We start from the raw sequence: 225,609 nt of genomic DNA on the forward strand, positions 1-225,609 counted from the left end.
AGCCGGCGGTATCCGCGACTGCGACATGCGCAGCCAGACCCGACGCGCGAACCCGGCGGTAGAGGTCCTTGGCCAGCGCGATCTCGCCGCCGAACAGGTCCTCGCAGCCCGTGATGTCGATCCACAGGCCGTCGGGCGGATCGGACGCGACCTGCGGCGAGTAGCGCCGGGCTGCCCACAGCGCGAGCCGCCGCAGCGCCTCGCGGTCGCCATCGAGGTCCGCATCCACCACTTCCAGATCCGGCACCAGCGCGCGAGCCTTGGTCACCGTCATGCCCGGAACGACGCCCATCGCCAGCGCGCGCGCATCGGGGCTGGCGATCACGCGCCGGCCATGATCCGGCAGGACGGTGGCGAGCGACGGGGCGTCGTCAGGCGGCGGCTTGCCGCGCTTCCGCCGCAGCCGGTCCGTCGGCCAGTGCGGCAGGAAGAGCGATACGACCCTGCGCATCGCAGGCCTCCACTATCCAGTGTTTGGGGTCGCCGCCGCGCGCCCGCTCGAGTGTCACCGACCAGCGCGGGCGACCGAGGCTCGGCAGGCCCATTTCCTCACTGGGGGCTGCACGCACCCGCCAGCGGGTCGTCGCCGCGCTCCCCGCTGCCGCCGCGTCAACCGGCGAGGCCCGGCGGAAGACGAAAGCCGGCACGCCGGATTGCTCTGCCGCGAGCTGGAGCCGGCGCGAGGCCGTGAGCGAAAGCTTTCCTGTCTCTCCGACGACGCCGCCGAGGCCCGCATGGCGCAGGCATTCCTCCATCGCGATGAGCACGTTGGTGTCGCTGCCCGCCTCGACAAAGATCACTCGGTCGGGGTGGAGCCCGGCAAGATGAAGCGCGGGCGCAAACAGATCCCGCCAGCGCAGGCACCATAGCACCGTGCCTTCGGTGCGGGCGAGGATGCCGGCGAGGAACACGGTCGCCGCAGCATCGTCGCTGAGGTCCGGGCTGCCGGCGATTTCGTGGAGCGCGCCCGTGGCAATCCCGCCGGCGGGCAGATGGCCGTCGATGGCTTCAACGCCGAACGGCAGCGTCTCGTGGCGGGCGCCCACGCTCTCGATCCGCGCGATCTTGGCGCGCAACTCGGCAATGGCGGCAGGCTGACGCATGGCATCCCAAAGACTCGGAAGGGCGGAAGAATGTTCCCTCTATGTTCTCACCCTCGCCCGCGTGGAGTCAAGCGCGAAGAAACCGTCGCAGCGACCGCCGGGGAATGGACGGAAGTGGGCGCAGCTAGCCCGCGGCAGGGGGAGCGAGGGTGCCGAGCCAAGCCACGACCGCGAGGATCGCGGCGCCAGCCGCCGCCTCCAGGCCCACGCTGAGCCGCAGGGCGCTGACTGCACCCGCGGTGTCGCCGCCCGCAAGTACCTGCCCGAGCCGCGGCGTATGCCGGAACCGGTTGGCGGCGGCGAGGCAGACCATCAGCAGGAACAGGGCGATCTTGAGCAGCAGGAGCCGGCCATAGCCAGTCGCGGCAATTTCGCCGATACGGTCGGGCCCGACCAGGACCCAGCTGTTGACCACCCCGGTCAGCAGCAGGACGGCCACCAGCACCGACCCCAATCCGGAGAAACCGTGCAGTCCCTGGTGAAGCGCTTCGCGCTTCCCAGGCGCATCCGGCGAGCCGAGCAGCAGCGCGAACCCGGCGAGCGCCCCCAGCCAGACGGTTGCGGCGAGGAGGTGGAGAATGTCGCTGCCGAGGTGGATCCACCCGAGCGTGCCTTCGGTCGCGGCGGCGTGGCCCAGCCACGCGAGCGAAGCTGTCGCGCCAGCGCCGAGCGTGGCCGTCGCGACCAATGTTGCCCGGCCCGGGCTCGCCAGGATCACCACCAGCAGCGCGGCAAGCGCCAGCACGGCTCTGGCGGCAGCCGCCTGGCCGAGGGTCATGTAGGAGACGACCGAGCCCATCGCCTCGAGAGTGAACCCGCGAGCGAGCGAGCCTTCGAACAGGCTTGCCTGCGCCGCGATCGCCAGCGCGGAGCCAAGGGCCAGCAGCGCGGCTCCGCCCGCCAGGACCCACCGGGCCCAGGGCAGGCGTGACGGCGACGCGGCCCCCGCGGCGGGCAGCGCGTGGAGCAGGAACAGCGACAGGCCGAACAGGATCGTCGCTCCTGCATATTGGACGAACCTGAGCCCGATGATCGCAGGCTCGATCACCCGTCAGGCGACCTTGAAGTTGAACGTGCCGCTCATCTTGTGCCCGTCGGCCGAGGCCGCGGTCCACACGACCCGGTAGTCGCCGCGCCGCAGCGCCGATGCTGGGGTAGCGACGACACGCTTGCCGTCGCGCAGGACCGTCACGTTCACCGGCACCTTCATGCGGTGCGCCGGCATCGTCAGCTCGACCTTCGAGAAACGCGGCACCAGCCGCTCGTTGAAGGTGAGAGTGATCGTGCGCGGCGCCGTGCGCAGCGTGGCGTTTGCCGCCGGACTGGACGATTCAAGCTTCGCGTGAGCGAAGGCGGGAGCGGCGCTGAGCAGCGCCGCCGCTCCGCCGAGCGCAATCAATGAAGAGACTATTCGAGACATTACAAACCTCCTTGCCACGTTCCCCGGATCAGCATTCGAAAATCATAGGTATTCCGCCGTGCATTCATGCTGAACCTGCCCGACACCCGTCATTCAGCCCGGCCTTTCGTCCGTGCGCGACCATCGCGGGCGGGCGCGGCCGAACGGCTCGAACCTATTGCCCGCTCATATTATGCCCGGCGTGCTCGTCAGCCTCGGCGGCAGGCTCGGGCGTTGGCGTCTGCGTCGGACGCGGCGAAGGCGTAGAGCGGGCCGGAGCCGGACGGCTGGTGGCCGCCGGCGCGGGCGCGGCAGGCTCGGCCGCCGAGGCCCGGGTCGCGGAAGGCATCGGCTCGCCGTTCAGCATCGCCCGGGTCATCTCCGCCTCCTCCTGCTGGCCCGCGCGGGTCTTGTTGACCTGTTCGCGCACCGCACCGGTGACCCCGCTTGCGAGAGCCGCGTCGGACAAGGCCACGCCGCCCTCGTGATGGGCGAGCATCTTGCGCATGAACGTCTCGCTGATGTCGGCGCCCGAGGCCGCCATCATTTCCTGCTGCATCTCGGTCATCGCGGCCTGGAAGGGCTGGCCGCTCTGCGGGTTGGGCGAGCCCTCCTTGACCAGCTTGCGCAGCGCCTCGACCTCTGCTGACTGCTTGTCGATCGATTCCTGCGCCATCTGGCGGACGTGGTCGCTCACATTCTGCTGCAGCCCGATCCGCGACATGTCGATCGCCCCCTGGTGATGCACGATCATCTTGCGCACCCAGCTGTCGCCGACGTCGGTGCCGACGGCCGCCATCATCTCGTCGTTCATCTTCTTTTCGGCCGCGGCGAACGGATTGTTCGGATCGACCGCGTCAGCGGCATCCGCCTGTTCGGTAGCGGCGGGTTCGGCTTCCTCGTTCGATCCGCACCCGGCGGCGGCAAGCGCCGCGCCGAGGGCAATCGCCGTTGAGATTATCCTGCGCATTGATCTGACTCCTTTCCCGAAGTGGCTTCCTGGCTGATGGAGGGGCGCTTGTTCACCGCTCAGCCGACGGCGAGAAATCCAGCTTGCCTGTCCTCTTGGTCATGCAACGAACGGCTCGGCCCGGCCGGCACCGTCGAAGGCCATGACCTCGAACGGGTCCTTCGAACCGTCCGCCATTTCCATTCCGGGCGAGCCGCGCGGCATGCCTGGGACCGCGAGGCCCTTGATGCCCGCGGGCCTGGTCTCGAGCAGCTTGGCAACGTGCTCGAACGGCACGTGACCCTCGATCGCATAGCCGCCCACGATGGCGGTGTGGCAGGAGCGCAGACTGTCGGGGACGCCATACTGCTTCTTGACCGCGTCGATGTCGGGGCGGTCGACGACGCTCACCTGGTAACCGGCCTTGGACGCGAGATCGGCCCAGGCCTTGCAGCAGCCGCAGCTCGGGTCGCGGTAGACGGTCATCTCGGAGGCGAGGGTCCGGCCGGGCGAGGGAGCTCCCTCCGGCGCCTCGGCGGCCTGCTGCGATGCCGGCGTTCCGGCGCGGCCGCACCCGGTGGCAACGAGGCCCGCGAGCGCGGCCATGCCGCCGACGATGCTTCGGCGCGTAACTCTCAGGGTGGTTCGATCCATCATAAGTCTCCAGCTGGCAGCGTCACAGACGCTCCATGATCCGCTTCATCTGCGCGATTTCCCGTTCCTGCGAGGCGATGATCCCGTCGGGGCCGAAGCAGAGCTCGCGGATTTCGGGATCGTCGAGCGGCGCCTCGCGGCACATCAGGATCGCCCCCGAATGGTGCGGGATCATCGAGCGGACGAACTGCTTGTCGCCGACGAGCGCCTGGGTGCGGACCGCCGCGAACGCGAGCACGAACACAGCGGCCAGCGCGGCGTAAAGGACCAGGTTGAGCCGCTTGTTGGGATACATCGAGCCCATCATCAGCAGCATCAGCACGCCCATCGGCATCGCCATGGTGAGCGCCATGTAGAAGAAGTTGATGTTGTGGATGAACTCGCCCCAGCCGCGGATCATCTCGAACATCACCAGGTACATGATGAGGGTGCTGATCGCGAGATTGAGCGCGAGCATCCAGTAGGGCTTCGCGCCGGATGAAGCGCCATGCTGCGGATGGTGGTCGATCATCACAAATCCTTTCGCTCAGGTCATTCGTTCCTCGTCAGAACCACCAGCGGATGCCGGTCAGCACGCTCCAGCCGCCGGTTTCCTCGCCGGCGGCGCGCAGCAGCCGCCGGGTCTCGCCGAACGCGCGCCGGTACTGCACCCCGATGTAGGGCGCGAACTCGCGGCGGATGTCGTAGCGCAGCCGCAGCGCGGCCTCAGCTTCCGTCAGCCCCGAACCGAGCCTCAGCTCGGGCACGTCCTGGGCCGAGAAGTTGACCTCGACGTTGGGCTGCAGGATCAGCCGCTGGGTGATGCGCTGGTCGTAGCTGGCCTCGGCCCGGGCCATCAGCTCGCCCTTGTGCGAGAGGAACAGCGTTCCCTCGACATCGAAGAAGCTCGGCGCCAGCCCCTCGACGCCGACGACCGCGTAGGCGCGCGACGGGTCGGGCTCGAAGTCGTAGCGCAGACCCCCCTGCACGTTGAAGTAGGGGCCGATCGCGCGGCTGTAGAGTGCCTGGACCTCGGCCTGCTCGACGGGCCCGCCGAACGTGCCGTCGCCCTCGCTTTTCAGCCACAGGCGGTTGATGTCGCCACCGTACCAGGCCGCCGCATCCCATTCGAACCCGTCGCGCCCCTCGCGCAACTGGGCCTCGGCGACATTGAACATCACCTGGTAGAGCTTCTGCCCGCCGTGGAATTGCTGCAGGTGATGCCGCCCCATCTCCATCGCGTCGCTGCCGTAGACGGCGTCGGCGGCTGCTTCCGCCGGGATCGGCGGCGGAGGCGCGCTGCCCGCCGGGAGGTCGGTGCCGGACGGCCCGGCAGCGGCGCCGGGGGATTCAGCAGCCGGCATCGCATGGCCGGCGTGCGGATCGGCCGGCTGCGCGGGCTCTTCCGCGGGAGCGGCCATCGAGTGCCCCGCGTGCGGGTCCGCGGCCTGCGGCTCGGGACTTGCCGCCGGGGCCGGCATCGCGTGTCCGGCGTGAGGATCGTCTTCTTCCGCTGTCTCAGCGGGCGGTGCGCCCGTGTCATGGTCGGCGTGAGGATCGTCCGCGGACGGCGGTGGTTCCTGCTGCGGTGCCGGGGTCATGACATGGCCGGCGTGGGGATCCGGCTCCGCCGGGGCGCCGGGCTGGGCCGGCGCGGCGTGGCCTTCGTGCTGGGCGAGCGCGGGCGTGCCGAGGGCGAGGCCGGAGGCCCCGAGGGCCAGAGCGAAGAGACGCCGGCTCATTGACCGCCTCCCTGTCCGGCTTCGTCGCGGACCGTGACGACCCGCATCATGCCTGCGGTCATGTGATAGAGATTGTGGCAGTGAAACGCCCAGTCGCCGACCGCATCGGCGGTCAGGTCGAAAGTCATCTTGCCGCCCGGCGGCACGTTGACTGTATGCTTGCGCGGACCATGGGCGCCGTGGCCGGTCACGAGCTCGAAGAAATGCCCGTGGAGGTGGATCGGGTGCGGCATCATCGTGTCGTTGACCAGCGTCACCCGGACCCGCTCGTTGAGCCGGAACGGGATCGGCTCGGCCGGCTCGCTCAGCTTCACGCCGTCGAACGACCACATGTAGCGCTCCATGTTGCCGGTGAGGTGGATCTCGAGCGCGCGCGACGGCGCGCGCACGTCCGGGTTCCGCTCGAGCGCCATCAGGTCGCGGTAGACCAGCACCCGGTGGCCAAGGCCTTCGAGACCGACAGGCGGCTCGCCGGTGCGGTCGCTCGGCATGGGCGAGATCGACTGCACGCCCGGTCCGGGCTTGACCTGCGGGGCGTTGCTGAAGTCCCGCATATTGTGCTCCATCCCGGCAGCGCCGTGGTCCATCCCCCCCATCTCTCCAGTGGTCGCGGCAGGAGCCGCTTCGTGCCCCATCGCCGCGTGATCGGCCGCCGTCGGCGCAGCGGCTCCCTGACCCATCGCCGCGTGGTCGGCGGCTGCGGGCGGCGAGGCGCCATGCCCCATAGCGGCATGATCGACGCCGGTCGCCGGCGTGCCGGGGTGCCTCATGGCGGCATGATCGGCGGCAACCGCTGCGGCTACCGCGGTGGTCGCCGGGCCGGTCCAGCCGGTGGCCTTCCAGAGGTCGCGCGAGGCATTTTGCTCGGCCGACGGATCGACGCCGCGCACGGCGGCCGGATTGGGCGCGTTCGGCGCGTCCATGCCCGTGTGATCCATGCCGCCCATCCCCATGTCCTTCATGGTGAGCAGCGGGCGCGGCCGCAGCGGCGGGACGGGCGCCGACATGCCCTCGCGCGGGGCGAGCGTGGCGCGGCCGAGCCCGGAGCGGTCGATCGCTTCGCTGACGAACGTATAGGCGCGGTCGGCGGGCGTGACGATCACATCGTAGGTCTCGGCGACCCCAATCTGGAACTCGTCGACCACCACCGGGCGCACGTTCTGGCCGTCGGCTTGGACAACCGTCATCGCCAGGTCCGGGATGCGGACGTTGAAATTGGTCTGTGCCGAAGCGTTGATGATCCGCAGGCGCACCCGCTCGCCGGGCGTGAAGAGCGCGGTCCAGTTGTCGAACGGGCCGTAGCCGTTGACCGTGAAGTGGTAGGTCGAGCCGGTCACGTCCGAGATGTCGGTCGGGTCCATGCGCATCGCCGCCCATTGCTGGCGTTCCGACGCCGGCAGGTCGCGCCCGGCGAGAAGGCCCGACAGGGTCAGCCGCTGCGTGTTGAAGTAGCCGCCGCCCATCTGCTTGAGCTTGCGGTAGATCATGGCGCCGGTCATCCGGCTGTGGTCGGCGAGCACGATCACGTGCTCGCGGTCGTAGGCGACCGGATCTGCGCCGGCCGGGTCGATCACGATCGGCCCGTAGACGCCGTCCTGCTCCTGGTAGCCCGAGTGGCTGTGGTACCAGTAGGTGCCATTCTGGCGGACCGGGAACTCGTAGACGAAGGTTTCGCCCGGATTGATGCCGGGGAAGCTGACGCCCGGAACCCCGTCCATCGCGAACGGCACGAGGAGGCCGTGCCAGTGGATCGACGTCTGGGCGTCGTCGTGATGGCCGGCGGGAAGGGCGTTGGTCACCCGCAGCCGCACGTTCTGGCCTTCCCTGAGGCGCAGCAGCGGCCCCGGGACGGTCCCGTTGATGGCGACGGCGGGGCTGGTCTTCCCGTCCACCGTCACCGCCGCGTGACCGATCGACAGCGCGATGTCGGTGCCGCTGAGGACGGGAAGCGGGCGGGCGATGCCGGCCGAGACCGGCTGCGCCCATGACGGCATCGCGCTGGCAAGACCGGCGCCGCCACCGCAGATGGCCGCCGCGCGCAGGAACGCGCGCCGCTCGAGGGTGAGCGATTCAAACATGGATGATCCTTCGCTGGCCACGTGAACTGCCGAAGATTGGCGGGGCCGGACGAGCCCCGCCAACCCCGTTACGGCTCAGTGGTGCTGGTGCGCCGGCTGCGGCGTGCCCGCCGACCCGGAATGCTCAGCATGGGCACCGGCCCCGGCGGCTCCGCCGTGAGACGAATGGTCCATCTGCTCCATGTCCTTGCAGCAGCACTCCTTGCCCTCCGACTTCATCTTCTCGCAGCAGGCCATCGGCTTTGCCTCGGGCGCTTCCTGCGCATGAGCAATGGCGGGGAGTGCGATCGCCACGGCGACCGCAGTCAAAAACGTCTTCATTGTCCAACCTTTCGTGAAATCGTTCGAAATGATCGATTTCACGCGAGGCGCGGAGGCGGTGTCGGCAACTCGGCTAGATAGCTCGGCCCGCTCTCGGCGAGCGCTGTTCCGCTCGTGGAGCCGGCGAGCGGCGCCGGCTCGAGCGTGACCACCGGCGGCACCACGATGGCCGTGCACATGGCCGCGCAACAGACCTTGCCGCTCGAATGTCCCTTCTGGTCCGACTGCTTCTCGTGGCAGTCACCGCCCTGCATCATCTGCGCGTGATGGTCGGCCGGCGCTGTCGCCATCGCCGCACCGCCCTGGAGCGCCAAAGGCGCCCACAGCAGGGCTATGGCAGCGAGCGCTGCGAGAAACCGTCCGAGGGTCATGCGGGGCAGATTTGCGCTCATCGGCTGATTGGTTCAACCATACCTTTCGCTGATGGTTCCGGTTTCGTCACCACGTTTGGTCCGGCGGATCGACTCACTATATAGCCCCCGTACCATAGTACGGAGTCAAGCATGACAGCGATGACGATCTCGCAGCTGGCGAGGAGCGGCGACGTCGGCGTCGAGACCGTGCGCTACTATCAGCGCCGCGGCCTGCTCGCGGACCCCCGTCCGCAGAAGAGCCGAACGTCCGGCACCCGCCACTATGGCGAGGACGAGGCGCGCCGTTTGCGGTTCATCCGCTCGGCCCAGAACGCCGGCTTCACGCTCGAGGAGATCCGCGAGCTTCTTGACCTCGACAGCAACGGCGACCGCGCGCGGGCCCGCGAGATGGCGACGGCCCGGATCGAGGCGCTCGATGCGCGAATTGCCGAACTTCAGCGGGCGCGGCAGGCGCTCGCCTCGCTCGCCCGCGACTGCGCCGCCGCGAAGAAGGGGCCGTGCCCGATCATCGCCTCGTTCGAAGCGTGCTGAGCGGCCCCGGCTCGTTGCGGGCCAATGCCCGCGCTCACTCGCAGCTCGTAGACCGCAGGGCGCCATCACAGCCTCACGCTTCTAAGCCGTAGCGAATTGCCGATGACCGCCACCGAGCTGAACGCCATCGCCGCCCCAGCGATGATCGGGCTGAGCAGCAGCCCGAACCACGGATAGAGGATCCCGGCGGCGATCGGCACACCGGCGGCGTTGAACACAAACGAGAAGAAAAGGTTCTCGCGGATGTTGCGCATCACCGCGCGGCTGAGGCGCCGCGCGCGCACGATCCCGCCGAGGTCGCCCTTGACCAGCGTGACCGCAGCGCTCTCCATGGCCACGTCCGTTCCTGTTCCCATGGCGATGCCGACGTCGGCCGCGGCCAGCGCGGGCGCGTCGTTGATGCCGTCGCCCGCCATCGCCACGCGGCGGCCCTCGCCCCGCAGCTTTTCGACCATCGCCTGCTTCTGCTCGGGCAGGACTTCGGCGATGACCTCGTCGATGCCGCCGATCCGGCGGGCCACCGCATCGGCGGTCCGGCGATTGTCGCCGGTCATCATCACCAGGCGCACGCCGTCGCGGCGAAGCGCCTGCACCGCCTCGACCGCGGTGTCCTTGATGGGATCGGCCACGACCAGCAGGCCGGCGAGCTGCCCGTCGACCGCCACGAACATCACGCCTTGCCCCTCTGCCCGGAACTGGTCCGCCGCCTTCTCCAGCGCGCTTCCATCGACACCGACCATCTCGAGCAGCGCCCGGTTGCCGAGCGCGACGTCGCGCCCGCCAATCCTCCCGGTCACGCCCTTGCCGGTGTGGGACTGGAACTCGGCCGCCTGCGCGAGCTCGAGCCCCCGTTCCTCGGCGCCGGAGACGATGGCCGCCGCGAGCGGATGCTCGCTGCCCTTTTCGAGGGCCGCCGCAAGCCCGAGCACTTCTGCCTGGTCGAACCCCGATGCGGTGACGACCTCGACGAGCTTGGGCTTGCCAACCGTTAGCGTGCCGGTCTTGTCGACCACCAGCGTGTCGACCTTCTCCATCAGCTCGAGCGCCTCGGCGTTCTTGACCAGCACACCGGCGCCGGCGCCGCGCCCCGTGCCGACCATGATCGACATCGGCGTGGCGAGGCCGAGCGCGCAGGGACAGGCGATGATCAGCACGGCCACGGCGTTGACCAGCGCGTGGCTCAGCCGCGGCTCGGGGCCGACAAGCGCCCAAACGATGAAGGCGAGCACGGCGACCGCCACGACCGTCGGCACAAACCAGCCGGAAACCTTGTCGGCGAGCGCCTGGATCGGCGCCCGCGAGCGCTGGGCGTCGGCGACCATGCGGACGATCTGCGACAGCATCGTGTCGCGGCCGACGCGTTCCGCGCGCATCATGAGGCCGCCGGTGCCATTGACGGTGGCGCCGGTGATCCTGTCGCCGGGGGTCTTCTCGACCGGGACCGGCTCGCCGCTGATCATCGACTCGTCGACCGAGCTGCGGCCCTCGACGACCACGCCGTCCACGGGAACCTTCTCGCCCGGGCGTATGCGCAGCAGGTCGCCGACTTGGACGTGCTCGAGCGGGACGTCCTCCTCCGCGCCGTCCGCCGCGACCCGGCGCGCTGTCTTGGGCGCCAGCCCGAGCAGCGCGTGGATGGCCCTGCCAGTCGCGCTGCGCGCCCGCAGTTCGAGCACCTGGCCGAGCAGGACCAGCGTCACGATGACCGCTGCGGCTTCGAAGTAGACCGGCACCAGCCCGCCCATCGTCCGCAGCGATTCCGGGAAGATCCCGGGAGCGACCGCGGCGACGACGCTGTAGAGGTAGGCGACCCCGACGCCGAGGCCGATCAGGGTGAACATGTTCAGGTGGCGCGACCTGAGCGAGGCCCAGAAGCGCTCAAAGAACGGCCAGCCGCCCCACAGCACGACCGGCGTCGCGAGCGCGAGCTGGACCCACATCGACGCGCGCATCGGCAGGAGCTCGAGGCCGAACACCTCCGCGCCGAGCGTCAGCACGACCAGCGGAACCGCGAGCAGCGCGCTGCCCCAGAACCGCCGGGTCATGTCGATCAGCTCCGGATTGGGGCCTTCGTCGGCGACCGGCTCGAGCGGCTCGAGCGCCATCCCGCAGATCGGGCACGTGCCCGGCCCGTCCCGGCGAACCTCGGGATGCATCGGGCAGGTCCAGATGCTCCCCTCGGCAGCCTGCGGCAGCGCGCCGAGGGCCGGGTTTGTCACCGCCGGGTCATGCTCCGGCGGGTTCAGATAGCGGTCCGGGTCGGCTTTGAACTTGTCGAGGCAGCGTTCGCTGCAGAAGAAGTAGGCGTGGCCGCCGAGCTCATGCCGGTAGCGCGCGGTCTGCGGATCGACCGTCATGCCGCAGACGGGGTCGCGCATGACCGCGGCAGCCTCTCCGGCATGATGGTGGGAATGGTCGTGGTGCTGGCACTGGGACATCGGAAGGCTCCTGTCGCTTGGCGTGCATTTCGCAGTACGACTCGAGTTTACCTTCCGTACCGTGGTACGGAGTCAAGCGACGAGTGACACGCCCACGTCCCCGCGGGCGGCGATGCTGTCGAAGGCACAACGCCCGAGCGCCGGCCTGCTCCCGCTCGGAGCCGTATCCGATCCGCATCTATGGTTCGCCGATTCAATTCGATAAATATGGAAATGACTTGACGTGAGGGACCGGAACCCTCATTTCGATGAAAGTCAAAGAGAGGATCCCGCCAATGGACGCACAGTCGGCAGTCTCGGCCTTGGGAGCGCTGGCGCAGGAACACCGCCTCGCGTTGTTCCGGTTGCTGGTACAAGCGGGTGAGGACGGGATGCCGGCCGGCGCCATCGCCGACGCTTTGGGCGTCCCGAACTCGTCGCTGTCCTTCCATCTCGCGCAGCTGAGCAAGGCCGGGCTGGTGCTTCAGGAAAGGCGGCACCGCTCGATCATCTACCGGGCCGACTATGGCGCGATGAACGATCTTCTCGACTACCTGATGGAGAATTGCTGCGCTGGTGCCGATTGCGGCTCCACTCCCGGCTGCGCCGTCGAAAATCCTGAAACCCAACCCGAAAGGAAATCCGCATGAAGCGTCTGCACGTGCATGTCGGCGTCGAGGACCTCGACCGCTCGATGTCGTTCTATTCGACCCTGTTCGGCGCGCAGCCCGTCGTGGTGAAGAGCGACTACGCGAAGTGGATGCTCGACGATCCCCGCGTGAACTTTGCCATCTCGTCGGGCCAGCATGCCGCCAAGGGTATCGAGCATCTCGGCATCCAGGTCGAGAGCAACGACGAGCTCGCGGAGGTCTATGGCCGTCTCAAGGCGGCTGATGGTCCGGTGCTGGAGGAAGGCGCCACCACCTGCTGTTATGCGAAAGCCGAGAAGAGCTGGATCGCCGATCCCGACGGCGTGGTCTGGGAAGCCTTTTTCACCAACGGCGAGGCGACTGTATACGGTGACAGCCCTGCGCTCGGCGCGCTTTCCGGCAACGCCGCCGAGAACGCCTGCTGCGCCCCCGCCATGCCGGCACCGCAGGTGGCCTGCTGCAAATGAGCGTGACCATCTATCACAATCCCGCCTGCGGAACCTCGCGCAACACGCTGGCGCTGATCCGCGCCACCGGCTCCCAGCCGGAGGTGGTGCATTATCTCGAAACGCCGCCGAGCCGCGAGGAACTGGTCTCCTTGATAGAGGGCATGGGCATCGGCCCGCGCGACTTGCTGCGGCAGAAGGGCACCCCCTATGCCGAGCTGGGCCTCGACGATCCGGCGCTCACCGACGACCAGCTCGTTGACGCGATGATCGCGCACCCGGTCCTGATCAACCGACCGATCGTCGTGGGACCGAAGGGCGTCAAGCTCTGCCGCCCGTCCGAGGAGGTGCTGTCGATCCTCGACCGGCCGCTCGAGGCGGATTTCGTCAAGGAAGACGGCGAGGTGGTGCCCGCCAATGGCTGACCAGACTGTCGCGGCGAAGCCCGCCCTGACGACCTTCGAGCGCTATCTATCGCTTTGGGTGGCACTCTGCATCGGGGTCGGCGTCGCGCTCGGTGCGGCGCTCCCCGGCGTGTTCGCAGCCGTTGCCGCGGCGGAGGTGGCGCGGGTCAACCTCCCCGTCGCGCTGCTCGTCTGGTTGATGATCATTCCCATGCTGCTGAAGATCGACTTCGGTGCCCTCGGGAAGGTGCGCCAGCACATGCGCGGGGTGGGCGTCACCCTTTTCATCAACTGGGCGGTGAAGCCCTTCTCGATGGCGCTGCTCGGCACGGTGTTCATCGGCTGGCTCTTCCGGCCGCTGCTTCCGGCCGACCAGATCGAAAGCTACATCGCCGGCCTGATCCTGCTCGCCGCGGCGCCGTGCACGGCGATGGTGTTCGTCTGGTCCAATCTCTGCGAAGGCGAGCCCCATTACACGCTGAGCCAAGTCGCGCTGAACGACCTGATAATGGTCTTCGCCTTCGCGCCGCTGGTCGGCCTGCTCCTCGGCGTCGCCTCGATCACCGTGCCGTGGGACACGCTGCTGCTGTCGGTGCTGCTCTACATTGTCGTGCCGGTCATCGTTGCCCAGCTCATCCGCCGCCAACGCCTCCGCGCCGGCGGTCAGGCGGCGCTCGACGCCTTGCTCCGCCGCCTTAGTCCGGTGTCGCTTGTGGCGCTTCTCACCACGCTGGTGCTGCTGTTCGGCTTCCAGGGCGAGGCAATCCTCGCGCAGCCGCTCGTCATCGCGCTGCTGGCCGTGCCGATCTTGATCCAGGTCTATTTCAACGCCGGGCTCGCCTATTGGCTGAGCCGCCGGTTCGGAGTCGCCTGGTGTGTGGCCGCCCCCGCCGCGCTGATCGGCGCAAGCAACTTCTTTGAGTTGGCGGTCGCGGCCGCAATCAGCCTGTTCGGTCTGCAGTCGGGCGCAGCCCTCGCGACGGTTGTCGGCGTGCTGGTCGAGGTACCCGTGATGCTGTCAGTCGTCGCGGTCGTGAAGCGAACGCGCGGCTGGTACGAGCGCCAAGCCCCCATTTCTTCAACATGATCGCACTCCTCTGCGCGATCCAATGCGATCGAGCAGAGGAAAGGGGGCTGTTGCCCTGATCGAGCCCGCTGGGCGTCGATAGTCGACGCGCCGGACTCGCAATCAGGAGACAGTCCATGATCAAGACGATTCCGCTGAACAAGCTCGTTCGGTCGCCCCGCAATGTCCGCCGGCACGCCGACTGTGCCGCCGATGCCGAGCTGAAGGCCAGCATTGCCGCCCACGGCCTTCTGCAGAACCTCGTCGTGCGTCCTGCCGCGAAGGGCAGGTTCGAGGTCGAGGCCGGCGAGCGCCGTCGCCGTGCGATGCTTGCCCTTGTCGACGACAAGGTCCTGCCGCGCGGGCATGAGGTCACCTGCCTAGTCCTTGAGAACGACGACAGTGCCGTCGAAACCAGCCTCGCCGAGAATTTCCACCGCCTGGCGATGAACCCCGCCGACGAGGCGCAGGCTTTCGCGTCGCTCGTGGAAAGCGGGGTTTCCGTCGAGGATGTCGCTCGCCGCTTCGGGCTCACCGTACGCTTCGTCGAGGGTCGCTTGCGCCTCGCCCAGCTTGCGCCTGTCGTCTTCGAAGCGCTCGCGGCCGGCGAGATTACGCTCGACATCGCCAAGGCCTTCGGCGCCACGTCCGATCAGGAGATTCAGGCCCGCGTCTTCGAGCAGGCCTCCTCGGGCTACTACGCGCCGAGCCCGGACAGCATTCGCCGAATGGTGCTCTCGGGCACCGTGCGGGGCAGCGATCCGCGCGCCCGGCTCGTCGGCCGCGATGCCTATGTTGCGGCCGGCGGCCGCATCGAACGCGAGCTGTTTGACGATGACGACAGCGAGTCCTGGGTCGATGTGGCGCTTCTGGAAAGTCTCGCCCAGGCACAGATGGAAGAGCAGGCCAAGGCGATTGCCGCGGAGCAGGGCCTCGCCTGGGTCCGGCCAACGCTCGACTCCTACGCGAGCCACGACCTCGTCGACGAACTGGTCCGGCTTCCCGCCGAACCGGCGCCGCTGACCGAGGCCGAACTTGCCCGCCTCGAGGCGCTTGACGCCTCCTGGGACGAGCACGCGGCGATCGTCGAGGACGAGGACAGCGCCGAGGAAGCCGTGGCCGCGGCCGAAGCGGCGATCGAAGCGATCGAGCGCGAGTGCCAGGAGCTTCGCAACCGCCCCCCTGTGCTCGCGCCCGAGCTCAAGGCCGAGGCAGGCATGATCCTCACGCTCTCGCGCGACGGCACGCCGGTGCTCCAGCCGGTCTTCTATGGCGAACGCCACGTCGCCGCCGGAGCCGAGGATGAGGGCATCGAGATCGTTCCGGCTGACGCAGGCGAAGGCAAGCGCCGTTCGGCTCTGTCAAAGCGGCTCGTCGACGAGCTCGCCATGCAGCGCCGCGACATCCTGTCGCTGCACATCGCCTCCGACCCTGGCCTGGCGCTCGACCTGCTGGTCTTCTCGCTCGCCGATGCCGACACGCACGACTGGCGTTCGCGCGCGTCGACCACCTTGCGCGGCGGGGTGCCGGCCGGGCCCATCGTCGGCTTCGAGGCCAAGGATGCCCCGGCGAGCGCGGCTCTGGCCGAGCTCAAGGCCGGGCTCGACGAGAGCTGGCGGGCCGGCAAGGACGTGTCGGCGCGGTTCGACCATTTCCGGGCGCTGTCCGATGAATCCCGCGCCGCCTGGCTTGGCTTCGTCGTCGCGCGCACGCTCGAGGCCAGCCTCAACATGGCTGGCGAGAGGCGGATCGCATTCCAGGACCATCTCGGCTGTCTCATCGGCATCGACACGGCCCAATGGTGGCGTCCGACCGCGGCCAATTACTTCGATCGGGTGTCGAAGCAGGTGATCCTCGACGCGCTCGCCGACGTCGGCGGCACGGAGCTTTCCTCCCGCTTCGCATCGGTCAAGAAAGCCGACCTCGCGATGAGCGCCGAGCGCGTTTTCGCCGGAACCTACATCACCGAGGTCGAAGTCCGCGAGCGCGCGCTCGCCTGGGTGCCCGAGGTCATGCGCTTCGCGAGCCCTCTGCCGGACGAGCCCGAACAGGCATCCTCGCCCGGGAACGAGGCCGATGGCGCGCCCGCCGACGGCTTGAGCGACGGGCAGGAGGACCCGCGCGAGCTGGCTGCCTGACCTCCTCCTGACAGGCACGCCGCTCGTTCCGGTGAAGCGGTCCCCTGCCTCCGGGCAGGGGGCCGCTTCCTTCCTGGGCAGAGAGCGGAGCGGGCTTTGCGGCTTGCGGCCTCGCGTGGCGATCACGCCCGCGGGCCGGATCAGGAGACGCATCATGGCCTTTCGCAAGACCGACCGCGCCGGGCAGTCGCCCGCTGCGCGCATCACTCAGGAAATCGTTGCGCGGCTCGAAGCCGGCACCAGACCGTGGATCAAGCCCTGGCGCGGCGTAGCCGTTTCGCGTCCATTGCGCGCCTGCGGCACGCCTTATCGCGGCATGAACGTGTTCTGGCTGTGGATGGTCGCCGACATGTGCGGCTACACCTCGCCGTTCTGGATGACCTACAACCAGGCGCAGAAGCTCGGGGGCCAGGTGCGCAAGGGCGCGAAGTCCACCATCGCAATCTTCTACAAGAGCTACACCAAGGAAGTTGAAGCGGGCGAGCCCGGGGAAACCGCCGAAGAATCCCGGCGCGTCCTCAAGGCCTATCCCGTGTTCAACGCCGACCAGGTCGACGGCCTTCCCGAACGATTCCATCCCGCCGCCGCGCTGGAGCTGGTCGAGCCTGCCGGGAGGGAGCAGGAGCTTGACGCTTTCTTTGCCCGCATTCCGGCCGTGCTTCGCCACCAGGGCGACGAGGCCTATTACGAGCCGATCGCGGACCGCATCACCATGCCGCCTGCGCAGCTCTTTGGCGGCTTCGACCACTATTATGCGACGCTCGCGCACGAGCTGTCGCACTGGACCGGCCATGCCAGCCGCCTCGACCGCGATCTCAAGAACCGGTTCGGCACCGCGGCCTACGCCGCCGAAGAGCTGGTCGCCTTATCTGGACAGTCTGCACCGCATGGCACTTTGCAGTAGGATGTGGTGATGGACGCCGACGGTAGGCAGTTATCAGGCTGGCCGTAGCGCTGACCCAAGAGCTGGCGGAGGCCAGCCTGATAACTGACGGGCCATAGGGCGCAACGGTGCGAGGTCAGCTTCCGGGTGGGGGGTCCGGGGGGAGGGTTTCGCGCTGATGTCGATCATCTCTGTCTGCGAGCGTCGCGAGGCCAAGGGTCTCGATGCGCATGTGCCGCTGATCTTGCGCGACGACGCGCTTTACGATCCCGATCTGGATCGCTTCTTTCTCGACCTGCCGCTGTCGGGCGTCCGCTCGCGGCACTCGCTTCGCGCCTGTGCCTACGATGTCGCGGTCTGGCTTCGCTTTCTCGATGCCTTTGGCAAGACCGTGTGGACTGCGACCCGCGACGATGTGGTCGCCTATCATCGTGAGCGACGCCGCGACGAGGCTGATAACCGGATCACGGCGGCAAGCTGGAACCGGGCCGTCGCCAGTCTCGATCGCCTCTACCGCTGGGGCGAGCAGCAAGGGCTGATCGCCGAGGCGCCGTTCAGCCGCCGTGCCGTGTGGCGACCGGCGCAGGGCGGCCGTCGCGGCATGATCGCGGCGCGCAACGACGCCTATGAACGTGTCGCGAGGCGGTCGGATGTTCGGTTCGTCCCGATGGACGACTACCGCATTTTCCGTGAGGTCGGCCTGCGCGGTCTCGCCCCTGACGGCACCGAGCGCCCTGGCGCGCGCGATCGGAACGGGCTGCGCAACGCGCTGTTCGCCGATCTTCTCGTCACCACCGGCCTGCGCCTCGAAGAGGCGTCGTGCCTGCTCGCTGCCGAGCTCACGGCGATCGACCGCGAAGACGGTGATGGACAACAACTTTGGCTGCCTCTCCCGCCGCCGCTCACCAAGGGCGACCGAGGACGCAGCGTTCTGGTCCCGCGCCGGCTGCTTCGTCAGATCGCCGCCTATGTCGCCGTCGAACGGGCCGCAGGCGTTGCCAAGTTTGCCGCGCGCGATGGCGCGGCCAGTTTTGAGCGACCGATCCCTGTCACTCGCGCCGGTCTCGACCGCATGCGGGATATCTGCACCCCGGAGGAACGATGCCGCCTGATCCTGTGTGATGAGGATGGAACGCTCCGGGAGCCGGCGGCGCTATGGCTGACCGAGGTCGGGCAACCTGTCCGTCCCAACTCGTGGGAGGTGATCTTCACTCGGGCCTGCAAGCGGTGCGCGGAGAACGGTTTTCCGCTGTCGATCAGCCCGCACCAGCTTCGCCACACCTTCGCAGTCCATATGCTCGCGTTGCTGATCCAGCAGCGACTACGCGAAGCCGCATTGCCGGCGGGGGCGGTAGAGAGCTACCGGCTGATCTTGGGCGACCCGCTGCAACAGGTGCAACGCCTGCTCGGCCACGCGAGCCTTACGACCACCTATATCTACCTCGACCATATCGCGACCCGCGCCGATACGGTCGACGCAGCCGTAGAGGAGCTACTCGCGCTGCTGCCGGGACCGCAGGGCGCATGAGCGGGCGTCCCCGCAGGGGCCGGCCTGTCGCTTTCGCTCCGATCACCCCGGAGGCTGTGCAGCCCGATCCGGTGCTCGGCCTCAAGTTCACCATCGAGGCGCGGCATGGCGGGACCGTCCTGGTCGATATGACCGGGCTCGAGCCTCGTCCGCTCGCCATTGCCTTTGCCGGCGCGCTCCATCGGTCAGCGGCACTCGGCGGATCAATCGGTGCGGCCAGCGTCATCAAGCAGTATCTCCAGGTCTATCGTCACTTCTTCGCCTGGCTTGCCGACGAAGCGCCGAAGGTGGCCGGCATCAGTGATCTCCACGCGGCCCATATCGATGGTTTTTCCTCCACGCTCGAGCGACTCGGGAAGAGCGCGATCCACCGGCACATAATCGTGGGCAAGGTGATCAACACATTGCGCATGATGGAGGCAGATCGGCCCGACCGGATCGCGCCCGACCTGCATGAGCGGCTTCGTTACACGTTGGCCACTTCGGCAGGTCGCTCGACCCCGCGCGATGCCTACAGTCCGTTCGTCGCTCGCGCACTGCGCGACGCCGCAAGGGCCGATATCGAAGCGATGTTCCGCCGTTTCGGCGCCGATGACGACCACACCGATGAGGGCGATCCGATCATCGCCAGGGCGCGCGCTGAAGTCGAAGCGGTCATCGCGCGGCAGGGCTTTATCGTCGCAGACCATCCCGCGCTGAAGAGCCTCTATTTCATGCGCGCACGGCGCGGCCTGCCGATCAGCACGCTGGTCGATGACCTGCATCGCCGCCATCATCTTCACGTCACCGATATCCCCCCATTGTTCGTGCTACTTTCGCTCGATACTGGCCTGGAGCCCGAGTGCTTGAAGGCGTTGACGGTTGATTGCCTGGCCAACCCATCCGCTGGCACTGTCGAGTTGCGTTACCTGAAGCGACGCGCCCGCGCTGCCGAGCACAAGAGTATGCGCGTGCGCGACGGCGGCATCGGCACGCCAGGTGGCCTTATCCGCCGGCTGATCGAGGTCACGGCAGTTGCGCGCCAACATCTGTCCGCTGATTGTCTCTGGGTCTACCACAACGCTGGCGGGCTGCACGCCGGTATTCGTCATCCGCGCGAACGTCTCGATGCGTGGGTGGCTCGGCACCGGATTGTCGATGACGACGGCAAGCCGCTCTACCTTCTGCTTTCCCGCCTTCGCAAGACCCACAAGGCGCTGTGGTACACCAAGACCGAAGGGCATATGGCTCGGTTCGCGGTCGGGCATAGCCGTGAGGTCGCCGCGCGCCATTACGCGGATCTACCCTCGCTCCGGCCCCTGCACGAGGCCGCGGTCGCCGATGCCTTCCGCGAGGCGGTCGCCGCTGCGATGCCGACCATACTCCCGCCCACTGCGGAGCAGGCACTGCGCGAAGGGCCCGAACAGGCCGCGCCGCTGATGCCGCCAGATACGGTCGATCCGCTGCTCGACGGCGAACAGGATGTCTGGCTCGCCGCTTGTGCGGGCTTCCATCGCAGTCCCTTCGCCGAGGTTGGTTCGCCCTGTTCTCAGCCTTTCTGGGGGTGTCTCCATTGCCCCAACGCTGTCATCACCGCGCGCAAGCTGCCCGCGATCCTGGCCTTCCTCGCATTCGTCGAAGATCAACGGCAGGGCCTGCCTGGTTCTGACTGGATGGCCAAGTTCGGGCAGGTTCATGCCCGGATAGTCAACCAGATTCTGCCAGCATTTTCCGATGCGGTCGTCGCCGAAGCGCGGCTGCGCGCAACCGACGAGCATCTCTATCTCCCGCCCGAGACGCGCGCATGACGGCCCCCGCCTATGTCCCGGCGCTCGCGTTCGATGATCGGCCCGTGTTGACGATTGTGCCGCTCAAGCCGGGCCATTCCCGTGAGGCACTGTCGCGTGTCGGTGACCCGAGCTGGGATCTTGGACCCGCTGTTTTCCGCGAGAACGCCCGGCGCTGCCATGTCACCGTGCATTTCGACGTGCTTGAACATGCCGATGTGCAGGCGACGATGCGCGCCTATCTCTATGCCCGTCTCAACGTCGATCTCCCCGGCTACCGTCCGAAGCTATTGCCCGCCTGTATCCGGCAAGCGTTCAATCGGGCGCGGCGCTTCTTCGGTTTTGCGCGCGGACGACTGGGTGTGCTCGACCTTAGCCGCATCGATCCCGCGCTGATCGATGCTTATGCCCGCCATCTGCGTGATGATCCCGCAAGGAGGCCCGTCATCGTTGGCCACCTTCTCGAGGTGATCATCGATCTATACCATTACCGCGACCATCTTCCCGGTGGCGGCCTGTCGTTTGAGCCTTGGGAAGGACGGGCTCCTGCGCGCGTCGCTGGCTATCGGCATGTCCGGGAGAACCGCACACCGCGTATGCCCGAGGGGATCATCACCCCGCTGCTGGCCTGGTCGCTGCGCTATGTCACCGTCTTCGCGCAGGATATTTTCGCGGCCCGGCGTGAGCTTGATCGCCTCGAAGCCCAACGTGACCGCTGGTTTGCTGCCGAACGGGGACTGGCACACGCCGAGCGTCGTCAACGGCAGCGGATGCGATTGCAGCGCTATTTCCGGTCGCGCGCGCGGCAAGGCCGAGGCGTACCGGTCTGGGTAAGCCCACCCAACGGATCTGCCTCCATCGATCCGGCCAGCGGGACGACCATGCCAGTCGTCAACGTGCAGCTTCTCCATCTCCACGTCGGGGTCGACGCCGCCGCAGAACCGGCGATGCACCTTACTCTCGCTGGCGGTGCTTCCGATCTCATTGAAGCTGCCATCGCGGATATGGGCGTCGAACCTGGCGGTATGGATACGCCGATCTCGATTGATCCCGATCGTGGTTTACCATGGCGGCCCCGTTTCGATGCCAAGTCCCTTATCCTCGAAGAGCGCATGCTGCAGGCGGCAGCCTATGTGGTCTGCGCTTATCTGACCGGGATGCGCGATTGCGAGGTGCAGGCGATGCGTCGGGGATGCCTGACCCTCAAGCGGAGTGAGGATGGCGTCGTGTCACGGCACCGCGTGCGTTCCACCGCCTACAAGGGCAAGGGTAGCGGGGGAGCGCCGGCCGAGTGGGTGACCATTGCTCCTGTCGCTGATGCGATCAGTGTGCTCGAGCTATTGTGCAAGCGTGCGGCCGACGCTCGCGGCCTTGATACACTCTGGCCCGTGCTGTCACTGACGCGGAGCCGCAAGTCGCACGTTTCCGCGGAGATCGTCCGTCAGATCAACGCCTACCGTGACCATCTCAACACGCTGTTCGGTTCGGACGAGGCGCCCGCTATTCCGCCAGGACCGGACGGCAAGCCCTGGCGGATTACGACCCGCCAGTTTCGCCGCACCATTGCATGGCATATCGCCAACCGCCCCTTCGGAACGGTGGCTGGCATGATCCAGTACAAGCATGCCTCCGTTGCCGCCTTCGAGGGCTACGCAGGAAGCAGCGCCTCCGGGTTCCGCGCCGAGGTGGAGACGCAGCGCGGACTCGGCCAGCTCGACGACTTGCTCGATTATTTCGACAGGCGGCGAGGTGGGGCCTCCCTTTCCGGACCAGCGGGCCGGCGCATCGAGCGCGTCCTCGATGAGACGGCCACGCAACTCAGCCCATTGCCAGCGATGATCGCCGACCGGTCCCGTCTGCGCACCATGCTCGCCAGCCTTGCCCGCACCCTGCATGTCGGCACGCTGGCCGATTGCTTCTTCGATCCGGCAACAGCCTTGTGCCTCAAGCGTGCGACAGATTCCTCGGCGAACCGGCCGTTGACAGCACTTTGCGAACCGACCCGCTGTCCGAACGCCTGCATCGCCGAACGTCACCGGCCCATCTGGGAGCGGAGCGCCACCGAGGCGCGGATGTTGCTGCGCGAGAAGCGCCTGCCTGGATTGCAACGAGCAGCGCTCCAGCACGAGGTTGACCGGATCGAGGGCGTGCTGGCCCAGATCGCGCCTGAAGGCGCGACGCCGCCCTTTCGGGCGGCGGTAGAGGGAGAGGAGGGCCTGGAGATGGGGTGACGGGATGAGGAGCGGGAGAGGCCTGCTTCGCCCGTCGTGGAGATCGAACATGTCCCGCTCATCAGCGCCGGCCGAGCGCGCCGACGTTTATACCCGCATCACCACCGAGATCATTGCCGCCATCGAGGCGGGCGCGGGCACCTGGCGCATGCCCTGGCATCATGATGGCGCCGCCGTCACGCGGCCCGAGAACTTCTCATCCCATAAGCGCTACCGGGGCGTGAACGTGCTCGCGTTGTGGGCGGCCGCACAGGTGAGCGGCTATGCCAGCGGCCTGTGGGGCACCTATCGGCAGTGGCAGGCGGTCGACGCCCAGGTTCGCAAGGGCGAACGCGGCACGACAGTCGTTTTCTGGAAGCAGGCTGCGTCCAACGTCGATCAAGACCATGACGATGGCGATCAGCGGCCCGGTCGTATGTTCGCTCGCGCTTTCACCGTGTTCAACCTCGCGCAGGTCGAAGGTTATGAGCCTGCGCCGGTCACCCTATTGCCGGAGACCGAACGCCTCGCCCATGCCGAAGCATTCGTCGCGGCGCTGAACATTCCGATCACCGAAGGCGCCTACGATGCCCATTATCGCATCGATCTCGACCAGATCTTCATGCCGCCTTTCTCGGCGTTTCACGATGCAGCCGCTCACATGGGCACCCTGCTGCACGAGTCCGGCCACGCCACAGGGGCAAAGCATCGGCTCGACCGCAACTTCCAGGACCGGTTCAAGCGCGATTGGCTGCCGATCGAAGAAGCCTGCGCCGAACTCACCGCATCGTTCGTCCTGGCGGACCTCGGCATTGCCCATCATCCGCGCCCCGATCACGCCGCCTATGTGGCATCGTGGCTCAGTGCTCTGAAGAAAGATCCACGGGCGATCTTCACCGCCGCCAGCAAGGCCCAGCAAGCCGCCGACTGGATGTGGGCGCAGCAGCCCCAGCGCGAGGAGTTGGCAGCATGACCAGCACCTCCGCTCGACCCCCAAAAATTCAAATTAGGGCTGGACTGTCAGGATATGTCGCCAGAGCTCTCGAGCGCGATGCTCGGCGCCGAGCTGGGCTTGCCGGTCGCCCATCTCGACAACCACGCAAGCTACATCGACCACTGGCTCAAGCTGCTGCGCGATGACGACCGCGCCATCCTGACCGCGGCCGCCAAGGCGGAGGAAGCTTCCTCGTTGCTGCTGAAGCTCGGTGGACGTGAGCTTGCCGACGCGATCGACGATGCGAGCGCTGCCGCGATGGCGGCCTGAGGAGGGTGTTATGGGCCGATCGGTCAGTTACCCTTCGGGGAGCCTTGTCGCCTTCACCGTGCTCGAGGTCGAGAACGAGAACGACTGGGATTTCGAGTACGAATGGCTCCGGGATGACGTCGTCGAGCGGGCGATGCGCCTCTTTCCCTCGCTGCAGCCGCAGGACGGCTGGCGCGGCCGCGAGGAGCGGATCCTCGCTCGCAACGCCTTCGCCGACTTCGGCATCTCGATCTACTGCGGCCTCGTCGCGATCTGGATGGTCGAGCGCGACGACGGCTCGTACTGGGACGCCGACTCCTGCACAGCGCGCTCTCCCAGGTCGCGGCGCTGGCTTGCACAGATCGCGCCAAGGTTCGACGCCGAGTTCGGCGACTATGACTGCCTCGGGCACATGTCGAACGGCGAGGGCATCTATCGCAAGCGCGCGGCCTGATCTTCCCGACAGCTTCGCGGCAGACGCTTCCATCCTCCTCCTGAACTGGTCCAGCGGGCTCGCCGCTTGCGGCCCGTGCGCCTTGGCGAGAGAGGCCCTGGGCCAGCCGGCGGCCCCCGCAACCCGGCTTCGGCGGGCCCGTGTTGGCGCGGCCTCGGCCAGCGCCTGCCCGCGCCAGCCGGCCGAAGCGGGTTTCCCTTGCGGTGCGGGGCGCCGCCTTGGCGCTGGCCCTGACGGGCTCTCGCTGGCGCAGTCCGCGATGGCGGCGCCGGCGTCACGCCAGTCAGGAGGAAACGCTCATGCACACGTCATTCGCCGACCAGCTCGCCGGCCTCGATCTCGCCGGCTTCTCGATCGGTCCAGCTCCCGTATCGAGCACCGACTTTCCCGAACGCGAGGCCGTGGTCCAGACGCTCGACGCGATCTGGTCGGATCTCTTTGCGCTGTTCGCCGGCACAGCGCTGGAAGCCGACGCCGAGGATCTCGGCTGGGCCTTCGTCAACCTCTTCCACCGCTCCGCAGCTCGCAAGGCGACGGCGCTCGACCGCGCGACCGACGAGGTGCGCGCGCTCCTCGCCACGGCCGACGGGTCCGAGGTGCACACCCACGAACTCGAGACCCAAATCGAACGCGCACAATGCGCCGAAGGCGCGATGCTGGCGCTCGAGGAGATGCGCGAGGTCGCTGCGGCGCTCTACCTCAACGAGTTCGGCAATTCATGGAAACCCGTATCGAGCTCGCGCTTCAACCATGGCGCGATGCTCACCTCCGCGCTCGTCGAAGGGCGCGACTTTCTGCGCGCTCGCGCCGAGGCGAAACGCCGCGCGGCGATGCCCGACGGCACTCCGGTCATCTTCGCCGGCGGGCGTACACGTCATGCGACCGACGAGGAGGCGCTCACCTTTGCCAACAATATCTGGGCAACGCTCGACAAGGTCCGCGACCGGGTGCCCGACATGGTGCTGGTCCACGGCGGCGACACCAAGGGCGCCGACCGCCTGGCGTCGTCCTGGGCCGAGCGCCGGGAGGTGCCGCAGGTCACCTTCTCGCTCGACATGCGGCTTGGCGCCCGCGCGGGTTTCAAGCGCAACGAGCGCATGCTCTCGCTCGATCCGCGCTACGTCGTCGCCTTTCCCGGCAACGGCGTCCTTGAGCGCCTGGTGATCGAGGCCAAGGCGCGCCGGATCACTGTCGTCGACCGGCGCGGCCCCCTTGGCACCAGCCCCAAGGCCCCGGCAAGCGGCAGCGAATGATCGCTGCACGCGTTCGCGCCAGCGCCCTTCCGGCGCTGGCGTTTCGCTCCTCAGAGGGGAGATGGCCCTTGTGCGGCGGGCCGGGCGGAGACACCGTCCGGCCACTCGTCATGGGTTGGGGACGGTCGACCGGACCTAGTCATAAGCGGCCGCAGGGTGCGTCCAATGGGATATGCAGGCGTACCCCACTATCCGCCGCGATCGGGCCCCGACCGGCGCCCCCGCCGAGATGCCTAGCTGACTGGCCGTCATCACCCCCTCCGGAGGGGGCGACGACCGCTCACAGGAGATTGGCAAAAAAGGTGCGCCCAGTCGGACGATCGCCGCCCGGAATCCCGCCGTCTTCAGCCCATGCCGAAAAACCGCGACCGCGGCCCGTGTCCCGAGAGGGGAGACCGCGCCTGCGGCAGCGGGCGCGGGAACCGACCCCGCGCCCCTTGCAGCACAGGGAGAATTGTCATGACCGATATCCAGGCCGCGATGGTCGACTTCGCCGCTCGCCAGGCCGAGCGCGCAGCGCAGGCGGACACCCGCCTGCAGCACCTTAAGCAGGCGCTCATTCCGCAGCTCCGGCAGGCCGGGATCGACACCGTCGAGATCCGCTTCGACGGCTACGGCGACAGCGGTGCGATCGAGGAGATCGAGTGCCGCGACGCTGCGGGACAGGCGCTCGCGTGTCCCGAAATGTTCGTCGCCATAGTTCCTGACGGCGATGCCGCGGCGGCGGGTGAGCCCAAACAGGAAACCCTCAATGGCGCGCTTGAATCGCTCGGCTATCTCGCGCTCGAGCGTCACCATCCGGGCTGGGAAATCAACGACGGCGCCAGCGGAGCGTTGATGATCGATGTCGGGACCGCAACCTTCATGCTCGAATGTAGCCTGCGGTACACCGGCTACGAAGAACACTCGACCGAGCTCTAGGAGAAGGCAAATGGCGCATTGCTATTATCACGCCTTGTCCTCGGTTCGGAAATGGGGCGGCGCCGTCGACGACTACCTGCCGCTCCACCAGTGGTTCGACCAGTCGAAGGCCATCCTCGCCGATCCCCGGCACCGCGCGCTGCGGCATCACGCCGAGGGCATTTTCATGCTCGAATCCCTGTTCGGCGCGACCATCGTCAATGCCGACGGCCGTACTGTTCCGGTCCGGCTGGTCGGCGAGCAGCACGTTCGCGAGGACCTCGGCTTCATTCCCTCGTTTGCGGACTGGGCGCGGCTCATCGCGCCAGAGGCCTGGATGCTGCGAGGCAACCCCCTCGACGAGCCCGCAAGGGGCGCGGCGGGGAACGCCGGTGCTGCTGGCGATGAAGTTTTCGTCCGGTCCCGCGCTGGAGACGACCAGCCGGTCCGCATCGCAATCTGAACCGGCTCCGCCGTTGGGGAAGGGAACGGCGAAGGCGAGGCCGATGGCAGCGGGTTGGGTCTGGCTCCTCCCGATCGTCCGGGCACCATTCCGGCTCTCGCGCGAACCTTCCCTTGAATCGGCTCCTGGCCGCCGCAACCCGAAACAGGTCCGGCCGTGTTGCCGGGCTTGCGCCCGGCTGCCCGCACCACCCGAACCGGTTTCAGGTTCCCCGTCCGGCGCATGGGCGCCTCCCGGTGCGACAGCCCGGTGGCCGCTTCTTCCCTTGGTTCGCAGCCGGGATGGACCCGGACCTGCGGATCAGGAGAAGAACCATGACCAATCTCGTTATCCTCGTCGGCCGCATCGCTCGCGATCCCGAATCCCGCACCACCCAGGGCGGAACCACCGTCACCTCGATCTCGGTCGTGACCGACCGGCCGGCCCGCAAGGACGGCAAGACCTACAAGGACGAGAACGGCTACACCGCCAAGGACAGCGAGTTCCACCGCGTGACCTGCTTCAACGGGCTCGGGCAGAACGTCGCCAAGTACTGCACCAAGGGCCAACTGGTGACGGTCGAGGGCCGCATCCACTACACCTCGTGGGAGGACAAGGACGGGGTCAAGCGCTACGGCTGCGAGATCATCGCCGACAAGGTCGACTTCCTCTCGAAGGGCCGTTCGGGCAGCAACGAGGGCGCGCCCGAAATCGACGAGGACTGAGCCAGCCTCTCCACGACAAGGCCCCGGCGGCACGCGCCGTCGGGGCCTTTTCTTTTGTGCCTGGGTCAAATGCGGCGGCGCGGGGCATCGAGCCCGCGCCGCCGCGGCAAGGTTCAGGCGGGGGCGAGACGCTTCAGCGTCTCGTCGATCCCGAGGGTCATCGACTGGCGGATCAGCTGCCTGAGGTCGCCCGGCTCGAGCGTTTCGGCGCCGCATTCGATGAGGAGCCTGCCGAGCTCGGCCGCCGCTTCCTCGCGGAGCCTGGCTTCCCTTGCATCGAGCTCCTCGCGCTGCTCGCGCAGCTTCCTGAGCGCATCCCGAGCGCTCGGTTTGGACCTGGCCATTCGCATGTTCCTTTCGCTGGCCGTTGGTCCCCTCCGAGCTGGAATCTGCCATCACGAAGGCGTGTAGGAAAACGGTTTTTGCGGGCGGCGTCGCGCGGAACCGGAGAGGTTGGAGAGGTCTCTCTCGCGAGTAGTCCGAGGGTGATGCGGCCGACAAGCCGCGTCAAGGACGACGGGGCCCCACCATTTTGCCGCAGCAGGGATGAATCCCTGCTCCGACAAAATCGTTGCCCCCATCGCCGCTTCCGCGGCCGCGTGTTCCACGCGGTCCCTGACCCGGCCCGCCGCCCGCCTCCGCGTGAGCTCCTGATGCGACGCATCGAACATCAGGAGGATAGCCATGCATGTTTCATCGAACGCCGATCTTGGAGGTTTGAATGCCGACCGCGCGGCCTTCATGGCCGCGCTGGATCAGGCCCATGCCCGGTCCTTTCACAGCTACTTCACGCAGTACGTTCTGGTCGACGAGGATGCCGGCTACGTCACGGTCGACGAAGGCGATTACAACGCCTTGCCCAAGGCGCTGCTGGACCGCGTCATCGAGGCCGTGCCAAGCAAGCTGAGCGACGAATTCTGATCCGGTCACGCACGGAGGAAGCCCGCCCGGGCTTCCTCCTTTCTTTTTGCTCGGTTCCCTAATCCAGGCTGTTCGAGGGCGCTCTATCGAAGGAGCTTTCCCCCGTTCGGCCGTCGGAATTCGGCTGGCTTGAGCGTTCCAGCCTGTCGGGCATTTCGAGCAGCTTGAGGGCCGCTGCCGAGATGGCCTCGGACTCGCTCGGGAACGCTTCGGCCGAGCTGACGGCAGTCCCATCGGCATAGGTGATCGTCGCCTGGAAGCCGTTGCCCTTGGGCGTTGCCGACAGGGTTACGCTCGACATTCGCGTGCTCCGCTGGCCCCGGTCCTTGCGCGCAGATTATGTCCTGTGGGCCGCATTGCCCAGCCTCAAACCGCCAGATCTGCGCCCGCGGCCGGCGCACTCGGCAGCCCACCGGTAAGAGCTTCAAATCCGTTCCATTCGGGCCAGGCGCGTTTCCCGGAGTCGCCATCGAAGTTGGGGACAGGGGGCACACCCTACGCGACGGGTCGCAGGAGAAAATCCTGGAATGGCAGTAATTTATGCGGAAATATCGCACGTGGCAGCTTCTCAATCGAATTCGATTGGAGCCGATTTTCAAATCGGATTCGAATGAGGGGGCGCTCCGCGTCGCGGAAATCCGGCATTTCAGATGTTCTTGACATGTTCTCGGATTTGACCTAGCGAGGAAGGGCCTTTCGCCGCGCGACACCGGGCTCCGCATTCGAGGAGTCCGTGAATGTCACGGCCGATTTCTCTCCAAGTCCATGTGTCGAACGACCTTGCCGTGCGCGTGCGTGCCGCTGCGCGGCGACGGGAAATCAGCGTCAGCGAGTGGATCCGCTCGCTGCTTGCCCAAGCCTGCGACGACGACGATTACGTCTCGCGGCTCGAGCATTCGGTCGAGCGCATAGCCCGTCACTCGGTCTTCATGATGGTCGGCGTCGATGCGCTCCTGGCCGGGCACCCGGACCACGCGCTGCGCGAGCGCGCGCACCAGGCCTACGCCCGCAAATGTCGTGAGCTCGGCCTTGTCGCCGGCACCGACGAGGGAGGCGAGGCATGAAACGCAACCTCGTCAACTTCACCCGCGGCAGCCAGCTCCTCGGCCACTTCAGCTTCATGTTCGCTGCCGGCCTCAAGGGCCCGCTGATCGTCGCCGCGATCGTGATCTCGTGGACCTCATGGTGGACCCTTTCGGGGCAGATGTCCGATCATGAGATGTACCTTGTCGGCATGCGTATCTATGCCGCGATCTACGGCTTCATGGAGTTCGATCCCGAGAAGCCGATCGCGCTCGAGACCGCGTTCGGCGGGACCATCCAGCTGCCGATCGCCCTACTCGACAGCTTCCCGCCGGTGGTGCGGGCATGGGACCATATGCTTGCCCTTCTGGGCGACGCGCTGGTCCGGTCGGCGCTGCTGCTGGTGCCCGCCTTCGCGCTCTTCTACTGGTTCGCAGCACGCTTCGGCAGCCGCTCGAAGGAACGCAAGCACGAGCGGGGCGCGCTGCTCGTCACGCTGCCCGAGCTGGTCGACGAGCTGCGCGTGCACAACCGGCGCGAGCGCACCCGGGAGCTGAGCGAGGCGCTCGGCTGGAAGTGGCGCTTGTGCAGCCCGCGCGAGCTCGCGTCCGCCTTTCCCTACCGGCCATCACACCTGGCGACCGTCGTCTATCCGTGGCGGCTCGAGCAGAGCCACGCGATGCTCATCGGCACCACCGGCATGGGCAAGACCGTGGCCATGTCGGACATGATCGCCGAGGCCCGGGCAAAGGGACAGCGCTGCGTCATCTTCGATCTCACCGGCGCGTTCATCGAGCACTTCCACGACGCTCGCCGCGACACCATCCTCAACCCGCTCGACGCTCGCTGCCCCGCGTGGAGCCTGTTCGACGAATCCCGCAGCGAGGGTCAATTCTGGGCCGCCGCCGAGGCCCTGGTGCCGCACGATGGGGGCGGCGAAGCGCAGTTCTGGGTGATCGCGGCGAGGGCGTTGTTCGTCGAATTCTGCCTCAAGCTCGTTGCCGAGGGCCGCGCCACGAACGGCGCGCTCGCGCGCGAGCTCATGACCGCCGACCTCTCGCGGGTTCATGCCATGATGCGCGGCACGATCGCCGATCCGCTGACCGCACCGGAAGCCGCCCGGATGGCGGAATCGATCCGGGCCGTGTTCAACGTCAACGCCAAGGCGCTCAAGCTCCTGCCCAGCGCGGGTTCACGCTTCTCGCTGCGCCAATGGGTCGAGGAAGACGACGGCAGAGGCTCGGTGGTGTTCATTTCGGCGCGCTACGTCGACATGAGCGTCTGCGCGCAGCTGCTCACGTTGTGGCTCGACACGGCGATGAACACGCTGATGACGACCGCGCGCACGCAGGACCTCAAATGCTGGTTCTTCATCGACGAGCTCGGCGCGCTGCATCGCCTGCCGGCGCTCGAGAAGGGGCTCCAGACCGCGCGCAATTTCGGGGGAGCAATCGTGCTCGGACTGCATGCCTACGCCAAGCTCAAGGAGGTCTACGGCGAGAACATGGCGATGACCCTGTCGTCGCTCGCGCGGACCAAGCTGATCCTCGGCACGGCCGATAGGGAGACCGCCACCTGGTGCTCGGACTTCATCGGTCACCGGCAGGTGCGCGACATGGAGGAGGCCTACACCTACGGCTACAACAATGCCCGCGATGCGGTCAGCCTCACCCCGCGCAAGCACATCGAGCCGCTGCTGCTGCCCGACCAGCTGATGAACCTGCCGCGGCTGTCGGGGTACATCAAGTTCCCCGACGGCTTCCCCGCCGCACCCGTCAAGCTGAAGCCGGTGAGCCGCCCACGGGTCGCCGAGACCTTCATCGGCCGGGCCAACGATCGGCCGCCGGCAGGAGCGCTCCCGCGGGAGGCGCCGCCCCTCCGGCCGCCAGCCCAACCAGCCTCGGGGACCACCGAACATCCGTCGTCGAACGATGACGGCGCGGGCAAGCCTGTGGTCCCCAAGCAGGGCGTGCTGGCACTCGAACCGCGCGAAGTGACCGAGAAGTCGAGGAGCGAAGTGCCGCCCGCGCAGGACCGTCCCTCGGACCTGAGGGTCGACGTCGGGGCGCCCTCGGCGACGGGGGCACACGACCGGCATGCGGCCAATGTTCCCGCCCAGGCGAACCCCGCTCCACCTGCCTTCACGCTTCCCAAGGACGCCGTGATTCGCGCGGGCACATCGTCTGCCGGGAACGACCCCGCGCGCGATGCGCAGGAGCCCGGCCGGCCCGACGCTCCTGTCGTGAAGGATCCCGCAAGCCGGCCCCAGAATGCGGATAGGCCGGTCGGGCGGCCGACCGACGCCGCTGCCCGCAAGCTGATGCTCGAGGACGGCATGCCCGAGCGCGACGCCCCGCCGCGCGAGGAACCCGATCTCGGCGACCTGGAGCTTTGACCATGGTAGGAGGCGCTGCCCGGTCGGGGGACGGACCATGCTCTCGGTAGCCAATGTCCGCACGGCCGGCGGCGCCGCGAACTACTTCGCCGCCGACAACTACTACACACGGGCCGATGCCGATCGCTCCGGCGAATGGCTTGGAAAGGGCGCCCAGACGCTCGGCCTCGAGGGCCGCATCGAGGCCCGGCAGTTCGAGGCCGTGCTCAAGGGTCTGCTGCCGGACGGAAGCCGCGTCGGGAGCGACAACCGGGCACACCGCGCCGGCACGGACCTCACTTTCTCGATGCCCAAGAGCTGGTCGCTGCTCGCGCTTGTGGGCGGGGATCGGCGCATCCTCGACGCCTATTCTGCCGCGGTGAAGGAGACGCTGGCCTGGGCCGAAAAGAACCTCGCCGAGACCCGGATGGAGGTGCGCGGGAAGGAGCGGGTGATCGCGACCGGCAACCTCGTGATCGGCCTGTTCCAGCACGACACCAACCGGAACCAGGAGCCCAATGCGCACATCCACGCCGTCGTCGCCAACGTCACGCAAGGGCCGGATCGCAAATGGCGGGCGCTCAGGAACGACAGGCTCTGGGAGCACAACACGCTGCTCAATGCGATGACCATGGCGCGCTTTCGCCTTTCCGTCGAAAAGCTCGGCTACGAGGTCGGGGAGTTCGGCAAGCACGGCAATTTCGAAGCCGTGGGCGTTCCTAAATCCATCCGAGACGCCTTCAGCACCCGCCGTGCCGAGATCCTCGAAGCTGTTGCGAAGATGGACCATCGGGGACCCGGCGTGCTCGATGCCGCGACACTGATGACGCGAGCGGAAAAGGCAAGGATCGAGGACCGCGATGCGCTCGCGCGCCAGTGGAAGGAGGCTGCGGCCAAGCTCGGATTCGACCCTGCGGCGGTCATTGCCAGGGCCAACGCGCGTGCGGTCCAGGACCTCGGGAACGTGCCCGGCTTGGGCGAGATGGTTCGCTCGCTTGTCGAGCGCGGGCGCTCCCTCGCCGCCTCCTTTGCCGAGCGTCTCGGGCTGCGGCAGGGCGACCCGCTCGTCCCTTCGCATATGGGCAAGCGGACACCAGAGCAGATCGCTGCGGTGCACGCCGTTGCCTCAGCCGTTCGTCACCTAGGCGAGCGCGAGGCGGCATTTCCGCGCGCCGAGATCTATCGAACGGCGCTTGGATTCGCCTTGCCCACCTCGATGCCCGAGATCGAGCACCGCGTGGGCCAGCTGCTGCGCCAAGGCCACCTGCTCAGGGGCAAAGGGGCTGACCGCGAGCTGGTGACGACGCGCGATGCGATCGGCCTCGAGCAACGCATCATCGCGAGCGTCGAAAGCGGCCGGGGAACTGCTCCCGCCATCGTGCCGTCCGAAGTTGCCGGCGAGCGGCTGCAGGCGTTGTCCCAGCTCAAATACGGGATGACCCTGAATTCCGGGCAGGAGAACGCCGGCCGCCTGCTGCTCGGCTCCCACAACCGCATCGTGGCGATCCAGGGCATCGCCGGCGCCGGCAAGAGCACGGTCCTCAAGCCCGTCGCCGACATCCTGCGCGAGGAGGGTCGGGCGGTGCTGGGCCTGGCCGTGCAGAACACGCTCGTGCAGATGCTCGAGCGCGAGACCGGCATCCCGTCGATGACCGTCACGCGCTTCCTTCGGCGCCACCGCGACCTCCTCGAAGGCGGTGATCCGGCGCGGCTTGCCGAAGCCCGGTCTTCCATGCGCGGCACCGTCGTGCTGCTCGACGAGGCCTCGATGGTCGGCAATGCCGACAAGGAAAAGCTGGTCCGGCTCGCCAATCTTCTTGAGCTTGATCGGTTCGCCAGCATCGGCGATCGCAAGCAGCTCGGCGCGGTCGATGCGGGCAAGCCGTTCGACGTGATGCAGCAGGCCGGGGTCGAAACCGCGGTCATGAACATCAATGTCCGCGCTCGCGAGCAGGCGCTTCGCCGGGCGCAATACGCGGCCCAGGGCGGGCAGATCGACGAGGCGCTGCGGCATTTGGGCAAGCATGTCGTGGAGGTGGCTCAGGGAGCCGCGGTCGAGGCCGCTGCCGCCTGGCTATCGCTGTCGCCGCAGGATCGCGAGCGCACGTCGATCTATGCCTCCGGCCGGGCATTGCGGAGCCAGGTCAATGACGCAGTGCAGGCGGGCCTGCGCGCCAATGGGGAGCTCGGGACGGTGGGGATGAGGGTGGACACCCTTTCCCGCGTCAATGTCACCCGCGAGGAGCTGCGCTACGCCCGCACTTATGGCCCAGGAATGGTGGTCGAGATCGACCGGCGCCAGCGCGGGCAGAGATTGCTCAAGGGCCAGTACCGGGTGGTGGAAACCGACGCTGTTCGTGAGCGGGTGACGCTCGAGAACGAACGCGGCCGGCGCTTCGAGTTTCGTCCCGGGCAGCTGCGCCCGCAAGGCGAGCAGGACCCTCTTCGGCTGTTCGAGGTCCGCTCGCTCGACATTCACGTTGGCGACCGGATCCGCTGGACCGAAACCGACCACAAGCGCGGACTGCTCAATGCCGACCAGGCGCGCATCGTCGCGATCGACGACCGGCGCGTGACGGTGAAGACTTCGCTCGGGGCCGAGCACCTGCTCTCGCGCGGCGACCCGATGCTCGAACGGCTCGACCTTGCCTACGCGCTCAACGCGCACATGGCCCAGGGGCTGACTTCCGATCGCGGCATTGCGGTCATGGACAGCCGCGAGCGCAATCTGTCGAACCAGCAGACCTTCCTGGTGACGATCACGCGGCTGCGCGACGGCCTCACCCTGTTCGTCGACAATGCCGGCAAGCTGGAGGCGGCCGTCGAGCGCAACCCCGGCATGAAGCGCTCGGCGCTGGAAACCGTGGATCTCCTTCGCGACGCCGCCGCCAGGGGCCTGGCGAAAGGGAGGTCGCCGCTACCGGAGCGCGAGCCGCCCGAGCGCGATCGGTCGCTCACCAAGCCGTTCGAAATCGGGATCTAAGGCCCTTCTCGCCGCCCGATCAACTCATCCGGTCAATGGGCGGTGCTTGCCCGCCCGTTGCGGAAAGCCGCGCGATGCGGGCCGCGATCGCCTGCCAGGTGCGGACGCCCTCGGCATCGCCTTGCAGGACGAGGGCGCCGATCTGCTCGGCGGCATGGAGCCCAGCCTCTTCGCCGTGGGTCTGCAGCACACGGTTGGCGCAGGCCCAGAGCTCCCACTCGCTGAGCATCAGCGGAAATAGCCGACCAGCCCCACGAGGAAGGCAATGACGCCGTACGCGACGAGGCCCCCGGCCAGGAGATACTCGATCCTAACCGTGCTTTGTCGCGGCCGCGGTGTGCCGGCGGGCCACACCTGCTCGCAGGCGACCCCGTTGAACCCTGCGCGCTGTCCCACGACCTCGACCTCCTGGCCGACCAGCCGGTGCGCTCGCCCTCCGGCGTCGAGCTCCCATGTGCCGCCGCGGTCGGCCCTAAGGACCAAGCCCACTCTTCCCCGTTCGAGACGGCCGCGCAGGTGCAGGTCGGCGCTCATCGGCAGTCCGGGCCTTTCCAGTAGCGATCCCAACGCAGGACCGTGCGCGTGCGGATCATGGCGCACGACAGGTCCGTGCCTGTTGGCAACCGACACCAAGCCGCTGTCCTGTTCCCCCCCGCCGAACCTTCGGAGCGGCACGTCATCCTGGGGCCCGCGACGGCAACGTGACCCGTTGAATTGCTTCCGTGGGCGCCGCCGAGCAGGCCCACGAGCGCGTCACGGGCTTCGGTCGGCGAGGCGTCGGGACAAGGCTGGTTGGATCGGCAGGTGCCGTCCATTTCGCGTGCCGCGATACCGGAGAGCCGGACGTGCGGCCCCTCCGCGCACCAGATGGGTCCATCCCCATCCCACACGTGGGTCGGGGTGCACGTGAAGGTCTGTCCGGCGGCAACGATCGAGGCGGCAAGGAACGTCAGCATGGAACGGCGGGCTTACTGCAGCGCACGCCCAAACCAAAGCACCCGCCCGACAATGTTGATGCTGCGGCGTTCGAGGCCCCGCCAGCTCGGATAGGCCGGGTTGTCGCTCAACACGGAAATCCGGCGGCCCTGCGGCTCAATCGCGATCCGCTTCACGTTGAGCGCGTCATCCATGCGCAGGACGTAGATGCCGTCGCGCAGCCGCGACTGACCGTCGGCAAGGTCGACCATGACTTCGTCCCCGTCGTGCAGCGTCGGCTCCATCGAGTCACCGTGCACGCCGATGATGGAAAGGCTCGACGCCTTGCTGGCGGTCAGCCGGCGGAGCCATTTCTCATCAAAGCCAAACTGGGAGCATTTGGATTCCATCTCGGCCAGCGCCCCATGACCGGCGGAAGCCTCGACGCTGAGCACGGGCACGTGGACCAGCTCGACAACCGGCCCCGAGCGGCGGTCGGGAGCCCCAAGGACCTTCTCGTCGACACCGAAGAACCGGGCGAGCACCGCGCGATCCTGCTCGTCCAGGCTCCGCGGGCTCCCCCGCCGGATGTACTGCTGGATATAGGCCGCATTGCGTCCGAGGAGGCGCGAAACCGAGGAGTAATTGTACCCTCGCTGCTGAATCAGCTCGTCCAGGGCTTTGCGTGCTTCGTCCATCGCGGTCGGTCCCATCGAGTGCATCTAGGAATTCGGTCCTAGACTCTAGGATGTCTTCCTAGTAGGAACATAACGGGAACACAAGACAATTGCGAGTCACGTTCAATGGAGCTTCTGGAGCAGGTCGAGAGCTATCTGGCCCGAACCAGGGTGCCGTCGAGCACCTTCGGGAGGGTGGTCGTCGGGGATCCTGGCTTCGTGAGAGACTTGCGTGCCGGCCGTCACCCGAGGCGAAGGACGGAAGAGCGCGTTAGGAATTATCTCAAACAAGTGAGCGCGCTCGATCACGGTAGCCCGCGCACATTAGCAGCAGCCGAGGACGAGCGCACTTCTGCGTAAGAGTCAGCATGAATCCGCAAAAGTGCAAACTTTTGTTGACTTCGCGACTCCCAGTGTGGTTTCCAGTGTCAGGGGAGGCTTGAATGATGAGCGTGCGCCTGACCGTTCTGCTCGATGACGATGTGGAGGCTCGATTTACGGCCTTCTGTCAGGAGCGAGGATTCAAGAAATCGACGTTAGCGGCCCGCCTCATTCGAGAGCATCTGGACCGCGAAACCAAGACGCCTCGGCTGTGGAGCGGCGTGCAAAATTGACCCCCTTAGCGGGGTGATCGGCGTCTAAAATTGACCCCCATCATTCCAGAGTGTGAGGCGTCGCGGCTTGGGCTTCCAGGCGGCGAGGACGGGGATGTTGATTGTGGAGACTATTGCCAAGATACGCAGGGAGCACAGGGACGGTAAGCCGATCAAAGAGATTGCGCGTGATTTACGGTTGTCGCGCAACACGGTGCGCAAGGCGATCCGTGCTCCGGAGGCGGATTTCAGCTACGAGAGGAAGGAGCAGCATCGTCCGCAGACCGGTCCATTTCGCGAACGGTTAGATGAGTTGCTGGCGGAGAACGAAGAGCGCCCCCGGCGCGAGCGACTGCGGCTGACGCGGATTCATGATCTGCTGGAACGTGAGGGGTTCACCGGCTCCTACGATGCGGTGCGGCGCTATGCGGCCCGCTGGAAGCAGGAGCGCCACGCCGGTGGCAGCGGGGATATGAGCAAGGTGTTCATCCCGCTCATGTTCCGGCCTGGCGAGGCCTACCAGTTTGATTGGAGCCACGAGGACGTGGAGATCGCCGGCAAGCCGATGCGGGTTAAGGTGGCGCATATGCGGCTATGCTGGTCGCGGGCGCCCTTTGTGCGGGCTTATCCGCGTGAGACCCAGGAGATGGTGTTTGACGCCCATGCCAGGGGCTTTGCTTTTCTCGGCGGGGTGCCGACGCGCGGCATCTACGACAACATGAAGACCGCGGTGACGACGGTGTTCACTGGCAAGGAGCGGGTGTTCAACCGGCGCTTCCTGATCATGACGGATCATTATGGCGTTGAGCCGGTGGCCTGTAGCCCGGCGGCAGGCTGGGAGAAGGGACAGGTCGAGAACCAGGTCCAGACCGGCAGGGAACGGCTGTTCAAGCCACGTCTGCGGTTTGCCAGCATGGAAGAGTTGAACGCATGGCTGGAGGCCGAGTGTCGCCGATGGGCCGAGCGCTATGCCCATCCGGATATGGAAGATATGACCATCGCCCAGGCACTGGAGATGGAACGACCCTCCCTACAGCCGCTCACCACGCCTTTTGACGGCTTCTTCGAGAGCGAACATGTGGCGAGCTCGACCTGCCTCGTCAGCTTCGATCGCAACCGTTACTCGGTCATGGCCGTTGCTGCCCGGCATGCGGTGCAACTGCGCGCCTATGCCGACCGGGTCGTCATCCGTTGTGCCGGCAAGGTGGTCGCCGAGCATGCCCGCCTGTTCGGCCGCAATCAGACGAAGTTCGATCCCTGGCACTATCTGCCGGTCCTGATCCGCAAGCCAGGCGCATTGCGCAACGGCGCTCCCTTCCAGGACTGGGATCTTCCGCCGGCCCTGGCCCAGCTGCGCCGCAAGCTGGGCAAAAGCGATGACGCAGACCGACGCTTTGTACGGGTACTGGCAGCGGTGCCCGAGGATGGCCTGGAGGCAGTCGAAGCTGCCGTGCGCGAAGCCATGGCGGCGGGCACGGCCAATGACGAGGTCATTCTCAACATCCTGTCGCGCCGACGCGAACCACAGCCTGTGCAGGCGATCAATGTTGTCGTCGATCTCAGGCTCAAGCATCCGCCCATTGCCGATTGCGCGCGCTACGATACGGTGCGAGGCCTCAATGCAGCGGCATGAGATGTTGGCAGCCCTCAAGGGGCTGGGCCTGAAGGGCATGATCGCCGCGTTCGACGATGCCGTCACCAATGGCATCCGCCGTGACCGGACCGCCATGGAGATGCTTGGCGATCTGCTACGCGCCGAAACGGCCCACCGTGAAGCCGCCTCGATCCGGTATCGCATGACTGCGGCCAGGCTGCCGGCCATCAAGGATCTCGACGGCTTTGTCTTCGCCGACACACCGATCAACGAGAGCCTGGTGCGTTCGCTCCATGCCGGCTCGTTCCTGCCGGAACGGCGCAATATCGTGCTGGTTGGTGGCACCGGCACCGGCAAGACGCATCTCGCGCTCGCCATCACCGCTGCGGTGGTCCGCGCCGGGGCCAGGGGCCGGTTCTTCAATACCGTCGATCTGGTCAATCGTCTGGAGGAAGAAACCCGGCAGGCCAAGGCCGGCAGCCTGGCCGCCCAGATGGCCCGCCTGGACGTCGTGGTTCTGGACGAGCTCGGGTATCTGCCGTTCGCCCGGTCAGGAGGCCAGATGCTGTTCCATCTGATCAGCAAACTCTACGAAAAGACCTCGGTGATCATCACCACCAATCTCGCCTTCGGCGAATGGCCTAGCGTCTTCCAGGATGCCAAAATGACGACGGCGCTGCTGGACCGTGTCACGCATCATTGCGACATCATCGAAACCGGCAACGACAGCTGGCGGTTCAAAAACCGAAGCTAAGAGACGGGAAAAACCCCTTCCCCCGGACCCCCATCCCCGGCGGTTACCCCGGTGGGTCCACAGGTACCTCCCGCGGACGCCGCCGCCAGCGCTCCTGACGGCGCGCGTCGGCGTCCGCGGGTCCCTCCTATGGACTACCGGGATAACCGCCGGAACTCACGAAAAAGGGGGTCAATGTTGGGCGCCGATAGGGGGTCAACTTTGCGCGCCGGTTGACAGCCGATTGCCGCCCTTCTGCCCAAGCCGACCTCGGGGTAGTCCTTTGTTGCGGTTACGGGCCCTCAGGTCGAGAAGCCTGCGCATCGCCGCGAGCTTCTTTCCGCGAAGATTCCCTTTATCATATGCGTCCAGAAGTACATCCTGCGCGTCATCGGCTTCGGAGCGGGCGATCTCCATGGCGAGCGTGATCGGAATCAGACCTGTCTCGACGGCTGCGAGCAGCCGCTCCTCACCGCGATCCAGCAACGACAGCACCAGGCTGACCCAGGAGGAACTGACGCCGATCTTTTGGGCGATTTCTGTTTCACTATGTCCTCGTGAACGTAGGGCGGCCACTTCCTTCATGACGTCGATGGGGCGCTGCACCGGGCGAGCAATGTTCTCCACCAGGCTCATGACCAGACAATCGCTCTCCGGTGCTTCGATAACGACAGCCGGGATTTCTGTCTGGCCAAGCATCTGGAAGGCATCGAGACGACCCTCTCCGCAAACCAGATCATAGCGCGGGCCTCCCGGACCGGTTCGACGGCTGACCGTTATGGGGCGTTTGAGTCCGATAGCCTCGATGTTGTTCACGATTTCCCGGTGCTGCCGCTTGTTCCGTGCTCGCGGGTTCAGCACCATAATTTTGGAAATCGGGATCATTTTGATGTTCTGGGGAAGTGATGTGATCATCAGGCGGCCTCCGCAATGCTGACTGGGGCTGCGATCTCGTAGAGATAGTCGAGGCTTTCGAACCGGTAAGCATCGAGGGACAGGCCGTTCTCTTCGGCAAGCCTCACGCGGTCGGAAGCGATATCGATCCTGGGAAACAGATAATAATCTAGGGGTGCGCAGTTCGCGGAATCCATCCGCACCACAATGGTGATGTCGGTGCCCAGGGATGTGTCAAAACGCAGTTTCCACCGGAGCAACCCCGTAGGTGTCGAAGTGCAGCGGACGATGACCACGCTGACGCTGAATTCGTTGTTGACGATTATCCGGTCGGTATCGACCTCCCGCTGGATTTCGCTGCCCATGCCCCGAAAGCCATCCAGGACCGCATCGAGAACGTCGGGATGGAGATCGCGCAGGAAGCGGTTGATCTCGACATAGCGATAATCTCGATCCGGCCTGAATCCGACCAGGCTGTAGGCGCGCAGGAGACTGCCGAAGCGGGAACTGAAGGCGCTGCTCGACGGCATGCCGTCACACTCGTCGATGATGATTCCGGAGAGCAGCCCCTCGCGTTCGTAAAATCCGCGAAGGGCCGAGAGCATCTCATCGTCGGAAAGGCGGAAGGAGCGCGCATTGATGATTGCTCGGGCTGCCTCGAAAATGTCCCTTTCGACGATCGCCTCGAATGCCCCTTGAGCCCGGATCCACATGTCGGGATCGTTGCGGACGCGCTTCTTCTTCAACTTGAAGGAGCGCCGGTTCCAGACATTGTCGCCGACATATTTCTCATTGATCAGCAGCTGGTGGACCGTTCCTCGCGTCCAGGCACGGCCAAGGTCCGTTGGAATGCCGCGACGGTTGAGGTCATCGGCTATGTCCTGCTCGCCTCGCTTATCGTGAACGAAAGCGCGATATACATCGCGAACGATTGCGACTTCCTCGTCCGGGCCGGGTGTGAGGATCACCCGATCCGTCTGGATGCTTTTGTGTTCGCCGCGAGCAAGAGCGGCTTTGACGTTCCCATGTTCGTCGATCAGAGTTCGACGAAGCCCAAAGCCTGCGGGGCCTCCCTGCCGGTAGCCTTTCTCGATCAGGCGCCCCTGGCCTGCGAACACCTTGGTGGATAGTTCGCGGCTGTACTCCCCGGCCATGGCGCGTTTGACGCCTTTGACGATCGTGGAGACGGGGCTTCCGTCATTCTCGAACTGCTCGGCGCAATACTCGACAGCGATCCCGGCCCGCTTGCAGATATACTCGTAATAGGCGCTCTCATCGGCATCCTGGAACCGGCCCCACCGGCTGACATCATAGACCAGCACCATGGTGAAATCGGTGGTGCCGGCCTGGACGTCATCGATCAGCTGTTTGAGGGCGTCCCGGCCGTCGATCCTGAGGCCGCTCTTTCCCGCATCGGCGTAAGTGCGGACGATTTCGATCCCACGCGCGGCAGCGTAGTGACGAATTGCGTCGGCCTGGTTCTCGGTCGAATACTTCTGATGATCGGTCGACATGCGGACATATTCCGCGGCGCGAATGGGCGGACCTCCTTCTCCTTTCAGGTCAGGCTCAAGATCTCTCCATCTCGGCAACTTTGCCGCCTCCGATCCTTATAGTTCAAACACCTCAAATTGATCGCGGATTTCCGGGTGCCGTCGCGATTCGTCGCGTTCGTCCCGCTGGGACTATAGCTACCAAGGAGAGGAAAGATGTTGCCGAAAAAGGGCAACAAGTTGCACCTCGACGAGGAGGATGTGGCTTTTGCCATGATGATCGCGGAAGCTCTGGATATGGATCTGGGGCGGACTCATCAGGGCGTGAAAACAGCTATGCGCTGGACCGGTGCAAGTGAGCGGAGCGTCAAGCATTGGTTCGCTGGATCGCATGCGCCGCGCGGACGACACCTGGTAGCGCTGATGCGCAATTCCAACCCGGTGTTGACCCGGATCCTGGTCGCGGCGGGACGACGCGACGTGTTGCTCGCCCTGGAGGTAGCCACGCTTCGGTCCAGGCTTGAGGCTATGCTTGCGCTCCTCGATCAGTTCTCGATCGACGGCGCTCATGACCCGGCCCGGCGGGAAGCATAATTCCCGGCAGGCCGGCGCCAGCATCCCGGCCAACGCAGGAAGAGCGGAAATAAATTCCCGTTATTGGTTTACGGGAATTCCGTTGGCATTTTGGCGCAAATCGGGGCTTTGCGGTATCCCACGTCGGGCATTCGCGGCCGAAAACAGCCGATTTCCCGTTAAATTCCCGTCAAAACGGGAAAGGCCCACCAGAGAGCGGTTCGCAGGTGACTTCGTCCACCGCCATTACATCAATAAAATCAACAACTTAGCGGCAATCACGGGCAGCCGTCCGCCATAATGTCCACCTTCGACTTGCCACATTGGCGGGGCAGGCCCGGGGGGGGGCGATCCGATGCCCTTCGACGTGTTCGACGCCTATTTCGTGATACCTAGATCGGCACGCATAGCTTCCTTCATATCGTGATCGGCCTTCATGCGCGCCGGGCGATCATCGTTGGTTTCGACGATCCGGCGGATTGCATCGCGGACGAGTTCAGGCGCGACTAACTCGCCTCGCATGCCAGTAGGCGAACAGCTTGGAAGTTTCGTCCGTCCCTTCGACGGCGGCGCGATGGTAGGCTTCTAGCAATCCGACGTATGCCGCCGCTTGCTTCTCGCGAAAGGCGCGTTCGTCCTCCTTCGACCGCCGCGCCAACCACGATTGGATTAGGGCGGTTAACGATCGACCCAAGGCCGAATGCGGTCAACAGCGGGATAAGTTGCATCATTTCCTCACTGTAGCGGTATCGTTGGAGGACACGACGGTTACGAAACGACCTTCGACCTACCATCTTCGCGAAATCCAACAGGGAGGATTTGATGAAGTTGACTGATGGCGAACGGCCCATTGATCTGCTGATCCGGGCGGGAGGTGGCAGCCGCCAGAGGGGGACTCGCGGAGGGCAGCGAGTCCCCGCCCGATCGGTGCGGGATCAATAGTCCCAGATGGCCGGCACCCACCGGAAGGCATCGCCGTCAATGGCCACCCGTCCCACGGACGGGAACGACAGATGCGTCGCCACCAGCAGCTCGCCGGTCGCGGCCGCTTCCTGCAGAAGGCGGAGGCGGACGCGGACCGATTCCTCCGGGTCATGCTCGAAACCGTTGTGCCAGTCGGGATGGTCGAAGCCGACGGGGAATATGGCATCCCCGGCGAAGGTCAGCCGCTCGCCTTCCGATGTCACGCGGACGACGCTGTGTCCCGGCGTATGGCCGCCGGTGCGCCAGGCGAGCACGCCCGGCGCGACCTCATATTCCTCCTCGAAGATCCGCAGTTTGCCGCCATATTCCTTCATGAACTGCTGCGCGGTCGATCGGAGCACATCCGGCACCGGCGTCGGCATGGCGGTGAGGGCGAAATCGGGAGATCCCCAGAAATCGACCTCGGTGGCCGATACGTGGATCCGCACGTCCGGACGCAACCGGTTCTTCACCTCATCGACGAGCAGCCCGCCGATATGGTCCATGTGCATGTGGGTAATCACCACGTCGGTTATCGAGGCGAGATCGATACCGGCGGCCGCCAGCCGCCTGGGAAACTGCCCGGCCCGCGGGAAGCCGGAAAACTGGCCGCCCAGCCCGGCGTCGACGAGTATGGTCTGATCGCCGCTGCGCACGACGAGGACGTTCAATGCCCAGTCGAATGCGTCCGGCCCCAGGAACATGTCCCTGAACCACGCCGCCCGCACGTCCGGATCGACGTTGGTGGACATCGTTGCGGTCGGCAGGGGCAGCACGCCGTCGCTGACCACCAGCACATCGATTTCGCCGACCTGCAGTGCATAGCGCGACGGAACCAACTCCTCGGATACCGATCCGCCGAGGGACGAAATATTGTCCAGTTTCATGATTCTATCCTCCTGAACGCCGCCCTGAGCGCGACATTGAGGAGGCTAGGTCCAGGTGGGGCCACGGTCGATTGGATCGAAGGATCGGGCCTGCCCTACCACGGTATAGGTCGCCCCATGCGGAGTGCGGGGCGCCGGAATACCCGGGGCGAATGACGGAAGGCACAAGGCGGTAACGGTTCCGCCGACCGGTAGCAGACGAGGCGCGAGGCTCGCCGCCCTCAGGCGCGAGGCGGTGCCCCCGGAACGGTGAAGCGGAACTCGGCCCCGCCTTCGGGATGGTTGGCGGCGGCAATATGGCCGCCATGGGCGACGATGATCGACTGGCATATGACCAGGCCGATCCCCAGCCCGCTTTCCTTCGTCGTAAAGAACCCCTCGAACACATGTTCGAGATTGACGGAGTCTATGCCCGGACCGGTATCGCGGACGGAGAGAAACACGATGCCGTCATCGTCCAGCCCGGTCTCCAGAATGATCGCGCATTCGGCGCCGCTGCCGGCTTCGAGCGCCTGGATGCTGTTCATGAGCAGGTTGACGATCACCTGCTGCAGCTGGATGCGATCGCCGATCACCATGGGCAATCCCCCGGCAAAGGCCGTCGTTATCCGGATGGAACGGGATTCGATCTCATGGCGCAGGAACAGCATGGATTCCTGCGCGGCCTGGTTGAGGTCCAGCGCCGTCCGCTCGGGCTGGTGCTTGGCCGCCATGCCCCGGATGCGCTGGACGATATCGTTGGCGCGATGGGCACCGGCGGCGATGCGGGCGGTCAATTCCTTGACCTTGGCGATATTGGGTTCCTCGCGCGCAAGCCAGCGCAGGCTGGTTTCCGCGTTGGTGAGGATCGCGGCGAGCGGCTGGTTGACCTCATGCGCGATGGATGTCGTCAATTCGCCCAGCGTGGATATGCGGGCCGCATGCGTGAAATCCGCCTGCAACTGGCGTAGCTGGGCTTCCATCTCCAGCCGGGCCGTCACGTCCTCCACGCTGAAGATGGTAACGTCCAGCTCCGCCGACGATATGGGATAGGTGACGGATAGCTGCACGTCCCGGACCCTTCCGTCGAGGGTTTGCACCTTCGTGAGCTCGCTATAGCTGGGCTGGTTGTTGAAACGGCCGATCATCACGTTGCGCAACGTGGTGCGATTGGCGAGGAGCAGATTGCCCACGGGCCGGATGAGATCGAGCGCGCTGTTCCCCCCGAACATTTCGACGGCCCTGCGGTTGACGTCCGTCACCACCACGGTTTCGGCCGCATGCTCGACCAGCTCGGGGTGATCGTCCAGATAGCTGCCAAAATCCTCGACGCCTTCGGACCCGAGCCTCTTGTAGATCTTCCCCATATGGCTGGCGTCCACCTGCAAAAGGGCGGTCGGCATATAGTGGACGAGCTTGCGATAGCGCGCCTCGCTGGCCCGCAGATAGAGATAGGACCGGTCGTCGTCGGCCGTGCCGTTCACGGCCACGAATATCCGGCCGGGCGTGTCCGCCAGCCACAATGTCACCACCGGATCGCGCAATATCCCGTCGGAGGCGAGCTGCCGCCTGTGGGTGGTCCCCGTCGCGCCGGCAATGACGGCCTCGGCGATCAGATCGCCCAATATGGTGCGGCTCTCGATCGGCCAGAAGGCCGCCACCGACTGGCCGATCATCACGGCCGGGCCGCGATTGCCGCCGACCAGGCGCGCGGCGCGATCATTCACCTCGATCACGCGGCTGGCCTCCACCAGCGATAGCAGTCGCGCCTCGCGCGCGGCCGGCCCCTCCTCGACGCCCGCCGCAATCGCGGCAATCGAAGGTTGCGCGCCGGTTATGTCGATTTCCCAGCTTGCCGCCATCAGGCGGTCGGGAATATGCCAGTCCGGCCTCGCCGGCTCGCCATCCGCGGGCGCGCGCTGCCCATATTCCACGACGTCCCGCAGCGTGCCGTCACTGTGGAAACGGGCATATTGGCGGATGTCGACCGCGACATGATCGCCGGAAAAGGTGCGGCGGCTGACCTTGCCCTGCCAGGCCCCCTCCCGCAGCAGGAGCTGCCAGTGATCCCGCTCGTCGGCGGATCGCCAGGACAGATGGTCGATGCTCCGGCCGACCATGCCGAGCGAGGGCCAGCCGTAAAGCGCCTCGGACGCGGGGTTCCAATATCGGATCCTGTCCACGGCATCGAAGACGATGATGCTTTCCGACGCCAGATCGGCGATATGGAGGTCGGCTTTCGCGGCCCCTGCATCCGGCACGGCGGGTATCATACCGCCGGTCCCCGGGGAATGGCGGCGCCCCTGTCCCGAAGCGCCAGCCTCAGTTGGCCGAGCAGCACCTCGTCGGCGACCGGCTTGCCGAGCCACGCGCGCGCGCCGAGCGCCAGCGATCGCGCTCGGGTGCGTTCGTCCACCACCGAGGTAAGGACAATGGCGGGCAGATCCGAGCCGAGATCGCGCAGATGCTCCAGAAGCTCGAGGCCGCTCATTCCCGGCATCCGCATGTCGGTAATCAGGCAATCGAACGATGCGCGCCCGACCTCGGCCAGAAAGGCCGATGCCCGTTCGAAGGGGTGACAGGCGAAGCCTTCCAACATCAGCAGGTCCGACAGCGCGTCACGGATAGCTTCGTCATCGTCCACGATCGCAACGATGGGAATTCTGGACAAGCGGCTCAGTCCTCACAGGGGGCGGCCTTCGGCCGATTAGGCCGGTCTCGCTCAATCGGGAGGATTTTGTAACCATACCAAGGTCTAGGGCCAATCGACATTCAGCCCTGGCGGCCTGCAAATGGCGGTTTCCTGCGCTTCCGGTGCTCACCTACTTTGAGTAGGCTGCGCTCCGGGTCACAGAAAACCACCATTTTCGTCGCGCCATCATCTGAATGTCGATTGGCCCTAGGCCCGCTGGCTCTGGCGCAGCTCCTCGGGCAGGATTTCCCACGCGCGGATGAGCTCCCCGACCGATGAGGCCTGCATCTTCTTCATCACATTGCTGCGATGGAGCTTGACCGTGATTTCCGTGATGCCGAGATCAAAGGCGATCTGCTTGTTGAGGCGGCCGCGTGCCACTTCCCTCATCACCTGGCTTTCGCGCGGCGTCAGCGTGGCGAAGCGATCGACATGCTGCTGGATGACCTGCGCATGCGCCCGCTGCTTTTCGTAGCATTCGACACCCGTGATGACCGCATCGATCAGGGTCTGGTCCCTGACGGGCTTGGTCAGGAAATCGATCGCGCCGGCCTTCATCGCCTGCACCGACATCGGGATATCACCATATCCGGTGAGGAAGACGATGGGCCTCGATATTCCGGCGGCGCTCAGCCGCTGCTGGAGGTCGAGGCCGCTCGATCCCGGCATCCGCACATCCAGGACGAGGCAGGACGCCTGCTGGAGCAGGGACGATTCGAGCAGATCCCGCGTCGATCCGAAGCCGTGCGCTTCCATTCCCACGGACAGCATCAGTTCCTCGATTGCCGTCCGCACCTCCTCGTCATCATCGACGATCAGAACAAGGGGGGCCTCGTCGGCCGTGGCGGTGCTGGTCATCTTCATTCCCCTGATATCGTCACCTCTCCGGCCTTGCGGGTGCGCGCGTCGAGCCTGTCGCCGAACCAGCCGTTCACCTCTTCGGGAAAGCCGGCGGGCGCCTTGCGGGTCACGGCCTGCCCGATATCGGCGAGTGAATAAGCGGCCAGCATATCCCGCATCGCCTTTTCCGCCTTCAGCATCACCGCATGGATCGAGCATGTGCCGTTCGTGGCCCATCCCGGCGGCCGGGCGCCGAAAATCGCGCAGCGCCCCCGAATGTCCTGGCAGGCGAACAATGGGTTGGCCCCTTCGACCGCATCGACGATCTGCAGGATGCTGATCTGTTCGGGCGCCCGCGCGAGCAGATAACCGCCGCGCACCCCCTCGACGGCCCGAACGATGCCGGCCTTTCCCAGCTTGCCGAAGATCTTGGTCACGAAGCTGGGGGATATGCCCTGAAATTCGGCAAGGTCGCGCCCGCTGCGGGGCTGATCGTCAGTGCCGGCCAGCCATAGCAGGCAATGAATCCCATATTCCACGCTGGCAGTCAGGTGAGCCATAACGCGGACTATATTGGTACGCGTTATGCGGGGCAAGGCGGTTCCCGGCATTCTCCGTCAGGGCAGGGCATGACGCCAGCGACGCGCATGCCCTGCGATCAGCGCCTTCGGCCGAGTTGAACCAGCTCGTCTGCCTCCCTCAGGGCCTTTTCCGAAAATCCCGCCGCCAGGGCCTTGCCGGTTTCCTCGATGGCCGGCGCCCCGTTCGTTTCGCGGAGCAGGATGCAATAGCGCCGCAGCGCCTCCAGCCGGCCGTCCGCCAGTTGGTTCGGGGGAGAGGAGCCGCATAGCCAGCCCAGGAGCCGCGCCAGCGCGCGGGGCGGCCGGATGCTGGACGGGTGATCGAACAGGGATAGGGCAACCACGCCCTGTTCCAGCGCGGTCAGCGAAGCCTGCACCGGCTTCGCCATGCCGGCGAAGCCCTTGGTGTCGAGCGGTGAATCGTAGGTCGATAGGGTTGCGAGACAATCGCTGTTCGACCAATCCTGATTTTCCAGAAACATCGGACTCTCCTTTCCGGGGCCGGGCCGACGGAGGGGCTTCCCTCCGCCGTCGCCCGGTTCACCGCGGAGCCGCCTCCGTCAGAAATCGATGGTCCGGGCGGCAAGCACATTCTCATAAGCGGCCGTGCGTTCGGCGGCCGGGGGGTAGATCCAGATCTCGTTGATCTCTTTCTTGACGGCCTTGGCCTGCGCCCCGGTGATCTGGACCTGGGAGTCCCAGCCGCGCGTGAAGATCGCCGCGTCGGGGCCAAGGTCCAGACAGGTCACATAGACCGGCTGGTCATAAGGGAGCGTCGGCTCCCCAAGCAGATCCGCCGCGGCATTATGCCCGGCAAAAGCGCCCAGGCGGCGGGCATGCTGGCACGACATGGCCGCATAATTTCCCGCGGCATCGGTCCGTGCCCTGGCCGTATCGCCGGTCGCGAAGATATGCGGCGCTTCCGGCACGTGCAGGTCGGGCTCCACGACGATGCGGCCCAGATTGTCCCGTTCGGCGGGCAATTGCGCGGTCAGCGGGGAAGCGCGCATGCCGCCGGACCAGATCACGGTGGAGGTTTCGATCCGTTCGCCGTCGCCCAGCGTGACGCCGCCTTCGTCGAGCGCCGCGATACCGACGTTTAGGCGGGTCTCCACGCCCAGCGCGCGCAGCCGCTCCTCGATGAAGGGCCGGGGTTCGGCGCCCATCGCCGGCGCGACATGTTCCGATCGATCGACGATGATGACGCGGATATCGGCGTTTTCGCCCAGTATCTCGCTGAGGCGCCCGGGCATCTCGGTCGCGAATTCCAGCCCGGTGAAGCCGGCGCCGCCGACCACCACCGTATTGCGCGCCGCCGATGCCGGCTTCTCCGCCAGTGCGTGCAGGTGGCGATCGAGCGCGACCGCCTCGTCCAGTTGCGTGGCGGCGAAGCCGAATTCGGCGAGGCCGGGGATGGGCGGCGCAAAGCCATCGCTGCCCGCCGCGAGAACCAGCCGATCATAGGGAAGGGTGGCCGAGGCACCGTCCGCCCCAACGACCGTGATCGTCGATGCGGCGCTGTCGATCGTCTCGACGCTGCCCTGACGATGGTCGATATCGGTCGCCGCGAATAATTCGGCGAGAGGGGCGACCATCTGTTCGGGATTGCGCTCGTAGAGACGCGGACGGATGACCATTTCCGGCGCCGGCGACACGACGGTGATCGCCAGTTCGTCCGGCGAGACGCCTTTTTCGTGGCGCAGGCGGGAAGCGCCCAGCGCCGCCATCATTCCCGCGAAGCCCGAACCGATAATCACGATATTCCTGGACATGATAACCCTCCTGGCCTGGCTGTTGAGCAATGAGACCGGTCGAGCATTTCCATTGGCGCGAATATCCGGGTCCACCGGCGAACATGCGGAGCGGCCCGGCGAGCCAGTCGGAAAGCAGCGATGATGTCTGTTGCCGGATGTCGCCCGCAGATCTTTCAGGCGTTCATCCGCTCAGGGTGTCGAACCAGCGCCGGCTTGGCCGCCTCACTCTCTCTTCACCTCGATCGATCGGAAAATCCTCTCGATGCCCCATTCATAATGAACGCGGCTGGCGCCTGTCGAGAATGAGGCGCCCTATGCGAAGGTTCAGGATGGCCTGTCGGGGGTATAGGCCGCGACCGCATCTGCAGGGCGCCGGCTCATTGTGCGGGGGCGCCGGAAATGGTTCGGAAACGGCATGGAGTTCGGGCGCGTCGATAGGAGGACGCCGCTCCTCACCCTCCCCGGAGAGCGGCGATGACGGCGTCGTTTTCGTGGGGCAGGCCGATGGTGATGCGGATCCAGTCGTCCAGCGGAGGGAAGGGGCGGGCGATGGCGATGCCGGTGGTGGTGAGATGCTGTCGCAAGGCCGCCGCGCGGGGGGATTTGAAGAAGACGAAATTGGCGCGGCTGTCGCTATGTTCCAGGCCCAACTCGTCGAGCGCGCGGGTGAGGCGGGCGCGCTCGGCGAGCGTGCGGGCGCGGACGTCCTGGATGTGGCGCTGATCCTCGAGCGCGGCGCCGGCCGCCGCGAGGGCGAGGCGGTTGAGCGAATGCGGCGCGCCGATGCCGGCCTTGCGCAATCCTTCCGCCAGCGGCGTCGGGGCCACGGCATAGCCGATAGAGAGGCCCGCCAGCCCGTAGATCTTGGCGAGCGTCCGGAACACCAGCACGTTGGCGCCTTCGCGCACATGGCGGATCGCGCTCTGCGCCGCGAAATCATCATATTCGAGATAGGCTTCGTCGATGACGACCAGCGTCCGCCGCGCGGTTTCGCGGATGAAGCGATCCAGCTGATCGCGATCGTTGACGGTGCCCGACGGGTTGTGCGGATTGACGAGGTTCACCGCCAGCGTGCGATCGTCCACCGCGCGCGCCAGCGCCGGCAGATCGTTTTCCAGCCGCGCGTTGAGCGGCACGCCCACGGCCACGCCGCCGAGCGGGGCGGCAGCGTCCACCAACGCCGTATAACCGGGCGTGGAATAGACGATGCCGCCGCTGCCCCCCGCGCCGCTGGCGCGCTGGCGGGCGAGGTAGAGGCCGAGCGGCTCCAGCACCTCGCCGATCACCACCTGATCGGGGCGGACCTGCTCCAGCGCCGCGATCTGCGCGGTGAGCGCATCCACCTCGCCTTGGTCCACATAACGGTGGATGCCCTGCGCATGGGCGGCGATCGCCTGGCCCACGCGCGGCGAGGGGCCGTAGGCGTTCTCGTTGAGGTTGAGGCGGATGGGCTCGCCGGCCGGGCGGGCGGCGGCCGCCGCGCCCGGCCCGATCGCGCCGGCCAGCAAAGCGGTGCCCCCGGCCGCGAGCCAGCCCCGGCGGCTCATCTTCGGTGCGGATATATCAGCCATCAGAATTTGAACCCCAGCCGGACATAATAGAAGGCGCCGCTGAACCCGAAGGGCGAGAATTCGCTATAGGGGAAGACGCCGAAGGTGTCGGCCCCGGTAAGCTGCGGGGTCGAGGCGATGTTCCGGGTCGGATAGACGTTGAAGATATTGTTCGCGCCCAGCGTGGCGCTGATATTTTCCGTCACCCGGCCGGTGAAGCTGAAATCCGTCACCCATTTGGCCTTGAGCTGCTGGATCACGTCGACATTGCCGGCCGCGCCCGACTGGGTGGGCACGGTGCGGAAGGGCGTGGAGCCCTGCGCGATCAGCGCGACATTGGCGGGGGACTGGTTGGTCAGCGCCACCTGTTCCACCCGGCCGTAGCGGGTGGTGCGGGCATCGAAGCTGATCGGACCGATCGACCAGTTCGCGCCGAGCGCGATCTTGTCGCGCGGCTGACCATGTTCGATGCGAACCCGCTCGTTGATGTCGAACAGGGGCGTGGTGATGCCGAGCGCGGTGATCTGACCGGGCGTTTCGCCCACGCGGCGCAAGCGGACATGGTTGTAATTATAGGCGCCGGTCAGCCGCAGCGAGCCCCATTGATCGAGGTTGGCGGTATAAGCGGCGGTGATGTCCACGCCCTGCGTGCGCGTATCGATGGCGTTGGTGAAGTAGCGTACGCTCGTCACGCCGGGAATGCCGATCGAGGCGAGATAGTCGCGCAGGCGGCTGCTGCCGGCCGCATCCACATAATTGGAGGAAAGGGCGATCTGGTCGTCGATATCGATATGATAATAATCGACCGAGGCGGTGAGCCCGCCGCCCGCGAAGGTAAGGCCGCCGCCGAAGCTGGTGGACTTTTCGGGCTTCAGGTCCTGCGCGCCGAGCGCCTGGGCCAGCGCCGAGCCGACCGGCGCGGTGCGGACCAGCACGAATTCCGGAAAGCCCGTGCTGTTGTTGACGATGGTGCGCGAGCTGGTGGAGCTGAAATATTGCTGGGCGAGCGAGGGGGCGTGGAAGCCCGTGCTCACCGATCCGCGCAGCGCGAAGCCGGCCGGCAGCTCGATGCGGGTCGCGGCCTGGCCGTTCCAGGTATCGCCGAAATCGCTGTAATCCTCATACCGGCCGGCCAGGTTCACCTGCCAGCCCTTCACCGGCTCGCTGTTCAATTCGACGAAGGCGCCCACCGCATGGCGATCCGTATCCACCGCATCGCCCGGCTGGATGCCGGCGAAGCCCTGCGACCCGATGGTCGGCACCGCCCCGGCATTGGGGCCGTCGAGGACGCGGGCCGGGCCGAAGGCGTAGCTCGCCGGCTCGCCCGGCGAGATCTTGTAGCCGTCATATCGCAGCTCCGCGCCGAAGGCCAAGCCCAGGGGGGCGGCGAGGCCGACCTCGAAATCGCGGGAGAAAGTGAGGTCCGTGGTCGATTGCCAGTTGCTGAACTTGCCGGCGTAGAAGCTGGTGGGACTGTCCGTGCCCAGCGTCGCGTTCAGCGTGTTGTTGGGCCGATATTCGATGCTGTTGCCGCCATAGACGGAGGACAGATCCCAGTCCCAGCCCGAAAGATCGCCACGCAGGCCGAGGGCGGCCGAATAATCGATGCTCTTGGTATCGATGAAGGGCAGGAAGCCGTCCGGATAGAGGGCGCGGACATTCTCGTCCTGGCCGGGGCGGCGGAAGGAGGCGTTGGAATGGGCCTTGCTCTCGCGATAGCCGCCGAAGCCGTAAAGCTCGATGGAATCGCCCAGCGGCTTCCTCAGGTTCACGACCAGGCTGGCATCCTTGAGATCGCCTTCGTCGGCGAAGCGCCAGACATTGCGATCGACCGTCGCCTCGCGCGGATCGAGCGTCGTGCCGGCTACGCCGCCCGGCGGGTTGAGGCCGATCCCCGCGCCATAGCGCGCCGAAAGCGGCTGCGGCGTGCCCGTGGGCGAGATGCCGAAATAGAATTGGCGGGTATCGGGCAGCGCGCGGTTGGCGCCCTTATGGTCGCGATAATAGCCCGTCAGGTTGATGAAGCCGTCATCGCCCAGCTTCACGCCGCCGCCCAGCGAGAATTCGTAGGTGTCGCCGCCGCCGTCATAGGTGGTGCCGGCGCTGGCCGTGCCGTGGATGGCGGTATCCTCGCGCAGCAGGATGTTGACGACGCCGGCGATCGCATCCGATCCATATTGCGCGGACGCGCCGTCGCGCAGGATTTCGATCCGGCCGATCGCGGCGGCGGGGATCTGGTTGAGATCGGTGGGCGTCGATCCCTTGCCGATCGTGCCGCCGGTATTCACCCAGGCGGCGCTGTGCAGGCGCTTGCCGTTCACCAGCACCAGCGTCTCATCCGGCGAAAGGCCGCGCAGCGAGGCCGAATGGATCTGGGTGTTGCCGTCCGGCGTGGTCGGCGTGGCGAAGGCGAAGGATGGCGCGAGCTGGCGCAGCACCTCGTTGGTTTCCTGATAGCCCGAAGCGCGCAGATCCTCGCCGCGCAGGGAATCGATCGGCACCGGCGAGGTGGTGACGGTGCGATCGCCGAAGCGGGTGCCGGTGACGACGATGTCGTCGCGGACAGCCGCGCTTTCGGCCGCCGCGCCATCGATGCCCTGTGCGTGCGCCTCGAGGGACAGCAGCGATACGGTGAGGAAAAGTGCAGGTTTCAGGCGCATGAACGACCCCCATTGTTGCCTGCCGCCGGCATAGTCTACCGTTTCGGTAGTGAAAGATAGAAAATCTATCAATGCCCTGAATTTTTGGGTGAAAGGGGGGCGAGCCTCGATGCGGCGCACCCGGCGGAATCGGGATCAAGCGATCCGCCCGGCCCGGGCCGTCATCCTTCTTTCAAGGGAGGGCACAGGCGAACGAGGTGGATCGTCCCGTCCCTTATATCGGCGCCGGCATCGGCGCGCGGCTGGGCTGTTCGAGGCCCGAGCTACCGCCCCCGCGCCGCAAGGTTTTCGCGCACCCTCTCCAGCCAGCCGATCAGGGTGCCGAGCGCCTGGTTGCCCTTGCCGAGCAGGCCGTTCAGCTCCTCCTCCGCCGCCTTGCGCTGGCTGGCCTCGGGTTCGGGCAGCGGCGGCAGGATGTGGGCGTAATAGGTCTTGCCCAGCAGCCGGTGGAGCAGGCGTTCGCCGGGGAAGGGCTCGTTGTTGTTGAGCGCCCGCGCGGCCTTCAGCAGGGAACGGATGTCATATTGGGTCGGGCTGATATCCGGCACCTGCTTGGGCAGGCCGAGCAGGGTGTAGACGGCGATGCGCGCGGTGCGGATCGAGCTGTCCATGGTGAAGATGATGTCGTTCGACGTCTCGACGAACTGGCCCATCAGGCCAAGATTGGTGCAGCCCGCCGGCACCACGTGCGGCCGGTCGCCCGCGGCGCGGGGCATGAACTGGGCGGTGATGTAGGGCATCAGCGCGAGCCGCGCCTTGGTGTTCGCCACCACCGCGTCCAGATGCTCCCCGATGCCGAGATGATGGCACAATTCGGCCAGGATCTCGCGGCCGGTGCAGGCGGGCATCGGCTTTTTGACGTGGTTGCCCTCCTTGTCCATCAGCAGCGCATAGACCCAGACCACCAGCACATCCCTGGGCTGGGTGGGAAAATGGGGCTGGCGGTTGCAGGTGAAGCTCAGCACCCAGTTGGAATCGGTGAAGGTGATGACGCCGCCCGTCACCGTCTTGCCCGAATAGGGATCGTTGACGGACAGTTCCTTCAGCTTGTCGACAAAGGGGGAGGGCCAGCAGGTGAGCGTGACCGATTCCCACATCGACCGATCGATATCGCCGTAGAATTTCTCCGGCTTCCCGAAGACGGGCGATTTCTTTGCGAGGTTCTTCCACAGCGCCCAGTCGCTCTCGTCGCCGGGATCGTGCCGGCCGCGTTCGAGCACGGGGGCGGTGTCCATGTCGCCATAAGCCGTGCCCTCGGTCATCGATCCGGTGATCGCGAACACCAGGTCCTTCGGGCCGACGGGAATGGCCGCATCCTTGCCGCCTTCCTTGATCTTGATCGCGGTGACGGTGCGCGCATCGCCCGCCACCGCCATGTCGAGATCATAGCCGCGCGTATCGAACCGCACCTTCACGCCGCGTTCCTGCAAATGGGTGACGAGCGGGCGGACGAAGGTGTCGAACTGGTTATATTTGGGGAAGACCAGCGCCGACATGTCGGTCAGCCCGTCGATCGCATCGAGGAAGCGGTGCATGTAGAGCTTCATCTCGAGCAGGCTCTGCCAGTTCTCGAACGCGAACATCGATCGCCAGAGGAACCAGAAATTGGTCTCGAAAAAGCCGGGGCTGAAATATTGCTCGATGGTGACGTCGTCGAGATCCTCCTTGCGCTTCAGCATCAGGCGGATCAGCTCCCATTGCTGGGATCGGGAAAGGCCCAGCGTGGAGAAATCGCGGATCTGCCCGCATTTGTGCATGAGGCGGGACTTGGAATAATTGGGGTCGGCGTCGTTGACGAGGCGATATTCGTCCAGCACGCTGTAGCCTTCGGGCAACTCCAGCGCCTGGACGTCCTGGAACATGTCCCACAGATTGTCGTAGTTCCAGTTCATCTCGCGGCCGCCGCGGACGATATATCCCTCCTCCGGGTTGCCGGCGCCGTCCAGCGATCCGCCCTCGATCCGCATCGTATCCAGGATGGTGATGTCCTCGCCGGCCATGCCGCCGTCGCGGATCAGGTAGAAGGCGGCGGCGAGCCCGGCGATGCCGCTGCCGATGATCCACGCCTTGCGCCCTTCCACCGGCTCGCGCGGCACCGGGCGGTTGCGCATATAGGCGCCCATCATGTCGGGGGGCGGCAGGGTGGTATCGGCCCGCTTGCGCCAATAGCCGGCCGTGGCGTCCGCCTCGACCTGGAATGGGCTGGCTTTGGCGGCTTCCTCGGTCATCGGGGCGTCTCCATGAAGGGGAACGATCGGCGGCGAACTGGCGCGCTTCCCTCCAACATCCGAGGAGGCAAAACGTTTCGGGGCAAAATGTTTCGGGCGGCGCGGCTTGGGTGCTTGCCCGCGGCGGCCGGGTGTCGCGGACCCCTTAAATTCCCGGCGGCTTCATCCTAGATCCAGTGGGATGACCAGAATATTCCTTGCGGGCGCCACCGGCCTCGTCGGCGGCGGCGTCCTCGCCCTTGCGCTGGCGGACGATCGCGTCACGCAGGTGGTGGCCCCGACCCGCCGGCCGCTGCCCCCGCACCCCAGGCTGCTGAACCCGATCGGGGATGGCGCCAGCCTTCCCGCCGATGCGCCATGGTGGGCGGTGGACGGCGCCGTCTGCGCGCTGGGCACCACGCGGGCCAAGGCCGGATCGGCGGCCGCCTTCCGCGCCGTCGATCATGATTATGTCCTGGCGGTGGCCGCGCGGGTCCGCAAGGCCGGCGCCCGGCGCTTCGCCCTGACATCCTCGATGGGCGCGGATGCCCGGTCGCGCTTCCTCTATACCCGCACGAAGGGGGAGGTGGAGGATGCCGTCCGCCGGCTGGCCTTCCCGTCGCTCACCATCCTCCGTCCGGGCCTGCTCGGCGGCGACCGGGGCGAGCATCGCCCGATGGAACGGTTCATGGATATGGTCCTGCGGGTCGCGGGGCCGATCCTCCCGCCCGCCGCGCGGATCAGCCCCGCCGCCACCGTCGCCGCGCTGCTCCTCGAGGCGGCGATTTCGGGCGGGGACGGCACCCATATCGTCACCTCCGCGGGTGTCGCCCGCATCGCCGCCCAAGGCCGTTCCTGAATGTCCGGGCGCAATCGCTATCATGACGGCCCCGTTACCGATCATTATGACGGCACCCGTTTCCTGAACCCCGCGGGCGAGCCGGAGACGGACCGCTCGCTCGGCGATCTCCTCCGCTGGCGCCGCACCGCGCCGCGCACGTCATGGCCGAAGTCGGTCCCGGTGGCGCCCGTCATTCCCGATGCGCGGGTGGCAGGGCTGCGCGTCACCATGGTGGGCCATGCGACGCTGCTGATCCAGGCCGGCGGGCTCAACATCCTCACCGATCCGGTCTGGTCGGATCGCGCCAGCCCCTTGTCCTTCGCCGGCCCCCGCCGCGCGACGGCGCCCGGCGTGGCCCTGGATTCCCTGCCGCCGATCGATGCCATCCTGTTGTCGCACAACCATTATGACCATCTCGACATCGCGACCCTGCGGGCTCTCCACGCCCGGCACGCCCCGCTGATCGCCACGCCGCTGGGCAATGACAGCATCGTCCTCCGCCATATCCCCGATGCCCGCATCTGGGCCGGCGACTGGGGCGATCATGTCGCGATCGGCGATGCCGAGGCGCATGTCGTGCCGGCGCTGCACTGGTCGTCCCGCGGCCTCGGCGATCGCCGCATGGCGCTCTGGGGCGGCTTCATGCTGCGCGCGGCGGGCCGGCTGATCTATTTCGCGGGCGACACCGGCTACGGCACCGGCAACATCTTCCGGGCGCTGCGCCAGCGCTTCGGCCCGGTCGATCTCGCCCTGCTTCCCATCGGCGCCTATGATCCGCGCTGGTTCATGGCCGCGCAGCATTGTGACCCCGAGGAAGCGATCCAGATCATGCTCGATCTCGATGCCCGTGCCGCCCTCGGCATGCACTGGGGCACATTCAAGCTGACCGACGAGCCTCGCGACGATCCGGCGCTCCGCCTGGCCGCCGGCCTCGCCGCACGCGCGATCGACCCGGCCCGCTTCGTGGCGATGCACCCGGCGGACGTGGCCGATTTCGGGTAGATGGCGGCGGAAGCGTGCGGCATGCTGCGCGCCGGCCCCGCCGATGTGCGAGCATCGGCCGACAGGGGAGGTAGCGATGGCAATTCCCGATGAGCTTCCGGCCGCGCTGCGGGACGTCGGTCTGCGGCCGCTCTTCGCGATGACGGTCACGGTTCCGACGGTCCATGCGCCCGGCGGCCCGGCCGGCGCGGAGCGCCGCATCGGCGACATTTCCGGGGGCGGCTTCCGGGGCGAGCGACTGTCCGGCACGGTGCTTCCCGGCGGGACGGATTGGCAGACGCTGCGCAGCGACGGCGCCGTCCTGCTGGATGCCCGCGTCGTGCTGCGCACCGATGACGGCGCCTCGATCGCGATGAGCTATACCGGCATCCGCCATGGCCCGGCCGAGGTGATGGCGCGGCTTGGCCGGGGCGAGGATATCGACCCGACGACCTATTATTTCCGGATCGCGCCCGTCTTCGCGACATCCGCGTCGCGCTATGAATGGCTCAACCGCATCGTCGCGATCGGGGTGGGCCATCGGCTGGCCCATGGCCCGATCTACAACATCTTCGAAATTCTCTGAGATCGCGCTTCAGCCGTTCTTGCGCGCATGTTCGAGCAGATTGTCCCGGAGCCGCGCGACGGCCTTCTGCACCTGGCTGAATTCCTCCGCTTCCAGGCCTGATGCCGCGACCAGCGTGCGCTGGGCGCCTTTTTCCCGCAGGGCGCGGCCGGCATCGGTAAGGCTGATGACGACCTGCCGCTCGTCGGCGGGATCGCGCTGCCGGCGCACATAGCCCAGTTCCTCCAGCTTCTTGAGGATCGGCGTGAGGGTGTTCGATTCGAGGAACAGCTTCTCTCCAAGGCTTTTGACGGTCTGTTCGTCCTCCTCCCACAGGGCGACGATGATGATCCACTGGGTGTAGGTGACGCCCAGCTCCTCCAGTATCGGTTTGTATGCACGGCCATAAGCGAGGTTGGCCGAATATATGGAAAAGCAAAGGAAATCAGCCAGTTTTGGCTGATTGGCGGGGGCGGCCGATTTCTTGTTCATGATGGGATCCAGCGGGTTTGTTGCCTGTCAGGCTCATATATATCGCATCCGATGAAATCGGAAGGGTTGACATGTTTGACGGGCAGGTCCATTTCAATCGTATCCGATTTAATCGGACCCGATCATTCAAATCGAAGGACGTGGATCATGATTGAGAAGGTGCTTTTCACCGGCCGCACCCACACTAGCGGCGGCCATGACGGTATCGCCCGCAGCAGCGACGGCTTTCTGGACATCCGGCTGCCCGAACCGCATCCGGCGGCCGAGCAGCTCTTCGGGGCCGCCTGGTCGGCCTGCTATATCGGGGCGATCGGGCTTGCCGCCGCCGAACGGAAGATCGCGCTGCCGGCCGACCTGGCGGTGGATGCCCAGATCGAGCTGGCCCGCAACGGCGGCGGCTTCTTCCTGCGCGCCCGGCTCGACGTGAGCTTGCCGGGCATCGACCGCGCCGTGGCGCGCGAGCTTGCCGATGCCGCGCACGGGATCTGCCCTTATTCGAAGGCGGTCCACGGCAACATCGACGTTGCGACCAATATCCTCTGAATCCTCCGGCACGGATCGGGGTTCTTCATCGCTCTGAAGCCCCGATCCGTGCCCCGGTTCCCAAAATCGATGGAGCTTGCCATGAGCATATATTCCGACGCCATAGCGACGCCGGCCCCGCCCGCGCTTGTCTTTGCCGCCCAGCCGCGCTTCCATGCCGTGACGGCCACGACCGCCATCGTCGCGGGCCTGGCCACCTTCGGCACGCTTGCGATGCACCTGCCGGCGCCGGCCATGTTCCTTGGCTGGATCGCCTACAGCGTAGGCGGGCAGAGCTTGCGGGAAAGTGCCGGCAACCTGCTTTCCTTCCTGATCGGCCTGGCCTTCGGCATCGGCACCGCGATAGTCATCGCCTGGCTGGCGCCGGCGTTGGGAACGGCCGCCACGCCGGTTGCCGTGGTGGGCGTCGTCCTGCTGGTGATGAGCTTGCGGACCTTCGCCCCGGTCAACAATCCGCTGGCCTATTTCCTCGGTCTCACCAGCTTCTTCTATTCGGGCTTGCCGCCCGAGGTTGCGAGCTTCACCCTGCTGGCAGGCGCGGCGGTGATCGGCGGGGCATCGGCTGCCATTGCGGGACACCTGCAATCGCTGGTTGAATCCGAGGGAGATCGCTGATGACCGCTGCACCCGTTGATCCGCGCCGCCGCCACTTCCTCGGGCTCGCGGCGATCGCTCCGGCGGCCATGGCTTTCGGCCTGACCCGGCCGGCGGCCGCGGCGGCCGGGCCGGCCGCTAGCTTCGGCCCGCTCCGGCAGGTTGCCGCTGGCGAACTTTCCATCGCTTATGTCGAAACCGGCCCGGCCTCCGGCCGCCCGGTCATCCTGCTCCACGGCTGGCCCTATGACATTCACAGCTATGCCGATGCCGCACCCCTGCTCGCCGCGGCCGGTTATCGGGTGATCGTCCCCTATCTGCGCGGTTTCGGGGGCACGCGTTTCCTTTCGGACGCAGCCCCGCGCAACGCGCAGCAATCGGTGCTGGCGAAGGATGTGATCGCGCTGATGGATGCGCTTCGCATTCCCAAGGCGATCCTGGGCGGTTGCGACTGGGGCGCGCGGACGGCGAATATCGTTGCCGCGCTCTGGCCGGAACGCTGCGAGGCGATGGTGTCGGTCAGCGGCTACCTGATCGGCAGCCAGCAGGCCAATCAGGCGCCGCTCCCGCCCAGGGCGGAACTGGCCTGGTGGTATCAATTCTACTTCGCCACCGAACGCGGCCGCATCGGATATGAACGCAACCGCGGCGATTTCGCACGGCTGATCTGGCAGACGGCCTCACCGGAATGGAAGTTCGACGATGCCACCTTCGATCGATCGGCACAGGCGTTCGACAATCCCGATCATGTCGCGATCGTGATCCACAATTATCGCTGGCGCCTGGGCCTGGCCGCCGGGCAGCCGCAATATGATGCGCTGGAGGCGCGGCTGGCGGAAGCGCCCGTCATCACCGTGCCGACGATCACGATGGAAGGGGATGCCAACGGCGCGCCCCATCCCGAACCATCGGCCTATGCCCGCAAATTTTCGGGGCGCTATGCGCATCGGCAGATCACGGGCGGCATCGGCCACAATCTGCCGCAGGAAGCGCCGCGTGCCTTTGCCGATGCGGTTATCGCCGTGGCCTCATCCGGCTGAGGCTGGACGAGGCCGACGCCGGCTAGGTCAGGAAGCCGGCGACGGCCGCCGCGAAATCGGCCGGACATTCCACGTTGGAAAGGTGGGCGGCGGGCAGGATGTGGAGGCGGGCGTCGCGGGCCTGGTTCTGCAGGAATTCGGCGTCCGCGATCGTGGTGGACGGGTCCTCGCTTCCCGCGATGATCAGGGTGCGGCTATGGTTGAGGCCGGCCGTCGGCCGCTGGTCCATGTCGCGGATGGCGGCGCAGCAGCCGGCATAGCCCGCCGGATCATTGGCCAGCAGCATGGCGCGGATCGGGGCCACGGCACCGGGATTGGTGGCTGGAAAGCCCGGCGTGAACCAGCGGCCCAGCGAGGCATCGGCAAGCGGCGCCATGCCATCGGCCAGCACGCCTTCGATCCGCGCCTGCCAGCCCGAAGGCGGCCCCATATAAGCCGAGGTGTTGGCGAGGACGAGGCCGCGCAGCCGTTCGGGCGCGCGGTGGGCGAGCCATTGGCCGACCATGCCACCTTTGGACAATCCGCAGAAATGAACGGCGGCAAGCCCGAGCGCATCGAGCAGCTCCACCGCATCCCGGCCGAGCCGATCGATGGAATAAGCGCCGGCGGGGCTGGCCGAGGCGCCGTGGCCGCGACTGTCATAGCGCAGCACGCGGAAATCCCGCGTCCACGCATCCATCTGTGGCGCCCACATGCCCATATCGGTGCCGAGCGAGTTGGAGAGCAACAGCACCGGCGCCTCCGCCGGACCATCGAGGCGATAGGCGATGCGGCAGCCGTCGCCGGCGATGAAGACGGATTTTTCCATCAGATCCTTTCCACGGCGAGGGCCAGGCCCTGGCCGACGCCGATGCACAGGGTGGCAAGGCCGAAGCGGCCGCCGGTGGCTTCGAGCTGGTGAACCAGCGCCTGCAGGATGCGCGCGCCCGACATGCCGAGCGGATGGCCGAGCGCGATCGCCCCGCCATTGGGATTCACGCGGGCATCGTCATCGGCGATGCCGAGGCCGCGCAGCACGGCAAGACCCTGGCTGGCGAAGGCTTCGTTGAGTTCGATCGCGTCGAGATCGTCGATCGCAAGGCCCAGCCGCGCGAGCAGCTTCCGGGTGGCGGGCACCGGGCCGATGCCCATCACGCGCGGCGCGACGCCGGCGCTCGCCATGCCGAGGATGCGGGCACGGGGCTTGAGGCCGTGGCGCTGCGCCGCCGCCTGATTGGCGAGGATCATCGCCGCCGCCCCGTCATTGACGCCGGAGGCGTTGCCGGCCGTCACCGTGCCGTCGGGGCGGACGATGGGTTTCAGCCTCGCCAGCCCATCGGCGGTGGTTTCCGGGCGGGGATGCTCGTCCGTATCGACGATGGTTTCGCGGCCCTTGCGATCGGCGATTATGACGGGGACGATTTCCTCCGCGAACCAGCCGCGTGCCTGGGCGGCGGCGGCCCGCTGCTGGCTGCGTAATGCGAAGGCATCCTGATCCGCGCGCGATACGGCATGGTCGGTCGCGACATTCTCGCCCGTTTCCGGCATGGAATCGACGCCATAGGCGGTCTTCATCTTCGGATTGACGAAGCGCCAGCCGATCGTGGTGTCATGGATCGCGTTGCTGCGCGAAAAGGCGCTTTCCGCCTTGGGCATGACGAAGGGCGCGCGGCTCATGCTTTCGGCGCCGCCCGCGATCATCAGATCGGCATCGCCCGAACGGATTGCGCGGGCGGCCGTGCCGATCGCATCGAGGCCGGAGGCGCAGAGCCGGTTGACGGTCGATCCGCCGACGCTTTCCGGCAGGCCGGCGAGCAGGGCGGCCATGCGGGCGACGTTGCGATTATCCTCGCCCGCCTGATTGGCGGCGCCGAGGATCACGTCGTCGATCGCCGCCGGATCGATGCCGGTGCGTTCGATGAGCGCGCGGATCGGGATGGCGGCGAGATCGTCGGCCCGGACGGCGGCCAGCGCGCCGCCATAGCGGCCGATCGGCGTGCGGACGGCATCGCAGATGAAGGCTTCGGTCATGCCGCCAGCGCCTCCACGCGGATCGGCGCGCCGGTCTTCGCCACGATTTCCTCGACGCCGACGCCGGGCGCGGTTTCCAGGAGGGTGAGGCCGCCGGCCTTCCGATCGACGGCGATGACGGCGAGATCGGTGACGATCAGGTCCACCACCGCCTTGCCCGTCAGCGGCAGCGAGCAGCGGTCCAGGATCTTGGGGCTGCCGTTCCTGGACACATGATCCATGACGACGACGACGCGCTTCACGCCGGCCACCAGATCCATGGCGCCGCCCATGCCCTTCACCATCTTCCCCGGGATCGTCCAGTTGGCGAGATCGCCATTGGTGGCGACTTCCATCGCGCCGAGGATCGCCATGTCGATATGGCCGCCCCGGATCATCGCGAAGCTGTCCGCCGAGGAGAAGAAGCTGGAGGTGGGGAGTGCTGTGATCGTCTGCTTTCCGGCGTTGATCAGGTCCGGGTCCGCCTCGCCCTCATAGGGAAAGGGGCCGATGCCGAGCATGCCGTTTTCGGACTGGAGCGTCACCTCCACGCCGGCCGGCACATGATTGGCCACCAGCGTCGGGATGCCGATGCCGAGGTTCACATAATAGCCGTTGCGCAGCTCCTTCGCGGCGCGCGCGGCCATATCGTCGCGGGTCCAGCCGGCCATCAGGCGTTCTCCTCAAGGCGGGCGCGCGGCCGTGTCGTCAGCTTCTCGACCCGCTTTTCGTTGATCGTCGAAAGGACGATGCGGTCGACATAGATGCCGGGCGTGTGGATGCAGTCCGGGTCGAAGGTGCCGGCGGGCACGATCTCCTCCACCTCCACTACCGTGATCCTGCCGGCGGTGGCCATGTTTGGGTTGAAGTTGCGCGCCGTCTTGCGGAACATCAGGTTGCCGGCGGGGTCCGCGCGCCAGGCCTTGATGATGGAAAGATCCGCGCGCAGCCAGGTTTCGCGGACATATTCCTCGCCCTCGAACATTTCCGTGGGCTTGCCTTCCGCCACCACGGTGCCGACGCCGGTCTTGGTGTAGAAGGCCGGGATGCCCGCGCCGCCCGCGCGGATGCGTTCGGCCAGCGTGCCCTGCGGGTTCAGTTCCAGCTCCAGCTCGCCCGACAGATACTGGCTTTCGAACAGCTTGTTCTCGCCGACATAGGACGAGATCATCTTGCCGATCTGGCGGCTTTCCAGCAGCATCCACAGGCCGAAGCCGTCGGCGCCGGCATTGTTGGAGACGACCGTCAGATCCTTCACGCCGCTGGCGCGGATTTCCGGGATCAGGCTTTCGGGATTGCCGGAAAGCCCGAAGCCGCCGGACATGATCGTCATCCCGTCGAACAGCACGCCTTCCAGGGCCGCCTGGGGCGACGGATAGATTTTGTCGGGCATGGATTTCTCTCCTTCGGATCGATCGGGCTCGTCCGCCTAGCCGAGGTCGCCGCCGGCCACGGGCAGGGTGCTGCCGGTAATGTACGATGCTTCGTCGGACGCGAGGAAAAGGATGGGCGCCACCTGTTCGGCCAGCGTGGCATAGCGCTTGAGGAAGGCGGATTCCGTCACCTGCCGGACGACATCGGCCATCCAGGCCTGCTCTTCGGGCGTATCGCCTTCGGCGTTGCGGGGGATGCGGCGGGGCGGGGCCTGCGTGCCGCCGGGGGCGGTGGCGACGACGCGGATGCCGCGATCGGCATATTCCATCGCCAGGCTCTGGGTGACGGCGTTGATGCCGCCCTTGGCCGCCGAATAGGGCACGCGATGGATGCCGCGCGTGGCATTGGAGGAAACGTTGACGATCGTGCCGCGCCCGGCTTCCAGCATCGCCGGCAGCGCGGCACGGCAGCACCAGAGCGTCGGCATCAGCGAACGCCGGATCTCCGCCTCGATCTGTTCGGGCTCGAAGGCGGCGAAGGGGCGCATGCGGATGGCCCCGCCGACATTGTTGACGAGGATGTCGATCCGGCCGAAGCGTTCGACGGCGGCCGCCATGGCGGTGGCGGCGCCGTCGAACGTCTCGAGGTCCGCACGGACCGCAAGCGCTTCGCCGCCGGCAGCGAGGATCGTGCGCGTCACCTCGTCGACCAGTTCGGCGCGATCGACCAGCACGAGCCGCGCGCCTTCGGCGGCCGCGCGGATCGCGACTTCCGCGCCGATGCCCTGGGCCGCGCCGGTGACGACCATCACCTTGCCCGCGAAGCGCCCCCGGAAGGTCATGCCGCCAGCGCCTCGGCCCGCGCGGGGACGAACTTCTCATAATAGAGGTTGGCGACGGTGACGCCGCACGACGCGACATGGGCGCGCACGGCCTCCACCATTTCCGGCGGACCGCAGAGATAGATGTCGGCATCGCCGCCGTTCAGGTCCGCCGCGCCGAAATGATCGGTGACGTGGCCGGTGAGCGGATGATCGCTGCCGGCGCCCGAGCAGGTGGTGGCGAAGGTGAAGCCGGGGATGCGGGCGGCCAGCGCCTCGATCCGTTCCACCTCGACAAGATCGGCGGCGTCGTGCGCGCCGTAGAGCAGCCGCACGGCGTGGCCGTTGGCGCCCTTCGCGGCAAGCTCCTCCAGCATCGACAGGATCGGCGCGATGCCGGTGCCGCCGGCCAGCATCAGCATCGGCCGCCTGGGTTCGCGCAGATAGAAACTGCCAAGCGGGCCGTTGAGGATCAGCCGATCGCCGGTCGCGGCGCGCTTGCCCAGATAATCCCCCATCCTGCCGCCTTCGATGTTGCGGATGAGGAAGGTCGCGACCTCCGCGCCGGGGGCGGAGCTGAACGAATAAGAGCGCTGCGCCCCGCCGCTGCCGGGAACGGCGAAGTTCACATATTGGCCGGGCAGGAAGGCGGGCAGGCCGGCATCCGTCGCCTTGATCGACACGCGCACCCGGTGGGGCGAAAGCCGTTCGATCGCGACCAGTTCCACCGCGATATCCGCCGGCTTGACCTTGCAGGCGGACGACGGCACCGGCACGGCGATCACGCAATCCGACGAAGGCACCATCTGGCAGGTGAGGACCAGGCCTTCCTCCGCCTCCTCGGCGGTGAGCGCATCGTCGATATAATCGTCGCCCAGATCATAATCGCCCTGTTCGGCGCGGCACTTGCAGGTGCCGCACACGCCGTCCGAACAGTCCATCGGCAGGTTGATCTTGTTGCGATAGGCGGCATCCAGCACCTTTTCGCCGGCATTGCAGTCGATGAAGCGCGTGGCGCCGTCTTCGAAGTTGAGGGCGATGCGGAATGTCATGATCTCTCTCCGTCAGGCCATCTTCAGATGTGGTAGATGTCGATGACCTGGTGAATGTAGTCGTTCTTGAGCACGACCTTCTTGGCGGTGATCAGCGGCCGATCGCCGCGGGTGTCGACGGTGTAGAAGGAAGTGCCGAAGAAGCTGCTGGTTTCCTTGTAGCGGTGGCTGAGCGTGTGCCAGTTGAAGCGCACGTCCGCCTCGCCGTCGCGTTCGTCCACGATCTCGACATTGGCGATGAAGTGGCAGGTGCGCGGTTCCGGCGTGCTGGCGCCGGACCGTTCCGTCTTGAGGCGGAAGACGCGATCCTCCAGCCCGTCGCGGTTGCAGTAATAGATCAGCGACACCTGGCTCTGGGGATCGTCGACCAGCTGGTCGTCATCGTCCCAGGCGGGCATCCAGAAGCTGGCCGTGGGCGAATAGCAGGTCAGCCATTCGTCCCATTCGCGATCGTCGAGCAGGCGCGCCTCGCGATGGAGGAAGGCCGTGATCGTTTCGAGGGTGGCGCTCATGCGGCGGCTCCTTCCGGCGCGCGGGCGGGTTCCGGCCCTTCCTCGCGCGCGATCGCGGTCGTCAGCGCTTCCGCCCAATATTCATGCTGGCGGACGAACAGGCCCTCATCCTCGCTGCGTTCGCCGCTGAGCAGCGGGGCGAGGCCCACGGCGCGGGCATTGTCGTCCGGGCCGTCGATCCAGCGCATCGCGCCGCGGCTCAGATCGTTCCACTGGGTCGCCGCGCCGGCATAGCCGGTCTGGCAGGCGCGGAATTCCTCGAGATCGTCCGGCGTGCCCATGCCGCTGACGTTGAAGAAATCCTCATATTGCCGGATGCGCAGCGTGCGATCGGCGGCGCTCTCGCCCTTGGGCGCGAAGCAGTAGATGGTCACTTCCGTCTGGTCGACGCCGAGCGGGCGGACGACGCGGATCTGGGTGGAGAATTGATCCATCAGATAGACGTTCGGATAGACGCAGAGATTGCGGGTCTGGCCGATGATGTGATCGGCGCGATCCTTGCCCAGCCGTGCCTCCAGCTCCGCGCGATGCGCATGGACGGGGCGGACCTCGGGATTGAGAAGCTCCGTCCAGAGCAGGATGTGGCCGTTCTCGAAGGCGTAGACGCCGCCCACGCTCTTCGACCAGCCGTTGGCGTCGACGGTGCGGGTGCCTTCGGCCTCGTAATTGCGGCGGCCCATGGTGGCCGAATAGTTCCAGTGAACCGAGGAGACGTGATAGCCGTCCGCCCCGTTTTCGATCTGGAGCTTCCAGTTGGCGTCGTAGATGTAGGAGGAGTTGCCGCGCAGCACCTCCAGCCCATCGGGCGCCTGATCGACGATCTGGTCGACCACCGCGCGCGCGCCGCCCAGAAATTCCTCCAGCGGGGCGACATCGGCGTTGAGGCTGCCGAACAGGAAGCCGCGATAATTGGCGAAGCGGGCGACGGGCGTGAGATCGTGCGAGCCATCGCGGTTGAACGACGGCGGATATTCGCCGGTCTTGCCGTCCTTCACCTTCAGCAGCTTGCCGGCGTTGCTGAACGTCCAGCCATGGAAGGGGCAGGTGAAGCTGCCCTTGTTGCCATGCTTGCGCCGGCACAGCATCGCGCCGCGATGCGCGCAGGCGTTGATGAAGGCGTTGAGATCGCCGCCCTTGTCCCGCGTGATGACGACGGGCTTACGGCCGAGCCAGGTCGTGAAATAATCGTTGGGCTCGGGGATCTGGCTTTCATGCGCCAGATATACCCAATTCCCCTCGAAGATGTGCTTCATCTCCAGATCGAACAGGGCTTCGTCGGTGAAGATGTCGCGGCGGCAGCGGAAGACGCCGTTTTCCTTGTCGTCGACGACCGCGCTGTTGATGCGGCCAATGATATCGGCAGCCATCGTCCCTGCTCCCGGTTCAGGCCGCCAGCGCGCGGGCGCGGGTAGAGGCGTCCTCTTCCCCGGCGGCCGTGGCGGCGTGCAGTTCGAAATCGAACTCGATCTCGGCAAAGGGGCCTTCGACGCCGTATTTCGCGCCGAGGTTGCTGCTGGTCGTGCGGTGGACCGGCGGGATCAGCTCGTCGCGGGTCGCATAGGCGAAATCGTCGTGCAGATAGGGATCGCCGTCGATGTTGAGCTGCGTCGTCAGGTGGCGATGGTGATCGGCCGAGACGAAGAAGTGGATATGAGCCGGCCGGTTGCCGTGGCGGCCGATGGCGCTCAGGATCGCCTCGGTCGATCCGCCGGCGGGGCAGGCATAGCCGACCGGCACGATCGAGCGCACCGCATAGCGGCCCTCGGCATCGGTGATGACGGTGCGGCGGAGGTTGTAGTCGCTCTGGCTCTTGTCGAAATAGCTGTAGTTGCCGAGCGTGTTGGCGTGCCAGATTTCCACCTTCGCGCCGACGAGCGGCCGGCCGTTCACGTCGCGGACCTGGCCGTGGAGGATCAGCACCTCAGCCTTGTCGTCCTCGCTGCCGTCGTCCATGCGGGCGAAGCCGGTCGATTCCGGGGCGCCCGCCACATAGAGCGGGCCTTCGATCGTCCGGGGCGTGCCGCCGGTGATGCCGGCGGCGGCATCGGCGGCGTCGGCGCGGATATCGAGATAGCGTTCCAGCCCGAGGCCCGCCGCCCACAGCCCGAATTCCGGCGCGCCGGCGATCGCGAAGTTCAGCGCCGCCCAGAATTCGTCATCGCTGACGGAAAATTCGTCGATGGTGGCGAAAAGATCGCCGACGATGCGGCGGACGATGGCCTTGATGCGCGGATCGCCCGTGGCCTGATCCCCGCCGCTCAGCTTTTCGAGCAGGTCCTGGACGGCAGGGGTATCAACGAAATGTTCGGTCATGTCTTGCTCTCCTGGCGCTTTGGGCTTGGTTCTTGGCGCGCCTCTTCTGCGTGTGGATCAGGGCTCAGCGATCGTCCTGATGGATGGAGGAAGGATGCCGGCACAGCGGCGTGACGGCGATGTCCATGAACGGGAACAGCGGCAGCGTGCTCACCAGATCATGCAGTTCCTGGGCGTCGGCCACGTCGAAGATGCTGACGTTGGAATATTGGCCGGCGATGCGCCACAGGTGGCGCCACTTGCCCTGCTTCTGCAGGGCCTGCGCCCGTTCCCGTTCCACGCGCTTCAGCTCATCGGCGCGGATCGGATCGAGATCGTGGGGAATGTTTACATCCATGCGGACGTGGAAAAGCATGATCAGCCTCTTGCAGCCTGGGGGGCGGTGCCGCCGTGGAAGGATTTGCGGTCCGCGTCGCGCCGGAAGAAGGCGACGCGATCCATGTCGAGCGAGACGCCGAGGCCGGGGCCGTCCGGTACCTGGAGCGCGAAATCGGCATAGCGAAGCGGCTCGGCCAGGATTTCCTCGGTGACGAGAAGGGGGCCGAACAGCTCGGTCTGGAAGGCGAGCCTGGGGAAGGTCGCGAACACATGGGCGGAGGCGGCGGTGGCGATGCCGACTTCCAGCATCGTGCCGCCATAGAGCGCGATCCCCGCCGCATCGGCGATGGCGCCGACCTTGCACGCGGCATGGAGCCCGCCGGATTGCTGGATCTTCACCGCGAACACGTCGGCGGCGGCGGATGCCGCATAATCGAAGGCGCTGCTGGGGCCGGTCAGCGCCTCATCGGCCATGATCGGGATGATATGGGCCTGGGCGAGGCGGGCCATGGCGTTGCGGGCATGGGCGGCGACGGGCTGTTCGACGAGATCGCAGCCGACATCCTGCAGCAGGGCGATGCCGCGCGATGCGCTGGCCTCATCCCATGCCTGGTTCACGTCCACCCGCACGCTGGCGCGATCGCCCAGCGCCTTCTTGATCGCGGCGACGTGGGCGACGTCGTCCTCGACGCTGCGCTTGCCGATCTTGAGCTTGAAGATGTTGTGGCGGCGAAGCTCGAGCATCTGCTCGGCCTCGGCGATATCCTGTCGGGTATTGCCGCTGGCGAGCGTCCAGGCGACGGGCAGGCTGTCGCGCCGGCGGCCGCCCAGCAGTTCCGATACCGGCACGCCCAGCCGCTGGCCCATCGCATCGAGCAGCGCCGTTTCCACCGCGCATTTGGCGAAATGATTGCCGACGATCGCCTTGCCCAGCATGTCCATGATCAGCGCGGGGCGCGCGGCATCGGCCTTCAGCAGCAGCGGCGCGAAATAGGTATCGATGGCGAGCTTGATGCCTTCGGGGCTTTCCGGGCCGTAGCTGAGGCCGCCGATGGTGGTCGCCTCGCCGGTGCCGATCACGCCGTCCGCGCAGTGGATGCGGACGAAGACGGCGGTCTGGCGCATCATCGTCGCCATCGAAAGGATGTGCGGCCGGATGGTCGGCAAGTCTACCAGAAAGGTATCTATGGACTCGATTGCAGGCATCTCTCATCCGATCAGCGCGGCTCGATCCGCTTTCGTCGGGGATATGCCTTGTGGCTGGCGCTGGGAAAGATTAAGTGGGTCCGACCCTATACCCTGGGAGTATGGCCGTGGATATCCGGCAGCTTCGTTATTTCCTGGCGGTGGCGGCCGAACGCAATTTCAGTCGCGCGGCCGAACGGCTCAACATGGCGCAGCCGCCGCTCAGCCGGCAGATCCAGCAGATCGAACAGGAAGTGGGCGCGCAGCTGTTCGATCGGGAAAGCCGGCCGATGGCGCTCACCGATGCCGGTCGCCTCTTCTATGAGCAGGCGATCCAGGTGACGCGCCGCATGGACGAGATGAAGGAGGCGATGCGCGCCTTCGTCACCTCCAACCGGCCGCGTTTCCTGGTGGGGTTCGTGCCGTCGGTGCTCTATGCCCGCCTGCCGGACATCATCCGCAGCTTTCGGCGGGCCGCGCCCGATGTCGACCTGCGGCTGATCGAGATGATGAGCATCGAGCAGATCGCCGCGCTGAAGGAAGGCCGCATCGACGTGGGCTTCGGCCGCGTCCGCTTCGACGATCCGGCGCTGGAGCGCGAGGTGCTGCGCGAGGAGCCGATGGTGGTCGCCCTGCCGATCGGCCACCGCCTGCTGGCGGGCGAGCGGCCGATCGATATCGCCGATCTCGCCGACGAGGCGGTGATCGTCTATCCGCGCGAACCGCGGCCGAGCTATGCCGATCAGGTGCTGTCGCTGCTCAACGATCATGGCGTGGTGCCGCAGGCGGTGCATGAGGTGCGCGAGCTTCAGACCGCGCTGGGGCTGGTGGCGGCGGAAGACGGCGTGTGCATCGTGCCGGCGGCGGTGCACATGATGGGCCGGCGCGACGTGATATTCCGCGAACTGGTGCAGCGCGCGGTTTCCCCGATCATCATCAGCCATCGCAGGGACGATCCGTCGCCGCATCTGGCGACGATGATGCGCGTGGTGGCGGAACTGTATCGCGACTGGGGATGGCCGATGCCCACCGGGCTGATGCGTCGGCTGGCGGCCGGAACCGGGGAGGGGGCCGACTGGGGATGACGATCCCCAACCCGGCCCCGAATCCGGCGCCGTCGCTGATTATATTTGACTCCGGTTGCGGATCGCTGGCTCAATTGCGCCTCAAGCGGCGTCACAAAAGAGACCGGGCGGCAGGCGCATTTTCTGGGCGACGTGCCGGCCAGGCGAGTGCGATGCGGATCGATCATGCAATCGTCCGCCGGAATCCGGAAGCCGGCGCGGCATGATCCGATCCCGGGATTCCGTGGGGGGAGGACGCATTGGAGAACGACCCGCAAGCAGCCGAGGCATCGGCCAATGGCGCGCCGGCTTCGCCTGAACCGAAACGCGCGCGGCGCCCACGCGGAGCATCGGGCGCCGTCGATCCGGCCCCCGATCAGGGAAACATCGCGGCTGAGGCGGCGGAACCGGTGCAGGGACCGGCCGACGATCAGCCCTTCGACATCTTGCGCGCGGCGGAGCGCAAGCGGATCGACGACCGGCGCAAGGGCTTCAAAACGCCGATCGATCCGGATGCGCCCGTCACGGGCCTCGCCCTGTCGGGCGGCGGAATCCGAAGTGCGACATTCAGCCTCGGCTTCCTCCAGGCCTTGAGCGCCTACGGGCTCATTCCCCGGATCGACTATATCTCGACGGTCTCGGGCGGCAGCTATATCGGCAGCTTCTTCGGGGCGCTGTTCGTGCCCGAGACCCATCGCGGCAATGGGGAGCGATCCGGCAAGGCGCTGGCCTTCGATCCCGCAAGGCCCCTGCAGAGCCCCGCCGGCCGCGAAGCCGTCCGGCGCCTGCGGGAAGCCGGCCGCTATCTGACGCCGGGCGGCACGAGCGACGCCTTCTTCGGTGCCGCGCTCGTGCTCCGCAACTGGGCGGCCGTCCATTTCGTGTTCGGTATGGTCGCCTTACTGCTCTTCTGGCTGGTGCGCCTCGCCGATCAGTGGATCGCAACCGACACGCATGGGTGGAGCCCGACGCTCGTCCGGCTCACCCTCGTCGCCGCCGGCACCGTCCTGGCGGCGGGCGCGTCCTACTGGCTGACCCGGCGCGAATGGATCCCCGGCAATCGCTTCAAGCGCGCGGCCAGCAACGGCTTCTTCTGGGCGATGGTGGTCGCGGCGGCCTATTTCAGTGCGGCGTGGTGGCAACCGTGCGTCATCGGCATCCTTCCGTGGTTGCCCGGCGGGGAATGGCTTGCCGCAAGTCTCCGTGGCCTGGGCAGCTGGGTGCTCCCCGCGACGTTCCTGCCGGGGTTCACCGCCTGCATGCTCGTTGCGGCCCTCGTCCTCTACGTGGTGTTGGAGGCCCTTCATGGCGGCGTCGAGCACAGGCCGATCGCGCGCGATGCCGATGCCGCGACCCGAAAGGCGAAGCGCGCCAACGACCTCAGAAATCCGCAATATCTGATTGCAGCCGAAGATCGGGTTCGCACGGCGCTCAGCAATGTCATGACGAAGGCGTTGATGGCCCTCGTCGCGATCGCCGCGCTTCTTTTGATCGTTCGCTTCGGCGATCTGGTGATCGCCCGCCTGCTCAAGGCATTCGAAAATTGGGAAGGTGGTGGGCTCAGCCTTCCCGACCTTGCGCAGCTATGGCCGCTCCTTACCGCCATCGTTCCGCCGATCATGAGCTATCTTGCCAGCACGCGGCTCAAATCCGGGTCCGGGCAGGTCGGCAACAACTGGCTCGAGCAGCGATTGCCGACGATCGTGGCGATCGCCGGCCTCAGCCTGCTCATGCTGTGGCTGGTGATATGGAGCGCGGCCGCGGCGTGGGGCTTTGGCGCCCTGAAAGCCTCCGGGGTCGAGCCTGTCACGCTGTTCGGGCGCGAATGGAGCCCCGCTTGCGTCGTGGCGCTGCTCCTCGTCATCGCCAACATCGTGCTGGGAATGTCGTTTTCCTTCATCAACCTCTCGTCGCTTTCGACCTTCTATGCCGCGCGCCTCCGTCGCGCCTATGTGGGCGCCTCGAGCGCAGGGCGCGAAGCCGGATCGGTGCGGAGCGATGATCCCCAGGATACCATCCGGCTCGAACGCTATTATTCCGGGGGCGCTACAAATCTGGTGCCGCTCCACCTGATCAACGTCACCATCGCCGAGACGATGACCGGGGATTCCAATCTCGTGGCGCGGGACCGCAAGGGCAAGCCGATGCACCTGTCGCCCAAGGGCATCGTCTATGAAGGCTCCCACCCCGGCACGGCCATGGTCGGCCGCACGGGCGCCTTCCCCTTGCAGTTTGGCGAGGAGCTGCCGCTTGCCAACTGGGTGGCCATTTCCGGTGCGGCGGTATCCGCGGCGATCGGTTCGGGAACCTCGCTCGGGACCTCGATTCTGGCGACGCTCGGCAATGTGCGGCTTGGCTATTGGTGGAAGGCCAGGCGCGCGCGCAAGCGGCCGTCACCTTTGCAGCGCCTTCGCGACGCTTCGGTCGGGATGCGAAGCCTGCTGGCGAACCGGGACGCCGCGCGCACGTCTCTGGCGGCGTGGGGCCAAAGCCTTCCCAATAGTCTGCGCGACTTCGTCCAGAATTATCTGCTGCTCGAACTGCGCGGAGCCTTCGCCGGAACCAGGCGCAGGCGCTGGTATCTGACGGATGGCGGACATTTCGAGAATACGGGCGCCTATGCGCTTCTGCAGCGCCGCGTGGCCTTCATCATCATCTGCGACAATGGCGCGGACCCCCGGTATGAAATGGCGGACATGGTCCGGCTGATGGGCCGCGCGCGGACCGACCTCGGTGCCAGGATCCGCTTTCTCACCTCGGCGCAGATCAAGGAGAAGCTTGGCCAGGATACGGATCTTGCAGACATGATCGGGGAGTTTGCCGACCTGTCGAAGACCGCTGAAGCCAAGTCCGTGGCCGCCATCGCGCACATCGATTATGACGACGGCAGCACCGGCACGCTGCTCCTGGTCAAGCCGCGGCTGACCATGGCTGAGCCGCCTGAAATCCTGGCCTATCAGGCAGGGGCGGGGCATCGCGATTTCCCCCAGCAGACGACCGCCGACCAGTTTTTCGACGAGGCGCAATGGGAGGCCTATCGCAGGCTTGGCGAACTGACCGGCGAAAAGCTCTTTGCGCCCGCGCCGACCTCCGACAAGCCCGGCTGGCGGCCGTCGTCCATGACGCCCTGAGGAGATGGGGATGGAGACCGAATTCCAGATCATGCTGGACCAGCTGGGCGTCACGTTCGGCGAACGGACGCAGGCGGTCTACGCCCGAAAATTCGGCACCGACTGGCGCGAGGAAGAGCATGTGACCGGTTCGCTGCTCGCCCTTGTCGAATATGAGGCGGAGAATTTCGCCGCGACGCAACCGGGCTTCGGGCTGTCCCTCACCGTCAAGCTCACGAAGCGCACCGACGAACATGAAAACGGGACGGATGCGCTCATCCGCTTTTCCTGCGACGCGGAGGAATGGCAGCTCCAGACCTTCTTGCTGCTCCAGGCCAAACGGCACGATGCGGGCCGGCCGATGTCGGGTGGCGACCATGCGAGGCTCCAGCGCCAGCTTGGGAACATGCTGCGCTATACGCCGGAGAGCTTCGTGCTGATCTACACGTCCGACGGACGGATATTGCTGGTGCCCGCCGTGGCGGCGCAGGCGCTCCGGTCGCGCGACCTCTCCCACGTCAATGCGATAGAATGGCCGCGTTTCTGGTCCGGGCTCCTGCGGGGCCGCTGCGGCGATCCGGTGGTGGAGCGCGTGCCGGGCGAGGGCCGCGACTGGAGCCCGGCCTATGAGCTCAGCATTCACGCCACCCTGAACCGCGAGCTGCCGCTGGCTGCCTCGGTGGAGACGATGTGAGGAGCGGCTTTTTGTTGCGCCGGACGATCAGTCTCCTCAGGGCGCTGAGATAGAGCGTTACCCCGGCTGCCGGGATCGCGCCTGCGGGAGCGGGGCCGGCAGGCTCAGGCGATAGACCAGTATCCGGCTGTCATTGTCGAGGCTCGAGTCGCAGGACTGGCCGGACATGCGGCAGCGCCGCGCGATGAAGTCGTTGTCGTTGCCGACGAGCAGGAAATAGTCGTCCGGACGATCCGGCTCCAATGCCGGAACAAGGTCCATCGCCTCCCATTTCTCGGACAGGGCCTCGACGCTCAACCCGAAGCGCGCGAGCTGCGCGGGATTGAGCATGTTCACTAGCTCGATCCGCTGGGCCGGGACGATGCCAGGCCGCAGCGCGGTGCCGGCCGGGTCCTGCAGCACCGATGCCGTGCCGGTTTCATATTCGGTGCCGGCGAGATTGGTCGCGCCCGTCACGTCCACCAGCAGGATGCTCTTGTAGACGATGGGCGCCGAGCCTGCCGCGCCCAGCCCGGCGCCATCGCGCGCGAGCATCAGGAAGCTGTGGGCGTCGATCACGCGGATCTCGCTCTGCGCAGCGGTGCGATTGGGGGCGCCGCCATCGCCGGCGTCATTATAGGCCGGCAGCTGCATCACATAGTGGGCGACGGGCTGCGCCGGTGTCGGTGTGCCGGTGACGTCGTAGGCGAGCACGCGTATGCCGGTGCGGCCGGCGGCATTGCCGGTGGCGCTGTCCTGCATCAGCGCGCTCTGCAGCGCCACGAACAGCGTCCGGCCATCGGGCGACAGGGACATGCCTTCCGGGCCCTGGTTGTTGCGGCGCCCCGTATCCGGGGCCTGTAGCGAGCCGAAATAAGGGCGTCCGTCGCGGTTCGGCGCCACCGCCGGGGGCGGCTGGATCATGCCCCGCAATTGGCCGCGCCGGTCGAAATAGTAGATGTTGGCGGTATATTCGTCGCCGATGTAGAAGCCGCCGTCGCGCGTGAATTGCAGCGACTCCGCGTCCAGCGACACCTTGCCGCTGCCGATCCCGCTGGCCGGCGCCGGCAGGAGCAGGCCGCGCTCCATCAGCGTGCCCGTGCCCGGATCGGCTCCGGTGAAGCGCCGCCCGCGAAAGTCGCGCAGCTCGAGGCCGCCATCGGGCGCGATGTCGAGCCGGCCATCGCCCGGCGTGAAGCGGATGCGAAAACGCTCGAGCCGGGCCGGATAGTCGAAGAAGAGATTGGCGCCGGGATCGTTGCGCCCCCGGTCCGGCAGCGTCCAGAGGATGCCTTCATAATGATCGCCGACGCGCTTCCAGCTGCCGGGCGCGATCTGCAGCGAGGAGAAGGAGCCGAGCGTGTCGCCGAGAAAATCGACCGTTCCCGCCGGCAGCCGTCCGGCGCCGACCAGTCCCTGGTTGATGAAGGTCCGGCCGTTCAGCGAAACGCTCCGCGCGGCGGCGGCATGATCCAGATGGGGGCGGGTAACGGGCTCTTCCCCGCCGGCGAAGGCGGGGAAGGCCGTGACGAGCCAATGGAGGGCCAGCGCGACGCGCAGCGGTTTAGAACCCAATGCTGAGCGTCCCGAAGGCCTGCCGCGGCGCCGACGAGTGGAACACCAGGATGGTGCCGGCCGCATCGTCGGGCGCGAACACGCTGCTGTCGAAGTTCGAGGCATAGCGCTTGTTGGTCAGATTGGTGATGTTCAGCGACAGCTTCGCGCCCTTCAGCGCGCCGAGCGTGCCGAAGTCGTAACCGAGGCCGAGGTCGAACGTGGTGTAGCCGCCAAAGCTCTGGTCGTTGGTGTAGGTGTAGTAGCGCCGGCCGGTATATTTGCCCTGCAGCGAGGCGGAGAAGCCGCCCTGCTTTACGGTCAGCACGCTGGCGAACATCTCCTTCGGCGTATCCACCTGCTGCTTGCCCGCCGTGGCCTTCACCACGCAGGTGGCTGTGCACCAGTTGAGGTCGTCATCGTAGGTGGACTTGTTGTAGGAGGCCGAATTGTACCAGTTCAGCCAGGGTAGCGGCTTCCAGAGCACGCCGAGTTCCACGCCCTTGCTGGTGACGCTGCCGGCATTGTGGAAGGAGTTGCCGCAACCGGGATTTTGCTGCTGGTTCGTCGGGCAGGGATTATATTGCAGCAGGCGGTTGTCGAAATCCACCCAATAGCCGCTCAACGCAACCTGCAGCGGGCCGGTGACAAAGCGATAGCCGCCCTCGAAGCTTCTCGACGTCTCGGGCTTCAGGGTCTTGCCCTGCACATCCCAGACGGCTTGCGAAACCGACTGCGGACCGAGTTTGAAGCCGCCCTGATACATCGCCATATTCTCGGCATAGCTTGCGAACAGCTCGTGCTGGGGCGCGACCTGCCAGTGCACGCCCACCTGCGGCAGGAAATAATCCTTGGCCGTCAGCGATCCTGTCGCGAACTGGCTGGATGCCGGCGGCGGGGTCTTGGCGATGCCGTTCTGGGCCTCGGCATCCGATTTCGAGTAGGTGCCCTTGAACCCGAAATCGATGCTCAGCGCCTCATCGAACAGCTTCACCGTATCCTGGACGTAGAACTGCCGCGTCTTCCACTTGGTTTCCTGCACCCACTGGGCGGTATCCGGCTGGCCTTTCAGGAAATGCGCCAGGCTGAAGGGGCCCGTGACGTTGGTCCAGATATAGCGCGCGGCGCTGCTGGTATTGTCCTCCAGCCAGAAGCCGGCCTGGAAATGATTGAAGCCGACGTCCCAATTCAGGCTTGCAAGCGCGCCGGTGCGGTCGATGGTGTAGCGTGTGTCGCGGATCTGGACCGGCACGTCGTCATCGGTGGCCGGCGTGCCCTGCTTGGACCAGCCGACGATCCAGTTGTTGCCGGCGCCCTTGTCCTCATGATGATATACCTGCACGCGCGCGGTGAGGGATTTTGTGATGTCGAAATCCCCGGCGACGTAGAACAGGTCGTCGTTCCGCAGGATCTGGCCGTTGGTGAAGGTGACGTCGGAATTCTTCTGCGGCGACGGCGCGGGGACGCACTTGTCCGGCGCGGTCGGCCCGGTCACGCCGCAATAGGCCACGCCGAGATAGGATTGCCAATCGGGCGCATAGCCACCCCAATCCCAGCCGAGACGGCCGAGCATCTCCTTCGACAGATAGGCATCGTCGGCCTGGTTGGTGCGCGAAAAGTCCGCGAAGGCGGTGATCGTGCCGCCGGTGAATTCGTATTTCAGCTTGCCGTTGAATTGCTTGCCCGTGGACTTGTTCCAGGCGCGCTGGTTCACGAACAGGTCCTGTTCGCTATATTGGCCGGAGAGATAGGCCGAGAAACCGCCGTGCTCGCCCGTGTCGAAGCGCACGAAGGTGCGCAACGCATCCTCGCTGCCGAATGTCTGGCTGACCGCCAGCCCCATGTCCTGATGCGGATCGCTGCTGATATAGGTCAGCGCACCGCCGAGGTTGCTGGTCGAAGCGATGCCGAGGCCGGCGATGCCGGTCGCGAGATCGGCGCGGCCGAGATTTTCGGAGATCAGCGCGCGGCTGATGGTGAGGCCGTTATAGTTGTTATAGGCGCCGTCGCCGAGCGGCATGCCGTCGAGCGTGTAGCCGAGGTGCGTGGTGTTGAAACCGCGCACCTGGAGCGACAGCGACTGTTCGTTGACGCCCAGCGCGTCGATCGACTGCGCCATCACGCCCGGCAGGAAGTTCAGCGCCTTCTGCACGCTGGTGCCGGGCGGCAGCACCTCGAGGTTCGACGGCACCAGGGTTGAAACCGAACGGGTCTGCCCGCTGCCGACGACGACGATATCCCCGGCTTCGCTGCTGTCCGCCTCACCGGGCGCGGCGGCCTGCGCCTCCGCCGGCGCGAGCACCGAAAAACTGGCGGCAACCGCCAACGTGACAACGGACTTTTGCAACATTCGCGCCCCCTTTGTACCGAAAAGCGCCGCGTCAACTTGTGGCCGCGGCGCTGGCTGGTTTCTGGAGCGCGCCTATTTCATGCGTTGATGACGCTTTCGCTACAATTCAGAAATAAAAGGGCAAAACTTCACTATCCGGCGTCTGGCGGTTGGCCGGCGCCTGCCTTGGAGCGATGGCCTTGGGGCCGGGCGCCGCTTTCCGTCCCTCCGCACGTGCGGCCCCCGGCCGTCCGCATGGCGGCCGGCGGGCTTTCCCTCCCCCGCCGTCAGGGGGCGGGATCGGGCGGATTGTGCTTTTCGACGAAGGCGACGGAGGCTTCCAGCATGGCGAGCCGGCTCGCGCTGCGGGAGAGCCAGTGATCCTCGCCGGCGAGGGTGACCAGTTCCACGGGCTTCCCGGCACGGCGCAGGGCGTTGGCCATGGCGACGCTCTGATCGTAGAGCACGACCACGTCATCCTTGCCGTGGATGAGGAGGACGGGGGCATCGGCCTCGGCCGCGAAATTGACCGGGGAGACCGCGCGCAGATCGCTTCCGAAGCCGATCTCCGCCTTGAGCGCGCGCCGGAGCGTCGGGTTGCGGCCGCTTTCGGCGAGGTCGGTGCTGGTCATCTTCTGCACATCGCTGACACCCGCGACCGAGACGGCGCAGCGATAAATGCCCTTCTGCAGCGTCACCCCGGCCAGCGCGGCATAGCCGCCATAGCTGGCGCCCATGATGCAGGCCCGCTTCGGATCGGCGATCCCTTCCTTGACCAGATAGGCCAGCCCATCGGAAATGTCCGTCTGCATCCGGCGGCCCCATTCGCCATTGCCTGCACGCTGGAAGGCGACGCCATAGCCGGTGGAGCCCCGGAAATTGGGCTGGAGCACGGCATAGCCGCGCGAGGCGAAGGCCTGAGCCCACCAGTCGAAGCCGGGATAGTCGCGTGACGAAGGGCCGCCATGGGGCAGGACGACGACCGGCAGATTGCGGGCCGGCCGGCCCGGAGGCAGCGTGAGCACGGCGGAGATGTCCAGGCCGTCACCGGCCTTGTAGCGGACCATCCGCATCGGCCCGACGGCCTCGGAACCCATGGGATAGGCGGTGCCGAGCGGGTCGGCGCGCTTCGTCTTGATATCGACGACCCACCAGCTTTCGGGATCGCCCTGTCCCTCCGTCATCACCAGCAGGCGATCGAAGGCGTCGTTCCAGTCGACAAGGTGCACGCTGCGGCCCGGAAAGGCCTTCAGGGTCGCATCCACGGCCTTCTGGTGGCGCGGGTCCGTGAAGCGATAGGATGGCGTGTCGCCTTCGATCTCATAACCCAGCAATGCGCGGCTGCGATTGTCGAAGAAGGTGCCGGCCATGGCCGTATCGGTGAGGATTTCGCGTGCCTCGCCGCCGGCCAGCGGCACTTCAAACCAGCGCTGGCTGCGGTCGTTCGTTTCATCTTCCACGCTGTAGATCAGGCTGTCGGGCGTTTCGCCGAAGCCGACCAGGTCGATGCCGCCGAGCGGGTTGGTGCCTGCCGCTATCCTTTTCCCTTCGGCATTGCGGATGAACCAGTCGCCGCCCGAGGACCTGAAATCGAGGGTCGCGCTGACCGTCCCGTCGCTGCCCACCAGCCAGGTCCGCCAGTTCTGTTCGCTGTCGACGCGATTGGCCAGGCGGGAGGCGCGGCCATTTTGGAGATCGACCTCGTAGAGGACGGGCGAGGTGTTTCCGAGATAGGCCGCCCCGCGCGATTCATCCAGCGTGATCCCGCCGAAATAGCCGTAATAGCGGCCCTCGCGCTCGACGACGCCGTGGAAGCCGCGGATGCCGCCGGGGATCCTATTGTTGCCCTGGAAGACGGAGAACAGCTTTTCGCCGTTCAGCGGAATCACGATCATGGCGGAGAATTCGGCCTTGTCCGCCGTGAAGCCGATGCCGAGCGACTGGGTTTCCGATCGGCGCAGCAACACCCGATCCTCCCCCGCCCAATAAAGGCCCCGAACCTTGATGTTCCCGACATTCTGGATCGAAAGGAGCTTGTTGTTCCTGTCGACGACGATGAGCCGCCGTTCATTGTCATGAAGGGCGACCATGGCGATCCGGTCGCCGGACGGGGAGATGGCCGCGCGCTCGAAACCGGGCAGCTTGCCGTAGAGCGAAAGCGGCGGCGGCGCGGCGCCCGCCGCCCATCCGCGATCGGCGCCCGCCATCGCCACGACCGCCAGCAACAGCCGGCCCAGCTTCGCGTATATCCCCACCATGTCCCCCCTGACGGAAGGAGGACTAAGGGAGAGCGAAGATATTTTGAAGTGGGTTTACTATCCCTGACGGCGAAAGATCAGACGGATCATCTTCCGTTCGTCCGTTCGCGGACGGCGCGGAATTCGGAGGTCGGGGACCAATGCGGCCAGCGGGTCGAATTGGCGAGGCTGCCGGCGACGTCGCGGACCAGCGCGATATCCTGCGCGGCGCCGCTGAGGTTCCATTCCGGTGTCCAGCGGTCGCAGGTCTGGTGGTAGCAGGCCATATAGGCCTTGAGCCATGCCTCGCCGGCGGTGCGGCCGCCTTCCACCAGATCGGGGGCGCCGCTGATCGCCATCAGCAGCAGGGTCGGCACGCCGCGCCGGGCGAGCGGGAAATGATCGGCGCGGTAGAAGAGGCCGCGTTCGGGCAGCGCCTCGGGCGTCACGCTGCGGCCCTGGGCGGTGGCGGCCCGCGCCAGATCGGCCTCGAGATCGTTCTGGCCCTGGCCGACGAGCAGCACGTCGCGCGAGAGGCCGGCCGTCTGGAGGATGTCGAGGGTGAAGTTCGCCACCGTCTTTTCCGCCGGATAGACCGGATCGACGGCATAGGCTTCCGATCCCAGCAACCCGCGTTCCTCCGCCGTCCAGAAGCCGAAGACGAGGCTGCGATCGGGCCGGGGGCCCTGCGCGAATCCGCGCGCGAGTTCGATGAGGCCGGCGACGCCGAGCGCGTCGTCATTGGCGCCGGGGCGGACGGTGCGCCCTTCGGCATCGGGCGCGCCGACGCCATAGGCATCCCAGTGCGCGCCGAACATGACGACCTCGTCCGGCCGCGTCTTGCCGGGCAGGCGGGCGAGGACGTTGCGGCTCTGCATCCTGCTGAACGTCACCGGCAGGCTGGCGCTGTAGCGGACGCCCTTCAGCTCGACGGGCGCGAAATCGGTGCGGCGGGCGCGGAGGCGGAGATCGGCGAGATCGAGGCCCGCGCGGCGGAACAGATCGGCGGCGGCATCGCCTTCGATCCAGCCCTGCAGGAGAACGCGCTCCTCCGGGTTCGCGCGCTGGATGTCGTAATTCTCCCCGCCCGGCGCCACCACCGTGTTCCAGCCATAGCCGGCGCCGGGGGTGTCGTGGACGATCAGGGCCGCGATCGCGCCGCGCCGGGCCGCCTCCTCGAACTTGTAGGTCCAGCGGCCATAATAGGTCATCCGCGTGCCGCCGAACCTGCCGGCCACGGCTTCGCCGGGCTTCGCCTCGAAATCGGGATCGTTGATGAGGAAGACGGCGACCTTGCCCTTGAGGTCCACGCCCTTGAAATCGTCCCAGCCCTGTTCGGGCGCGGAGACGCCGTAGCCGACGAACACCATCGGCGCATCGGCGATGGCGATGCGATCGACCGGGCGGACCGTGCTGACATAGATGCTGCTGCCCTGCACGAACGGCACGGCCTGGCCCGCGACGGTGGTCTGCATGGTGCCGCCGGCGCCGATCTGGGTGCGGACGAGCGGCACGGGCTGGATCCAGCTTCCGTCGCGACCGCCAGGCTCGAGGCCGAGGGCCTTCAGCCGGGCGACGAGATAATCGACCGTCTTGGTTTCCCCGGCGGTGCCGGGCGCGCGGCCTTCGAACGCATCGGAAGCGAGGACCTTGACGGTTTCGGCGAGCCTTTCGGGAGAGATCGGCTCCGCCGCGCCGGCCGGCATCGCACCCGTCGCGAACAGAAAAGCGGCCGCGCCCAGCATGGCATGTTTCACGCGCAATCTCCGAATGAAGCTCTATCCGGTCCGCCTAATGCGCGGCCGGCCGCATCGCAACCATGGTGCGGCGGCCTGTGGCGGCGAGGGCTATGTCGAAAGATCGGTGCGCCGTCAGTCCGACCAGCGGGCGAGCGGCGTGACCACTGCGGCGACGAGATCGGCGGGGATGGGCGCATCGAAGGCGACGCCCAGCCGGCGGCCTTCGGCGCGGACGACGGTGCCGCGCGTGCGCAGGCTGCCGCGCGTGATGACGATGGAGGTGCCGGTTTCGATAGGAGTGGGGCAGGAGACGAGGGCGCCGCCTTCCGAAATGTCCAGCAGCACGCCGCTCGACGCGCCGAACGGCGTATCGAGATGCGCCGAGAGCAGCACGCGATAGCGGCCGTGCCGGCGATCATATTTCGCGAAAGATTGCGTATCCATAGCGGCCGCTGCCGTATCCATCGCTGCTCCGTCCCCCCAAAGACTGGCCATGGCGGTTCTATTCTACGCCTTATTATAGAGGAAGGAAGCTAAAGGTGGATTAACCGTGCGTTCGCCACTGTGTTCCAGCCAGGTTCTTGGAGGGCATATTTCGAAACATGTCCTCAATCCGCGACGCGCACGCAATTGCGGCCGTCGCGTTTCGCCCGATAGAGGGCGGCGTCCGCGCTCTTGAGCGTGGAGGAGGGGCCTTTCCGGCTTTCCATCGCGGCGACGCCCGCCGAAAAGGTGAGCCGGCCGATCGGGCGGCCCGTTTCCGCGACCTTGAATTCGCGCGCCGCGATTTCCCGCCGCACGGCATCGACATGGCGGGCGGCTTCGGCGGCGGTCATGTTCTCGAACAGGATCACGAATTCCTCGCCGCCATAGCGTGCGACGAAAAGCTGTTCCGATGCGCCGCGCGCCAGCGCCCCGGCCATATATTTGATCACCTTGTCCCCAAGCTGGTGGCCGTGGTGATCGTTCACCGCCTTGAACGCATCGATATCGCAGATGGCGAGGGCGAGCGGCGTGCCGCGCTTGCGGGCGGTGTCGAACGCCTGCCGCATGCGGTTTTCCAGCGCGCGCCGGTTGGGCAGGCCGGTGAGCGCGTCGGTCTCGGCCGTCTGGCGCGCCTCGTCCAGGCTGCGGCGCAGGATCGATACCTGTTCGGAGGTGCGGCGCAATTCCACGCCGACGCTCCGCGTCTTGTCGATCATGCCGCGGGTGAGGTCCAGCAGCGCCACCAGCACGTCGCCGCGCAGGCCGCCTTCGAGCATGGAGACGTTGCGGGCGAGGGCATCGCCATAATCGAGCGCGTCGCGGCCCGAACGATCGGCGAGCGCCGCGATCGCCTGCAGCCGGCGCTGGGCCTCGTCCGCCAGCCGGCGGAGCTGGGCGGCGGAGACCGCCGTTTGCCGCTGCGCGGCGATGCTGGCGGCCATGGCGGGATTGAGCCGGCCATAGCGTGCGATCGCCTCGTCCACGGCGGTGACGAGCCGCTTGTCCCCGGAGGTGAGATAGCGGTGGAACAGCTCATAATGGGCGGGCGAAGGGTCCAGCCCATTGGCTTCCAGCAGCGCGCCGATCCGCGCGAAAAGGGTGCCGCCGGCGGGCGCCTCATCGGAGCCGTCATTCGCCGCCTGCCCCGTTCCTGGCGGGCTTTCCTGCGATAATGCGTGCATCAGTTCCTGCCCGTGACCAAGCCCGCGCCCTGCCAGGGCACATGCCGAACGAGACTTTCTAGACGCAAAATCGTCAACAGGGCGCTAACCGACCGAAAATTATGGAACCGGCATCCGGGCGCCGGCGCCACGCCGCATCGAAAGCGCATTCCTGGACCGCCACTTAGCGGATTGACCGGCGGCCCGGCCCGGCCGAAAGACGCGGCATGCGTTTCTTCTCCGACAATGCCGCCCCTGTTTCCGATGCCGTGCTGGCCGCGATGGCGGCGGCCAACGCGGCGGACGCCGCCTATGACGGCGATGCGCTGAGCCGCCGGCTGGACGATGCGTTCAGCGATCTTTTCGAAACGCGGGTCGCGGCGCTCTGGGTGGCGACGGGGACGGCGGCGAATTCGCTGGCGCTGGGCGCGCTCTGCCCGCCGTGGCGCGGCGTCGTCTGCCATCGCGACGCGCATATCAACAATGACGAGGCGGGCGCGCCGGAATTCTTCACCCACGGCGCCAAGCTGATGCCGGCGGACGGCGACGGCGCGAAGCTGACGCCGAAGGCGATAGCTGCGGTGATCGATCTGATCGCCGACGATGTGCACCGGGTGCAGCCGGCGGCGATATCGATCACCAACGCCACCGAATATGGGCTGGTCTATACGCCGGACGAGGTGGCCGCGATCGGCGCGCTCGCCCGTGCGCGGGGGCTGGGCCTGCACATGGACGGCGCGCGCTTCGCCAATGCCGTCGCCTCCGTCGGCTGCGCGCCGGCCGACGTGACGTGGCGGGCGGGCGTGGACGTGCTGAGCTTCGGCTTCGTCAAGAATGGCGGCATGTCCGCCGAGGCGCTCGTCTTCTTCCAGCCGGAACTGGCGGCCGAGGTCGCGATACGGCGCAAGCGGGCAGGGCATCTGCTTTCCAAGGGGCGCTATCTGGCGGCGCAGATCCACGCCCTGCTGGCGGACGATCTGTGGCTGGCGCACGGGCGGGCGGCCAATGACGCCGCCGCGCGTATCGCCAGGGGCGCGGGCGCGGCGCGGCTGGTTCACCCGGTGCAGGCCAACGAGATATTCGTGCGGCTGAGCGAGGCGGAGGCCGCGGCCTTGAGGGCGCAGGGCTTCGGCTTTCATGACTGGGCGCCGGGCGAGGCGCGGTTCGTGACGAGCTGGAACCAGGCGGAAGGCGAGGTGGACGCGCTCGCCGCCGCGCTCGCCGCGCTGTGAGCGAGGCGCCGCTCAGCCCCGCCACCCAGGCCCGGGTGTTCCTGCCGCTGGCGGTGGTGACGCTGGTGTGGAGTTCCACCTGGCTGGTGATCCGCGACCAGATCGCGCTGGTGCCGCCTACATGGTCCGTCGCCTATCGCTTCGCGGTGGGGGCCATGGCGATGATGGCCTATGCCGCCGTCACGAAGCAGACATTGCGGCTGACGCGCGAGGGCTGGCGGATGGCCATCGCGGTGGGGATCACCCAGTTCGTCCTCAACTTCAACTTCGTCTACCGCGCCGAACATTATGTGACGTCGGGGCTGGTGGCGGTGGTGTTCGCCCTGCTGGTCGTCCCCAATGCCATATTGGGCCGGATATTCCTGGGGCAGGGATTGAGCGGGCGGTTCGTCGCCGGATCGGTGGTGGCGGGGCTGGGCATCGCCATGCTGTTCATCCACGAGCTTGCGGCCGGCGGCGCCGGCCAGGCGGCGGTGGCGGCGGGCATCGGCTTCACCCTGATGGCGATCATGAGCGCGTCCACCGCCAACGTCCTGCAGGCCACAGAGACGGCCAAGCGGCAGCCGATGGTGGCGGTGCTGGCCTGGGCGATGGCGATCGGATCGGGCCTGAACATGCTGATCGCGCTGGCGACTGTCGGCCCGCCCATGTTCGATCCCCGGCCGGCTTATGCGCTGGGCACGCTCTATCTCGGGGTGATCGGATCGGCGCTCACCTTCCCGCTCTATTTCGGGGTGGTCCGCGCGATCGGGCCGGCGCGGGCGGCTTATTCCAGCGTGGTGATCCCGGTGCTGGCCATGGGGCTTTCCACCATCTTCGAAGGCTATCGCTGGAGCGCGCTGCCCGCGGCCGGAGGGCTGCTGACGCTGGCGGGGCTGGTGATCGCGCTCAAGGCGCGCAGCCCGGCCCGATAATCGGGGAAGGCCGGCCGCCAGCCGAGCAGCCGCTTCGCCCTGCCGTTCGCCACCCGGCGGCTTTCGGCATAGAAAGCGCGCGCGGCCGGCGACAGGCCGGCCTGATCCAAAGTCAGGAGCGGCGGCAGCGGACGGCCCAGCAGATCGCACGCATATTCGACGACGGCGTTCTGGGGGGCGGGCAGGTCGTCCGCGATATTGTAGATGCCGGCCGGGCCGCGATCCATGCTGGCGACGAGGGCCGATGCGATATCGGCGACATGGATGCGGCTGAAGATCTGGCCGGGAAGCGCGATGCGATGGGCCTGGCCGGCGGCCACGCGATCGAGCGCGGAGCGGCCGGGGCCGTAGATGCCGGGCAGGCGGAAGATGCGGGTTTCGGGATGGAGCGCGCGCCATGCCGCATCCGCCGCCGACCGCGCCGTTCGCCGTCCGCCGCCGATGGGCGCGCTTTCATCCACCCAGGCGCCGCCGCTGTCGCCATAGACGCCGGTGGAGGAAAGATAGCCCATCCAGCCCGCCGGGGCCTGGGCCAGCGCATCGCCGTGGCGGGCGAGCACCGGATCGGCATCCCCATCCGGCGGGACGGTGGAGAGGATGTGGGTGGCCGCCGCGATCGCGGCGCCGGCATCGCCGATCCCGTCGCGGCCGACCATCGTGATGGACCAGCCGCGCGGCGCGAGGGCGGCCGCGACATGGCGGGCGGTGTAGCCGGGGCCGAAGATCAGCAGGCGGGACATGGATGGTCCTTGGCCCGTTTCCCGGCCGGCAGGCAAGCGGGCGTTTCGGTGCCGGTGAAGGCTGGCATCGGCGGGCGGCACGGCGTAAACCTATGGACATGCTCGATGCCCAGAACGCCGCCGCGGCGCCGCCGCCCGTCATCCACCGCGAGGATTACCGGTCGCCCGACTGGCTGGTGCCCGATATCGCGCTGGATTTCACGCTCGATCCCGCCGCCACGCGGGTGAAGGCGCGGTTGAGCGTGACCCGCAACGGCGTGCATCAGCGGCCGCTCAGGCTGGACGGCGACGGGCTGACGCCGGTCGCGGTGCGCATCGATGGCGAGCCGCAGGCCGATGCCTGGCGGATGGACGGCCCGGCGCTGCTGATCGACCTGCCCGGCGACGCGCATGAGATCGAGACCGAGGTGGAGATCGCGCCCGAGGCCAATTCCCAGCTGATGGGGCTTTATGCCTCGGGTGGGAACCTGTGCACCCAGTGCGAGCCGGAGGGCTTCCGCCGCATCACCTTCTTCCCCGACCGGCCGGACGTGCTGAGCCGCTATGTCGTGCGGATGGAGGCGGACAAGGCGCGCTATCCGGTGCTGCTTTCCAATGGCGACCGCACCGGCGGCGGCGATCTGCCGGGCGGGCGGCACTGGGCGGAATGGCGCGATCCCTTCTTCAAGCCGACCTACCTCTTCGCGCTGGTGGCGGCCGACCTCGTCGCCAATCGCGACAGCTTCGCCACCCGATCGGGCAAGCAGGTGGAGCTTGCCATCTGGGTGAAGCCGGACGATCTGCCGCGCACCGAACATGCCATGGCCGCGCTGAAGGCATCGATGGCCTGGGACGAGAAGGTCTATGGCCGCGAATATGACCTTGGCGAATTCAACATCGTCGCGGTCGCCGACTTCAACTTCGGTGCGATGGAGAACAAAAGCCTCAACATCTTCAATTCGCGCTACATCCTGGCCGATCCCGATACGGCGACGGACGTGGATTACGACAATGTTGCGGGCGTGGTGGCACACGAATATTTCCACAACTGGTCCGGCAACCGCGTCACCTGCCGGGACTGGTTCCAGCTTTCGCTGAAGGAAGGCTTCACCGTCTTCCGCGACCAGAGCTTCTCCGCCGATCAGGGATCGGCCGCGGTGAAGCGGATCGAGGACGTCCGCGCGCTCCGCGCCGCGCAATTCCCCGAGGATGCCGGCCCGCTGGCCCATCCGATCCGGCCCGAAAGCTATATCGAGATTTCGAACTTCTACACGGCGACCGTCTACAACAAGGGCGCCGAGGTGATCCGCATGCTCCACACCATATTGGGGCCGGAGAAGTTTCGCGCGGGTTCGGACCTCTATTTCGAGCGGCATGACGGGCAGGCGGCGACCTGCGAGGATTTTGTGACCGCGATGGAGGACGCATCCGGCGTCGACCTCACCCGGTTCCGCCTGTGGTATTCGCAGGCCGGCACGCCGCGCGTGCGGGCGACGCTGACGCACGAGCCGGCCGGCGGACAGGCGCGGCTGACCCTGGAGCAGGAAGTGCCGCCGACGCCGGGGCAGCCCGCCAAGCAGCCGATGCCGATCCCGCTGCGCGTGGCGCTTTACGGCGAGATGACCGGCGAGGTCTTCGGCGGCGAGCGGCTGGTGATGCTGGAGGACCAGCATCAGGAGATATTGTTCGAAGGCATCGGCGAGCGGCCCATCCTGTCGATCAATCGCGGCTTTTCCGCGCCGGTGACGGTGATTTCCGAACGATCGGCCGCCGACCTCGCCTTCCTTTCCGCGCGCGACGACGATCCCTTCGCCCGATATGAGGCGATGCAGCAGCTGATGGTGGATACGCTGGTGGGCGCCGTCGCCAGGGGATCGGCGGATCACCGGCCGGTGATCGATGCCGTGCAGGATACGCTGCGCAATTCGGCGCTGGACGCGGCCTTCATCGCCGAGGCGGTGCTGCTGCCGAGCGAATCCTTCATCGGCGACCAGATGGCGAAGGTCGATCCCGTCGCCATCCATGCCGCGCGCGAGGCGCTGCGCCGCGACCTGGGGCAGGAACTGGAGGACGAGTGGCGCGCCTCCTACGCCAAGACCCACGCCAACCGTTACGAATATACGCCGGCGGCCAAGGGGCTGCGGCGGCTGAAGACGGTGGCGCTGGGCTATCTGGCGGCGAGCGGCGCGGAGGATGCGGCGATCATCGCCCATCGCCAGTTCCGCGATGCCGACAACATGACCGACCGGCAGGGCGCGCTGGCGACGCTGGCCAACAGCCCCTGGCCCGAGCGGGACGAGGCGCTGGCGGCCTTTTACGATCGCTATCGCGACAACGGCCTCGTCATCGACAAATGGTTCACGACGCAGGCGCTGTCCACCCGCGACGATACGGTGGACGCGGTGGAGAAGCTGGCGAAGCATCCCGATTTCACCCTGGCCAACCCCAATCGCATCCGCGCGCTGGTGGGGGCCTTCTCGGTGAACCAGAAGGCGTTCAACGACGCATCCGGGCGTGGATACCGCTTCCTGGCCGATATGGTGCTGGCGGTGGACAAGCTGAACCCGCAGACGGCAGCGAAGCTGGTGCCGCCACTGGGCCGCTGGCGGCGGTTCGACGAGGGCCGCGCCGCGCTGATGCGCAAGGAACTGGAACGGATCGTGGCGACACCGGGGCTGTCGAAGGACGTGTTCGAGCAGGCGTCCAAGAGCCTCGGCTGACCGGACGGCCGCCGGCGCGGGTCAGCCCGCCTGGCGGTCGTCCGGTTTCCTGCGGCGGTGCGGCACCCAGCCTTCCGGGTCCGGGTGGATCAGGATTTCCACGCCCGGAAATTCCGCGCGGAGGCGATCCTCCACCTCCTCCATCACGCGATGGGCCTCGGCGATCGTCATGTCCGGGGCGACATCGGCGTGGAACTGCACGAAATCGCGCGCGCCGCTGGTGCGGGTGCGCAGATCGTGGATGCCGCGCAGCTCCGGGTGGCGGGCGGCGATCGCCAGGAATTGGGCGCGCCGCTCCTCCGGCCATTCCTTGTCCATGAGCTGGTCGATCGCGGCGACCGCCGATCCCCAGGCGCCCCAGGCCAGCCACGCGGCGATCAGCACGCCGAAGGCGGGGTCGGCGCCGGCGATGCCGAGATATTGATCCAGCACGAGGGCGACGATCACCGATCCGTTCAGCAGCAGATCGGACTGGTAGTGAACATTGTCCGCCCGGATCGCGATGCTGCCGGTCTGCGCCAGCACGCGCCGCTGGTAGCTGATGAGGAGGCCCGTCACGGCCAGCGCCAGCAGCGATACGCCGATGCCATATTCGGCATGGGCGCCGTGCCGCCCGTCGATCAGCCGGGTGACGGCCTGCCAGCCGATCGCGGTGGCGGAAACGGTGATGAGCGCGACCTGGAACAGGGCCGCCAGCGCTTCGGCCTTGCCGTGGCCGAAGCGATGATCGTCATCGGCCGGAACGGCGGCGACGCGCACGCCCCACAAGGTGACGAGCGAGGCGAAGAGATCGAGCCCGGTATCCGCGAGCGAGCCCAGCATCGCCACCGAATCGGTGCGCGCGGCGGCATAGCCCTTGAGGGCGAGCAGGAAGCAGGCGGTGGCGACGCTGGCGATCGCCGCCCGCTGGGCGAGCGGGATCGCCTTCACGGATAGAGCATGCCCGTGGTCCAGCCGTCGCCGGTGCGGGTATAGACCAGGCGCTCGTGCAGGCGGTGGGGCCTGTCCTGCCAGAATTCGATCCGTTCGGCCGCGACGCGGAAGCCGGACCAATGCGGCGGGCGGGGGACGTCCTGCCCTTCGAAGCGGGCGGCCATCGCTTCGTAGCGCGCCTCGAACGTCTCGCGATCGGCGAGCGGGCGGGACTGGTCCGACGCCCAGGCGCCGAGCTGCGAATCGCGGCTGCGAGTAGCGAAATAGGCGTCCCCCTCAACATCGCTGACGCGGGAGACATGGCCCTCGATGCGGATCTGGCGGCGCAGCGATTTCCAGTGGAACAGCAGCGCGGCCCTGGGGGTGGCGATCAGCTCGCCCGCCTTGCGGCTTTCGAGGTTGGTGTAGAAAACGAAGCCGCGATCGTCATGCCCCTTGAGCAGCACCATGCGCAGCGACGGCTGCCCGTCCGGCCCGACGGTGGCGACCGCCATGGCGTTGGCATCGTTGGGCTCGCTGGCGCGCGCTTCGGCGAACCAGGCATCGAACAGGGCGAAGGGATCGCGGGATGGCTGCATCATGCGCCCGCCTTAATCGGAATCGGGCCGTAACGGAATGATCCTGCCCGTCCGGGCGAGGCGTTTGCGCGGATCGGCGTTCAGGCGGCCTGCGGACGGGGCCGCGCGCGCCTGATCCATCCCCCGGCGAGGCCGAAGCCCGCCACCATCATCGCCCAGCTTGCCGGTTCGGGAACGGCGCTGATGGTGTAGCTGTAGCGGACGCCGAGCATATCGGGCGCGGCATCGCCGGACGTGACCCCGATCGACCGGATCGTCCCGGTGGCGCGCCCCGCCTGGTGATGCGCGCCATAGGACATGGCGAACGATCCGCCCTTGAGGCCGGCGGCATCCACCGCCGCCGGGAAATGGCCGTCGAAGCTGCCGGGGGCGAACAAGGCGGACGCGCCGAAGATTTCGAACGTTTCGCCTTCGCCCGCCTGGAAGGAGAAATCGAGGCGATCGGCCTGCGCATAGGCCGAATGGAAGATCATTCCGATCGAGCCGAAGTCGATCGATGAAAAGCTTTCGCCCACGCCATCATCAAGCACCCAATCGGTGTCGATGTCCGCCGTCAGCGTCGCCAATCCGCGAAAAGGCACGAAGGCATTGAGATCATAATCGAAGTTTTCGCCGGAAATCGCGAAAGTGAGGTCGTAATGAAGATAGCGTGCCGCGTTCGCGGGTGCCGCCGCACAGCATAAGGCGACCAATAACAACGCTTTGCGCATCAGTCGATTCCCCCGATATTCGGCTTCCATTAACCACAATTATTACCCCGCGCCAATCCTCTCGCGCGGGCGGCTCCGCTTTTTGCCGCGCTGCCGCAAACCGGCCTTGAAACCGGGCGGTTATCCGACGATCCTGCGACGACGGTGAAGCGGCAACGGGCCTGGCGGCCGTTCGGCTGGATGCGGAGACGTGGGGACGATGGCGCAATTGCCGGGCTTGCCGACATGGGGCGAGGGATGGATGGCATCCTATCTGCCGCGCGCGACCGGCGGCGACGTGCTGCGCGGCGATGCCGGCCGGGGCGCGCGCTGGTGGCATCGCCTGCTGGAAGGCATGGCCCAGCTTGCCGACGGCAATCTGAACCAGGTGCAGGATCGCGTGGCCCGGCAGGTGGCCGAGATCGGCATGGCGTTCCGCCTGCCCGGCGAGGCGCATGAGCGGCCCTGGCCGCTTTCCGCCATGCCGTTGCTGATGGGCGAGGACGAATGGCGCGGCCTCGCGCGCGGCATCGCCCAACGGGCGGAGCTGCTGGAAGCGATACTGGACGACATGTTCGGCGCGCAGGCCCTGTTCCGGGACGAGGCGCTGCCCGCGCTTCTCGCCGCCGGCAGCCCGCATTTCTGGCGGACGATGATCGGCGTCGATCCGCCGGGCGGACGGCGGCTGCATACCCTGGCGGTCGATCTCGGCCGCGGGCCGGACGGCGAGTGGCGCGTCCTGGCCGACTATGCCCGCGTGCCGGCCGGCGCCGGCTATGCGCTGGAAAACCGCATGGCGGCATCGCGGGTGATGGGGACGCTCTACACCCGGCTCAACATCGTCCGGCTCGCGCCCTTCTTCTCCGATTTTCGCGAAGGGCTGGCGGCCGCCTGCCGCCGCGCCGATCCGCGCATCGGCCTGCTGACGCCTGGGCGCTTCACCCAGAGCTATCCCGAGCAGGCCCACCTCGCGCGCTATCTGGGCTTCCTGCTGGTGGAGGGCGAGGACCTCGCCGTGCGGGAGAACCAACTCTACGTCCGCACCATCGAGGGGCTGAAGCGGATCGACGCGCTGTGGCGGCGGATGGACACGCGCTTCATCGACCCGCTGGCCTTCGACGCGCAATCGGCGATCGGCGTTCCCGGCCTGATGGATGCGATGACGGCGGGCAACACCGTGGTGCTGAACGCGCCGGGTGCCGGCGTGATCGAATCGCCCGCGCTTTCGGCCTTCCTGCCGGCATTGGCGCGGCGGCTGACCGGCGAGCCGCTGCGCCTGCCCAATATCGCGACCTGGTGGTGCGGGCAGGATCGCGAGCGGGCCTATGTGCTCGCCCATTTCGACGACCTGCTGATCGCACCCGCCTTCGGGGGCGCGCCGCAGGGCCTGCCGGATGGGCGGCCGGTGATCGGCGGCGAGCTGGGCGGCGCGGCGCGGGCGGTGCTGATGGAAGGCATCGCCCGGCGCCCGCAGGATTATGTGGGGCAGGAACTGGTCCACCTTTCGACCATGCCGGCGCTGGCCGATGCGATGCTGGTGCCCCGCCCCTTCATCCTGCGCCTGTTCGCCGCCCGCGACGGGCATGGCGAATGGACGGTGATGCCCGGCGGCTTCGCGCGGCTGGGTCAGGAGCATGACATACGCGCCGCCGGGATCGGGGAGGGGACGCTTTCCGCCGATGTCTGCGTGGTGGCGGACCGGCCGGTGGATGCGGTGACGCTGATGCCGCAGAAGGTGGCGATCCGGCGCAATCCGGGCACCTTGCCCAGCCGCGCGGCGGACAATCTGTTCTGGCTGGGCCGCTATCTGGAACGCGGCGAGGCGACCTTGCGCCTCGTGCGCGCCATGCTGGGCGGCAGCATCGACGTGGATGGCGGCGCGGCGCTGCTGCAGGGCACGATGGACCGGCTGCGCGGGCTGCTCGTCGCGTCCGGCGCGGTATCCGCCGGCGGCGACGGGGCCGCGGATGTGCGGGCGCTGGCCCTGGAGGCGCTCGACGGCGGCGGGCTCGCCTCGGTCCGCGCCCTGCTCGCCACGGTGCGATCGATCGGCGAGGGCACGCGCGACCGGCTTTCCGCCGATGTCTGGCGGCTGATCGATACGCCGGTGCCGGCGGGCGGCGATGCCGGAGCGGCCGATATCCTGATCCGCGCCACCGCGTTGCAGGAGCGCTTCTCGGCGCTGGCCGGGCTGGCGGCGGAGAATATGGGGCGGACGGCGGCCTGGCGGTTCCACGATGTCGGCCGGCGGATCGAGCGGGGGCTGGCGGTGTGCCGGCTGCTCAGGACCTTCGCCTCGGACGAAGCCTCCTCCGACGATCTCACCACTTTATTGGACCTCACGGACAGCCAGATCAGCTATCGCGCGCGCTACATGACCGGCATGTCGCTGGCGCCGGTGCGCGACCTGGTGGCGCTCGATCCGTTCAATCCGCGATCGCTGGCCTTCCAGGTGGAGGTGATCGGTGAGCATCTGAAGGCGCTGCCGGCGCTGCGCGACGACGGCATGGCGGAGGAGCAGCAGTTGCTGGCGATCGAGCTGGGCGGGCTGGTGGCGCTGGCCAAGGCCGAGGCGCTCGGCCCCAATGCGGTGATGGCGTTGGAGAACCGGCTGCTGACCTTGTCGGACGCGATCGGGCGGCGCTATTTCCTGCAGGGCAGCGAGACGCTGCGCGCATCGGGCATGATCCTGGCGTGATGCGCTATGCCGTCACGCACCGCACGCGGTTCGGCTATGACAGCCCGGTCCGCTTCGCGCGCTGCAATTTGCGGCTGGAGCCGATCGCCTGGGACGGCCAGCAGCTCGAGACGCACAGGCTGGAGATCACGCCGCGCCCCCGTCTGTCGTCCGCGCGATCGGGGGGCTATCCGGTCAATGCGATGCGGATGGTGGTGGATCATGCCGCGAACGAGCTGGTGATCGAAAGCCGGTTCCGCATGCGGGTGGACCGGATCGCCCCGGAGCCGCGCGCCGACGATCCCGATCTGGTGACGGTGACGGCGGTGGCGCGCAATTCGGGCGATCTTTCGGCCGTGGGGCCGGCCAATTATCTTTCCGCCTCGCCGATGATCGGGCTGGAGCGCGAGATCGCCGATTGGGCCGCCGCCGATCTGGCGCCGGGCCGGGGCGTGGTGGAGGCGGGCTATGCGCTCGCGCAGCGCATCCATGACGAGTTCCGATATGACGGCAGCGCGACCCTGGCCGATACCCCGCCGATCGACGCCTTCCGCGCGCGGCATGGCGTGTGCCAGGATTTCGCCCAGATCATGATCGCTGCGCTGCGCGGCCATGGCCTGCCGGCGGCCTATGTCAGCGGCTATATCCGCACCATCCCGCCGCCGGGGCAGCCCCGGCTGGTGGGGGCGGACGCCACCCATGCCTGGGTGCTGATCTGGTGCGGGCCGGGGCGCGGCTGGCTGGGCTTCGATCCCACCAACGCCTGCGGCATGGGCAGCGACCATATCGTCACCGCCATCGGCCGCGATTATGGGGACGTATCGCCGATCGACGGCATCTTCCTGGGGCAGGGCGCGCAGCAGATCGATGTTTCGGTGGATGTCGAGCCGCTGGAGGAGTGAAGGCGGGATGGCGCGGCAATCCGCAAGCGCGGCCGCCGGGCATCAGGGGAGGATGCCGATGCGCCGGGAACCATGGCTTATCCGCGCAATTCGCGGCGAATATTTTTCCCTTGCGGGAACCGGACACAGCGCACATCTCCTATGTTGCATTTCAGCAACAGTTGGTGCCGGCGCGCGGCCGGCGTAACGAGTGGACATGGCGGACCTATATTCGAAGCTGGGCGTGGCCCGTGGTGCAAGCGAGGCCGAGATCAAGAAGGCCTATCGCAAGCTGGCCAAGGAACTGCATCCCGACCGCAACAAGGACAAGCCCGACGCGGCCGACAGGTTCGCGGAGGTGACGGCCGCCTACGACCTGCTTTCCGACAAGGACAAGCGCGCCCAATATGATCGCGGCGAGATAGACGAGCAGGGCAATCCGCGCGGCTTCTACGGCGGCGGTTTCGGCGGCGCCGGCACGGGCGGCGGCCATGGCGGCGGCTTTGGCGGCTTTGCCGGCGAGGGCGCGGATTTCGGCGATATCTTCGAAGGCCTGTTCGGCGGCCAGCGGGGCAGGGGCGGCGGCGGCTTCGGCGGTTTCGGCGGCGCGCGGCGCCAGCCCGCCAAGGGCGCCAACATCGCCTATCGCCTGGCCGTGCCGTTCGAGGACGCGGCCGCGCTGAAGCCCCAGCGGGTGACGCTGGCGGACGGCAAGACGATAGACGTGAAGCTGCCGGCGGGCGTGGAGAACGGCACTCAGATGCGGCTGGCCGGCAAGGGCGAGGCCGGCCCCGGCGGCGCGGGCGACGCGATCGTGACCGTGGAGATCAAGCCCCACCGCTTCTTCACCCGCGAGGGCGACGACGTGCGGCTGGACCTGCCGATCACCATCGACGAGGCGGTGCTGGGCGGCAAGGTGCGCGTGCCCACCGTCGACGGGCCGGTGATGATGAACATCCCCAAGGGATCGACATCGGGCAAGGTGCTGCGGCTGGGCGGCAAGGGCTTCACCCGCAAGGATGGATCGCGCGGCAACCAGCTCGTCACCCTGCTGGTCGATCTGCCGCTGGGCGATCCGGATCTGGAAGCCTTTATCGAGGGTTGGAAGGGGAAGGGACGCAACCCGCGACTGGCCTTGGGGGTTTGACCCCCGATAAAGCCGAATAGCGAAAGGGCGGAAACTTGCAGGATGCCTCTCCAGAATCGCCGGAAGCCCGCGCGCTGCGGCCGGCATGGGAAAGGCAGCTCGATCGCGTCCGACCCGGCACCCGCCCTTTCGAGATCGCCCGCCGGGTGATCGTGGGCGTCTATTCGGACGGGTTTATCCACGCCGGCAACCTGGCCTATCTGTCGCTGCTGGCGCTGTTCCCCTTCTTCATCATCCTCGCCGCGCTGGCCCAGATGCTGGGCCGCGAGCCCGACGTGCAGGCGGCCGTCGCCACCTTCCTGAGCACGCTGCCGCCCACGGTGGAAAATCTGCTGCGCAAGCCGATCACCGACGTGCTGGTGGCGCGCGGCACCGGATCGCTCCTCTGGCTGGGCGCGATCGTCGGCCTGTGGACGGTGGGCAGCTTCATCGAGACGATTCGCGATATCCTGCGCCGGGCCTATGGCACGCCTTATTCCAAGGCCTTCTGGCATTACCGGCTGGGATCGATCGGGATCATCATCGTTTCGGTGATCGCCACGCTGGTCGCCTTTTCCATGCAGGTGCTGCTGACGGCGGCCGAGGAGTTCGTCGGCCGGCTGCTGCCCTTCGCGGACAAGGCGATGCTGTGGATCGGCATCTCGCGCATCGCCCCGCTCGTGCTGATGGCGCTGGCGCTCTACTGGCTGATCTATTCGCTCACCCCGTCGAAGTATCGCTTCGCGCCCTGCCCCAAATGGCCGGGCGCGCTGTTCGTCACGCTCTGGTGGATCGGGGTGACGATGGCGCTGCCCCGCGTGCTGGGCCTGCTGGGCGGATATGACCTGACTTATGGCGGCCTGGCGGGCACGATCATCACCCTCTTGTTCTTCTGGCTGGTGGGATTCGGGCTGGTAATCGGCGCGAACATCAACGCAGCACTGGCGGAAACGCCCGAACCGGCGGTAAAGGGGCCTGCGTCACAAGGCTGATGGAGTTAGAATGACAGGCCTGATGGAAGGAAAGAGGGGGCTCATCATGGGCCTCGCCAACGATCGGTCGCTCGCCTGGGGCATCGCCAAGGCGCTGCGCGCGCAGGGCGCCGAGCTGGCCTTCAGCTATCAGGGCGAGGCGCTGGAGCGCCGCGTGCGCCCGCTGGCGGAAGAATTGGGATCGGATTTCCTGATCGATTGCGATGTGGGCGACATGGCCGCGCTCGACACCGCATTCGAAACGCTGGCGGCGCGCTGGCCGACGATCGATTTCGTCGTCCATGCCATCGGCTTTTCGGACAAGAACGAGCTGCGCGGCAAATATGTCGACACCAGCCTCGATAATTTCCTGCTGACGATGAACATATCGGCCTTCAGCCTCGTCGCCGTCACCAAGCGGGCGCGGCCGATGATGCCGAACGGCGGATCGATCCTGACGCTCAGCTATTACGGCGCCGAGAAGGTCGTTCCCCATTATAACGTCATGGGCGTGGCCAAGGCGGCGCTGGAAACGTCGGTGAAATATCTGGCGATGGATCTGGGGCCGGAGAATATCCGCGTCAACGCCATCTCCGCCGGGCCGATAAAGACGCTGGCGGCCTCCGGCATCGGCGATTTCCGCTACATCCTGAAGTGGAACGAGCTGAATTCGCCGCTGCGCCGCAACGTGACGATCGAGGATGTGGGCGGCGCTGGCCTCTACATGCTGTCCGACCTCGCGAGCGGCGTGACCGGCGAAATCCACCATGTCGACGCCGGTTACAACGTGATCGGCATGAAGGCCGAGGACGCGCCGGACATCGCGCTTTCGTGAAGTGCAGCCCTCTCCCTTCGGGGAGGGGGCCGGGGAGGGGGCCGGCGGGGTGGCCCATCTTCCGTTCCAACAGCGGGCGGACTTCCCCTCTCCCAACCCTCCCCCCGGAGGGGAGAGGGCTTTTGTAGATGTCGTTCAACAGCTTCGGCCGCGTTTTCCGTTTCACCACCTGGGGGGAATCCCACGGGCCGGCGCTGGGCGCGGTGGTGGACGGCTGCCCGCCGGGGCTGTCGCTCGACGAAACCGATATCCAGCCCTGGCTCGACAAGCGCCGGCCGGGCACCTCGCGCTTCACCACGCAGCGGCAGGAGCCCGATCGGGTCCGCATCCTGTCCGGCGTGTTCGAAGGCCGCACCACCGGCACGCCGATCAGCCTGATGATCGAGAATGTGGACCAGCGGTCGAAGGATTATTCCGAGGTCGCGCTCGCCTATCGGCCGGGCCATGCCGATTATGCCTATGATGCCAAATACGGTTTCCGCGACTATCGCGGCGGCGGCCGTTCCTCCGCGCGGGAAACCGCCGCGCGGGTGGCGGCGGGCGCGGTGGCGCGGGCAGTGATCCCCGAGGTCCGCATCCGCGCCTATCTGGTCGAGCTGGGCGGCGACGCCATCGATCGCGCGGCGTTCGACGATGCCGAGATCGATCGCAATCCCTTCTTCTGCCCCGATACCGCCGCGGCGGCGCGCTGGGAGGAGATCGTCGACGGAGCGCGCAAGGCGGGATCGTCCGTGGGTGCGATCGTCGAATGCGTGGCGGATGGATTGCCGGCGGGCTGGGGCGCGCCGCTCTATGCCAAGCTGGACAGCGAGCTGGCGGCGGCCTGCATGTCGATCAATGCCGTGAAGGGCGTGGAGATCGGCGACGGCTTCGATGCCGCGCGGCTGACCGGGGAGACCAATGCCGATCCGATGCGCCCCGGCCCGGACGGCAAGCCGATTTTCCTGGCCAACCATGCCGGCGGCGTGGCGGGCGGCATCTCCACCGGCCAGCCGCTGGTGCTGCGCGTGGCGCTGAAGCCCACATCCTCGATCCTGACGCCGGTGGAGACCATCGGGCGGGACGGGCAGGCGGCGGACATCCGCACCAAGGGCCGCCACGACCCCTGCGTCGGTATCCGCGCGGCGCCGGTGGTGGAAGCGATGGTGGCGCTCGTGCTGGCCGACCAGAAGCTGCTCCACCGCGCCCAGTGCGGCTGACGGGGCGGGCGTTTCCGATCGATCAGGGGCGGCGATCGCAGCACGGCGCGCCGCCCTCCTTCAGCCACGGCGCGTCGAACCGGGCGCGCTGGAGCGGCTCGAAGGGGGTGGCCGCCTGATCGAGGATCGCGGCAAGCCGCGCGGTGAGGCCGGCGTGGGCGCGCGAGCGGAGCGGCTGGGTGCAGTCACCGGACATCTTATGATCCTTTGCTGGTCGAAGGCACCCTGAAGATGGGGTTTCGCTTGAGGAAAGACCAATCAGATCAGCGGCGGTTTCCATAAGGACAGCTTATCCATGGGCCATGCCCGGCCGGATCGCGCCGGGGTGAAATGCGCCCTCGCATGAGCGGATCGGCGCTGCTATCCCTGCGCCATGACCGCATCCGCCGAGCCGCTCGACCAGATCATCGAAGCCCCGTTCGACAGCGCCCTTTCCGACCGATATCTCGTCTATGCGCTGTCCACGATCACGGCCCGTTCGCTCCCCGACGTCCGCGACGGGCTGAAGCCGGTCCATCGCCGGCTGCTGTGGGCGATGCGGCTGCTCAGGCTCGATCCGCAGGCCGCCTACAAGAAATGCGCCCGCGTCGTCGGCGACACGATCGGCAAATATCATCCGCATGGCGACCAGTCCGTCTACGACGCGATGGTGCGGCTGGCGCAGGATTTCTCGCTGCGTTACCCGCTGGTCGACGGGCAGGGCAATTTCGGCAATATCGACGGCGATAACGCCGCCGCCTACCGCTATACCGAGGCCCGGCTGGCGCCGCCCGCCATCGACCTGATGGCCGGGCTGGACGAAGGCACCGTCGATTTCCGCGCCACCTATAATGGCGAGGAGGAGGAGCCGGAGGTCTTCCCCGGCCTGTTCCCCAACCTGCTGGCCAATGGCGCGAGCGGCATCGCGGTGGGCATGGCGACATCGATCCCGTCGCATAACGTGGCCGAGCTGATCGACGCCGCGACCCTGCTGATCGACCAGCCCGACGCGCCGGACAGCGATCTGATGCAGTTCGTGAAGGGGCCGGATTTCCCGACCGGCGGCGTGATCGTGGACGGGCCGGCGACGATCGCCGAGGCCTATCTGACCGGGCGGGGCAGCTTCCGCGTGCGGGCGCGCTGGTCGATCGAGGATCAGGGGCGCGGCACCTGGACGGCGGTGATCCACGAAATCCCCTACCAGACGCCCAAGGCCAAGCTGATCGAAGAGATCGCGGCCCTCATCAACGACAAGAAGCTGCCGATCCTGGCCGACGTCCGCGACGAATCGGACGAGGTGGTGCGCATCGTGCTGGAGCCGCGCGCCCGCACCGTCGATCCGCAGGTGCTGATGGACAGCCTGTTCCGGCTGACCGCGCTCGAATCGCGGGTGTCGCTGAACCTCAACGTCCTCGATGCCCAGCGCACGCCGCGGGTGATGAGCCTGAAGCAGGTGCTGGCCGCCTGGCTGGAGCATCAGTTCGAGGTGCTCGTCCGCCGATCACGGCATCGGCTGGCCAAGATCGACGACCGGATCGAGCTGCTCGACGGTTATCTGATCACCTATCTGAACCTCGATCGCGTGATCCAGATCATCCGCGAGGAGGACGAGCCGAAGCCCGTGCTGATGGCGGAGTTCAAGCTTTCCGACCGGCAGGCCGAGGCGATCCTCAACATGCGGCTCAGGTCTCTGCGCAAGCTGGAGGAGATGGAGCTGAAGCGGGAGCGCGACGCGCTGGACGAGGAGCGCAAGGGCCTGGCCGCGCTGATCGACAGCCCGGCGCGCCAGCGCACGCGGATGAAGAAGGACCTGGCGAAGCTGCGCGAGCGCTATGGCCCGGAAACCGATATCGGCCGCCGCCGCACGCTGATCGAGGAAGCGGCGCCCGCGCGCGAGATTCCGCTGGAGGCGATGATCGAGCGCGAGCCGATCACCGTGATCCTTTCCCAGCGCGGCTGGATCCGCGCGATGAAGGGGCATAGCGACCTGGGATCGGCCGACGCGCTGAAATTCAAGGAAGGGGACGGCCCGCTCTTCGCCTTCCACGCCCAGACGACGGACAAGCTGCTGCTGGCGACCGAGACCGGCCGTTTCTACACGCTGGCTGCCGACAAGCTGCCCGGCGGGCGCGGCTTCGGCGAGCCGGTGCGGCTGATGGTGGACCTGGAGAGCGAGGCGCCGCCCGTGGCGCTGCTGCCGGCGAGCGCGGGCGCGCGCCTGCTGCTGGCGTCGTCCGACGGGCGCGGCTTCCTGGGCATCACGGCGGACATCGTGGCCGAGACCCGCAAGGGCAAGCAGGTGATGAACCTGCGCCCCGGCGCGAAGCTGCGCGTCGTCCGCGCGGTGCCGGCGGACGCGGACTATATGGCCGTGATCGGCGAGAACCGGAAGCTGGTGGTGTTCCCCATCCGCGAGATGCCGGAAATGGCGCGCGGGGCGGGCGTGCAATTGCAGCGTTATCGCGACGGTGGCCTTTCCGACGCGCTGGCCTTCCGCTTCGAGGAGGGCCTGAGCTGGGCCATGGGCGGCGAGACCGGGCGGACGCGGACGGAAAGCGACATGACCCCCTGGCGCACCGCGCGGGGCGCGGGCGGGCGGATGCCGCCGATCGGCTTCCCGCGCGACAATCGCTTCGGAAGTTGATACAAGTCACGGAAATCGCGCGATAGGAAGCGTTGCGGCCTAAAGCAGAAATTAACCGTCTCGCTCTATCGCGGGAGAATATGCAGGTCGAGCCGTCTCGCAGCGAATTGGCCGTCTTCACGGACGGAGCGATGGAGCTTGCCCTGTTGCGTGACATGTCAGGCGTGGACCCAATCGGCGAGCGGGCCGCGATCGAGCTGATCCGGCGCGCGCGGGTCGATTATCTGAACGCCCTGCCGATCGCGGCGGCGATCGTTACCCAGAAGCCGGATGGTGCGATCGAGCTGCTCGCCAACGAGCGGTTCGAGATGCTGGATTCGCTTTCCGGCATCATCCCGATCCGCCCCGGCGCGGCCGCCCCCCTGATCGAGCGCGAGCCGCTGAAGCGTGCGCTTCAGACCTTCCTGGCCGGCGACAAGCGGGGCCACGAATTCGGCTGGCAGGATGGCGACGGCGTGGGCGGGCGCCATTTCGTCGTCCGGCTGGGCCGGCTTTCCGCTTATGACGACGGCACGCGGCGCTGCGTGCTTTCGCTGATCGATCGCACCGCCGAGGTGGAGAACGAACGCAGCCTGCGCGCCGAGATGACCCATGACAGCCTGACCGGGCTGCCCAACCGGGTCGCGTTCGGCGAGGCGCTGGACGCGGTGCTGGCCTGCGACGATCCGGTGGGCCACGCCGTGCTGATCGTCGATCTCACCCGGTTCAGCCGCATCAACGAGAGCATGGGATCGATCGCCGGGGACGAGCTGATCATCACCGTCGCGCGCCGGATGGTCGCATCGTTGCGGGCGGGCGACATGCTGGCGCGGATCGGCGGCGACGAATTCGCCATCCTGCTGACCTTGACGGACGGCCCCGGCGACGCCCTGCACGCCGCGCGGCGCATCCAGGCGACGATGACCGCGCCGTTCCGCATTTCGGACCTGGAGATACGGATCGACTGCGCGATCGGCTGCGCGCTGGTGAGCGACCGGGCGGCGGGCGCGGAGGATCTGGTGCGCAACGCCCAGTTCGCGCTGAAACGGGCCAAGGCATCGGGCCGGGTGGAGGTGTATCAGCCCGGCGAGGTAAGCAAGGCGCGGCACCGCTTCAGCCTGGAGACCGAGCTGCGCCGCGCGATCGACAGCGATTCGCTGACCCTGGCCTTCCAGCCGCTGATCAACCTGCAGACCAATCGCGTCGCCGGCTTCGAGGCGCTGGCCCGCTGGGAGCATGAGGCGCTGGGGCTGATATCGCCGACCGAGTTCATCCCGGTCGCGGAAGAATCGGGGCTGATCGTGCCGCTGGGGCGCTGGGCGTTCGAAACGGCCTTGAGCACGCTCGCGCAATGGGATGCCACGCAGGGCGAGGCCGTGCCGATCCATATCGGCGTCAACGTATCCGCCATCCAGCTTGCCCGCGACGATGTTTCGAGCGCGGTGGAAGGGGCGCTCCGCCGCGCCGGGATCACCGGCGAGCGGCTGACGCTGGAGCTGACCGAAAGCTCGATCGTGCAGGACCCGGAACGGGCGACACGCACCTTGCAGGGTTTGAAGGAGCTGGATGCCAAGATCGCCATGGACGATTTCGGCACCGGCTATTCCTCGCTCGCTTATCTCCAGCGCCTGCCGATCGACATATTGAAGATCGACCGCAGCTTCGTGACGGGCATGCTGGGCGACCGCGATTCGGTGGCGATCGTGCGCGCGGTGCTGGGCCTGGCCGATGCGCTGGGCATGGATACCACCGCCGAGGGGGTGGAGACGTTCGAGCTGGCGCAGACGCTGGCGGCGCTGGGATGCAGCTGCGGCCAGGGCTTCTACTTCGCCCGCCCGCTCGCCGCCGATGAGGCGCTGGCTTACTGGCGTTCGCGCAACGCCTGATCGACCGCGGCCTGTGCCGCGCGGGCGGCCCATTCGCCATCGGGGAAACCCGCCGCCATCCAATCGCGCTCGATCGCCTGCAATGCCGCCGCCACCTGCGGGCCGGGGCGCAGGCCGAGCTTGACGAGATCGCCGCCCCTGAGCGGGAATGTCGGCCGATGCCAGCCGTCGAGCGCGGCGAGCGCGGCCGCCAGCTCGGCATCGCTCATGTCCGAAAGCAGCAGCAGATCGACCGCCGCGTCGGGATGGCGATAGGCGAGCGGGATCGGCGCCGTTTCCGGGGCGGGCGGGGCAGCGAGCAGCTCGATCCGCGCGCGCATCGCGTTGGACAGGCGCAGCCGCGATGCCACCTGCGCGGCGAGGGCCGGATCGCGCGGCAGCAGCGCGGCCAGCCGGCGCACGGGATCGGGCCGGGCCCCCGATCGCGTTTCCCTGTCGATCAGCCGCGTAAGCCGGGCGACGCCTTCCTCCCCGATTTCGGGCAGCACCGGCCGGAAGATGCCGTGGGCGTGCATCAGCGCCACCGTGGGCGCGGGATCGGGAAGCGCGAGCAGCTTCAGAAGCTCGTCGGCGATGCGCTCGCGCGAAAGCGCCATCAGGTCGTTCGCGCGATCCGCGCAGGCGGCGAGACCGGGGCCGTCCGGGGCGCCGCGCCCGAAGCGGGCATGGAAGCGGAAGAAACGCAGGATGCGCAGATGATCCTCGGCGATTCGCATCAGGGGATCGCCGATGAAGCGCACATGGCCTTCGGCCAGATCCCCGACGCCGCCGAAATAATCGATCACCTCGCCGGATGACGGATCGGCGAACAGCGCGTTGATCGTGAAATCACGGCGGGCGGCATCCTCGCGCCAATCATCGGTGAAGGCGACGGTGGCGCGGCGACCGTCGGTGGAAACGTCGCGCCGGAGCGTCGTCACCTCGATCGTGGACCCCGGCAGGACGGCGGTGACGGTGCCGTGGGCGATGCCGGTGGGCACGGCCTTGAAGCCCGCCTTGCGGACGCGGGCGATCACCTCGTCCGGCAGCAGCCGCGTCGCGCAATCGACGTCGGATACGGCAAGCCCCAGCAGCGTATCGCGCACTGCGCCGCCGACATAGCGGATGGCGCCTTCGTCCGCGCCCAGTGCGGCAAGCAGATCGACGAGGCCGGCGCCGTGGCGCCAGGCCGCATCCGGCAGCAGCGTCGTCATAGCGGATAAGCGAGCCGGCGGCCGAGATTGACGAGCATCGCGGCGGTGGCGCCCCAGATGCGGCGGTCCTGCCAGGTGATCTCGAAATAGCGGCGCTCGCGCCCCTGCCACTCCACGGCCTGCTCGATATGGTTGGACGGCTCGAGCAGATAGGCCAGCGGCACCTCGAAGATGTCGGCGACCTCGGCGGGCTGGGGGACGAGCGGCAGATCGGGCGGCACGACGCCGATCACCGGCGTCACTTCATAGCCGGTGATGGTGCGATAGCGATCGGCCGTGCCCACCACGTCCACCCGCGCGCGGGGCATGCCGATCTCCTCCTCCGCCTCGCGCAGCGCCGCGCCGACGACGCCGTCGTCCCCCGGATCGACCCGGCCGCCGGGAAAGGCGATCTGGCCGGCATGGCGGCGCATCGTTTCGGGGCGCAGGATCATCAATATCGTCGGCTCGGGACGATCGACGAAGGGCACCAGCACGGCGGCGGGCACGATCGGCTCGCCCGCCCGCAGGGCGAAATCGCCGTCGTCATGCTCCAGCAGCACCGGCGCCAGGGCCTGCCCGTCCCGCAATGCGGCGCGGAGCCGTTCGCTCAAGGTCATCATTCGGACTCCAGCGGGAAGAAGCGGCCATTGCTCCAGAGACCGAGCGGTTCGCCCGCCTCCTCGATCGCGATGGCGGCGAGCTCATAATAGACCGGGCGCGCCACCAGCGCCTCCAGCCCGCCGCGCACGGCGAGATAGGGGTGGGGGCCATCGCCCTTGTCCTCGAAGCGCAGCGGATGGTCCTCGCCGGCGACGACGATGTCGCCGGTGTTGAGGCGGAAGGCGAGGCTGCGATCGCGCCCGGTGCCCTCGGTCTTCAGCTCCACGGCGATGAAGGCCGCATCCTCGACATCAATGTCGAGCTTCTCGACCGGGGTGACGAGGACGTGCCGGCCATCGGGCTCGCGCCGGAGGATGCTGGCGAACAGGCGCACCATCGCTTCCCGCCCGATCGGCGATCCCTGGTGGAACCAGGTGCCGTCGCGGGCGATGCGCATGTCGCTGTGCCCGCAATGCGCCGGATTCCATTTCTCGACCGGCGGCAGCTTCCGCTCGGCCGCGAGGCGGGCGATCTCGGCGAGCGAAAGGCCGGTCAGGTCCTCGGGCGGGGGGCTCGTTTCGGGCATGGCGACCCGATTAGGCCATCCTCGCCTTCAGCGCAAAGCCGCCGCCGCCTCCTGCCGCGGCCGGAGCGTTCCGCGCTCGGGAAGAGGGGCGGGGCCGCGCAGCCGCGCGAGCAGGCGGTGGCGCTCCACCGGGCCGGGCACGTCCCAGCCGCCGGTCCGGTCGGCGGAAAAGCCGAAGAAGCGCTCATAATATTCGGGGTCGCCGATCAGGACGAGCGCATCGGCATGGCCGGCATCGGCGGCCGCGAGCATCGCTTCCATCAGCATGCGGCCGATACCGTCCTTCTGCCGATCGGGCCGCACGGCGACAGGCCCCACCAGCACCATCGGCACGATGCGGCCATCCTCCGCCGCCAGCTCGACCGGCCAGCACTGGATCGTGCCGACCAGCTCGCCCGATTCGAAAGCCGCCAGCGACAGGGCCGGAATCTGCTCCGTCCCGCTTCGCAGCCGATAGGCGGTGCGGCCATGCCGATCGGTGCCGAAGGCGGCATCCAGCAATTGTTCGATGGCGGCGGGCGCGGCGGCGGCGATCGGAGCGAGCGTGATCAATCCTGGGGGGAGCTTTCCATGCTTCAGGTTTCGATTGCGCGCGCCCTTAGTGGTTCCGCCGCGAAAGGAAAGCGCGAATCGACTTGGGGAGGATGGAGGCGATTCGCGCCGGACGCCTTTTCCACAGCGTTCGTGGAAAGGGTTGTGGATAAGCCTGTGAGGGTGACGGGACTGGCAAGCCCCGCCTTGCCCGTGCCCGACTTGCCCGATTTTCAGGCAGCGGCTACCGCGTCCCCGAACCAAGCGAGATTTCCCACATGACCACCGCACCGATCCTCGACGGACTCGTTCCGGCATCCCTCGCGCCGAAGAAACGGCGCATCTTCCTTGAGGATTTCGACCTGCCGGTCGACATCGGCTTCCACGATTTCGAGGTCGGCAATCCGCAGCGCCTGCTGGTGACGGTGGAAGTGTGGATCGACGAGGCGAGCTTCGCGGCCGAGGACAATGTGTCCGCCGCGTGGAATTACGATTTCCTGCGCACCGAGATCGGCCGGCTGGCGAACAGCCGGCGGTTCAACCTGCAGGAGACGCTGGCGCGCGCCATCTACGATCTGATCGCGGCGCGCGCCGGGGTCACGGGCCTTCGGGTTTCCACGCGCAAGCCCGATATCTATGCCGATTGCGCGGCCGTCGGCGTGGAATTGTCCTCTTTTTAGGCAGTGGCCTTTCGGGTTGCCTGCCAGTGCGTTGGCCGCGCGGTATCATTGCGGTGAGCGCAATATAAGTGGTTCAGCGAGCGGGAAAATTCCGCTCGCAGGGCTGGAGCCCCTCGATCACCACGCGATAATCGGCCCGCGCCGCATCCGCCTGCCGGGCGCCAAGATCGGCGGTGGAATTTTCCGGCAGTTCGGGCGGCAGCGTGCAGGCCAGCCGATACCAGAGGAGGCTGTCGGGAGCGGGCGGGGCGGCGCTGTCGTCCACCATTTCGCCCAGCGCCACCGCCCAGCGCGGCGCCTCGCCCGGCCGGCGCAGAACGCTGAGGGAGACCGGCCGCCCGTCGTCCGTCCCCAGGAATATCTGCGTCTCGCTCTCGCCCGGCAGCGAGCCCGGCACCTGGAAGGCGTTGCCGACGCGGGTGATGTGCGGCGGCGCGTCCGTGGCGTTCAGGTCCCGCAGCACGCCGCGCACGCGCGCATCCTCCTCCTGCGACCAGGCGATCTGGCCGAAAGGCGCGGCCAGCCTTACCTCGCCCGGCCGGCCCGCCACGGCATCCACGAACAGCAGCAGCCGGGCCTTCTTGAGCTTGGGCGCCCGATTCGCGGCGTCGAGCGGCACGTCCGCCAGCCAGGAGATCTGGCCCGGCAATCCCTTCTTCCCGCCGAGAAGCGCGTTCAGATTCCCTTCAAGATAGAAGCGCTGGTGCCCGGCCGGAACATTTGCCGCGGCCGGGCCTTTTAGCTTGGTCGCCGCCGTCACCTCGACGTCGGCGACAGCGTCCGATGATTCCGCCAATCCGACTAGATCCGCATAGGTGAAGGCCGGATTTCCGACGATTCGCATATCTGGTTGCGCTACCGCCGGATTCGCGGAAAGCGCCGCCAGAAAAGCCAGGGCCAAGGTGCTCCGCCGCATGTCCACTCCTTAGTGTCAAATCTCCGCAGCCATTCGGAAACGGCCTCTCCGGCGGGTTTCGCACGGGGCATGCGGGACGTTCAAGCGTTGGACAAAGGAATTGCGTCGCCGAAAGTGTCGCGATAAGGACACACATCCCGTCAATAATTACTGAACGAAGACGGTACCCGCTGGATTATGTCGGGCCCGCCCCACGGGCAGCCCGTAGCCCGTGAAGCTTGTGGATTGGAGGGAGTGTCGTTCCTTAATGGCTTACGCTGATCAATCGATGAGCTCCCGCCGGGTCGTGGCGATCGCCATTGTCGCGCTGCTTCACGCAGTGATCGGCTATGCGTTCGTGACTGGCCTGGCATACAACGTCGTCAAGAAGGTCGCCCAGGATCTGAAGACCTTCGACGTCGAAGAGGAGCCACCACCCCCGGAGGAAGTGCCGCCGCCGCCGCCGCCGGATCAACCGGTGGAACCGCCGCCCGTTCTTGCCCCGCCCCCGATTGTGAGCGTGCCCAATCCCACGCCGCCGCCGGTGACGACGGTTCGGGAAGCGCCGCCCGTGGTCATCACGCCCACCGCGCCGCCGGCACCGCCGCCGCCACCGCCGCCTTCGCAGGCTGCCAAGGCGACCGAGCGTGGCAATTCGAGCCTTTGGGTCACCACCGACGACTATCCGTCGCGTGCGCTCCGTGAGGAACGCGAAGGCACCACCGGTGTCGCGTGGGACGTCGACGAGCAGGGACGCGTGGTGAACTGCCGCGTGACTTCGTCGAGCGGATCGCCCGATCTCGATGATGCGGCCTGCAAGAACATCACGCGCCGTGGCCGTTACAAGCCCGCGCAGGATGCGGCAGGCAATCCCATCGCTTCGAGCGGCTATACCCGCCGCGTTCGCTGGCAGATGCCCAAAGATTGATAGTGGCGAGAGCCGGATCGGCTGAAGCGATCCGGCCAGCCGATCCAACCAAATTCGACGAAGAGGAAGAACACCGAAATGGCTACCCCCGCTGCAGCGCCCCATGGCGGCGAAAACCCCTACGGCCTGATGGCCGCCCTGGAGCAGGGCGGAACGATCGCCTGGGCCGTCTTCATCATCCTGGTGGTGATGTCGGCTGCCTCCTGGTACATCATGTTCACCAAGCTGCTCGAGCAGCAGAAGATCCTGAACCAGGCCAAGCGCGTGCGCACCTCCTTCTGGGGTTCGCCGAGCCTGAAGGACGGCGCCGCCAAGCTCGAGAAGAACTCGGCCTATCGCCAGATCGTCGACGACGGCCTCCGCGCGCAGGACGAGCACACCAAGCTGATCGACCCGATCGACCAGCATGACTGGCTGCTCGGTTCGCTCGGCCGCAGCCAGCAGGCGATCAACTCGAAGCTCGGCAACGGCCTCGCCGTGCTCGCCACCGTCGGTTCGACCGCGCCGTTCATCGGTCTGTTCGGCACCGTGATCGGCATCTACCGCGCGCTCATCAAGATCGGCGCGGCTGGCCAGGCCTCGATCGACGCCGTCGCCGGCCCGGTCGGTGAAGCTCTGATCATGACCGCGCTCGGCCTCGCCGTGGCCGTTCCGGCCGTGCTCGGCTACAACTGGCTGATCCGCCGCAACAAGGTTGTCGCCGAACAGATCGCCGCCTTCTCCACCGACGTCCATGGCTACATGGTTTCGAACGGTGCCGTGAAGCCGGCGCTCCTCTCGGCCAAGCCGGCTGCTCCGGCCGCCGCCAAGCCGGCCGCGACCGCCACCAAGGCTTGATAATCGGCCCGGCGCGGCCTCCGATATCGGGGCCGCGCCGGAATGCCGGGTCGTTCCGTCGGCCACGCGCCGGCGAAATTTGAAGTAGGACAGGATCACACCTTATGGCCATGAGTGCCGGCCCCGCGGAGGGCAGCGACGCGCCGATGTCCGACATCAACACGACGCCACTCGTGGACGTCATGCTGGTGCTGCTTATCATCTTCCTCATTACCGTTCCCGTCGTTGTCCAGACGGTGCCAGTCGAACTGCCGAAGGTCGTGTTCGAGCCGACGACGACGAAGCCCGAGAACGTCTCGCTTTCGGTGCGCTCGGTCGATGGCAAGTGCGAAGTCTATTGGGGCCAGACCCTGGTGACGCCGCAGGAACTGCTCGACAGGGCGGTCGTCAAGCTGAAGGCCGAGATCGACAAGCAGGGCGGCCCGACCGCGCCTGGCATCGAACTGCCGGAAGCGCATATTCGTGGTGACGTGAAGACGCCTTACCGTTGCATCGGCGGCGCCATCTTCACCATGCAGCGGGCAGGCTTCGCGCGGGTCGGGTTCATCTCCCAGCCGCCGGCCGGCACCACCAGCCCGCGTCTCTGATCAGGAGTATCCATCATGGCAATGGCAGCAAGCACCACCGATGGTGAGCCGATGATGGACATCAACACGACGCCGTTGATCGACGTCATGCTGGTGCTCCTCATCATGTTCATCATCACCATTCCGATCCAGACCCACGCCGTGAAGCTGGATCTGCCGGTTGATGATCCCAGCCAGAAGACCCCGCCGCCGATCGATCCGGTCAAGAACAAGGTGACCATCGATCCCGCCGGCCAGGTGTTCTGGAACGGCAGTCCGGTGAGCCTCACCGTGCTGCGCCAGTATCTGGATCAGACGCAGACGATGAACCCGGTTCCTGAGCTGCACCTGCAGCCGGACCCCCAGGCGCGCTACGAAGTGGTGGACGAGGTTCTCGCCGTCACCAAGCGGGCCCAGGTCGAGAAGATGGGCTTCGTCGGCAACGAGGCTTACGGCAGCTGGTAAGCAGCCGCGCCAAGGCGTCGAATGTGAAAGAGGGGCGGTCCTGCGGGATCGCCCCTTTTTGCATGTCGGGTTTGCCTGCGCCGGGATGATTGGGGGCGGAGCAGGTTGCTGCGCCGGCCTACTTTCGGAGCAGTCCGCGGCTTTAGGAGCAGTCCGCCGGATCAGACCCAGCGGCCTGCCGGATCAGATGACGACGAGCCGATCCTGGCCGAGAGACTGTAGCAGCCCGATCATGCCGCCCCATTCTATGCGGGGATCGAACCGGTCGGCGGTGGCGCCGATCAGGGCGAGGCCGCTCTGGCAGGCGGTGATCGCGACGCCGGCATCCAGGGCATCGGCGAATATGGCGGCGCGGGCAGGGAGCCCGGCGGCCGCATAGCGGGCGGCGTCCTCCGCAACCTCATCGGGCAGAAGCAGGGCCACGGCGCCTTCCTGCAGGAACAGCCGGGCAGTGCCGCCGAGGGCGGTCTGGGCCAGCGCCATCATCAGCGCGGTGCGGAAGCGTTCGCCGTCCGCCGTGGCGACGACGATGGTGAGGCCGGTCGGCGTGGCGGCGGGCGGCGATGTCATGGCCGGCGGTTATCCGGCGGCATGGCGGCAGCCGCAGGCGGGGTCCTTGGGCAGGGACAGCGTGCGGAAGCGGAAGGCGAGGGCGTCGATCAGCAGCAGGCGGCCGGCGGCGTCCTCGCCGAAGCCGGTGAGGGTGCGAATCACCTCCATCGCGGCGAGGCTGCCGAGGACGCCGGTGAGCGCGCCGAGCACGCCCTGATCGGCGCAGCTTACATCGGGGCGATCGGGATCGTTGCCGACGAAGCAGCGATAGCAGGGCTTGTCCGCCTCCCACCCGCGATAGGTGGCGAGCTGGCCTTCGAACTGGCCGACAGCGGCGGATATCAGCGGGATGCGCAGGGCAAGCGCGGCATCGGCCACCGCCAGCCGCGTTCGGAAATTGTCGCACCCGTCGAGGACGACATCGTGCCCGGCAAGCAGTTGCGCCGCATTTTCGGCCGTCACCCGTTCGGCATGGGTTTCGAGCTGCACGTCGGGGTTGAGCGCGGCCACCCGTTCGGCGGCGACATCCACCTTGCGGCGTCCCTCATCCGCCGTGCCGAACAAGGTCTGCCGCTGGAGGTTCGAGAGGGCGACGACATCATCGTCGAACAGGGTGATGTGGCCGATGCCGGCCGCAGCGAGATATTGGAGAGCGGGGGAACCGATGCCGCCCGCGCCGATCACCGCGACACGGGCGGAAAGCAGCCTGAGCTGGCCCGCGCCGCCGATCTCGCGCAGCACGATATGGCGGGCATAGCGATCGAGCTGGGCGTCGCTCAGCGTCATCCGCGCGCGACCCCGGTGGAGCCGAAGCCGCCCAGGCCCCGGCCGGTGGTGGCGCTGAATTCATCGACCACGGCGAATTGCGGGCGCAGGATCGGCAGGAAGACGAGCTGGGCGATGCGATCGCCCGGCTCGATCAGGATGGGATCGCTGCCGGGCGGATTGCGGTTCCAGGTGCTGATGAAGATCTGGTTGGCATAATCGGCGTCGATGGTTCCGACCGCCTGGCCCAGCACCAGCCCCTTCTTGTGGCCCAGCCCCGAACGGGCGAGCAGGAAGGCGACCATGTTGGGATCGTTCATCAGCACCGCGATGCCCGAGGGGATGAGGATGGCGGGGGCCTGCGCCTCCACCGCGATCGGCGCGTCGATGCAGGCGTGGAGATCGATGCCGGCGGAAAGATCCGTCTGATATTGCGGCAGCCCCCATTCGGCGAGGCGCGGGTCCACGATCTTGAGTTCGATGGTGGGGCGCGGATCGAAGGACATGGAGCGGGCTTTCCTGAGCGGTGAGGTTGCCGGGTTAGGGCGCGGGCGACCCCGGTTCAAGCGTGAGAAGAGCCAGCAGCGCTTCGGCCAGCGGTAGCGACGACGCGGGGTTCTGGCCGGTGAGGAGATGCCCGTCGCGGACGATGAAGGGCGCGTCCGGCGGGCCGTGGCGGAAATCCGCGCCCAGCGCGCGCAGCCGATCCTCCAGCACGAAGGGGGCAAGGGTGACGAGGCCGGCCGCCTCGTCCTCCGCGCGGCTGAAGGCGGTGAGGCGGCGGCCGGCGACGAGCGGACGGCCATCGGGCGCCCGGCAGGCGGCGAGAGCGGCCTGGCCGTGGCAGACGAAGGCGATGGGCGTGGCGGCCGCGAAGGCGGTTTCGATCAGGGTGCGGGAATGGGGATCGGCGGCGAGATCCCACATCGGGCCGAGCCCGCCGGGATAGAAGATCGCGTCGAAGCCCTGGGGGAAGCCATGGGGGGCGATCGCGGCGAGGGGCCGGGTTGCGGTCAGGGCGGATTGCGCGGCGGCATCGTCGCGGAAGCGCGCGACCGAGGGCGGCACGGGCTTCACGGCATTGCCGGTGGGATCGGTGGGCACGGGGCCGCCCAGCGGCGAGGCGAGCGTGATCGCCGCCCCGGCATCGCGGAACAGGAAATAGGGGGCGGTGAATTCCTCGATCCACAGGCCGGTCGGGCGATCGCCGGCACCCATCCGGCCCTGCGAGGTCAGCACGAACAGGATGCGCATGGGATTCAGGCGGTGAGGGCCGCGGCGATCCGATCGGCCAGACGGGTCGCCACCGCTTCCTTGGGAAGATCGGGCCAGCTTTCCACGCCGTCGGCGGTGACGATGTGGACGCTGTTGCGCGCGCCGCCCATCACGCTTTCGCCTTTCCCGCCGGAAACGTCGTTGGCGACGATCCAGTCCGCCCCCTTGCGGGCGCGCTTGGCGGTGGCGTGGGCGAGCACCTGCTCCGTCTCGGCCGCGAAGCCCACCACCAGCGCCGGCCGGCGCGGGCTGGCGGCGAGCGTGGCGAGGATATCGGGGTTTTCGGCCAGCGCGAGCGCGGGCGCCGCGCCGCCGGGCTGCTTCTTGATCTTCTGATCGGCGGCGGTGACGTGCCAGTCGGCCACGGCGGCGACCATCACCGCCGCATCGGCGGGAAGCGCGGCATCGACGGCGGCCGCCATCTCGCGCGCGGTTTCCACGTCCACCCGATCGACGCCGGCGGGCGTTGGCAGGACGACAGGCCCGGCCACCAGCGTGACGCGCGCGCCGAGCGCGGCCAGCGCGCCGGCAATGGCGAAGCCCTGCCGGCCGGAGGAACGATTGGCGATGTAGCGCACCGGATCGATCGGCTCATGCGTCGGGCCGGCGGTGACGATGACGTGCCGGCCGGCGAGCGGGCGCGCGTCCGCCGGCAGGCGCTTCACCGGCGCAAGCTGGGCGGTGATCGCGGCGAGGATGGCTTCGGGATCGGGCAGGCGGCCGGGGCCATATTCCCCGCAGGCCATGGCGCCCTCGTCCGGCTCCATCACCGTCACGCCATCGGCGCGGAGCTGGGCGACGTTGCGGCGCGTGGCGGCGTGCTGCCACATGCGGACGTTCATCGCCGGGGCGGCCAGCACGGGCTTGTCGGTGGCGAGCAGCAGGGTGGTGGCGAGATCGTCGGCGATGCCGGCATTCATCCGGGCGAGCAGATTGGCCGTGGCCGGGGCGACCACCACCAGATCGGCCTCGCGGCTGAGCTGGATATGGCCCATCTCGGCCTCGTCCTTCAGATCCCACAGGCTGGTATGCACGGGCTGTTCGGAAAGCGCCGCCAGCGTCATCGGCGTCACGAACTGCTCGCCCGCCGCCGTGAGCACGCAGCGCACCGACATGCCCGCCTTGCGAATCAGCCGGATCAGCTCGCACGCCTTGTAGGCCGCGATCCCCCCGCCGACGATGAGGAGAATCCGATGCCCCGTCACGCGCGAAAATCCCCGGCTGCGGGAGCGAAGTTGAGGAAGTTGAGGATTGCCATCGCTGCATCCATGAAGCCGATCGGACGCGAAGTCGAGAGACGGGAGCCGCCCGGCCGGCGAGGACGGGCGGTTGCGCGGATCGCTGGATGGGCGGGGGAGGAAGGGCCTGGCATCCGGGGATTATGCCGTGCCGGCCGCGCGTAGGACAGGGGCTGCATCAAGAGACTGTGCCAAGGCGGTGCCGAACAGCACCGGGCTTGCGACCCTGAGAGCCGCAAGGGAGGCGAATGGGGAGCCTGACCGGCGGATATGCCGCGATGCAGCAAGGCCGGCCGGACTTCAGGCTCCCCCGTTCAGCCCAGCGCGTAGGTTACGCGCTCCGCACGGGCACGGCGAAGGGCGGCGCCCATCAGGCCGAAGCCGGCGATCATGAGTGCCCAGCTGGCCGGTTCGGGCACGATCGGGACGTTGGTGATATCGCGGCGGTAGAGGAAGAAATCGCCGAAGGCGAAGCCGCCCGCGCCGGATGCGACGGAGATGGTGAAGTTGGTGATACCGGGGCCGTTCCAGCCGAAGAATTTGGCGCCGGAATTGCCCTGGATGAGCTGGTTCACGACCGTGCCGTCGCTGGTGGTGATGGTGAAGAGGAAGTTGGAAAAGACGTTCGGTTCCAGGAAGAAGCCGAAGCCGTCGACCGCATCGGCCAGCGTGGCCGTGACCGAGCTGGTCCCCAGATTACGCAGGACATCGCCGGTATAGCCGCCGGACCAGGTGGCCCAGCCATTGCCGATCGCGGCGACCGAGACGGCATGGTTGAAGTTGAGCGTGACGCCGCCATCCAGCGTGACGGAGGAAAGGCTGGTGCCGGTGGCGCCATATTCCGTGTCCTCCAGCCAGGGGCCGGCGAGCGACTTCCAGGTATCGAGATCGGTGGTGACGGGGACGGCGGCGAAGGCGGCGCTGCTGATGATGGTACCGGTAAGCAACGTAGCGGCGGTCAGGACTTTACGCATGGTAAATCCCCTGTGTCTGAGCCAAACGACAGAACAACAATGCGACCTGTTATGCGGCTGCGGACCCGGCAACAGCACTTTCCGGCTGCTCCGCTGCACTGCAAAATATGAACGAAAAGTTAACCTTTTGTCAATGCAGATAAGGGGCGCCCGATTGTCCCATCCGGGTATCGCGGATTTCAGCCCAGCAGCAGGTGAGCGGCAAAGCCCGCCGCAAATCCGGCTGCAATAACAAAAAGGTAGCGCCAGGGCGGGCTGATGCGGACCACCTCCACCTCGGCCAGTGGGGGCAAGGGCGGGGCGCCGCCTTCCGCCGGGAAGCGTGCCTCGATTCGGCGGATCAGATCCGGGATGCGGGCGAGGGTGCGGACGTCCGCGCCGATTCGATCGGCGATCGCGGCCTCGGGCCCGAGTTCGGACCGCAGCCATTCCCTTACGAAGGGAGCGGCCGTTTCCCACATGTTGATATCGGGATCGAGCGCGGTGGCCACGCCTTCGACCATCACCATCGTCTTTTGCAGCAGCAGCAGGTGCGGCTGGGTCTGCATGTCGAAATCGCGGGTGATGGCGAACAGCCCGTCCAGCATCTGGCCGACGGACAGCTCCTTCACGGGCCGGCCGCGCATCGGCTCGCCCACGGCGCGCAGCGCGGTGGCGAATTCGGCGACATTGTGGTGGGCGGGCACATATTGCGCCTCGAAATGAATCTCCGCCACGCGCCGGTAATTGCCGGTGATGAGGCCGTAGATGATCTCCGCCAGCCACAGCCGCGCGCGCCGGTCGATCCGGCCCATGATGCCGAAATCGATCGCCGCGATCCGCCCGTCCGGCAGCACGAACAGATTGCCCTGGTGGAGATCGGCGTGGAAGAAGCCCTCGGCGATCGCCTGGCGGAGGAAGGCGCGGACGAGGTTGCCGGCGATCACGCCCGGATCATGGCCGGCGGCGACCAGCGCATCGCGATCGGAAAGCTTGAGCCCGTCGACCCATTCGAGCGTGAGCACCTTGCCCGACGTGCGCTGCCAATCGATCGCGGGAACGACGAAGGCGGGTTCCGCCTCCATGCCTTCGGCCAGCTCGGAAGCGGATGCCGCCTCGCGCCGGAGATCGAGCTCGCGCGCGGTCCAGCGCTTGAAGGTCGCGATGACCAGGCGGGGACGCAGCCGGGCCAGCTCGCCGCCCATCGCCTCGGCCTGGGCGGCCGCCCATTCATAGGTGTCGATGGCCTTGGCGAATTCGCGCTCCACGCCGGGCCGGAGCACCTTGACGGCGACTTCGCGCCCCTCGGTGGTGACGGCGCGATGGACCTGCGCGATCGAGGCGGCGCCCACCGGCACCGGATCGATCGACGCGAAAAGCTGGTCGATCGGGCCGTGGAAGGATTGTTCGATCTGATCGCGGATCTGATCGAAGGGCAAAGGCGGCAGCGCATCCTGCAGGCGCAGCAGATCGTTGGCGGCTTCCTCCCCCACCAGATCGGGGCGGGTGGCGAGGCTCTGGCCCAGCTTGATCGCCGCCGGGCCGATCGCCTGGAAGGCATCGGCATAAGCCGGCACCTTGGGCAGGCGTGCGCCGATGCGCAGGATGCGGGCGATCCGACGTGCTGGCGGCGGCGTAAGCGGATCGCGCTCTATGCCCAGCAAGGCGCCGTGACGCGCGAGGGTTCGGCCCCACTTCAGCAGGCGGGCAGTATGGACAATGAAGTGGGTCAAATCTTCCAGCCGCTGTGGATGGCGACGAGGCCGCCGAGAATCGGCTCGACATTCGTCCGGACGAAGCCCGCCTCGGCGATCATCCGCTCGAAGCTGGGCATGTCCGGGAAGCGGCGGATCGATTCGATCAGGTAGCGATAGCTGTCCTCGTCATTGGCCAGCAGCTTGCCCAGCTTCGGCACCAGGCGATGCGAATAGGCATCATAGGCTTCGGCGAAGCCCGGCCACTGGTTGGTCGAGAATTCGAGGCAGAAAAAGCGGCCGCCGCGCTTCAGCACGCGATGCGCCTCGCGGAGCGCGGCCGGGATATCGGTGACGTTCCGGATGCCGAAGGCGATGGTATAGGCATCGAACTCGCGATCGCCGAAGCTCAGCGTCTCGGCATTCTGTTCCGCCCAGATCAGGCCGTGGATGCCGCGCTTCTTCGCGCGCTCCATCCCCACTTCCAGCATGGCGGGGTTGATATCGGCCACCGTGACCTGCGCGCCGGAGCGGGCATGGCGGAAGGCGATGTCGCCGGTGCCGCCGGCCATGTCGAGGATCGCCTCGCCCGCACGCGGCTTCACCCGGCGGACGAAGCGGTCCTTCCACAGACGATGCATGCCGCCCGACATCGCGTCGTTCATCAGATCGTAACGCGAGGCGACGTTGCGGAAGACGGCGCCGACGCGCTCGGTCTTCTCCTCGGGGCTGACGTCCGAATAGCCGAAGGATACGGTTTCCATGGACCCGGCCTCTACAAGGGTTGCCCCGCGAGGTCACGGGCCATATCGCAACAATATCATGCCCGAGCTTCCCGAAGTCGAAACCACCGTCCGCGGCCTTCGTGGCCCGCTGGAGGGGCACAGGCTGGTGACCGTGGAGCCGCGCCGGCCCGACCTGCGCCGCCCGATCCCGCCGGACCTGCGCCAGCGGCTGACCGGCGCCACCGTCACCGGGCTGGGCCGGCGCGCGAAATACGGGCTGATCGAGACGGATCGCGGCGACACGCTGATCTTCCACCTCGGCATGTCGGGAAGCTGGCGGATCGACCCGGATGCGATCGGCAAGCACGATCATCTGGTGATCGAGACGGAAGCCGGGCGCAGGCTGACGCTGAACGATCCGCGCCGCTTCGGTTCGCTCGATCTGGTGGCGACGGAGGCGGTGGGCGATTTCCCCGCCTTCCTGGCGCTGGGGCCGGAGCCGCTGGGGCCGGGGCTGACCGCCACCCACCTGCGCGACGCCTTCGACGGGCGGATTGCGCCGGTGAAGGCGCTGCTGCTGGACCAGCGGATCGTGGCGGGGCTGGGCAACATCTATGTGTGCGAGGCGCTCCACATCGCCGGGATCGCGCCCGCCACGCCGGCCGGGCGAATCACGCGGGCGAAGCTGGGGCGGCTGGTGGAGGCGATTCGCGCCGTGCTGGCGGCGGCGATCGAGGCGGGGGGCTCCTCGCTCAAGGATTATGTGCAGCCCAATGGCGAGCTGGGCTATTTCGCCAGCCAGTGGCGCGTCTATGGCCGCGAGGGCGAAGCCTGCACCTGCGGCGCCACCATCGCGCGGCGCGTGGATGGCGGCCGATCCACCTTCTTCTGCCCGGCCTGCCAGGCGTGAAGGTTGACGAATGCCGCCAGACGTGTATGAAGCCGGCCTTCCCGGCGCGGGATCGCTCCTTGCGCCGCATCCCTTTTTGATCTGTTGAGGACGACATGGCGAACACGCCGCAGGCAAAGAAGCGCATCCGCCGGAACGAACGCCGGGCCGAGATCAACGGCGCGCGCGTGAGCCGCATCCGCACCTTCATCAAGAAGGTGGAGCTTGCGCTCTCGACGGGCGACAAGGCTGCCGCGAGCGCCGCGCTCGCCGCCGCCCAGCCGGAGCTGGCCCGTGGCGTCTCCAAGGGCGTGCTCCACAAGAATACCGCGTCGCGCAAGTTCGCGCGCCTGACGAAGCGGGTCGCCGCGCTCGGCTGACCGATCGTTACTGCCACGTTAAAGGCCCGCCGGGGATGATGCCCCGGCGGGCCTTTTCGTTTCTTTTCCATGACAATCGCGAATTCTAGGAATCTCCACGATTCGTCCTGTGTGACGTTTTCGGGAATTGCATTTTTATGACCTGAATTCAGCGGTTTGCGCGGCGGGCACGCAAAAGCCGGGCTTTTGCTGTCAAGCGCCATTATTTCTTTTTTGTTGCATCCGGGGGCCTTGATCCGAGGCCAATCGCCTTTCACAAAGACGGTCCGCGCCGGCGAATCTCCGGCCTGTGCGGATTGCGGTAACGACGGGAACATGCGGTGATCGCGGGGGCGATTGCGCAGAGGGGGCGTTTTGTCTCTCGTGTCCCGGCGCGCCCGTGGGGAGGCCAACTGAAGGGACCGACGTGACATCAGCCGCTTCGTTTCTTTCCACGCCGGACGAATCAGGCGCCGGGGCCATCGATCAGGCCCCTTCGCCCTTCGAGGCCGCGTGGGAGGCGATTCGCGCAAGCCTGCGCAAATCCTGCGGCGCCCGCACCTTCGACGGGTGGCTGAAGCCGGTGACGCTCGTCGAGTTCGATTCGGACGAGGCCACCGTGCGTCTGGCGGCGCCTTCCGATTTCATGGCCAATTGGGTCGAGACGCATTTCGCCGAGCAGCTGCTGCAGGCCTGGCGGGCGATGCTGCCGCAGGTTTCCAAGGTGGCGATCAGCGCCGATGGCGGCCGGCCGGCGCTGTTCACGATTCCCGGCGACGAGGCGGAGGCCGCGACCCAGCCCGAGGCCGAGCCGCCCGTGGCCGCGCCCGTGGCGCAGGCGCCGGTGGAGCACGGCTTCGAGGCGCGTTACAGCTTCGATTCGTTCGTGGTCGGCAAGGCCAACGAGGTCGCCTACAACGCCGCCCGCACGGTGGCCGAGGGCGGGGTGCTGGGTTTCAACCCGCTCTTCCTCCATGGCGGCACCGGCCTCGGCAAGACGCACCTGATGCATGCGATCGGCCAGGAATTCCTGGCCCGCCAGCCGGGCGCGCGGATCATCTACATGTCCGCCGAGAAGTTCATGTACGAGTTCGTGGCCGCGATGCGCGCCAAGGACACGCACAGCTTCAAGGCCCGTCTGCGCGCGGCCGACGTGCTGATGATCGACGACGTGCAGTTCATCGCCGGCAAGGAATCGACCCAGGAAGAATTCTTCCACACGATGAACGAGATCATCTCGGCCGGCCGCCGGCTCGTCATCACCGCCGATCGCAGCCCGCAGGACCTGGAAGGGATCGAAAGCCGCATCCTTTCCCGCCTGTCCTGGGGGCTGGTGGCGGACGTGAACCCCGCCGATTTCGAGCTGCGGCTGAACATCATCGTCAAGAAGCTGGAGGCGATGCCCCAGGCCAAGGTGCCAGAGGATGTCGTGCTGTTCCTGGCGCGGCGCATCAGCACCAACGTCCGCGAGCTGGAAGGCGCGCTCAACCGCGTCGTCGCCTATTCGCTGCTGTCGGGCCGGCCGATCGACATGGAGTTCACGCAGGAGACGCTGGCGGACATGCTGCGCGCCACCCAGCGGCGGATCACCATCGACGAGATCCAGCGCCGGGTGTGCGAGCATTATCGCATCAAGCAATCCGAAATGGCGTCATCCCGCCGCGCCCGCGAGGTGGCCCGGCCCCGGCAGATCGCCATGTATCTGGCCAAGCAGCTCACGCCGCGCTCGCTGCCCGAGATCGGCCGCCGCTTCGGCGGGCGGGACCATACGACCGTGATCCACGCGGTGAAGCAGATCGAGAAATTGCGCCAGACCGATGCCGAGCTGGACGCCGACGTGCGCCTGCTGATGCGCCAGCTGGAAGGCTGATCCTTCCGCAAGGCACCGGTCCCAAGCTCAAGCCCATGAAAAAGGCCCCGCCGATGGATCGGACGGGGCCTTTTTCATGATCTGAGGCCGGATCAGTCCTTCTTGGGCGGCGGGATGGTGATGCGCACCTCCTCGCCCGAGCGGCCCGGGAAGTTGGTGAACATCGCCTGCACCAGATTCGGCACCAGCGTGGGCAGGCTATCGGTGGTCGAGCGCGCCTTGGCCTTGCCCTCGAACAGCCGCTGTCCGTTCTGGCCGCTGATCGTCATGTCGAGATAGCTGGTATAGAAGGTGTAGCTCGACACGTCCGGATAGGCCCAGGGATCATACCAGAAGGGATCGTTCCAGCCATAATAGAAGGAAGAGCGGTAGCCCCAGCGGCCATAGGGCCGGCCCCAGCCGCCATAGCCGGCGCCGAAGCCCGGACGGGTGACGACCTTCTGCTGGCCGTTGTCGACGCCGTAATCGAGCGTGACGGTGAGGGTGGCGTTCGCCCCCTCGCGCGCGGGCACATAGCCCTGGGAAACGAGCTGCTGGGCGACGAGATCGGCATATTGGCCGAATTCCAGGCCGCCTTCGTTGCGGGGATCGGCCGGCCGGATCGTGAAGCTCTGGCCCTGCGGGGCCGGCATCGCCTGGAAGCGGGCGACATCCGCCTTGAACGGGGTGGCGCAGCCCGAAAGCGCCAGCAGCGCCGCTGCCGGCACGGCGAGGGTGAATATCCGTCTAGATAAGGACATGGCTGGCGACCTCGCAGGGCAAAGGGTTGTAACCCCGGAATATAACAACGCCGATGTATCGCATAGTAGGGCTGAACATGCGTTGAACATCGACGGATGCGAAATGAAAAATCGGCAATGATCCGAAGGCGTAATCGGGTGGAAGGCACGGCCATCGCGCCCAACGGGGGGGCCGGGCGCTCTCAGGGGGATAATGCCCGTGCCTTCCGTTCCTTATGACGGAGTCGTTCCGCCTCCGCCTTGGCGGAAAATGCCTTTTTGATCCTATCGGCAGATCCTACCAGCGCAGGCCCATCGCGCGGTAGGTGGCGTCGAGCGTGGAGGCGGCCGCCTCCCGGGCGCGGGCGGCGCCGAGGCCGAGCAGCCGATCGAGCTCGGCAGGATCGGCGCGCAGCGCATCGAGCCGGGCCTTCACCGGGCGCAGCGACTCGGCCACAAGCTCCGCCAGCGCGGGCTTGAACGCGCCGAAGCCCTGGCCGGCGAAGCGGGCGAGCACCTGTTCCACGCTCTCATCCGAAAGCGCGGCGTAGATGCCCACCAGGTTGCGGGCCTCCGGCCGGCCGGCCAGCTCCTCCGCCGAAGCGGGCAGGGGTTCCGGGTCGGTCTTGGCCTTGCGGATCTTCTGCACGATCAGGTCGGCATCGTCGGTCAGGTTGATGCGGCTCATGTCCGAAGGATCGGACTTGGACATCTTCGCCGTGCCGTCGCGCAAGGACATGATGCGGGCTGCCGCCGGCGGGATGATCGGTTCGGGGAGGGTGAACAGCTCCACCTCGAAATCGGTGTTGAACTTGGTCGCGACGTCGCGCGCCAGCTCCAGATGCTGCTTCTGGTCCTCGCCCACGGGGACGTGGGTGGCCTGGTAGAGCAGCACGTCCGCCGCCTGGAGCACCGGATAGGCATAGAGGCCGACCGAGGCGCCCTCGCGATTCTTGCCCGATTTCTCCTTGAACTGGGTCATCCGGTTCAGCCAGCCGATCCGCGCCGTGCCGTTCAGCAGCCAGCACAGTTCGGCATGGGCGGGCACGTCCGCCTGGCTGAACAGGGTGGAGCGCGCCGGATCGATGCCGGCGGCGATCAGCGCGGCCGCCATCTCGCGGATGTTGGCGCGCAGCTGGGCGGGATCGTGATGCACGGTGATCGCGTGCAGCGAGGCGAGGAAGAACAGGCATTCGTCGCCCTGGCCCAGGCCATCCTGCATGCGCACCCAGTTGCGGATCGCCCCCAGATAATTGCCGAGATGGAGGTTGCCGGTGGGCTGGATGCCCGAGACGATGCGCATCATGCTTCCTTCTTCCTGCGGCGGCGGGTGAGCAGCCGGATTGCTTCCTTGTCCATGCCGCCGAACAGCCAGGCGGCGCCGAAATAGACGATCCCGCCAATGCCCACGAGGGCCATGACCGAGATCATCCGCTTGCCCACGGAGCCGGCGAACCAGTCCGCGAACGCCATGCGCAGGGCCCAGAGGACGGCCGCCATCACCAGGCCCGCGGCGATCTGGCGGGCGATGCGCCCCCAGAGCCAGCCTTCGATGCGAAAATGGCCGCGCGCGCGCAATATCGCATAGAGCATCAGGCAATTGAGCCAGGAACAGGCGGCGATCGCGAAGGCGAGGCCGTAGATGCCGAACAGCGGGATCAGGGCGAAGTTGAGGACGATATTGGCGATCAGCACGATCGCGGCCGTCTTCACCGGCGTCTTCGTATCCTCCCGCGCATAGAAGCCGGGGGTGATGACCTTGACCAGCACATAGGCCGGCAGGCCGGCGACGATGATGGCAAGCACATTGCCCGTCACCATTGCATCATGCGCGGTGAACTTGCCGCCCTGGAACAGCGCCGCGCAGAGCGGGCCGGCCACGACCGCCAGCGCCAGCGCGGCCGGCAGGCAGAGCAGCATCGAAAGCTCGACCGCCTGGCCCTGGACCTTGGCGGCCTCGTCCGGCTCGCCCCTGGCGATGAAGCGGCTGATCTGGGGCAGGATGGCGGTGCCGAGCGCGGTGCCGATCACCGACAGCGGCAGCTGGTTCAGCCTGTCCGAATAATTGAGGAACGACATCGATCCTTCGGGCAGCCGGGTGGCGAAGAAGGTGTCGATGAGCTGGCTGATCTGGTAGACGCCCGCGCCCAGCGTGGCCGGGATCACCACCACGAAGAATTGCCGCACGCCGGGGGTGATCCGCGGACGGCGCAGGCGCAGCGAGATGCCCGCCCGGCGCGCGCCGTTCCACAGCAGGGCGAGCTGGAGCACGCCGCCGACGGTGACGCCGATCGCCAGCGCATAGGCCGTCTTCACCCCGCCCGCCGGCACCAGGATCAGCGCGCCCAGCATCGCGACGTTGAGCAGCGCGGGCGCGAAGGCGGCGGCGGCGAACTTCGTCAGCGAATTGAGCACGCCCGAAAAGAGCGAGACGAGACTGATCAGCAGCAGATAGGGGAAGGTGATCCGCGTCAGCGATACGGTGAGCGCGAACTTGGCGGGTTCGTCCGCATAGCCCGAGGCGATCGCCCACACGAAGGCCGGCATCGCGATTTCGAAGACGAGGGTGAAGAGGAAGAGGGTGGGCAGGAACACCGCCAGCACCTCTTCCGAGAATTTGCGCGCATCCTCGATCCCGCCCTGCCCGTGCAGCCGCTGGCTGAACAGGGGCACGAAGCCCGCCGAGAAGGCGCCTTCGCCGAACAGGCGGCGGAAGGTGTTGGGCAGGCGGAAGGCGACCAGGAAGGCATCGGCGGCGCCCGATGCCCCCATGATGCGCGACATCAGCATTTCGCGCGCGAAGCCGAAGATGCGGCTGATCATCGTCAGCCCGCCGATCGTGCCGATCGCCCTGGTAAGGTTCATGCGCGCAAGCCGATCCTGTTCATGGTCGCAAGCCTCGGGGCCGGCCGGCGGGCCGGCCCGGAAGGGACGGGGCCGGAAGCGCCGGCCCCGCGAACATCAGGCCTGGCCGGCCGGTTCGCCGGTGCCCAGCGCCTGCGCCTGGGCCTGCTGCTGAAGATAGAGCGCGCCGAAATCGATCGGCTCCAGCATCAGCGGCGGGAAATTGCCGTCGCGCACCGCATCGGCCAGCACGCGCCGGGCGAAGGGGAAGAGCAGGCGGGGCGCTTCGGCCAGCAGGAAGCCCTGGAGCTGGTCCTGCGGCACGTTGCGGATGCCGAACAGGCCGGCGAACAGCAGATCCGCCTTGAAGGCGACGCCCTGATCGGCGGCGGCGGTGACATCGATCTTCAGCGCCACTTCGTGCACGTCCTCGCCCAGCGTATCGGCGCGGATGTTGAACTGCACGTCGATCTGCGGCTGGCCCTGCCACTGATACACGGCCGGCGCGTTCGGATTCTCGAAAGACAGATCCTTCACATATTGGGCGATCAACGCCACCTGGGGCAGGTTGTCCTCGCCGTTGGCGAGCGTTTCGCCCATGTTCGCGATGCCTTCTTCTTCGGCCATCCGGATATGCCTTTTAATTGGGTGGAATGCGCCGCGCGACTAGCAGGCGGGGCGCGGGAGGGCAATGGCGCGCGCGGCGGACCGATGGCGGGACCGCGCCACCGAAAGCGCCATTTGAAACATGCGCGCCATATCCCTATGTAGCAACGGACAAGCGTAGCGGAGGTCCGGTGGAAACGATCATTATCCTGGCGTTGGTGTTCGTCTTCGTCGCGATGAGGCTCTACAGCGTCCTCGGTCGCCGCACGGGGCATGAACAGCCGATCGCCAAGCCGGTCGAAGCCCAGCCGAAGCCGGCCCCCATCGCGCGTTCCAGCAGCGACATGCCCTCGCAGCCCGTATCGGCCGAACCCGCGATCGACCCCCGCGCCAACGAGGGCATCCGGGCGATCGTCTCCGCCGATCCGAACTTCGACGTGACGTCCTTCCTGAACGGCGCGCAGGCGGCCTATCGCATGATCCTCGAAGCCTTCTGGAAGGGCGATACCGAGGAACTGGCCCGCTTCGTCGACGATGGCGTGCGCGAGGATTTCGCCGAGGCAATCCGCCAGCGCGAGGAAGCCGGCGAGGTGCTGGACAACCGCCTGATCTCGATCGAGCGCGCCGTGATCGAGCGCGCCCGCCTCGACGGCCAGATGGCGAGCGTGACGGTGCGCTTCGACGCGGACATCGCCGCCGTCACCCACGACCGCGAGGGCAATGTGATCGCCGGATCGCTTTCGGATGCGGTGCCCACGCATGACGTGTGGACGTTCAGCCGCCATGTCCGGGCCGACGATCCCAACTGGATCCTGATCGAAACCGACGAGGCGGCGTGACCCGCCTCGCATTAGGGGGCGCGCTGGCCGCGGCGCTGGCGCTGGCCGGCTGCGTGAGCCCGCAGGGGCCGCCCGCGCCCGTTTCCCGCCCGACCACGCCCACCGCCCCGCCGGCGGCCGGCGCGCCGGTATCGAGCCCGCCGCTCGGACCCGTGCGCGGGCCGCGCGTGACGCTGCCGCCCGCGCCCGCGCCGCTGGCCGCGCCGCCGGCGGGCGCCACCGCCCAGCAGCAGGGCGTCCGGCCGGGGCCGGCGGTGACGGCGCTCGGCATAAGCGACGCCGAGGCGCGATCCGCGCTGGCGGCGTTCCGCATCTCCTGCCGATCGCTCGTCCGCCGCACCGACAATAGCGGGCTGACCAGGGGGGCGGACTGGCAGCCGGCCTGCGACGCGGCGGCGAGCTGGCGGGATGGCGACGCGATCAATTTCTTCCCGCGTTATTTCGAGACCGCGATCGTCGGCGAGGGCAAGGCCTTCGCCACCGGCTATTACGAGCCCGAGATCAAGGGATCGCGCACGCGGCGCACGGGCTATGAGGTGCCGATCTATGGCCGGCCGGACGATCTGATCGAGGTCGACCTCGGCCTGTTCGCCGACGACCTCAAGGGCCGCCGGATTCGCGGCCAGGCCAAAGACGGCAAGCTGATCCGCTATCCCGATCGCGCCGCGATCGTGGGCGGGGCCATCGATGGCAGGGCGCCGGTGATCGCCTGGGCGGCGGACCCGATCGAATTCTTCTTCCTCCAGGTGCAGGGCTCCGGCCTCATCGACCTGCCCGATGGCGGGCGGATGCGTGTGGGCTACGACACGCAGAACGGCCGCGAATATACCGGGATCGGCGCGTTCATGCGCGATCGCGGCCTGCTGCAGCCCGGCCAGTCCTCCATGCAGGGGATCATGGCCACGCTGCGCGCCATGCCCGATGGCGGCGCCAGCATCATGAACGAAAACAAGAGCTTCGTTTTCTTCCGCGAGCTGTTTGGCCCCGGCCCGCTGGGGGCGCTGGGCCTGCCGGTGACGGGGCGGACCACGGTGGCGGCCGACCCCGCCTTCGTGCCGCTGGGCGCGCCGGTGTTCCTCGCGCTCGATCGGGTGGAGGCGACCGGGCTGTGGGTGGCGCAGGATACGGGCGGCGCGATCAAGGGCGCCAACCGGTTCGACACCTTCTGGGGCGCGGGCGAGGATGCCCGCCGTATCGCGGGCGGCATGTCCGGCCGGGGCAATGCCTGGCTGCTGCTGCCCAAGGGGAGCGTCGCCCGGCTGAACGCCGCGACCGTGACCGGCAATGGCGGGCCGGCGCCTCGACGCTGAGGAGCGCGCGCTCTGGCGCAAGGTGACGGCGACGGTGCGTCCGCTCCACCCGGAGCGGCCGGCGCCGGCCGAAGCCGCCGCCGGATCGCCGCCCCCGGCCCCACCGCCCAAGCCGCTGCCGAAATCCAGGCAGGGCAGGGTCCCGCCGCCGCCACCGCCATCCCCGCGCGCGTCTGCCGCCGCCGAGCCTGCCGACACGCTGGACGGCGGGTGGGATAGGCGGCTGCGGCGGGGGATCGTGGCGCCCGATCGCACCATCGACCTCCATGGCCATACGCTGGCCGGTGCCCATGCCGCCCTGGAGGCCGCGCTTGCCGGCGCGATCGCCGCCGACGCCCGCGTGCTGCTGGTGGTGACGGGCCGGGCGCCCCGGCCGGGCGCGCCGGGGCGGGGGCTGATCCGCGCCGCGATCGGCGACTGGCTCGGCGCCTCGGGCTGGTCCTCGCGCATCGCCGCCGTCCGCGCCGCGCATCCCCGCCATGGCGGCGCGGGCGCGCTCTATGTGGTGCTGCGCCGCCGCCGCTGACCCCGCCACAACCGCCAGAAAAATCGTAAAATATGGTGCCCCGTTACAATTCATGGAGCATTCGTTAACGGATTCTGCTCCACAAGCCTGCTTTGCCCGGCGGTCGGGCGCTGGGGGAAGGGGCACGCATCGGCGCGATGGAGGGACTATCGCTCAAAAGCCGGGCCGTCGCCTTCGCCTTGTCCGCTGGTGCCGTGGTCTTCATCCTGGCGCTGTTCGCCGGAACCAGCGGATCGGTAAGCCAGCGGGAAATCGTGGGCGCGCTGCTGGTCGCCATCGTCTGCGGGGCGATGAGCTGGGCATCGGCCGAGCGCGCCATCGCCGGCGTGGCGGAAGGGGTGGACGTGCTGGCGCTGCGCATCCGCGCGGCGGCCGAGGGCGACCTGATATCGCCCACCCCGGAACGCGTGCGCGAAACGCTGCCCGAGCTGGCCGAGGCGATGGACCGGCTGTTCGGCCAGGTGCGCGCCAATTTCGACAGCGTCCACGCGCTCGCCATGTTCGATCCTGTGACCCAGCTCGCCAATCGCGTGAATTTCCGGCGCATGGCCGAACAGCTTCTCGCGCGGCGCGCGCCGGGGCAGATCGCGGCGCTGCTGTTCATCGACCTCGATCGCTTCAAGTTCGTGAACGACAGCATGGGCCATGCCTGCGGCGACGAGGTGCTGGCGATGGTCGGCGGCCGCCTGCACCAGGTCGCGGCGCGGGCGAGGCAGGACATGGATGCCCAGGGCGCGGATGCACCGGCGATCGGCCGGCTGGCGGGGGACGAGTTCACGCTGCTCTTCCCGATGGTGCGCGACGCGGGGCATGCCGAACGCCTGGCGCGGCGCGCGCTGCACGTGCTGTCCGAACCGTTTGTGGTGGCCGGGCAGGCGGTGGATGTCGGCGCCTCGATCGGGCTGGCGATCGCCCCCGATCACGGCACCGATCTCGTCAGCCTGATGCGGGCGGCGGATATCGCCATGTATCATGCCAAGGCGCAGGGACGCCGGCAGGTGCAGCGATTCAACATGGTGCTGAACGACGCGGCCGAGGAACGGCTGCGGCTGGAACGCGACCTGCGCCGCGCGATCGAGGGGGGCGAGTTCGAGCTGGCCTTCCAGCCGCAGATGCGCATGTCCGGCGAGGTGGTGGCGGTCGAGGGACTGCTGCGCTGGCGCCACCCCGAGGACGGCCTGCAGATGCCCGGCCGCTTCATCCAGGCGGCCGAGGATGGCGGGCTGATCCGCGAGATCGGCGACTGGGTGCTGGATCGGGCGCTGAAATCGCTGGCGGGCTGGCGCGGGGCCGGACTGGGCCAGCGCATCGCCATCAACATCAGCCCGCGCCAGATGGCGCAGCCGGGCTTTTTCGACAGGCTGCGTTCGCTGATCGCCGAAAGCGGCGCCCCGGCCGAAGGGCTGGAGATAGAGATCACCGAGACGCTGGCGATGCAGGGCAGCGATGCGGTGCTGGCCGGCCTGCGCGATCTGCGCACCGACGGCGTGGCGATCGCCATCGACGATTTCGGCACCGGCTATTCGAACCTCGCCCGGCTGAAGGACATGCCGATCGACCGGGTGAAGCTGGATCGCACCCTGATCCGCGACATCGCCGATTCGGCGGACGCGCGGACGCTGGTGCATTCGGTGGTCGCGCTGGTTCACGGCCTGGGTTTCCAGGCGGTGGCCGAAGGCGTGGAGAATCAGGGGCAGATGGACGTGTTGCGCGCCATCGGCTGCGATGCGGTGCAGGGCTATGCCGTCGCCCGGCCGATGGACGAGGCCGCCTTCCTCGCCTGGCTGGCCGGGCGGCGGGACGGCGGGCCGTTCCGGGCCATGGCCTAGGCGGCGCGGAAAGCCGTATTCGCATCGGCGCCGATGGGGCTGGCGCCGGGGCTTTCCGGCGGTGGCCTTTCCCTGACGTGATTCCCGCGAAGGCGGGAATGACGGAAAAGGGGAGCGCGTTCAGCCGATCAGGGCAACACCTGCGATTCCGAGCATGCGACGGGCGATGGCGGTGCCCGGCGGTCAGCCTTGCAGCGCGTGGGTGATGATGTCCGCGTAGATATCCGTCAGCGCGTGGAGGTCCGCCACGGCGACCGCTTCGTCCAGCTTGTGCATGGTGGCGTTGCACAGGCCGAATTCCACCACCGGGCAGAGGCGGGAGAGGAAGCGGGCGTCGGATGTGCCGCCGCTGGTGGAAAGCTCCGCCTCCAGGCCCGTCGCGCGGTGGATCGCATCGGTGACGAGGGTGGAAAGCCGGCCCGGCTCGGTGAGGAAGGCCTCGCCCGAGATCCTGGCCTCCACCGTGCCGCGCGGCGCGTGGCGGGCGACGACCTGCCGCACATGCTCCACCAGATCGGCGCCGCGATGCGCATCGTTGAAGCGGATGTTGAGGCGGGCGCGGGCGGCGCCGGGGATGATGTTGGTCGCCGGATTGCCGATCGCGATATCGGTGATTTCCAGATTGGAGGGCTGGAACCAGCGGTTGCCGGTGTCGAGCGTCCAGCCATGCAGCTCGTTCAGGATGCGGATCAGGCGGGGGGCGGGGTTATCGGCGAGATGGGGATAGGCGACATGGCCCTGCGTGCCTGGCACCTCGATCCACATGTTCACCGATCCGCGCCGGCCGATCTTGATGGTATCGCCCAGGCGGTGGGCGGACGTCGGCTCACCCACCAGGCATAGGTCGGGGCGGATGCCGCGCTCCTCCATCCACGCCATCAGCGCCAGCGTGCCGTGGGTTGCGGGGCCTTCCTCGTCGCCCGTTATGATGAGGCTCAGCGTGCCCTGATGATCGGGGATGCGCGCGGCGGCGGCGATGAAGGCGGCGACGGCGCCCTTCATGTCCACCGCGCCGCGCCCGTGGAGCAGATCGCCCCGGATGACGGGGGTGAAGGGATCGGTCCCCCAGCCGGGGCCGGCGGGAACCACGTCGCTATGGCCGGCGAAGGCGAAATGCGGGCCGCCCTGGCCGCGCGTGGCGAAAAGGTTGCGCACCGGCCCGTCGGGCGCGTCGCCCGTCCAGAAGCTGTGGACGGTGAAGCCGATTGCCTCCAGCGCCTCGGCGATCACGTCGATCGCGCCCGCATCCTCGGGCGTGACGCTGGGGCAGGCGATGAGGCGGCTGGCAAGGGCGACGGGATCGATCATGATCGTTCGCCTAGCGGCAAGCTACGGCTTTGCCTATCCTCCGCCGATCATGCCGAAGATCGATCTTGCCGCCATCCCGGCCACCAACCGCACCGGATATCCCGAGCCCTATGCGCGGGACGTGGCCGGGCGATGGTATCGCCGGCTGGGCATCGCGGCGGGGCTGGGCGATTTCGGCGTCACCCATGTCCGGCTCGATCCGGGGGCATGGTCCAGCCAGCGCCACTGGCATGAGGGGGAGGACGAGTTCGTCGTGATCCTTTCGGGCGAGGCGGTGCTCGTCGAGGAAGGGCGCCGCACGCCGATGCGGGCCGGGGATTGCGCCGCCTTCCCCAAGGGGCAGGCCGATGGCCATCATCTGGTCAACGAGGGCGACGCGCCCTGCCTGCTCGTCGCGATCGGCCGGGCTTCGCAGACGGACTGCCATTATCCCGATATCGACCTGCACCTCGACGGTGCGACGCAGAGCTATCGCCACAGGGACGGGCGCCCCTGGTGAAGGCGGGCGCGCGAACGAAGCTTCAGAGGACCGGCAGCTCGAACTTCTCGATCACCCAGGGTTCGGCATAGGCGCCTTCCAGCCAGGCGGTGACGAAGGGATGTTCCAGCACCGCCTCCATATAGGGGTGGGCGAAGCGGGGGACCGGGATCGAATAGGTGATGAAGCGGGTGATGACCGGCGCGAACATGATGTCGACCGCGCCGAACTCGCCGAACAGGAAGGGGCCGGTGCCGCCGTAGCGGGCGCGGGCCTCCGCCCAGAGCTGGACGATGCGCATCACATCCTGGACGGTGCCTTCGCTCAGCTCGCGCGGGGGGAAGCGCTTGCGGACATTCATCGAATGTTCGCGGCGCAGGCTGGCGAAGCTGGAATGCATCTCCGCCGCCATCGACCGGGCCATGGCGCGGGCGCCGTCATCCGCGGGCCAGAAACGATCGCGGCCGACCTTTTCCGCCAGATATTCGATGATGGCCAGGCTGTCCCACACCACGACATCGCCGTCCCACAGGATCGGCACCTTGCCGGAGGAGGGGGCGAATTCGTCGCCTTCGCGGCGCTTGTCCCAATCGTCGTCATAAAGGGGGACGACGATCTCCTCGAAATCCAGGCCCGACTGCCTGACGGCGAGCCAGCCGCGCATGGACCAGGAGGAATAAGCCTTGTTGCCGATGAAGAGCTTGAGCATTCCGATTCCGTCGTTTCCCGCGAAGGTCGGCCCCTCCCTGCGGCATCGGGCGCCGAAAGGGAAGGGCGGGCGGGCCGGCCGGTTGTGCCGGCAGGTCTACGGGTGATCGCGCCGGGGCGCTTGCGCGGCGCCGGCCGCCTTGCTTTTCCGCCGTTACCGCCTGCGTGGGGACGGCGCGCCTTCATGGGAAAGGGCGCAAAGCCCTTAGAGAACGGCCTCCAGCACGGCGGCGCGCAGTTCGGCGATGCCGAGCCCGGTTTCGCTGGAGGTGGCTAGGATTTCCGGGTGGGCGGCGACATGGGTGCGGGCCTCGGCCGCCGTCCGTTCGGTGACGGCGGTAAGCTCGGTTGCCTTGATCTTGTCCGCCTTGGTGAGGACGAGGCGGTAGGAGACGGCGGCCTCGTCCAGCATCTTCATCACCTCGCGATCGACATCCTTGATGCCGTGGCGGCTGTCGATCAGCACCAGCGCGCGCTTCAGCACCGCGCGGCCGCGCAGATAATCGTTCACCAGGAAACGCCACTTGCGGACGATATCCTTGGGCGCCTTGGCGAAGCCATAGCCCGGCATGTCGACGAGGCGGAGGCGGAGCGGCTCGCCCACGTCGAAGAAGTTCAGTTCCTGCGTGCGGCCCGGCGTGTTGGACGTGCGCGCCAGCCCGTTGCGGTTGGTGAGCGCGTTCAGCAGCGAGGACTTGCCCACGTTCGACCGGCCGGCGAACGCCACTTCCGGCGCCGCCGGATCCGGCAGGAACTGGAGCGACGGCGCCGATTTGAGGAAGGCGATCGGCCCGGCGAAGAGCCGGCGCGCATCCTCGATCAGCTGGGCGGCCGCTTCCTCGGTTCCGGGCGTGGGGCCGGCCGCGCCGTTCATGCCTTGCCCGCCTGCGCGCGCAGCGTGGGATGGCGGCTGTAGAGCCACTTCTGCTGCGCGATGGTGAGCAGGTTCGAGACCGTCCAGTAGAGCTGGAGGCCGGCCGCGAACGGCGCCATGATGAACATGAAGATCCACGGCATGATCGAGAAGACCTGCTGCTGCACCGGATCGGTGGCGGTGGGGTTCAGCTTGAACTGCAGCCACATGGTGATGCCCAGCAGAATCGGCAGCACGCCGATCGCCAGGAAGCCCGGCGGCGTGAAATCGAGCAGGCCGAACAGGTTGAGCGGCGTCATCGGATCGGGCGCGGACAGATCCTTGATCCAGGCGACGAAGGGCTGGTGCCGCATCTCGATCGTCAGCATCAGCACCTTGTAGAGCGCGTAGAAGATCGGGATCTGCAGCAGGATCGGCAGGCAGCCCGCGAGCGGATTGACCTTCTCCTTCTGGTAGAGGGCCAGCAGCTCCTGCTGCAGCTTCTGCTTGTCGTCCTTATGCTTTTCCTGAAGCTCCTTCATCTTCGGTTGGACGGCGCGCATCGCCGCCATCGAGGCGAACTGCTTCTGCGCGATCGGGAACATCAGCCCGCGCACGATGCAGGTGAGCAGGATGATCGCCACGCCGAAATTGCCGACCAGCTTGAACAGCCAGTCCAGCACGTTGAAGATCGGCTTTTCGAACCAGATGAACCAGCCCCAGTCGATCGCCCGATCGAAATTGGCGAAGCCCTGATTCTTCTTATAGGCATCGAGGACGGTGACTTCCTTGGCGCCCGCGAAGAAGTGCGAGGTGGAACGCGCCACCCGGTTCTGCGGCACGATCACCGGCGCGGCCGAGAAATCGGCCTGGTAGCGATCGCCTTCGCCCTTGCGGAAGTTCGCGTCGATCGTCTTCCCCGGATCGGGGATGATCGTGGTCAGCCAATATTTGTCGGTGAAGCCCAGCCAGCCGCCCTTGCTGGAGAAGCTGTTGGTGCCGGCCTTCGCGGTGGTGCCGCCGATGCGGGCGAAGAAGCCCGGTTCCTGCCCGTCGAGATTGGCAAAGTTCACGTCGTAGTTGGTGGCGCCGTTGAAGGTGCCGATCGGCCCGGTATGCGCCGTCCAGGTCGACGGGTCCTTGCTGTGGCCGGTGCGGCTGACCAGCGACCAGGGCCGGACCGAGATGGCGTTGCCGGAAAGGTTGGCGACGCTCTGTTCGATGGTGAACAGGTAATTTTCGTCCACGGAGAGCTTGATGGTGAAGAGCTGGCCCTGATCGTTGCGCCAGGTGAGCGTGACCGGCTTGCCGGGGGCGAGCAGGCTGTCCTGCGTCTGCCACAGCGTCTGGTCGTTGGGCGTCGTCACCCCGTCGCCGGCGAAGCCGAAGGCGGCGAAGTAGGCATCGGCCGTGCCGCTGGGCGAAAGCAGGCGGACGGGCGGGGAATCCTTGGCGATCGTCTCGCGATAGGTGGCGAGCACGAGATCGTCGATGCGGGCACCCTTGAGGTTGATCGAACCCCGGAGGCGCGGCGTATCGATGGCGATGCGCGGGCTATCCTGCAGCACCACTTCGCGCGCGCGGATGGCGGCAGGCGCATCGGCGGCGGGCGTCGCGCCCGGCGCGGGGAGCGGCACCGACTTGCCCTTCACGATCTTCGTCGCCGGCGGATTGGCCGGCGGGAAGAAATGATTTGCCACGATCGGCCAGCCGAACAGCACCAGCAGCGACAATACGCATGCCAGCACCACGTTGCGCCAATTCTCCACGGATCAAGCTCCCGAATTCAAGGTACTGGATCGATGCCCGATCCCCCCCAGGGGTGGCATCTCAGGATTCGTCTGGCGGCCAGCCAGCCGCCCTTCAGCGCCCCATAGCGCTGGATGGCCTCGATAGCATAGGCCGAACATGACGGATGATAGCGGCACGATGGCGGCAGCACCGCCGAAGGCCCCCATTGCCAGGCGCGCGCCACGAGGATGAGGAGGCGGGCGATCATCGGCGCCCGCCCGATCGCGGCGGCCGCGGCGCGGCCGGGGATGCGGCGCCCGAACGGACCCTGGCGAGCGCCTTGGCCAGTTCGCGGCGGAGATCGGCGAAGGGGCGTTCGATGCCGCCGGCCCGGCCGATCAGGACATGATCGGCGCCCGGCACGCCTTCCGACGGCAGCAATTCCGCCGCAAGCGCGCGAAAGCGCCGTTTCATCCGGTTGCGGATGACGGCGCCGCCGATCTTCTTGGTGACGGTGTAGCCGACGCGAATCGCTTCCGATCCGTCGCCGCGCGGGCGCACCAGCAGGACGAAGCCCGGCATGGGCGCCCGAAGGCCGCCATTCGCGGCCAGGAAATCGGCGCGCCGGCTGAGCGTGGTCAGTCCGGCGCCGCCCTTCGGCCCGTTCAGGCCGAAAGCGTCTTGCGGCCGCGGGCGCGGCGCGCCGCCAGAACCTTGCGCCCGCCCGGCGTCGCCGAACGCGAGCGGAAGCCGTGACGACGCTTGCGCACAAGGCGGCTCGGCTGGAAGGTGCGCTTCATCGGTCATTCCCTATCGATCAGAAACCAAAAGGGCCGCCCATGGGACGGCCGCTGTCGGTGGCGCGGATATAAGGGGCGGCCGGGAAAGTCAATCCATATCGGCGGCGGACGGGCCGTTCGCCGCCCTGAGCTTGGCCCTCGCCTTGGCGATCTTGTCGCGCCGGCGCGCGCTCTTGCGGCGCAGCCCCCAGTCCGCCCAGGCGCCATGTTTCGGCCAGCGCCGCTTGAAGGCGACATAGCGCTTCTTGGCCCAGAGCGAGTTGCGCAGCATCAGCCCGAGGCCCAGCGCGAAGACCAATATGCCCCCCGGCCCCGGCAGCAAGCCGACGACGGGCGCCAGCGCCACGAGCACGCAGCCCAGCGCGAAGAGGCCGATTCGGACATGCTCGTTACGGCCGAGCGCCTTCCACCAGCGGACGATATCCATGGGGGAAAAGATGGGGTGCGCCGATGGCGGCCACAAGGCGGCCAACGCCGATGATCGACGGAAAGCCGGCGGATGCCGACAAACCGTCGGCGAATCGGGAGGGAGCGGCGGGCGGCTCGACTCGCATGGCGGGGCGTGCTTAGAACAGGCGGGGAACATCGGGGCAGGGGGCTCTTCCGCATGGTGGCGCACGTCGCGACGGTGGCGTTTCTGGGTCTGGAGGCGCGCGCCGTGGAGGTGCAGGTGCAGGTTGCGCCGGGCGTTCCGGCCTTCGTCGTGGTGGGCCTGCCCGACAAGGCGGTGGCCGAAAGCCGCGAACGGGTGCGCGCGGCACTCGCCGCGATCGGGCTGGCCCTGCCGCCGCGCCGGATAACCGTGAACCTTTCGCCGGCCGATCTGCCCAAGGAGGGATCGCATTACGACCTGCCGATCGCGCTGGGCCTGCTGGGCGCGATGGGGGTGATCGATGCCGAGACGCTGGCTTCCTATCTGGTGGTGGGCGAACTGGGGCTGGACGGGCGGGTGGCGCCTTCGCCCGGCGTGCTGCTGGCGGCGATCCATGCCTCTTCGCGCGGGCTGGGGCTGATCTGCCCGGCGGCGCAGGGGCCGGAGGCGGCCTGGGCGGGGACGATCGAGGTGCTGGGCGCGCCGGACCTGATCGCGCTGCTCAACCATTTCAAGGGCAGCCTGCCATTGGCCGCGCCTGAGCCGGGCATGATGGAGGAGCCGGCCGGCGGGCCGGACCTTGCGCAGGTGAAGGGGCAGGAAACCGCCAAGCGCGCGCTGGAGATCGCGGCGGCCGGCGGCCATAATCTGCTGATGAGCGGCCCGCCCGGATCGGGCAAGTCGCTGATGGCCGCCTGCCTGCCGGGGATATTGCCCGAGCTGACCCCCGCCGAGGCGCTGGAGGTATCGATGGTGGCGAGCGTGGCCGGCGAGCTGCGCGAGGGCCGGCTGGTCCGGCGGCGGCCCTATCGCAGCCCGCATCACTCCGCATCGATGGCCGCGCTGGTCGGGGGCGGCCTGCGGGTGCGGCCGGGCGAGGTGAGCCTGGCGCATCTGGGCGTGCTGTTCCTCGACGAGCTGCCGGAATTCCAGCGCGGGGTGCTCGATTCGCTGCGCCAGCCCCTGGAGACCGGCACCGTATCGGTGGCGCGGGCCAATGCGCATGTGACCTTTCCGGCGCGCGTGCAGCTGGTGGCGGCGATGAACCCGTGCCGGTGCGGGCATCTGGGCGACGCCGCGCTCGCCTGTGCCCGCGCGCCGCGCTGCGCCGCCGACTATCAGGCCAAGCTGTCCGGGCCGCTGATCGACCGCATCGACCTGCATGTGGAGGTGGCGGCGGTGAGCGCCGCCGATCTGGTGCTGCCGCCGCCCGCCGAAGGATCGGCCGAGGTGGCGGCGCGCGTGGCGGCCGCCCGCGCGATCCAGACGGCGCGCTACGAGGGCCAAGGCGTCCGCACCAATGCCGAGGCGGACGGCGCGCTGCTCGATCGCGTGGCGACCCCCGACGAGGCTGGCCGCAAGCTGCTGGCGCAGGCCGCCGAGGCGATGCGGATGTCCGCGCGCGGATACCACCGGGTGCTCAGGGTAGCCCGGACCGTGGCGGATCTTGCCGGCAGCGACGGGGTGGGGCGGGTGCATGTGGCCGAGGCGCTGGGCTATCGGCGCAGGCCGCCAACGAATTGAACGGCGCTCACGATGTCAGCTCGCACGCCCGGACAGGCGGGAGCCGCAGGCCGGCATTGCTGACCAAGGGCACAATTGGCGCGATTGAGCCGATAACGCTCGATACAATGGCTTCCCACCTGATGGGTGGGGGGCGAATGACCGCTTTCCATCATTGCGGGTGCCGTCCGTCGTGCCCCTGAACTGATCCACGGTCCATCTCGCCCGTCGGGCTTCGCTTGCGCGCGCATCCATGCCGTCGCGGCGCCGGCCGTTGCCGATGATCGAGGAAGGTTTGCGGAAATCCCAGCCTGGGTTAGCCTGCGCCTGCCTGCGGGGAAACGATCAGAGGATGCGGGCGAACAGGAGGATTCTCATGGAATGGATGCTGCTGCCGTTGAAGCGTTATGCCCAGTTTTCCGGCCGGGCGCGCCGGAAGGAATATTGGATGTTCGTGCTGCTGCTGGTGATCGTCTATTTCGTGGCGATGGCGCTGGATACCGCGCTGGGGCTGGGCGGATCGATGACCCGTTATGCCGATACGGCGCCGGGCGCGGCATCGGTGGGCTTCTATTCCAATGGCGGGGTGCTGACGATCATCTCGATGCTGGCGCTGTTCCTCCCCTCGCTCGCGGTGGCGGTGCGGCGGCTGCACGATATCGACAAGTCCGGCTGGTGGGTGCTGATCGGCATCGTGCCGCTGATCGGCAGCATCGTGCTGATCGTCTTCTACTGCCTGGACGGCACCAAAGGCCCCAACCGCTTCGGCCCGGACCCCAAGGACCAGACGCCCGAGGAACTGGCGCAGCGGTTCAGCTGAGTTGATCGCGGGGGCGGTGCCAGTTGGAAAATGCGCTTGGGCGCATTTTCGGCGCGGCGCCGGCCCGCTCCCCCACCCGGCCACCCATAGGATGCTGCCGTAGGATGTCCGGGGTGGGGAGTAGGCGGCGTCGTGATCCGGCAAAGCCGGGCTTCCCGAGGCTTCAGCCCCGCGTCAGCGCGTCGATCGCGCCCTGGAGGATGTAGGCCGCCGCCATCTTGTCGACCAGCTCCGCCCGGCGGGCGCGGCTGGCGTCCGCCTCCAGCAGCGTGCGGGTGACGGCGGCGGTGGACCAGCGTTCGTCCCACAGCAGGACGGGCAAGCCCAGCGGCTCCAGATTGCGGACGAAGGCGCGGACGGACTGGGTGCGCGGGCTATCGCTGCCGTCCATGTTGAGCGGCAGGCCGACCACCAGCCCGCGCACCCCCTGCGCCTTGCAGAAATCGCGCAGGCGGGCGAGATCGACCGTGAACTTGCGCCGTTCGATCAGCTCGGCGGGGCTGGCGATGGTCCACATCGCATCGCAGAGCGCGACGCCGATCGTCTTGGTGCCGACGTCCAGCCCCGCCAGCCGGCCGCCTTCGGGCAGCGCTTCGCGGAAATCGAGGATGCTCTGGCTGATCATCGGATGGGTGTCACCGGCCCAGGAAGGTGCGGGCGCGGGCCTCGGCATCAGCGCGGATGTTCGCCCAGAACAGCGCATAATCGAAGACGTGGAAATTGCCGCCGGGCAGCACATAGCCCGAATAGCCCTCCGGCGCCGCGCCGATCAGCAGGAAGCCGGAGGCGTCGCAGCGGGCGGGGACGAGGGCGGGCTTCAGCTCCGCGCCCTTCAGCTCGGCATCGGGAACGAGCGCGCCGCGATTGGCGCCGGGCAGCGCCGCCGTGCCGGGCGCGCCGGTCAGCGGGTTGACGCACAGCATCGGCGTGCCCTTGCGCGGGGCGCCGGTGAGGCCCGGCGTGGCATCATAGACGGCCTGGACGCCGTGCGTGTCGGCGGGCTCGGCATAGCTCTGCCACGAAAGCACGCAGCCGGCCTGGCCGGGGCCGGTGCAGCCGGGCAGGCCCATGGCGGGGATGTCGGCCGTCTCCGAGACCGGCCAGCCGATGACATAGGCGGCGACGATGCGCTTTGCGACCGGCTTGCCGGCCACCTTTTCCGCCATCAGCCGCATCAGGTGGAGCGAGCCTTGGCTGTGCCCGGCCAGCAGGATCGGCCGCGAGGCCGGGATCTGGGCGAGGAAGGCATCGAAGGCGCGCGCGACATCGCGATAGGCGAAATCGATCGCGGCGGCGGCATCGGCATTGCCGGCAAGGAAGGCGCCCAGCGTCGCTTGCCGGTAGCGCGGCGCCCAGACCGCGCCCATGCCGTTGAAGGCGCTGGCCTGCGAGGAGGCGAAGAGGCCGAGCCGCTGATTGGCATCGGCATCGTCGAGCGGGGCGTTCCAGCGATCCCGCTTCATGTAGCTGGTGGGCGGGACATAGAAGACCGCGACTTCCGGCCGCGCCGCGCGGGCGATGTCGGCCACGGTGAAGCGCGACGGATCGTCCGGCAGATCGGGGCGCGCCAGCCAGGCGGACGCGGCGGCATAATCGGGCGCGCCGGCATCGGACGGCGCGGTGAAGGGCACCGACGGCACGAAGGCCGTGCGCATCAGCCGATCCTGGAAGATGTTCCAGCCGAAAGCGGCCGCCAAAGTCAGCACGATCAACCCCGCGATTACATAGAGAAAGCGTCTCGCCGGCAATGTCGGGGCTCCTGTTGTGCAGTGCAACATGAAAGATTGCACCTGCTGCGTGCGTAGCCGGCAATCGGCGGCCTGCGCAACGGGGAAGGGCCGGCCGGGCGGACGGGGTGCGGCATGGGAGATCAGGTGGAGGCGACGAGAAACTCCTCCCCGCTCGTCAGCCGCAGGCCATCGGCGCGATCGGCGAAATAAAGCCGGTCCAGATCGGCGGGCGCGACGTGCCGGACATTGCGGAAGCCGGCTTCGCGGGCGAGCGCCGTCATCTCCGCCGGGGCGAACAGGCTGATAAAGGGCGTGCCGCTGGCCGCCGCGCCGTTCATCGCCCGTTCGAGGTCGGGCCGCAGATCGGCCGGCATCAGGTCCAGCGGCTGCATGAACGTCATCGCCAGGGTCGTTCCCGGCGCGAGGGCGGCGACCTGGCGGAGCGTCGCGGCGATCGCATCGCGGGTGAGATACATGCTGACCCCGGTGGAGGCGACGATTGCCGGGCGGGCGGCGTCGAATCCGTTGTCGGCAAGGGCCTGCCACCAGTTCTGCCCCGCTTCGAAATCCACGGGGACGAGGTGCAGCCATGGCGGCACGCCAAGGCCGAGCGCCTCGAGCCGCTGGCGCTTCCAGGCCTGCGGGCCCGGCCGATCGACCTCGAACAACTGCATGTGCACCCCGATATCGGGCCGGCGCTGGGCGAAGCTGTCCAGCCCCGCGCCCAGGATCACATATTGCCCGACGCCATGTGCCGACCGTTCGAGGACCAGATCCTCGACAAAGCGGGCGCGGGCCACCATCGAGGCGCGGAAAGGGGCGGTGAAGGCGGGGTCCATGTCCGGCCGATCGCGCCAGCCGGGATCGGGCGCCACCAGCGCGAAGCCGATCTCATCTTCGAGCACATAAGGCGGCGCATCGATCCGCACGTGCATCGCCCGCCACAGGGCCGTGCGCACCGCCGTGCTTTCCGGGCCGATCGTCACCGTCATCGCCACCTTCCTCCTCGCCGGCTTCTGTGCAGCCGTTCGCGGCGGGCGGGCAAGTGGCACCTATTGATAGCCGCCGCCACGGCCTTTGGTGGAATTTGCCAATATCTGGCGGAAACGCCGGTTCCCAGGCGGCTGCGTTGGAATATTTCCGTGCGAAAACGCCCGAAAATCGCGGCCTCGGCACGTTTGGCACGCCGCCTGCAAAGTCTCCGGCATGAATGCGGGCCATCCCGCCCCTATCGAAGGAACGACCGATGCAAGCCGACCAGCCCTCCCTCTTTCGCCGCCCCGATACCATGCTGGGCATCTGCGAGGCGCTGGGCGAGGATCTGGGCTTCAACCCGATCGTCTTGCGCATCGCGCTGGGATCGCTGGTGCTGTGGAACCCGAAGATCGCGATCGGCGCCTATCTGGCGCTGGGCGTGCTGGTGCTGCTGTCGCGCCTGATCTACCCGGCGCGGCGGGCGGCGGCGGATGCGGGCGTGGATAAGGCGATGGCCCTGGAGACCGCCGCGCCGGCCGCCATCAACGATGCCCCGGCGGTGGAGATGGCCGAGGCTGCCTGACTGGCCGGCGCCGGCTTCGCGGCTGCGGCCGATCGCCGCCCCGGATTTTCCATGCCGGCTTTTCCCCCGGATCGCGATAGGCTGGCCCGATATTCGGCGATCGGGAGGGGGGATCGGTGGACGTGGGGGAAACGAAGGCGGATTGGCCGGCGCGGGCCTGGGGGCTGGCGTTGCTGGGGGCCGCGATCGGGCTTGGCATCCACCTGCTGACCGACAAGGCCGGCGGATACGGGATGACCGACGATCCCCTGCGCCTTGCCGCCGCCACCTTCCTGGGCGTGGCCGGGCTTTCCTTCGCCGTGGTGCTGGAACGGGTGCGGATCGGCTGGAGCGCGGCCTTCGCGCTTGTCGCCGGGCTGGTGATCGCGGCCGTGATCTACTGGAATGGCGGGCCGGGCCGCTGGGAGGCCGATGACGGCTGGCGGCTGTTCTGCGCGGTGCTGGCGGTGGGGATCGCCGGGCCGCTGTTCCAGACGATCCGCGACGGCGCGCTGGAGGCCGGGAAGGGACGCGGCCTGCGGGCGCTGCCTTATCCGGCGGTGCACGATCATGGCTGGACCAATGTGGTGCTGGTGCTGCTGGCGCTGGTCTTCGTGGGCGTGGTGTGGCTGCTCGCCTGGCTGCTGGCGTCGCTGTTCAACCTGATCGGCATCGATCTGCTGCAGGAGCTGCTGCGCAAGGACTGGTTCGGCTGGATGATGAGCGGGGCGGCGATGGGCGCGGCGATCGGCCTGCTGCGCGATCATGACCGCGTGGTCGCCATGCTGCAGCGGGTGGCGATGCTGGTGCTTTCGGTGCTGGCGCCGGTGCTGGGCGCGGGGCTGCTGATCTTCCTGATCGCCACCTTGTTCACCGGGCTGGAGCCGCTATGGGCGGCGACGCGGGATACGACGCCGATCCTGCTTTCCGCCTGCGCGGGCGCGCTGATCCTGGCCAATGCGGTGATCGGCGACAGCCCGGAGGACGAGGCGCGCAGCCGGCCGCTGCGCTGGGGGGCGCTGGCGCTGGCCTTCGCGATCCTGCCGCTGGCGGCGATCGCGACGGTTTCGACCGGGCTTCGCGTCGGTCAATATGGGCTGACCCCGGCGCGGCTGTGGGCGCTGACCTTCATCGCCTTCGCCTGCGCGGTGGGGCTGGCTTATTGGGTGGCGCTGGCGCGGCGGCGGCTGGCATGGGCCACGCCCGCGCGGCCGGCCAATATCGCGCTCGCCATCGGCCTGTGCGCGGTGATGCTGCTGCTTTCCACGCCGATCGTCAGCTTCGGCGCCCTTTCGGCGCGGAGCCAGGTGGCGCGGCTGGAGGCCGGCAGGGTGAGCCCCGAACGGTTCGACTGGGCGGCGCTGCGCTATGATTTCGGCCCGGCCGGCAAGGCGGCGGTGGAGCGGCTGGCGAAATCGGGCACGCCCGCGATCCGCACGGCGGCGGCCCGCACGCTCGATGAGAAGGATCGCTGGGCGCTGGCGCAGCGGACGCGCGACGTGGATGCCAAGGCCGCCTTTGCCGGGCGGGTGACGGTGCTGCCGGAGAAGGCGCCGCTGCCCGACGCGCTGGTGGATGCGATCCTGCGCGAGGGCGGCGGTTGCGGCCGGAACGACGATCGGGGGCGCTGCATCGTCCGCCATGTCGACGGGAGCGGCGAGGCCGTGGTGCTTTCGTGGAGGGCCGGATGCGAAGCGTGCGCGATCGACGCGGCCTATTTCGTTCGCGGTGCCGATGGGAAATGGGAGGCGGCCGCCGAACGGTGGCCGGTGCCGCCTCCGCCGGCCGAGGCGAGGAAGGCCCAGGCGGCGGCCGAACGGGCGGCGGCGGAGCGCGGCGAGATCGAGGTGCGGCAAGTGACGCGGCGGCAGGTGTTCGTGGGCGGGCGGCCCGTGGGGACGGTGTTTGAATGAGCGGAGCGGTGGCGGCCGGGACATAGAACCGTCACCTCCGGGCGGCGCGGGATTGACGGGGTAAAGGCCGTGATCTCCCGCCGGCGTCGCTCTTCGCTTGAAGCGGACCCCCGTGGCTGCTAGCCGCGCGGACATGTCTGTCGATGCCACAACCGTCCGCAAGATCGCGAGCCTCGCCCGGATCGCCGTGTCCGATACCGAGGTCGACGCGATGGTGCCCGAGCTCAACAACATCCTGGGCTGGATCGAGCAGCTTGGCGAGGTCGATACCGATGGTGTCGCCCCGCTGGCCGCCGTTATCCCCAACCATCTGCGCCTGCGCGACGATGTCGTCACCGACGGCAATATCCGCGACCAGATTCTCAAGAATGCGCCGCAGGCCGAACATGGCTTCTTCGCGGTGCCGAAGGTGATCGAATAGTGAGCAATCTCACGGACCTGACCGTCGCCGGCATCCGCGACGGATTCCGCAAGGGCGATTTTTCCGCGCGCGAGGTGGCCGAGGCGTTCAATGCCGCCGTGGCCGCCGGCAAGCCGTTGAACGCCTTCCTGGTCGAAACGCCGGAACATGCGCTGGCGGCCGCCGACGAGGCCGATCGCGGCCGCGCTTCGGCCGAGTTCCGCCCGCTTTCGGGCGTGCCGCTGGGCATCAAGGACCTGTTCTGCACCGCCGGATACCAGACGACGGCGGCCAGCCATATCCTGGAAGGCTTCGTGCCGACCTATGAGTCGACGATCACGGCCAAGCTGTTCGGCGCGGGCGCCGGCATGCTGGGCAAGCTGAACCTCGACCAGTTCGCCATGGGATCGTCCAACGAGACCAGCTATTACGGCAACGTCATCAGCCCGTGGCGCCGCAAGGACGGCGGCAATGCGGCGCTGGCGCCGGGCGGCTCCTCGGGCGGGTCTTCCGCCGCGGTCGCCGCGCGGATGGCGCCGGGGGCGACGGGCACGGATACCGGCGGATCGATCCGCCAGCCGGCCGCCTTCACCGGCATTTCCGGCATCAAGCCCACTTATGGCCGCTGCTCGCGCTGGGGCGTGGTGGCGTTCGCTTCCTCGCTCGACCAGGCGGGGCCGATGGCGCGCGACGTGCGCGACTGCGCGATCCTGCTGGAGGCGATGTCCGGCTTCGATCCCAAGGATTCGACCTCGCTCGACCTGCCGGTGCCGCAGTGGGAGGCGGGGCTTTCCGCCGACCTGCGCGGCAAGAAGGTGGGCATCCCGAAGGAATATCGGGTGGAAGGCATGCCGCCCGAGATCGAGGCGCTCTGGCAGCAGGGCATCGCCTGGGTCAGGGATGCGGGCGCCGAGATCGTCGAGGTTTCGCTGCCGCACACGCGCTATGCGCTGCCGACCTATTACATCATCGCGCCGGCCGAAGCCTCGTCCAACCTCGCCCGTTATGACGGCGTGCGTTACGGCGAGCGCGAGCTGCCCGACCACGCCAATCTTCAGGAAATGTATGCGGCGACCCGCGCGGCCGGCTTCGGCCCCGAGGTGAAGCGGCGCATCCTGATCGGCACCTATGTGCTGTCGGCCGGCTTCTACGACGCTTATTACACCAAGGCGCAGAAGGTGCGCGCGCTGATCGCCCGCGATTTCGAGCAGGCCTTCCAGCAGTGCGACGTGCTGCTGACGCCGACCGCGCCGTCCGCCGCCTTCGCGCTGGGCGAGAAATCGGCCGATCCGCTGGCCATGTATCTGAACGACGTGTTCACGGTGCCGGCCTCGCTCGCCGGCCTGCCGGCGATGTCGGTGCCGGCGGGGCTGGACGCGCAGGGCCTGCCGCTGGGCCTGCAGATCATCGGCAAGCCGCTCGACGAGCAGGGCGTATTGAATGCGGGCCTGGCGATCGAGCAGCGCGCCGGCTTCAACGCACGCGCGGAGAAGTGGTGGTAATATGGGCGAGGCGTTGGCCCAGGCGGTAGGAACACTCGTTCAACTGCTGGCCGACGCCCTATCCCATAGAAGATTGCGCAAAGACAGGCAGGGCAGCCGCCCTGAACGGAAGAAACAATGACTGAGAGCACCTACCGCATCCAGGGCGCGACGGGCGAGTGGGAGGTCGTGATCGGCCTCGAGGTCCACGCCCAGATCACGTCCAACGCCAAGCTTTTCTCCGGCGCGTCCACCCGGTTCGGTGCGGAGCCCAATGCGAACGTGTCGCTGGTCGACGCGGCGATGCCGGGCATGCTGCCGGTGCCGAACAGGGAGTGCATCCGCCAGGCGGTGCGCACCGGCATGGCGATCGACGCGCAGATCAACAAATGGTCCCGCTTCGACCGGAAGAATTATTTCTACGCGGATCTGCCGCAGGGCTACCAGATCAGCCAGCTTTACCACCCGCTGGTGGGCGAGGGCACGATCAGCATCGAGCCCGAGGAAGGCCAGGCCAAGACCATCGGCATCGAGCGCATCCATGTTGAGCAGGATGCCGGCAAGCTGATGCACGACCAGCATCCGACGCGCTCCTACATCGATCTCAACCGGTCCGGCGTGGCGCTGATGGAGATCGTCAGCCGGCCGGACATGCGGTCTCCGGCGGAAGCGGGCGCCTATCTGCGCAAGCTGCGCGCGATCCTGCGCTATGTCGGCTCGTGCGACGGCAATATGGAAGAAGGATCGATGCGCGCGGACGTGAACGTCTCCGTCCGCAAGCCGGGCGATCCGTTCGGCACGCGCACCGAGACCAAGAACGTCAATTCCGTGCGCTTCGTGATGGCGGCGATCGAGCATGAGGCGAACCGCCAGGTCGACCTGATCGAGAGCGGCGGCACGGTGGTGCAGGAAACCCGCCTGTTCGATCCCGACAAGGGGGTGACGCGGTCGATGCGGTCCAAGGAGGATGCGCATGATTACCGTTACTTCCCCGATCCCGATCTGCTGCCGCTGGAGCTGGACGACGCCTTCCTGGCCGAATGCCGCGCGAGCCTGCCCGAGCTGCCCGACGCCAAGCGCGCGCGCTATGAAGGGCCGCTGGGGCTGACCCCCTATGCCGCCGGCGTGCTGACGGCGGACGTGGAGACGGCGCGCTGGTTCGAGGCGCTGCTGGCGGAGACGGCCAGGGTGCAGGGCAAGCCCGAGGCGGATGTGGCCAAGGCCGCGTCCAACTGGCTGATTTCGGACCTGTTCGGCGCGCTTAACCGGCTGGGCAAGGACATCACCGACAGCCCCGTCTCGCCCGCGCAGGGCGGGCAGCTGCTGGGGCTGGTGGCCGATGGCACGCTTTCGGGCAGCCTCGCCAAGCAGGTGTTCGAGATCATGCTGGAAACCGGCGACGATCCGGCGAAGATCGTCGAGGAGCGGGGCCTGAAGCAGACGACCGACACCGGCGCGATCGACGCGGTGATCGCGGACGTGCTGGCCGCCAATGCCGACAAGGTGGCGGAGTATCGCGGCGGCAAGGATAAATTGTTCGGCTTCTTCGTCGGCCAGACGATGAAGGCGATGGCCGGCAAGGGCAATCCGGGCGTCGTCAACGAACGGCTGAAGGCCGCGCTCGACAACTGAATGACCGCAGGTCCCGCCGCCGCCGTTGCGCCGGGGGCGGGGCCTGCCTATCTGCACTAGCGACAACGCCAGCCAAGGGATGGGGCATGACGACTTTCGACGACCGTGAACGGGCTTTCGAAGCCAAGTTCGCCCGCGACGAGGAAATGGCCTTCCGCGTGACCGCGCGGCGCAACCGGCTGGTCGCCACCTGGGCGGCCGAGCAGATGGGCCTGACGCCCGAAGAGACCGACGCCTATGCCAAGGCGGTGGTGCAGGCCGATTTCGAGGAAGCCGGTGACGAGGACGTCGTCCGCAAGCTGCTGGGCGATCTGGTTTCGGCCGGCGTGGACACCGACGAGGCGCGCATCCGCACCGCGCTGGAGGCCAAGACGATCGAAGCGCGCCGCCAGCTCATGGAAGCGCAGTAACGGCCATGCCGATGGCGGCGGAAGAGATCGAGGCGATGATCCGGGCGGCAATCCCGGATGCGCATGTCGAGATCACCGATCTCGCCGGCGATGGCGATCATTATGCGGCGCGGGTGGTGAGCGAGAGCTTCCGCGGCCTGCCCCGCCCGCAGCAGCATCGGCGCGTCTATGACGCGCTGGGCGGACGGATGGGCGGCGTGCTCCACGCGCTGCAGCTCACCACCGCCACGCCCGACCGAGGAGTGTGAGATGAGTGACGACGTGCAGGCCCGCATCGCGGATGCTGTAAATTCCGCCGACGTTCTGCTTTTCATGAAGGGCACGCCGCTTTTCCCGCAATGCGGCTTTTCCAGCCGGGCGGTGGCGATCCTCGACCATCTGGGCGTGGAATATGCCACGGTGGACGTGCTGCAGGACCAGGGCATCCGCCAGGGCATCAAGGAATTTTCCGACTGGCCGACCATCCCCCAGCTTTACGTGAAGGGCGAGTTCATCGGCGGTTCGGACATCATGATGGAAATGTACGAGGCCGGCGAGCTGGCCGACCTGCTGGACCAGAAGGGCATCGCCCGCGCGGCCTGAACAAGCGGGCATGGCGGCGGCGTGGGGGCGTCGCCCTTGCCCAACGGGCATGGCCAACTGACCTTTTGAACCATCGCCGGGGGGGCCAAGCGTGACTAGCGTGAGGCCATGGCGACACAGCCCGCATTCGGAGACCTGCTGCGCGACTGGCGCGGCCATCGGCGGATGAGCCAGGGGGACCTGGCCCAGGATGTCGGCGTATCGCCGCGCCACCTGAGCTTCGTGGAAACCGGCCGCGCCCGGCCCAGCCGCCGGCTGGTGCTGCGGCTGGCCCAGCGGCTGCGGCTGCTGCCCCGCGAATGCAACGCGCTGCTGGCGGCCGCCGGCTTCGCCCCGATCTTTCCCGAACATGCGCTGGACGATCCGGCCCTGGCCCCGGCCCATAAGGGCATCGAGCGGCTGCTGCTCTGCGTCGATCCCTTTCCCGCCTTCGCGGTCGACCGGCACTGGACGCTATTGCGCGCCAATCCCGGTTTCGAAATGCTGATGGCGGGCGTTTCGCCGGAACTGCTGGCGCCGCCGGTGAACCTCCTGCGGCTCTATCTGCACCCCGCCGGCATGGCGCCGCGGATCGTGAACCTGGCGGAATGGAAGGCGCATGTCTGCCGCCGGGTGGAATTGCAGATCGACGCCACCGACGATCCCGTGCTGATCGACCTGCTGGCCGAATGCCATGCCTATCCGGCGCCCGCGCCGGGCAGGCGGCCGATCGCGGCGGCCGTGGCGGTGCCCTTGGTGATCGATGGCGATGGCGGGCGCCTTTCGCTGATCGGCACGACGACCACCTTCAGCGCGCCGATCGACGTGACGCTGGCGGAAATCGTGGTGGATGCGTTCCTGCCGGGGGATGCGGCCACGGCCCTTGCGCTGGGCGGCACCATGCCCGGCGCCGATCCGGCGGTGAAGGGCGGGGGCAGCGTGAGACCGGAACACCAGCGCAGCCCCCGCCGCTTCATCATGCGGGAACAATTGGAACGCGGATAATCCAGCAAGATGCGTGCCAGAAGGGAATTTCCCGATTTTCCCCTGCCACACGATGGTTGACGATCCCTCAACCAAGGAGCGATTCGTAAGATATCCCGACACTTCTTGCGATGGGACTTCAAATCCGCGCCGCGCGATGCCACATGGCCGGCATGGACGATCAGAATCCCGGTGTGGCGCAGGACCTGCATCCGCTGGTGCGGCGCGTGCTGGCGCCGAATCCGTCCGCTTTCTCCTATCACGGCACCCAGACCTATATCGTCGGGCACGGCGAGGTGGCGGTGATCGATCCCGGCCCCGACATCGCCGATCATATCGCCGCGATCCTGACGGCGACGGCGGGCGAGACGATCCGCTACATCGTCTGCACCCATACCCATAACGATCACAGCCCGGCGGCCGCCCCGTTGAAGGCGCTGACGGGCGCCGGGATCGTTGGCTGCGCGCCGCTGGTGCTGGACGACAGCGGCCCGCGCGCCGACGCCGCGTTCGACCGCACCTACGCGCCCGACCGGATATTGGCGGACGGCGAGGCGCTTTCCGGCCCCGGCTGGACGCTGGAGGGGGTGGCGACGCCGGGCCATACCTCCAACCATCTCTGCCTGGCGCTGCCGGAGGCGAACGCGCTGTTCACCGGCGATCATGTGATGGGCTGGTCCACCACCGTCATTTCCCCGCCGGACGGCGACATGGCCGATTATATGGCGAGCCTGGAAAAGCTGATGGGCCGGGACGACGCCATCTATTACCCCGCCCATGGCGATCCGGTGGAACGGCCCCAGCGCTTCGTGCGCAGCCTGATGGGGCATCGCAAGCAGCGCGAAGGGCAGATATTGCGCCTGCTGGGCGAGGGCGAGAAGCCGGTGCCGGCGATGGTGGAGAAAATGTATGTCGGGCTCGATCCCCGGCTGGTGCAGGCGGCCGGCCGATCGGTGCTGGCCCATCTGATCGATCTGGAGCGGCGGGGCGTGGTGGTGCGCACGGGCGAGGAAAGCTGGGCGCGCGCGGCGTGACCGGCCGCACGATCAGATGGATCGCCGCGGTGGCCGCGGTGGCGATCGTGGCGGCTGCCGCCGGCTGGTTCGGCGCGAGGCGCATCGCCGGCGCCTTCAACCCCGATCCGGTATCCATCGCCAGCGCCAGCCTGGAATCGATGCGCGAGCAGAACCGGCTGGTGGTGTTCGCCGCGCGCTATGTGGCGGTGGTGACGTCCACCCAGAGCCGCTTCGGCCTTTCCGCGCGCAAGACGCTGATCATGCCGGGCAATGTCCGCTACGAGATCGATCTGGGGGCGCTGAGCCCCAGGGACGTGCGCTGGAACGCGGCGACGCGGCGGCTGACCGTCACGCTGCCGCCGCCCGCCGTGGCGGGGCCGGAGGTGGATATGGCCGCGATCCGGGAATATGATGGCGGCGGCGTGCTGATGGCGCTGAGCGATGCCGGGACGGCGCTGGATGCCGCCAACCGCAAGGCGGCGCAGGCCGAGCTGCTGCGCCAGGCGAAGGGCGCGCTGCCGATGCGGCTGGCGCGCGATGCCGGGCGCCGCGCGGTGGAGCGCAGCTTCGCCATGCCGCTGGCCGCCGCCGGGCTGGACCCCGCGGTGACGGTGCGTTTCGCCGACGAGCCGGCCGCGAGCGATGGCGAGAGGATGGACGGATCGCGATCGCTGGAAGAGATATACGGTTTGAACGACAATCAGAACGCGCGTCCGCAAAGAGGAACGAGACCATGAATGCCCCCAATCTGAGCCTCGCCGGGCTGGACCTGCGCGCGGAGATCGAACGGCTGCGCAAGGAGCGCAACGCCGTGATCCTGGCCCATTATTACCAGACGCCCGATATTCAGGACCTGGCCGATTTCGTGGGCGACAGCCTGGACCTGAGCCGCAAGGCGGCGGACACCAGCGCCGATGTGATCGCCTTCTGCGGCGTGCGCTTCATGGCCGAGGTCGCCAAGATATTGAGCCCGGAAAAGACGGTGATCCTGCCGGATATGGATGCCGGCTGCTCGCTGGAGGATAGCTGCCCGCCGGAACAGTTCGCCAGGTTCCGCGCGGCGCACCCCGATCATATCGCCATCACCTACATCAACTGCTCGGCGGCGGTGAAGGCGCATTCGGACATCATCGTCACCAGTTCCTCGGCGGAAAAGATCCTGTCGCAGCTGCCGATGGACCAGAAGATCATCTTCGCGCCCGACAAGAATCTGGGCGCCTATTTCAACCGCAAGACCGGGCGCGACATGCTGCTGTGGCCGGGCGCCTGCATCGTCCACGAGGCGTTCAGCGAGACCGAGCTTCTGAAGCTGAAGGCGCAATATCCCGACGCGCCGGTCGCGGCGCACCCGGAATGCCCGGCCTATATCCTGGATCATGCCGACGAGGTGGGATCGACCCGCGCGATCCTGGAATTCGCGCTGGCGAACCCGGCCGAGACGATCATCGTCGCCACCGAGCCGCATATCATCCACCAGATGGAGAAAGCGGCGCCGCACAAGAAGTTCATCGGCGCGCCGGGCGCGGACGGCAACTGCAACTGCAACATGTGCCCCTACATGGCGCTCAACACCATGGAGAAGCTCTATATCGCCCTGCGCGACATGGAGCCGCGCATCGAGCTGGACGAGGCGACCCGCATCGCCGCCAAGCGGCCGCTCGACCGGATGCTGGCCATGGCCAGCGGCACGGTGGGGCTGGGCGACCTTGGCCTGCGCGTGACAGGAGACTGACGCCCCTCTCCCTTTCAAGGGAGGGGCCGGGGGGCGGGCGACGCTGCTCGATGCCCGCCGCCTTTCCGCAAGCTCACTCACCCCCTGGCCCCCGCCCTTGAAAGGGAAGGGGGAATGAGGTTTCGAAATGCCCTTCACCCTGCCCGATTTCGATCTCGACGCCTTCGTGCGGTCCACGCTGGCCGAGGATCTGGGGGAGGCGGGGGACATCACCTCCGCCGCCGTCATCCCCGCCGATGCGATGTTCGCGGGCGTGATGGCGAGCCGCGATGCGATCGCCGTGGCGGGGCTGCCGCTGGCCGAGGCCTTCTTCCGCGCGCTGGATCCCGAGGTGGAGATCGAGACGCTGGTGGAGGAGGGCGCCAAGGTCGCGGCGGGCACCGATCTGATGCGGCTGAAGGGCCGGGCGCGGGCGCTGCTGACGGCGGAGCGATCGGCGCTCAACACCGCGCAGCATCTGACCGGCATCGCCACGCTGACGCGGACCTATGTGGATCGCATCGCCGGCACGGGCGCGACGCTGCTCGATACCCGCAAGACCATCCCCGGCCTGCGCGTGCTGGAGAAATATGCGACGCGGATGGGCGGGGCGACCAACCACCGCATGGGCCTGTGGGATGCGGCGATGATCAAGGACAATCATGTCGCGGTGGCGGGCGGCGTGGGCGAGGCGGTTCGGCGCGCCAGGGCGGCGGGCATCGCATCGATCATCGTGGAGGTGGACCGGATCGACCAGATCGAGCCGGCGATCGCCGCCGGGGCCACCCATCTGCTGCTCGACAATATGGACCCGGCGACCCTGCGCGGCGCGGTGACGCTGGTGGGCGGGCGCGTGCCGACCGAGGCATCGGGCGGGGTGCGGCTGGAGACGATCCGCGCCATCGCCGAGACGGGCGTGACCTATATTTCCGTCGGGCGGTTGACCCAGTCGGCGCCGGCCGCCGATATCGGGCTGGATTTCAAGGCCGCCTGACCGGCGGCGGCAGGCGGGGGATGGCGATGCGGCGCTTGGCGGCAGGCGGAATGCTGGGAATGGCGATGCTGGCGGTGCCGCCGGCGGCGCAGGCGCAGGCGCGCGATTGCCGGGTGCCGGCGGTGCTGCCGCGCCCCGCGATCGACGGGCCGGATGCCGGCCAGCCGAGGCGGGACATACCGACCGGCGGCTATACGCTGGCGATGAGCTGGTCCCCCCAATATTGCCGCACGCGGACGAACAGCCCGGCCGATCGATTCCAGTGCGGCGACGGGGGCGACCGCTTCGGCTTCACCCTCCACGGGCTTTGGCCGGACGGGCGGGGCGAGCAATGGCCGCAATATTGCCGGCCGGCGGCGCTGCTGCCCGAAAAGGTGATCCGCGCCAATCTGTGCGCCACGCCCTCCGTGCAGCTGCTCCAGCACGAATATGCCAAGCACGGCACCTGCATGAACATGCCGCCGGAAGCCTATTTCCGCACCTCGACCGGCCTCTACGGCAAGCTGCGCTTCCCCGACATGGCGGCGCTTTCGCGGCAGCCGGGGCTCAACGCCCGCAAGCTGGCCGAGGCGCTGGCAGCCGCCAATCGCGGCACCGACGCATCGATGTGGCGGATCGCCACCACGCGCGGCGGCTGGCTGGACGAGGTGCGGCTGTGCCTGGACATGGGCCTGAAGCCCAAGAGGTGCCGCGCGTCCGAGCAGGGGGCCAAGCCGAAGGAAACCGTCAGGATCTGGCGGGGCGGCCGCAGATAGGCTTTCAGCGCTCCCCGTCCGGCCCGCCGCTTACCGACAGCATCCGCCAGCCGTCATCGGTGCGGCGGTAGATTTCCGTCCAGCGTCCGGCGGGGCGCTGTGGGGGCGATCCGCCATGGCCGGGTCAGCGCCGGGGCATATCGATCGTGACGGTGCCCGGATGATGCTTTTCGAGGTGGCGCTTGATGATCTTCAGGTTGCGGCTGTTGGAACGATAGAAGAAGTCGAACGCATCGCCGACCATCGGCACCGCGCCCAGCAGCGTATCCACGCCGACATTGGCGGCCATCCGCGCGAGCTGGAACTTCGACATGCCGAGGTTGCGCGCTTCCCATACGATCCACGCGCCCATCATCGCGGTGATGACATCGCCCACCACCGGAACGAGGCCGACGATGAAATCGAGGCCCACCGGCTGGCGGACGCCGGGGATGACGATGATCCGTTCCAGCAGCGCCTCCATCGCCTCGATCCGCGCGCGCACGGATGCGGGATCGCGGCCCATGCCGGCAAGCGCGGCGACATCATCGAAACGGGGCGGGGATACGGCCATCAAATTCTCCTGTCCCACGCATGTAGGGGGGGCGGAGCCGGGATTCCATCCCGGTAGCCTTTCAGCGGCGATCCGGGCGGAGATGGTTGAGCGGATGGACCCCGCGCGCATTTTCCTGGAACTGGACGAGCGCGGGCGCCACCAGCGACCAGCGCAGCGGCATGGCCAGCGGGATGAACGGCACCACCCGCGCCAGCCGCGCATCGGCATCCGCCAGCGTCAGGTTGCGCTCGGCCAGCGCCGGCACCTTGCGCGCGGCATCCATCAGCCGGTCCGCCTCCTCGCTGCAGAGCGCCGCGCGATCGCAGGCAAATTCGCGCAGATACCAGGAGCCGCTGTCGGCGGGCGCCACCCTGTCCACCAGCCGGAGATCGGCATCGTCCTTCATGCCGACCATCTCCGCCTCCACCCCGATCGCTCGCCAGTCGGCGCGGATCAGCGAGAAGAGCAGGCGCGAGCCCGGTCCCGGCGGCAAGGCGACGCGGACGCGGGGGGCGGCGCCGCCATTCTGCTGGCGCCAGGCGCCGACCGCGCCGGCGGCGAGGATGCGGCGTCCGGCGAGCGGTATATCCGCCCAGCCCGGCGCGGTGGGGGCGGGAAGATCGGCGATGCCGCCCGGCACCAGGGTCAGCGCGCTGCGCCAGCCCTTGACCGCGAAGGCGTTGACCAGCCGGTCGCGGTCGACCGCCATCGACAGCGCACGGCGCATTTCCGGCGTGGCGAGGAAGCCCCTGGCCTCGACGATCTGAAATCCGAACAGGCCGGCGACGGGATCGAAGCGCAGGATATTGGCGGGAAGGCCGGCGGCGCGGGCGACGGCGAGGTCCTGATAGCGGCCGCCGAGGACGAGCTGGGCGCCGCCCGCCTGGAAACGGGCGACCGCGAGCGCCGCGCGTTCGCCGCGCAGCCGGATGCGCTCGCGATCGGCGGCGGCGTCCTCCTCGTCTTCCTCCCCGGCCTGCTCGGCCCCGGCGGGGCGGAGGAGGATCATGCCCGCGCCGCGCCCGTCGATCGCAAGCGGGCCGCTGCCGCCGCGCGACCGCGACAGGATCAGCCCCATTTCCGGCTGGGCGAGGAGCTGGAGCAGGGTTGGGCGCGGCGCGGCCAGGCGAATCTCGACGACTTCCGGCGTGACGGCGACGACCTCGTCGATCGCGCCCAGCACGGGCTTCAGCGGGTTGCGGCTGGGCCGGGCGATGGCGACGCGCAGGCGGCGGGCGACGTCCTCGGCCTTGATCCCGGCGGCATCGTCGATGCGGAAGGTGTAATAGAGGCCGTCGTCCGAAACGTCCCAGCGGATCGCGGCGGCGGGCTCGATCTGGCCGGTGCCGTCGAAGCGGATCAGGCCCTGCGCCGTTGCGCCGACCAGCACGGCATCGGCATCGGCAAGCGGCTTCTGGTTGGGATCGACGATCACGGGTTCCGCGCCGATGACGCTGACGTCGATCGGGCCGTCATCGCCCCCCCGGCCGGAACAGGCCGCGAGCGCGAAAAGCAGGATGGCGGGAAGCAGGCGCGCCGTCATCGCTTCAGCCCCAGCGTGCGGGTGGGATGCACATTGGCCGGATTGTCCCGCCAGCCGGTGACGCGCGGCGCCACCAGCGCGCGGCTGACATAGAAATAGATCGGCAGCACCGGCGCGTCCGCCATCAACACGGCCTCGGCCGCCCGCATCGCGCGGGCGCGGCGGGCGGGATCGGGTTCGGCGATGGCGGCGTCATAAGCGGCATCGTAGCGCGGATTGGCATAGCCGGAATAGTTGATCGGCCCGGCATCGGATCGATGGACGGCCAGAAAATTCTCGGGCGCGGCGAGATCGGCGATCCAGCCCGAGCGGGCGAGGGTGAAATCGCCGCGCCGCATCGCCGAGAAATGGAGCGTCGCCTCGCTGTTGAGCAGCCGCGCCTCCACCCCCAGCGGGCGCCACATCGCGGCGAGCGCGATGGCGACGCGGCGATGATCGGCATCGCTGTTGAAGCGGATGTCGAAGACCAGCGGGCGGCGCGGGCCATAGCCGGCTTCGGCCAGAAGCGCGGCCGCGGCGGCCAGGCGCCGTTCCTTCGGCCAGTCCGCCCAGGCCGGATGATAAGCGGGCAGGCCATCGATCCCGGCGGGCACGACGCCCCAGGCCGGCGGCGTGCCGATCGCCATCAGGGGGCCGGCGATCCAGCGGCGATCGACCGCGAGGTTGAGCGCGCGGCGGACGCGGATGTCGTCGAAGGGCGGGTGGCGGAGGTTGAAGGCGAAATAATAGCTGCCGTTATAGGGGGCGACATGGGCGGCGCCCGGCAGCTCGCGGCGAATCCAGTCCAGCCGGGTGGAGGGGAAATCGGCGGTGGTATCGGCCGCGCCGGCCCGGAACATGCGGAGCGCGGTGAGCCGATCGGGCACGGGGCGCCATTCGACCGCGCGGATCGGTGGCGGGGCATCATGCCAGGCGGGATTGGCTTCCAGCCGCATCGCATCGTTGAGCGTCCACGCCGTCATCCGATAGGCGCCGGAGGTGACGAGCGGCCGTTCCGCCGTCCAGCCATCGCCCAGCGCCGCGATGCGATGCACGGGCAGCGCCGCCATGGCGGGATGGGCGAGCAGGGCGGGCAGCGCGGCGAACGGGTGGCGCAGGCGGATGACGACCGTGCGCCCTTCGCCCGCGACATCGGCGATGGCGGCGAAGAGCGGGGCGTTGGGCGATGCCGTGCGCGGATCGACGAGGCGGGCGTGGACGGCCGCGAAGGTGGCGGGCGTGATCGGCTCCCCGTCGGAGAAACGCAGGCCGGGGCGCAGCGGGAAGCGCCAGACCAGGCCGTCCGCCGATGTCGTCCAGCCGGTGGCGAGGCCGGGTTCGGGCTGGCCCGCGGCATCGAATCGGGTGAGCCCTTCGAACAGATCGGCGGCGACGCGGACCGAGGACAGTTCGGACGCCTTGTGCGGATCGACGCTTTTCGCCTCGGTATCGGAAAGGCGGACGATGGTGTCGGCCGGGGGCGGCGTGCCCGCCTTGCGCGGGGATCCGCAGGCCAGCGGCAGGGCCAGCAGCGCCACGGCCGCGAACCTCCAGGCCAGCCGGCCGCACCGATCAGACAATCCCGTCACCCCATCCGGACTAGCCCAATCGCGCGCCTTCATGAAGGCCATCCGCCCCCCGAAAATGAAGGTTAACGCGACCATTGCCATCAAGAGTGGGCCAAAGTGCCCCGTAACCGCGAAAATTCAGCACTTGGGGGGATGACATCCACGAAAAACTCGGGCAGCGGAGCGACAGGATTCAGCAGAAAGGAACATCATGAACAGCACCGATCTCGCCGACGGCATCGCCAAGACCCAGGGCCTGACCAAGGCGCAGGCCAAGGCGATCGTCGATCAGGTCCTGCAGGCGATCACCGATGCGGCTGTCGCCGGCGAGGAAGTGTCGCTGCCGGGCTTCGGCAAGTTCAAGGTTCAGGCCCGTCCGGAGCGCGAAGGCCGCAACCCGCGCACCGGCGAGACGATGAAGATCGCCGCTTCGAAGAAGCTGGGCTTCCAGCCGGCGAAGGCGCTGCGCGACGCGCTGAACGCCTGAGCGGCCTTAACGGCTGAAGCAGAAAGGGGCGTCCCGATCGGGGCGCCCCTTTTTTATCGTGGCCTTTTTATCCGGGAGGACGGGCCGGCTTATTCGTGGCCGAGCACGAAATCCCTGAGCGCGCGGGCATCATGCAGCGCATTGTGCGGCACGCGGCTGTTCATCGCGGTCGAAAAGCCGGGACTGCGGCGGAATTCGAAGCCGAGGCTGCCGACATCGACGATCTCCGCCGGGCCGGTGAGCAGCAGGCGGCAGAAGAGCGCGATATCCTCCGGCCAGTCGGCGACGATCAGCGGATCGCGATCGCCCGCCAGGAAGGCCGCGACCTCGTGCGCGGCGGTGGCCGCGTCGACATGGTTGGCAAGCGCCTGCGGCACGCTGTCCAGATAGGGCACGACGTTGCGGGCCACCCAGGGATGCACCTCCTCCGGCAGCGGCAGGACGGCATAATATTCCTGGTCGCCATATTCGGGGACGAGGCCGATGCTGATCAGCGCGCCGCCGAAGCCGTTGAATTCGGTATCGAGGAAATAGCGCATCAGCCCGCCCCGCTGGTGACGGCGGCACGGGCGAGGGTGTGGATTAGCGCGCGGAAGCGGGCAAGCTCCGCCGGATCGGCTGGATCATAGGTGCGGCCTTCGCCCAGCAACCGGGCGTTGCAGACATAGAAGATCGCGCCGGCGGCGACGCCGTTCAGGATCATCATCGCTGGGACAGGACGGAAATGGCCGGCCTCGACGCCCGCGGCGACGATCGCCTCGATATCGCGCAGCGCCGTTTCGGAAAATTCGATCGGGTTGCCGGCGCGCGGGCCGACATCGGCGATCAGGCGCTGGATGATCCGGGCGGCGGTGGGCCGCGCGACCATGAAATCCAGCCAGGCATCGAGAAGCGCGAGCAGCCGCGTCATCGGATCGGTGACGCCGGCGGTGTGGGCGACGACATAAGCGTGCATCGAGGCGAAGATATCCGCCTCCACCGCGTCATAAAGCTCCTGCTTGCCGGGGAAATGATAGACGATCGACGGGCGCCTGATGCCGACGGCCAGCGCCACATCCTCCAGCCGGGCGGCGGCATAGCCCTGTTCGGCGAAGACGACCTCGGCCGCATCGAGGATCGATTGCCGGGTGGCATCCCCGCGCGCCTGCCGGACCGGTTCCCTGATCGATTTCATGTTCCCGCCTTTAGGCCCCGTGCCCGGCCCGGCGCAATGGCGGCCGCCCGAAAGAAGGATGGCCGTAACGCGATCGTCATTCAGCGCCTCTGGGGGCTTTCAATTCTACCTACGTGTAGGTAGAAAAGCCGGCGCATGAAGGGAAGCGGAATCATCCGCCGGCATCGCGAAATCCAGCTCCAAGGGGGAGGAATGCATGTTCTGTCAAATGCTTATCCGGTCCAGCCTGTGCGCCCTGATGGCATCGGCGGCCTGTGCGCCGGCCATGGCGCAGGAGGCGCCGGCCGACGGCGTGGAGGATATCGTCGTCACCGCGCAGAAGCGGGAGGAATCGCTCCAGGACACGCCGATCTCGATCGCGGCCTTCACCGCGCGGGATCTGGAGAGCAAGCAGATCACCGGCCTGGTCGATCTGCGCGCCAACGTGCCCAACCTCCAGCTCACCCCCCATCCCAACAGCGCGGCGACCACCCAGATCTTCATGCGCGGCGTGGGGCTGAGCGACGACCAGATCACCCAGGATGGCGGCGTGGCCGTCTATATGGACGGCGTCTATGTCGCGCGCAGCCAGGGGCAGGCGCTGGAAGTGGCCGAGCTGGAGCGCGTGGAGGTGCTGCGCGGGCCGCAGGGCACGCTCTACGGCCGCAACGCCACCGGCGGCGCGATCAACTTCATCACCCGCAAGCCCGACCTCGGCAGCTTCGGCTTCAAGGGGCAGGTGACGCTGGGCAATTATGACAATCGCCGCTTCAAGGGATCGGTGAACGTGCCGATCGGCGATCGGCTGGCGGCGCGGCTTTCCTACGCCAACATCCAGCAGGACGGCTTCATCCGCAATCCGGGCACCGGCGTGAAGCGCTGGGGCGACAAGGATCGCTGGGCGATGCGCGCGGACGTGCTGTGGGAAGCGACCGATGCGATCAGCCTGCGCTACAGCTATGATCGTTCGCAGATCGACGACACGCCCGTCTATGTCGCGCTTTCGCCCTTCCACCCGCTGACGGTGCCGCGGCCGAAGGAGGGCAGCCCGGCGGTGCGCGATCTGCTGCCCAATGACGTGACCTCGCAGGGACACAGCCTGATCGCCGAATGGGAGGCATCCGACGCGCTGACGGTGCGTTCGATCACCGGCTATCGCAAGCTCGATAACTTCCAGAACCAGGATTACCTCACCGGCGCGCTGGGGCCGTTCCCCCTTCAGAAGAATCAGAGCCGCGCCAGGCAGGACCAGTGGAGCGAGGAGCTGCAACTGGTGGGCGACGCGCTGGACGGCGGCCTCGAATATGTGGCCGGATTCTATTATTTCTCCGAAAGCGGCAGCAATTTCAGCAACAGCTACAGCCCGCCGACGCTGACGCGCAGCTTCACCCGCGCGACGATCGACAATGAATCCTACGCCCTGTTCGGCCAGGCGACCTTCACGCCCGAATGGCCGGACCGGAAGCTGCACCTGACCGTGGGCGCCCGGCAGAGCTGGGACCAGCGCGCCGCGACGCTGACGCGCCAAACACAGGTGAACGACGGCCCGATCACGCCCATCCCCGGCGTGGGCGACGGCGACCGCAAGTTCAAGGATTTCAGCCCGAGCTTCGTGATCGCCTATGACGCGGCCGAGGGCGTGAACGTCTATGCCAAGGCGGTGAAGGGATATAAGAGCGGCGGCTACAACATCCGCGCCAGCTCGATCACGCGGTTCGATGACGGCTTCGGATCGGAAACGCTCTGGTCCTATGAGGCCGGGCTGAAGGGCCAGTTCCTCGACAACCGGCTGCGCCTCAACATCGCGGGCTTCGTTTCGAAATACAAAGACATCCAGATCAACGTCCAGTCGGACCCGACCAACGTCCGCATCACTGACGTGCTGAATGCCGGCAAGGCGACGGTGAAGGGCATCGAGGCGGACATCACCCTGCAGCCGGTGCGCGCGCTGCGCGTGACGGTGAATTACGGCTATCTCGACGCGAAATATGACGAGATCATCAACGCGGCGGGCGATGACATTTCCGATATCTACCGCTTCACCAACGCGCCCAGGCACACGCTGGCGGCCGATCTGCGCTACGATCTGCCGCCGCTGCCGATCGGCATGCTTTCGGCCAACGTGAACTACACGATGCAGAGCGACAAGTTCACCAACGCCACCATCGACAACGGCAAATATATCGTCGGAGACTATGGCCTGCTGAACGCGCGGCTGACGCTTTCCGACATTCCGGGGGTGAAGGGCGCGCGGATCGGCCTATGGGGCCGCAACCTCACCGACAAGGAATATTATGTGATGCAGTTCAACATCGGCCGCCCCGGCGCGCTGTTCGGCGAGCCGCGCACCTATGGCGTCGACCTCAGCTTCGAATTCTGAGGAGGATAGCGATGGGATATGCACGCATTCTCGCGGGGCTGGCGGCGCTTTCGATCGCCGGTGTCTCGATCGCGGCGGGGCCGGCGGCGGATTATCGCCCCGGCCCGGCCAAGGTGGCGCGGACCGAGCGCCCGTTCGGCGGCGGCGCGGGCGAGTTCCGCTTCGTCGTGGTGGGCGATCGCACCGGCAAGCACCGGCCCGGCGTGTTCGAGGGCGCGCTGGCCGAGGTGGACAGGCTGCGCCCCGATTTTGTCATCAACATCGGCGACCTGATCGAGGGCAATACCGAGGATCAGGCCCAGATCGACACGGAATGGGCGGAGATGCAGGCGGCGACCGGCCGGCTCGGCATCCCCTTCTTCTACGTGCCGGGCAACCATGATCTGACCAACGAGGTGATGCGCGCCGACTGGCGGCGCCGGCTGGGCGCCGATTATTACAGCTTCACCTACAAGGGCGCCCTGTTCCTGGTGCTGAATACCGAGGACCCGCCCCAGCCGAAGATCGCGCGGCTGAAGCTGTTCCAGCAATATGGCGCGGAGGCGATGGGCAAGGTGTTCCACGCGCTGCAGGGCGATCCCGCGGAGGCCCGCAGGCTTTTCGCCAGCGATCCCACGCTGGCCGAGCTGGCGGAGAAGGTCCAGGGATCGGAGAATGTGGCGTTCAGCGCCGATCAGGTGAAGATGGTGCGCGAGGCGCTGGCGCGGAACCCGAAACCGCGCTGGACCTTCGTGCTGATGCACCGCCCCGCGTGGAAGGTGGATTCGCCCGCCTTCCGGGAGATCGAGGCGATGCTGAAGGGCCGGCCCTATACGGTGCTGGCCGGCCATTATCACAAATATGCCTATGACCGGCGCGACGGCCGCGACTACATCCAGCTCGGAACCACCGGCGGCATGCCGGGCGCCTCCGGGGACGATCCCGCCGTGGTGGATCATGTGATGTGGGTTTCCGTGGCGGAGGGGGAGCCCCGGATCGTCAACATCCGGCTGGACGGCTTCTTCGACAAGCAGGGGCCGGCCAGGGCGGCCGCTCCCGCCGAGGTGGCGGCCGCAAATCCCTGACTATCGCGATAGGGCCGGCGGGTGGATCAGGGCCATGAAATCCGCTCCTTCCCCCGCGACAGGCCCCGCCGGCTCCGCCATCATCGCCGGAGCAAGGGGGACCGGCCGACCCATGAAAGGACATGCAATTGGAAGGAATGACTGAATGACGCTTGCACCCGCGCTGGGATCCCCCGCCAGCCCCGTGATCGTGACCGGCGGCGCATCCGGCATCGGGCTCGCCTGCGCCCAGGCGCTGGCCGCCGTGGGCCGCCCCGTGGCCCTGTGGGACATCAACGGCGCTAAGGCGGCCGATGCCGCCGCCGCCATCACCGCAGCCCATGGCGTCGCCGCCATCGGGGTCGCCGCCGACCTGCGCGATCTGGGCGCCATCGGCCCGGCGCTGGACGCCAGCCGCGCCGCCATCGGCGCGCCGGGGGGGCTGGTGCACGCCGCCGGCGTGGTCGACACCGCGTCGATCGACGGGCTGACGCAGCAGAGCTGGGACGAGGGCATCGCCATCCATCTGCGGTCGCTGGCCTTCATCACCCAGGCCATCCATGCCGATCTGAAGGCGCAACCGGGATCGGCCATCGTGGCGATCGCATCGATCAACGCCACGCTCGGCAATGCCATGAACCCGATCTACAGCGCGGCCAAGGGCGGCATCCTCTCGCTCGTCCGGTCGATGGCCGATCGGCTGGCGCGGGACGGCGTCCGCGTCAATTCGGTTTCGCCGGGGCAGATCCGCACGCCGATGATGCAGCCGGCGCTCGATGCGCTGCCCGAACGCTGGTTCGAAAACCGCATCCTGCTCGACCGGGTCGGTCAGCCGAAGGAGATCGGCCGCGTCGTGCGCTTCCTGCTTTCGGACGAGGCAAGCTACGTCACGGCGGCCGAAATCGTCGTGGACGGCGGCAATATCTCATCCCAGCGGGTGTGAAATAAGCAAGAGGAGAGGGGAATGACGGATCAGCAGGCGAGGCGCGCGGGGGCATTCCGCGCGGCGATCGCGCTGGCGCTGGCGGCGGCGCTGCCGGCGCTCGCGGGTTGCGCGGGCACGGCGGCGGAGCGGCCGGCCGCCGCCGCCGACCAGCGGCAGAGCGGCGTCATTCCCTTCACCGTCGCCGCCGTGGTGCAGGAGGATGGGGGCTATCACCTGCGCTGGACCGCGCCGGGGGCCGGCAAGGTGACCGTCTATGCCGGGCACGATCCGGCGGCGATCCCGCGCGACAGGGCCGTGGGGCAGGGCGGGGCGGACGGCGACCTGCGCGTTTTCGGGCTCGAGCCGGGGCGGCGCTGGTTCTTCGCGCTGGTGCCCGATCAGGGCGCGCCGCTGGTGGTGGCCGATCGCGGGCTGCATCTGCCGACGGCCCATAATCTGCGCGACATAGGCGGTTATCGCACCGCCGACGGCCGCTGGGTGAAGATGGGGCTGATCTACCGATCGGACCAGCTCGACAGGTTGAGCGATGCCGATCTGGCGGCGATGGGGGAGGGCGGCCTCGGCATCCGCCTGGTGGCCGACCTGCGCACCGTGAGCGAGCGCCAGCGCGAGCCCGATCGCCTGCCGACGGGCGCCGAGCCGATCGTGCTGGACGTGGCGGCGGACAGCAAGGGCACGCTGGGCGGCGACATGCGCAAGGCGGGCGAGGCGATCGCCGCCGGCAAGGGCGCCGAGATGCTGGTGGCGGCCAATCGCGATTTCGTGTCGCTGGATAGCGCGCGGACATCCTACCGCGCGCTGCTGGAGAAACTGGAGGCGCCGGAGGCCGGCCCCACGCTCTACCACTGCACCGCCGGCAAGGACCGCACCGGCTGGGCGACGGCGGTGATCCTGACCCTGCTCGGCGTGCCGCGCGAGACGGTGATGGCCGATTATCTCGCCAGTAACGATTATCTGCGCGCCAAGAATGAGGCGACCTATGCCATGCTGGCCAAGGCGGCTGGGGCGGGGCCGCTGCCCGGCGGGCTCGATCGGGCGAAGCTGGAGCCGGTGCTGGGCGTGCGGCCCGAATATCTCCAGGCGGCGTTCGACGAGGTGGAGCGGGCTTATGGTTCGTTCGACGCTTATGTGAAGAACGGCCTGGGCCTGAGCGACGCCGATGTGGCGGCGCTGAAGGCGCGTTACCTTACCGGCCTTCCTTCCTGATCTGATCCCGCCGGACTTTCCCGAAACGGCCATCCGATTAACAGTCGGATGGCCGTTTTCGTGATCCCGGATCATCTTGTATGCCGTATAATATATGGCATAGAGAAAAGATGATCCGGGCGATGATTCCATGACGGCGCAGCCTTTGAAGGGCGATGCGCGCAGGGGGCGGCGGCCCCGGCATTCGCGCGAGGCGATCCTCGCCGCGGCGGTCGAGTTGATGGAGCGGCAACCCGACGCGCCCTTCTCGCTCAACGCGCTGGCCCGTGAGCTGGGCGTGACGCCGATGGCGATCTACACCTATTTCGGCAGCAGCAACGATCTGCTGCAGGCGCTGACCGAGCATGTGCTGAAGGGGCTGGTGATCCCGGTGGCGGAGGATGCGACGCCCGCCGAGGCGATCGCCGCCTGGTGCCACGCGGTGCGCGCCTTCTTCCTCAACCATCCCCCCCTCATCACCATGCTGACCTGGGAGGGCGGCCAGGCATCGATCGCGTGGCTGGATCGCACGCTGGTGCTGGTCGAGGCGCTCCGGCGGCTGGGGCTGGAGGGCGATGCGCTTTCCCGCGCCGTGCTGTGGGTGTGGGGCGTCATCATGAGCGGGATCAACCTGGAACTGCACAATCGCGCGGCGCGATATCGGATCGCGCCGGAGGCGGTGGAGGAGATCGACCCCCGCGTGCGCGAACCCATCCGCACGATGATCGGGATGGTCGAGCGGCCGGGGCATTTCGACGATTTCTACGATTATCAGGTGGCGCGGCTGATCGATGCGATCACCGCCATGACGGCGGCGCCATCAGGGGACCAACCGGCATAAGCGAGAAGAAGGCGGGTTAGAGGGATGGAAGGCGATCTGGCGACGACGGTGGCGAAGGCCATCACCATATATGGCACGGGGGCGGGCATATTCCTGCTGTTCTTCGTGATATCGGAGATTTTCCTGCGCTGGCGCGAGGGCAAGCGGCCGCTGGGCGGCGAGGGGCTGGCCAATATCGTGCTGTTCCCCTTCGGCCCGCTCCTGGAGGCGGTGATCCTGAACGGGCTGCTGATCGCGGGAATGTTCATGCTCTACAACATCACGCCGCTGCGCGTGCCGGTGGAGCTGTGGACGCTGCCCATCTACTTCCTCGTCGGCGAATTCGGCTATTACTGGTTCCACCGCATCGGCCATGAGGTGCGCATCCTGTGGGCGGACCATTCGATCCACCATTCGGCCGAGATCTACGACTTCACCGTCAACCTGCGGCACACGCCCTTTTCGACCGTGTATCGCTTCATCGCCTGGGGGCCGCTGGCGCTGCTGGGCTTCAACCCGCTGGTGCTGGTGCTGATCGCGATGAGCGCGCCGGCCTTCCAGTCGCTCTGCCATACCGAGCGGGTCGGCCGGTTCGCGCCCTGGTTCGAATGGCTGTTCTGCACGCCCAGCAACCATGCCGTGCACCATGCCAGCAACCCGCTCTACATCGATCGCAACTATGGCGGGCTTCTGAACATCTGGGACCATGTGTTCGGCACCTATCAGCGGCTGGAAGATCATACGCCGCCCGTCTACGGCCTGACGCGGCCGGTGAATTCGAACAATCCCGGCACGATCCTGCTGCATGAATTCCGCTACCTCGCCCGCGATTTCCGCGCCGCGCCGGATTGGCGGACCAGGCTGAACGTGCTGTTCGGCAAGCCGGGCAAGACCTTCGAGGCGGACGGGCCGGGCAAGGGCATGCGGCCGGCGGCCGGGCTGGAGGCGGCGGAATGACGCCGCCGGACGCCTGGACGATCGCGGCCGTCATCGCCTTTCTCGCGCTGCTGGCGAGCCTGCGCCTTTCGGTGCCGGCGCTGGAGGGCAGCCGGCTGGCCGGCTTCATCGCCCATCCCGCGCTGCTGCTGCCGCTGGTGCTGGCCGTGCCGATGACGGTGGGCCTGATGATGACCGGCGCGGTGCCGGTGGCGCCGCTCAGCGCGCGCGACATGGTGATGGCCGATTACGGCTATTGGGCGGGCATCGCCGCGCTGATCACCGTCGCCACGGCCGAGCTGTGGCTGCTGTGGACGCCCAGCATGGTCGCCCGCCGCTTCGCCAGGCCGGAATCGCGGGAGGCGCTCAAGGGGCTGCCGATCCTGAACCTCGCCTTCGGCGCCGGCTTCCTGGCGCTGGTGTGGAACGCCTGGAGCTGAACGGGCAAGGGGCGGCGCCCGGAGCGCTTCCCCTCCACCCGAAAAGGGTTGGACATTCCCCCATATTTTCCTAAGGAACTGCGCGAAGGCATCCGAAACGATGCCTTCATGATCGCGCCGGTGCCCCGAGAGGGGCTTAATAGGGAATGCGGTGCGGGCGGCCTCGGCTGCCCAAATCCGCGGCTGTCCCTGCAACTGTAAGCGGCGAGCGCGATGCATATCGCCTGCCCCCGATGACCGGGGCGGGCAGCCACTGGGCCGGACGCTAAATCATGCGAGGCCTGGGAAGGCCGTGCATCAAGCGATGACCCGCGAGCCAGGAGACCTGCCGGCGTCTGGTCGCTCTTGCTGTGGCCCAGGGGCTGGCCGTGGCACGGAACTCCGTCTGAGCGACGCATGTGCGGCGGGGGCCGCACCGGTTCGCGTGCCCGGCGCCAATGGCGTTCGCCGGCCATGCGCGCCGGCCGTTCGCGCGGACGCTCCCGTCAGGTTCGCTGACGCCGGACGGGGGCCTTGCCCGGATGTATTCCCAATTCGTTTCCAGGGCGGCGCTTGCCGCCGTCATCGCCTGTTCCAGCCAGATCGCCCACGCCGGGGAGATGGAGGACATCATCGTCACCGGCGCGGGGCTGGAGCAGACCCTGCCGCAGGAGATTGCGCGCTACGGCAGCGCGATCGAGGTCGTCACCGAACGGCAGGTGCGCGACAGCGGGGCCATGGACGTGGCGACGGCGCTGCAATCCGTGCCCGGCCTCTATATCCGCCCGGCGAGCGGGCCGTTCAGCTATGTCGACCTGGCCTTGCAGGGATCGCGCACCAAGGACGTGCTGTGGACCGTCGACGGCATCCGCATCAACAACCGGCTTTATGGCGGCACATCGCCCAACGACACGCTGCCCGCCAGCATGATCGAGCGGGTGGAGGTGCTGAAGGGCGGAGAGAGCCTGTTCTACGGCACGCAGGCGGCGGCGGGCGTGATCAACGTCGTCACCCGATCGTTCACCGACGATTTCAACGGCCAGGCCAATGGCAGCGTCGACAGCCGGGCGGGCACCAGCCTGGACGGCTATGTGCGGGGCAGCATCGGCCGGCACCGGTTCGTGGCCTATGCATCGCACAACCGGGCGGAGGGATATCGCCCGTTCACCGAGATGGAACCCAGCGCCACCGACCGCAGGCGCGGCTATGACGTCTGGTCCGTCGGCGGCAAATATCAATATGATTTCGGCGGCGATATCGCCCTGAACCTGCAATATCAGCACACCGAAGCGAACCTGGACAACGCCAACGCCACGCTGGTGCGCGAGAGCCGCAACGATCGCAACGAGGAGATCGCCAGCGTCCGGCTGGACTATACCGGCAGCGACGCGATCCAGTTCTTCCTGAAGGGCTATTATCACGACTGGAAGACCGCCTATGTGCAGATCCGCAACGATCTGGCGACGGGCGAGCCGATCACCATCTTCCCGCCCGGCACCTTCTGGGGATATCGCGATTACGGCGCCAGCGCACTGGTGAAGATGCGGCCGCATCGCGGCCTCGAATATCTGGTCGGCTATGATTACCAGAAATTCAACGGCCGCGATGATGTGCTGCTGATCGGCAAGACGCGCGAGAATGTGCATGCCGGCATCTTCCAGGTGCGCACGACGGACGATCTTTCGCGCCGCGCGCGGCTGGCGGCGGGCCTGCGCTACAACGAGACCGGCGGGGCGAAGAAGACGGTGTGGAACGTCACCGGCCGGTTCGACATCAGCGACGATCTCTATGTCGAAGGCGTGGGCGGCACATCCTTCCTGCTGCCCGATGCCTCGCAACTCTACCAGATCGATCCCTGCTGCGAGAAGGGCAACCCCAACCTCGCGCCCGAGGAGAGCCTGAACCTCAACGCCACGCTGGGCGGCAAGCTGCCGTTCGCGGGCGGCGCGGTCAGCTGGCAGGCGGGCCTGTTCGCGCGGCGGATCGATAATCTGATCGACGTGAGCTACGACGACCCGGCCTATCCCGACGGCATCTTCATGAATTCCGACGGGCGGGTGAAGGTGCGCGGCGTGGATGCGCAGGCGGCCGCGGCGCTGGGCGACGGCTGGCAGTTGAGCGCCAGCTACAGCTATACCCGGTCGCGCAACGCCGGGTCGGACCGACAGCGCGATCGGACGCCCAAGCAGTTCGCCAGCGGTGCCATCGCCTATGCGCCAGCCGGGTTGCCGTTCGGCGCCAACGTCACCGTGAACTGGGTTGGGGATGCCCGGTCGACGCTGCCGGGCTTCGGCCGCCGCAACTACGGCAATTACGCGCTGGTCGACATCGGCCTGCATTTCTACCCGGACGGCGACGCCCGCCGGCACCGCGTGGGCATCAACATCGAGAATCTGTTCGACAGGGAATATGCGACGAGCGGCTACCGCACCGCACCGCGCGACGATGGCAGCGGCCGCTTCCTCTACGGCGTGCGCGGCGTGCCCCGCACGCTGCGGGCAAGCTATGGCCTGAGCTTCTGAGCGGGGAGGGCGCGATGCTGCGACCCATCCTGTTCCTCCACCGCTGGCTGGGCGTGGCGGTGGGGCTGGTGATGACGATCTGGTGCCTGTCCGGCTTCGTCATGCTCTATTGGGACTATCCCCGACTGATGCCCGACGAGCAGATCAGGGGGCTGGCCCCCCTGAACCTGCCGGCGGCGGCGCTGGCCCATGCCGGGCTGCCGGCGGACATGCCGCTTTCCGCCGCACGGGTGGAGATGATGGCGGGCCGGGCGGTGCTGCGCGCCACGCCCGCCATCGATCCCGGCCGGCCGATCGCGCAGATGCGGGCGATGCCGGCCAATATCGACCTTGCGACCGGCCGGCCGATCGATGGCCTTTCCGAAGCGGAGGCGCTGGCGGTGGGCCGGTCCTTCGGCCGCCATTACGGCATCGGCGGCGATGCGCTGGCGGCGGTGCCCACGGGCATGGACCAGTGGACGGTGCAGACCTTCCGCCGCCACCAGCCGATGCACCGCATCGATTATGCCGGCGGCGCCACCGCCTATGTGGCCGCATCGGGCGAGGTGGTGCAGCAGACCAGCCGGGCCGAGCGCTTCTGGGGCTGGCTGGGGGCGGTGCCGCACTGGCTCTACCCGACGCTGCTGCGGCAGGACGGGGCGCTCTGGTCCCAGGTGGTGATCTGGAGCGCGTTCACCGGCTGTTTCCTGACCGTGACGGGCTTGTGGGTGGGCATCGCCCGCCTGCGCCGCAACCGGCGGGGCCGGATCGCATCGCCTTATCGCGGGCTCTGGTGGTGGCATCACATGGCGGGCCTGTTCTTCGGCCTGCTGACGCTGAGCTGGGTGGCGAGCGGGCTGCTTTCGATGAACCCCTGGGGCTTCCTGGAGAGCGAGGCGGGATTTGCCGAGCGCGAGCGGCTGGCCGGGCCGATGCGCTGGGGCGATGTGGCCGCCGCGATCGGCCGGCTGCCCGCCCTGCCGCCGGGCACGGTGCGGCTGGAGACGGCGCCGCTTGGCGGGCGGACCTACCTGGCCGCCGTCTTCGCCAATGGCCGCCGCATCCGGCTGGGCGGCGACGGGCGGCCGGCGCCGCTGGCCCGGGACGAGCTGGCGGCCGCGCTGGCGAGCGGGCCGCCGGTGGCCGCGCTGGAGCTGATGCGCGGCGAGGACGATTATTATTACGCCCACAAATATCCCGTGACGCTGCCGGTGTGGCGGGCGGTGCTGGACGATGCCGAGCGGACGCGGCTCTACATCGATCCCGCCACCGGCCGGCTGATCCGGGCCTTCGACGGCAACGGCCGGGCCTTCCGCTGGCTGATGGACGGCCTCCACAGCCTGGACCTGCCGGCGCTGCGCCTCCGCCCGATCCGCGACATCGTGGTGCTGCCGCTGCTGGCGGCCGTGACCCTCGTCTGCGCCACGGGGACGTGGATGGGCTTCCGCGCGGTGGGCCGCGATTTCCGCAGGGTCCGCAACCGCAGGCGCCGCCGGCACGGCGCACGCATCATCGCCATCGAGGGAGCAACGCCATGACCAACGCCTCCTCGCCCATCCGGCGGCGGATCACCCTGCTGTTCGCGGGGCTGATCGCCGCCAACATCGCCGCCTGGATCTGGGCCTGGGCGGTGTTCGCCGGCAATCCGGTGATGCTGGGCACCGCGTTCCTCGCCTACAGCCTGGGCCTGCGCCATGCCGTGGATGCCGATCATATCGCCGCGATCGACAATGTGACCCGCAAGCTGATGCAGGACGGGCAGCGGCCGGTGGCGGTGGGCCTGTGGTTCGCGATCGGCCATTCGGCGATCGTGCTGATCGCGGCGACCGCCATCGCGATCGCCGCCAGCACGCTTGCCGATTTCGAGGCGCTGGGCGAGACCGGGGGCGTGATCGCCACGATCATATCGGCGGGCTTCCTGTTCGCCATCGCGATCATGAACCTGGTGATCCTGCGCAGCGTATGGGAGCGGTTCCGCCAGGTGCGGAACGGCGGCGCCTATGTGGAGGAGGACCTCGACATGCTGCTGGCCGGACGCGGCCTGCTGGCGCGGATATTCCGCCCGCTGTTCCGCCTCGTCCGCAAGAGCTGGCACATGGCGCCGCTGGGCTTCCTGTTCGGGCTGGGGTTCGATACCGCGACCGAGGTGGCGATACTGGGCCTTTCCGGCGCGCATGCGGCGGACGGCATATCGCTGGGCACGGTGCTGGTGCTGCCGGTGCTGTTCGCGGTCGGCATGGCGCTGATCGACACCGCCGACGGGGCGATCATGCTGGGCGCCTATGAATGGGCGTTCGTGAAGCCGATCCGCAAGCTTTACTACAACATGACGATCACGCTGGTTTCGGCGCTGGTCGCGCTGGTGATCGGCGGCATCCAGACGGCGGCGCTGCTTTCCGAGAAATTCGGGCTGACCGGCGCACCCTGGGCGGGGGCCGCGGCGCTTTCCGAACAATTCAACATGCTCGGTTTCCTCATCATCGGCCTGTTCGTGGCCTGCTGGGGCCTGAGCGCGATCATCTATCGCTGGAAGGGCTTCGACGCGATCGAGGCGCAGGCGATCCCTACCCCCTTGCCGGAGACGCAGGCATGAGCAGGATACCCACCACCGTCATCACCGGCTTTCTGGGCGCGGGCAAGACCACGCTGATCCGCCACCTAATCGCCAATGCCGGGGGCCGGCGGCTGGCGCTCGTCATCAACGAGTTCGGCGATGTCGGCGTCGACGGCGATCTGGTGAAGGGCTGCAACGACGCGGCCTGCCCGGAGGAGGATATCGTCGAGCTGGCCAATGGCTGCATCTGCTGCACCGTGGCTGACGATTTCCTGCCGACGATGACCAGGCTGCTCGATCGCCCCAACCCGCCCGAGCATATCATCATCGAGACATCGGGCCTGGCGCTGCCCAAGCCGCTGGTGAAGGCGTTCCAGTGGCCGGACATCCGCACGCGGGCGACGGTGGACGGCGTGATCGCGCTGATCGACGCCGATGCGGTGGCGGCCGGCCGCTTCGCCATCGACGAGGCGGCGCTGGCGGTGGCGCGCGCGGCGGACCCATCGCTCGACCATGACAGCCCGCTGGAGGAATTGTTCGAGGACCAGCTCGCCTGCGCGGACATGGTGGTGCTGAACAAGTGCGACCTCGTCGAGACCGGCGCGCTGGCCGGGATCGAGGCGGCGCTGGCGGGCGAGACGCGGGCCGGCGTCAGGATCGTGCGCGCCGATCATGGCGTGATCGATGCGGCCGTGCTGCTGGGCATCGGCGCGGGGGCGGAGGACGATCTCGACACGCGCCCCTCCCACCATGACGGCGAGGAGGATCATGACCATGACGATTTCGACAGCTTCGTGGTGCGCGGCGGCGACGTGGCCGATGCCGCGGCGCTGGCGGATCGGTTGGGCACGCTGATCGCCGCGCACGACATATTGCGCGTGAAGGGCATGATCGCCGTGGCCGGCAAGGCGGCGCGGCTGGTGGTGCAGGCGGTGGGGCCGCGCATCCAGCATCATTTCGACCGGGCATGGCATCCGGGCGAGGCGCGGGCGTCGCAACTGGTGGTGATCGGCCAGAAGGGGATGGACCGGGCCGCGATCGAGGCGGGGCTGGCCGGGGTGCTCGGCTGATGCACCTGCTTTCCGCCACGCCGGGCACGATATCGAACGGCGACGAGGCGATCGACCTCGATCAGTCGCCCGGCGATATCGTGGTGCTGACGGTGGCGGACAGCGAGCTGGCCTGCTTCGCCCAGGCGGCAGCGCGGCTGGGGGATGGGGGGCCGCGCATCCGCCTCGCCAACCTGCTCCAGCTCAGGCATCCCTATTCGGTCGATCTCTATGTGGAGAAGGTGATCGCGAAGGCGCGGTTCGTCTGCGTCATCCTGCTCGGCGGCAAGAGCTACTGGCCCTATGGCGTCGACGAGATCGCCGCCGTCGCGCGCGAAAGGGGCATCGCCTTCGCGGCGCTTTCCAACGGCAGCGATCCCGATCCGGCGCTGGCGGCGGCATCCACCGTGGCGCCCGATATGCTGGATCGGCTGGCCGAATATCTGCGCGAGGGCGGCGTGGCCAATGCCACCGCCTTCCTGCGCGTCGCCGCCGCCGGGGCGGGGATCGACGCGGATGTCGCCGACGATCCCGTGCCGGTTGCCGATGCCGGGCTCTACGCGCCGGGGATCGCGCGGCCGACGCTGGACGATATCCGCGCCGGCTGGGTGGCGGGGCGGCCGGTGGCGATGATCGTCTTCTATCGCGCGCTGCTGATCGCCGGCACGCTGGAGGCGGTGGACGCGCTGATCGCCGCCTTCGCCGCGCGGGGGATGAACGTGCTGCCGGTGCATGTCCGCGCGCTGCGGGCGCCCTTCGCCGTCCAGTGGCTAGGCGGGCTGCTGGCGGAGATCGCGCCGGACGTGATCGTCAACACCACGTCCTTCGCGGCGTCCGCGCCGGGCGAGACCCGCGTGCCCGCCGTGCTGGAGGCGGCCGACTGCCCGATATTGCAGGCGGTGTTCGCAGGCGTGGAGGAAAGCGCCTGGGCCGAAAGCCCGCGCGGGCTGGGGCCGCGCGACCTGGCGATGAACATCGCCCTGCCCGAGGTGGACGGGCGGATCATCACCCGCGCCATCGCCTTCAAGGCGGCCGCCCGGTTCGACGCGCGCACCGAATGCGCGATCGTGGTGCCGCGCGTGGCGCCGGGGCGGGCGGCGTTCGTCGCCGATCTGGCGGCCAATTGGGCGCGGCTCCGGCGGACGCCGCCGGGCGCGCGGCGGATCGCGCTGGTGCTTGCCAACTATCCCAATCGCGACGGCCGGATCGGCAATGGCGTGGGGCTGGATACGCCGGCCAGCGCGGCGGCGATCCTGACGGCGCTGGGCGAGGCCGGCCATGCGATCGGCGACGCGCCCACCGATGGCGCCTCGCTGATGCGGCTGATGCTGGCGGGCGTGACGAACGACCCCCACTCGCCGGAAAGGGGCGGGCCTGGGCGGGACGGGGGCGTGGCGCTGCCCCTGGAGGATTATGCCGCCGCCTTCGCCCGCCTGCCGGAATCGGTGCGGGCGGCCGTGGCCGGGCGATGGGGGAAGCCCGAAGGCGATCCCTTCGTGCGGGACGGCGCGTTCCGGCTACCGATCCACCGCTTCGGCAATGTCGCGGTCGCGGTGCAGCCGGCGCGGGGCTATAATATCGATCCCAAGACCAGCTATCACGATCCCGCGCTGGTGCCGCCGCACGGCTATTTCGCCTTCCATGCCTGGCTGGATCGCCATTTCGGCGCGCAGGCGCTGGTGCATGTGGGCAAGCATGGCAATCTGGAATGGCTGCCCGGCAAGGCGGTGGCGCTGGACGAAACCTGCTTTCCCGAGGCGTGCGCCGGGCCGGTGCCGCAGATCTATCCCTTCATCGTCAACGATCCGGGCGAGGGCACGCAGGCGAAGCGGCGGATCGGCGCGGTGATCCTCGACCATCTGACGCCGCCCCTGACCCGCGCCGAAAGCCACGGGCCGCTGAAGCAGCTGGAGGCGCTGGTCGACGAATATTATCTGGCCGCCGGCATGGACCCGCGCCGGATCGAGCGGCTGCGCGGCGAGATCATCGACCTTGCCCGATCGCAGGGGCTGGACGTGGATGCCGGCGCGGCGGGCGACGAGGAGGACGCGCTGGCCGCGATCGACAATTATCTGTGCGAACTGAAAGAGATGCAGATCCGCGACGGGCTGCATATCTTCACCCGATCGCCGGAGGGGCGGCTGCGCACCGATCTGCTGGTGGCGCTGGCGCGGGGGCCGCGGGGTTATGACCGCCCGGGCCAGGCATCGCTGATCCGCGCGCTGGCGGACGATCTGGGGCTGGGCTTCGACCCGCTCGACTGCCGGCTAGGCGATCGCTGGACGGGCGCGCGGCCGGGCCTGCTGGAGGAGATGACGGCCGACCCGTGGCGGACGGCGGGCGATACGGTGGAGCGGCTGGAGATGCTGGCCGTGGCCGTGGTGGAGGGCACGGCGTTGCCGCCGGGCGGAGCATCGGCCGCGGTATTGAGCGAGGTGCGGGACATGCTTGGCCCGCGCGTGGATGTCTGCGGGCCGGCCGAGAAGGCGGCGCTGCTGGCGGCGGTCGGCGGGCGTTTCGTGCCGCCGGGGCCTTCCGGCGCGCCGACGCGGGGCCGGCCGGACGTGCTGCCGACGGGGCGTAACTTCTATTCGGTCGACAGCCGCGCCGTGCCGACGCCCGCCGCCTGGGAGCTGGGCCGGCGTTCGGCCGAGCTGCTGGTGGCCGATTATCTGCAGCGCGAGGGCGAATATCCCCGCGCCATGGCGATATCGGCCTGGGGCACGGCCAATATGCGCACCGGCGGCGACGATATCGCCCAGGCGCTGGCGCTGATGGGGGTGCGGCCGAAATGGGATTGGGCATCGGGCCGGGTGATCGGGTTCGAGGCGATGGCGCTGGCGGAGCTGGGCCGCCCGCGCGTGGACGTGACCTTCCGCATATCGGGCTTCTTCCGCGATGCCTTTCCCGAGCAGATCGACCTGATCGACAGCGCCGCCCGGCTGGTGATGGGGCTGGACGAGCCGGCGGAGGACAATCCCGCCGCCCAGCGCCATCGCGCCGAGATGGCCGCACTGATCGACCGGGGAGCGGACCCGGCCACCGCCGCGCGCCGCGCCGGCCATCGCGTGTTCGGCGCGAAGCCGGGGGCCTATGGCGCCGGCCTGCAGGCGATGATCGACGAACGGCTGTGGCACGACCGCGCCGATCTGGCTGCCGTCTATCTCGACTGGGGCGGCCATGCCTATGGCGGCGGCGTGGAGGGGGAGGAGGCGCGGGGTCTTTTCGCCGCGCGGCTGGCGGAGGCCGACGCCCTCGTCCAGAACCAGGACAATCGCGAGCACGACCTGCTCGACAGCGATGATTATTACCAGTTCGAAGGCGGCATCGCCGCCGCCGTCGAGCATCTTTCCGGCCGCCGGCCCTTATCCTACCATAATGACCATAGCCACCCGGAAACGCCCCGCACGCGCACGCTGGAGGATGAGATCGGCCGCGTGGTCCGCGCGCGGCTGACCAACCCCAAGTGGATCGCGGGCGTGATGCGGCACGGCTATAAGGGCGCGTTCGAGATCGCGGCCTCGATCGACTATCTGTTCGCCTTCGCCGCGACCACCCATGCCGTGCGCGACCATCATTTCGACGCCGTCCACGCCGCCTTCATCGAGGACGAGGCCGTGCGTGCCTTCATGGCGGAAGCCAATCCGGCGGCGCTGCGCGAAACCGCGTCCCGGCTGGCCGAGGCGCTGGATCGCGGCCTCTGGAAACCGAAATCGAACAGCGCGGCCATGCTGCTGGCGCAAATTCAGGAGTGACGAGCCATGGAACGATCGGACGAGCGCCATAACGAGAAGATGAAGAAGAAGCAGGCCGCGCATGAGAAGATCATGGCCAACAAGACCCGCGAGCAGGGCCTGCTGATCGTCCACACGGGCAAAGGCAAGGGCAAGACCACGGCGGCCCTGGGCATGGTGGTGCGCGCGATCGGCCATGGCATGAAGGTGGGCGTCGTCCAGTTCGTGAAGGGCGCGATGGCGACGGGCGAGAAGGCGGTGTTCGATGCCTTCCCCGATCGCGTGGAATTCCGTCCGATGGGCGAAGGCTTCACCTGGAACACGCAGGACCGCGCGCGCGACATCGCGGTGGCCCGGCAGGCATGGGAGGAGGTGAAGCGGATGATCGCCGATCCAGCCTATCAGATGGTTCTGGCGGACGAGCTGAACATCGTGCTGCGCTACGACTATCTGCCGCTGGAGGAGGTGCTGGAAGTGCTCGCCGCCAAGCCGGAGATGAAGCATGTCATCGTCACCGGCCGCAACGCGCCCGAGCCGCTGATGGAGGCGGCCGACCTCGTGACCGAGATGGCGCTGGTGAAGCATCCCTTCCGCAGCGGCGTGAAGGCGCAGCCGGGCATCGAGTTCTAGGACCAATCGACATTCAGCCCTGACGGCCTGCAAATGGCGGTTTCCTGCGCTTCCAGTGCTCACCTACTTTGAGCAGGCTGCGCTCCGGGTCACAGAAAACCACCATTTTCGTCGCGCCATCCTCTGAATGTAGATTGGTCCTAGAGGGATTTCCGGGCGGGCGGGATCACCTGCCGGATCGGACATCGCCGTAACGAGCGGAGGGCCGGGGCGACAATTGCCGCGACAGGCTTTCGGCGGCGAGGACGTAGGCGGGGCCGCCGCACACCGTCCAGGCCATGGGCAGGTGGACGCGCGGGATGGCGGCGAGCGCGGGGTGCTGGAGCATTTCGGTGCCGAGATCGGTTGCGGCGCCATCGCCATCGACGATCAGATAATCGGGGCGGGCGGCGACCATTTCCTCGACCGAAAGCTGCGAGAGGGCGGGGCGGCCGAGCCTGCCGGCGAGATTGACCGCGCCGGCGCGCGTCATCAGATCGTCGATCAGCGTGCCGCTGCCGGTGAGATAGCCGCGCCGCTGATAATAAGCCGCGACCGGGGCGCCCGGCGCCGGCCGCAGACGGGCGAGCGCCTGATCCATCCGGTGGATGAGCGCCTCGCCCCGTTCGGGATGGCCGATGGCGCCTGCCACCTGCCGCACCTGCGATACGATATCCGCATAGCTTTGGGCGGACGGCAGCGAGAGGATGGGGAGGTTGCGGGCCTTGAGGATGGCCACCGTTTCCCGCCGCCGCGAAGGGCTGGCGATCACCAGATCGGGCTGGAGGGCGAGAACTTCCTCCGCCGATCCGGTCGACTGGCGGATATCGCCGACCTTGCCGGCCGCGGCCGACATGGCGGGATCGCGCGCAAACTGGGTGAGGGCCGCGATCTGGCCGGGATCGGCGAGCGCCAGCAGATATTGATCGGCGCAGAGATTGAGCGAGACGATGCGCCGCGGCGCCGCCGCGCCGGCCGGCACAGCCCCCAGGCCGATCGCGCCCGCCAGCAGAACCAGCGCCTTGGACAGCATATGCATCGGCTGCCCATAGGGCGATTCCCGGCGGGAGGGAATCGGATCAGGCTGCCGGGTTCAGGGTGAGGATTTCTTCGCGTAACCGCACACTACCCCTTGGATATCCGCCTCAGCCGCCCGGCATCGCCCGATCGATGATCGACCGCACATCGATGGCGGCATCGAAGGCGCCGTAGGCCATGCCGCGCGGGTGCAGGCGGAGGCGGCAGAAGGCGTCCGCCACCGGGCTGCCGCGCCCGATCAGCAATGCGGCCTGGGCGGCAAGCGCCAGGCGCTCCACCTGCAGCCGCGCCCCGGCTTCGTCGAGCCCGGAAAAGGCGATGCCGTCGATCCAGCGATCATAAGCGGCGTCGTGGCCGCGGGCGGCGTGGAGGAAGGCGTGCAGCGCCTCCACGCTTTCCGGCTCGCGGGCGATGGCGCGCAGCACATCGAGCGCGATGACGTTGCCCGATCCTTCCCAGATCGCGTTGAGCGGGGATTGGCGGAAGATGCGGGGCATCGGCCCGGTTTCGACATAGCCGGCGCCGCCATGGCATTCCATCGCCTCATAGACGAAGCCGGGTGCGCGCTTGCAGATCCAATATTTGGCGATGGGGGTGAGCAGGCGGGCGAGGGGATCGTCCGTATCGAAGGCCGCGGCGAGGCGGAAGGCGAGCGCGGTCGCGGCCTCGCTCTCCACCGCGAGATCGGCCAGCACGGCCGCCATGGCCGGCTGATCGATCAGCCGGCGCTGGAAGGCGGAACGATGGGCGCAGTGCCAGAGCGCATGAGCGAGAGCGCTGCGCATCTGGAGCGCGGAGCCGACCACGCAATCGAGGCGGGTGTGCTGCACCATGCGGATGATGGTGGCCACGCCGCGCCTTTCCGGCCCGATCCGCCGGGCGAGCGCGCCATGATATTCGATTTCCGACGAGGCGTTGGAGCGATCGCCCAGCTTGTCCTTGAGGCGCATCACCCGGAATCCGGCGTTGCGCGCGCCATCCGGCAGCCAGCGCGGCATCAGGAAGCAGGTGAGGCCGCCGCCTTCCACCTGTGCCAATGTGAGGAAGGCATCGCACATCGGCGCCGAGCAGAACCATTTATGGCCGGTGAGCCGATACCAGCCATCCTCGCCCGCAGCCTCCGCGCGGGTGGCGTTGGCCCGCACGTCCGATCCGCCCTGCTTCTCTGTCATCGCCATGCCGATGGTGATGCCCGCCTTTTCCGGTGCGGGGCGGGAGGCGGGATCGTAGCGGCCGGCGAGGATGCGCGGCACCCATTCGGCCGCGACGTCGGGTTCGGCCATGAGCGCGGGGACGGCGGCGTAGGTCATCGTCATCGGGCAGCTCGTGCCCGAATCCGCCTGGCCGGTGAGGAACAGGATCGCGGCATGGGCGACATGGCCGGCGGGCGTGCCGTCCCACGCGACCGAACAGAGGCCGCTTTCGATGCCGAGCGCCATAAGCTGGTGATAAGCGGGGTGGAAACGCACCTCGTCTATCCGCCGGCCGTAGCGATCGAAGCCTTCCAGCACGGGCGGATTGCGATTGGCCTCGACACCCCAGTCGATCACCTCCGCCGAGCCGACGCGGCGGCCGAGGGCGCCGAGCCGATCGAAATGCCGGGTGCCGCCCGCATCCGCCACGGCTTCTGCGAGCGCGCGATCACCGCTGAACAGGTCCACATCCTCGAACGGCGGCGGCTGGTTGAACACATCATGGGTATCGAGCTCGGCGATCGGGCGGAGGATCGGCATGGCGCGGCGCGTCCCTTGCTGTGGTGGCGGCTGGCCCATCGATAGCCCGATATCCGGCGCAGGCCGAATCCGGGACGATTGATGGCCGGGGAGCGGGCGGTTAGGCAGGGCGGGCCGCGACCGGGCGGCGGGCAGAGGATGGCGGACGGCGCATGGCATCGGAGTTCGAAGCGGCATATCGGGAAAAACTGCTGAGCGCCGAGGCGGCCGCCGCCCTGATCCCTTCCGGCGCGAAGCTGGCGATGGGCATGGGCGTATCCCAGCCGCCGGCGCTGCTGGCGGCGCTCGCCCGGCGGGCGGAGCAGGGGCTGGTGGGCGATATCCGCCTCTATTACCTGCTGTCGACCGCGATCGCCGGGGAGACCGTGCTGCGCGAGGAGTTGGCCGATCGCATCCAGCCCTACAGCCTGTTCCACGGGCCGGTGGAGCGCGCGATCGACAGGCGCGCGGCCGAGGCCGGGCGGCGCGGCGTGCGCTTCATCCCGACGAGCTTCCAGCAGGTGCCGCGCCTGATGTGCGACGAGGTGGGCGTGGACAGCCTGGTCTGCACCGTTTCGCCGATGGATGCGGACGGCTGGTTCAGCTTCGGCACCAACACCGATTATGCCAAGCCTGTCGCGGATCGGGTGGGGCGCGTGATCGTCGAGGTCAATCCGCACATGCCGCGCACCTTCGGCGATTCGCGGCTGCATGTTTCGCAGGTGGCGGCGATCGTCGAGCATGCGGCGCCGCTGATCGAGGCGCCGCGCGCCGCGCTGCGGCCCGAGGACCGGGCGATCGGCGCGCTGATCGCCGGGCTGGTGGAGGATGGGGCGACGCTGCAGCTCGGCATCGGCGCGGTGCCGGATGCGGTGTGCGAGGCGCTGGCCGGGCATCGCGACCTGGGGCTGCATACCGAGATGCTGACGCCGGGGCCGGTGGAGCTGATGCGCAGGGGCGCGATCACCAACGCGCGCAAGACGCTGCATCCCGGCAAGGGTATCTTCACTTTCTCCATGGGCGACCGGACGACCTACGACTTCATCGACGGCAATCCCGATCTGGAAGCCTATCCCGTAAGCTATGTGAACGATCCGGCGGTGATCGCGCGCAATGCGAAGATGGTCTCGATCAACGCAACGCTGCAGGTGGACCTGACGGGGGCCTGCTGTTCGGAATTTCTCGACGGGCGGCAATATACGGCGGCCGGCGGGCAGCTGGATTTCGTGCGCGGGGCATCGGCCTCGCCGGGCGGGCGATCGATCATCGCCTGCCATGCGACGGCGGCCAGGGGCACGGCGTCCCGCATCGTGGCGCGGCTGGACGGGCCGGTGACGACACCGCGCAACGACGTGCACCATATCGTGACCGAACATGGCGTGGCCAATCTGCGCGGGCTGACCAGCGAGGAGCGGGCCTGTGCCCTGATCGCGATCGCGGCGCCGCAATTCCGTGAGGAGCTGGCCCGCGCGGCGCGGGAACAGGGGCTGATATTCGGCTGATCGCCGGGCCCGCTTTGCGGTGGCTTTCCGATCGGAGGCTTTCGCCGGAAAGCTGGTGCGGACGGCGGGACTCGAACCCGCACTTTCACGAAGAAAAGCAGATTTTCGCACCACTTCGGCTTTCGCCGCCGGCAGGCCCTGGAGGCCGAGCCGTTCGTGGTCCGGACTGTCCCTTCGCCATGGCCCCTTGAAGGAAGCCGAAGGCGCCGCCCGTCCAGTCTCTACACCTTCCCTTCCCGCCGGGGCGGGGAGGGCTTGGCTCGGGATCGGCATGGCAGGCATGGGCCGGCCGTAGCTTTCCCCGAATTTGAGCGGTTCTACGCCATGGGTTTCCCCATGGGCACTCAATTTGTTTAAGTCTGCTGCGTCTACCGATTTCGCCACGTCCGCGGCTTGCGCCCAAAGGCCGCAAGCCGCGTTTGCGGTCAAGCCGGAATTTGCACGCGCCTACACATTGAGGCGCGCGCGCATCTCCTTGCCCGGCTTGAAATAGGGCACGCGCTTGGCATCCACCTTCACCGATTCCCCGGTGCGGGGGTTGCGGCCGGTGCGAGCAACGCGCGCGCGCGTGGAAAAGGCACCGAAGCCGCGCAGCTCGACGCGCCCGTCTTCCTTCAGTCGTTCAGCGATCTCCTCGAAGAAGATGCTGACTATCCGTTCGACTTCCGCAGCCGAAAGACCCGGATTATCCTTAGAGAGTAATTGTACGAGTTCCGATCTGATCATTGGCCTCCCCCCAAGTTGATGCCCACGGACCGTCCGCGCCGCGAATACGCCGCCGTTTCGTTTTTTCGGCCGGAGACCCCCACGGTCCCATGCCTTCGAAACGATCGCCGCACCCGCAACGGTCCGGCGGCCTTTCGGTTGCCGGACTCCGGCATTATGCAGCAAAACGAAGAGGAAAGCGACGGTCCTTTGTATGGATCGATCGCTTGTCGCCTCCAGGGGCCGGACTCCGGGAAAGGGAAGCGGGATGAGGATGGGCTTTCGGAAATCACTGGCGGCGGGGATCGCCGCGACCCTGTCGATCCCGGCCTTTGCCGCGCCTTTGCCGCGGCCGCCGGCCTTCGCGATGTGCGCCGCCTGCCACAAGACCCAGCCCGGCGCATCATCGCCGATGGGGCCGAACCTGTGGGGCGTGGGCGGAAGAAAGCCCGCTAGCCTTACGGGTTACACCTTTTCCCCCGCCCTGCAGAAGCTACAGCAGCCGTGGACGCGCGCGACGCTGATCGCCTTCATCACCGATCCGCGCAAGATCGCGCCCGGCAACCGGATGGCCTATGCGGGCCAGAAGGACCCGGCGGTCGCCGCCGCGCTCGCGGATTATATGCTGTCGCTGAAATAGGCGCACGCGCCGGCGCCGCGCCCGCTCTTCCTGCTGCCGGACCAAGAAAAAGGGCGCGGACCTTGCGATCCGCGCCCTCTTTTCGTTCGCCCGTGAAGGCGGAGCGATTATTCGCCGCGCGCCTTGTTCAGCGCCGCGCCGAGGATGTCGCCCAGCGACGCGCCCGAGTCGGACGAGCCATACTGCGCCACGGCCTGCTTCTCCTCGGCGATCTGCATCGCCTTGATCGAGAAGGTCGGCTTCTTCGAACGATCGAAGCCGGTGACCATCGCGTCGAACTTCTGGCCGACCTGGAAGCGCTCCGGACGCTGCTCGTCGCGGTCGCGGCCGAGATCGCCGCGCTTGATGAAGCCGACCGCGCCGTCTTCGCCGGCCTGCACGTCGAGGCCCGCATCGCCGACCGAGAGGACGGTGACGGTGACGATCGCGTTCTTGTTGAGCTTGTCGCCGCCGGTGGCCACGACGCCGCCGCGCTCAAGCTGCTTCATGCCGAGCGAGATGCGCTCCTTCTCCGGATCGATGTCGAGCACGACGGCCTGCACCGTCTCGCCCTTGTGATGCAGAGCCAGGGCTTCCTCGCCCGAAACGCCCCAGGCGATGTCCGACATGTGGACCATGCCGTCCACGTCGCCATCCAGGCCGATGAACAGGCCGAATTCGGTGGCGTTCTTGACTTCGCCCTCGACGGTCGAGCCGACCGGGTGCTTCTCGGCGAAGGCTTCCCACGGATTGCTGATCGCCTGCTTCAGGCCCAGCGAGATGCGGCGCTTGTCGGCGTCGACCTCGAGGATGACCACGTCCACTTCCTGGCTGGTGGAGACGATCTTGCCCGGATGGACGTTCTTCTTGGTCCAGCTCATTTCGGAGACGTGGACGAGGCCCTCGATGCCCGGCTCCAGCTCGACGAAGGCACCATATTCGGTGATGTTGGTCACGCGGCCGGTGAACTTCGCGCCGATCGGATACTTGGCGGCGGCGCCTTCCCACGGATCGCTCTCGAGCTGCTTCATGCCGAGCGAGATGCGCTGGGTTTCGCGATTGATGCGGATGATCTGGACACGGACGGTATCGCCGATGTTGATCATCTCGCTCGGGTGGCCGACGCGCTTGTAGCTGAGGTCGGTGACGTGGAGCAGGCCGTCGATGCCGCCCAGATCCACGAAGGCGCCGTAATCGGTGATGTTCTTGACGACACCCTCGATCACCTGGCCTTCATGCAGCGACTGGATCAGGCCGGTGCGCTGTTCGGCGCGGGTCTCTTCCAGCACGGCGCGGCGCGACACGACGATGTTGCCGCGGCGGCGATCCATCTTGAGGATCTGGAAGGGCTGCGGAATGTCCATCAGCGGGGTGACGTCGCGCACGGGGCGGATATCGACCTGGCTGCCCGGCAGGAAGGCCACGGCGCCGTTGAGGTCGACGGTGAAGCCGCCCTTGACGCGGCCGAAGATGACGCCGTCGACGCGGGCGCCCTGGCCGAATTCGGTCTCGAGCTTGTCCCACGCGGCTTCGCGGCGGGCGCGATCGCGCGACAGCATCGCTTCGCCCATCGAATTCTCGACGCGGTCGACATAGACCTCGACTTCGTCACCGACCTTGAGATCGGCCTTCTGGCCCGGCGCCGGCGCGAATTCGCGCAGCGCGACTCGACCTTCCGACTTCAGACCGACGTCGATGACGGCCATGTCGTTCTCGATCGCGGTGACGGTGCCCTTGACGACGCGGCCCTCGAAGCCCTGCTCGTCGCCGAGCGTCTGGTTGAGGAGCGCCGCGAAATCATCGCGGGTGGGGTTTGCCGTAGTGGCCATGTGTATGTGTTTCCTGACTGACGGTTTCCGGCCATCCGGTTGATTCCGGAGGTCTTTTGGCCGAACCGCCGCACGAGCCCCATGCCCGTGCAGCATCTTTCCGACGCTTCTTCCGCGAAAAGCCGAAAGCGCGCAGAAAGGCCCCGGCGTCGTTCCGCCAGTGCCCCATGCGCGCTCTACCGGGTGGCCGCGCGGCCGATCCCGAGCCGGTCTTCCACGAGCGAAATCGCCCGATCGACGGCTGCGTCTATATCCATATAGCTCGTGTCCAGCAAGGCGGCATCGTCCGCCGGGCGGAGCGGCGCGGCGGTGCGGGTGCTGTCCCGAAGATCGCGCGCGCGGATATCGGCGAGCACCCTGTCGAAGCTGATATCGTCATGCCCCAGCCGGACCAGCTCGTCATGCCGGCGGCGCGCGCGGACATGGGGCGTGGCCTTCACGAACAGCTTGGCATCGGCATCGGGCGCGATGACCGTGCCGATATCCCGCCCGTCCAGTACCGCGCCGCCGGGCTGGGCGGCGAAGGCGCGCTGCCGGGCGACGAGCGCCGCGCGCACCGCCGGGATGGCCGAAACGCGCGAGGCGGCGGCGCCGGCAATCTCCGTCTTCAGCTCGGGATCGGCGAGGAGGGCGTCGTCGAAAGCGCAGGCGGCGAGCGCATCCGCCTCATTCTCCGGATCGCCGCCGTCGCGCAGCACCTGCACGCCGACCGCGCGGTAAAGCAGCCCGGTATCGAGGCAGGGGAGGCCGAAATGCGCGGCGAGCGCGCGGGCGATGGTGCCCTTGCCCGATGCGGCGGGTCCGTCGACGGCGATGATCATTTCGGGTCGTGCCCCGCGAGCCAGGCGGAGAGCGCGGCATTATAGGCTTCCGGCTGGTCGGACTGGGTGCGGTGCGCGGCACCGGCGATGATTTCCAGCCGGGCGCCGGGGGTTTCCGCGGTGAAGCAGCGCGCGGTTTCGGGCGTCACCTCATCCGAATCGCCGATCAGGAAGAGGGTGGGCGCGGCGACGCGCTTCAGCAGCGGCTCGCCATCATAATCCTTGAGCGTGCCGGTCGCGCGGAATTCGTTGGGTCCCCACATATGATTGTAGAGATTGGCCGCGAGTTTCAGCCCGTGCGCCTGCTCATAGTCGATCGCCCATTGTGGGGCCGGGCGCAGCCGCCAGAAACGGGCATAGAAGGCATCGACCGCGGCGGTGCAGGCGGCGACGGGGGGCGGGCTGGCGCCTTCGCAGGCGGTGAGCGCGGCCTGCACGTCCGCCGGCAGCTTCGCGCGGAGCGTCGCCGCATCCGCCATCCAGGCGCGGGTGGAGATGAGCGGCCCCTGAAGGACCAGGCTGACCAGCGCCTCCGGTTGCCGCGCCGCATATTCCAGCACGACCGTGCCCCCCCAGCTATGCCCCAGCACATGCCAGCGATCGACGCCCAGCGCGGCGCGGATCGCCTCCAGTTCCTCCACGAAGCGGGGAATGCGCCAGTTGGCGGGATCGCCCGGCTTTTCGGAAAGCCCGCAATCGAGCTGGTCGTAAAGGATCACCGCACGATCCCGCGCCAGCGGCAGGGCCGGCAGGAAGGCGCCGTGCGAGCCGCCGGGGCCGCCATGGACCATCACGACCGGGGGGCGGGCCCCCGCCAGATCGCCGTTGATCCGCACATAGGCGCGGCCGCCGGGGACGGGGACCATCAATTCCCGATCGGGCGCGAGGCGCGGCGCGGTTTCGGCAAGCGCGGCTGCCGGGGAGAGCAAGGTGGCGCCGGCCATGGCCAGCGTTGTCCGGCGATCCATTTCCATATCCCGGTTCAATCGCGCTGGGCGGGCCGAATCTCGGCACCCAGACGGGCTAGCATGGCGGCAAAGCCGGGGAAACTGGTGGCGACGGGGGCCATATCGTCGATGACGACGGGTTTGCGCGCGACCAGTCCGGCCACGGCGAAGCTCATGGCGATGCGGTGATCGAGATGGGCGGCGACGGTGGCGTCGCCGGCAAGCGGATCGCCGCCGGTGCCGTCGACGATCAGCCCATCCTCCAGTTCTTCCACCCGCGCGCCGATCGCGGCGAGCCCTTCGGCCATCACCCGGATGCGATCCGATTCCTTGACGCGCAGCTCCTCCAGCCCGCGCATCACCGTGCGGCCCCGGGCGAGGGCGGCCGCCACGAACAGCACCGGGAACTCGTCCACCATGCTCGGCACGACATCGGGCGGGACGTCGATCCCCGAAAGCGCGGAGTGGCGGACGACGAGATCGGCCACCGGCTCGCCGCCGACGGTGCGCTCGTTGGTGAAGGCGATGTCGCCGCCCATGGCGCGAAGCACCTGATAGAGGCCGGCGCGGGTGGGGTTGAGGCCCACATTCTCCACCGTCACCACCGATCCCGGCACCAGCAGCGCCGCGACCACGGGGAAGGCGGCGGAGGAAGGATCGCCCGGCACGGTGATCGCCTGCGGCTTCAGCTCCGCCTCCCCCCGGATGGAGATGATGCGGGCGCCCTGGCCGTCCTCCTCCACCGAAAGATCGGCGCCGAAGCCGCGCAGCATGCGCTCGCTATGGTCGCGGGTCGGCACAGGCTCGATCACGCGGGTTTCGCCGGGCGTGTTGAGGCCGGCGAGCAATATGGCCGACTTCACCTGCGCGGATGCCACCGGCAGGCGATATTCGATCGGCACCGCCGGGCAGATGCCGCGCACCATCAGCGGCAGGCACTGGCTCCCGCCGGCGCCGGGGCTGGCGGTGAATTCCGCGCCCATCAGCCCCAGCGGGTCGGTGACGCGGCCCATCGGCCGCTTCGACAGCGAGGCATCGCCGATGAAGGTGGCGGTGATCGGGTGGCTGGCGACGAGGCCCAGCAGCAGCCGGGTGGACGTGCCGGAATTGCCCATGTCCAGGGCCTCGCGCGGCTGGAGCAGCCCGCCCACGCCGACGCCGTGGATGCGCCAGCGGCCGTCCTCGCCCCGTGCGATATCGGCGCCCATCGCCCGCATCGCGGCGGCGGTGGCGATCACGTCCTCGCCCTCCAGCAGCCCTTCCACCACGCTTTCGCCCACGGCCAGCGCGGAAAGCATCAGCGAACGGTGCGAGATCGATTTGTCCCCCGGCACGCGGACGGCGCCGGCAAGCGGCCCCGGCGCGTGGAAGGATGCGGATGCGGGCGGAATGGAAGGGGAGGAGGCGTTCATCGGACGCGGCTTTTGACAGCGGCTCCCCGCTATGGCAAGGCGCCCGGCGTTTCGCTCGCGTGCCGGTGGCGCGGGGGTGTTTATCCAATTCCTTTCCGTGGAGTCTCATAGCCGTGGTGAAACCTGAATGGGGCACCAAGCGGACCTGCCCGAAATGCGGCACCCGCTTCTACGATCTTGGCAAGGAAGATCCCGTCACCTGCATCGAATGCGGGACGGCGTGGGAACCCGATCCCATCCTGAAGTCCAAGCAGCCGCTGCCGTTCGATGCGCCCAAGAAGGCGGATGATCCCGAGAAGGTCGATGCCGACCTGTCCGAAGAGGATCTGGACATCGACGAGGATGCCGAGCCGAGCCCCGACGACGACGTCGATCTGGGCGGCGACGACGATATCGGCGTCGCAACGGGTGGCGACGACGACGAAAATTAAAAAATGCGATTTTCGTAAAAAAAGCATCTTGCAGGGGGAGGCGAGCCCGCTTAGAGGAGCGCCTCCCCGCCGGGCCCAACCGGCGGATGAATTGAGATGGGGCCGTAGCTCAGCTGGGAGAGCGTCGCAATGGCATTGCGAAGGTCAGGGGTTCGATCCCCCTCGGCTCCACCATTTCAAAGCCCAAATTTCAGACATTCCTACAGCGCTTCGATGCACGGGCCGAAGCGAGGTTGATCACTTGGGCTCACACTGGGAGCGCAAATGCGCGGTCGTGACCTGTCCGACCTTCGCCGGTTATCCTCAACGCTCTGAATGAGCTTCTCCAATACCCCGGCCGCACGGGCCGATAGTGGGGCTTGTTTGTCCCGGTGCCGGCGTGGCCGGCCGCCGCGTCGATCCGCGCCTCGGGAACGCCGAAGATGTGCAGCTCCGTCGATACGGTGTGGCGAAGGGTGTTCGGGCGGCCGGCACCGACCGGCGCGCTAGCGGCCTATCGATTGTCGTCCCGCTGATCGGGGTTTCCGCCTGGCAGGCCGTCCCGCATCGCCTGCGCGAATTTGGGTAGCAGGCGGACGAGCGCGTCGAGGTCCTCCTTGGTCCAGCCGGCGAAGCCCGCGCTGAGGATGCGTTCGCGCGCTTCGTCGATCCGGTCGGTCATGGCCTTGCCCGCGGGGCGGATCACCGCTTCGCGCACCCGCCGGTCGGCAGCGCCGCTCCGCCGTTCGATCAGGTCGAGCCCTTCCAGCTTCGCGAGCTGCCGGCTTACCGTGGTGTGATCGCGCCCCACCCGGTCGGCCAGCTCCACCACGCCAATGGGGCCGAACCGCTCGATCAGCACCAGCAGCGGAAAGAGCGCCCGATCCAGCCGGATGCCCGCCGCGCGGATCATCGCCTCGTCCCGCTGCGGACCGTTCATCATGCCCACGATATCGAGGACGGCGCCGTGCAGCAGCCGGAGCTGCCCGATCATATGTGTATTATGCACATTCTTTCTTGCCGTCATGCCGTCTTTCCCTATATATGTGCATCATACACGCATCCTGAACGCGAGGAAGTCCGATGAAGGCCGCTATCGTCACCGAAGCAGGGCGCCTGCCCATTTACGCGGATTTCGAGGAGCCGGTCGCCGGCGCGGGCGAGCGGATCGTCTCCGTCCGTGCCGCCGCCCTCGCGCCCCTGGTCCGCGCGCGCGCTTCGGGCAGCCACTACAGTTCCTCCGGCCGGTTCCCGTTCGTCGTCGGCGTGGATGGGGTGGGCACGCTCGATGACGGGCAGCGCGTCTATTTCTTCCTGCCGCGCGCGCCCTTCGGCGCGATGGCGGAGCGGACCGTCGTTCCCGTTGCCCGCCAGATCCCGGTGCCCGACGGGCTGGACGACGTGACCGCGGCCGCCATCGCCAATCCGGGCATGTCCTCCTGGGCCGCCTTCACCCGGCGCGCGCATCTGAAGCCCGGCGAGACGGTGCTCATCAACGGCGCGACCGGCGCCTCCGGCCAGCTCGCGATCCGCATCGCCCGGCATCTCGGTGCGGGCAAGGTCATCGCCACCGGCCGGAACGTGGATGTCCTGGCCGCGTTGGGCGCCGACGCGGTCATACCCCTGGATGGCGACGGCGATGCGCTGGAGGCGCGGTTCCAGGCGGAACTGGCGCAGGGCGTCGACGTCGTCGTCGACTATCTCTGGGGCATCAGCGCGGAACGCCTGCTGATCGCCGCCGCCCGGGTGGCGAAGGAAGGCGTTCCGCTGCGCTTCGTGCAGGTGGGCACCGCGAGCGGCGCGGACATCACCCTTCCCGGCGCGATATTGCGGTCGTCGGCCATCGAGCTGATGGGCAGCGGCATCGGCAGCGTATCGCTCGACGGCCTTCTCGCCTCGATCGCCGGCGTATTCGACGCAGCCTTGCCCGCCGGCCTCACCCTGCCCACCGATCCCGTGCCCCTGTCCGGCGTGGAGGCGGCCTGGCCGCGCGACGATGGCCGGCGGATCGTCTTCACCGCCTGATCGGTGCGGCCCCGAACCGAGGCCCGCCCGCCGATGGAAAATCGCTGGCCATGGCGGTTCCGTGCCACCTATGATGGAATGATCGGCCGCGCGCCGGATGGGTTCGAAAAGGTCAATCGGGATATCCCGTTCCATGGGTTCCACTGGATTTCGACCATGCCCGGATGATCCGCGATCGCATCGCGATGCGCCTCCTTTGCCGCCGATATCGCCGCCGCCGGCATCCGGGCTTCGTGGGGCAGCCCTGGCCATGGATGCCGCGCGGCTTGCTTCCCTCGACTGGAAGGATAGGTCCGATGAAGCGTCATTGCCTGACCCTGCTCCTCGCCGCCGCGGCGATCGCCATCGGCCCGCCCGCCTCGGCCAGGGACAAGGCGGCGGCGACCGCCGATTTTTCGGTGGGGCCGCAATATGACACGACCCATGTCTATGTGGATGCGGCCGATTTCGATCGCTTCATCGCAAGCTTCGTCGCGACCTTCGGCGGCACGACATCCAGGCAGGGCGTGTTCCAGGTCACCCCGACGCCCAGCCAGACCATGTCGCAGCTTGCGCTGACGCCGGCCGGCACCATCTCCGTCTTCGGTTTCAAGACGCCCATTCCCTATCCCTTCGGGGCCGAGCGCACCGGCTATCTCGTCACCGATCTGGACGCCGCCGTCGACGCGGCGGTCAGGAACGGCGCGACCCGGCTGGTCGAAGCCTTCCCGGACCCCATCGGCCGCGACGCGATCGTGCAATGGCCGGGCGGGGTGAACATGCAGCTTTATTGGCACACCACCAAGCCCAGCTATGCGCCGCTCGGCACGGTGCCGGAGAACCGCGTCTATCTGACCGCGGATGCCGCCGATGTCTTCATCCGGCACTGGCTGGCCTTCTCGCACGGGCGGGTCCTTGCCGACGATCGCGCGGCCCCCGGCGACGAGGTCGGCCAGCCGGGCGGGACGATCCGTCGCGTCAGCATCAGCTCCGGCTACGGCAAGATGGCGGTGCTCGTGTCCAACGGGCAGCTCCCCTGGCCCTTCGGCCGCGACATGACCGGCTATGAGGTGGTGGACCTTTCCGCCACGCTGGAAAAGGCGAAGACCGCCGGCGCTGCCGTGCTGGCCGGGCCATGGACGGCCGGCCGGCGCAAGGCCGCCATGGTCCAGTTCCCCGGCGGCTATATCGCCGAAATCCACAGCGAGTCCGCCGAATGAGGGGGGCGCCCCGATCCGTCGGGGCGCGCCGAGCGGAATGGGGGATGCGCCGTATACGGCCGGCAGCCGTCGCCGCCATGCTTCTCGCGGCCCCGGCGGCCGCCCAGGTGGCCGAGCCCTGGCAGCCGCCCGTTCTCACCACCGAACGCTATAATGAGGACTGGTCCGACCTTGCCGATCCCGCGCGGCGTTCCGGCCGATGGACCGAGCCGTTCAAATATATGCCCCTCGACGATGCCGGGCGGAGCTATCTGACGACGGGCATCGAGGTCCGCCTGCGCAATGAGGCCTATCGCAACAACCTCTGGGGCGGCGCGGATGCGCCCGACGACGGCTATCTCTGGCTGCGGGCCATGCCCTATGCCGATCTGCATGTCGGCGCGGCCCGCATTTTCGTCCAGCCGATCGCCGCTTATGCCATCGGCGTCCAGCCATCCCCCGGCCCGGTGGACCAGACCCGCGTCGATCTGCTGCAAGGCTTCGCCGATGTCGTCCTGCCGCTGGACGGGGAGGCGACGCTGCGCCTCAGGGCCGGGCGTGAGCTGATCGGGCTCGGGACGGAGCGCCTGGTCGGCACGCGCTATGGGCCGAACGTTCCGCTCGCCTTCGATGGCGGCCGCGCCATCCTGCACAGCGGCCGCGCGACCATCAACCTGCTCTATGTCCTGCCCGTGGAGGCGCGCGCCGACAGCTTCGACGATCGCAGCTCGCCCACGCGCAGGCTGTGGGGCGCCTATGTGACGCGCACGCTGGGCAGCGCGGGCGGGACGGGGATCGACCTCTATTATCTCGGCTACCGCAACAGCCGCGCCGCCTTCGATCAGGGGGAGGGGCGCGAGACGCGGCATACGATCGGGCTGCGGAGCTTCGGTGCGGCGGGCAATTGGCGCTGGAACGTCGAGGGAGTCTGGCAGTTCGGCCATTTCGCGGGCGCGCCGATCCGCGCCTGGACGCTGGGCACGGAGCTTGTCCGCTCCTTTCCCGATACGCCGCTCAAGCCGCAGCTCACGCTGCGCGCCAATATCGTGAGCGGGGACCATGACCGCGACGATCCCCGGCTGCAGACGTTCAATGCCCTGTTCCCCAAGGGCAAATATTTTGGCGAGCTTTCGCCGATCGGCCCCTACAACATCGTCAACGCCCATCTCGGCGCCGGTATCGATCTTGGCCATGGCTTCGGCCTCGGTTTGGCCGGCATGGCCTTCTGGCGGGAGAGCACAGGCGACGGCATCTACGACATTCCCGGCCACCTGATCCGCAGCGGCGAGGGCAGCGACGCGCGCTTCGTGGGCAAGGAAGCGGAGGCGACCCTATCCTGGCTCGCGACCCCAGAGCTGGAGATTTCGGCCTCGCTTTCCTTCTTCAAGCCCGGTGCCTTCATCCGCGATACCGGCCCCGCGCGCACGATCCGCATGATCGGCCTCGAAAGCAATTTCCGCTTCTGACCCGGCCCGCCCTGATAGGATCGGGCAAGAGATCGATCGAATCAGGCTGCGGGATGGAGGCGATCGATCCGATATCGTCTGTCCACGCGACATGGGCGAACAGCTTTGACGCCCGCGATTGCAACGCAGGAGGCTGGGATGAAATACCGCACGCTGGGCCAGGGCCTGAAGGTGTCGGCGATCGGCATCGGCTGCATGCCGATGATCCGCGAAGGCAACATCAACTATGGCGTGGCCGACGACGACGTCTCCACGCGAACGATCCACGAGGCGATCGATCTCGGCATCACCTTTTTCGACACGGCCGAGATGTATGGTCCCTTCCGCAACGAGGAACTGCTCGGCGCCGCCATCAAGGGGCGTCGCGACGGGCTGGTCATCGCCACCAAGTTCGCGATGCGCTGGGATGGGAACGAGGCGATCGGGGTCGACGGCAGCCCGGAAAACGCCCGGCGCGCCTGCGAGGGATCGCTGAAGCGGCTGGGCATCGACACGATCGACCTGTTCTACCAGCATCGCGTCGACCCGGACGTGCCGATCGAGGAGACGATCGGCGGCATGGCCGAGCTGGTGAAGGAAGGGAAGGTCCGCTTCCTCGGCCTTTCGGAGGCCGCGGCCGGCACCGTGCGCCGCGCCGCCAGGGTGCACCCTATCGCCGCGCTGCAGAGCGAATATTCGATCTGGGAGCGCGACGTGGAGGAGGATATCCTTCCCGCCTGCCGGGAAAACGGCATCGGCTTCGTGCCCTACAGCCCGCTGGGCCGCGGCTTCCTGGCCGGCGGGATCCGCAGCCTCGACGCGCTTCCCGCCGGCGACTGGCGCCGCAACGATCCGCGCTATTCGCCCGAAAACATGCCCAGGAACCTCGCCATCGTCGATGCGATAGCCGAGGTGGCGGCGCGCCATGGCGTTTCCAACGCGCAGATCGCGCTCGCCTGGCTGCTGGCCCAGGGCGAGGACATCGTCCCGATCCCCGGCGTCAAGCGCAGCGAGACGATGCGCGACAGCGCCGGCGCGCCCGATGTCACGCTGACTGCCGACGATCTTGCCGCCATCGCGGCGGCGGCGCCGGCCGGCGGCACGGCGGGGCCGCGTTATGGCGAAGCGGGAATGGCGCGCGTGAAGCTCTGACGGAAGGCAAGTCCATGGTCCGTCCGCATCCGCGCTGCCGTGAGCGGACGGGCCACGGGCAAGCTCAGGCCGCTAGGATAATGGGCAACGCAGCGCGCGGGATGTCCTCGTGCTGGCGGTGGGGAATCCGGCCCGCGACGGTCAGTAACGCGCCCTGATGCTGGCGAAGAGGGTGCGGCCGGGCTCGGGGAAGCCGTCCGTCAGCACATAGTTCCGGTCGAACAGATTGCGTCCGCCCACGCTCAGCGTGACCTGGGGCAGGATCGCATAATCGATCGTCAGCCCGGCGGTCACATAGCTGCCCGTATCGTAATAGACCGGCGAGAGGCCGTTCGCCGAAGCGGGGGTGACGGTGGTGCGATCGGAGGCGAATTCCAGGTTGGGCACGATCTCCAGCCCCTCGAGCGGCCGCCATGAGACGTAGGCGAAGCCCTTGTGGTCGGGCACGTCGGTCAGCGCGAACGGGCGGATCAGATCGCCCGACGCGGGCGTGCCGACATCGAAGTCGCGATGGATGTAGCTGTAATTGACCCCCGCATCGAGCGTGGGCGTGATCCGCGCCGTGATCGAAATCTCCCCGCCATAATAATCGGCCGAGCCGAAATTCTCGCGCCGATTGAGATTGGCGGGCGTGCGGACGGAGACGAGCGCATCGTCGAGATGGCTGTAGAACAGCGCCGCCGTCACGTTGACGATGCCGAAATCGCGCGTGCCGCCCAGCTCGAAATTGGTCCCGCGCTCGGCCTTGAGGTCGGGATTGGCCACGGCGGTGCCGAACTGGCTGCTGAAACGCTCGAACAGCGTGGGGAAGCGCGCGCGGGACGAGATGCTGGCATGCAGCGTGGTCGCCGGGTCCGGCGTCCAGTCGATCCGGCCCTGGGCATTCCAGGCACCGGCGCTGCGCAGCGGATAGCTGAACAGCCCGCTTGCCTGCGAATATTCTTCCGCGCGGTCCAGATCCCGCCAGTCATAGCTCGCGCCGACGGTGAAGCGGAGCTGCGACGACAGCGCGAGCTTATTCTCGGCGGCGATGCTCCACATATCCTCGACCGACTTCTGGTTCGGTTCCCAGGTGCCGGCGGGGAAGCTCTGCTGCGTCTCGTTATGCTCGTCCCGGCGATAGAAGAGCGCGAGGCTCATCGTGTCGCTGCCGGATGCCTGCACCGCCAGTTCGGCCGAGCCGCCATAGGCCTTGTCGGCATAAGGGCTGTTGAAGGCGCGCGGCCGCGTCTGGCTCGTCTGGGTGCGATCGTCGAACGCGCGCAGCAGATTGTCGAGCGTGTTGTAATAAGCGCGCGTCTTCAGCGTCGCCATGTCGCCCAGCGCCGTGGTCGAGAGGAAATAGACGCTTTCGATATTCCAATAGGGCCAGGACCAGTTGCGCTGGGTGGCGATCGGCTCGGTGACGTGGAGCGGCGCGTTCTTCGATCCTTCCTGCCGCAGGTAGCTGATGGAATATTCGTCGGTGGCGTTGGGCGTCAGACCGATCTTGGCGTTCACCCGCCAGTCCCGGCTGCGCGACAGATCGCGCTTGCCGCCATCCTCGTTCGCGGTGGGGGTGAAATCGCCCGATAGGTCCCAGTGATCCTGGAAGTTCCGCGCATAGCTTACCATGGCATACCATTTGTCATGGCGCGTGCCGATCAGGCCGGAGACGGTGTAGCCGTTATAATCCGCATTGCGGCCGAGGTTGAGCGTGCCCCGCGCCTCGACCTCCAGCGGCTGGGTCGGCTTGCGGGTGACGAGGTTGACCGCGCCGCCCATCGCGCCCGGCCCGTCCAGCACCGAGGCATAGCCCTTCGCCACCTGGATTTCGGCCAGGTCGGGCGTGACGAAGCGGCCGTAATCGAGCCGGTTGTCCGCCGGCAGGTACACGCGGATGCCGTCGATCGAAAGCGGCACCTGGAAACGATCGAAGCCGCGCACGAACAGCAGCCGCTCGTTGCGCGATCCGCCGCTGTTGCCGGCAACCACGCCGGGGATCAGGGTTGCCGCGTCGTCGAGCGTGTTGCGGTTGAAGGTCGCCATGGCCTGGCTGCCGATCGTATCGATGCCGATCGAAACGCCTTCGGGCCGCTGGCCGGTGACCACGATCTGGCCGAGGGCGAAGCTGCTGTCGCGTTCCTCCACCGGCGCGGTGATCGCCTGGGCGAAGGCAGGGGAGGACGCCAATGTGGCGATACAAGCGGATGCAAGCAGGCAGGCGCGCAAGATGATTCCCCCTATCCCTGATCGCCGGCGTTGCCCGCCGTGGTTCGCACACCGTATATGTTCGGATATAGCGAACTGTATATACGCAAATATCGCGGGGATGAATCATGGGCGGTAGGCAAGGGCTGGTGCTTGGAACGATCATCCTGGCGATGGCGGCCAGCCCCGGGCCGGCCGCCGCGCAGCCGGCCCCGGCGGTGGAAGCCGCATGCCCTGCCGATGCCGCGCCGCTTCCGCCCGAGCTTGCGGGCTGGACGGCGCGGACGCCGCTGGCCGCCGCCGCCGATGTCCCCGGCCTCGCCGGGGCGAGACTGACGATCGGCGGCGCGGTGGATCTGTCGCTGCTGCCCACGCCGCGGCTGCATTATGCGCTGCGGCCGGAAAATCCGGGCGGATCGGTCAGCAATGGCGGCATGGCGAGCTTCGCGGTGGAGCGCGAGGGCCGCTATCGCGTGGCGATCAGCTCGGCCGCGTGGATCGACGTGGTGCGTGACGGCGCCGTCGTCGCGTCGGTCGCGCACGGGCGCGGGCCGGCCTGCTCCGGCATCCGCAAGATGGTGGATTTCACGCTCCAGCCCGGCGATTATGTGCTCCAGATCGCCGGCAGCGGATCGCCGGCGATCTCAGTGCTCGTCGCGCGCCTGCCCTGAACCCAGCCGGTCCTGAACGGGCATGCGGAAAGGGATCGGCCCCGGCCTGATGCTGGCGGCGCTGCTACTGGGGGCCGCCTGCGCCGCTGCTGCCGCCGCCACCGCCGCGGGGGGCTGGGCGTGGCCCGCGGGGCGCGCCGCGCCGAAGCTGCCCGGCGGCAATGCGATGTCGGCGGCCAGAGTGGAGCTGGGCCGCCGCCTCTTCTACGATGCCGATCTTTCGGTCGACGGCAGCATGGCCTGTTCCACCTGCCATGTGCAGCGCCATGCCTTCGCGGACGGCAATGCGACGCATCCGGGCGTCCATGGCGATCCGGGACGGCGCAACGTGCCGGGCCTCGCCAATGTCGCCTGGGCGAAAAGCCTGACCTGGGGCGATCCGCGCGTCCGCACGCTCGAAAAGCAGATGCTGATACCCCTTACCGGCACGAATCCGGTGGAAATGGGGATGCGGGGCAGGGAAGGGGAGATCGCGGTCCGGCTGGGGCGCGACCATTGCTATGTCCGCATGTTCCGCGATGCCTTTCCCGAAGCCGGCGGGCGTATCGATATCGGCACGATCGGCAGGGCGCTGGCGGCCTTCCAGCGCAGCCTGATATCCGCCGATACCCGTTATGATCGCTGGCTGGCGGGCGATGCTTCCGCGCTCGACGCGGAGGAGCGGCAGGGCGCGCGGCTGTTCGGGCGATCCTGCGCCTCCTGCCATGCAGGCCCGGACCTGACGGACGGGCGCTTCCACAGGGCGCGCTTCGAACCCGGCGACCGCGGGCTTGGCGAGATTACCGGGCGCCGGGCGGACGACGGCCGCTTCCGCACGCCGGGGCTGCGCAATGTGATGCTGACCGCGCCCTATCTGCACGACGGCTCGGCCCGGACGGTCGCCGAGGCGATCGACCGGCATCCGGCGGTCGCGCCCGGGATGGCGGCGGCGGACAGGCAGGCGATCGTCCGCTTCCTCGGCGCGCTGACCGATCGGGCCTTCGTTTCCGATCCGCGTTACGCGCTGCCGCGAGCGGCCTGCGGCATATCGCTCTGATCCTGCGCATCGGCGGGTTCGGCGCGCAGCAGGGCCGCGAGCCGCGCCAGCGGCGCGCCGTCCGCCGCATCGCCCAGATCCCGCTCGATCGCGCGGAACAGGCGCAGCACCTCGCGGCCGCGATCGGTGAGCCGCGCCCCGCGATTGCGCGCGCCGCCGGCCACCGTATCGACCAGCTTTTCCGACCAGCAACGGTTCATTTCATCGACGAGCAGCCATGTGCGGCGATAGCTCATGCCCAGCGCCTGGCCGGCGCGCGAGATCGATCCTTCGCGGTCGATCGCCTCCAGCAGATCGGCCTTGCCGGGGCCGATGGCGATCCGGTCCCCGCAATAGATCTGCGCCTTGAGCTTGAGGGAGCCGATCCGCATCCTACTTGCCGATCAGCACGTCGCTGGCCTTCACGAACACCGTCACCCGATCGCCGGCCGCAAGGCCAAGCTCGGCGATCGCTTCCTCGGTGATGCTCGCCGTGACGACGTTGCCGCCGCCTATATCCACCTTCACGGCGCCATTGACCGCGCCCGGCGTGACCGCCAGCACCGTGCCCGTGAACTGATTGCGCGCGCTGATCTTCATGCACCACCTCGAACCTCAGGCCACCGGCTTAGCGGATCGGACCTCCCGCAAAAGCGGATGCTCTTGCTGGATGTGATCCACTAGCACGGCCCCCGGCGCGGCAGAACCCGGCGGGGCGGCCCGTCTCCGGCACCGTCCGCGCTTAGGGGACGAGCAGCAGCTTGCCCGTGGTCCGGCGGCTTTCCATGTCGGCATGCGCGCGCGCCGCATCCGCCAGGGGATATTCGCCGCCAATCTCGATGCGGAGCTTTCCGTCGGCGATCCAGTCGAACAGCCGCATCGTCCGCGCGCGCAGCAGTTCGGGCGTGTGGATGTGATCGGAGAAGACCCCGTAGCCGATCTTGATGCTCTTCGGCAGGCTCATGATGTCGAGCGGGCCGGGGCCGCCGAGGATGGGGCCGTACCAGCAGAAGGTGCCCGACCGGCGCAGCACGTCGAGCGAGCCCTGGAAGGTCTTCGGCCCGGAACCGTCATAGACGACATGCACGCCCTCGCCGTCCGTCAGGCGCAGCGCTTCCTCGGCGAACCGGCCTTCCGTATCGACGATGACATGATCGGCGCCGGCCGCCCTGGCGACCGCCGCCTTGTCGGCGGAAGAGACGCGGCCGATGACATGGCCGCCGCGGAGCTTGGCGATCTGCGTCAGCAACAGGCCGACGCCGCCGGCGGCGGCATGGACGAAGGCGACGTCGCCGGGCTGCACGGGGTAGAAATCCGTCGCGAAATGGCTGGCGGTGAGGCCCTGCATCATCACCGCGGCGGCGGTGCGATCGTCGATCGCGTCGGGAACCGGCACCAGCGACGTCGCCGGGATCACGATCCGCTCCGCATAGCTGCCGGGCGCATAGACCCAGGCGACGCGCTGGCCGGGCGCGATGCCTTCCACACCGGGGCCTGTGGCCAGGACCCGGCCGGCGCCTTCGACGCCCAGGATCTTGGGATTGGGCATCTCGGTCCAGGCCGCACCCTGGCGCACGCCGATGTCCATGAAGTTCACCCCGGCGAAGGCGATCTCGACCAGCGCCTCGCCCGGCCCCGCCACCGGCTCCGGCCGTTCGACATGCTCCAGCATTTCCGGGCCGCCCGTCCCGTTCATCACGATGGCTTTCATCGACTGCTCCTATATTGAACGATCATTCCATAAATTCGCAAAAAAGAGGCTATCGCAGCGCCCGGAGCGCGGTCGCGGCCAGCCCGTCGAGCGTGGCGCGATCGGCGCCGCCGCGCCCGGCGATCCGGATGCCGGCGATGTTCGCGGTCAGGAAATCGGCGATCGCTTCCGCGTCGAGATCGGGCGCGGCATCGCCTTCCCGCTGCGCGTCCCGCACACGGGCGGCGATCGCGGCGCGCAGGGGCATCGCCAGGGCGGCGTTGATTTCGGCGAGATCGGGGCGGGATGCGCCGAATTCGCAGATCGATGCGACGCCGAGGCAGGGCTGGCCGGCCGTTTCGGCTACCCGGCGCAGCATCGCGGCGATCCCGTCAATGGCCCGCGCGCCGCTGCGGAGCGCGTCGAAATGGGCGGCGCACTCGCCCATCCCATATCGGCGCACCGCCGATCGGTAGAGCTGCCACTTGTCGCCGAACGTATCGTAAAGGCTCTGCCGCCCGATTCCCATGGCATCGACCAGCATCTGGGCCGAGCTGCCCTCGAACCCATGTTCGCGAAAGACGCCGATCGCGCTGTCCAGCGCCGCGTCCGCATCGAATTCCCGTGGCCGTGCCATGCACGCCATCTAGTGCTTCAGGAACGATCGTTCAAGAACTTCGTCGCTGCCGATTCATGCGCTGCCCTCAGGAGGCCGCATTGAGCGCGGGGGCCGGCTGACTCCTCGGCGGGCTGGATTTCGCCGAATCCTCATAGGTGCCGTAGAGCGCGGCATAATGGCCGCCCTTCGCGGTCAGCGCCTCGTGCGAGCCGAGTTCGACGACGCGGCCGTTGCGGATCACCGCGATGCGATGGGCCGAGCGGATGGTTTCGAGGCGATGGGCGATGACCAGCGCGGTCCGCCCTTCGCACAGCACCCGGAGCGCTTGCTGGATGCGCCGTTCGGTGCTGACGTCGATCGCGGAGGTCGCCTCGTCGAGGACGAGGACGGAAGGGTCGGCCAGATAGGCGCGGACCAGGCAGACGAGCTGCCGCTGCCCCTGGCTCAGCTGGCCGCCGAGCGGGCCGACCTGCGTGGCATAGCCGTGGGGCAGCGATTGCAGCACCTCATGGGCGCCGATCCGTTCCGACGCGGCGATCAGCTCCGCATCGCTGGCCTCGGGCCGGGCGAGCCGCAGATTATCCAGCACGGTGCCGCCGAACAGCACATTATCCTGCAGGACGACGCCGATATGGCTGCGCAGATTGCGCTCCGATATCGAGCGGATGTCCCGCCCGTCGAGCAGGACGGCGCCCTGATCGACATCGTAGAAGCGCGTCAGGAGCTGGACGAGCGTGCTTTTGCCATGGCCGGTGGGGCCGACGATCGCCAGCAGCTCCCCGGCGGCGATGCTCAGGTCCAGCCCGTTGATGACCGGCTGATCGGGCCGGTAGCCGAAGCGGACGTCGCGGAACTCGATCGCACCTTCGACGGCGGGCAGGGTGGCGGCGGCGGGGCCGTCGACGATGTCCGGCTCGGTATCGAGCAGCAGGAAGATGCGCTGGGCGCAGGCCGTGCCGTTGGCGAAGCGTTCGAACAGGTCGCTGAATTCCTGGAGGGGCGCGAGGAAGAGGAAGACATAGAACAGGCTCTGCGCCAATTCCCCGAGGCTGAGCGTGCCGAGCGCGATGCCCCGGCCGCCGACCACGAGGGTGAGCGCGAGGCCGGCGGTGGTGAGCAGCCCGGTGAAGGGCGCGAACCAGCCCGAGCGCATCGATCCGAAGATCAGCGCGGAATTGAAATCCTCCAGCAGCCCGCGATATTTCGCCAGATTCTCGCGATCCCGCCCGGATTGCTTGATCAGCCGGACGGCGGCCACGGTTTCCACCAGATGGGCGGTGAAGCGGCTGCGGTTTTCGGCCACTTTTGCCCAGCTGCGTTGCGATATGTGCTTGAAAAGGAAGGTGGCGGCCACCAGCACCGGTACCACCGCGACCAGGCCGGCCAGCAGCGCCGGTGCGATCAGCCATAGCAGGAAGCCGGCGAGGCAAAGGCGCAGGATGGCGGACAGGAATTCGGGCGGGCCCTGGATCAGCAGCGGTTCCAGCGTATCCACGTCGCGATCGGCGCGGGCGATGATGCGGCCGGCCTTGGTGCGATCGAAATAGCCGACGCTCAGCGTCTGGACATGGGCGAAGACGCGCGTGCGCAGATCGTTGAGGACGCGGATGGCGGCCACCCCCGCGCAATATTGGGAAAGCCCGCCCAGCGCGAAGCGTATGCCCCAGGTGGCGGCGAGGCCGAGGCAGGCCCAGGCGATCAGCGGCGCATCCACCCCCGCGCCCGCCTGCCGCAGGCCGCGATCGATCACCAGCCCGATCAGCAGCGGCCGGGCGAAGATCGCCAGCACCTGCACGATCTCTATGCCGATCACCGCCGCGATCTGCCGCCATACCGGCGCGATCAGCGGCAGCAGCCGGCCGAGCATGCTCTGGTTCAGCGATCGCCGGGCGAATTTCTCCTCCAGCTCGATATCGGAAAGGGCGCTATCGCCCCTGAAGCCGTTCATGGGACCAACTCGTTCATGCCGTCAAAGCCCCATCAAAGCGCGATAGGCCGCGCTGGTCCGCTCCAGTTCCCGATGCGGGCCTTCGGCGACGATCCGGCCACCGGCCAGCACGATCACCCGGTCGGCCGCCAGCGCGGTCGACAGGCGGCTTGCCACGATCAGCATGGTGATCGGCCGTGCCCGGCCGGCGCGCAGGGACCGGATATTGTCGATCGCCCGCCGCTCGGTCTCGGCGTCCAGCGCGCTGGTGGCGTCGTCGAGGACCAGCAGGTCCGCATCGGCGAGCAGCGCGCGGGCGAGGCAGACCCGCTGGCGCTGGCCGCCCGAAAGCGTGGCGCCGCGATCGCCCACCCGCGTGGCGAGGCCGTCGCCGAGGCGGTCGAGCAGCTCGCCGGCGGCGGCCCTGTCCAGCGCCTCGCGCAGCTGCGTGTCGGTGGCATCGGGCGCGCAAAGCCGGAGATTGGCGGCCAGCGTATCGGAAAAGAGGAAGCTTTCCTGCGGCAGCACATGCACGCGGCGGCGAAGATCGCGCAGCTCGGTGTCGCGGACATCCTGCCAGCCGGCCTCGTCCGATCCCAGCTCGACGCGGCCGGCATCCACCTCCACCAGGCGGGGAAGGAGGGCGGTGAGGATGCTCTTGCCGGAACCCGTGGCGCCGACCAGCGCGACCACCTCGCCCGGCTGGATGGCAAGGCTGAGATCGTGGAGCACGGCGGCGCCGTCGCCCAGGGGCGAGGCGGCGACATGCGACAGGCGCAGGCCCAGCGGGCCGGCGGGCAGCGGGTGCGTGCCCGACCGGATCACCGGCTCCGCATCCAGCACCTCCCATATGCGCGCGGCGGAGGCGCGGGCGTCGGCGATCACCTGCAGCAGCCGGCCGATGCCCTCGATCCTGAGCACCAGCGTGTTGACCACCAGCATGGCGGCGACGAGCGCGCCCAGGCCGAGCGCGCCCTGCGCCACCATCCAGGCGCCGAAGCCCAGCACCCAGGCGTGCGAAAGCGCGATGACCGTCTGGGGCAGGGGCACCCGGCGGGAGGCATGGCGGATGGCGGCGCGCGCCTCCGCCCGGAACAGATCGACATGGCGGCGGAAACGTTCGGCGCGCGCCTCGCCCAGCGAGAAGGCCTTTATGACGCGGACGCCGTTGACGCCTTCGGACAGGTCCTGCGTCACCGCGTCATAGGCATCGCCGATCCGCCGGTCGAGCGCGACCAGCGCGTCCGCCTGCCGCCAGAGCATGGCGATGCCCGCGACCAGCAGGATCAGCGGCACCAGCGCCAGCCAGGGCGAATAGAGGCAGAGCAGGCCGAGCGAGATCAGCACGATCAGCCCGGTTTCGAATATCTGGCGCCAGAAATTGATGAGCGCGTCGCGCACCTTGTCGGCATCGCGCGTCATCCGCGTGACCATCTCGCCCACGCCGTGACGCCAGTGATAGCTGAGGTCGAGCCGCTGGATCTGGACCAGGATACGCTCGCGCAAGGTGGTGAGCAGCCGCTGGCCGATGGACAGCGAAAGCAGCCCCGCGCCATATTGGACGACGGCGCGCGCGAGCGAGAGGCCGAGGAGCAGCGCCACCCAGAACCAGGCCCGGTCATAATCGAGGATGCCGTCCGCCCCGGCCACGACCAGCCGGCCATGCTGCGCTTCCTGCACGGCATGGCCGACCATCACCTGCTGCGCCACCAGCGCCAGGTTGACCGCCGCCAGCAGGATCGCCGTCAGCGCGAAGCGGCCCGGCATCTCGCCATAGATGGCCAGGCAGCGCAGCAGCGGGCTGCGCCGCATGAAGCCGCCGGTCGATTCCTCCCCCATATGCTCCCCGATTAGCTGGCGAGCGCGAGCGGTTGCGCCGCTTCCAGCGGGCGCGGGTCGATCCATGTCCGCACGTCGAAGCTTTCCGGGATGAACTTCCAGCGGTGGAGGAAGTTCGTGAAGTCCTGGATCGCGACGATCGACTGTTCGGAAAGGTCGGTCTTCAGCTTCTTCTGCGCATCCTCGCCATAAGCGATGCTGACCCAATATTCGCTGCTGTTGGTCTCACGCGTGAGATAGCGCCGCACTTCCGACGGGTGCGCCTGCGCCCAGGCTTCGGCGCGCAGTACCTGTTCGACGATGGCGACGGCGGCGTCGAAATGATGGTCGATCAGATGGCCGTCCACGGCGAGCGTGCGCGGCGTGCCGTTGTTGGCGCGGACCAGCGGATCGGGATGGACGCCGGTGTCGATCACCGTCGTCAGGCCGAACTGGTGGGCCGCCTGCGCGCCATGGGCGCCCTTCAGGAAGATCGCGTCCACCTCGCCCCGCAAGAGGGCGATCAGCTCCAGATTGTTGGCGCGCGCGCGGCTGGTGCTGCGGCCGTTCCAGGCGAGCGTGCCACCGACCGACTGGGCCTGGCCGTCGCTATAATGGGTCTCGATATTCTGGTTGACGATCTCGACGTCGGCAACCTCCAGCCCCTCCAGCCGGAGCGCGTTTTCCAGGCCGCGAATGGCCTGCGCGCGGGTGAAGTCGATCTCCACATTCTTCCAGTTGGGCAGGCCGAAGCGCCGGCCCTTGAGATCGCGGACCGACGTGATGCCCGATTCCGGGCTGGCGAGGATCAGCTGGGTCTCGTCCGCCCAGGAGAGGCCGATGACGCGCGTGTCGCGCCCGCGCGCCCGCGCGCTGATCGCCGGGATGTTGCCGCCATGGCGGACGCTGTTCCGCACGGTGTGCGAGAAATGCGACTCCCGCTTGGAGAAATCGCTGGATTCCAGCAGCGAGGACAGGCTGGTGCCCCGCGCGCGAAAGGCTTCCTCCAGCCAGCCTTGCTGGATGGCGATGCCGAGCCCGGTGGGCACGGGGCAGCGCGTGTACCAGAGCGTATCGAGAGGCTCGCTCATGCAAATTCTCCTTCGAGGATGGGGGCCGGCGCGCGGGCCGCCGAGGCGTTGGGATTGGCGGGGCGCGGCAGGCGAAGATGCTCGCGCAGCGTCGTCGCTTCATATTCGGTGCGGAACAGGCCGCGCCGCTGGAGTTCCGGCACCACCAGATCGACGAAATCCTCGAGCGAGCTGGGCAGCAGCGGCGGGATGAGGTTGAAGCCGTCGGCGGCGTCGCGTTCGAACCAGTCCTGGATCTGGTCGGCGATGTCGGCGGGCGTGCCCAGCACGACACGATGGCCGCGCACCGCGTTGAAGCGCAGGAAGAGCTGGCGGATGGTGAGGTTCTCGCGCCGGGCCAGCGCCGTCAATTGCCGCCAGCGGCCCTTGCCGTTTTCCGGCTCCGGTAGGTCGGGCAGCGGGCCATCGAGCGGATAGGCGCTGACATCCTGTCCCATCAGGTTGAGGTCGCCCGAAAAATCGACCTTCTCCTCCAGCGCGCCGAACTTGTCCTGCGCTTCCTGAAGGCTGGAGCCGATGGTGAAGGACAGGCCGGGCATCACCTTCAGCGTATCGGGATCGCGGCCATAGCCGGCGACGCGCGCCTTCACGTCCTTGTAGAAGGCCTGCGCATCCTCGATGAACTGGGCGGCGGCATAGATCATCTCGGCATGGCGGGCGGCGAAATCGCGACCGACCTCCGAATTGCCGGCCTGCGCGAACACCGGATAGCCCTGGATCGGGCGCGGCATGTCGAGCACGGAATCGATGTGGTAATAAGGCCCGCGATAATGGACGGGGTGAACGGCATCGGCGTTCAGGTAGATGCCGCTTTCCTTGTCCGCGCCCTCGAAGGCGTCGTCCTCCCAGCTGTTCCACAGCGCCTTGGCCAGCTCCACGAAATCATGGGCGCGGGCATAGCGTTCGGCATGGCTGGCCGGCTGGTCGATGCCGAAGCTCTTCGCCGCGCCGTCCGCCAGCGAGGAGACGATGTTCCAGCCGATCCGCCCGCCGCTGATATGATCCAGCGAGGCGAGGCGGCGGGCGAGCGCATACGGCTGCTCGAAATTGGTGTTCACCGTCGCCACCAGCCCGATATGGCTGGTGATGCTGGCGAGCGCGGCGGTGGCCGTCAGCGGCTCGAAATCCAGGAAGGCGTGCCGGCGCTCGATGCCCCTGGTGCTGTCCCCGCTCTGGCCGACGAAATCGGCGAAGAAGGCGGCGTCCAGCTTGCCGCGCTCGGCGGTGCGGACGAGATCGGCCCAGTAGCGGAAATCGGGCTTGCCGGTGCTCGCGGTGCCCGGCTGGCGCCAGGCGCCGGGATGATGGCCGTGCCGGGTGAGGAACACGGCAAGGGCGAGCTGGCGCTTCTTGTCACTCATGACGGATCGCTCCGGTTACGCGGGGGAGGGGAGCCGGCGCCCGCCTCCGGGCGCCGGCGCCATGTCATTCGGCGGCCTGGACGGCGGCTTGCGGCAGGTGGATGGTGCCGTCGTCGTCGACGCGGGCGTCGGGCGGCACCAGCTTGCCCATCTTCCATTGCTGTTCCAGCACGCCGGGGCCGAACGGCCTGGACCCGCCGAGCGCGGCGGCCAGCACCTGGAACTGGGCGCCTTCTTCCAGTAGGACGATATTGTTGGTGAGGTCGCGGATGCCCTTCCAGCTCCAGATGGTCGCGCCGCCATTGGCCTCGACGATGCCAGGCACCTCGCGATCCTTCTCGATCGCATCGAGGATGAAGTCCGCCTCCAGCTGGCGGCGGTTGATGTAGACGGGCAGCGCGGCGGTGAAGCGGAAGCGCCGGTTGGGCACGTAGAGCAGGGGCAGCTCCTGATGCGCCTGCGAATAGGCGCCCAGATGCGGTGTGTGGACGTGGCTGATCGCCTTGAAGTCCGGATATTTCCTGAAGATCTTGAGGTAACGGGCCTCGCCGCCCGTCTGTTCGCCCCACAGGCGGTTGCCGTCGAAATCGATGACGCTGACGCGCGGCTTGTCGGGATCGTCCTCCCAGAGGCCCGCATAGCTCAGGGTGACGATCTTGTCCTCGTCCGGCACGCGCACGGCGAAGCCCAGCGTGCCGCTGGCGGAGATGGTCCGCGTCTCGCGCAGCAGCCGGAAGGCGCGGCGGGCATCATCCGCCGCCTGGGTGATGAAGGCGATCGCCTCCCTGGACAGTCCCGATACATCAGACATGGCGTGTTTCCTTCGGTTCAAAGCGTGTGGAGGGCGGACGTATGGAGCGCCGGGCGCTGCTCGTTGAACGCCCGCGCGGCTTCCAGCGGGCGGGGATCGACCCACCCGGCAAGATCGAAATCGGCATCGAGGAAGCCGTGGGTGAACAAGAACTTCTTCTGGCTGTCGAACAGCGCCAGCCTTTCCGCATCCAGCGTTGGGTGCAGCCCTTCGTGCAGCCGGGCATAGGCCTGGTCGACAGCCTCGGGGCTGCCTTCGGTCTCATATTCCAGGATGTCGCGCAGCCGGTCCGGCTGCTCAGCCACCCAGTCGGCCGCGCGCAGCGTGACCGCGAGGAAACGGACGAGCAGGTCGAAATGATCGTCGATCAGGCTCTGGTGCACGGTGATCGGGCGCGGCGTGCCGTTGTTGACGCGGAAGCGCCGGTCGGGCAGCGCATCGAGGTCGATCGCCACCACCAGCCCGGCCTCGCGCGCCTGGTCGATCGCGGCCGCGCCCTTGACGTAGATGGCATCGACCTTGCCCTCCGCCAGCGCCTCGATCGGCCACAGCCGGCCGACGCCGCTGCGCTGTCCCTGCCCGCGCGGCAGCAGATCGCGGCCGCTGCCGCCGATGTTGCGCAGCCGATCGGGCGTTTCGATCAGGTCCACGTCGTCGAAGGTCAGCCCGGCGGAGGCGAGCGCGCCCTTGTAGCCCGCCAGCGACATGCCGCGCGCGATGCTGGTGCCGCGCACATGGGCGGGGATGTCGTTGTGGCTCCAGCCCGGCAGCGCGAGGCGCTTGCCCTTGAGGTCGGCGGCCGAGCGGATGCCCGAATCCGGCCGGGCGAGGATGAGCTGGCTTTCCTCGATCCAGGTGAGGCCGACCAGCCGGGTCGGTTCGCCCTGCGCGCGCGCCGCGATGGCCAGCATGTTGCCGCCCTCGCGGATCAGCGTCGGCAGGCGGTGGTCATAATGGTGACGGCCCAGCTCCGTGCCCGATTCCTGCAGGGTGCGCAGGGCGATGCCGTCCGCCTCGAACGCCTCGCCCAGCCAGCCGAGCTTGTAGGCGATGCCGGTCGCCGTCGGCACCGGGCAGCGGGTGAACCAGATTTCGTCAGGCCGGGTGGACACGGCAGGCTTGCGGTTGGACAGGATCGACACGGGGGAACACCTCTCCGGTAAAGTTCAAAGGAGAGGGAGCAAGGGCTGTGCCAATCAGGAAGCTACGGAAACCAAAGGATTTACCCGGCGCGTCTTGAGGCGGATGTGGAATATTGCGCAGACGGGCTGTTGGTTTTTCACCCCCGCCGGGGTTCGTGCCTTAGATCAGGTCGAGATTCTTGAGATGGGTGCGCACCACGTTGCGGGTGACGCCCAGCGCCTCGGCCGTCTTGATCTGGTTTTCGCCGCACTGGCGGAAAGCCTCCGTCACCGTCAGCGCCACGACACGCTCCAGCAGATTGTCATGCCCGCCTTTCAGCAGCCGGGCGATGAAGGGCCGCACCGCTTCCTCCAGCGTGGCGGAGCCGCCGTTTCCGCCGGTTTCCGATATCTCGCCCAGGCCGAGATCGGCGGGCTGGATGCGGCCGTTCTCGCAGATCAAGGTGCCGCGATGGATGGCGTTTTCCAGCTCGCGGATATTGCCCGGCCAGTTGTGCTGGAACACCGCCTCTTCGGCGGCCGCGCTCAATTCCGGGTGGCCGGCGCCCAGGCGGGCGCCGTAGACTTCCAGGAAATGGCGGGCCAGCGGCAGGATATCGGCGCGCCGCTCGCGCAGCGGCAGCAGCGGTATCGGCACCACCTGCAGCCGGTAAAAGAGATCGGAGCGGAAGCGGCCCTCGTTCACCGCCTGCTGCAGTTCGACATTGGTCGCGGCGATGACGCGGACGTTGAGCGGCACCGCCTTGCGCGATCCCAGGCGGACGACCTCGCGCTCCTGCAGCACGCGCAGCAGCTTCACCTGCAGGGGCAGGGGCAGATCGCCCAGCTCGTCCAGGAACAGGGTGCCGCCATTGGCTGCCTCGAACCAGCCGGGCCGGGCGATATTGGCCCCGGTGAAGGCGCCTTTTTCGTAACCGAACAGCTCGCCTTCGATCAGCGATTCCGAAAAGGCGCCGCAGTTGATCGCGACGAAGGGCGCGTCGGCCCGCTGGCTGAGGCTGTGGACATAGCGGGCGACCAGTTCCTTGCCGGTGCCGGTTTCGCCCATGATGAGGACATTGGCGTCGCTTGGGGCCACCCGCTCGATCAGCGGCAGCAGCGATCGCGACCGGGGATCGTTGAAGATCAGCGCGCGGGCGCGGGGCCCCACGGCATGGTGCTGATCGCAATCATAGGCCAGCAGCGGGCGGCCATCCCCGTTGGTGGCGGATACCAGCCCCACCGATCGATTGCTTGCGCGACTCCCTGAGGTCATCTTCCCGCCTCCTTTGAGGTAGGGATAGCAGTCAATTGTCTTTCGTTTTAGTAGAAATTAATTTCCAGGCCCTAGCTCAGCTATCGCCGGCATAATCGGGCCGGGGTGCCAGCGCCGCCCGCCGTTGCAGGACGGCCTTCAGCGGGGCGGCGCAGATCCAGGCGTCGATATCGACGGGCGATTCCAGAAAGCCGTGCAGCCACAGGAAATTGGCCTGGATCTTCAGCATTTCCGCGCGCTCGTCCGACAGGTCGGGATGGAGGAAGCGATGGAAGCCGTTGCGATGGGCAAGCTCGACGCCGTCGATCCCGGCCAGCGTCTCTTGCGCCAATATCCCGTTCAGCTCGCCCGGATTGCCCGCCGCCCAATCGGCCGCGCGCAGGCTCTGTTCCAGGAAGCGTTCGACCAGCTCGGGATGGTGATCGATCATATGCTGGTGGACGATGATCGGGCGCGGCGTGCCATTGTTCACGCGGGCGAGGCGGCTGGGATAGGCATCCAGGTCGATGCCCACCTCCAGCCCCAGCCGCTGGGCGGCCTCGGCGGCGGCGGCGCCCTTCACATAGACCGCGTCCACCCGGCCCGAGGCCAGCCATTCCAGGCCGAGCCACAGGCGCCGCATGCCCTGGAAGCTGGCGCGTTCCACCGGCGGGGCGGGCACCTCGACGAAGCGGACGTCCTCCAGCTTCAGCCCGCCCAGCGCCAGCGCGCTCTTGATGCCGTGCAGTGCCATGCCGCGCGCGATGCTTTCGCCGCGCGACCGGGCATAGCCGGGAAGCGCGAAGCGCAGCCCCTTGAGGTCGGCGGGCGCCAGCACGCCGAGATCGCGCCGGACCATGATGGCCTGCCGCTCGTCGATCCAGGTGAGCCCGATCACCCGCGTCGGCGCGCCCAGCGCGCGCGCCGCCAGCGCCTGGATATTGCCGCCCTCGCGGAACAGGTGGCGCGCCTGGTTGTCGGGATCGCGATCGACGAGGTTCAGCCCCTGCTCGAACACGCGCTTTACGGCGATGCCGTCGCGGGCGAAGGCTTCCGCCATCCATCCTCTGGCGCAGGCGACGCCGGATGCCGCGGGAACGGGGCAGCGCGTGATCCAGATGCTGTCCGGCATGGGCCGCGCGATAGTCTGGCCGCCGCGCCCCGTGGTTTCCGGCATCAAGCATCCTCCTGACAGGTTTTGACGGGCACCCATCCGCAAAGCCCGTGCCAGAAGCGCGATCCTGCGGATATCCCGATGCACGGGCGCGAACCAACGGGTCAAGGGCCGCGCCGCCGCTTCATTTCGCGCAGCCGATGCGGGCCGGCTGCACCGATATCAACAGCCGCGCGCCGGCCGGGCAAGCCCAAGGCCGCGCAAGTCCGCCATGCCGGTGGTTGGCACATCCTGTGCATCGTCTCCGGGCGAGCCCCGAAATCGGTTCGGGTAGTACGGAGCCTTTGCGTGGTGGCAAATCAGACCTCGTTCCTCCCCTTCGACCGCGCCACCAGATGGCTGACCGCGATCCTCCTCGCCTTCGCGGGCGCGGTGCTGGCCGGCTGCGGCGGATCGGGCGGCGGGAAGGGCGGCGCGCCGGATGTGAAGACGGTGACGATCGCCTCGATCGCCTATCCCTATCAGGGCCAGCAGGTGTTCAGCGGGCTGACCAGCGTCGTTCTCGAGCAGGGCTGGTTGAAGGAACAGCTCGCGAAAAAGGGCGTGGAGCTGGTGTTCCAGCCGGTTTCCACGGCCGTCGGCGGGCCGCTGATCAACGAAGGATTTTCCGGCAAGCGCATCGATTTCGCGGCTTATGGCGATTTTCCCGCCGCCATCGCGGTGGCGGGCGGCGTGCCTTTGAAGATCGTGGCGCCGGTGGGGCAGGGGCAGGACGTCTATCTGGTCGTGCGCAAGGGGCTGGCGGCCAACAGCCTGGCGGACCTCAAGGGCAAGCGGATCGCGCTCCATCGCGGCCGGCCGTGGGAACTGCCCTTTTCCAAGCTGGTCGATCGAAGCGGCCTGAAGCTCGACGATTTCAAAATCGTCAACATCAATCCCGGCGCGACCCCGGCGGCGCTGGAATCGGGCAGCGTCGATGCCGCCGTGCTGCTTTCGGATGGCCTGCTGCTGGATCAGAAGGGCATCGCCCGCGTCATCTGGTCCACGCGCGATGCGCCGGCCGACTGGCGGATGCGGGCCGAGCTTTTCGGGCGGCAGGATTTCGTGGATGCCCATCCCGATCTGACCCAGCTTGTCGTCAATGCCTATGTTCGCGCCGCCGCTTGGTCATCGGACGAGGCCAACAAGGCGGAGGTGATCCGCAAGGCCGCGCGCGGCGCGATGCCGGAAGCGGTGGTCGAGCGCGATTACGCCAATTCCGACATTGCCTGGCGTGAACGTTTCTCGCCCATCTTCTCGCCGGCGCTGCGCACCCATTACCACTCGGTCGCCGATTATGCGCTGCAGCGCGGGCTGATCCGCAACAAGGTGGATGCCGATGCGCTGCTGGACGAACGCTTCGTCACCCAGGCGCTGAAGGATCTGAAGCTGGAAGGCTTCTGGGCGCAGCCCGCGCCGGGGCAGCGTTGATGGCGAGCCGGGCCGCCGATTTCCCCGTGGCTGGCGGGGCGGGGGCGGGCTTCCGCTTCCGCCTGCCGCCGGTCGGCGCGGTCGTTCCGCTGGTTGCGTTGCTTATGGCATGGCAGATCGCCTGCCTGACCGGCCTGTTCCCGCCGCAGGTGCTGGTGCCGCCCAGCGGCGTGGCGCGCGCGCTGGTCGACATGACGCAATCCGGCGAGTTGCAGCGCCATGTGGGCGACAGCCTGTTCCGCCTGACCGTCGGCTTCGCCATCGGGGCGGTGGCCGGCATGGCCTTCGGCGCCGTGATCGCGCTGTCGCGGCTGGCGGAGGCGGCGCTGTCGCCCCTGTTCATGACGCTGTGGCAGGTGCCCGTCATCGCCTTCGTGCCGATGATGGTGATGTTCCTCGGCATAGACGAACCGTTCAAGCTGGCGGTGGTGGCGATCGCCGCCTTCTTCCCGATGGCGCTGGCGACCTTCGACGGCATTCGCGGCGTGCCGCGCAACTGGTTCGAGGTGGCGAAGGTCTATCGCCTGCGCCTGCCCCAGCTCATCCGGCGCATCCTGCTGCCCGCGACGGTGCCGGCGGTGCTGACCGGCCTGCGCGTGTCGCTGACGCGCGCCTGGGTGGTGCTGGTGGCGGCCGAGCTGCTCGCGGCCGACAGCGGCATCGGCCAGATGATGGAGATGGGGCGGCAATTGTTCCAGATCGATGTCGTGCTGGCGGGCGTGATGGTGAGCGGGCTGATCGGCTTCCTGCTCGATCGCGGCGCGCGCTGGGTGGAAAGCCGCGCGACCCGGTGGAGGGCGGCATGAACAGCCTGCTGGCCCGTTTTCCCGTCCGGCTGCTGATCGGCCTCGCTGCGCCCGCCCTGCTGATCGGCTGGTGGCAGTGGCAGGCGAGCGCGCATATCGTCTCCTTCGCGCCGCCCGCCGCGGTCGGCAGCGCGCTGGTCGAGATGCTGCGCAGCGGCGATCTGCTGCGCGATACGCTGTCCACCCTGGCCCGCGCCTTCACCGGCCTCGCCATCGGCGCGCCGCTGGGCGTGGCGCTGGGCATCGCCATGGGCATCTGGAAACCTGTCGATCGCGTGCTCGGCCCGTTGCTCCATGCGCTGCGGCAGGTGCCGATGATCGGCTGGCTGCCGCTGATGGGCCTGTGGTTCGGCGTGGGCGAAGGCACGGAGCTGATCGTCGTCAGCATGTCCGCCTTCTTCCCGTCCATGCTGAACAGCCATGCCGGCGTGGCCGAGGTCGAACGCCGTTATCTGGAGGTGGGCAGCATCCTGCGCTTCGGCACGGTCCAGCGCATCCGCTTCATCCTGCTGCCCGCCGCCATGCCGCTGGTGCTGACCGGCATCACCCAGGCGCTGGCCTTCGCCTGGATCGCGACGATCGGCACCGAACTGCTCACCGGCGCCGGCTCCGGCCTCGGCGTCGCCATGGGCCAGGCGCAGATGCAGCAGCGGCTGGACGTGATGCTGGTGGTGATCGGCGCCACCGCGGCCCTCGGCTTCGTCATCAACCATCTGTTCCGTCGCCTGCGCCGTTCCGCGCTGCGCTGGCAACCTTCGCTTCCATGATGGGAAAATCCGGCATGACCCCCTATCCCCACGCCCGTGAAGACCGGCTGTCCGCCAAGACAGGCCGGGGTGAGCTGATCGTCAGCGATCTCAACAAGAGCTTCACGATCAACGGCCAGCCGCGCAGGATCCTAGACAATATCAACCTCACCGTCCGTCCGGGCGAGTTCGTCAGCATCGTCGGCGCGTCGGGTTGCGGCAAATCGACCCTGCTGCGCCTGATCGTCGGGCTCGACACCGAATATAGCGGCGAGCTGCGGCTGGACGGCGAGCGCATCGCCACCACCAGCCTGGATCGCGGCATCGTGTTCCAGGATCATCGCCTGTTCCCGTGGATGACGCTGGAACAGAATATCGAGCTGGCGCTGCTCAACACCGATACGCCCAGGGCGCGGCGCGCGCAGATCGTGGCCGATCATATCGCGTTGGTGAACCTCAAGGGTTTCGAGAAGGCCTATCCCCACCAGCTATCGGGCGGCATGGCGCAGCGCGCCGCGATCGCCCGCGCGCTGGTGACGGAGCCGCGCCTGCTGCTGCTGGACGAGCCGCTGGGTGCGCTCGACGCGCTGACCCGCGTGCATGTGCAAAGCGAGCTTCAGCGCATCTGGATGGCGCAGCGTTCGACGATGGTGATGGTGACGCACGATGTCGAGGAGGCGCTCTATCTGGGCGACCGCGTGATCGTGATGTCGCCCAATCCCGGCCGCATCCGCCGCATCGTCGAGGTGGACCTGCCGCACCCGCGCGATCGCCGATCGCCCCTGCTCCACCGCCTCAAGGACGAGATCCTTGCCGAGCTGACCTCGGGCGCGGATGCGGATGGGGATGCCGGCAATCTGGTCCATCTGCCCAGCCGGGAGGCGCGCTGATGGGCCGGGCCGCCGATCATCCGGTCGATCCCCTGTTCGTGGATCGCTGGTCGCCCCGCAGCTTCACGGGCGAGCCGGTGCCTGATGCCGTCCTGAAGAGCGCGTTCGAGGCCGCCCGCTGGGCGCCTTCGGCGATGAACGCCCAGCCCTGGCGCTTTCTGGTGGCGCGGCCGGGCGATGGCTGGTGGGAAAGCTATCTGGAGCTGCTGATGCCGCGCAATCGCCTGTGGGCCGGGTGCGCTTCCGCCTTGGTCCTGATCCTCTCGGCCCGCCGGCTCGATCGCCGGGGCGAGATAGTGGAGAATGTTTCGCACAGCTTCGATGCCGGCGCGGCCTGGGCCAATTTCGCCCATCAGGCGCTGCTGCTGGGCTGGCATACGCACGGCATCGGCGGGTTCGATCGGGAAGCGGCGCGCGAACGGCTCCGCGTGCCGGAGGACTTCGCGATCGAGGCGATGGTGGCGCTCGGCCGCCGGGGCGATCTCGACGGGCTGGACCCGGAATTCCACGCCGCCGAAGCCCCCAATGGCCGCCGCCCGCTGATCGATACGGTTTTCGCAGGCTCGCTCGAAACGCCGGCCTTCGCACAGGAAAAGGACGCCGCATGACCCTGAACATCCACTGGCGGCTCGATCCCGCCGCCGAGCCGCAGCGGCTGGAGCCGGCCGCCCGGCCGCCCTTGCCGGCGCTGGTCCGCGATCGCCGGGCGCCCAGCCAGAATCGCTTCGATTATTATCTGCAGGTGGCGGACGCCGTGGCGCAGACGGCCTTTGACGGCCTGTTCATCCGCCACCGCATCGAGGCGGACGAAAGCCGCATCATCGCCGCGGTCGTCGCCCGCGCCGTGCCGCGCCTTGTTGTCGTGCCCGAATTTCCCGCCTCGGTGGGATCGGCCGTCTACGCCGCCAAGCAGGCCGCGACCTGCCAGCGCGGCACCCATGGCCGGCTGGGCTGGGCGCTGGCGCCGGATGCCGATCGCGACGAGCGGGAGGCGGCCGCCGATTTCATCGACGAGGAGGATCTGGGGCTGCGGGCCGACGAGTTCCTCACCGTCGCGCGCGGCGTCCATGGGGAACGGCCCTTCACCTTCCAGGGCCACCATTTCGAGGTGCTGAACGGCGGGTTCGAAGCGCCGCTCAACCAGCATCCCTTCCCGCGCATCTTCCTGCAGGGCGAGGAGGATGAGGCGCTGGCCCAGTCGGCCCGCCATGCCGATGTCCACCTGTTCCGGCCGGCGCCGGCGGATGTGCTGGCCGAACGCATCGCCCGGCTGAACGGGCTTGCGGAGGCGGAGGGGCGGCGCGTGGCCGCCGGCCTCATCCAGCCGCTCGTCGCGCGCGAGGATCGGGAGAGCGCCGAGCGGGCCGCGCGGTCGATCCCGCTCGCCGCCGGCACGCTGGTCGCCAGCTATGACGGGGCGGCGGAGCTGCTCGCCAACGCCGTCGCGGCGGGCGTGAGCGAATTGGTGCTGGAGGCCGCGCCCACGCTCGAGGAAGCCTATCGCATCGGCCAGCACGTCCTGCCGCGCCTGCGCGCCCGCGCCGGCTCCGCGCGTCAGGCGGCTTGAGGGGAGACATCCATGTCCATCGACTTCTACTGGCGGCTTCCCACCCATGGCTGCCACAACAGCCTGCGCACCAGCGGCTATGAACGGGGCGACTGGTCCCCGTTGCAGCCCGGCAATATCGCGCCGGGGCTAGATCGCGACGGTGCCGTGGACGGCTTCACCTATATCGACCATCTCGGCGCGATCGCGCGGGCGGCGGAAAGCGTGGGCTTCCAGGGCGGGCTGATCCCGTCCTTCCCGAACACGGACGATCCGTGGGTGATCTCCTCCCTGCTGGCGCGGGAGACGAGCAGCTTTCGCTTCATGATCGCCTTCCAGCCCGGCTTCGGCAATCCGGTCCACACCGCGCGCATGGCCGCCAGCCTGCAGCGCGCGACCGGCGGGCGGCTGCTGTTCAACATCATCACCGGCGGCGGCGGCCCCGCCCAGCTCTGGTGGGGCGACAGCTTCGCGCATGACGACCGCTACGGCCGCACCAGCGAGTTCCTCGATATCTTCCGGGGCGTGTGGGAGTCGTCGGACTTCTCCTATGACGGCCGCTTCTACCAGCTCCGCAAGGGGGGCCTGCCGGCCCTGTTCCGGCGCGAGGAATTTCCCGAGATCTGGTTCTCCGGCTCATCCGACGCGGCGCTCCAGACGGCCGCGCGCCATGCGGACTATTATCTTTCGTGGCTGGAGCCGTTCGACCAGCTCGGCGACAAGTTCGCGCGGGTGAAGGAACGGACGGCCGCGCTGGGGGGCGAGCAGAAATGCGCGGTGCGCGTCGATCTGGTCGCCCGGCCGACCGAGGAGGAGGCATGGGCCGACATCCGCGCCGGCTTCGAGAATGTAAGCGAGGAGACCCGCCAGCGCTGGCGCGGGCAGGCAACGGATTCGGTGGGCGCGGCGCGGCAGGCGGCGCTCCGGCCCAGCGATGCGCGCCGCTATGACGAGCTGATCGTCGCGCCCAACCTGTGGGGCGGGTTCAACCTGCTGCGCGGCGGCCCGGCGCTCGGCATCGTCGGCAGCTATGAACAGTGCGCCGCCCGGCTGGACGATCTGATCGCGCGCGGCGCCGATGCCTTCATCCTCGCGGGCACGCCGCATCTGGAGGAAGCCTATCGGGTGGGCGAGGAGGTGCTGCCGCTGCTCGGCCGCCAAGTTTCGGCCCTGCAGGCTGCTGCCGAATAATGCCAGCTTTCCTCCCCTCCCTTCCAGGGAGGGGAGGAAAAAGCGCTGACGTCCGATCCCCGACAATAACCGCCTTCCGGAGATCGCCGGGTGTCTCCCGGAACCTGATGGCCGTTCATCATCGGAATTTGTCCACGCGGTTTAAGCTCGTGCCGCACCTGGGAATTTCCGGCGTGTGATGCGTCAGCATATCAGCACCCTGGTAAAAGGCAGCAAAAATGGGGCGGAAAATATCTCGCCCCCCCTTTTTGCGGGTAGCCGGGACGCATTCGCCCCGGCCCCCGATCGTCAGAAGCGGAAGATCACCGAACCGCCCGCCGTCAGCGGATCGGCCCAGGCCACCGTGTCGCCGGTCACGCCCAGCGCCGGATTGGCGCCCGGCAGCGAGTGGTTCAGGTAGCGCACGTCGAACAGGTTGTTGATGAAGCCCGATATGCTCACCGCCTCGTCGTTCGTCGTATAGGTGATGCGCAGATTGGTGAGCGTGTAGGGCTTCTGCGTCAGATAATAGCGGTTCACCGTGTCCTGCGGCGTCACATAATAGAATTGGCGTGACTGGTAGCGCGCGTCCGCCGCCAGCTCGATCCGGCCGAGATCGGCCAGCGCGAAGCTGTAGGATGCGCCCGCGTTCAGCGTCACCTTGGGCGATCGGACGAAACGCGCGCCGGCCAGGTTGGCGCCGCCGTTCAGCACCTGGAACTTCTTATATTCGGTATCGAGCAGGCCGAGCGCGGCGTTGAGCTTCAGCCCGTCGATCGGGTTCACCGTCAGCTCGAACTCGGCGCCGTTGACCTTCGCCTTCTCCGCATTCTGGAGGTAGGAGACGGTCGCGCCGCCGACCGCGCCGGGGTTCGGCCCGACCACGTTCACCTGCACATCCTTGTAATCATAATGGAAGGCGGTGGCGTTGAAGGTCAGCAGATTGTCGAACCAGCTCGATTTGTAGCCGATCTCGAAGGCGTTGAGCTTTTCCGGGGCCACGTCGGTCAGCGCGATCGGCAGGGTCGCGGCGGTGTTGAAGCCGCCCGATTTCACGCCGTGCGAGAATTTCGCATAGACCAGATTGTTGCGGTCGATGTTCCACGACGGCGTGATGTCATAGGTGAAGGCATCCCAGGTCCGCTTCAGATTGTCGCTGAAGGTGCCCGGCCCGCCATAGGTGCCGGTATAGCTGTTCCACCATTGGACATAATTGCTCCACGATGCGGTGCTGGGCTGCCCCGGCGGCGGGGTGGGCGAGGACAGGCGATCGAAATCGAGCGTCTTGGTCTCGCGCGTCCAGCGCCCGCCCAGCGTCAGCTTCAGGCTGTCGGTGAATTCATAGGTTGTGCTGCCGAACACCGCGCCGCTTTCCGCCTTGTGGCGGTAATCCGTGTCGCTGAACGCAGCCGCGGCGGTGGCGCCGGGCAGCGCGGGGACGACGCCCTGCGGCAGGGTGGCGGAATAGCTGTTCGAGCGGATATGCTCGTTGAAGTAGAAGAGGCCGACGATCCAGGTCAGGCGGCTGTCCTGCGCCGATGTCAGCCGCAATTCCTGCGTCCATTGCTTCGACAGCGCATCCGAATAGCCGCGTGAGATTTCGAGCGGGGTGTAATCGCTGTCGCCGGCGCTCCGCGTCTTGAACCGTTCATAGCCGGTGATCGACGTCAGCGTGGCGAAGTCGCCGATCTCCCAGTCGAGGTGCAGCGATCCGCCGATCTGCTTGTTGCGGCTCCATTCGGGGGCGTTGGCGCTGACATCGTTGATGTCGGTGGACGGGGCATAGCCGTTGCGGACGACGCCATTGGCGGCATAGCTCGCCGTGGTCCAATAGGTGCCGTCGGTATCATAATCGCGATAATGCACGCTGAGCAGCGCCTCGAGCGTGTCGGTCGGCTTGGCCAGCAACTGGCCCCGGAACACGACATCCTTCACCGAGCTGGATTTTTCGCCGGTGAAGAGGTTGTCGAAACGCCCGTCGCGATCGTCGAAGCGGAAGGATGCGCGCGCGGCCAGCTTGTCGTCGATGATCGTCGTGCCCACGCCGGCTTCGGCGATCTTGTCGTCGAAGCTGCCATATTCCAGCTTCACATAATTATCGTCCTGCCCGTTGAGGGACGGGCGCTTGGAGATGACGTTGATCGCGCCGCCGGTGGTGTTCTTGCCCCACAGCGTGCCCTGCGGCCCGCGCAGCACCTCCACGCGCTCCAGATCGAACAGCGGCAGGCCGGTGGCGCTGGAATTGCTGATATAGACATCGTCCAGATAGAAGCCGACCGGATTGGCGAGGTCGAGCTGCTGCTGACCGGCGCCGACACCACGTATCCACCAGCGCGGCCGGCCATGCTGCTGCGTGCCGGCGGATGCGTTGGGGACGAGGTTCAGCACCTCGTTGGCCGAACGGCCGAGCCCGCCGACCGCGAACAATTCCTTGTCCAGCGCGGTGACGGCGACCGGCACGTCCTGCAGCCGTTCCTCGCGCCGCTGCGCCGTCACCAGGATGGTCCCCGCCGCTTCGGCATCCACCGCCTCGGCGGCGGGCGCCGCTTCGGGGGCGGCCGGCACCTCATCGGCGTGGGCGGCGGATATCTGGCCGGCCGCGATCAGGGCGAACGCGCTCGCGCCGATGGTGCGGAGCGATCGCGGCGAATTCCATATGTTCGACAATGATGTTCCCCATGCGTTGATGTTGCCCGCTTCGCGCGGCTTTGCCGGGGATGGTTGAGCAAGCGCTGTGCCATTCATCTAAGACCATGATTTCCATGGGATTGCGGCAGACGGTTGCTGCCCGCCGGTGGCTGGAATTGCGCAGCCCGGCCGCCGGCGCTGGTTTTCCAGCAACAGCGGGTCGCGCGGCGCTGCCGGCCGCCGGCGCGATGCCGCGCGCAAAAATCCACACAAATCCCATCGGTTGCTGCGCATAAACCGCCAGGCCGGGTTCGATCGCCCGGCTCCGGCGGATCGGGAATCCGCTTTCCGCTTGGGTTTCCGGGGGGGCCGGGCCGCTTGGCACGCGACATGCGTGGGCCGGTGCGTCGCGGGGGGCATTCCCGTGATCAGATTCACACAAATTGCCGGGTCCCGGGGGAGCAATCATTCCATGCGATTCAAGCCGATTACGTCATGCCTGTTCCTGACGACTGCCTTCGTGCCGATAGCGGCGCTTCACGCCGAGGCCGTCGAGCCCGGCGACGAGATCGTCGTGACGGCGCTGAAGCGCGAAACATCGCTGCAGGAAACGCCCGCCGCCATCACCGCGCTGGGCGGGGCGACGCTGCGTGCCGCGAACATCGACAATATCAACGATCTCCAGCGCACCACGCCGGGGCTGGTGATTACCGATGCGGGGCCGGGCCAGCGGCGCGTCGCGCTGCGCGGCATCCGCAGCGCGGGCGACGCGCAGGTCGGCATCTATTATGACGAGGCGCCGCTCGCCGGCCCGCCGGGCACGACCACCGACGCCGGTGGCGCCGCCAGCGACATCAAGCTGTTCGATGTCGAACGGGTGGAGGTGCTGCGCGGGCCGCAGGGCACGCTTTATGGCGCAGGCGCGATGGGCGGCGCGTTGCGCGTCATCTTCAACAAGCCCGATCTCGACAGCTTCGGCGCCTCCTTCGACGTCAGCGGCACCACCACCTCGCACGGCGGGGAGGGCTATCAGCTCAACGCCGCGATCAACGTGCCGATCGTCACCGATCGCATCGGCCTGCGCGTGGTGGGATACAGGCGGTTCGATCCGGGGTGGATCGACAATCCGAAGCTGGGCCTGAAGGGCGTCAACAAGGAGGATAGCGACGGCGGGCGCATCCTGCTCAGGATCAAGCCGATCGACGATCTAACGATCGACGCATCCGCTTTCTATCAGGACAGCAAGGGCAGCCCGAGCCTATGGTCGCCTTCGGTCGGCAAATGGCAATCGCCCAATCTGGCGGTGCTGCCTTTCCGCGACCAGAACCGGCTCTACAGCCTAACCGCCAGGGGGGAACTGGGCTTCGCGACCCTCGTCGCCACGACATCCTATCAGGATCGCGATCTGCTGATGACGCGCGATCCCAGCTATCTGTGGAAGCTGCTGGGCGGCCAGTCCTATCCGGCCGGCCTCTATTACCAGCCCCAGAACGTGACGGACTGGACGAGCGAGATCCGGCTCCAGTCGGCGGGCAGCGGCCCCTTCCAGTGGACGGTCGGCGGCTTCTACGAAGACCGGAAGGCCAAGGTGCTTTCCGAGGCCCATCAGGTCGATCCCGCGACCGGGGAGGACAAGGATCCGCCCACCGTCCTGCTGCAGCGCCATGTGGGCGACAAGCTGAAGCAGAAGGCGCTGTTCGGCGAGCTGGCCTATACGCTGTTCGATCGGCTGACGCTGACCGGCGGCCTGCGTTACTACCAGTATGACAAGCTGGTTTCCGGCGACACGACCATCGGCTTCCCGCTGCTGGGAACGCCGGCCGCGCCCTATGCGGAATTCGCCAGCGACAACAATGGCTGGCTCTACAAGATCAATATCGCCTACAAGTTGAACGACAATGTGCTGATCTACGGCCAGGCGGCATCCGGCTATCGCCCCGGCGGCGTGAACCAGGTGCTCGGGCTGGCCGCCGCGCTTCCCTATCTGCCGGACAAGCTCTGGACCTATGAAGGCGGCATCAAGCTTTCGCTGGTCGATCGCAGGCTGCTCATCAACCTCACGGCCTATCGCACCGATTGGGATAATCTGCAGGTCACGCTGGATAGCGGCAGCTTCGCTTATCTGGGCAATGCCGGCGCGGCGCGCGCCAAGGGCGTGGAGGCGGAACTGGTGCTGAACCCCGTTCCGGGGCTCAGCTTCTCGGCCAATGCCAACCTCCTGTCCGCCAAGCTCACCAAGGATCTGATCGCCCCCGGCACGGTGCCGAGCGCCACGACGGGCCGGGCGGGGGACCGCATTCCCAATATCCCGGAGGGCAGCTTCACTCTCGCCGGCCAATATGAGTGGGATCTTTCGAACGCGCTGACCGGCCTGGTGCGGGCGGACTTCAACCATGTCGGCAAATTCTATTCGGATTTCCGGCCCAATCCGGCCCGGCCGTTCAACTATCGCGAGGGCGGCGACTATCAGCTCGTCAACGGGCGCATCGGCGTCAGGACGCAGGAATGGGGCGCTTATCTGTTCGTCAACAACCTGCTGAACAAGGTGGCGCGGACGTCTGCGGGCAATGTGCTGGGCGGCAGCGTCGAGGTTATCTCCACCGTGCCGCCGCGCACGATCGGCATCAATCTGACGGGGAATTTCTGATGAACATGCATCTTCGCGGGGCAGCCGGCCTGCTGATCGCAACCCTGGCGGCCTCGCCGGCCGTGGCCGCGCCGCTGGCAAAGGCGGAAAGCGCGCAGATCACCGGCGATATCGACAGGCGGAGCCCGGCCTTGTCGGCGCTGGCGACCGATATCTGGAATTATGCCGAGGTCGGCTTTCACGAGCAGAAAAGCGCGGCCCGCTTGCAGAAGGAGCTGAAGCAGGCGGGATTCCAGGTGGAAACCGGCGTGGACGGCATGCCCACCGCCTTCATCGCCTCGGCGGGGAAGGGCGGGCCGGTGATCGCGCTCCTGGCCGAATATGATGCGCTGCCGGGGCTCGCGCAGGCCGCCGACGCCGATCGCCATCCCATAGAAGGGCAAAGGGCGGGCCATGCCTGCGGCCATAATCTTCTGGGTTCCGCCTCGGTGGGCGCGGCGATCGCGCTCAAGAAATGGCTGGAAAGGACGGGCACGCCCGGCACCGTGCGGCTCTATGGAACGCCGGCCGAGGAAGGCGGCTTCGCCAAGGTGTTCCTGGTGCGGGATGGCTATTTCAAGGATGTGGACGTGACGCTGGCCTGGCATCCCGGCGATCGCAACAGCGCATCGCAGTCGCAGATGCTGTCCGTCATCTCCGGCAAGTTCCTTTTCGAGGGGCTGCCGTCCCACGCCGCCGCCGCGCCCGAGCGGGGCCGCTCCGCGCTCGACGGCGTGGAAATCATGAACGTCGCGGTCAATTATCTGCGGGAGCATGTGCCGCAGGAAACGCGGATCCACTACACCATCACCAATGGCGGCGATCAGCCCAATATCGTGCCCGCATCGGCGGAGAGCTTCTATTATGTCCGGCATTATGATCCGGAGGTGGTGAAGGACATCTGGGGCCGCGTGACCAAGGCGGCCGAAGGGGCGGCGCTGGCCACGGGCACAAAGGTTTCGGTGCGGCTGATCGGCGGCACCTACAGCACCTTGCCCAACTACACGCTCGGCCGGATCGCCGACCGCCATCTGCGCGATCTCGGCGGCTTCACCTATTCGCCAGAGGAGCAGGCCTATGCCGCCCGGCTGAAGGCCAATCTGCCGCCGGGCGGCCGGGCCGGCGGCGGGCCGGACAGCGTGGAGCCCTTCGTCGAAGGCC

General features: G+C 67.7%; 214 protein-coding genes, 1 tRNA gene and 1 riboswitch (2 of these 216 cut by a window edge). Of the genes, 107 read left to right on the forward strand and 108 right to left on the reverse strand.

The genetic code is table 11. From position 1 onward, the window contains the following. The 11 genes from G432_RS14890 to G432_RS14945 all read right to left on the reverse strand — a co-directional run. Positions 1-451: the 5' end (the start) of a Y-family DNA polymerase gene (locus tag G432_RS14890; RefSeq protein ID WP_015459642.1), read on the reverse strand. The gene continues 1,091 nt to the left of window position 1, outside the view; 451 of the gene's 1,542 nt are visible here — the first part of the coding sequence; the start codon lies at positions 449-451; its stop codon lies beyond the left edge, outside the window. After that, the gene (locus tag G432_RS14895; RefSeq protein ID WP_015459643.1) at positions 372-1,103 is read right to left on the reverse strand and encodes an ImuA family protein; all 732 of its coding nucleotides are present in this window, start codon (positions 1,101-1,103) and stop codon (positions 372-374) included. The genes G432_RS14890 and G432_RS14895 overlap by 80 nt, the downstream gene beginning before the upstream one ends. 124 nt (positions 1,104-1,227) lie before the next feature. Then, positions 1,228-2,151, reverse strand: coding sequence for a copper homeostasis membrane protein CopD (gene copD / locus G432_RS14900; RefSeq protein WP_015459644.1), 924 nt, complete (start codon positions 2,149-2,151; stop codon positions 1,228-1,230). Positions 2,152-2,154: 3 nt separating this feature from the next. Beyond that, positions 2,155-2,523 (reverse strand): copper homeostasis periplasmic binding protein CopC, encoded by a 369-nt coding sequence (copC, locus tag G432_RS14905; RefSeq protein ID WP_041864946.1) that lies wholly within the window; start codon positions 2,521-2,523, stop codon positions 2,155-2,157. Between the two features lie 154 nt (positions 2,524-2,677). Further along, on the reverse strand, positions 2,678-3,472 hold the full coding sequence (locus G432_RS14910; protein WP_015459646.1) for a DUF305 domain-containing protein: 795 nt from the start codon (positions 3,470-3,472) through the stop codon (positions 2,678-2,680). 99 nt (positions 3,473-3,571) lie between these two features. Then, positions 3,572-4,105 carry a DUF411 domain-containing protein gene (locus G432_RS14915; protein ID WP_041865451.1) on the reverse strand — a complete coding sequence of 178 codons (534 nt, stop codon included), beginning with the start codon at positions 4,103-4,105 and terminating at the stop codon, positions 3,572-3,574. 22 nt (positions 4,106-4,127) lie between these two features. Beyond that, entirely contained in the window at positions 4,128-4,616 is a 489-nt protein-coding gene (locus G432_RS14920; RefSeq protein WP_015459648.1) for a DUF305 domain-containing protein, read from the reverse strand. A gap of 34 nt (positions 4,617-4,650) precedes the next feature. Next, complete coding sequence (locus tag G432_RS22180; RefSeq protein WP_015459649.1) at positions 4,651-5,826, reverse strand: copper resistance protein B; 1,176 nt, start codon at positions 5,824-5,826, stop codon at positions 4,651-4,653. Beyond that, positions 5,823-7,904: a copper resistance system multicopper oxidase gene (locus tag G432_RS14935; RefSeq protein WP_015459650.1), complete on the reverse strand. Its 2,082-nt coding sequence runs from the start codon at positions 7,902-7,904 to the stop codon at positions 5,823-5,825. The genes G432_RS22180 and G432_RS14935 overlap by 4 nt, the downstream gene beginning before the upstream one ends. A 75-nt stretch (positions 7,905-7,979) precedes the next feature. Further along, positions 7,980-8,267: a hypothetical protein gene (locus G432_RS14940; RefSeq protein WP_144062063.1), complete on the reverse strand. Its 288-nt coding sequence runs from the start codon at positions 8,265-8,267 to the stop codon at positions 7,980-7,982. Continuing rightward, the gene (locus G432_RS14945; RefSeq protein WP_015459652.1) at positions 8,264-8,617 is read right to left on the reverse strand and encodes a hypothetical protein; all 354 of its coding nucleotides are present in this window, start codon (positions 8,615-8,617) and stop codon (positions 8,264-8,266) included. Before G432_RS14945 ends, G432_RS14940 begins: the two co-directional genes overlap by 4 nt. A gap of 111 nt (positions 8,618-8,728) precedes the next feature. On the opposite strand from G432_RS14945, the gene G432_RS14950 reads away from it, so the two are divergent. Beyond that, a complete protein-coding gene (locus G432_RS14950; protein ID WP_015459653.1) occupies positions 8,729-9,130 on the forward strand; it encodes a MerR family transcriptional regulator in 402 nt (133 codons plus the stop codon). 65 nt (positions 9,131-9,195) lie between these two features. On the opposite strand, the gene G432_RS14955 is transcribed toward G432_RS14950, so the two are convergent. Continuing rightward, a complete protein-coding gene (locus G432_RS14955) occupies positions 9,196-11,568 on the reverse strand; it encodes a heavy metal translocating P-type ATPase (RefSeq protein ID WP_015459654.1) in 2,373 nt (790 codons plus the stop codon). Positions 11,569-11,843: 275 nt separating this feature from the next. Here G432_RS14955 and G432_RS14960 point away from each other — a divergent pair, with 275 nt between their 5' ends. From G432_RS14960 to G432_RS15035, 16 genes are all read left to right on the forward strand, one after another. Further along, positions 11,844-12,197, forward strand: coding sequence for an ArsR/SmtB family transcription factor (locus G432_RS14960; RefSeq protein ID WP_015459655.1), 354 nt, complete (start codon positions 11,844-11,846; stop codon positions 12,195-12,197). Further along, positions 12,194-12,664, forward strand: coding sequence for an ArsI/CadI family heavy metal resistance metalloenzyme (locus G432_RS14965; protein WP_015459656.1), 471 nt, complete (start codon positions 12,194-12,196; stop codon positions 12,662-12,664). The genes G432_RS14960 and G432_RS14965 overlap by 4 nt, the downstream gene beginning before the upstream one ends. Further along, positions 12,661-13,068, forward strand: coding sequence for an arsenate reductase (glutaredoxin) (arsC, locus tag G432_RS14970; protein WP_015459657.1), 408 nt, complete (start codon positions 12,661-12,663; stop codon positions 13,066-13,068). Before G432_RS14965 ends, arsC begins: the two co-directional genes overlap by 4 nt. Further along, entirely contained in the window at positions 13,061-14,134 is a 1,074-nt protein-coding gene (arsB, locus tag G432_RS14975; RefSeq protein ID WP_015459658.1) for an ACR3 family arsenite efflux transporter, read from the forward strand. Before arsC ends, arsB begins: the two co-directional genes overlap by 8 nt. A 116-nt stretch (positions 14,135-14,250) precedes the next feature. After that, positions 14,251-16,251, forward strand: a complete 2,001-nt coding sequence (locus G432_RS14980; protein ID WP_015459659.1) for a ParB/RepB/Spo0J family partition protein — start codon at positions 14,251-14,253, stop codon at positions 16,249-16,251. A gap of 154 nt (positions 16,252-16,405) precedes the next feature. Beyond that, positions 16,406-17,155 carry an ArdC family protein gene (locus G432_RS14985; protein WP_015459660.1) on the forward strand — a complete coding sequence of 250 codons (750 nt, stop codon included), beginning with the start codon at positions 16,406-16,408 and terminating at the stop codon, positions 17,153-17,155. 157 nt (positions 17,156-17,312) lie between these two features. Further along, positions 17,313-18,662 carry a tyrosine-type recombinase/integrase gene (locus G432_RS14990; RefSeq protein ID WP_015449377.1) on the forward strand — a complete coding sequence of 450 codons (1,350 nt, stop codon included), beginning with the start codon at positions 17,313-17,315 and terminating at the stop codon, positions 18,660-18,662. Beyond that, positions 18,659-20,449, forward strand: a complete 1,791-nt coding sequence (locus G432_RS14995) for a hypothetical protein (protein ID WP_037465845.1) — start codon at positions 18,659-18,661, stop codon at positions 20,447-20,449. Before G432_RS14990 ends, G432_RS14995 begins: the two co-directional genes overlap by 4 nt. Further along, complete coding sequence (locus G432_RS15000; RefSeq protein WP_015449375.1) at positions 20,446-22,659, forward strand: phage integrase; 2,214 nt, start codon at positions 20,446-20,448, stop codon at positions 22,657-22,659. Before G432_RS14995 ends, G432_RS15000 begins: the two co-directional genes overlap by 4 nt. 49 nt (positions 22,660-22,708) lie before the next feature. After that, on the forward strand, positions 22,709-23,611 hold the full coding sequence (locus tag G432_RS15005) for an ArdC family protein (RefSeq protein ID WP_015449374.1): 903 nt from the start codon (positions 22,709-22,711) through the stop codon (positions 23,609-23,611). A 54-nt stretch (positions 23,612-23,665) separates the two neighbouring features. Next, positions 23,666-23,902, forward strand: coding sequence for a zincin-like metallopeptidase domain-containing protein (locus tag G432_RS15010; RefSeq protein WP_187294004.1), 237 nt, complete (start codon positions 23,666-23,668; stop codon positions 23,900-23,902). A gap of 10 nt (positions 23,903-23,912) precedes the next feature. Further along, on the forward strand, positions 23,913-24,335 hold the full coding sequence (locus G432_RS15015; RefSeq protein ID WP_015459662.1) for a hypothetical protein: 423 nt from the start codon (positions 23,913-23,915) through the stop codon (positions 24,333-24,335). Positions 24,336-24,634: 299 nt separating this feature from the next. Continuing rightward, on the forward strand, positions 24,635-25,588 hold the full coding sequence (locus tag G432_RS15020; RefSeq protein ID WP_015459663.1) for a DUF2493 domain-containing protein: 954 nt from the start codon (positions 24,635-24,637) through the stop codon (positions 25,586-25,588). 459 nt (positions 25,589-26,047) lie between these two features. After that, entirely contained in the window at positions 26,048-26,509 is a 462-nt protein-coding gene (locus G432_RS15025) for a DUF6878 family protein (protein ID WP_015459664.1), read from the forward strand. 10 nt (positions 26,510-26,519) lie between these two features. Next, positions 26,520-26,951 (forward strand): DUF6915 family protein, encoded by a 432-nt coding sequence (locus G432_RS15030; RefSeq protein WP_015459665.1) that lies wholly within the window; start codon positions 26,520-26,522, stop codon positions 26,949-26,951. 314 nt (positions 26,952-27,265) lie between these two features. Next, positions 27,266-27,655: a single-stranded DNA-binding protein gene (locus G432_RS15035; protein WP_015459666.1), complete on the forward strand. Its 390-nt coding sequence runs from the start codon at positions 27,266-27,268 to the stop codon at positions 27,653-27,655. Positions 27,656-27,768: 113 nt separating this feature from the next. On the opposite strand, the gene G432_RS15040 is transcribed toward G432_RS15035, so the two are convergent. Then, entirely contained in the window at positions 27,769-27,999 is a 231-nt protein-coding gene (locus G432_RS15040; RefSeq protein ID WP_015459667.1) for a DUF6437 family protein, read from the reverse strand. 340 nt (positions 28,000-28,339) lie between these two features. Between G432_RS15040 and G432_RS15050 the strand changes: the two genes are divergently transcribed. Then, positions 28,340-28,576: a hypothetical protein gene (locus tag G432_RS15050; protein ID WP_015459669.1), complete on the forward strand. Its 237-nt coding sequence runs from the start codon at positions 28,340-28,342 to the stop codon at positions 28,574-28,576. Positions 28,577-28,634: 58 nt separating this feature from the next. Here the strand turns inward: G432_RS15050 and G432_RS15055 are convergent, their stop codons facing one another. Next, positions 28,635-28,877, reverse strand: a complete 243-nt coding sequence (locus tag G432_RS15055) for a hypothetical protein (protein ID WP_015459670.1) — start codon at positions 28,875-28,877, stop codon at positions 28,635-28,637. A gap of 436 nt (positions 28,878-29,313) precedes the next feature. Between G432_RS15055 and G432_RS15060 the strand changes: the two genes are divergently transcribed. Genes G432_RS15060 through mobF form a run of 3 tightly spaced genes read left to right on the forward strand, consistent with a single transcriptional unit; the run spans position 29,314 to position 34,956 of the window. Continuing rightward, entirely contained in the window at positions 29,314-29,640 is a 327-nt protein-coding gene (locus tag G432_RS15060; RefSeq protein ID WP_015459671.1) for a hypothetical protein, read from the forward strand. Then, positions 29,637-31,994, forward strand: coding sequence for a type IV secretion system DNA-binding domain-containing protein (locus tag G432_RS15065; RefSeq protein WP_015459672.1), 2,358 nt, complete (start codon positions 29,637-29,639; stop codon positions 31,992-31,994). The genes G432_RS15060 and G432_RS15065 overlap by 4 nt, the downstream gene beginning before the upstream one ends. Before the next feature lie 37 nt (positions 31,995-32,031). Continuing rightward, positions 32,032-34,956, forward strand: a complete 2,925-nt coding sequence (gene mobF, locus G432_RS15070; RefSeq protein ID WP_015459673.1) for a MobF family relaxase — start codon at positions 32,032-32,034, stop codon at positions 34,954-34,956. Positions 34,957-34,975: 19 nt separating this feature from the next. Here the strand turns inward: mobF and G432_RS15075 are convergent, their stop codons facing one another. From G432_RS15075 to G432_RS15085, 4 genes are read right to left on the reverse strand one after another with little or no spacing between them, the layout of a single operon-like run. After that, entirely contained in the window at positions 34,976-35,185 is a 210-nt protein-coding gene (locus tag G432_RS15075; RefSeq protein ID WP_015459674.1) for a DUF6961 family protein, read from the reverse strand. Then, positions 35,185-35,490, reverse strand: coding sequence for a DUF5818 domain-containing protein (locus tag G432_RS24125; RefSeq protein ID WP_015459675.1), 306 nt, complete (start codon positions 35,488-35,490; stop codon positions 35,185-35,187). Before G432_RS24125 ends, G432_RS15075 begins: the two co-directional genes overlap by 1 nt. Next, on the reverse strand, positions 35,487-35,912 hold the full coding sequence (locus G432_RS24345) for a thermonuclease family protein (RefSeq protein WP_015459676.1): 426 nt from the start codon (positions 35,910-35,912) through the stop codon (positions 35,487-35,489). Before G432_RS24345 ends, G432_RS24125 begins: the two co-directional genes overlap by 4 nt. A gap of 12 nt (positions 35,913-35,924) precedes the next feature. Then, positions 35,925-36,569, reverse strand: coding sequence for a S24 family peptidase (locus G432_RS15085; RefSeq protein ID WP_015459677.1), 645 nt, complete (start codon positions 36,567-36,569; stop codon positions 35,925-35,927). 422 nt (positions 36,570-36,991) lie between these two features. Between G432_RS15085 and G432_RS23775 the strand changes: the two genes are divergently transcribed. From G432_RS23775 to istB, 3 genes are all read left to right on the forward strand, one after another. Next, positions 36,992-37,162 (forward strand): hypothetical protein, encoded by a 171-nt coding sequence (locus tag G432_RS23775; RefSeq protein WP_187294005.1) that lies wholly within the window; start codon positions 36,992-36,994, stop codon positions 37,160-37,162. Positions 37,163-37,256: 94 nt separating this feature from the next. Further along, entirely contained in the window at positions 37,257-38,774 is a 1,518-nt protein-coding gene (gene istA, locus G432_RS15095; RefSeq protein WP_015449228.1) for an IS21 family transposase, read from the forward strand. Beyond that, positions 38,761-39,489 (forward strand): IS21-like element helper ATPase IstB, encoded by a 729-nt coding sequence (gene istB, locus G432_RS15100; RefSeq protein ID WP_015449229.1) that lies wholly within the window; start codon positions 38,761-38,763, stop codon positions 39,487-39,489. Before istA ends, istB begins: the two co-directional genes overlap by 14 nt. A 195-nt stretch (positions 39,490-39,684) precedes the next feature. Here istB and G432_RS15105 read toward each other — a convergent pair whose 3' ends face one another. Next, positions 39,685-40,383: a plasmid partitioning protein RepB C-terminal domain-containing protein gene (locus tag G432_RS15105; RefSeq protein ID WP_015459679.1), complete on the reverse strand. Its 699-nt coding sequence runs from the start codon at positions 40,381-40,383 to the stop codon at positions 39,685-39,687. Next, complete coding sequence (locus G432_RS15110; protein WP_015459680.1) at positions 40,383-41,876, reverse strand: recombinase family protein; 1,494 nt, start codon at positions 41,874-41,876, stop codon at positions 40,383-40,385. The genes G432_RS15105 and G432_RS15110 overlap by 1 nt, the downstream gene beginning before the upstream one ends. Positions 41,877-42,071: 195 nt before the next feature. Between G432_RS15110 and G432_RS15115 the strand changes: the two genes are divergently transcribed. Continuing rightward, the gene (locus tag G432_RS15115) at positions 42,072-42,449 is read left to right on the forward strand and encodes a hypothetical protein (protein ID WP_015459681.1); all 378 of its coding nucleotides are present in this window, start codon (positions 42,072-42,074) and stop codon (positions 42,447-42,449) included. A 914-nt stretch (positions 42,450-43,363) separates the two neighbouring features. Here the strand turns inward: G432_RS15115 and G432_RS15120 are convergent. The 10 genes from G432_RS15120 to G432_RS15165 form a co-directional block, all read right to left on the reverse strand. After that, the gene (locus G432_RS15120) at positions 43,364-44,278 is read right to left on the reverse strand and encodes an MBL fold metallo-hydrolase (protein ID WP_015459682.1); all 915 of its coding nucleotides are present in this window, start codon (positions 44,276-44,278) and stop codon (positions 43,364-43,366) included. Between the two features lie 221 nt (positions 44,279-44,499). Continuing rightward, positions 44,500-46,518 (reverse strand): ATP-binding protein, encoded by a 2,019-nt coding sequence (locus tag G432_RS15125; protein ID WP_236626792.1) that lies wholly within the window; start codon positions 46,516-46,518, stop codon positions 44,500-44,502. Positions 46,519-46,526: 8 nt separating this feature from the next. Further along, positions 46,527-46,901, reverse strand: coding sequence for a response regulator transcription factor (locus G432_RS15130; RefSeq protein ID WP_015459684.1), 375 nt, complete (start codon positions 46,899-46,901; stop codon positions 46,527-46,529). Positions 46,902-47,156: 255 nt separating this feature from the next. Continuing rightward, the gene (locus tag G432_RS15135) at positions 47,157-47,807 is read right to left on the reverse strand and encodes a response regulator transcription factor (protein WP_015459685.1); all 651 of its coding nucleotides are present in this window, start codon (positions 47,805-47,807) and stop codon (positions 47,157-47,159) included. A gap of 2 nt (positions 47,808-47,809) precedes the next feature. Then, on the reverse strand, positions 47,810-48,349 hold the full coding sequence (locus tag G432_RS15140) for an RrF2 family transcriptional regulator (protein ID WP_015459686.1): 540 nt from the start codon (positions 48,347-48,349) through the stop codon (positions 47,810-47,812). Between the two features lie 98 nt (positions 48,350-48,447). Further along, complete coding sequence (locus G432_RS22185) at positions 48,448-48,852, reverse strand: hypothetical protein (protein WP_015459687.1); 405 nt, start codon at positions 48,850-48,852, stop codon at positions 48,448-48,450. 78 nt (positions 48,853-48,930) lie between these two features. Next, positions 48,931-50,142, reverse strand: a complete 1,212-nt coding sequence (locus tag G432_RS15150; protein ID WP_015459688.1) for an NAD(P)/FAD-dependent oxidoreductase — start codon at positions 50,140-50,142, stop codon at positions 48,931-48,933. Between the two features lie 434 nt (positions 50,143-50,576). Then, entirely contained in the window at positions 50,577-51,695 is a 1,119-nt protein-coding gene (locus G432_RS15155) for a pyridoxal phosphate-dependent aminotransferase (protein ID WP_202192015.1), read from the reverse strand. Continuing rightward, positions 51,695-54,334: a TonB-dependent receptor plug domain-containing protein gene (locus G432_RS15160; protein ID WP_015459690.1), complete on the reverse strand. Its 2,640-nt coding sequence runs from the start codon at positions 54,332-54,334 to the stop codon at positions 51,695-51,697. The genes G432_RS15155 and G432_RS15160 overlap by 1 nt, the downstream gene beginning before the upstream one ends. Positions 54,335-54,597: 263 nt before the next feature. Next, the gene (locus G432_RS15165; protein ID WP_015459691.1) at positions 54,598-56,562 is read right to left on the reverse strand and encodes an oleate hydratase; all 1,965 of its coding nucleotides are present in this window, start codon (positions 56,560-56,562) and stop codon (positions 54,598-54,600) included. A 181-nt stretch (positions 56,563-56,743) separates the two neighbouring features. Here G432_RS15165 and G432_RS15170 point away from each other — a divergent pair, with 181 nt between their 5' ends. The 3 genes from G432_RS15170 (at position 56,744) to G432_RS15180 (ending at position 58,949) form a co-directional block, all read left to right on the forward strand. Beyond that, on the forward strand, positions 56,744-57,400 hold the full coding sequence (locus tag G432_RS15170; protein WP_015459692.1) for a hypothetical protein: 657 nt from the start codon (positions 56,744-56,746) through the stop codon (positions 57,398-57,400). Then, positions 57,401-58,384, forward strand: coding sequence for an MBL fold metallo-hydrolase (locus G432_RS15175; RefSeq protein WP_015459693.1), 984 nt, complete (start codon positions 57,401-57,403; stop codon positions 58,382-58,384). Positions 58,385-58,460: 76 nt separating this feature from the next. After that, a complete protein-coding gene (locus G432_RS15180) occupies positions 58,461-58,949 on the forward strand; it encodes a DUF3237 domain-containing protein (protein WP_015459694.1) in 489 nt (162 codons plus the stop codon). A 9-nt stretch (positions 58,950-58,958) separates the two neighbouring features. Here the strand turns inward: G432_RS15180 and G432_RS15185 are convergent, their stop codons facing one another. Next, the gene (locus G432_RS15185; RefSeq protein WP_015459695.1) at positions 58,959-59,420 is read right to left on the reverse strand and encodes a MarR family winged helix-turn-helix transcriptional regulator; all 462 of its coding nucleotides are present in this window, start codon (positions 59,418-59,420) and stop codon (positions 58,959-58,961) included. Positions 59,421-59,567: 147 nt separating this feature from the next. Between G432_RS15185 and G432_RS15190 the strand changes: the two genes are divergently transcribed. The 3 genes from G432_RS15190 (at position 59,568) to G432_RS15200 (ending at position 61,597) form a co-directional block, all read left to right on the forward strand. Continuing rightward, complete coding sequence (locus G432_RS15190) at positions 59,568-59,963, forward strand: Ohr family peroxiredoxin (RefSeq protein WP_015459696.1); 396 nt, start codon at positions 59,568-59,570, stop codon at positions 59,961-59,963. Between the two features lie 81 nt (positions 59,964-60,044). Then, positions 60,045-60,578, forward strand: coding sequence for a DUF1097 domain-containing protein (locus tag G432_RS15195; RefSeq protein ID WP_015459697.1), 534 nt, complete (start codon positions 60,045-60,047; stop codon positions 60,576-60,578). Beyond that, on the forward strand, positions 60,578-61,597 hold the full coding sequence (locus G432_RS15200) for an alpha/beta fold hydrolase (protein WP_015459698.1): 1,020 nt from the start codon (positions 60,578-60,580) through the stop codon (positions 61,595-61,597). The genes G432_RS15195 and G432_RS15200 overlap by 1 nt, the downstream gene beginning before the upstream one ends. A gap of 22 nt (positions 61,598-61,619) precedes the next feature. Here the strand turns inward: G432_RS15200 and pcaD are convergent, their stop codons facing one another. The 11 genes from pcaD to G432_RS15255 form a co-directional block, all read right to left on the reverse strand. Beyond that, positions 61,620-62,405 carry a 3-oxoadipate enol-lactonase gene (gene pcaD / locus G432_RS15205; RefSeq protein ID WP_015459699.1) on the reverse strand — a complete coding sequence of 262 codons (786 nt, stop codon included), beginning with the start codon at positions 62,403-62,405 and terminating at the stop codon, positions 61,620-61,622. Next, positions 62,405-63,607 carry a 3-oxoadipyl-CoA thiolase gene (gene pcaF, locus G432_RS15210; protein ID WP_015459700.1) on the reverse strand — a complete coding sequence of 401 codons (1,203 nt, stop codon included), beginning with the start codon at positions 63,605-63,607 and terminating at the stop codon, positions 62,405-62,407. Before pcaF ends, pcaD begins: the two co-directional genes overlap by 1 nt. Next, positions 63,604-64,257 (reverse strand): 3-oxoacid CoA-transferase subunit B, encoded by a 654-nt coding sequence (locus G432_RS15215; protein ID WP_015459701.1) that lies wholly within the window; start codon positions 64,255-64,257, stop codon positions 63,604-63,606. Before G432_RS15215 ends, pcaF begins: the two co-directional genes overlap by 4 nt. After that, positions 64,257-64,979 (reverse strand): CoA transferase subunit A, encoded by a 723-nt coding sequence (locus G432_RS15220; RefSeq protein WP_015459702.1) that lies wholly within the window; start codon positions 64,977-64,979, stop codon positions 64,257-64,259. The genes G432_RS15215 and G432_RS15220 overlap by 1 nt, the downstream gene beginning before the upstream one ends. A 36-nt stretch (positions 64,980-65,015) precedes the next feature. Then, positions 65,016-65,801 (reverse strand): benzoate diol dehydrogenase BenD, encoded by a 786-nt coding sequence (benD, locus tag G432_RS15225; RefSeq protein WP_015459703.1) that lies wholly within the window; start codon positions 65,799-65,801, stop codon positions 65,016-65,018. Beyond that, a complete protein-coding gene (gene benC / locus G432_RS15230; protein ID WP_015459704.1) occupies positions 65,798-66,832 on the reverse strand; it encodes a benzoate 1,2-dioxygenase electron transfer component BenC in 1,035 nt (344 codons plus the stop codon). Before benC ends, benD begins: the two co-directional genes overlap by 4 nt. A 23-nt stretch (positions 66,833-66,855) precedes the next feature. Further along, complete coding sequence (gene benB, locus G432_RS15235) at positions 66,856-67,344, reverse strand: benzoate 1,2-dioxygenase small subunit (RefSeq protein ID WP_015459705.1); 489 nt, start codon at positions 67,342-67,344, stop codon at positions 66,856-66,858. After that, a complete protein-coding gene (locus G432_RS15240) occupies positions 67,341-68,711 on the reverse strand; it encodes a Rieske 2Fe-2S domain-containing protein (RefSeq protein ID WP_015459706.1) in 1,371 nt (456 codons plus the stop codon). The genes benB and G432_RS15240 overlap by 4 nt, the downstream gene beginning before the upstream one ends. Before the next feature lie 16 nt (positions 68,712-68,727). Further along, positions 68,728-69,657 carry a catechol 1,2-dioxygenase gene (gene catA / locus G432_RS15245; RefSeq protein ID WP_015459707.1) on the reverse strand — a complete coding sequence of 310 codons (930 nt, stop codon included), beginning with the start codon at positions 69,655-69,657 and terminating at the stop codon, positions 68,728-68,730. A 64-nt stretch (positions 69,658-69,721) separates the two neighbouring features. Further along, positions 69,722-70,012, reverse strand: coding sequence for a muconolactone Delta-isomerase (gene catC, locus G432_RS15250; RefSeq protein ID WP_015459708.1), 291 nt, complete (start codon positions 70,010-70,012; stop codon positions 69,722-69,724). A 2-nt stretch (positions 70,013-70,014) separates the two neighbouring features. After that, positions 70,015-71,181 (reverse strand): muconate/chloromuconate family cycloisomerase, encoded by a 1,167-nt coding sequence (locus G432_RS15255; protein ID WP_015459709.1) that lies wholly within the window; start codon positions 71,179-71,181, stop codon positions 70,015-70,017. A gap of 107 nt (positions 71,182-71,288) precedes the next feature. Between G432_RS15255 and G432_RS15260 the strand changes: the two genes are divergently transcribed. From G432_RS15260 to G432_RS15270, 3 genes are all read left to right on the forward strand, one after another. Continuing rightward, positions 71,289-72,245 (forward strand): LysR family transcriptional regulator, encoded by a 957-nt coding sequence (locus G432_RS15260; RefSeq protein ID WP_015459710.1) that lies wholly within the window; start codon positions 71,289-71,291, stop codon positions 72,243-72,245. 389 nt (positions 72,246-72,634) lie between these two features. Further along, positions 72,635-75,355 (forward strand): patatin-like phospholipase family protein, encoded by a 2,721-nt coding sequence (locus tag G432_RS23970; protein ID WP_202192016.1) that lies wholly within the window; start codon positions 72,635-72,637, stop codon positions 75,353-75,355. A gap of 10 nt (positions 75,356-75,365) precedes the next feature. Next, positions 75,366-76,028 (forward strand): hypothetical protein, encoded by a 663-nt coding sequence (locus tag G432_RS15270; protein ID WP_015459712.1) that lies wholly within the window; start codon positions 75,366-75,368, stop codon positions 76,026-76,028. A 57-nt stretch (positions 76,029-76,085) separates the two neighbouring features. Here the strand turns inward: G432_RS15270 and G432_RS15275 are convergent, their stop codons facing one another. The 6 genes from G432_RS15275 to G432_RS15300 form a co-directional block, all read right to left on the reverse strand. Further along, a complete protein-coding gene (locus tag G432_RS15275; protein WP_015459713.1) occupies positions 76,086-77,582 on the reverse strand; it encodes an esterase-like activity of phytase family protein in 1,497 nt (498 codons plus the stop codon). Further along, complete coding sequence (locus G432_RS15280; RefSeq protein ID WP_015459714.1) at positions 77,572-79,911, reverse strand: TonB-dependent receptor; 2,340 nt, start codon at positions 79,909-79,911, stop codon at positions 77,572-77,574. The genes G432_RS15275 and G432_RS15280 overlap by 11 nt, the downstream gene beginning before the upstream one ends. A 266-nt stretch (positions 79,912-80,177) precedes the next feature. Further along, a complete protein-coding gene (locus G432_RS15285) occupies positions 80,178-82,148 on the reverse strand; it encodes an alpha/beta hydrolase family protein (RefSeq protein ID WP_015459715.1) in 1,971 nt (656 codons plus the stop codon). 86 nt (positions 82,149-82,234) lie between these two features. After that, on the reverse strand, positions 82,235-83,872 hold the full coding sequence (locus G432_RS15290; RefSeq protein WP_015459716.1) for a M28 family metallopeptidase: 1,638 nt from the start codon (positions 83,870-83,872) through the stop codon (positions 82,235-82,237). A gap of 126 nt (positions 83,873-83,998) precedes the next feature. Continuing rightward, positions 83,999-84,331, reverse strand: a complete 333-nt coding sequence (locus G432_RS15295; RefSeq protein ID WP_041864951.1) for a PilZ domain-containing protein — start codon at positions 84,329-84,331, stop codon at positions 83,999-84,001. Positions 84,332-84,474: 143 nt separating this feature from the next. After that, positions 84,475-85,533: a GGDEF domain-containing protein gene (locus G432_RS15300; protein WP_015459718.1), complete on the reverse strand. Its 1,059-nt coding sequence runs from the start codon at positions 85,531-85,533 to the stop codon at positions 84,475-84,477. A 206-nt stretch (positions 85,534-85,739) separates the two neighbouring features. On the opposite strand from G432_RS15300, the gene G432_RS15305 reads away from it, so the two are divergent. Both G432_RS15305 and G432_RS15310 read left to right on the forward strand, forming a co-directional pair. Next, entirely contained in the window at positions 85,740-86,744 is a 1,005-nt protein-coding gene (locus tag G432_RS15305; RefSeq protein WP_015459719.1) for a threonine aldolase family protein, read from the forward strand. After that, positions 86,741-87,658, forward strand: a complete 918-nt coding sequence (locus G432_RS15310) for a DMT family transporter (RefSeq protein ID WP_015459720.1) — start codon at positions 86,741-86,743, stop codon at positions 87,656-87,658. Before G432_RS15305 ends, G432_RS15310 begins: the two co-directional genes overlap by 4 nt. Here G432_RS15310 and G432_RS15315 read toward each other — a convergent pair. Further along, a complete protein-coding gene (locus tag G432_RS15315; RefSeq protein WP_015459721.1) occupies positions 87,568-88,398 on the reverse strand; it encodes an NAD-dependent epimerase in 831 nt (276 codons plus the stop codon). The two genes, G432_RS15310 and G432_RS15315, sit on opposite strands and share 91 nt — an antisense overlap. Before the next feature lie 98 nt (positions 88,399-88,496). On the opposite strand from G432_RS15315, the gene pepN reads away from it, so the two are divergent. Beyond that, on the forward strand, positions 88,497-91,097 hold the full coding sequence (gene pepN, locus G432_RS15320) for an aminopeptidase N (protein ID WP_041865463.1): 2,601 nt from the start codon (positions 88,497-88,499) through the stop codon (positions 91,095-91,097). A gap of 21 nt (positions 91,098-91,118) precedes the next feature. On the opposite strand, the gene G432_RS15325 is transcribed toward pepN, so the two are convergent. The 3 genes from G432_RS15325 to G432_RS24130 form a co-directional block, all read right to left on the reverse strand. Next, positions 91,119-92,027: a cation diffusion facilitator family transporter gene (locus tag G432_RS15325; protein WP_015459723.1), complete on the reverse strand. Its 909-nt coding sequence runs from the start codon at positions 92,025-92,027 to the stop codon at positions 91,119-91,121. Further along, entirely contained in the window at positions 92,024-92,611 is a 588-nt protein-coding gene (gene pdxH, locus G432_RS15330) for a pyridoxamine 5'-phosphate oxidase (RefSeq protein ID WP_015459724.1), read from the reverse strand. The genes G432_RS15325 and pdxH overlap by 4 nt, the downstream gene beginning before the upstream one ends. Positions 92,612-92,688: 77 nt before the next feature. Beyond that, positions 92,689-93,318: a PEPxxWA-CTERM sorting domain-containing protein gene (locus G432_RS24130; RefSeq protein ID WP_236626793.1), complete on the reverse strand. Its 630-nt coding sequence runs from the start codon at positions 93,316-93,318 to the stop codon at positions 92,689-92,691. A 199-nt stretch (positions 93,319-93,517) separates the two neighbouring features. Here G432_RS24130 and G432_RS15340 point away from each other — a divergent pair, with 199 nt between their 5' ends. The 6 genes from G432_RS15340 to aroC all read left to right on the forward strand — a co-directional run bounded on the left by G432_RS15340 (position 93,518) and on the right by aroC (position 100,986). Then, entirely contained in the window at positions 93,518-95,995 is a 2,478-nt protein-coding gene (locus G432_RS15340) for a circularly permuted type 2 ATP-grasp protein (protein WP_051128753.1), read from the forward strand. After that, a complete protein-coding gene (locus tag G432_RS15345) occupies positions 95,995-96,876 on the forward strand; it encodes a transglutaminase family protein (protein ID WP_015459727.1) in 882 nt (293 codons plus the stop codon). The genes G432_RS15340 and G432_RS15345 overlap by 1 nt, the downstream gene beginning before the upstream one ends. A 196-nt stretch (positions 96,877-97,072) precedes the next feature. Beyond that, positions 97,073-98,002 carry a DnaJ C-terminal domain-containing protein gene (locus G432_RS15350; RefSeq protein WP_015459728.1) on the forward strand — a complete coding sequence of 310 codons (930 nt, stop codon included), beginning with the start codon at positions 97,073-97,075 and terminating at the stop codon, positions 98,000-98,002. A gap of 35 nt (positions 98,003-98,037) precedes the next feature. Beyond that, on the forward strand, positions 98,038-98,973 hold the full coding sequence (locus G432_RS15355) for a YihY/virulence factor BrkB family protein (RefSeq protein WP_015459729.1): 936 nt from the start codon (positions 98,038-98,040) through the stop codon (positions 98,971-98,973). A gap of 10 nt (positions 98,974-98,983) precedes the next feature. Continuing rightward, complete coding sequence (gene fabI, locus G432_RS15360) at positions 98,984-99,787, forward strand: enoyl-ACP reductase FabI (RefSeq protein WP_015459730.1); 804 nt, start codon at positions 98,984-98,986, stop codon at positions 99,785-99,787. A 128-nt stretch (positions 99,788-99,915) separates the two neighbouring features. Then, entirely contained in the window at positions 99,916-100,986 is a 1,071-nt protein-coding gene (gene aroC, locus G432_RS15365; RefSeq protein ID WP_015459731.1) for a chorismate synthase, read from the forward strand. 22 nt (positions 100,987-101,008) lie between these two features. Here the strand turns inward: aroC and G432_RS23780 are convergent, their stop codons facing one another. After that, positions 101,009-101,182 carry a hypothetical protein gene (locus tag G432_RS23780; protein ID WP_187294006.1) on the reverse strand — a complete coding sequence of 58 codons (174 nt, stop codon included), beginning with the start codon at positions 101,180-101,182 and terminating at the stop codon, positions 101,009-101,011. Between the two features lie 177 nt (positions 101,183-101,359). Between G432_RS23780 and parC the strand changes: the two genes are divergently transcribed. Together parC and G432_RS15375 are read left to right on the forward strand one after the other, a co-directional pair. Beyond that, on the forward strand, positions 101,360-103,609 hold the full coding sequence (parC, locus tag G432_RS15370; RefSeq protein WP_015459732.1) for a DNA topoisomerase IV subunit A: 2,250 nt from the start codon (positions 101,360-101,362) through the stop codon (positions 103,607-103,609). Between the two features lie 80 nt (positions 103,610-103,689). Continuing rightward, positions 103,690-105,474, forward strand: coding sequence for a putative bifunctional diguanylate cyclase/phosphodiesterase (locus G432_RS15375; RefSeq protein WP_015459733.1), 1,785 nt, complete (start codon positions 103,690-103,692; stop codon positions 105,472-105,474). On the opposite strand, the gene G432_RS15380 is transcribed toward G432_RS15375, so the two are convergent. Genes G432_RS15380 through G432_RS15395 form a run of 4 tightly spaced genes read right to left on the reverse strand, consistent with a single transcriptional unit; the run spans position 105,450 to position 108,387 of the window. Then, entirely contained in the window at positions 105,450-106,667 is a 1,218-nt protein-coding gene (locus G432_RS15380; RefSeq protein WP_015459734.1) for a CCA tRNA nucleotidyltransferase, read from the reverse strand. The genes G432_RS15375 and G432_RS15380 overlap by 25 nt on opposite strands. Continuing rightward, positions 106,664-107,266 carry a CoA pyrophosphatase gene (locus G432_RS15385; protein WP_015459735.1) on the reverse strand — a complete coding sequence of 201 codons (603 nt, stop codon included), beginning with the start codon at positions 107,264-107,266 and terminating at the stop codon, positions 106,664-106,666. The genes G432_RS15380 and G432_RS15385 overlap by 4 nt, the downstream gene beginning before the upstream one ends. Next, complete coding sequence (locus tag G432_RS15390) at positions 107,266-107,835, reverse strand: DUF1285 domain-containing protein (RefSeq protein ID WP_015459736.1); 570 nt, start codon at positions 107,833-107,835, stop codon at positions 107,266-107,268. The genes G432_RS15385 and G432_RS15390 overlap by 1 nt, the downstream gene beginning before the upstream one ends. Before the next feature lie 27 nt (positions 107,836-107,862). Beyond that, the gene (locus G432_RS15395) at positions 107,863-108,387 is read right to left on the reverse strand and encodes a GNAT family N-acetyltransferase (protein WP_015459737.1); all 525 of its coding nucleotides are present in this window, start codon (positions 108,385-108,387) and stop codon (positions 107,863-107,865) included. A 257-nt stretch (positions 108,388-108,644) separates the two neighbouring features. On the opposite strand from G432_RS15395, the gene G432_RS15400 reads away from it, so the two are divergent. Continuing rightward, positions 108,645-109,046: a dihydroneopterin aldolase gene (locus G432_RS15400; RefSeq protein WP_015459738.1), complete on the forward strand. Its 402-nt coding sequence runs from the start codon at positions 108,645-108,647 to the stop codon at positions 109,044-109,046. A 73-nt stretch (positions 109,047-109,119) separates the two neighbouring features. Here the strand turns inward: G432_RS15400 and G432_RS15405 are convergent, their stop codons facing one another. Then, complete coding sequence (locus G432_RS15405; protein WP_015459739.1) at positions 109,120-109,890, reverse strand: hypothetical protein; 771 nt, start codon at positions 109,888-109,890, stop codon at positions 109,120-109,122. A gap of 319 nt (positions 109,891-110,209) precedes the next feature. Here G432_RS15405 and G432_RS15410 point away from each other — a divergent pair, with 319 nt between their 5' ends. The 4 genes from G432_RS15410 to G432_RS15425 all read left to right on the forward strand — a co-directional run bounded on the left by G432_RS15410 (position 110,210) and on the right by G432_RS15425 (position 112,737). Beyond that, entirely contained in the window at positions 110,210-110,869 is a 660-nt protein-coding gene (locus G432_RS15410; RefSeq protein ID WP_041864952.1) for an energy transducer TonB, read from the forward strand. A 78-nt stretch (positions 110,870-110,947) separates the two neighbouring features. Further along, entirely contained in the window at positions 110,948-111,706 is a 759-nt protein-coding gene (locus G432_RS15415; protein ID WP_015459741.1) for a MotA/TolQ/ExbB proton channel family protein, read from the forward strand. Positions 111,707-111,810: 104 nt separating this feature from the next. Further along, entirely contained in the window at positions 111,811-112,293 is a 483-nt protein-coding gene (locus tag G432_RS15420) for an ExbD/TolR family protein (protein ID WP_015459742.1), read from the forward strand. A gap of 15 nt (positions 112,294-112,308) precedes the next feature. Continuing rightward, positions 112,309-112,737 (forward strand): ExbD/TolR family protein, encoded by a 429-nt coding sequence (locus tag G432_RS15425; protein WP_015459743.1) that lies wholly within the window; start codon positions 112,309-112,311, stop codon positions 112,735-112,737. Between the two features lie 183 nt (positions 112,738-112,920). Here the strand turns inward: G432_RS15425 and G432_RS15430 are convergent, their stop codons facing one another. From G432_RS15430 to G432_RS15465, 8 genes are all read right to left on the reverse strand, one after another. Further along, positions 112,921-113,307, reverse strand: coding sequence for a DsrE family protein (locus tag G432_RS15430; RefSeq protein ID WP_015459744.1), 387 nt, complete (start codon positions 113,305-113,307; stop codon positions 112,921-112,923). Between the two features lie 9 nt (positions 113,308-113,316). Further along, positions 113,317-114,075 (reverse strand): HesA/MoeB/ThiF family protein, encoded by a 759-nt coding sequence (locus G432_RS15435; protein ID WP_015459745.1) that lies wholly within the window; start codon positions 114,073-114,075, stop codon positions 113,317-113,319. Next, entirely contained in the window at positions 114,072-114,560 is a 489-nt protein-coding gene (dut, locus tag G432_RS15440; protein WP_015459746.1) for a dUTP diphosphatase, read from the reverse strand. Before dut ends, G432_RS15435 begins: the two co-directional genes overlap by 4 nt. 34 nt (positions 114,561-114,594) lie before the next feature. Further along, entirely contained in the window at positions 114,595-115,308 is a 714-nt protein-coding gene (locus G432_RS15445; protein WP_015459747.1) for a type 1 glutamine amidotransferase domain-containing protein, read from the reverse strand. A gap of 5 nt (positions 115,309-115,313) precedes the next feature. Next, a complete protein-coding gene (coaBC, locus tag G432_RS15450) occupies positions 115,314-116,534 on the reverse strand; it encodes a bifunctional phosphopantothenoylcysteine decarboxylase/phosphopantothenate--cysteine ligase CoaBC (protein WP_015459748.1) in 1,221 nt (406 codons plus the stop codon). 347 nt (positions 116,535-116,881) lie between these two features. Then, on the reverse strand, positions 116,882-117,541 hold the full coding sequence (locus G432_RS15455; RefSeq protein ID WP_015459749.1) for a PEPxxWA-CTERM sorting domain-containing protein: 660 nt from the start codon (positions 117,539-117,541) through the stop codon (positions 116,882-116,884). 179 nt (positions 117,542-117,720) lie between these two features. Then, positions 117,721-119,253, reverse strand: coding sequence for a 2-polyprenylphenol 6-hydroxylase (gene ubiB, locus G432_RS15460; RefSeq protein WP_015459750.1), 1,533 nt, complete (start codon positions 119,251-119,253; stop codon positions 117,721-117,723). Then, positions 119,250-119,978 carry a class I SAM-dependent methyltransferase gene (locus G432_RS15465; protein WP_015459751.1) on the reverse strand — a complete coding sequence of 243 codons (729 nt, stop codon included), beginning with the start codon at positions 119,976-119,978 and terminating at the stop codon, positions 119,250-119,252. Before G432_RS15465 ends, ubiB begins: the two co-directional genes overlap by 4 nt. A 58-nt stretch (positions 119,979-120,036) precedes the next feature. Between G432_RS15465 and mutM the strand changes: the two genes are divergently transcribed. From mutM to dnaA, 3 genes are all read left to right on the forward strand, one after another. Then, positions 120,037-120,849: a bifunctional DNA-formamidopyrimidine glycosylase/DNA-(apurinic or apyrimidinic site) lyase gene (gene mutM / locus G432_RS15470; protein ID WP_015459752.1), complete on the forward strand. Its 813-nt coding sequence runs from the start codon at positions 120,037-120,039 to the stop codon at positions 120,847-120,849. Between the two features lie 95 nt (positions 120,850-120,944). Next, positions 120,945-121,208, forward strand: coding sequence for a 30S ribosomal protein S20 (gene rpsT / locus G432_RS15475; RefSeq protein WP_015459753.1), 264 nt, complete (start codon positions 120,945-120,947; stop codon positions 121,206-121,208). A gap of 460 nt (positions 121,209-121,668) precedes the next feature. Then, on the forward strand, positions 121,669-123,057 hold the full coding sequence (gene dnaA, locus G432_RS15480; RefSeq protein WP_041865469.1) for a chromosomal replication initiator protein DnaA: 1,389 nt from the start codon (positions 121,669-121,671) through the stop codon (positions 123,055-123,057). 92 nt (positions 123,058-123,149) lie between these two features. Here dnaA and G432_RS15485 read toward each other — a convergent pair whose 3' ends face one another. The 4 genes from G432_RS15485 to secB form a co-directional block, all read right to left on the reverse strand. After that, entirely contained in the window at positions 123,150-123,797 is a 648-nt protein-coding gene (locus G432_RS15485) for a DUF4136 domain-containing protein (protein ID WP_041864954.1), read from the reverse strand. Between the two features lie 277 nt (positions 123,798-124,074). Next, complete coding sequence (gene trpS, locus G432_RS15490) at positions 124,075-125,079, reverse strand: tryptophan--tRNA ligase (RefSeq protein WP_015459756.1); 1,005 nt, start codon at positions 125,077-125,079, stop codon at positions 124,075-124,077. Then, entirely contained in the window at positions 125,079-126,641 is a 1,563-nt protein-coding gene (gene murJ / locus G432_RS15495) for a murein biosynthesis integral membrane protein MurJ (protein ID WP_015459757.1), read from the reverse strand. Before murJ ends, trpS begins: the two co-directional genes overlap by 1 nt. A 96-nt stretch (positions 126,642-126,737) precedes the next feature. Then, the gene (gene secB / locus G432_RS15500) at positions 126,738-127,247 is read right to left on the reverse strand and encodes a protein-export chaperone SecB (protein WP_015459758.1); all 510 of its coding nucleotides are present in this window, start codon (positions 127,245-127,247) and stop codon (positions 126,738-126,740) included. A gap of 170 nt (positions 127,248-127,417) precedes the next feature. Here secB and G432_RS15505 point away from each other — a divergent pair, with 170 nt between their 5' ends. The 4 genes from G432_RS15505 (at position 127,418) to G432_RS15520 (ending at position 131,730) form a co-directional block, all read left to right on the forward strand. Further along, positions 127,418-128,065 (forward strand): Tim44/TimA family putative adaptor protein, encoded by a 648-nt coding sequence (locus G432_RS15505; protein ID WP_015459759.1) that lies wholly within the window; start codon positions 127,418-127,420, stop codon positions 128,063-128,065. Then, positions 128,062-129,375 carry a murein transglycosylase A gene (gene mltA / locus G432_RS15510; protein WP_015459760.1) on the forward strand — a complete coding sequence of 438 codons (1,314 nt, stop codon included), beginning with the start codon at positions 128,062-128,064 and terminating at the stop codon, positions 129,373-129,375. Before G432_RS15505 ends, mltA begins: the two co-directional genes overlap by 4 nt. Further along, entirely contained in the window at positions 129,350-129,901 is a 552-nt protein-coding gene (locus tag G432_RS15515) for a Smr/MutS family protein (RefSeq protein ID WP_015459761.1), read from the forward strand. The genes mltA and G432_RS15515 overlap by 26 nt, the downstream gene beginning before the upstream one ends. Positions 129,902-130,038: 137 nt before the next feature. Further along, a complete protein-coding gene (locus G432_RS15520; RefSeq protein ID WP_015459762.1) occupies positions 130,039-131,730 on the forward strand; it encodes a putative bifunctional diguanylate cyclase/phosphodiesterase in 1,692 nt (563 codons plus the stop codon). A 183-nt stretch (positions 131,731-131,913) separates the two neighbouring features. Here the strand turns inward: G432_RS15520 and dapE are convergent, their stop codons facing one another. Next, entirely contained in the window at positions 131,914-133,038 is a 1,125-nt protein-coding gene (gene dapE / locus G432_RS15525; RefSeq protein WP_015459763.1) for a succinyl-diaminopimelate desuccinylase, read from the reverse strand. Positions 133,039-133,087: 49 nt separating this feature from the next. On the opposite strand from dapE, the gene G432_RS15530 reads away from it, so the two are divergent. Next, a complete protein-coding gene (locus G432_RS15530) occupies positions 133,088-133,537 on the forward strand; it encodes a cupin domain-containing protein (protein ID WP_015459764.1) in 450 nt (149 codons plus the stop codon). A gap of 22 nt (positions 133,538-133,559) precedes the next feature. On the opposite strand, the gene G432_RS15535 is transcribed toward G432_RS15530, so the two are convergent. The 7 genes from G432_RS15535 to G432_RS15560 form a co-directional block, all read right to left on the reverse strand. Further along, positions 133,560-134,225 carry a glutathione S-transferase family protein gene (locus tag G432_RS15535; RefSeq protein WP_015459765.1) on the reverse strand — a complete coding sequence of 222 codons (666 nt, stop codon included), beginning with the start codon at positions 134,223-134,225 and terminating at the stop codon, positions 133,560-133,562. 204 nt (positions 134,226-134,429) lie between these two features. Then, positions 134,430-135,098 (reverse strand): ribosome biogenesis GTP-binding protein YihA/YsxC, encoded by a 669-nt coding sequence (yihA, locus tag G432_RS15540; protein ID WP_015459766.1) that lies wholly within the window; start codon positions 135,096-135,098, stop codon positions 134,430-134,432. Continuing rightward, on the reverse strand, positions 135,095-136,846 hold the full coding sequence (yidC, locus tag G432_RS15545) for a membrane protein insertase YidC (protein WP_015459767.1): 1,752 nt from the start codon (positions 136,844-136,846) through the stop codon (positions 135,095-135,097). Before yidC ends, yihA begins: the two co-directional genes overlap by 4 nt. Positions 136,847-136,863: 17 nt before the next feature. Next, positions 136,864-137,076 (reverse strand): membrane protein insertion efficiency factor YidD, encoded by a 213-nt coding sequence (yidD, locus tag G432_RS22655; protein WP_015459768.1) that lies wholly within the window; start codon positions 137,074-137,076, stop codon positions 136,864-136,866. Continuing rightward, positions 137,073-137,390 (reverse strand): ribonuclease P protein component, encoded by a 318-nt coding sequence (gene rnpA, locus G432_RS15550; protein WP_015459769.1) that lies wholly within the window; start codon positions 137,388-137,390, stop codon positions 137,073-137,075. The genes yidD and rnpA overlap by 4 nt, the downstream gene beginning before the upstream one ends. An 83-nt stretch (positions 137,391-137,473) precedes the next feature. After that, positions 137,474-137,608: a 50S ribosomal protein L34 gene (gene rpmH, locus G432_RS15555; protein ID WP_015459770.1), complete on the reverse strand. Its 135-nt coding sequence runs from the start codon at positions 137,606-137,608 to the stop codon at positions 137,474-137,476. A gap of 88 nt (positions 137,609-137,696) precedes the next feature. Beyond that, on the reverse strand, positions 137,697-138,080 hold the full coding sequence (locus G432_RS15560) for a hypothetical protein (RefSeq protein WP_236626795.1): 384 nt from the start codon (positions 138,078-138,080) through the stop codon (positions 137,697-137,699). A gap of 135 nt (positions 138,081-138,215) precedes the next feature. Between G432_RS15560 and G432_RS15565 the strand changes: the two genes are divergently transcribed. Together G432_RS15565 and G432_RS15570 are read left to right on the forward strand one after the other, a co-directional pair. After that, on the forward strand, positions 138,216-139,724 hold the full coding sequence (locus G432_RS15565; RefSeq protein WP_015459772.1) for a YifB family Mg chelatase-like AAA ATPase: 1,509 nt from the start codon (positions 138,216-138,218) through the stop codon (positions 139,722-139,724). A gap of 355 nt (positions 139,725-140,079) precedes the next feature. Continuing rightward, entirely contained in the window at positions 140,080-140,523 is a 444-nt protein-coding gene (locus G432_RS15570; protein ID WP_015459773.1) for a DUF805 domain-containing protein, read from the forward strand. Between the two features lie 163 nt (positions 140,524-140,686). Here the strand turns inward: G432_RS15570 and ruvX are convergent, their stop codons facing one another. The 3 genes from ruvX to G432_RS15585 form a co-directional block, all read right to left on the reverse strand. Further along, on the reverse strand, positions 140,687-141,148 hold the full coding sequence (gene ruvX, locus G432_RS15575; RefSeq protein WP_015459774.1) for a Holliday junction resolvase RuvX: 462 nt from the start codon (positions 141,146-141,148) through the stop codon (positions 140,687-140,689). Positions 141,149-141,158: 10 nt separating this feature from the next. Beyond that, positions 141,159-142,301, reverse strand: a complete 1,143-nt coding sequence (locus G432_RS15580) for a DUF3089 domain-containing protein (protein WP_187294007.1) — start codon at positions 142,299-142,301, stop codon at positions 141,159-141,161. A gap of 92 nt (positions 142,302-142,393) precedes the next feature. Continuing rightward, positions 142,394-143,245, reverse strand: a complete 852-nt coding sequence (locus G432_RS15585; RefSeq protein WP_015459776.1) for a class I SAM-dependent methyltransferase — start codon at positions 143,243-143,245, stop codon at positions 142,394-142,396. 254 nt (positions 143,246-143,499) lie between these two features. On the opposite strand from G432_RS15585, the gene G432_RS15590 reads away from it, so the two are divergent. The 14 genes from G432_RS15590 to G432_RS15655 all read left to right on the forward strand — a co-directional run bounded on the left by G432_RS15590 (position 143,500) and on the right by G432_RS15655 (position 155,647). Next, positions 143,500-143,811, forward strand: coding sequence for a hypothetical protein (locus G432_RS15590; RefSeq protein ID WP_015459777.1), 312 nt, complete (start codon positions 143,500-143,502; stop codon positions 143,809-143,811). Between the two features lie 122 nt (positions 143,812-143,933). Continuing rightward, positions 143,934-145,703: a DUF4153 domain-containing protein gene (locus G432_RS15595; protein ID WP_236626796.1), complete on the forward strand. Its 1,770-nt coding sequence runs from the start codon at positions 143,934-143,936 to the stop codon at positions 145,701-145,703. Positions 145,704-145,836: 133 nt separating this feature from the next. Continuing rightward, positions 145,837-146,124: an Asp-tRNA(Asn)/Glu-tRNA(Gln) amidotransferase subunit GatC gene (gatC, locus tag G432_RS15600; protein ID WP_015459779.1), complete on the forward strand. Its 288-nt coding sequence runs from the start codon at positions 145,837-145,839 to the stop codon at positions 146,122-146,124. Continuing rightward, on the forward strand, positions 146,124-147,605 hold the full coding sequence (gatA, locus tag G432_RS15605) for an Asp-tRNA(Asn)/Glu-tRNA(Gln) amidotransferase subunit GatA (protein ID WP_015459780.1): 1,482 nt from the start codon (positions 146,124-146,126) through the stop codon (positions 147,603-147,605). The genes gatC and gatA overlap by 1 nt, the downstream gene beginning before the upstream one ends. Positions 147,606-147,722: 117 nt before the next feature. Continuing rightward, entirely contained in the window at positions 147,723-149,216 is a 1,494-nt protein-coding gene (gatB, locus tag G432_RS15610; protein ID WP_015459781.1) for an Asp-tRNA(Asn)/Glu-tRNA(Gln) amidotransferase subunit GatB, read from the forward strand. Between the two features lie 86 nt (positions 149,217-149,302). Then, a complete protein-coding gene (locus G432_RS15615; RefSeq protein ID WP_015459782.1) occupies positions 149,303-149,626 on the forward strand; it encodes a DUF1476 domain-containing protein in 324 nt (107 codons plus the stop codon). Positions 149,627-149,631: 5 nt separating this feature from the next. Beyond that, positions 149,632-149,874 carry a BolA family protein gene (locus tag G432_RS15620; RefSeq protein WP_015459783.1) on the forward strand — a complete coding sequence of 81 codons (243 nt, stop codon included), beginning with the start codon at positions 149,632-149,634 and terminating at the stop codon, positions 149,872-149,874. A gap of 1 nt (position 149,875) precedes the next feature. Further along, a complete protein-coding gene (gene grxD, locus G432_RS15625; protein ID WP_015459784.1) occupies positions 149,876-150,208 on the forward strand; it encodes a Grx4 family monothiol glutaredoxin in 333 nt (110 codons plus the stop codon). 108 nt (positions 150,209-150,316) lie between these two features. Continuing rightward, a complete protein-coding gene (locus G432_RS15630) occupies positions 150,317-151,192 on the forward strand; it encodes a helix-turn-helix domain-containing protein (protein WP_015459785.1) in 876 nt (291 codons plus the stop codon). A gap of 143 nt (positions 151,193-151,335) precedes the next feature. Beyond that, entirely contained in the window at positions 151,336-152,205 is an 870-nt protein-coding gene (locus tag G432_RS15635; RefSeq protein WP_015459786.1) for an MBL fold metallo-hydrolase, read from the forward strand. After that, the gene (locus G432_RS15640) at positions 152,202-152,924 is read left to right on the forward strand and encodes a DUF4230 domain-containing protein (RefSeq protein ID WP_015459787.1); all 723 of its coding nucleotides are present in this window, start codon (positions 152,202-152,204) and stop codon (positions 152,922-152,924) included. The genes G432_RS15635 and G432_RS15640 overlap by 4 nt, the downstream gene beginning before the upstream one ends. After that, on the forward strand, positions 152,921-153,919 hold the full coding sequence (nadA, locus tag G432_RS15645; protein ID WP_015459788.1) for a quinolinate synthase NadA: 999 nt from the start codon (positions 152,921-152,923) through the stop codon (positions 153,917-153,919). Before G432_RS15640 ends, nadA begins: the two co-directional genes overlap by 4 nt. Positions 153,920-154,046: 127 nt before the next feature. Continuing rightward, entirely contained in the window at positions 154,047-154,892 is an 846-nt protein-coding gene (nadC, locus tag G432_RS15650; RefSeq protein WP_015459789.1) for a carboxylating nicotinate-nucleotide diphosphorylase, read from the forward strand. Positions 154,893-154,918: 26 nt separating this feature from the next. Then, positions 154,919-155,647 (forward strand): ribonuclease T2 family protein, encoded by a 729-nt coding sequence (locus G432_RS15655; protein ID WP_236626797.1) that lies wholly within the window; start codon positions 154,919-154,921, stop codon positions 155,645-155,647. Between the two features lie 124 nt (positions 155,648-155,771). On the opposite strand, the gene G432_RS15660 is transcribed toward G432_RS15655, so the two are convergent. The 3 genes from G432_RS15660 to G432_RS15670 all read right to left on the reverse strand — a co-directional run bounded on the left by G432_RS15660 (position 155,772) and on the right by G432_RS15670 (position 159,284). Further along, positions 155,772-156,200 (reverse strand): DUF4112 domain-containing protein, encoded by a 429-nt coding sequence (locus G432_RS15660; protein ID WP_015459791.1) that lies wholly within the window; start codon positions 156,198-156,200, stop codon positions 155,772-155,774. A 61-nt stretch (positions 156,201-156,261) separates the two neighbouring features. Further along, positions 156,262-157,725, reverse strand: a complete 1,464-nt coding sequence (locus tag G432_RS15665) for an ABC transporter substrate-binding protein (RefSeq protein ID WP_015459792.1) — start codon at positions 157,723-157,725, stop codon at positions 156,262-156,264. Beyond that, positions 157,722-159,284: a peptide ABC transporter substrate-binding protein gene (locus G432_RS15670; RefSeq protein WP_015459793.1), complete on the reverse strand. Its 1,563-nt coding sequence runs from the start codon at positions 159,282-159,284 to the stop codon at positions 157,722-157,724. Before G432_RS15670 ends, G432_RS15665 begins: the two co-directional genes overlap by 4 nt. A 199-nt stretch (positions 159,285-159,483) precedes the next feature. Here G432_RS15670 and G432_RS15675 point away from each other — a divergent pair, with 199 nt between their 5' ends. Next, positions 159,484-159,759, forward strand: a complete 276-nt coding sequence (locus G432_RS15675) for an HU family DNA-binding protein (RefSeq protein WP_015459794.1) — start codon at positions 159,484-159,486, stop codon at positions 159,757-159,759. Positions 159,760-159,848: 89 nt separating this feature from the next. Here G432_RS15675 and G432_RS15680 read toward each other — a convergent pair whose 3' ends face one another. Together G432_RS15680 and G432_RS15685 are read right to left on the reverse strand one after the other, a co-directional pair. Beyond that, complete coding sequence (locus G432_RS15680; protein WP_015459795.1) at positions 159,849-160,298, reverse strand: 3'-5' exoribonuclease; 450 nt, start codon at positions 160,296-160,298, stop codon at positions 159,849-159,851. Then, entirely contained in the window at positions 160,298-160,933 is a 636-nt protein-coding gene (locus G432_RS15685) for a TetR/AcrR family transcriptional regulator (protein ID WP_015459796.1), read from the reverse strand. The genes G432_RS15680 and G432_RS15685 overlap by 1 nt, the downstream gene beginning before the upstream one ends. A 196-nt stretch (positions 160,934-161,129) precedes the next feature. Between G432_RS15685 and G432_RS15690 the strand changes: the two genes are divergently transcribed. From G432_RS15690 to cobO, 13 genes are all read left to right on the forward strand, one after another. Beyond that, positions 161,130-163,292 carry a TonB-dependent receptor gene (locus G432_RS15690; RefSeq protein WP_236626798.1) on the forward strand — a complete coding sequence of 721 codons (2,163 nt, stop codon included), beginning with the start codon at positions 161,130-161,132 and terminating at the stop codon, positions 163,290-163,292. 11 nt (positions 163,293-163,303) lie between these two features. Next, the gene (locus tag G432_RS22660) at positions 163,304-164,356 is read left to right on the forward strand and encodes a metallophosphoesterase family protein (protein WP_015459798.1); all 1,053 of its coding nucleotides are present in this window, start codon (positions 163,304-163,306) and stop codon (positions 164,354-164,356) included. Between the two features lie 145 nt (positions 164,357-164,501). Continuing rightward, positions 164,502-165,278 (forward strand): SDR family NAD(P)-dependent oxidoreductase, encoded by a 777-nt coding sequence (locus tag G432_RS15700; protein WP_015459799.1) that lies wholly within the window; start codon positions 164,502-164,504, stop codon positions 165,276-165,278. A 21-nt stretch (positions 165,279-165,299) separates the two neighbouring features. After that, positions 165,300-166,487: a tyrosine-protein phosphatase gene (locus tag G432_RS15705; protein WP_015459800.1), complete on the forward strand. Its 1,188-nt coding sequence runs from the start codon at positions 165,300-165,302 to the stop codon at positions 166,485-166,487. A 130-nt stretch (positions 166,488-166,617) separates the two neighbouring features. Beyond that, positions 166,618-167,307 (forward strand): TetR/AcrR family transcriptional regulator, encoded by a 690-nt coding sequence (locus tag G432_RS15710; protein ID WP_015459801.1) that lies wholly within the window; start codon positions 166,618-166,620, stop codon positions 167,305-167,307. 24 nt (positions 167,308-167,331) lie between these two features. Then, entirely contained in the window at positions 167,332-168,243 is a 912-nt protein-coding gene (locus tag G432_RS15715) for a sterol desaturase family protein (protein WP_015459802.1), read from the forward strand. Continuing rightward, positions 168,240-168,662: a hypothetical protein gene (locus G432_RS15720; RefSeq protein WP_015459803.1), complete on the forward strand. Its 423-nt coding sequence runs from the start codon at positions 168,240-168,242 to the stop codon at positions 168,660-168,662. The genes G432_RS15715 and G432_RS15720 overlap by 4 nt, the downstream gene beginning before the upstream one ends. 101 nt (positions 168,663-168,763) lie before the next feature. Next, positions 168,764-169,009, forward strand: a riboswitch (cobalamin riboswitch). Positions 169,010-169,183: 174 nt separating this feature from the next. After that, positions 169,184-171,163 carry a TonB-dependent receptor plug domain-containing protein gene (locus G432_RS15725; protein ID WP_041865475.1) on the forward strand — a complete coding sequence of 660 codons (1,980 nt, stop codon included), beginning with the start codon at positions 169,184-169,186 and terminating at the stop codon, positions 171,161-171,163. A 14-nt stretch (positions 171,164-171,177) separates the two neighbouring features. Beyond that, a complete protein-coding gene (locus G432_RS15730) occupies positions 171,178-172,680 on the forward strand; it encodes a PepSY domain-containing protein (RefSeq protein WP_015459805.1) in 1,503 nt (500 codons plus the stop codon). Continuing rightward, on the forward strand, positions 172,677-173,735 hold the full coding sequence (locus G432_RS15735) for a HoxN/HupN/NixA family nickel/cobalt transporter (RefSeq protein WP_015459806.1): 1,059 nt from the start codon (positions 172,677-172,679) through the stop codon (positions 173,733-173,735). Before G432_RS15730 ends, G432_RS15735 begins: the two co-directional genes overlap by 4 nt. Continuing rightward, positions 173,732-174,766, forward strand: a complete 1,035-nt coding sequence (cobW, locus tag G432_RS15740) for a cobalamin biosynthesis protein CobW (protein WP_015459807.1) — start codon at positions 173,732-173,734, stop codon at positions 174,764-174,766. Before G432_RS15735 ends, cobW begins: the two co-directional genes overlap by 4 nt. Next, positions 174,766-178,500 (forward strand): cobaltochelatase subunit CobN, encoded by a 3,735-nt coding sequence (gene cobN, locus G432_RS15745; protein ID WP_015459808.1) that lies wholly within the window; start codon positions 174,766-174,768, stop codon positions 178,498-178,500. The genes cobW and cobN overlap by 1 nt, the downstream gene beginning before the upstream one ends. Before the next feature lie 6 nt (positions 178,501-178,506). Beyond that, positions 178,507-179,109, forward strand: coding sequence for a cob(I)yrinic acid a,c-diamide adenosyltransferase (cobO, locus tag G432_RS15750; protein ID WP_015459809.1), 603 nt, complete (start codon positions 178,507-178,509; stop codon positions 179,107-179,109). A 166-nt stretch (positions 179,110-179,275) separates the two neighbouring features. Here the strand turns inward: cobO and G432_RS15755 are convergent, their stop codons facing one another. Beyond that, entirely contained in the window at positions 179,276-180,127 is an 852-nt protein-coding gene (locus G432_RS15755) for an ABC transporter substrate-binding protein (protein WP_015459810.1), read from the reverse strand. A 106-nt stretch (positions 180,128-180,233) separates the two neighbouring features. After that, positions 180,234-181,859 carry an acyl-CoA dehydrogenase family protein gene (locus tag G432_RS15760; RefSeq protein ID WP_015459811.1) on the reverse strand — a complete coding sequence of 542 codons (1,626 nt, stop codon included), beginning with the start codon at positions 181,857-181,859 and terminating at the stop codon, positions 180,234-180,236. 152 nt (positions 181,860-182,011) lie between these two features. Here G432_RS15760 and G432_RS15765 point away from each other — a divergent pair, with 152 nt between their 5' ends. After that, positions 182,012-183,340: an acetyl-CoA hydrolase/transferase family protein gene (locus G432_RS15765; protein WP_015459812.1), complete on the forward strand. Its 1,329-nt coding sequence runs from the start codon at positions 182,012-182,014 to the stop codon at positions 183,338-183,340. A 447-nt stretch (positions 183,341-183,787) separates the two neighbouring features. Here G432_RS15765 and G432_RS15770 read toward each other — a convergent pair whose 3' ends face one another. Continuing rightward, positions 183,788-184,066, reverse strand: coding sequence for an integration host factor subunit beta (locus G432_RS15770; RefSeq protein WP_015459813.1), 279 nt, complete (start codon positions 184,064-184,066; stop codon positions 183,788-183,790). 247 nt (positions 184,067-184,313) lie between these two features. Between G432_RS15770 and G432_RS15775 the strand changes: the two genes are divergently transcribed. Then, positions 184,314-184,685 (forward strand): c-type cytochrome, encoded by a 372-nt coding sequence (locus G432_RS15775; RefSeq protein WP_236626799.1) that lies wholly within the window; start codon positions 184,314-184,316, stop codon positions 184,683-184,685. Between the two features lie 107 nt (positions 184,686-184,792). Here G432_RS15775 and rpsA read toward each other — a convergent pair whose 3' ends face one another. The 4 genes from rpsA to aroA form a co-directional block, all read right to left on the reverse strand. After that, entirely contained in the window at positions 184,793-186,493 is a 1,701-nt protein-coding gene (rpsA, locus tag G432_RS15780) for a 30S ribosomal protein S1 (protein WP_015459815.1), read from the reverse strand. Between the two features lie 176 nt (positions 186,494-186,669). Then, positions 186,670-187,314: a (d)CMP kinase gene (cmk, locus tag G432_RS15785; RefSeq protein WP_015459816.1), complete on the reverse strand. Its 645-nt coding sequence runs from the start codon at positions 187,312-187,314 to the stop codon at positions 186,670-186,672. After that, on the reverse strand, positions 187,311-188,282 hold the full coding sequence (locus tag G432_RS15790; protein WP_051128850.1) for a proline iminopeptidase-family hydrolase: 972 nt from the start codon (positions 188,280-188,282) through the stop codon (positions 187,311-187,313). Before G432_RS15790 ends, cmk begins: the two co-directional genes overlap by 4 nt. A 14-nt stretch (positions 188,283-188,296) precedes the next feature. Then, complete coding sequence (gene aroA, locus G432_RS15795; protein WP_015459818.1) at positions 188,297-189,673, reverse strand: 3-phosphoshikimate 1-carboxyvinyltransferase; 1,377 nt, start codon at positions 189,671-189,673, stop codon at positions 188,297-188,299. 113 nt (positions 189,674-189,786) lie between these two features. Here aroA and G432_RS15800 point away from each other — a divergent pair, with 113 nt between their 5' ends. Then, positions 189,787-190,104, forward strand: a complete 318-nt coding sequence (locus tag G432_RS15800) for a TIGR02300 family protein (protein WP_015459819.1) — start codon at positions 189,787-189,789, stop codon at positions 190,102-190,104. A gap of 98 nt (positions 190,105-190,202) precedes the next feature. Further along, positions 190,203-190,278, forward strand: a tRNA-Ala gene (locus tag G432_RS15805). A gap of 319 nt (positions 190,279-190,597) precedes the next feature. On the opposite strand, the gene G432_RS15810 is transcribed toward G432_RS15805, so the two are convergent. After that, positions 190,598-191,077, reverse strand: a complete 480-nt coding sequence (locus G432_RS15810; protein WP_202192017.1) for a MarR family winged helix-turn-helix transcriptional regulator — start codon at positions 191,075-191,077, stop codon at positions 190,598-190,600. Between the two features lie 89 nt (positions 191,078-191,166). On the opposite strand from G432_RS15810, the gene G432_RS15815 reads away from it, so the two are divergent. From G432_RS15815 to G432_RS15830, 4 genes are all read left to right on the forward strand, one after another. Further along, on the forward strand, positions 191,167-192,108 hold the full coding sequence (locus G432_RS15815; RefSeq protein WP_015459821.1) for a quinone oxidoreductase family protein: 942 nt from the start codon (positions 191,167-191,169) through the stop codon (positions 192,106-192,108). Between the two features lie 296 nt (positions 192,109-192,404). Next, positions 192,405-193,307, forward strand: a complete 903-nt coding sequence (locus G432_RS15820; protein WP_015459823.1) for a glyoxalase/bleomycin resistance/dioxygenase family protein — start codon at positions 192,405-192,407, stop codon at positions 193,305-193,307. Positions 193,308-193,351: 44 nt separating this feature from the next. Then, positions 193,352-194,752 carry an alginate export family protein gene (locus tag G432_RS15825; protein WP_015459824.1) on the forward strand — a complete coding sequence of 467 codons (1,401 nt, stop codon included), beginning with the start codon at positions 193,352-193,354 and terminating at the stop codon, positions 194,750-194,752. Positions 194,753-194,890: 138 nt separating this feature from the next. After that, positions 194,891-195,883, forward strand: coding sequence for an aldo/keto reductase (locus tag G432_RS15830; protein ID WP_015459825.1), 993 nt, complete (start codon positions 194,891-194,893; stop codon positions 195,881-195,883). A gap of 141 nt (positions 195,884-196,024) precedes the next feature. Here G432_RS15830 and G432_RS15835 read toward each other — a convergent pair whose 3' ends face one another. Further along, positions 196,025-198,055 carry a TonB-dependent receptor plug domain-containing protein gene (locus G432_RS15835; protein WP_236626800.1) on the reverse strand — a complete coding sequence of 677 codons (2,031 nt, stop codon included), beginning with the start codon at positions 198,053-198,055 and terminating at the stop codon, positions 196,025-196,027. 146 nt (positions 198,056-198,201) lie between these two features. Here G432_RS15835 and G432_RS15840 point away from each other — a divergent pair, with 146 nt between their 5' ends. After that, on the forward strand, positions 198,202-198,744 hold the full coding sequence (locus tag G432_RS15840; RefSeq protein WP_041864957.1) for a hypothetical protein: 543 nt from the start codon (positions 198,202-198,204) through the stop codon (positions 198,742-198,744). A 22-nt stretch (positions 198,745-198,766) separates the two neighbouring features. Further along, positions 198,767-199,780, forward strand: a complete 1,014-nt coding sequence (locus tag G432_RS15845; protein ID WP_015459828.1) for a cytochrome-c peroxidase — start codon at positions 198,767-198,769, stop codon at positions 199,778-199,780. Here G432_RS15845 and G432_RS15850 read toward each other — a convergent pair. The 12 genes from G432_RS15850 to G432_RS15905 form a co-directional block, all read right to left on the reverse strand. After that, the gene (locus G432_RS15850; protein ID WP_015459829.1) at positions 199,741-200,151 is read right to left on the reverse strand and encodes a winged helix-turn-helix domain-containing protein; all 411 of its coding nucleotides are present in this window, start codon (positions 200,149-200,151) and stop codon (positions 199,741-199,743) included. The genes G432_RS15845 and G432_RS15850 overlap by 40 nt on opposite strands. Before the next feature lies 1 nt (position 200,152). Continuing rightward, on the reverse strand, positions 200,153-200,359 hold the full coding sequence (locus G432_RS15855) for a TOBE domain-containing protein (protein WP_015459830.1): 207 nt from the start codon (positions 200,357-200,359) through the stop codon (positions 200,153-200,155). 142 nt (positions 200,360-200,501) lie between these two features. Continuing rightward, on the reverse strand, positions 200,502-201,470 hold the full coding sequence (locus G432_RS15860) for a quinone oxidoreductase family protein (protein WP_015459831.1): 969 nt from the start codon (positions 201,468-201,470) through the stop codon (positions 200,502-200,504). A gap of 49 nt (positions 201,471-201,519) precedes the next feature. Further along, the gene (locus G432_RS15865) at positions 201,520-202,086 is read right to left on the reverse strand and encodes a TetR/AcrR family transcriptional regulator (protein ID WP_015459832.1); all 567 of its coding nucleotides are present in this window, start codon (positions 202,084-202,086) and stop codon (positions 201,520-201,522) included. A 67-nt stretch (positions 202,087-202,153) separates the two neighbouring features. Next, entirely contained in the window at positions 202,154-204,016 is a 1,863-nt protein-coding gene (locus G432_RS15870) for an ABC transporter ATP-binding protein (protein WP_015459833.1), read from the reverse strand. A 21-nt stretch (positions 204,017-204,037) separates the two neighbouring features. Continuing rightward, positions 204,038-205,834: an ABC transporter ATP-binding protein gene (locus G432_RS15875; RefSeq protein WP_015459834.1), complete on the reverse strand. Its 1,797-nt coding sequence runs from the start codon at positions 205,832-205,834 to the stop codon at positions 204,038-204,040. A gap of 11 nt (positions 205,835-205,845) precedes the next feature. Continuing rightward, entirely contained in the window at positions 205,846-206,904 is a 1,059-nt protein-coding gene (locus G432_RS15880; RefSeq protein ID WP_015459835.1) for an ABC transporter substrate-binding protein, read from the reverse strand. Next, positions 206,901-208,265, reverse strand: coding sequence for an LLM class flavin-dependent oxidoreductase (locus G432_RS15885; RefSeq protein ID WP_015459836.1), 1,365 nt, complete (start codon positions 208,263-208,265; stop codon positions 206,901-206,903). The genes G432_RS15880 and G432_RS15885 overlap by 4 nt, the downstream gene beginning before the upstream one ends. A gap of 64 nt (positions 208,266-208,329) precedes the next feature. Then, a complete protein-coding gene (locus G432_RS15890) occupies positions 208,330-209,076 on the reverse strand; it encodes a class II aldolase/adducin family protein (protein ID WP_015459837.1) in 747 nt (248 codons plus the stop codon). Between the two features lie 17 nt (positions 209,077-209,093). Further along, positions 209,094-210,218: an ABC transporter substrate-binding protein gene (locus tag G432_RS15895; RefSeq protein WP_015459838.1), complete on the reverse strand. Its 1,125-nt coding sequence runs from the start codon at positions 210,216-210,218 to the stop codon at positions 209,094-209,096. A 160-nt stretch (positions 210,219-210,378) separates the two neighbouring features. Further along, a complete protein-coding gene (locus G432_RS15900; protein WP_041864958.1) occupies positions 210,379-211,473 on the reverse strand; it encodes a sigma-54 interaction domain-containing protein in 1,095 nt (364 codons plus the stop codon). 76 nt (positions 211,474-211,549) lie between these two features. Beyond that, the gene (locus G432_RS15905; protein WP_015459840.1) at positions 211,550-212,629 is read right to left on the reverse strand and encodes an ABC transporter substrate-binding protein; all 1,080 of its coding nucleotides are present in this window, start codon (positions 212,627-212,629) and stop codon (positions 211,550-211,552) included. A 285-nt stretch (positions 212,630-212,914) separates the two neighbouring features. On the opposite strand from G432_RS15905, the gene G432_RS15910 reads away from it, so the two are divergent. Genes G432_RS15910 through G432_RS15940 form a run of 7 tightly spaced genes read left to right on the forward strand, consistent with a single transcriptional unit; the run spans position 212,915 to position 219,215 of the window. After that, positions 212,915-214,036, forward strand: coding sequence for an ABC transporter substrate-binding protein (locus G432_RS15910; protein WP_015459841.1), 1,122 nt, complete (start codon positions 212,915-212,917; stop codon positions 214,034-214,036). Continuing rightward, positions 214,036-214,842 carry an ABC transporter permease gene (locus G432_RS15915; protein WP_015459842.1) on the forward strand — a complete coding sequence of 269 codons (807 nt, stop codon included), beginning with the start codon at positions 214,036-214,038 and terminating at the stop codon, positions 214,840-214,842. The genes G432_RS15910 and G432_RS15915 overlap by 1 nt, the downstream gene beginning before the upstream one ends. Further along, the gene (locus G432_RS15920; RefSeq protein ID WP_041865484.1) at positions 214,839-215,609 is read left to right on the forward strand and encodes an ABC transporter permease; all 771 of its coding nucleotides are present in this window, start codon (positions 214,839-214,841) and stop codon (positions 215,607-215,609) included. The genes G432_RS15915 and G432_RS15920 overlap by 4 nt, the downstream gene beginning before the upstream one ends. A gap of 14 nt (positions 215,610-215,623) precedes the next feature. Beyond that, positions 215,624-216,478 carry an ABC transporter ATP-binding protein gene (locus G432_RS15925; protein WP_015459844.1) on the forward strand — a complete coding sequence of 285 codons (855 nt, stop codon included), beginning with the start codon at positions 215,624-215,626 and terminating at the stop codon, positions 216,476-216,478. Continuing rightward, a complete protein-coding gene (locus tag G432_RS15930) occupies positions 216,478-217,086 on the forward strand; it encodes a nitroreductase family protein (protein WP_015459845.1) in 609 nt (202 codons plus the stop codon). The genes G432_RS15925 and G432_RS15930 overlap by 1 nt, the downstream gene beginning before the upstream one ends. Continuing rightward, the gene (locus G432_RS15935) at positions 217,083-218,045 is read left to right on the forward strand and encodes an LLM class flavin-dependent oxidoreductase (protein ID WP_015459846.1); all 963 of its coding nucleotides are present in this window, start codon (positions 217,083-217,085) and stop codon (positions 218,043-218,045) included. The genes G432_RS15930 and G432_RS15935 overlap by 4 nt, the downstream gene beginning before the upstream one ends. A gap of 12 nt (positions 218,046-218,057) precedes the next feature. Then, on the forward strand, positions 218,058-219,215 hold the full coding sequence (locus G432_RS15940; protein ID WP_015459847.1) for an LLM class flavin-dependent oxidoreductase: 1,158 nt from the start codon (positions 218,058-218,060) through the stop codon (positions 219,213-219,215). 288 nt (positions 219,216-219,503) lie between these two features. Here the strand turns inward: G432_RS15940 and G432_RS15945 are convergent, their stop codons facing one another. After that, on the reverse strand, positions 219,504-221,861 hold the full coding sequence (locus G432_RS15945) for a TonB-dependent receptor (RefSeq protein WP_015459848.1): 2,358 nt from the start codon (positions 221,859-221,861) through the stop codon (positions 219,504-219,506). A gap of 433 nt (positions 221,862-222,294) precedes the next feature. Between G432_RS15945 and G432_RS15950 the strand changes: the two genes are divergently transcribed. Together G432_RS15950 and G432_RS15955 are read left to right on the forward strand one after the other, a co-directional pair. Next, positions 222,295-224,469, forward strand: coding sequence for a TonB-dependent receptor (locus G432_RS15950; RefSeq protein WP_015459849.1), 2,175 nt, complete (start codon positions 222,295-222,297; stop codon positions 224,467-224,469). Further along, on the forward strand, positions 224,469-225,609 hold the 5' portion of the coding sequence (locus tag G432_RS15955; RefSeq protein ID WP_015459850.1) for an amidohydrolase. Its footprint extends 317 nt past the window's final position; 1,141 of the gene's 1,458 nt are visible here — the first part of the coding sequence; the start codon lies at positions 224,469-224,471; its stop codon lies off the right edge, out of view. The genes G432_RS15950 and G432_RS15955 overlap by 1 nt, the downstream gene beginning before the upstream one ends.

Source organism: Sphingomonas sp. MM-1 (assembly GCF_000347675.2).
Taxonomy (GTDB): domain Bacteria; phylum Pseudomonadota; class Alphaproteobacteria; order Sphingomonadales; family Sphingomonadaceae; genus Sphingomonas_E; species Sphingomonas_E fennica.

Excerpts from the sequence above, each read along its gene's own strand:
- G432_RS14895 (WP_015459643.1), bottom strand. The coding sequence starts at position 1,103 with ATGCGTCAGCCTGCCGCCATTGCCGAGTTGCGCGCCAAGATCGCGCGG.
- copC (WP_041864946.1), bottom strand. The coding sequence starts at position 2,523 with ATGTCTCGAATAGTCTCTTCATTGATTGCGCTCGGCGGAGCGGCGGCG.
- G432_RS14910 (WP_015459646.1), bottom strand. The coding sequence starts at position 3,472 with ATGCGCAGGATAATCTCAACGGCGATTGCCCTCGGCGCGGCGCTTGCC.
- G432_RS14915 (WP_041865451.1), bottom strand. The coding sequence starts at position 4,105 with ATGGATCGAACCACCCTGAGAGTTACGCGCCGAAGCATCGTCGGCGGC.
- G432_RS14920 (WP_015459648.1), bottom strand. The coding sequence starts at position 4,616 with ATGATCGACCACCATCCGCAGCATGGCGCTTCATCCGGCGCGAAGCCC.
- G432_RS22180 (WP_015459649.1), bottom strand. The coding sequence starts at position 5,826 with ATGAGCCGGCGTCTCTTCGCTCTGGCCCTCGGGGCCTCCGGCCTCGCC.
- G432_RS14935 (WP_015459650.1), bottom strand. The coding sequence starts at position 7,904 with ATGTTTGAATCGCTCACCCTCGAGCGGCGCGCGTTCCTGCGCGCGGCG.
- G432_RS14945 (WP_015459652.1), bottom strand. The coding sequence starts at position 8,617 with ATGAGCGCAAATCTGCCCCGCATGACCCTCGGACGGTTTCTCGCAGCG.
- G432_RS14950 (WP_015459653.1), top strand. The coding sequence starts at position 8,729 with ATGACAGCGATGACGATCTCGCAGCTGGCGAGGAGCGGCGACGTCGGC.
- G432_RS14955 (WP_015459654.1), bottom strand. The coding sequence starts at position 11,568 with ATGTCCCAGTGCCAGCACCACGACCATTCCCACCATCATGCCGGAGAG.
- G432_RS14960 (WP_015459655.1), top strand. The coding sequence starts at position 11,844 with ATGGACGCACAGTCGGCAGTCTCGGCCTTGGGAGCGCTGGCGCAGGAA.
- G432_RS14965 (WP_015459656.1), top strand. The coding sequence starts at position 12,194 with ATGAAGCGTCTGCACGTGCATGTCGGCGTCGAGGACCTCGACCGCTCG.
- arsC (WP_015459657.1), top strand. The coding sequence starts at position 12,661 with ATGAGCGTGACCATCTATCACAATCCCGCCTGCGGAACCTCGCGCAAC.
- arsB (WP_015459658.1), top strand. The coding sequence starts at position 13,061 with ATGGCTGACCAGACTGTCGCGGCGAAGCCCGCCCTGACGACCTTCGAG.
- G432_RS14980 (WP_015459659.1), top strand. The coding sequence starts at position 14,251 with ATGATCAAGACGATTCCGCTGAACAAGCTCGTTCGGTCGCCCCGCAAT.
- G432_RS14985 (WP_015459660.1), top strand. The coding sequence starts at position 16,406 with ATGGCCTTTCGCAAGACCGACCGCGCCGGGCAGTCGCCCGCTGCGCGC.
- G432_RS14990 (WP_015449377.1), top strand. The coding sequence starts at position 17,313 with ATGTCGATCATCTCTGTCTGCGAGCGTCGCGAGGCCAAGGGTCTCGAT.
- G432_RS14995 (WP_037465845.1), top strand. The coding sequence starts at position 18,659 with ATGAGCGGGCGTCCCCGCAGGGGCCGGCCTGTCGCTTTCGCTCCGATC.
- G432_RS15000 (WP_015449375.1), top strand. The coding sequence starts at position 20,446 with ATGACGGCCCCCGCCTATGTCCCGGCGCTCGCGTTCGATGATCGGCCC.
- G432_RS15005 (WP_015449374.1), top strand. The coding sequence starts at position 22,709 with ATGTCCCGCTCATCAGCGCCGGCCGAGCGCGCCGACGTTTATACCCGC.
- G432_RS15010 (WP_187294004.1), top strand. The coding sequence starts at position 23,666 with ATGTCGCCAGAGCTCTCGAGCGCGATGCTCGGCGCCGAGCTGGGCTTG.
- G432_RS15015 (WP_015459662.1), top strand. The coding sequence starts at position 23,913 with ATGGGCCGATCGGTCAGTTACCCTTCGGGGAGCCTTGTCGCCTTCACC.
- G432_RS15020 (WP_015459663.1), top strand. The coding sequence starts at position 24,635 with ATGCACACGTCATTCGCCGACCAGCTCGCCGGCCTCGATCTCGCCGGC.
- G432_RS15025 (WP_015459664.1), top strand. The coding sequence starts at position 26,048 with ATGACCGATATCCAGGCCGCGATGGTCGACTTCGCCGCTCGCCAGGCC.
- G432_RS15030 (WP_015459665.1), top strand. The coding sequence starts at position 26,520 with ATGGCGCATTGCTATTATCACGCCTTGTCCTCGGTTCGGAAATGGGGC.
- G432_RS15035 (WP_015459666.1), top strand. The coding sequence starts at position 27,266 with ATGACCAATCTCGTTATCCTCGTCGGCCGCATCGCTCGCGATCCCGAA.
- G432_RS15040 (WP_015459667.1), bottom strand. The coding sequence starts at position 27,999 with ATGGCCAGGTCCAAACCGAGCGCTCGGGATGCGCTCAGGAAGCTGCGC.
- G432_RS15050 (WP_015459669.1), top strand. The coding sequence starts at position 28,340 with ATGCATGTTTCATCGAACGCCGATCTTGGAGGTTTGAATGCCGACCGC.
- G432_RS15055 (WP_015459670.1), bottom strand. The coding sequence starts at position 28,877 with ATGTCGAGCGTAACCCTGTCGGCAACGCCCAAGGGCAACGGCTTCCAG.
- G432_RS15060 (WP_015459671.1), top strand. The coding sequence starts at position 29,314 with ATGTCACGGCCGATTTCTCTCCAAGTCCATGTGTCGAACGACCTTGCC.
- G432_RS15065 (WP_015459672.1), top strand. The coding sequence starts at position 29,637 with ATGAAACGCAACCTCGTCAACTTCACCCGCGGCAGCCAGCTCCTCGGC.
- mobF (WP_015459673.1), top strand. The coding sequence starts at position 32,032 with ATGCTCTCGGTAGCCAATGTCCGCACGGCCGGCGGCGCCGCGAACTAC.
- G432_RS15075 (WP_015459674.1), bottom strand. The coding sequence starts at position 35,185 with ATGCTCAGCGAGTGGGAGCTCTGGGCCTGCGCCAACCGTGTGCTGCAG.
- G432_RS24125 (WP_015459675.1), bottom strand. The coding sequence starts at position 35,490 with ATGAGCGCCGACCTGCACCTGCGCGGCCGTCTCGAACGGGGAAGAGTG.
- G432_RS24345 (WP_015459676.1), bottom strand. The coding sequence starts at position 35,912 with ATGCTGACGTTCCTTGCCGCCTCGATCGTTGCCGCCGGACAGACCTTC.
- G432_RS15085 (WP_015459677.1), bottom strand. The coding sequence starts at position 36,569 with ATGGACGAAGCACGCAAAGCCCTGGACGAGCTGATTCAGCAGCGAGGG.
- G432_RS23775 (WP_187294005.1), top strand. The coding sequence starts at position 36,992 with ATGATGAGCGTGCGCCTGACCGTTCTGCTCGATGACGATGTGGAGGCT.
- istA (WP_015449228.1), top strand. The coding sequence starts at position 37,257 with ATGTTGATTGTGGAGACTATTGCCAAGATACGCAGGGAGCACAGGGAC.
- istB (WP_015449229.1), top strand. The coding sequence starts at position 38,761 with ATGCAGCGGCATGAGATGTTGGCAGCCCTCAAGGGGCTGGGCCTGAAG.
- G432_RS15105 (WP_015459679.1), bottom strand. The coding sequence starts at position 40,383 with ATGATCACATCACTTCCCCAGAACATCAAAATGATCCCGATTTCCAAA.
- G432_RS15110 (WP_015459680.1), bottom strand. The coding sequence starts at position 41,876 with ATGTCGACCGATCATCAGAAGTATTCGACCGAGAACCAGGCCGACGCA.
- G432_RS15115 (WP_015459681.1), top strand. The coding sequence starts at position 42,072 with ATGTTGCCGAAAAAGGGCAACAAGTTGCACCTCGACGAGGAGGATGTG.
- G432_RS15120 (WP_015459682.1), bottom strand. The coding sequence starts at position 44,278 with ATGAAACTGGACAATATTTCGTCCCTCGGCGGATCGGTATCCGAGGAG.
- G432_RS15135 (WP_015459685.1), bottom strand. The coding sequence starts at position 47,807 with ATGACCAGCACCGCCACGGCCGACGAGGCCCCCCTTGTTCTGATCGTC.
- G432_RS15140 (WP_015459686.1), bottom strand. The coding sequence starts at position 48,349 with ATGGCTCACCTGACTGCCAGCGTGGAATATGGGATTCATTGCCTGCTA.
- G432_RS22185 (WP_015459687.1), bottom strand. The coding sequence starts at position 48,852 with ATGTTTCTGGAAAATCAGGATTGGTCGAACAGCGATTGTCTCGCAACC.
- G432_RS15150 (WP_015459688.1), bottom strand. The coding sequence starts at position 50,142 with ATGTCCAGGAATATCGTGATTATCGGTTCGGGCTTCGCGGGAATGATG.
- G432_RS15155 (WP_202192015.1), bottom strand. The coding sequence starts at position 51,695 with ATGGCTGATATATCCGCACCGAAGATGAGCCGCCGGGGCTGGCTCGCG.
- G432_RS15160 (WP_015459690.1), bottom strand. The coding sequence starts at position 54,334 with ATGCGCCTGAAACCTGCACTTTTCCTCACCGTATCGCTGCTGTCCCTC.
- G432_RS15165 (WP_015459691.1), bottom strand. The coding sequence starts at position 56,562 with ATGACCGAGGAAGCCGCCAAAGCCAGCCCATTCCAGGTCGAGGCGGAC.
- G432_RS15170 (WP_015459692.1), top strand. The coding sequence starts at position 56,744 with ATGACCAGAATATTCCTTGCGGGCGCCACCGGCCTCGTCGGCGGCGGC.
- G432_RS15175 (WP_015459693.1), top strand. The coding sequence starts at position 57,401 with ATGTCCGGGCGCAATCGCTATCATGACGGCCCCGTTACCGATCATTAT.
- G432_RS15180 (WP_015459694.1), top strand. The coding sequence starts at position 58,461 with ATGGCAATTCCCGATGAGCTTCCGGCCGCGCTGCGGGACGTCGGTCTG.
- G432_RS15185 (WP_015459695.1), bottom strand. The coding sequence starts at position 59,420 with ATGAACAAGAAATCGGCCGCCCCCGCCAATCAGCCAAAACTGGCTGAT.
- G432_RS15190 (WP_015459696.1), top strand. The coding sequence starts at position 59,568 with ATGATTGAGAAGGTGCTTTTCACCGGCCGCACCCACACTAGCGGCGGC.
- G432_RS15195 (WP_015459697.1), top strand. The coding sequence starts at position 60,045 with ATGAGCATATATTCCGACGCCATAGCGACGCCGGCCCCGCCCGCGCTT.
- G432_RS15200 (WP_015459698.1), top strand. The coding sequence starts at position 60,578 with ATGACCGCTGCACCCGTTGATCCGCGCCGCCGCCACTTCCTCGGGCTC.
- pcaD (WP_015459699.1), bottom strand. The coding sequence starts at position 62,405 with ATGGAAAAATCCGTCTTCATCGCCGGCGACGGCTGCCGCATCGCCTAT.
- pcaF (WP_015459700.1), bottom strand. The coding sequence starts at position 63,607 with ATGACCGAAGCCTTCATCTGCGATGCCGTCCGCACGCCGATCGGCCGC.
- G432_RS15215 (WP_015459701.1), bottom strand. The coding sequence starts at position 64,257 with ATGGCCGGCTGGACCCGCGACGATATGGCCGCGCGCGCCGCGAAGGAG.
- G432_RS15220 (WP_015459702.1), bottom strand. The coding sequence starts at position 64,979 with ATGCCCGACAAAATCTATCCGTCGCCCCAGGCGGCCCTGGAAGGCGTG.
- benD (WP_015459703.1), bottom strand. The coding sequence starts at position 65,801 with ATGACCTTCCGGGGGCGCTTCGCGGGCAAGGTGATGGTCGTCACCGGC.
- benC (WP_015459704.1), bottom strand. The coding sequence starts at position 66,832 with ATGACATTCCGCATCGCCCTCAACTTCGAAGACGGCGCCACGCGCTTC.
- benB (WP_015459705.1), bottom strand. The coding sequence starts at position 67,344 with ATGAGCGCCACCCTCGAAACGATCACGGCCTTCCTCCATCGCGAGGCG.
- G432_RS15240 (WP_015459706.1), bottom strand. The coding sequence starts at position 68,711 with ATGGCTGCCGATATCATTGGCCGCATCAACAGCGCGGTCGTCGACGAC.
- catA (WP_015459707.1), bottom strand. The coding sequence starts at position 69,657 with ATGACCGAACATTTCGTTGATACCCCTGCCGTCCAGGACCTGCTCGAA.
- catC (WP_015459708.1), bottom strand. The coding sequence starts at position 70,012 with ATGCTTTTCCACGTCCGCATGGATGTAAACATTCCCCACGATCTCGAT.
- G432_RS15255 (WP_015459709.1), bottom strand. The coding sequence starts at position 71,181 with ATGCCTGCAATCGAGTCCATAGATACCTTTCTGGTAGACTTGCCGACC.
- G432_RS15270 (WP_015459712.1), top strand. The coding sequence starts at position 75,366 with ATGGAGACCGAATTCCAGATCATGCTGGACCAGCTGGGCGTCACGTTC.
- G432_RS15280 (WP_015459714.1), bottom strand. The coding sequence starts at position 79,911 with ATGTTGCAAAAGTCCGTTGTCACGTTGGCGGTTGCCGCCAGTTTTTCG.
- G432_RS15285 (WP_015459715.1), bottom strand. The coding sequence starts at position 82,148 with ATGGTGGGGATATACGCGAAGCTGGGCCGGCTGTTGCTGGCGGTCGTG.
- G432_RS15290 (WP_015459716.1), bottom strand. The coding sequence starts at position 83,872 with ATGCTGGGCGCGGCCGCTTTTCTGTTCGCGACGGGTGCGATGCCGGCC.
- G432_RS15295 (WP_041864951.1), bottom strand. The coding sequence starts at position 84,331 with ATGGATACGGCAGCGGCCGCTATGGATACGCAATCTTTCGCGAAATAT.
- G432_RS15300 (WP_015459718.1), bottom strand. The coding sequence starts at position 85,533 with ATGCACGCATTATCGCAGGAAAGCCCGCCAGGAACGGGGCAGGCGGCG.
- G432_RS15305 (WP_015459719.1), top strand. The coding sequence starts at position 85,740 with ATGCGTTTCTTCTCCGACAATGCCGCCCCTGTTTCCGATGCCGTGCTG.
- G432_RS15315 (WP_015459721.1), bottom strand. The coding sequence starts at position 88,398 with ATGTCCCGCCTGCTGATCTTCGGCCCCGGCTACACCGCCCGCCATGTC.
- pepN (WP_041865463.1), top strand. The coding sequence starts at position 88,497 with ATGCTCGATGCCCAGAACGCCGCCGCGGCGCCGCCGCCCGTCATCCAC.
- pdxH (WP_015459724.1), bottom strand. The coding sequence starts at position 92,611 with ATGATGCAGCCATCCCGCGATCCCTTCGCCCTGTTCGATGCCTGGTTC.
- G432_RS24130 (WP_236626793.1), bottom strand. The coding sequence starts at position 93,318 with ATGCGCAAAGCGTTGTTATTGGTCGCCTTATGCTGTGCGGCGGCACCC.
- G432_RS15340 (WP_051128753.1), top strand. The coding sequence starts at position 93,518 with ATGGCGCAATTGCCGGGCTTGCCGACATGGGGCGAGGGATGGATGGCA.
- G432_RS15345 (WP_015459727.1), top strand. The coding sequence starts at position 95,995 with ATGCGCTATGCCGTCACGCACCGCACGCGGTTCGGCTATGACAGCCCG.
- G432_RS15350 (WP_015459728.1), top strand. The coding sequence starts at position 97,073 with ATGGCGGACCTATATTCGAAGCTGGGCGTGGCCCGTGGTGCAAGCGAG.
- fabI (WP_015459730.1), top strand. The coding sequence starts at position 98,984 with ATGACAGGCCTGATGGAAGGAAAGAGGGGGCTCATCATGGGCCTCGCC.
- aroC (WP_015459731.1), top strand. The coding sequence starts at position 99,916 with ATGTCGTTCAACAGCTTCGGCCGCGTTTTCCGTTTCACCACCTGGGGG.
- G432_RS23780 (WP_187294006.1), bottom strand. The coding sequence starts at position 101,182 with ATGTCCGGTGACTGCACCCAGCCGCTCCGCTCGCGCGCCCACGCCGGC.
- parC (WP_015459732.1), top strand. The coding sequence starts at position 101,360 with ATGACCGCATCCGCCGAGCCGCTCGACCAGATCATCGAAGCCCCGTTC.
- G432_RS15375 (WP_015459733.1), top strand. The coding sequence starts at position 103,690 with ATGCAGGTCGAGCCGTCTCGCAGCGAATTGGCCGTCTTCACGGACGGA.
- G432_RS15380 (WP_015459734.1), bottom strand. The coding sequence starts at position 106,667 with ATGACGACGCTGCTGCCGGATGCGGCCTGGCGCCACGGCGCCGGCCTC.
- G432_RS15385 (WP_015459735.1), bottom strand. The coding sequence starts at position 107,266 with ATGACCTTGAGCGAACGGCTCCGCGCCGCATTGCGGGACGGGCAGGCC.
- G432_RS15390 (WP_015459736.1), bottom strand. The coding sequence starts at position 107,835 with ATGCCCGAAACGAGCCCCCCGCCCGAGGACCTGACCGGCCTTTCGCTC.
- G432_RS15400 (WP_015459738.1), top strand. The coding sequence starts at position 108,645 with ATGACCACCGCACCGATCCTCGACGGACTCGTTCCGGCATCCCTCGCG.
- G432_RS15405 (WP_015459739.1), bottom strand. The coding sequence starts at position 109,890 with ATGCGAATCGTCGGAAATCCGGCCTTCACCTATGCGGATCTAGTCGGA.
- G432_RS15410 (WP_041864952.1), top strand. The coding sequence starts at position 110,210 with ATGGCTTACGCTGATCAATCGATGAGCTCCCGCCGGGTCGTGGCGATC.
- G432_RS15415 (WP_015459741.1), top strand. The coding sequence starts at position 110,948 with ATGGCTACCCCCGCTGCAGCGCCCCATGGCGGCGAAAACCCCTACGGC.
- G432_RS15420 (WP_015459742.1), top strand. The coding sequence starts at position 111,811 with ATGGCCATGAGTGCCGGCCCCGCGGAGGGCAGCGACGCGCCGATGTCC.
- G432_RS15425 (WP_015459743.1), top strand. The coding sequence starts at position 112,309 with ATGGCAATGGCAGCAAGCACCACCGATGGTGAGCCGATGATGGACATC.
- G432_RS15430 (WP_015459744.1), bottom strand. The coding sequence starts at position 113,307 with ATGACATCGCCGCCCGCCGCCACGCCGACCGGCCTCACCATCGTCGTC.
- G432_RS15435 (WP_015459745.1), bottom strand. The coding sequence starts at position 114,075 with ATGACGCTGAGCGACGCCCAGCTCGATCGCTATGCCCGCCATATCGTG.
- dut (WP_015459746.1), bottom strand. The coding sequence starts at position 114,560 with ATGTCCTTCGATCCGCGCCCCACCATCGAACTCAAGATCGTGGACCCG.
- G432_RS15445 (WP_015459747.1), bottom strand. The coding sequence starts at position 115,308 with ATGCGCATCCTGTTCGTGCTGACCTCGCAGGGCCGGATGGGTGCCGGC.
- G432_RS15455 (WP_015459749.1), bottom strand. The coding sequence starts at position 117,541 with ATGCGTAAAGTCCTGACCGCCGCTACGTTGCTTACCGGTACCATCATC.
- G432_RS15465 (WP_015459751.1), bottom strand. The coding sequence starts at position 119,978 with ATGGAAACCGTATCCTTCGGCTATTCGGACGTCAGCCCCGAGGAGAAG.
- mutM (WP_015459752.1), top strand. The coding sequence starts at position 120,037 with ATGCCCGAGCTTCCCGAAGTCGAAACCACCGTCCGCGGCCTTCGTGGC.
- rpsT (WP_015459753.1), top strand. The coding sequence starts at position 120,945 with ATGGCGAACACGCCGCAGGCAAAGAAGCGCATCCGCCGGAACGAACGC.
- G432_RS15485 (WP_041864954.1), bottom strand. The coding sequence starts at position 123,797 with ATGTCCTTATCTAGACGGATATTCACCCTCGCCGTGCCGGCAGCGGCG.
- trpS (WP_015459756.1), bottom strand. The coding sequence starts at position 125,079 with ATGCGCATCGTCTCGGGCATCCAGCCCACCGGCAACCTCCATCTCGGC.
- murJ (WP_015459757.1), bottom strand. The coding sequence starts at position 126,641 with ATGAACCTTACCAGGGCGATCGGCACGATCGGCGGGCTGACGATGATC.
- secB (WP_015459758.1), bottom strand. The coding sequence starts at position 127,247 with ATGGCCGAAGAAGAAGGCATCGCGAACATGGGCGAAACGCTCGCCAAC.
- G432_RS15515 (WP_015459761.1), top strand. The coding sequence starts at position 129,350 with ATGGCGGGCCGGCGCCTCGACGCTGAGGAGCGCGCGCTCTGGCGCAAG.
- G432_RS15520 (WP_015459762.1), top strand. The coding sequence starts at position 130,039 with ATGGAGGGACTATCGCTCAAAAGCCGGGCCGTCGCCTTCGCCTTGTCC.
- dapE (WP_015459763.1), bottom strand. The coding sequence starts at position 133,038 with ATGATCGATCCCGTCGCCCTTGCCAGCCGCCTCATCGCCTGCCCCAGC.
- G432_RS15530 (WP_015459764.1), top strand. The coding sequence starts at position 133,088 with ATGCCGAAGATCGATCTTGCCGCCATCCCGGCCACCAACCGCACCGGA.
- G432_RS15535 (WP_015459765.1), bottom strand. The coding sequence starts at position 134,225 with ATGCTCAAGCTCTTCATCGGCAACAAGGCTTATTCCTCCTGGTCCATG.
- yihA (WP_015459766.1), bottom strand. The coding sequence starts at position 135,098 with ATGAACGGCGCGGCCGGCCCCACGCCCGGAACCGAGGAAGCGGCCGCC.
- yidD (WP_015459768.1), bottom strand. The coding sequence starts at position 137,076 with ATGATCGCCCGCCTCCTCATCCTCGTGGCGCGCGCCTGGCAATGGGGG.
- rnpA (WP_015459769.1), bottom strand. The coding sequence starts at position 137,390 with ATGCCGGGCTTCGTCCTGCTGGTGCGCCCGCGCGGCGACGGATCGGAA.
- rpmH (WP_015459770.1), bottom strand. The coding sequence starts at position 137,608 with ATGAAGCGCACCTTCCAGCCGAGCCGCCTTGTGCGCAAGCGTCGTCAC.
- G432_RS15565 (WP_015459772.1), top strand. The coding sequence starts at position 138,216 with ATGGTGGCGCACGTCGCGACGGTGGCGTTTCTGGGTCTGGAGGCGCGC.
- G432_RS15570 (WP_015459773.1), top strand. The coding sequence starts at position 140,080 with ATGGAATGGATGCTGCTGCCGTTGAAGCGTTATGCCCAGTTTTCCGGC.
- ruvX (WP_015459774.1), bottom strand. The coding sequence starts at position 141,148 with ATGATCAGCCAGAGCATCCTCGATTTCCGCGAAGCGCTGCCCGAAGGC.
- G432_RS15580 (WP_187294007.1), bottom strand. The coding sequence starts at position 142,301 with ATGTTGCACTGCACAACAGGAGCCCCGACATTGCCGGCGAGACGCTTT.
- G432_RS15585 (WP_015459776.1), bottom strand. The coding sequence starts at position 143,245 with ATGACGGTGACGATCGGCCCGGAAAGCACGGCGGTGCGCACGGCCCTG.
- G432_RS15590 (WP_015459777.1), top strand. The coding sequence starts at position 143,500 with ATGCAAGCCGACCAGCCCTCCCTCTTTCGCCGCCCCGATACCATGCTG.
- gatC (WP_015459779.1), top strand. The coding sequence starts at position 145,837 with ATGTCTGTCGATGCCACAACCGTCCGCAAGATCGCGAGCCTCGCCCGG.
- gatB (WP_015459781.1), top strand. The coding sequence starts at position 147,723 with ATGACTGAGAGCACCTACCGCATCCAGGGCGCGACGGGCGAGTGGGAG.
- G432_RS15615 (WP_015459782.1), top strand. The coding sequence starts at position 149,303 with ATGACGACTTTCGACGACCGTGAACGGGCTTTCGAAGCCAAGTTCGCC.
- G432_RS15620 (WP_015459783.1), top strand. The coding sequence starts at position 149,632 with ATGCCGATGGCGGCGGAAGAGATCGAGGCGATGATCCGGGCGGCAATC.
- grxD (WP_015459784.1), top strand. The coding sequence starts at position 149,876 with ATGAGTGACGACGTGCAGGCCCGCATCGCGGATGCTGTAAATTCCGCC.
- G432_RS15630 (WP_015459785.1), top strand. The coding sequence starts at position 150,317 with ATGGCGACACAGCCCGCATTCGGAGACCTGCTGCGCGACTGGCGCGGC.
- G432_RS15635 (WP_015459786.1), top strand. The coding sequence starts at position 151,336 with ATGGCCGGCATGGACGATCAGAATCCCGGTGTGGCGCAGGACCTGCAT.
- nadA (WP_015459788.1), top strand. The coding sequence starts at position 152,921 with ATGAATGCCCCCAATCTGAGCCTCGCCGGGCTGGACCTGCGCGCGGAG.
- nadC (WP_015459789.1), top strand. The coding sequence starts at position 154,047 with ATGCCCTTCACCCTGCCCGATTTCGATCTCGACGCCTTCGTGCGGTCC.
- G432_RS15655 (WP_236626797.1), top strand. The coding sequence starts at position 154,919 with ATGCGGCGCTTGGCGGCAGGCGGAATGCTGGGAATGGCGATGCTGGCG.
- G432_RS15660 (WP_015459791.1), bottom strand. The coding sequence starts at position 156,200 with ATGGCCGTATCCCCGCCCCGTTTCGATGATGTCGCCGCGCTTGCCGGC.
- G432_RS15665 (WP_015459792.1), bottom strand. The coding sequence starts at position 157,725 with ATGACGGCGCGCCTGCTTCCCGCCATCCTGCTTTTCGCGCTCGCGGCC.
- G432_RS15675 (WP_015459794.1), top strand. The coding sequence starts at position 159,484 with ATGAACAGCACCGATCTCGCCGACGGCATCGCCAAGACCCAGGGCCTG.
- G432_RS15680 (WP_015459795.1), bottom strand. The coding sequence starts at position 160,298 with ATGCGCTATTTCCTCGATACCGAATTCAACGGCTTCGGCGGCGCGCTG.
- G432_RS15685 (WP_015459796.1), bottom strand. The coding sequence starts at position 160,933 with ATGAAATCGATCAGGGAACCGGTCCGGCAGGCGCGCGGGGATGCCACC.
- G432_RS15690 (WP_236626798.1), top strand. The coding sequence starts at position 161,130 with ATGTTCTGTCAAATGCTTATCCGGTCCAGCCTGTGCGCCCTGATGGCA.
- G432_RS22660 (WP_015459798.1), top strand. The coding sequence starts at position 163,304 with ATGGGATATGCACGCATTCTCGCGGGGCTGGCGGCGCTTTCGATCGCC.
- G432_RS15700 (WP_015459799.1), top strand. The coding sequence starts at position 164,502 with ATGACGCTTGCACCCGCGCTGGGATCCCCCGCCAGCCCCGTGATCGTG.
- G432_RS15705 (WP_015459800.1), top strand. The coding sequence starts at position 165,300 with ATGACGGATCAGCAGGCGAGGCGCGCGGGGGCATTCCGCGCGGCGATC.
- G432_RS15710 (WP_015459801.1), top strand. The coding sequence starts at position 166,618 with ATGACGGCGCAGCCTTTGAAGGGCGATGCGCGCAGGGGGCGGCGGCCC.
- G432_RS15715 (WP_015459802.1), top strand. The coding sequence starts at position 167,332 with ATGGAAGGCGATCTGGCGACGACGGTGGCGAAGGCCATCACCATATAT.
- G432_RS15720 (WP_015459803.1), top strand. The coding sequence starts at position 168,240 with ATGACGCCGCCGGACGCCTGGACGATCGCGGCCGTCATCGCCTTTCTC.
- G432_RS15725 (WP_041865475.1), top strand. The coding sequence starts at position 169,184 with ATGTATTCCCAATTCGTTTCCAGGGCGGCGCTTGCCGCCGTCATCGCC.
- G432_RS15730 (WP_015459805.1), top strand. The coding sequence starts at position 171,178 with ATGCTGCGACCCATCCTGTTCCTCCACCGCTGGCTGGGCGTGGCGGTG.
- G432_RS15735 (WP_015459806.1), top strand. The coding sequence starts at position 172,677 with ATGACCAACGCCTCCTCGCCCATCCGGCGGCGGATCACCCTGCTGTTC.
- cobW (WP_015459807.1), top strand. The coding sequence starts at position 173,732 with ATGAGCAGGATACCCACCACCGTCATCACCGGCTTTCTGGGCGCGGGC.
- cobN (WP_015459808.1), top strand. The coding sequence starts at position 174,766 with ATGCACCTGCTTTCCGCCACGCCGGGCACGATATCGAACGGCGACGAG.
- cobO (WP_015459809.1), top strand. The coding sequence starts at position 178,507 with ATGGAACGATCGGACGAGCGCCATAACGAGAAGATGAAGAAGAAGCAG.
- G432_RS15755 (WP_015459810.1), bottom strand. The coding sequence starts at position 180,127 with ATGCATATGCTGTCCAAGGCGCTGGTTCTGCTGGCGGGCGCGATCGGC.
- G432_RS15760 (WP_015459811.1), bottom strand. The coding sequence starts at position 181,859 with ATGCCGATCCTCCGCCCGATCGCCGAGCTCGATACCCATGATGTGTTC.
- G432_RS15765 (WP_015459812.1), top strand. The coding sequence starts at position 182,012 with ATGGCATCGGAGTTCGAAGCGGCATATCGGGAAAAACTGCTGAGCGCC.
- G432_RS15770 (WP_015459813.1), bottom strand. The coding sequence starts at position 184,066 with ATGATCAGATCGGAACTCGTACAATTACTCTCTAAGGATAATCCGGGT.
- G432_RS15775 (WP_236626799.1), top strand. The coding sequence starts at position 184,314 with ATGAGGATGGGCTTTCGGAAATCACTGGCGGCGGGGATCGCCGCGACC.
- rpsA (WP_015459815.1), bottom strand. The coding sequence starts at position 186,493 with ATGGCCACTACGGCAAACCCCACCCGCGATGATTTCGCGGCGCTCCTC.
- cmk (WP_015459816.1), bottom strand. The coding sequence starts at position 187,314 with ATGATCATCGCCGTCGACGGACCCGCCGCATCGGGCAAGGGCACCATC.
- G432_RS15790 (WP_051128850.1), bottom strand. The coding sequence starts at position 188,282 with ATGGATCGCCGGACAACGCTGGCCATGGCCGGCGCCACCTTGCTCTCC.
- aroA (WP_015459818.1), bottom strand. The coding sequence starts at position 189,673 with ATGAACGCCTCCTCCCCTTCCATTCCGCCCGCATCCGCATCCTTCCAC.
- G432_RS15810 (WP_202192017.1), bottom strand. The coding sequence starts at position 191,077 with ATGATCGGGCAGCTCCGGCTGCTGCACGGCGCCGTCCTCGATATCGTG.
- G432_RS15815 (WP_015459821.1), top strand. The coding sequence starts at position 191,167 with ATGAAGGCCGCTATCGTCACCGAAGCAGGGCGCCTGCCCATTTACGCG.
- G432_RS15820 (WP_015459823.1), top strand. The coding sequence starts at position 192,405 with ATGAAGCGTCATTGCCTGACCCTGCTCCTCGCCGCCGCGGCGATCGCC.
- G432_RS15825 (WP_015459824.1), top strand. The coding sequence starts at position 193,352 with ATGCGCCGTATACGGCCGGCAGCCGTCGCCGCCATGCTTCTCGCGGCC.
- G432_RS15830 (WP_015459825.1), top strand. The coding sequence starts at position 194,891 with ATGAAATACCGCACGCTGGGCCAGGGCCTGAAGGTGTCGGCGATCGGC.
- G432_RS15840 (WP_041864957.1), top strand. The coding sequence starts at position 198,202 with ATGGGCGGTAGGCAAGGGCTGGTGCTTGGAACGATCATCCTGGCGATG.
- G432_RS15845 (WP_015459828.1), top strand. The coding sequence starts at position 198,767 with ATGCGGAAAGGGATCGGCCCCGGCCTGATGCTGGCGGCGCTGCTACTG.
- G432_RS15850 (WP_015459829.1), bottom strand. The coding sequence starts at position 200,151 with ATGCGGATCGGCTCCCTCAAGCTCAAGGCGCAGATCTATTGCGGGGAC.
- G432_RS15855 (WP_015459830.1), bottom strand. The coding sequence starts at position 200,359 with ATGAAGATCAGCGCGCGCAATCAGTTCACGGGCACGGTGCTGGCGGTC.
- G432_RS15860 (WP_015459831.1), bottom strand. The coding sequence starts at position 201,470 with ATGAAAGCCATCGTGATGAACGGGACGGGCGGCCCGGAAATGCTGGAG.
- G432_RS15865 (WP_015459832.1), bottom strand. The coding sequence starts at position 202,086 with ATGGCACGGCCACGGGAATTCGATGCGGACGCGGCGCTGGACAGCGCG.
- G432_RS15870 (WP_015459833.1), bottom strand. The coding sequence starts at position 204,016 with ATGAACGGCTTCAGGGGCGATAGCGCCCTTTCCGATATCGAGCTGGAG.
- G432_RS15875 (WP_015459834.1), bottom strand. The coding sequence starts at position 205,834 with ATGGGGGAGGAATCGACCGGCGGCTTCATGCGGCGCAGCCCGCTGCTG.
- G432_RS15880 (WP_015459835.1), bottom strand. The coding sequence starts at position 206,904 with ATGAGCGAGCCTCTCGATACGCTCTGGTACACGCGCTGCCCCGTGCCC.
- G432_RS15885 (WP_015459836.1), bottom strand. The coding sequence starts at position 208,265 with ATGAGTGACAAGAAGCGCCAGCTCGCCCTTGCCGTGTTCCTCACCCGG.
- G432_RS15890 (WP_015459837.1), bottom strand. The coding sequence starts at position 209,076 with ATGTCTGATGTATCGGGACTGTCCAGGGAGGCGATCGCCTTCATCACC.
- G432_RS15900 (WP_041864958.1), bottom strand. The coding sequence starts at position 211,473 with ATGACCTCAGGGAGTCGCGCAAGCAATCGATCGGTGGGGCTGGTATCC.
- G432_RS15905 (WP_015459840.1), bottom strand. The coding sequence starts at position 212,629 with ATGCCGGAAACCACGGGGCGCGGCGGCCAGACTATCGCGCGGCCCATG.
- G432_RS15915 (WP_015459842.1), top strand. The coding sequence starts at position 214,036 with ATGGCGAGCCGGGCCGCCGATTTCCCCGTGGCTGGCGGGGCGGGGGCG.
- G432_RS15920 (WP_041865484.1), top strand. The coding sequence starts at position 214,839 with ATGAACAGCCTGCTGGCCCGTTTTCCCGTCCGGCTGCTGATCGGCCTC.
- G432_RS15925 (WP_015459844.1), top strand. The coding sequence starts at position 215,624 with ATGACCCCCTATCCCCACGCCCGTGAAGACCGGCTGTCCGCCAAGACA.
- G432_RS15930 (WP_015459845.1), top strand. The coding sequence starts at position 216,478 with ATGGGCCGGGCCGCCGATCATCCGGTCGATCCCCTGTTCGTGGATCGC.
- G432_RS15935 (WP_015459846.1), top strand. The coding sequence starts at position 217,083 with ATGACCCTGAACATCCACTGGCGGCTCGATCCCGCCGCCGAGCCGCAG.
- G432_RS15940 (WP_015459847.1), top strand. The coding sequence starts at position 218,058 with ATGTCCATCGACTTCTACTGGCGGCTTCCCACCCATGGCTGCCACAAC.
- G432_RS15950 (WP_015459849.1), top strand. The coding sequence starts at position 222,295 with ATGCGATTCAAGCCGATTACGTCATGCCTGTTCCTGACGACTGCCTTC.